The sequence below is a fragment of the Streptomyces sp. NPDC033221 genome (assembly GCF_055577005.1).
On the sequence record NZ_JBVIQN010000002.1, the window covers coordinates 229299 to 455688 of the forward strand.

The window sequence follows — 226390 nt, forward strand, 5'->3', positions numbered from 1 at the left end:
ACGTCGTGTACGGCGGTGAGGCCGCCGAAGCGCATGGTGACGCCGGCGGCTTCGAGGACGGTGTCGGTGGTGCCGGTGGATGCCGTGGGTGTGGTCATGGTCGCGTCACGCCTTCGCCTGGGAGCCGCCGAGGGCCTGGTCCCCGTCGGCCAGGCGCGTATCGGGTACGTCGAGCTGGCCGGTCTCGTGGAATTCGAGCTGTTTCCTGCGGTCGGGGATCAGGCCCTCGGGGCGGAAGCGCATGAGCAGGACGAGGGCGAGGCCGAACAGGAACAGCTGGTAGTCCTGGAGGAAGTCCAGTTTGGCGGGGATGAGGTAGAGCAGTGCGGCGCCGACGAGGGGGCCGCTGAGGGTGCCCATGCCGCCGAGGATGACGGCGGCGAGGAGGAAGGCGGAGTTGGGCGGGGTGGGGCCGGCGAACTGGAACTGTTCGGGGGTGACGGTGGTGACGACGTGGGCGTGCACGGTGCCGGCGAGTCCGGCGAGGGCGGCGCCGAGGGCGAAGGCGAGCAGGCGCAGCCGGAAGCTGTTGACGCCCATGGCGACGGCGGCGGTCTCGTCCTCGCGGATGGCGATCCAGGCGCGGCCGATGCGGGAGGCGGCGGCGCGGCGGAAGACCAGGACGACGAAGGCGGTGACGAGGATCATCAGGAGGTAGTAGTTGCCGTAGGTGGCGATGGTGACGCCGAGGATGTCGTGGGACTCGCCGAAGTTGAAGCCGAGGATTTCCAGGTTGGGGATGTTGGGGATGCCCATGGCGCCGTTGGTGACGTCGGGGCCTGTGGTGCCGTTGAGGTTGAGCATGGCGATACGGAAGATCTCGCCGAAGCCGAGGGTGACGATGGCGAGGTAGTCGCCGCGCAGGCGCAGGGTGGGGGCGCCGATCAGGACGCCGAAGGCGAGGGAGGCGGCGGCGCCGGTCAGCAGGGCGGCCCAGAACGGGAAGTGCACGCCGAGGGCGGATTCGGGGCTGCCGGAGACCAGGGCGGCCGCGTAGGCGCCGACGCCGAGGAAGGCCACGTATCCGAGGTCGAGGAGTCCGGCGAGGCCGACGACGACGTTCAGGCCGAGGGCGACGGTGGCGAAGATGAGGATGTTGGCGCCGATGATCGTGTACTGGTCGGTGTCCTGGGTGAACGGGAAGGCCGCGGCGGCCACGAAGGCGGCGGCGAGCGAGACGCCGCGGTGCCGGGCGGTGATCGTGGTGAGGCGGCCGGTCAGTCCGGCGCGGTGCAGGGCGGGGACGCCGAGCGCGACGAAGATCAGGTAGCCGACGAAGGGCGGGCCGTCCTCCGCGTCGATGCCGTACGTGAAGACGTAGAGCGCGCCGCCGAAGGCCGCGGCGATGATCAGGATCTCGCCCCAGGAGGGCAGCGGGCGGGCGGGTTTGCGTGGCGGTACGGAGGCCAGGGCGCCGGTGAAGCGGTGCCAGGCGCCGGGTGCCGGGGCGTCCTCCCGGCCCGCCGGGACGGCGCGGTCGGCGGGCAGGCCGAGGGCGCCGAGGAGGGTGGCGAGGGCGGCGGCGCCCGCGATGAAGCCGCCGGCTTCGAGGTTGACCAGGCCGCCGAGGTGGACGGCGATGGCGCCGAGGGTGAACCAGGTGGCGGCGAGGGTGGCGATGGCCGCGAACAGGACGGGGGCGTTGCGGCCGGCCGGGGTGAGCCAGCCGAGGCCGCGGACGTCGAGGCCGGCGAGGGTGAACAGGAGGGTGAGGAGGCCGCCGGCGAGGGTGATCAGTTGCAGGCCGGCGGGGGAGCCGTAGTAGGTGAGGTCGCCGGGGAAGTCGCTGCTCCAGGTCCAGGAGAGGGCGGTGGAGGCGGCGGTGGCGAGGGCGGCGGCCGCGGTGGTGAGGCGGGCGCCGCGTTCGGGGAGGGGGAGGACGCCGGGGTGGTGGTGTGCGGCGGTCGTCTTCCCGTTGCCGCCGTTGGCGGGTGTGGTGGTCATCGCTATCACGCCCGATCCGCGACGCGTTCGCCGAGCAGGCCCTGTGGCCTCAGCAGGAGTACGAGGATGAGGAGGACGAAGGCCCAGACGTCCTTCCAGGCTCCGCCGCCGAACTGCTGCATTCCGGGTATCTCCTCGACGTAGCCGGTGGCGAGCGCTTCGGCGACGCCGAGGACGAGGCCGCCGAGCATGGCGCCGTAGATGTTGCCGATGCCGCCGAGTACGGCCGCGGTGAAGGCTTTGAGGCCGAGGATGAAGCCCATGCGGAACTGCACCTCGCCGGTGCGCAGCCCGTAGGCGACGGCGGCGACGCCCGCGAAGACCGCGCCGATGGCGAAGGCCAGCACGATGATCCGGTCGGTGTTGATGCCCATGAGTTTGGCGGTGTCCGGGTCCTGGGCGGTGGCCTGCATGGCGCGGCCGCTGCGGGTGCGGGAGACGAAGAAGCCGAGGGCGATCATGCACACCGGGGCGGCGGCGATGACGAAGATGTCGCCGCGCTGGACGGTGGCGCCGAGGATCTCGAAGGAGTCGCCCTTGAACTGGGGGAAGACGCGGGCCTTGTTGCCTTCGGGGTACCACATCCAGACCGCCTGCTGGAGGGCGATGGACAGGCCGATGGCGGTGATCAGGGGGGCGAGGCGGGGTGCGCCGCGCAGCGGCCGGTAGGCGAAACGTTCCGCTGCCACGCCGACGAGGCCGGAGACGACGACGGCTCCGAGGAGCATCAGGGGCAGCGCGAGGAGGAGGGACGTGCCGGACGGCATGGCGAGGTAGACGGTGAGCGCGCCGAAGCCGCCGACCATGAAGATCTCGCCGTGCGCGAAGTTGATGAGCTGGACGATGCCGTAGACCATCGTGTAGCCGATCGCGATGAGTCCGTACATCGCGCCGAGGATGAGTCCGTTGGCCAGCTGTTGCGGCAGTTCGTTCACCGCAGGGCCTCCGTGGGGTGGGAAGACGGTACGGGCGGTGGCGGCAGCCCGTGTGCCGCAGGCGTCGCCGGGAGCGTTCGTGGCGTCCTGGCGCGGCCCGGGGGGCACTGGCCGGTGGGGTGGTGCGGCGGGGTCCGGCGGGCCCGGGACCGTGGTCGGTGCGGGCCCGCCGGCCTCGGCGGTACGGGTCGGCCCGGCCGGGTCAGCTCTTGCCGGCCTTGTCGAACTTCTTGAACTCCGCGCTGAAGCGGGCGGCCCACTTGCCCTGGTCGACCTGGTAGGCGGTGATCATGGTGTTGGTGGTGTCGCCGTACTTGTCGAAGGAGACATGGCCGGTGACGCCGTCGAAGGAGACCTGGTTCATGGCATCGACGACCTTCTTGCGCGCGTCGTCGGGCAGCTTGCCGCCGTTGTCCCCGACGACCTTCTTGACGGCCTGGATCAGGGCCCAGGTGGCGTCGTAGGCGGAGCCGCCGTAAGCCTCGTAGCGGTCCTTGTAACCGGCGGCCTGGTAGTCCTCGATGAACTTCTTGGCGGAGGCGAGCTCCTCGACGGGCTTGCCCACGGAGGAGGCGTAGTCACCCTGCGCCTTTTTGTTGAGCTTGATGTAGTCGGCGCTGTACATGCCGTCGCCGCCCATCAGGGGGACGGTGACGCCGCCGTCCTTGAGCTGCTGGCTCAGCGGCCCGGACGCGGGGTACTCGCCGCCGTAGAAGACGACGTCGGGCTTGGCCGCTTTGACCTTGGCGACGATGGCCTTGAAGTCGCGGTCCTCCGGGTTGACGTGCTCGGAGCCGACGACCTTGCCGCCCAGCTTGGTGAACTGGTTCTTGAAGGAGGCGGCGAGGCCCGCGCCGTAGGTCTTCTGGTCGTCGATGATGTAGGCGCTCTTGAACTTGGCCTTCTCCCAGGCGAACTGGCCGTCGAAGGCGCCCTGCACCTCGTCGGTGGTGGCGGTGCGGAAGTAGGTGGAGAACTGCCGTACGCGCTTGTTCTGCTTCCAGTCCTTGCCCTGGGTGAGGTCGGGGGTGGTGTTGGCCGGGGAGATCAGGGCCACGCCGCTCTGCTGGGCGACCTGCTGCATGGACTGGGCGACGCTGGAGTTCAGCGGGCCGACGATGCCCAGGACGTCCTTGTCGCCGGCGAGTTTGGTGGCGTTCTGCTGGCCGACGTTGGCCTGCGCCTTGTCGTCGAGTGGTTCGAGCTTGAACTCGATGCCCTTGACCTCGCCGGCCTTGTTGGCGTTGTCGACGGCGAGCTGGGCGGAGTTGCGGATGCCCAGGCCCAGGGCGGAGAGTTCGCCGGTGGTCGGGGCGTCGAGTCCGATGGTCACGGATGTCTTCGACCCTTCGCCGCCTTTCTTGTCGTCGCCGCGGGAACCGCATGCGGAGAGTGTGAGGGCGCCTGCGGTGACCGCGGTGGTGAGTATGAGCAAGGAATGGTGACGCACGATCAGTCCTTTCCCTGGCGCGGTCGGTGCGCGTCGCACGACCGTTTCGCGCGCCGGGCTGTACGGGCGGTACAGGGTCCGTGCTCGCAACGCGCGCCCGGCGGCGCGGTGACTGGCGGTGACTCTAGAGCGGTGCCCGGCGACCTGACAGCGGCGCTGACCAGGATGTGACGCTCTTGTTATGACCGTCGATGAGCGTTTTGCCCTCATGCTCCTTACATTCGGCGCGGACGCCGGGCGGAGCGTGAACTGGCACTTCCCATGGGGGATTTGGGGTCGATCTTGGCCTGCGCGTCCGCATATCGGATGTGACGTGCGGGACAGGGGAGAGGCCGGTGCACCAGAGGGAGTCCGGCGGCGCCGGTGCCCTCCGTGCAGGCTACGGAGCGTTACGGAACTCGGGGGCGTACGGCGTCGAACGGGCGACGGGGGCCGCGCGCCCGGGAGCGTACGACGGCGGCCCCGCTCCCTGATCGGGGAACGGGGCCGCCGGCACGCCGTGAGTGCCGCGCGCGGGGCGCGGCGACGGGCTCAGCCGCGGTGGTACACCGACGCGTCCACCTCGCGCAGCATGCAGGTCAGCCGGGCGCTGCAGACCCGCTTGCCGCCCTCGTCGGTGATCGCGACCTCGTACGTGGCGGACGAGCGGCCGCGGTGCACCGGGGTGGCGACGCCGGTGACCAGACCGGAGCGGGCGCCGCGGTGGTGGGTGCAGTTCAGGTCGACGCCGACCGCCAGCTTGGTGGGGCCGCCGTGCAGCATCGCGCCGACCGAGCCGAGGGTCTCGGCGAGTACGGCGGAGGCGCCGCCGTGCAGCAGCCCGTACGGCTGGGTGTTGCCCTCGACGGGCATGGTGCCGACGATCCGCTCCGGCGCGGCCTCCAGGACCTGCACGCTCATCCGCGTACCGAGGTGCCCGGCGGAGAACAGCGCGGCGAGGTCCAGGCCGAGCCCGGCCCACTGGTCGATGATCTCCTGCGGAAACGTGGTCGCGCGCTGCTCGCCCATGTCCTGCGGCTCCGTTCGTGTGCCGGTGGCGTCGGTGCGGCGCACCGGGGCGGTGCCGGTCCGACGCCGGTCGTTGAGTCGTGCACGTTCTTATCAGGCCAGGGAGCGGCGGCCCGGCCCGGGGCGGCGCCTCCGGGCCGGACGGACGGCGTGAGCTGCGCGGTTACGTCTGCGGCGGCACCGGCTCCAGGCGGATGACCAGCGACTTCGAGGCGGGGGTGTTGCTGGTGTCGGCGGTGTGGTCGAGCGGCACCAGGACGTTGGTCTCCGGGTAGTACGCCGCCGCGCAGCCGCGCGCCGTCGGGTAGTGGACGACGCGGAAGCCGGGCGCGCGCCGCTCCGTGCCGTCGGTCCACTCGCTGACGAGGTCGGTGTACGAGCCGTCGGTCAGGTCCAGGGCGCAGGCGTCCTCGGGATTGACCAGGACGACGCGGCGGCCGTTCTTGATGCCGCGGTAACGGTCGTCGAGGCCGTAGATCGTGGTGTTGTACTGGTCGTGCGAGCGCAGCGTCTGGAGGAGCAGCCGGCCTTCGGGCAGGTACGGGTACTCCACGGGCGCGGCCGTGAAGTTGGCCTTGCCGGTGGCGGTGGGGAAGCTGCGCTTGTCGCGCGGGGCGTGCGGCAGGGCGAAGCCGCCGGGGCGGGCCACCTTTGCGTTGAAGTCCTCGAAGCCGGGGACGACGCGGGCGATCCGGTCACGGACCGTGCCGTAGTTCTTCTCGAAGTCCTCCCAGGGCGTAGGGCTGTCCGGGCCGAGGACGCGGCGCGCGAGGCGGGCGACGATGGCGGGCTCGGAGAGCAGGTGGGGACTGGCGGGCGCCAGGCGGCCGCGCGAGGCGTGCACCATGCCCATGGAGTCCTCGACGGTCACGAACTGCTCGCCGCCCGCCTGTATGTCGCGTTCGGTGCGGCCCAGGGTGGGCAGGATCAGGGCGCGAGCGCCGGTGACCACGTGGGAGCGGTTGAGCTTGGTGGAGACGTGCACGGTCAGCCGGGCGCGGCGGACGGCGGCCTCGGTGACGTCCGTGTCGGGGGTGGCGGAGACGAAGTTGCCGCCCATGGCGAAGAAGACCTTGGCGTCGCCGTCGCGCAGGGCGCGGATGGCCCGTACGACGTCGAAGCCGTGCTCGCGGGGCGGCGCGAAGCCGAACTCCTTCTCCAGGGCGTCCAGGAAGGCGGGGGCGGGGCGCTCGAAGATGCCCATGGTGCGGTCGCCCTGCACGTTGCTGTGGCCGCGCACCGGGCACACGCCCGCTCCGGGGCGGCCGATGTTGCCGCGCAGGAGGAGGAAGTTGACGACTTCCTGGATGGTGGGGACGGAGTGCTTGTGCTGGGTCAGGCCCATGGCCCAGCAGACGATGGTGCGGCGGGAGGCCAGGACCATCTCCAGGGCGCGCTCGATCTCCTCGCGGGTCAGGCCCGTGGCGGCCAGCGTCGCGTCCCAGTCGGTGTCCGCGCGGGCCGCCGCGGCGAACTCCTCGAAGCCGTGGGTGTGCTCCTCGATGAACTCGGTGTCGACGGCGCCCTCGGTTTCCAGGACGAGCCGGTTCAGCGTACGGAAGAGGGCCTGGTCGCCGCCGATGCGCACCTGGAGGAAGAGGTCGGTCAGGGTCGTGCCGCGCCCGGCGAGGCCGCGCGGGTTCTGCGGGTTCTTGAAGCGCTCCAGGCCCGCCTCGGGCAGCGGGTTGATCGAGATGATCTTCGCGCCGCCGGCCTTGGCCTGCTCCAGGGCGGAGAGCATCCGGGGGTGGTTGGTGCCCGGGTTCTGCCCGGCGACGATGATCAGATCGGCTTTGTACAGGTCCTCCAGCAGGACGCTGCCCTTGCCGATGCCGATGGTCTCCGTCAGCGCGGAGCCGGACGACTCGTGGCACATGTTGGAGCAGTCCGGGAGGTTGTTCGTGCCGAACTCGCGCGCGAAGAGCTGGTAGAGGAAGGCGGCCTCGTTGCTCGTACGGCCGGAGGTGTAGAACACCGCCTCGTCCGGGGAGCCGAGCGCGGCCAGCTCCTCGCCGATGATGTCGAAGGCCCGCTCCCAGGTCACCGGCTCGTACTGGTCGGCGCCCTCGGGCAGATACATGGGCTCGGTCAGCCGGCCCTGCTGGCCGAGCCAGTAGCCGCTGCGGTCCGCGAGGTCGGAGACCGGGTGGGCGGCGAAGAACTCGGGGGTGACGCGGCGCAGCGTGGCCTCCTCGGCCACGGCCTTGGCGCCGTTCTCGCAGAACTCGGCCGCATGGCGGTGCTCGGGCTCGGGCCAGGCGCAGCCGGGGCAGTCGAAGCCGTCCTTCTGGTTGACCCGCAGCAGCGTCAGGGCCGTGCGGCGCACACCCATCTGCTGCTGGGACACGCGCAGCGCGTGCCCGATGGCCGGCAGACCGACGGCGTAGTGCTCGGGCGCCGTGACCTCGGGCGAGTCCTGGATCGGATCCGAAGCGGGCGGCTTGCCTGCCATGGCGCTCTCCCTTGAGCCGGGCCCAGCCCGCCCGTCCGGAGCGTGCCGGGGCGGCTGCTGAGCGTGTTCTGTGCAGTTGGGGTGGTGGCGACGCGGTCCCCGCGCGCGGCGGCGGCCGGATGTCCGTACACCTCAGATCCTGTCACGGACGACTGACAGCGGCGCCGTCGCGGTCGTCGCGGCGGGGATTGTCAGTGGGGCGTGGCAGGATCGGGGATGTGGCAGCAAAGGCAGCGAAGAAGAGCGAAGCGACCGGCACCGAAGCGGTGGAGGGCGGCCGTCCCCGGCTGCTCCTGATGGACGGGCATTCCATGGCGTACCGGGCGTTCTTCGCCCTGCCCGTGGAGAACTTCACCACCGCCACCGGACAACCGACCAATGCGATCTACGGCTTCGCGTCGATGCTCGCGAACACCCTGCGTGACGAAGCCCCCACGCACTTCGCGGTGGCCTTCGACGTCTCGCGCAAGACCTGGCGCTCCGAGGAGTTCCCCGAGTACAAGGCGAACCGCTCCAAGACCCCCGACGAGTTCAAGGGCCAGGTCGAGCTGATCGGCGAGATGCTGGACGCGATGCACGTCAAGCGCTTCGCCGTGGAGGGCTTCGAGGCCGACGACGTCATCGCCACGCTCGCCACCCAGGCCACCGCCCAGGGCTTCGAGGTCTCCATCGTCACCGGTGACCGCGACTCCTTCCAGCTGGTCACCGACGACGTCACGGTGCTCTACCCGACCAAGGGCGTCTCCGAGCTGACCCGCTTCACCCCGGAGAAGGTCCAGGAGAAGTACGGCCTGACCCCGGCCCAGTACCCGGACTTCGCTGCGCTGCGCGGCGACCCGTCCGACAACCTGCCCGGCATCCCCGGCGTCGGCGAGAAGACCGCCGCGAAGTGGATCAACCAGTTCGGTTCGTTCGCGGAGCTGGTGGAGCGCGCCGAGGAGGTCAAGGGCAAGGCCGGGCAGAATTTCCGCGACCACCTGGAGGCGGTCAAGCTCAACCGCGTCCTGACCGAGATGGTGCGCGACGTGGAGCTGCCCTGCGGTCCCGCCGAGCTGGTCCGGGGCGCGTACGACCGCTCGGCGCTGACCGTTTTCCTGGAAGGCCTGGAGATCCGCAACCAGGGCCTGCGGGAGCGCCTGCTCGCCGCCGACCCGGGCGCGGCGGAGGCCGAGGACGCCGGGCCGCCGCCCGCCGAGGTGGAGATCGACGGCACGGTCGCCGGCGCCGGCGAGCTGGCCCCCTGGCTGGCCGAGCACGGCGGGAAACTGCTCGGCGTCTCCACGGTCGACACCTGGACCGTGGGCAGCGGCAGCGTCGCCGAGGTCGCGCTGGCCACCGCCGAGGGCCCGGCCGTCTGGTTCGACCCCACCGAGCTGGACGAGGCCGACGAGCGGGCCTTCGCCGCCTGGAGCGCCGACCCGGCGAGCCACAAGGTCATGCACAACGTCAAGGGCCTCATGCGGGTCTTCGGCGAGCACGGCTGGAGCATCGACGGCGTCACCATGGACACCGCCCTCGCCGCCTACCTGGTCAAGCCCGGCCGCCGCTCCTTCGCGCTGGACGCCCTGTCGGTCGAGTACCTGGGCCGCGACCTGGCCCCGGCCGCCGAGAGCGACGGTCAGCTCGCCTTCGGCGCCGACGACCGCGCTCAGGCGGACGCCCTGATGAACCAGGCCCGCACGGTCCTGGACCTCGGCGCCGCCATGACCACCAGGCTCGACGAGGTGGGCGCGGCCGGGCTGCTGCGCGATCTGGAGCTGCCCACCAGCGTGCTGCTGGCCCGGATGGAGCGGGCCGGTATCGCCGCGGACCGGGGCTGGCTGGAGCGCATCGAGCAGCAGTTCGCCGCCGCCGTCCAGCAGGCCGTGCAGGAAGCGCACGCCGCGGCGGGCCACGAGTTCAACCTCGGCTCGCCCAAGCAGCTCCAGGAAGTCCTCTTCGGCGAGCTGGGCCTGCCCAAGACCAAGAAGACCAAGACCGGTTACACCACCGACGCCGACGCCCTGGCCTGGCTCGCCGCGCAGACCGAGAACGAACTCCCGGTGATCATGCTGCGCCACCGGGAGCAGTCCAAGCTGCGCACCACGGTCGAGGGCCTGATCAAGACGATCGCGGCGGACGGCCGTATCCACACCACCTTCAACCAGACCGTCGCCGCCACCGGCCGCCTCTCCTCCACCGAACCGAACCTGCAGAACATCCCGGTCCGCACGGACGAGGGCCGCGCGATCCGCCGAGGCTTCGTGGTCGGCGAGGGGTACGACACCCTGCTGACCGCGGACTACAGCCAGATCGAGCTGCGTGTGATGGCCCACCTCTCCGAGGACGAGGGCCTGCTCGAGGCGTTCACCTCCGGCGAGGACCTGCACACCACCGTCGCCTCCCAGGTCTTCTCGGTCGCCAAGACCGAGGTCGACCCCGAAATGCGCCGCAAGATCAAGGCGATGTCCTACGGCCTGGCGTACGGCCTGTCGGCGTTCGGCCTCTCCCAGCAGCTCGGCATCCAGCCCGACGAGGCACGCCGCCTGATGGACAACTTCTTCGAGCGGTTCGGCGGGGTGCGCGACTACCTCCAGGACGTCGTCGACAAGGCCCGCGCCACCGGCTACACCGAGACGATCATGGGCCGTCGCCGCTACCTCCCCGACCTGAACAGCGACAACCGCCAGCGCCGCGAGATGGCCGAGCGGATGGCGCTGAACGCCCCCATCCAGGGCACCGCCGCCGACATCGTCAAGGTGGCGATGCTGCGGGTCGACGAGGCCCTGCGGGCGGCCGGCCTCACCTCCCGGATGCTGCTCCAGGTGCACGACGAAATCGTGGTCGAGGTGGCGCCCGGCGAGCGCAAGCAGGTCGAGGAACTGGTCCGGCGCGAGATGGCGGGCGCCGTGGAGCTGCGCGCCCCGCTGGACGTGTCGGTCGGCTCCGGCGGGGACTGGGAGTCGGCGGCGCACTGAGCTGGGGGGTAACGGCTGGGGCGTAGGGCCCGGTTGTACGGCTGGGGTGTACGGCTGGGCCGTGGGGCCGGGTTGTACGGCTGGGCGGTACGGCCGTGTCCGTGTTGTACGGCAGGGCTGCGCCGCGTACGCGTGTGTACGCGGCGCAGCGGTCCCGGTCTGTGCGTGCGGCCGTCCCGGCCCACGGTCACGCGCCGGTGTGGTCGTACGCGGCTGACCGGTCGGCCCGGGGCGCGCTGCGGCGGTGCAGCAGCCGTACCGCCACCGCGTACAGCGGCAGCCCGACGGCCAGACCGGCACCCGCACCGAAGAGCACCGTCGGTACGTAGTCGAACCAGGTCACTGCCCGGTCCCCGAACTCGGCCCGGGCCCGCACCGTACGGTGCACGGCGCCGGCGGTCAGCAGCAGCACGAGCAGCGCCACGCCGAGCAGCCGCCGCCCTCCGGTCAGCACCGGCAGCCCCGCCGGAGCCGGTGCCTCCGGTGCCCGCCGCAGCGCCGTCCACAGGAACCAGGCCATCGCCCCCAGGGCCAGCGCCGACGTTCCGTACTGCACGTACGTACAGAGCGGAAAGCCCCCGACGACCTCGTTGAGGACGGGGAACAGCCGCGTGCCCCAGCGGCCGGAATGCGTGAACGCGTCCCAGACGATGTGGGTCAGCGCGCCCAGCACCGCCGAGACGTAGAACCATGCGGCGAGCGCCGCGAGCGTCCCGCCGCCCGCCGGCCGGGGACGGCCGCGTACCACCGCGTACACCCTGCCGCGCCAGCCCACCGGCAGCAGCGCCACCAGCGGTTCGCGCAGCAGCAGCCAGCCGCCGACGAGCAAGGCGGTGATCAGTACGTCCACCGTGAGCACGCCCGGCACCCCGTGCGTGACGTCGCCGAAGAGCATGGCGCCGGGCAGCACGGAGTCCGCGTAGTAGGTGACGTCCGGCGCGAACGATCCGGCGACGAGAGCCGAGGCGACCAGCGGTCCGCGCGCCGTCCCGGACCGGCGCAGGGCCGGGAGAACCGCGGCAGCGTGGCTGAGTGTGAACGGCATGAGTGACTCCCTGATCGTTTAGGATCAGTATGTCTGGCGTTGAGAGCAGTAGCTGCCCGCCAGAAGTTGTCGTAGTGTCACGTGAGTTGGGAGCGCCGTGGAGCGCTGCACGGCGCCGTGCGCGCGGTGGATCAACGCGGAGGGGACGGGCACAGATGGCAGCCACATTCGGGCGGCGGCTCCGTAAGGGAGCGGCCTCGACAGCGGTGGCGGCGCTCGCGCTGGCCGCCCTGACCGCGTCCCAGGCGCCGGGCGCGGCCGAGAGCAGGACCGGCAACAGCGCCGGGGACCCCGCACAGGCGGGCGACACCCCCATCGACGGCGGTTCGCCCTACTACACCGACCTGCCGCCCCTCAACAGCCCGGTCAAGCCCGGTGCCTCGCCCGGCACCGGCGGCGCGCCCGCCCCCGGCCCGGTCGAGGCGGGCATCCCCGCCACCGTCCTGGACGCGTACAAGAAGGCCGAGGCCCGCGTCGCCCAGACCGACCCCGGCTGCCGGCTCCCCTGGCAACTGCTCGCCGCCATCGGCAAGGTGGAATCCGGCCACGCCCGCGGCGGAGCCGTGGACGCCGAAGGCACCACCGTGCAGCGGATCACCGGCCCGCAGCTCAACGGCAACGGCTTCGCGAAGGTCACCGACACCGACCGCGGCGTCTTCGACGGTGACACCACGCACGACCGCGCGGTGGGCCCGATGCAGTTCATCCCCTCGACCTGGTCCACGGGCGGCCCCAACGGCGCCGGCTGGGGCGCCGACGGCAACGGCGACGGCAAGAAGGACCCCAACAACATCTACGACGCCGCCCTCGGCGCCGGCCGCTACCTCTGCGCCAACAACCGCGACCTGTCCGTACAGCGTGACCTGGACAAGGCCGTCCTCGGCTACAACCCGTCGCAGACGTACCTGAACACGGTCCTGTCCTGGCTCGCCTTCTACCGCAAGGGAACCCACGAGGTCCCCGACGGCAAGGGCCTGCTGCCGGTGCACCGCGGTGGCGCGGGCAGCGGCAGGGACGTCGCCGCGGGCGCCGGACCCACGCCGGGCCGTACGACGGTACCCGGCCCCCGGCCCGGTACCGGCAAGGGCGACGGCGGCCAGACGACCAAGCCCGGTGGCTCCGGCAGTAACAAGCCGGGCAGCAACAAGCCGGGCGGCGGCAGCAAGCCGCCGGCCACGCCGAAGCCGACGACGCCGCCCACCGGCACCCCCAAGCCCACCGACCCGCCCACCACGCCCCCCACCAAGCCGCCGACGAAGCCCGCGCCGGTCACCGCCCTGGAGCGGGTCGGCACGCAGGACCTCACGGCCACCGCGGGCGAGGACTTCGCCGAGCCGGTACGCGTACGGGCGAAGAACGCCGACGGCAAACCGGTCGCGGGCGTACCCGTCGACTTCCGCGTCGTCGGCGAGACCGGCGCCCGTTTCACGGGCAAGGCCGACCACGCCACCGTCCTGACCGGCGCCGACGGCATCGCCACCGCGCCGAAGCTCAGCGCGGGCGACCGGGCCGGCAGCTTCACCGTCCGGGCGACCGCGGTGGGCCGCCAGGCCCCCGCGACCGACATCGACGCCACCGTCAAGGCCAAGCCCGTCCCCACTCCCAAGGCCGACGCGCTGGCCCGCACCTCCGACAAGGAGCTGACGGCGAAGGCCGGCACCTCCTTCGCCGAGGGCGCCGTCGAGGTCAAGGCCACCTACCAGGGCAAGATCGCGGCGGGCGTCGCGGTGACCGCGACCATGGTCACCGACGACCCGAAGCAGCCCGTGGAGAACGACAAGGGGCCGTACTTCGCCGCGGCGGGCGAGGGCAAGGGTGCGGACAAGGAGCAGGGCAAGGGCGCGGCGGCCACAGGTTCGGACCAGGGCGAAGCCAAGAGCAAGGACAAGCCCGTCCGCAGCCTCACCCTCAAGACCGGCGCCGACGGCCTGCTCACCCTGCCGGAGATCCGCACCGACGGGCAGGCCGGCACTTTCCTGCTGCGCCTGACCACCGCCGACGGCGCGGTCCTGACCGTGAAGCTGACCGTCACGGCGTAACAGCCTCGCGTACTCCGAAGTCACTGCCACTGCCACCGCCGTCCCGCTCCCACCGAGCCGGACGGCGGTGGCAGTCGCGGTCCCGGGACGCGGCCGAGGTGCAACGTGTTCTCATCTACGCCGCCCGTTGCTACCGTGCCTCAGCTCTGACGCCTGACGCCTGACGCCCTGACAGCTCACCTGACAGCTCAAGGGAGGCCGACCATGCGCGCACTGACAGCCGCCGCGATCGGACTGGCCGCGGCCTTCGCCCTCGTCCTCGCCATCACCGCGGCCGGCGCGCCCAGCGGCGAAACCTCACCCGAACCGCTGCGCACCACGGTCCCCGCACACCCCTGAGAGGGAGGGCACCGCCGCCATGCGACGCAAAACCAGCCTGGTCCTGCTCGCCTTCGCCGTCTTCTTCGCCGCGCTGTCCCCGCTGCTGCGCTGGTACGCCTTCCCGCGGCTCGCCAAGATCCCGCCGAACCAGTACCAGGACATGGTGCTGGAGGCGAAGCCCGCCACCCTCCTCGACTACGGCACGATGAAGGCCCGCCAGGTCCCCAAGGTCTCCATCGTGCAGACGCTCAAGGGCAACGTCGAGGAGTCCGAACGCATCGAACGGACCGCCGGCCGCGACGTCGTGGTCTGGGACGCGCTCTCCTACGTCGCGGGGCCCGACGGCAAGATGGTCTCCCGGATCCCCGAGCGCTACATCTTCGACGCCCACACCCAGGAACCCGTGCACGCCACCGGCGAATCGGTCGACGGCGACCCCGTACGGCGCACTGGCATCGAGTACAAGTGGCCCTTCCTCACGGAACCGCGCGACTACGACTACTTCGACGCGCAGACCCGCACCTCCGCACCCATCCACTACAAGGGCACCCGCACCTTCCGCGGCCTGGACGTCTTCTATTTCGAGCAGACCATCCCCTGGACCAAGGTCCCGCTCCCGAAGAAGATGCCGGTCCAGGGCATCACCCCGCGGGCCGTCGAGAAGGCCGGTACCAGCCGCTGGTACAGCACCAAACGGATGTTCTGGGTGGATCCGGTCACCGGCGCGCCCGTCAACGGGGAGGAGATCCACCGCGAGGAACTGCGCGGCGGCAGCCTCGTCCCCGGCGGTGGCAAGGTCACCGCCTTCTCCGGACACGTCAAGATGCGGCCGGACTACGTGGCCGCCACGGTCGACCTCGTGACCTCCCAGCGCCGCCTCATCCTGCTCCTCACCAGCCACCTGCCCTGGGGCTTCCTCGGCCTCGGCGCCGCGCTCCTCACCCTGAGCCTCGTCCTGGAGGCCCGCAGCCGCCGCCCGGACCGGGGGCGCCCGGAGCCGGACCGCACCGAGCCCGTCAGTTCCGTTTGAGACGCGCTGCCGTGTGCCGGGTCGGCTGGGCGCCGGACGGGTCCTCGGGCCACGGATGCTTCGGATACCGGCCGCGCAACTCCGCCCGTACGGACCGGTAACCGTCCTTCCAGAAGGACGCCAGATCGGCCGTGACGGCAGCCGGCCGCCCGGCGGGGGACAACAGATGTACGAGTACGGGTACGCGGCCGCCCGCCACCCGGGGAGACTCCTGCCAGCCGAACAGCTCCTGGAGCTTGACGGCCAGCACAGGCTGCTCACCGCCGTAGTCCACCCGGACCCGCGACCCGCTCGGTACCTCGATGCGCTCCGGCGCCAGCTCGTCGAACCGGACCGCCGCGCCGCTCGCCCACGGCAGCAGCCGGGCCAGCGCCTGGCCCGCGTCGATCCGCTCCAGATCGGCACGCCGCCGCGCCCGGCTCAGCTCCACACCCAGCCATGTGTCGAGCCGCGTCAGGAGTGCCTCGTCCGAGACGTCGGGCCAGTCGTCGCCCACCACCCGGTGCAGGAAGGCCAGCCGCTGCCGCAGCGACCGCGCGCCGTCGGACCACCGCAGCAGACCGAGGCCGTCCCCGCGCAGTCCGTCCGCCAGAGCCTCCCGTACGAGGGCGGCATCGGGGGAGCGCAGCGGGCGGGCCACCAGTTCGACGGCGCCGAGCCGTTCGACGGAACGGGCCACTACGTCGCCGTCGGCCCAGCGGACCTCCTCACCCGCCGAGTACAGCGCCCCGGCCGCCGCGCGCGCGGTGCCCTCGTCGATCACGGCCGCCAGCCGCACCCGTGCGGACGCCGCCGCCACGGGCCGGTCCGCCACCGCCACCGCCAGCCACGGCGCGCTGCGCAGCCGCGAACCGTCCCCCAGCTCGGCGCCCGTCCCGGACGCCATCAGGAACGCACCCGCACCACGGGCCCGCGCCACCCGCTCGGGGAACGCCAGGGCGGCCACCAGGCCGGCGGCCGCGTCGTCGCCGGTAGCCGCGTCGGCACCGGCACGGCCGGGGGGCGAGTCGCCGTCGGTGCGGTCGGTGGAAGGGGCCGGGGCGGCGGTTCCCGGTTCCTTAGCCCCCCGCGAGCCCGTCACCGCCGAGGCGAGGCGGCGGGCCTCCTGGCGCCAGCGGGCGCCGTACGCGTCCTGCCCCCGCCGCGCCGTACGCCACGCGGCAGCCAGGTCGTCCCCGTACTCCCGCGGCGGTTCCTCGCTAAGCAGCGCGACCACCTCGGCGGCACGGCGCTCACCGACCTGCCGCGCGCCATCCAGCAGAGCGCGCGCCAGGCGCGGGTGCAGACCGAGCCGGGACATCCGTACGCCGCGATCCGTGACCCGGCCGTCCGCACCCACCGCGCCGATCGCCGTCAGCACCTCGCGCGCCGCGGCCAGCGCCCCGGCGGGCGGTGCGTCCAGCAGGGCCAGGCCGGTCGCATCGGGGTCGCCCCAGCAGGCGGTCTGCAGAGCGAACGCGGTGAGGTCCGCGACCTTGATCTCCGGCGCCGGGAAGCGCGGCAGCCGCACGTCCTCGCCCTCGGACCAGCAGCGGTAGACCGCTCCCGGCGCCTCACGGCCGGCCCGCCCCGCGCGCTGCCGCGCCGACGCCTGGGAGGCCCGTACGGTCGTCAGCGCACTCAGCCCGCGTGCATGATCGGTACGGGGTTCCCGCGCCAGCCCGCAGTCCACCACCACCCGTACGCCCGGAACCGTCAGGCTCGACTCGGCCACCGAGGTCGCCAGCACCACCCGGCGCCGGCCCGTACCCCCGGCCAGCACCGCGTCCTGGACGGCGGCCGGCGCCCGTCCGTGCACCTGCAACACCTCGGTACCGCCGGCGGCAAGATCACCCAACTGGCCCGCCACCCGCGCGATCTCCCCGACGCCGGGCAGGAAGCAGAGCACGTCCCCCGGCCGCTCGCGCAACGCGCGCCGCACCGTCGCCGCGACGTGCCCGAGCAGCGCCGGATCGACCCGCATGCCGTGCGCGGGCCGCACCGGCCGCTCCGGCGGCGCCCAGACGACCTCCACGGGATGGGACACGCCCGCGGCCTCCACCACCGGGGCCGCGCCGTCCCCGCTGCTCGCGGTGTCGTCGCCACCGCCCAGCAGCCGGGCCCAGCCCGCCGCGTCCGTCGTCGCCGAGGCCGCGATCAGCCGCAGTTCCGGGCGGAGCGTCGCCCGTACGTCGAGAAGGAAGGCGGCGGCGGTGTCGGCGTCCAGATGCCGCTCGTGGCACTCGTCGAGCATCACGGTGCCGACACCCGACAGCTCAGGGTCCCGCTGCAACCGTTGCAACAGCACACCGGTGGTCACGACCTCGACGACCGTACGAGGCCCGGCCCGGCGCTCGCCCCGCACCGTGAAACCCACCCGGTCGCCCACCTGCTCACCCAGCAGCCAGGCCATCCGCCGGGCGGCCGCCCGGGCCGCGATCCGGCGCGGCTCGGCGACGATCACCCGGCGGGGGCGGCCACCCACGGGCTTCTCCGACCCGATCAGACCAGCCAGCGCCAGCGGAACCATGGTCGTCTTGCCGGTGCCCGGGGGCGCGCACAGCACCGTCGCGCCGTGCCGGTCCAGCGCGTCCTCCAGCGCGGGCAGGGCGGTCCGTACGGGCAGCTGGGCGAGGGCGTCGTGGCGGATCACGCCATCAGTCTCCCGGAAGTCTCCCGGGCCACTCCGTATGGGGCCGGGGGCCGGGAGGGGCTGGGGGCGGGGCTGTACGGAGTCAAGCGGGGCTGTACGGGGGCTCTCAGCCGGTTGCCCGGGCCGGATCCCTGGTTGCCCAGGCCGATCCCTGGGCCGGTTCGCTCAGCCGGCTTCCTCGATCGGCCCGCTCAGCCGTCCCCCCAGGGCGGCGCCCTCAGTCCGCGACGCAGACGAAGATCGCCGTACCGGGGATGAGGTTCCCGCGCAGCGGCGACCAGCCGCCCCACTCCTGGGTGTTCCATTCCGGCCACTCCGGCTCGACCAGATCCACCAGCCGGAAGCCCGCGGCGGCCACGTCCCGCACCCGGTCGCCCAGTGTGCGGTGGTGCTCCACGTACTCCGCGCGGCCCGTCTCGTCCTGCTCGACGTACGGCGTGCGGTCGAAGTAGGACGCGCCGACGCTCAGGCCCTCCGGGCCCGGCTCGTCGGGGAAGGCCCAGCGAATGGGGTGCGTCACCGAGAACACCCAGCGTCCGCCCGGACGCAGCACCCGCCATACCTCCCGCATCACGCGCACCGGGTCGGCGACGAAGGGGATCGCCCCGTACGCGGAGCAGGCGAGGTCGAAGGAGGCGTCGCGGAAGGGCAGCGCCCCGGCGTCCGCCTCCACCAGGTCGAGCTGCGCCGACACGCCCGGGCCCGGGCCGGCGGGCTCCGCCCCCGTACCGATCCGCAGGGCGTGCTGGAGTTGCCGGTGCGAGAGGTCGAGCGCCACCGGGTGCGCGCCCTGCGCCGCCAGCCAGCGCGAACACTGGGCCGCGCCGGCGCCGATCTCCAGGACCCGCCGCCCCTTCAGCTCGGCCGCGGGCCCCAGAAGTCCGGCTTCCGCCTCGTCCAGCCCCTCGGGTCCCCAGACGAAACGATCGTCCCCCAGGAACGCTCCGTGGTCGTTCTGGTACTCGTCCGCGTTCCGGTCCCACCAGCCACGGCTGGCCCGGCTGCTCTCCGTGTCCGAGGCGGCACGTCGTGTCGCCTCCGGCTCGTACTCTTGGATCATCGCGCCCGTCGTCGTACTCTTCGCTGAGCTTGTGGCCGCCGGTGGCCCGAGAGGCCCTGTTGGCCTCGCGGAACATGGCGTGTGCCGGTTATGGGGCGTTCCGCCCCGGGTGTGCGCCTTCGCGCATTGACCGTGTCCGGCTGCCCCCGTATGCTACAAGTTGCGCTGCGGGCCTGCGCACCTCAGACGGAGCAGGTCGCGCTCGCATCTGTATGTATGTCCCCTCGGTTTTCGGGACGCTGCCGGTGCTTCGGTTGGTTTTTCGGAGTTCCGTGCCAGTCGTCCCTGACGCTGTCCGGTCTTATGCAGAAGCGATACAGGCTCCCGGCGTAGCAGTACCTACGACTTCAATGTCCGTACCGGAGCCCTTTCCCACATGACGAGCAGCACCGAGACCACCGCCACCACCCCGCAGGTTGCGGTCAACGACATCGGTAACGAGGAAGCCTTCCTCGCCGCGATCGACGAGACGATCAAGTACTTCAACGACGGCGACATCGTCGACGGCGTCATCGTGAAGGTCGACCGGGACGAGGTCCTGCTCGACATCGGTTACAAGACCGAAGGCGTTATCCCGAGCCGCGAGCTCTCGATCAAGCACGACGTCGACCCCAACGAGGTCGTCGCCGTCGGTGACGAGATCGAAGCCCTTGTTCTCCAGAAGGAGGACAAGGAAGGCCGCCTGATCCTCTCGAAGAAGCGCGCCCAGTACGAGCGTGCCTGGGGCACCATCGAGAAGATCAAGGAAGAGGACGGGATCGTCACCGGTACCGTCATCGAGGTCGTCAAGGGTGGTCTCATCCTCGACATCGGCCTCCGTGGCTTCCTGCCGGCCTCCCTGGTCGAGATGCGCCGCGTGCGCGACCTGCAGCCCTACGTGGGCAAGGAGCTCGAAGCCAAGATCATCGAGCTGGACAAGAACCGCAACAACGTGGTCCTGTCCCGCCGTGCCTGGCTGGAGCAGACCCAGAGCGAGGTCCGCCAGACCTTCCTCACCACCCTCCAGAAGGGTCAGGTGCGCTCCGGCGTCGTCTCCTCCATCGTCAACTTCGGTGCCTTCGTGGACCTGGGTGGCGTGGACGGCCTGGTGCACGTCTCCGAGCTGTCCTGGAAGCACATCGACCACCCGTCCGAGGTTGTCGAGGTCGGCCAGGAGGTCACGGTCGAGGTCCTGGACGTCGACATGGACCGCGAGCGCGTGTCCCTGTCGCTCAAGGCGACCCAGGAAGACCCGTGGCAGCAGTTCGCCCGGACCCACCAGATCGGTCAGGTCGTCCCGGGTAAGGTCACCAAGCTCGTTCCGTTCGGTGCGTTCGTGCGCGTCGACGAGGGGATCGAGGGCCTGGTCCACATCTCCGAGCTGGCCGAGCGCCACGTGGAGATCCCGGAGCAGGTCGTCCAGGTCAACGACGAGATCTTCGTCAAGGTCATCGACATCGACCTGGAGCGTCGCCGGATCTCGCTGTCGCTGAAGCAGGCCAACGAGTCCTTCGGCGCCGACCCGACGGCCGTCGAGTTCGACCCGACCCTGTACGGCATGGCCGCGTCCTACGACGACCAGGGCAACTACATCTACCCCGAGGGCTTCGACCCGGAGACCAACGACTGGCTCGAGGGCTACGAGACCCAGCGCGAGGCCTGGGAGACCCAGTACGCCGAGGCGCAGCAGCGCTTCGAGCAGCACCAGGCCCAGGTCATCAAGTCCCGCGAGGCCGACGAGCAGGCTGCGGCCGAGGGCGCGGCGGCTCCGGCCGCGGCCGGCTCGGGCAACGCCGGCGGCGGCAACGTCTCGGGGGGCTCGTACTCCTCCGAGTCGAGCGACAACTCCGGCGCCCTGGCGTCGGACGAGGCCCTGGCCGCGCTGCGCGAGAAGCTGGCCGGCGGCCAGAGCTGAACGCGTCTCAGCCGGTAGCCGGTAGCCGATAGGCGCCGACGGCAGGACAAGGAAGGCCCGCTCCCCTTGTGGGGGCGGGCCTTCGTCGTGTTCGTCCGAGGGATGGGGGTCGGGGCCGGGGGTGCCAGGGCTGGCGGGGCCGGTGGAGCTGCGGCTGGGGGCGGGAGCCGGGGGCGCTATCCGACCGGGACGCCCGGGGTGGCGATGCCGCGCCCGCCGATGACCTTGTTGTCGCCGGAGATCGTCACCGGGCACTTGGCCGCGTCGAAGTTGGTGATGTGGAAGCCGTAGCGATGCGAGCCCGTCGCTCCGCCCAGATCGGACCGGTTGTTGCGGAACACCGTGCCGCAGCCCCAGCCCGGCTGCTGGCTGTGTGTCTCGTAACCGTTGTCACGGGTGTGCTTGCCGGTGTTGTTCTCCACCAGAACCCTGTTGCCCTTGATATCGGCCCACGAGTCGTCGAAATGGGCACCGGTCAGCCCGCTGCCGTCGAACGTGTTGCCGATGATCTTCGCGCCGGTGGTGCCCTCCTTGATGTCGATGTTCTCGCCGCCGACACCGGGCCCGATGGTGTTGTGCAGGATCTGTACGTTGTCGCTCTTGTCCCCGATGCCGCCCGCACTCCCCACGTACACCCCCTCGCCCATGCCGCTGCCGTCCCGCCCGGTGTCGTGGATCCGCGAATCCTTGATCACGCCGTCCTTGCTGGACTTGCGGAAGTGCACCCCCTCCATGTCCAGGCCGTGCACGGTGACGGAATCGAGCACCACGCCGTCCGCCGCGTCCGCCACGATGCCCTTCTGGCCGCCGGTGACGGTGACGCCCCGGACCGTCCAGTACGAGGCGCCGTTCAGGTGGAGCCCGTAGCCACCGCTCGCACGCAGGACCGCCTTGGCCGAGCCGGTGAGCGTGATCCGCGCGGAGGCGCCGGCCGCGCTGGTGGCCTTGAAATTGCCCTTGTACGTGCCGTCCGCGAGCCGGATGGTGTCGCCGGGCCTGGCCGCCGCCAGCGCGCTCTTGAGCTGAGCGGCGGTGGAGACGTCGATGCTGCGGGCGACGGCTGGAGCCGGGCCCCGGGCGCCCGAGGTGCTCCCGTGCGCCGTCGCGGAGGCCGGAAGCAGAACGCCGGCCCCCAAAAGCGCGGCGGCGGAAAGCGGCAGAAGAGAACGCGTACGCATCAACATGCCTTCCTGTATGTGAACGAGGGACGTCGACATGAACAGGGAACGGTGGTGAAGCTAGCACCTATCGAGGTGCGGTCAACTGTGGGGGAGGGGTGAGGGGTTGGGAATGCGGCGCGGATCCCGCGCGGACTCCGTGTGGACACGGGCGCGGACATGGCACGGACACCGCATAGAACCAACGCGATCTCTCGATGGCGACGGATGAAGCTCGGCGGTGGTGCCTGGTTGCCTGGTCGATGTTCACTAACATGAACGCAGGGTGTGTTCGTGCTCCTCCCACGCGAACCGATGCCGATGCCGGCCGACGCCACGGTCGCGTATGCCTACCGCTACACCACCCACCGCCTCATTGCCCGCCGCCTCGTCGCCCCCCTCGATGGATGGATCGTGCTCCCGGAAACCGGTGATCTTGGGTGGCGGGAATGCCGCGGCCAGGTACGACGTTCTGGGGGACGGACATCGAGGAGGAGCGGACACTGTGTTGGATCCCCAGGGTTTGTACGAATGGGAGCCGAGCGGGCTCGCGGCGGTAGAGGCGATCACCGCACGGGACTCCGCGGGGTTGGTGCTGCTGTACCACTTCGACGGCTACATCGACGCCGGTGAGACCGGCGACCAGATCGTGGAACGGCTGCTGGGCGGCCTCACCCACCGGGTCGTCGCCCGTTTCGACCACGACCGGCTCGTCGACTACCGCGCCCGCAGGCCGCTGCTCACCTTCGAGCGCCACCGCTGGACCGCGTACGAGACCCCGAGCATCGAACTGCGGCTCGTCGAGGATGCCACCGGCGCGCCGTTCCTGCTGCTGTCCGGCCCGGAGCCGGACGTGGAATGGGAGCGCTTCGCCGCCGCGGTACGGCAGATGGTGGAGCGGCTCGGCGTCCGGCTGGCCGTGAACTTCCACGGCATCCCGATGGGCGTCCCCCACACCCGCCCCGTGGGCATCACACCGCACGGCAACCGCACCGACCTCATGCCGGGCCACAGCAGCTTCTTCGACGAGGCGCAGGTACCGGGCAGCGCCGAGTCGCTGATCGAGTTCCGGCTCGCGGAGGCCGGACACGACGTACTGGGCGTGGCCGCCCACGTACCGCACTACGTGGCCCGGTCCCCGTACCCGGACGCGGCCCTGACGGCGCTGGAAGCGGTGACGGCCGCCACCGGGCTGGTGCTGCCGACCGCGGCGCACTCGCTCCGTACGGAGGCGCTGCGCACCCAGGAGGAGATCGAGCGGCAGATCTCCGAGGGCGACGAAGAACTGGTCGCGCTGGTGAGCGGCCTTGAGCACCAGTACGACGCCGTGGCCGGCGCGGAGAGCCGGGGCAACCTGGTCGCCGAACCGATGGAACTGCCGTCCGCCGACGAGATCGGCCGGGAACTGGAACGCTTCCTGGCGGAGCGCGAAGGCGAGGGCGGCGGAGCCTGAGACCCGCCCGCCGCCGGGCGGCCATGGCCGGGGCGGACCGGGCCGTATAGCGTGGGCCCCATGGTGAAGGTGGGGCTTACGGGCGGTATCGGCGCAGGCAAGAGCGAGGTGTCGCGGCTGCTCGCGTCGTACGGCGCGGTGATCGTGGACGCCGACAAGATCGCACGCGAGGTCGTCGAGCCGGGCACGCCCGGACTCGCCGCCGTGACCGAGGAGTTCGGCGACGACGTACTGTCCGCCGACGGTACCCTCGACCGGCCCAAACTGGGCGCGATCGTCTTCAGCGACCCGGAAAGACTCCAGGCGTTGAATGCGATCGTGCACCCGCTGGTGGGCGCGCGATCGGCCGAACTGGAAGCGTCGGCCGGCCCGGACGCGGTGGTCGTACACGACGTACCGCTCCTCACCGAAAACGGCCTCGCGCCCCTGTACGACCTGGTCGTCGTGGTCGACGCCACGCCCCACACCCAGCTCGACCGGCTGGTACGACTGCGGGGCATGGCCGAGAACGAGGCGAAAGCCCGCATGGAGGCCCAGGCCGCGCGCGAAATGCGCCTCGCGATCGCCGACCTCGTCATCGACAACGACGGCCCGCTGGAGGCGCTGGAGCCCCAGGTACGCAAGGTATGGCAACGTTTGCGCGGACAACCGAACTGACCCTGTCCTTACCTCCTGCGCCGTGGCTCACAAGGACTGGGCAGGTGCCGGGGCGGGAGTTGGGGACCGGGCCCGGAGTCCCCGAACCCGAACCGGAGCGCGTGGGCCATGGTCGGGTGTGTGCGAAGCGATCTCATGCGCCAGGAGAACGCCTCGTACGGACGCGGGGCAGGCATTGACGTCCCGGCTATTCTCGCCGCCATGACTCAACCTGATCTTGACCGGGCCTCTTCCCCCGCCCCCGCCCCCTCCTCCGCCCTGAACGGTTCTGCTGCCGGCACCTGCACCTGCGCCTGCACCGGCTCAAGCTCAACCGCCAGTCCAACTGCGAGCCCGATCACCGGCTCAGCCGCCAGCCCGGCCGTCGGCTCAACCTTCGGGGCGTCCGGCGGGTCTTTCGCCGTCAACGTTCCCGGCGTTCCCGACGCGGAACTGGAACCCGAGCCGCTGGACCCCGCACAGATCGTCTCCGGTGCGCCGGTGGTGACCGGCAAGGTGCTGTGGGAGGCACCGGACGGCAAGCAGATACGGGGAATCTGGCAGATCACCCCGGGCGTGGTCACGGACACCGAGGCGAACGAACTGTTCGTGGTCGTCAGCGGCCGGGCAACGATCGAGGTCGAGAACGGGCAGGTCCTTGAAGTGGGCCCGGGCGATGCCTGCATCCTGCGCGAGGGCGACCGTACGCGCTGGACCGTGCACGAGACACTGCGCAAGGCCTACCACATCACCTTGTGAACGCTGTCCGTGAGCGGACTCCGACCGGGTCCCGTTCCACTCGCGCACGCCCCGAACAGGGCCCACCCGGCGATCGAAGGCACCGGGCGAACACGTGACGCCAGGGTTGCGGACCGGCCCAGGCGGGGAATGCGACGGACAACGCGCTTGTTGAGCCGCACGTAACGCCCGCGGAGCGGGTGACGCATGAGCTTGCCCCATACCGAGGCGGCGAGCCGGTGCGACTGATGGCCCGTACTACGGGAGAGGAGACGGCGGTGGCCGAACGCAGCCCCGAGACGAACGTCATCAACTTCCGGGCCGCCGAGCAATTGCTGGCGGCCCGCGATCCGCGCGGCGCCGTGCAACTCCTGGACCCGGTCATCGCCGCCCACCCGGAGAACACCGCGGCCCGCCTGCTGCGCGCCCGTGCCTTCTTCCTCGCCGCGCAACTCCGTCCCGCCGAACTGGAATTCCAGATCGTCCTGGAACGCGAACCGGACAACGCCTTCGCCCACTTCGCCCTGGCCCGCACCCTGCAGCGCGCCAACCGTTCGGACGAAGCCCTGCGTCACTTCCGTCTCGCCGCTGCCCTCGACCCCCGTCCCGACTTCATCGAAGCCGCCCGCTTCGAACCCTCAACGGGCCCCGAAGAGACATAGCCCGTCCGCTCGCTCGGATCGCTCCTCCCGTCCGGGGCCGCAATGCCCGTCCCCTAACGGCCGTCGTCTCTCCGCCCGCCGTCACCCCCGTCCCACCCGTCGTCGCTCCGCCCGCGGTCCGTCCTTTCCCCACCGCTGTCACTCTGCCCGCGGTCACCCCCTTTCCCGACGTCGTCCTCGGCTCCGCCGTAACCCGGCCGGTCTCGGCTCCGGCTGCCCGCGCCGTCGCCGCTTGGTCTTCGAGTGTCTGTTCCGTGGACGGGTTCGTACGGTGGCACGTCCTTTCCCGGCTGGTAGTGCGGGCCCTGGTGGATGTGCCGTATCACCATCGCCAGATCCGTCGCGGCGAGTGCCGCCACCACGGCGCACGCTGCCGCCCACCCCGGTCTGCCGGCCAGCACGAAGGCCACCGTGCCTGCCGCGGCCCAGAGCAGCCCCCACAACGCCAGTCCTCGGCGCATCCTCAGTGGACTGCGCGCCTGAAGGGGCTCATTACCGGTACGCATCACCACTCACCACACTCATCACATTCACCACGCGTCACTCCCTGCGGGCTGCTCGCACGTCCCTGCGTTGTGTCCCTTCCAGTCGTGGCTCTCTTTTAAGGGTCCTCCCGATCCGTGGCCCCCGTCATGTGGTCTGTGACCGTCGCTGCCGTGCTCACGGCGAGCCCCGCGGCAGGCCCGGGCGAGGGTCGCCGGCCGGGTGGCTGTTGATCCAGGACAGGCCGCCGATGTCGAGCCGGGACCGGGCCCGCGTGACCGCCACATAGGCCAAGCGTGCTTCCGCGAGGTCGACGGGCCCGGGGACCGGCTCGCCGTCCGTGTCCCGTTCGTCGAGGTCATCGGGGGCGGAGAAGTCGTCCGCGATGCGGACCGCCGGCCACTCCCGTCCCTTGGCCCGGTGCGCCGTCGAGACCGTGACCTCGGCTGCTTCCTCCTCCGAGAGGCGGTCCAGCGCTTGCAGCAGGGCCTCCGTGCCGTGCTCGTCGACGAGTTCGACCAGGGGGAGAAGATCCCGCCCGGACGGGTCGTACTCCGCGTACTCCCGCAGCTCCTCCCAGGACTCGAAGAGCATCAGCTCGGGGTGGGACGGGCGGCGGCCCGATCTGAGGTCGTGCGCGGACTGTGCCAGCGTGGCCAGCGTCCCGCCGCCGCCCGCCAGCGCCACCCGACGGCCCTGTTCGAGCTGCCGTATCACCTCCACCATCGCTCCGACATTGGTCCGGCACAGAACCGCGTCCGGTCTCGGGACCTTGGCCAGTTCCGTGGCCAGCCACGGTGCGCCGTCGAGCCGGATCGGGGCGCCGACAATGGCCAGCCAGCGGTTGGCCTCCGCGGCCAGCGCAGGGCCGAAGCGGAACGAACGGGAGAGGGCCAGCTGTCTGCCGTCGAAGTCGCTCATCACATCGCGGGCTCCGCGCCATCCGTAGATGGCTTGGGCCGAGTCCCCGACCATGACCAGCTGGGCATGCCCGCGCTGGGAGATGAAGACCTTCTCGACCACGGGGTTGGTGTCCTGGGCCTCGTCCAGGAGGAGGAAGTCCGCCGGGATCTTCGGCTCGCCCAGTGCCCACATCTTCAGGTAGTGATCGTGCTCGAAGCGCACGGTGCCCTGGTCGGGGTGCTGCAGATCCGCCCAGGCCTTGCGGGCGAAAGGCAGGACGATCTCCGCCAGTTGCTCGTGCAGGACATCCGCCTCGGCTCCGCGCAGCCGTGGCACATGCGCATCCGTGAGTTCCGGGTCGGCGGACTGGCAGAAGCGGGTCACGGTGCGTAAGGCGGAGTACGACAGTGCCTTGTTGCCGATCCGGCGGGCACCGATGCGTACGTTCATACCGGTGTCGATGCCCAGGGCGGCGCCGATGCGCCAGCCCGCCTGCCGAGGGGCGTTCAGCCGGGCCTGGTGGTGTTTGCCGACGGATGCATACGCGAGCGCGTGTGCGGTGTTGCACGTGACGTGGCCGGGGAAGCGTCGGGAGGCGTCCCGCGCGATCGCCTTGTTGAAAGCGATGTAGCGGCCTTGTCCGCACGGCGGGCGCCCGCGCGGGGGCGGGCAGTGGGCGAGCATCGCGAGCGTCGTGGTCTTGCCCGTGCCCGCTCCGGCCTGGATCACCAGATGGTCGCCCGAGCGGAAGGCGTCCGCGGCGGCGGTCTGCTCGGCTGTCGGACGTTCCATGCCGGGCGTCGGGCGGTTCGCGTCGACTGCCGGAGGGGGCGTGTGCGCTGTCGGGTTGGTGTGCATGGTTGCTCCTCACTTCGCGGCTTTTGGTCACTGTCTGTGACGACTGATGTGACGGTAGCCGATCGTGAGCCAGCCGTGGGATTTCTCTCGCGGCCTGTGGATAACTTCGGCCTGGCGCTCGTCGGCGAGGGCGTTGTCAGTGCCGTCTGCTTCCATCGATCTCACGCGGTTCGAGCGGTTGCGACGCCCGGCCGCGGTGCAGTCGGCGTGGCTCCGGTTTCGGTCCGTCACCGCCACCGGCCGGGAAGCGGAAGGGAGGGATGAGCGTGGGCGACCGTAAACTCGCAGGTCGGGGAGCGGGACAGACGGAAGGCGGACGGCGAACGGCGGGAGCCGAGGCTGGGACGGCTTCCGGGACGGGCGCAGGGACGGGGATAAAGGCGGGGTCGGCACAGGCGCGAAGGGCGCCAGGGAAAGGCGGCGGTATGGCGGAGAGTACGGACGGTTCCGCGTTCGCCCGCTGCGCTGCGGTCTTCCTGCCTGCCGAGCCGCCCCGGGCAGGCCGGTTCGCTTTCTGGCGCCCGGACGGTGGTCCCCTTCCAAGCGCTTCCGCGGCCGTCGACGCGGCGGAACCGGTCGAGCTGACGGTCGCGCGCCGGCATGGCAACGGCGCCCGCAGGCGTACGGTCCCCGCGGTGCAGCTCCCCCTCGCCGAAGCGGTGCCGCTGCTGGCCCGGGCCCGGCACGACCTGTCCGTCCACCCCGCAGCGGCCTGCTGGGGCGCGGCCGTCCTCCACGCCCTGAACCTGGCCGCCCGCGGCCGGCTGCTGCCCGGACTGACCGCCCAGGACCTCGACGCGTGGCGCGCCGGACCGCTGGAGGCCGAGGACGCCGCGCACCTGCGGGCGGTTGCCGCGGCCATGCCGTCCGAGGCGTACGCCGTTCCGCTGCCCGACAGCGGTCCCTTGCAGCTCCCCGACCCGGCGCTGCTGGTCAGGGCCCTTCTCGACGCCGTGGCGGACGCGCTGCCGCGTACGCCCGCGGCGGCGCACATGACCGGTGCCCCCTTCGCGGCGACGGCGCCGCAGTACCTGCCCGGAGCACGGGACTGGGCCGCCGAAGTGGCAGCCGGGGTGGACGCCGGGGTGCGGCTGTCCCTGCGGCTCGACCTGGCCGCCCACGGGCTCTTCGACATGCGGGAGGAGGAGCCCGGAGGGGAGGAGGAGCCCGGAGCGGAGGAGGAGCCCGGAGGGGAGGAGGACGATGCCGCCTCCGGCATGGTCGTACCAGGACCAGGACCAGGACCAGGACCAGGACCAGGTGCAGGTCCAGGCCCCGCCGCGACGGAAGAACGCAGTGCGGCGGCCGCCGTTCTTCAGGTGCACAGCCTCACCGACCCCACCCTTGTCACCGACGCCGTGCAGCTGTGGGAAGGCGAAGGGCCGGACCACTTCGGCCCGCGCGCCCGCGTCGACACCCTGCTCGCCCTGCGCAGGGCCGCCCGAGTGTGGCCTCCGCTGTCGCGCTTCCTGGAGCGGCCGGTTCCCGACGTCCTCCCGCTGGCCGAAGAGGAGCTGTACGAGCTGCTGGGCGACGCCGCGCCCCGCCTGGCCGCCGCCGGGATCGCGGTGCACTGGCCGAAGGAGCTGGCCCGCGGGCTGACCGCGTCCGCCGTTCTCCGCCCGGCCCCCGGCTCCGCCGCTGACGGGTTCGGCTTCTTCGACACTGAGAAGCTGCTGGAGTTCCGCTGGCAGGTGGCCCTGGACGGCCTGCCGCTCTCCGAGGCGGAGATGGACGTCCTCGCGGAGGCCCACCGGCCCGTGGTGCGGCTGCGCGACCAGTGGGTGCTGGTCGATCCGGCGCTCGTCCGCAAGGCCCGTAAGCGAGAACTGGGCTACCTCGACCCGGTCGACGCCCTCGCCGCGACACTGAACGGCACCGCCGAGGTGGACGGCGAAGAGGTCGAGGTGGTGCCCCTGGGGGCCCTCGCCGCCCTGCGCTCCCGCCTGACCCGCGAGGCACCGGTCCCACCGCAGCCCGCCGGGCTGAACGCGACCCTGCGCGACTACCAGCTCCGTGGCCTGGCCTGGCTGGACCGGGTGACGTCCCTCGGGCTCGGTGGCTGCCTCGCCGACGACATGGGCCTCGGCAAGACCATCACGGTCATCGCCCTCCACCTCCACCAGCGGCCCATCGCCCCCGTCCTCGTGGTCTGCCCGGCCTCCCTCCTCGGCAACTGGCAGCGCGAGATCGAACGCTTCGCCCCCGGCGTCCCCGTGCGCCGCTTCCACGGCACCGGCCGCAGCTTGGAGGACGTGGACGGCGGCTTCGTCCTGACCACGTACGGCACGATGCGGTCGAGCGCTGCCGCACTGGCCGCCCGCTCCTGGGCCTGGGTCGTCGCGGACGAGGCGCAGCACGTGAAGAACCCGCGGTCCTCCACGGGCAAGGCACTGCGCGGCATCAAGGCACCGGCCCGCATCGCCCTCACCGGCACCCCCGTCGAGAACAACCTGTCCGAGTTGTGGACCCTCCTCGACTGGACCACCCCCGGCCTCCTCGGCTCCCTGAAGACCTTCCGCGCCCTGTACGCACGTGAGGTCGAAGGAGGCGAGGACCCGGAGGCCGCCGAGCGCCTCGCACGGCTGGTCCGTCCGTTCATCCTGCGCCGCAAGAAGTCCGACCCCGGCATCGCCCCCGAACTGCCGCCCAAGACCGAGACGGACCACCCGGTGGCGCTCGGCCGCGAGCAGGCCGCGCTGTACGAGGCGGTCGTCCGCGAGACCCTGGCCCGTATCGAAGCGGCCGAGGGCATCGCCCGCCGCGGCCTCGTGATGAAGCTGCTCACCGCCCTCAAACAGATCTGCAACCACCCCGCGCAGTATCTGAAGGAGGCCGCGCCAGGCCTGGCGGCCCGTTCGGGGAAGCTGGAGCTGCTGGACGAACTGCTCGACACGATCCTCGCGGAGGGCGGCGCGACACTGATCTTCACGCAGTACGTGGAGATGGCGCGGCTGCTGGAGCGGCACCTGACCGCGCGCGGCATCGGCAACGCCCTCCTGCACGGCGGCACGCCCGTGAAACTCCGCGAGGAGATGGTCGACCGTTTCCAGTCGGGCCGCACGCCGGTCTTCCTGCTCTCCCTGAAGGCAGCCGGCACCGGACTCAACCTCACCCGGGCCGCCCATGTGATCCACTACGACCGGTGGTGGAACCCGGCAGTCGAGGAACAGGCCACCGACCGGGCGTACCGCATCGGCCAGACCCAGCCCGTCCAGGTCCACCGGCTCATCGCCGAGGGCACGGTCGAGGACAACATCGCGGAACTGCTCACCGCCAAACGGGCCCTCGCGGACGCGGTCCTCTCCGGCGGCGAAACGGCTCTCACCGAACTGACCGATGCCCAGCTCGCCGACCTCGTCTCCCTGAGGAGGGCCGCATGAGCCGCCGCCCACGCCCCGGCCCTTTCCCCGGAGACGGCGCCGACCGCTTCCCGGCGCCCGGTACGGCCGCGTCGCCGTCGGCCGCCCGTCCCGGTCGTGGCGCCGGGCAGGAACGCCCGGGGACCATGGACCGCTCCGACCGTTCGCGTACATTCCCTCCGCTGCCACAGCGTTCCGGCGCCCGGGGGCTGTTCGCCGAGTCCTGGTGGGGGAGCGCCTGGCTCGACGCCTTGGAGACCACGGCCCTGGACAGCGGTCGTCTCGCCCGCGGCCGTACGTACGCGCGCGACGGCAATGTCGACACGATAAACATCACCCCCGGGCGCATCGCCGCCTCCGTACGGGGCAGCAGGCCGCGCCCGTACAACGTGGTCATCCGCCTCCAGCAGCTCGCCGCCGACGAGTGGACCGTCCTCCTGGACTCGGTCGCCGCCGAACCGGCCCAGCTCACCGCCCTCCTCGCCAAGAAACTGCCGAAGGCCGTCGCCGAAGCGGGCGTACGACTGCTGCCCGGCCCGGGCGACCTCGTACCGCGCTGCTCCTGCCCCGACCACGGCACCCCCTGCAAGCACGCCGCCGCCGTCTGCTTCCAGGTGGCGCGGCTGCTGGACGCCGACCCGTTCGTGCTGCTCCTCCTGCGTGGCCGCGGCGAACGCGAACTCCTCGACGAACTGGCACGCCGCAACGCGACCCTCACCGCCCGCGAAACCCGCAACGCGCAGCTCTCCCCGCCGGGCACGGTCGCCGGGCCGCTGTCCGACGTCCGCAGCGGCCCCCGCGCTGACGCCCGGGCGGCGGCTGCCGCGGCCAGGGCGGCGAGGGCCGCCGCTGGACCGGCGCCGGGAGGCTGGGGAGATTCGGGGAAGTCGGGGGAGTCAGGGGGTTCGGGGAAACCCGAGGTCTCGGAGGTCGAGGGCAAGGCGAGTGGCTCGGCAGAGGGCAAGGCGAGCGGTCCGGAGGAGGCTGACCCGAGCGGAGATACGGGAGCGCAGTACGCGCAGTATGCGCAGTACGTGCCGGATCTCGCGCCGTCGGGCCCGGTCGCGCAGCCTCGCCCGCCGCGCGGGGTGCTCGCCCGTGCCGCCCTGGCCGACCGGCTCCTGCCGCCCCTCCCGCCCCCCATGCCCCTGCCGCCGCATCCCGGGCACGGCCATGCCCTCCCGGACGCCGACGGTCTCCCGCTGGACGCGGGCGCCCTCGAATTCCTCGCCACCGACGCAACAGCCCGGGCACACGCCTACCTGAGCGCGATACAGGCCACCGCCCCGCAACCGTCGGCCTACGGCCCCCGGGCCTCGCAACCGTCGGACGGCGGCCTTCGCCCCCCGCAACCGCCGTCCGACGGCTCCCGGCCCCCGCTGGCATCCCCGGCCCGGCCGGACCTCGCTCAGGCCACCGCTCTGTCCCCGTTCCCCGCCCTCACGCCCTGGCAGGACGGCATCCGGCTGGCCGCCACAGCCCACCCCACCGCCGGCCTGACCGCCACCACCCGCGCCCTCTACCGCGATTTCGCCGCCGCCACCGGCCGCACCGTCACGGACGTGGCGCGTGCCGTCGCCGCCTGGCGTCAGGGCGGCCTGGAAGGACTCACCCTGCTCGACACCCCCTGGAACCCACCGGCCGGCGACTTCGACCGTGCCCGCAGCGTCCTGATCGCCGCCGGCCTCCCCGCCCTCAGACCCCGCTCCAACCACCTCACCGACCCCGCCCGCGGCATCCAGCTCCGCTTCGGCCACGACAACCGCTGGTACCCGTACGAATCCGACCCCGGCACCGAGGACTGGTGGCCCACCGGCCGCGCCGACGCCGACCCCGTGGGGGCCCTCGGCGCGCTGCTCGGCCAATGACTAATCTCGGGGCCGTGGAAGGTCTCGACACACTCACCCGCTCCCTCGCACAGCGCACCCCCGAAGAGCTGGCCGCCCTGCTCGGCCGCCACGCGGAACCACTGTCCCGCAGGCCCGCGCCCACCAGACTCCGCGAGCTGGCCGGTGCCCTGTGGTCGTACGAAACCCTCCACCACACCGTCCTCCACCTCGACCACCCCCGCCTCCACCTGCTCGCCGCCACCGCCCGCATCAGCCAGGACCTGGCCCGCGGCGCCGCGCCCGCGCCCGCGGCCCCCGCCGCCGGAGCCGACTACCAGTCGCTGATGGCGCACCGGCTGTCGTTCCCGGACCTCGCCACCGAACCCGTTCCGGCGGACGACGCGTACCGGGCCCTCGGCGCCACCGCCCCCGGCCCCGCCCGCGACGCCGTCACCGCCGCCCTGAACTCGCTCTACGCGGACGGACTCGCCGCCCCCACCGAGGACGGCGCCATCGTGGTCCCGCCCCGCACGCTGCAACTATTGGCCGCCCACGACCTGGGGGACTTCACGCCCGTCGCCCCGCGTCATGCCGATCCGTGTCATCCCGCCCAGGAGGGCGACGCGCCGGATGCCGCCGTGGCCGCTCTCCGGAACGAGTCCCAGGCCGCCGCGTCCACCCTCGCCACCACCCTGGACCGGCTGCTCGCCGCACTCGCCGCCCAGCCCGCGGCCCTCCGCAAGACCGGTGGCCTGGCCTTGCGCGAGATCAAACGACTGGCCAAGGCGGCGGGGACGACCGAGGCCCGCACCCGCCTCCTGCTCGATCTCGTTCTCGCCGCCGACCTCATCGCACTGACCCGGACCCCTGCCGGCATCACGGCAGTGCCCACCGGGGCGTACGACACGTGGCTGGCCATGTCCCCCGGGGAGCGGCTGGCCCCGGTCCTCACCGCCTGGACCAGCCTCTGGGCCATCCCCACGTACACCCCCTTCGGGGAAACCCCCACCGCCTTGGTACGCGGCGAAGACCGGCACGCCCCGGCCCTGCGCCACGCCCTTCTCAAAGCGCTGGCCACCGCCCCGGCCGGGGTGCCGTCTTCCCGGATCGCGGCGGGCGCATCCGTCTCGTACCCGTCCCCCGGAGAGCCGGGCCGCCGCGCCCACCTGCCCGCTCTCCTCGACGCCGCGGCCTGGCACCGTCCGCTGGCCGTCGCCAACGAGCCGCTGGCCGAGGACCGTGCCGCCCACATCCTCGACGAGGCAGCCTTCCTCGCCTTCACCGCACACGGCGCCCTGACACCCTTGGGCCACGCCCTGCTCGCCGCGTCCCCGGCCGGCCCCGAGACTCTCGGCGCCGCCCTCCGCGATCTTCTCCCGCCGCCCGTCCAGCAGGCCCACTTCCAGGCCGACCTGACGGCCGTCGTTCCGGGACCGCCGTCCGCAGCGCTCGCCGGCCTGCTGTCCTCGGCCGCCGACCGCGAATCCGAAGGCCACGCCGTGACCTGGCGATTCACCCCGGATTCCGTGCGCCGGGCCCTCGACGCGGGCCACACGGCCGCGGACCTGCTCGCCGCCCTCGCCGACGTGTCGGCGGCGGGCCCGCTGCCGCAGCCCCTGACCTACCTCGTCCAGGACGCCGCCCGTGCCCACGGCCGGATGCGTGTACTGTCCACCGCCTGCTGCATTCGCTCCGACGACGAGGCACTGATCCGCGAACTCGCCGTGCACCGCGCCCTCCAGCCCCTCGGCCTGCGCGCCATCGCCCCCACCGTCCTCGCCAGCGCCCAACCGGCCGCCGCGACGCTCGAAGCGCTCCGCGGCGCCGGTTACGCCCCCGCACTCGAATCCGAGACCGGCACCGCCTCCGTCGAACGCCTCCCCAGCCACCGCACCCGCGTCAGCCCGTCCGGCCCCGCCACCACGCCCTTCGCCCTCGCCCAGCGGCTCCTCTCCGGGGCGACGGGCTGAGGAGCGGGAGCGCGGACCCGTAACGGCAGAATGAAGACGTGCGGCTCGAAGCGATCACCTGGGACCGGCTGACCGACGCGCTCGCCGAGCGCATCGGCGCGACGGCGGCTGCGGACGGCGGCCCGTGGCTGCGCGTCGCCGTCGACGGAGCGCCGGCCGCCCGCCCGGCAGACGTCACCGGGCGGCTCGCCGAAGCGCTGCGACTGCGCGGCAGGCCCGTACACGTCGTCGCGGCCGACGGCTTTCTGCGCCCCGCCTCCCTCCGCCTGGAGTACGGGAAGGAGGACCCCGATGCGTACCACGACGAGTGGTTCGACCGGCAGGCGCTCTGGCGGGAGGTGTTCACGCCGCTCGATCCGGGCGGTACGGGCCGGGTACTGCCGGATCTCTGGGATCCCCGGACGGACCGCGCCACGCGCAGCCCGTACGCCCAACTGCCGCCCGGTGGCGTACTGCTGCTGCACGGCCCGCTGCTGTTCGGGCACTGGTTTCCCTTCGATCTGTCGGTCCACCTGAAACTGTCGCCCGCCGCGCTGGCCCGCCGCACCCCGCAGGACGAGCAGTGGACGCTGCCCGCTTTCGCTCGGTACGAGGACGAGGTACGGCCCGAGGAAACCGCCGATGTCGTCGTCAAGGCGGACGATCCCAACCGCCCGGCCTGGAGTGGACACCGCTGACCCCACGTCCGTCCGAAAAGCGTACGACCCGCCACTGACAACCCGTCACGTGCGGGGCGGGCGCCCGTTAGCGTGAGGCGATGACCATGGCGTGCGGGAAGCCGGGAGGACGCTGCGCATGGAGGACATCGGCTGGGACACGGACGCGGCGCACTGGCTGAAACCCACCGCCGGAAGCGGTACGCGAGGCAGCGGCACCGGACGGCGGACCGCTGGTCGTCACGGCCGCCGAAGGCAGCGACTTCTGGCGGCACACCAGTTACGGCTTCGTCCGGGACACCGGACACGCGCTGCTGACGGCCTTCCCCGCGGGCTCGGCCGTCGAGGTGTCCTTCATCGCCGCCTTCGACGAACTGTACGACCAGGCCGGGGCGATGGTGCGGGTGGACGCCCGCACCTGGATCAAGGCCGGGGTGGAGCGCAGCGGCGGAGCGCCGCAGCTGGGCGCGGTGGTCACCCGCGAGTGGTCGGACTGGTCGCTGGCACCCGTACCGGCCTGGGCGGGCCGCTAGGTCACCGTACGCGTGAGCCGCAGCGGCGACGCGCTGACCGTACGGGCGCGGCGTGAGCAGGAACCGTGGCGCATGGTGCGGCTGGCGCCGCTCGCCCCGGAAGCGACGGCGTTCGCTGGGCCCTTCTGCTGCTCGCCGCAGCGGGCGGGCCTGAAGGTACGGTTCACCCGCTTCGCGACGGGCCCGGCCGACACATCGCTCCACTGATCCGGGGAGGGGCAGGGGAGGGCAGGGAGGGCCCGGGTGGGGCCGCCCCGTAGCGTGCCGCTGCCGCGTCAGGCGTCGGCCAGTGCCAGCAGCTTGGTCACCGTGTTCCAGTTGCGGGCCGTGGCCGTCACGCCGAGCCGGGCGCGTGAGACGGCTTCGGCGAGTCTGGAGCGGCCCATTCCGTTCGGGCACCACAGATACAGTTCACGGCCGATCAGCCGGAGCCGGTCCGGGGCGTACGCGTCGCAATCCAGCGCCGCCAGCGGGCCGACATCGCCGGGAACAGCGGACAGAAACGTCACATGCAGCGTCTTCGGCTCCGCCTCCGCCTGCGGGAAGGGGTTGGCCGCGACGGCGGCGGCCAGCTCGTCGCGCGTACGGACCATGACGGGGACGGGAAAGCCCAGGTCGTCGGCGATCCGGGCCTCGATGCGGCGCGCGGTCTCCTCGGGCGGCGTGCCCGGGTCGGCGAACACGATGTTGCCGGTCTGCAGGAGGACCGTCACGTCCGTGTGGCCCAGCGACGCGAACAGCTCACGCTGCCGCGCCATGGGGAACTTCCTGTTGCCTCCGACGTTGATGCCGCGGAGCAGGGCGATCTGGCGGGACATGACCGATCGGGCCTTTCGTACGGGGAGGAGCGAGGCGGGGAAGCAGGGGCTACTGCCCGGCCGCCCCGAGGAGAGCCGTCGGGCACGAGCGTCGAACGTCAGAACAGCGGCTGCGGCAGGACACCCTCCAGAGCCAGCAACTGCCGCTTGGTCTCCAGACCACCGCCGAATCCGCCGATGCCGCCGTCGCTGGCCACCACCCGGTGACACGGCACGACGACCGGCAGGGGATTGGAGCCCATGGCCGCGCCCACCGCGCGGGCGGCGCCCGGCTCACCGACCCGGTCGGCCAGGTCCTGATAGCCGACCACCGTGCCGTACGCGACGTGGGCGGCCAGCGCGCGCAGTACCCGCTCGTTGAAGCCCGAGGCCCCCGAGGACAGGGACCAGTCCAGGGGGACGGTGAAGGTGTCCAGACCGGCCTCGAAGTACCTGGTCAGTTCGTCGGCTGCGGTGGCCAGGTGGGGTATCTCCGGGAGTGGTTCCCGGCCGAACGCCTGCTGGAGGCGGGCCACCGTCCGGCGGGTGGTCCGCTCGTCGGCGTGAAAACCGACCAGCGCCAGCCCTTCGAGGGTCGCCGCGAGCAGCAGCGGGCCGATGGGCGTGTCCAGCACGCGCCAGGCCCAGTCGCGCGGCTCCCGCCGCCCGGACGATTCTTCTCGCGCGGGCCGCTCTTCCGAGCCGGGCAGCTCCTCCGGGCTCGGCCGCGCTCCCGGGCCGGGCCGTGCCTCCGGACCGGACCGCTCCGGCCGACCCGCCTGCCCCGACCGGACGGCCCGGCCGGGCCGCTGATCACGCTCTGCGTTCATCACGGCATCAGCCTATGGCCCGCCACTGACAACGCCCCCGGAACCGTGTCCCGAGGGCGCCGCCGAGGTGCCGTCCGCTGCCTCCGCTCTAGCGGCGGGTGTTCTCCAAGGCATCGCGGACGACGTCCGGCTTGTTGCTGATGATGCCGTTCACGCCCTGCCCGGCGGCCTTGACCGCATTGGCGGCGTCGTCGATGGTCCAGGTGAAGACCTCCAGCGGCCGGCCGTGCGGGCCCTTGACCTTGTGCACGGACGCGACGTACCCGGCGTCGATCGACTTGTACTGGGGGTTGATCTGGTCGGCGAAGGCCGCGTACTTGGGCAGCTCGGCGACGGCGGGCGTCCCCAGGAAGCCCGTCTTGACGTCGGAGCGCAGGCCGTGGACCTTCTTCACCGAGTCGGCGCTGAAGCTCTGCACGACCAGCCGGTGCTTGACGTGGTGGCGGTCCAGCCAGCCGTCCTCGCGGAGCTGCTTGAGGATCTGCCGCTCGATGCCGGGGTAGAGCTCGGGCGCCTTGATCTCCATCAGGAGCTTCTGGTCGTTGTCCTCGACCGCGTCCATGTAGTCCTCCAGCGTCGGGACGCGCTCGCCGGCGAACTTCGGGCCGAACCAGCTGCCGGCGTCCAGCTGCTCGATCTCCTTGAGCGTGAAGTCGGCGACGTTCCAGGGCGCACGGCCGGGGAAGACCTGCTCGACGTCGGTCGTCCGGGCGAGCGACGTGTCGTGCACGATGACCAGCTCGCCGTCCTTGGTGCGCTGGACGTCGTTCTCCACCCACGCGAACCCGAGGTCGGCCGCCGCGTCGACGGCGGCGAGGGTGTTCTCGGGCGCGTAGGCGGAGGCGCCCCGGTGGGCGACGGTCACCACTCCGCGGTGGCCGTTGCCGCCGGCGGCCTGGACACCGGCGGCGGGGAGCAGGGACGCGGCCAGGCCCGCGAGCACACCGGCGACAGTGGCGACAGGACGGATGCGCATACGAACTCCTAGTGACGACGTGAAGGCGGGCGCGTACCGGGGCCGGGAACGGAGCCGGGACCCCTGCGGGGGAACGAGGCGGATTCGGGGTGCGACGCGCAGAGGGTCGCAGTTGGGGTGTACCGGAAGACAGGCGTCTGATGGACAGAAATTGAACGAGAAGTGTGCTGTGACCCGCGTTTGAACGCCCCGGCCTCGTGATCTCCTCAAAATGCACGCAACATACGCACGTGCCGGACCGGGCCGAGGGTGCGGAGCCCCGGCCTCCACGCCCGCCCGCCGGGAAATCGGCCCGCCCGCCCCGGCTGGCCGGTTCCGGGCCTGCGCCCGCCGCGCCCCGGCTCCGTCCCGGCCCGCCGCCGGTCGCCGCGCCCTGCCGCCCCGCCGACGGAACCGCTGGGCGGAGCGTTTTCCGGCCGGTTGTCAGTGGGGAGTCGTACGGTTGGTTCCATGCGGCCCGTATCCAAGATCGAACGCACGGTGGCACCTTTCGAGGTCGTCAGCCCGTATCAGCCCAGCGGCGACCAGCCGGCGGCCATCGCCGAGCTGGAGCAGCGCGTCAGCGGTGGTGAGAAGGACGTCGTCCTGCTCGGCGCGACCGGTACCGGCAAGTCGGCGACCACCGCGTGGATGATCGAGAAGCTGCAGCGCCCCACCCTCGTCATGGCGCCCAACAAGACCCTCGCGGCGCAGCTCGCCAACGAATTCCGCGAACTGCTGCCCAACAACGCCGTCGAGTACTTCGTCTCGTACTACGACTATTACCAGCCCGAGGCGTACGTCCCGCAGTCGGACACCTACATCGAGAAGGACTCCTCGATCAACGAGGAGGTCGAGCGGCTGCGCCACTCCGCGACGAACTCCCTGCTCACCCGGCGTGACGTCATCGTGGTCGCCTCCGTCTCCTGCATCTACGGCCTGGGCACGCCCCAGGAGTACGTGGACCGCATGGTGCCGCTCAAGATCGGTGACGAGATCGACCGCGACCAGCTGCTGCGCCGCTTCGTCGACATCCAGTACACCCGCAACGACATGGCCTTCACCCGCGGCACGTTCCGCGTCCGCGGCGACACCATCGAGATCTTCCCGGTCTATGAGGAGCTGGCCGTCCGCATCGAGATGTTCGGCGACGAGATCGAGGCGCTGTCCACGCTCCACCCGCTGACCGGCGAGGTCATCAGCGAGGACGAGCATCTGTACGTCTTCCCCGCCAGCCACTACGTCGCGGGCCCCGAGCGCATGGAGAAGGCCATCGCCGGCATCGAGGCGGAGCTGGCCGAGAGCCTCGCCACGATGGAGAAGCAGGGCAAGCACCTGGAGGCCCAGCGGCTGCGGATGCGCACGACCTACGACATCGAGATGATGCGCCAGGTCGGCTCCTGCTCCGGCATCGAGAACTACTCGATGCACATGGACGACCGTGCCCCCGGCACCGCCCCGAACACCCTCCTGGACTACTTCCCGGACGACTTCCTCCTGGTCATCGACGAGTCGCACGTCACCGTGCCGCAGATCGGCGCGATGTACGAGGGCGACGCCTCCCGTAAGCGCACCCTGGTCGAGCACGGCTTCCGGCTGCCGTCCGCCCTCGACAACCGGCCGCTGAAGTGGGAGGAGTTCCTGGGGCGCGTCGGCCAGACCGTGTACCTGTCGGCGACGCCCGGCTCGTACGAGCTCTCCCGCTCCGACGGGTACGTGGAACAGATCATCCGCCCGACCGGCCTGGTCGACCCCGAGGTGATCGTCAAGTCCACCGAGGGCCAGATCGACGACCTGGTGCACGAGATCCGTACGCGTACGGAGAAGGACGAGCGGGTCCTGGTCACCACCCTCACCAAGAAGATGGCCGAGGACCTCACGGACTACTTCATCGAGCTGGGCATCCAGGTCCGCTACCTGCACAGCGACGTGGACACCCTGCGGCGCGTGGAGCTGCTGCGGGAGCTGCGGGCCGGCGAGTACGACGTCCTGGTCGGCATCAACCTGCTGCGGGAGGGCCTCGACCTGCCCGAGGTGTCGTTGGTGGCGATCCTGGACGCCGACAAGGAAGGCTTCCTCCGGTCGGGCACCTCCCTGATCCAGACCATCGGCCGCGCCGCCCGGAACGTCTCCGGCCAGGTCCACATGTACGCGGACAAGATCACCCCGGCGATGCGGAGGGCCATCGACGAGACCAACCGCCGCCGGGAGAAGCAGCTCGCGTACAACAAGGAGAAGGGCATCGACCCGCAGCCCCTCCGCAAGAAGATCGGCGACATCGTTGCGACGCTCGCGCGCGAGGAGATCGACACCCAGGAACTGCTGGGCACCGGCTACCGCAAGGGAGCCGAAGGCAAGGACGCCAAGGGCAAGGCACCGGTGCCCGCGCTGGGCGGCAAGGCGGCCAAGGGCAAGGGCGGCAAGGCCGCGAAGGACGGCGCGCCCACCGACCGGCCCGCCGCCGAACTGGCCGAACTCATCGAGGAAATGACCGACCGGATGCGGGCCGCCGCCGCCGAGCTGCAGTTCGAGGTGGCCGCCCGGCTGCGCGACGAGGTCGGCGAACTGAAGAAGGAACTGCGGCAGATGAAGGAGGCGGGGCTGCGCTGAGGGAGCAGGGCCGAGGCCCCGGCCGAGCCGTACGAAGGGGCCTCCGCGCCGGGGCTGTGTTGCAGGAAAGCCACAAAGCGCGGGGCGGGTGCGTGCCCGGGGCCGGCCGTGCATAGGGTCGGGTCAGGCCGTCGGGGAGGCGGCAACGGGGAGAACAGAGCGAGAGGGGACGGCACGTGTCGGTCAACTTGTCCAAGGGGCAGGGCATCAGCCTGGCGAAGACCGACGGGGGCGCGCTGACGGCGGTGCGGATGGGGCTGGGCTGGCGTTCGGCGCCCCGCCGCGGGCTGTTCGGATCACGCACCCGGGAGATCGACCTCGACGCCTCGGCGGTGCTGTTCGCCGACAAGCAGCCGATGGACGTCGTCTTCTTCCAGCACCTCGTCAGCGACGACGGGTCGGTACGGCACACCGGCGACAACGTGGTCGGCGGCGCGGGCCAGGGCGGCGACGACGAGGCGATCCTCGTCGACCTGTCGCGGGTGCCGGTGCACATCGACCAGATCGTCTTCACCGTGAACTCCTTCACCGGGCAGACCTTCGCCGAGGTGCAGGACGCCTTCTGCCGCCTGGTCGACGAGACCACCGGCCAGGAACTCGCCCGTTACACCCTCACCGGCGGCGGTGACTACACCGCGCAGATCATGAGCAAGGTGCACCGCTCCGGCAACGGCTGGCAGATGACCGCGATCGGCGAACCGTCCAACGGCCGTACGTTCAAGGACGTGGTCCCGGCGATACTGCCGTACCTGTAAACACGCACCGGCCCCGTCGGTGAGCACGGGGCGCACCACACTTCGGGGGAACGACGATGACGGCCGAGCTTGTCCGCGGGCAGAACCATCCACTGGACCGCACCCGTTTGGAGATCAGGATCGCGGCGGGCGGACCCGTCGTCGCGGGGGTGACGCTCGCCGACGAACAGGGCGGCCTCACGGGCGTCGAAGCGGTCGCCCACCCGGGCGCACCGCGCCGCACCGGCGTAGAGGTGCCCCGGCAGGCCGCCGCCGAGCACCGGATCGCGCTGGACCTGGACGCCCTGCCCGCCGCCGTACACCGGGCCGGGGTACTGCTCGCGCTGCCCGTCGGCATCGGCGGACCGGCGGTCTTCGGCGCGGCGGCGGCGCCGTTCGTCGCCGTCACGGGCCTCGACGGTACGGAGATCGCCACCTACACCCTCACCGACCTCGGCGCCGAAACCGCCGTCGTGGCGGTGGAGCTGTACCGCAGGCAGGGCGCCTGGAAGGTGCGCGCCATGGGGCAGGGCTACGCGGGCGGGCTCGCGGCACTGCTCCAGGACCAGGGGCTGCCGCAGGCCGCCGAACTGGCCTCGGAGATCCAGGAGGCGGTACGCGCGGGCCACGCACGCTCGGTACCGGCACCGGCCGAGGCGGCCGACCGCACCGTGGCGGCCGACCGTACCGCGGCAGCCGCCTCGGGCCGGGCCGCGGAGCCGGGTGCCGATCCGGCCGCCGATCCGGCCACCGGGCGCCCCGGAGCCGCGCCGGAGCCGCCTGCCACCGGCGGCCCCATCGACTACCGGCACCCGAAGCGCCGGTCCGCGGCCCCGCAGCCCCGCCAGGACGCCCCCACGCCCCCTGCTCCCGCACCCCCGCCCTCAGCCGCGCCCGGGACGGCGTCGTCCGGTACGGCGTCGCCCGGCGGGGCACAGCCCGGCCCGGTCGCCGGGGACGCGGCCGGCCGGACTCCCGAAGAGCGGCTCTACAACCAGGTCTGGGGGATGTTCGAGGACCTGGCGCGCACGGTCGCCGCCTACCGCAGCGCCATGGACTTCGCCCAGTCCCGCCTGGCGAAGGAACTGGACGCCGTCAACGCCGACCCCCGCAACCGCATCGGGGCGGCCGCGGACGCCGCGCGTGCCGCCGCGCACGACAAGCACGCCCGCCTGGCCGCCCAGGCCCGCGAGGTGCTCGACCGGGACCTCGTCCAGCTCACCGCCGAGGCCGAGGTCGTCGAGCCCGCCCTGCCCCCGGCCTTCGCCTCCTGGAGCAGCCCCGTCTGGCAGGGCTACCGGCCCCCGGAGGAGCACCCGACGGCGGTGCGTCTCGGCGACCTGCGCCTGCCGGAGTGCCCCGACCTGCGCATCCCCATGCTCGTACGGCTGCCGATGGACCGCGGCCTGTGGATCGACAGCGGGCAGCCGGAGAGGTTCGGCCGGGCAGGCGCCTCCGACAACGAGTTCGCGAGCGCCTTCGGCCTCGACGACCTCGACGGCCTGGACGGCGGCCCGGACGGCGGCGAGCCGCTCGACGCGGCCGAGGTGCGGCGCCGGGCGGTGGACACGGCCGTCACCCTCGCCGTCCGCCTGCTGGCCACCCACCCGGCCGGCGAACTCACCGTCCACGTCATCGACCCGGCCGGCCAGGCGGCGCCCGCGCTGGCACCGCTCCTGGAGACGGGCGCGCTCCGCGAGCCCCCGGCCACCGGCGCGCAGGGCGTGACCGCGGTGCTCGGCGAACTGACCCGGCGCGTGGACCTCGTACAGATGGCGGTCCGCAACCAGGCGGCGGAGTCCCTGCCACCGGACCTGGACACCGCCGAGCAACTGCTGATCGTCCACGACTTCCCGCACGGCTTCGACGACCGCGCAGTCAACCAGCTCCGCTATCTGGCGGACGAGGGCCCGTCGGTCGGCGTGCACCTGCTGATGGTCGCCGACCGGGCCGAGGCGCGGGAGTACGGCCCGGTCCTGGACCCGCTGTGGCGTTCCCTGCTGCGCATCACGCCGGTGCCGGACGCCCACCTCGCCGACCCTTGGGTCGGGCACGCCTGGACGTACGAGCCGTCGCGCGTGCCGGACGGCAGCCGGGTGCTGCGCAAGGTCCTGGGCGACGTGGCGGAAGCCCGCCGGTCACAGGGACAGACCCGGAGCCGCGAGCACTGAGCGCATGGGCCTGGGGCGGCGCCCAGCCGCCCCAGGAGGCAGTCCGGCCCGCCCCGGTATCCCTGCCCTGCCCACATCCCGGCCCTTCCCGAGCCCCCGCCCGGCCCGGCCGTACCGTCCGCGTGGCCTCCTTCCGGCCAGCGGGCCCTCCCTCTGGTCCGCGCGCCCCCGCCCCTCCGTACCCCCACCCTTCCGTCCTCCCACACAGCCCCACCTGACCAGGGCATTTACCTATCTCTTTACTATCCATTGCCTTTCCTTTACCCTCGTGGTGCGGAGGGGAGTATTCCTGCGCGACGTACCCGTCATCACGGATCACACCACTGACAAGATCCCGGGGCGTCGGCCCATCTCGGGGAGCGCGGCATCAGCACTCTCGGGTGGAAGAGACCTCCGGCAGCGACGACGCTGTGAGTGCCGTACGACTCTGCCGGAGGAGCAGTGGACGTTTCCCTGACCCTGTGGGTGCTGACCATCGTCGGTCTGTGCGCCCTGATCGCCGCCGATTTCTTCATCGGCGGCCGCAAACCACACGAGGTCTCCCTCAAGGAGGCCGGTATCTGGACCGCCGTCTGGATCACCCTCGCCGCCCTCTTCGGACTCGGCCTGCTGGTCTTCGGCGGCGGGCAACCGGCCGGCGAGTTCTTCGCGGGCTTCATCACCGAGAAGTCGCTGAGCGTCGACAATCTCTTCGTCTTCGTGCTGATCATGGCGAAGTTCGCGGTGCCGACGATCTACCAGCAGCGGGTGCTGATGGTCGGCGTGCTGATAGCGCTCGTGCTGCGCGCCGGATTCATCGGCGCGGGCGCCGCGATCATCGCCAACTTCTCGTGGGTCTTCTACATCTTCGGCGCGTTCCTCATCTGGACGGCCTGGAAGCTCATTCAGGAGGCCCGCTCGGGGGAGGAGGACGAGGAGTTCGAGGAGAACCGCTTCCTGAAGATGGTGGAGAAGCGGTTCCCGTCGACCGACAAGTACCACGGCACCAAGCTGTTCGTGGTCGAGAACGGCAAGCGGCTGATGACGCCGATGCTGATCGTCATGCTGGCGATCGGCACCACGGATGTGCTGTTCGCGCTGGACTCGATCCCCGCGATCTTCGGCCTGACCCAGGACCCGTACATCGTCTTCACCGCCAACGCCTTCGCCCTGATGGGCCTGCGGCAGCTGTACTTCCTCATCGGCGGTCTGCTGAGGAAGCTGGTGCACCTCTCGTACGGCCTGTCGATCATCCTCGGGTTCATCGGCGTGAAGCTGGTGCTGCACGCCCTGCACGAGTCGGGCGTGAGCGTCCCGGAGATCAGCATCCCGGTCTCGCTCGGCGTGATCTGCGCCGTCCTGGCCGTCACGACGATCACGAGCCTGCGCGCCTCGAAGAAGCAGGCCCGGGCGGAGGCGGCGGCCACCGGGGAGAAGCAGGACTCCAAGGACTCCAGGGACTCCGTGGACGTCTGACCGGCCATCCTCCCCCGACCGGCCGTCCTGCCGGACGGTCGCACCGACCGACGCGTTTACGGAAGGCCCCGCGGATTCACCGCGGGGCCTTCCGAGTCGTTCCCGCCCGGTCCGTCACCAGCCGCGTTCGCGCCACTCCGCGAGGTGCGGACGCTCCGCGCCGAGCGTGGTGTCCGAGCCGTGGCCCGGGTAGACCCAGGTCTCGTCGGGCAGCCGGTCGAAGAGCTTGGCCGAGACGTCGTCGATGAGGCTGGCGAACGCCTTCGGATCGTTCCATGTGTTGCCGACGCCGCCGGGGAAGAGGCAGTCGCCGGTGAAGACGTGCGGGTGTCCGTGCGGGTCGTCGTAGATGAGGGCGATGCTGCCCGGGGTGTGCCCCACCAGGTGGCGGGCGGTCAGCCGGACCTCGCCGACGGTGATGGTGTCACCGTCCTCGACGGGCACGTCGGTCGGTACGGGAATGCCCTCGGCGTCGTACCGGCCCGCGTACGTACGGGCGCCCGTCGCGTCCACGACCTCGCGCAGCGCGCCCCAGTGGTCACCGTGCTGATGGGTCGTCACCACGCCGGCGATGCCGCTGTCACCGATCAGGCCGAGGAGGGTGTGCGGCTCGGCCGCCGCGTCGATCAGCAACTGCTCGCCGGTCGCGCGGCAGCGCAGCAGATAGGCGTTGTTGTCCGTCGGGCCGACCGCGACCTTGGAGATCATCAGGTCCGCCAACTCGTGCACGTCGGCCGGTCCGCCGACCTTCACTGCTCCCGTGTAGCTCATGGGCCCAGCGTAGGGGGTGTCCGACGGGCCGGGCGTGGCCCCGGCCATGACCCGTCGGACACCTCTCAGAGCGGGGGGAGGGCCGGGAGGGGGCCGCCCCGGGTGTCGAGTCCGGTGCCCTTGGCCCGGCCGGTGAGCCAGCCGACCAGTTCGGTGGGGGAACCGGACACCACCACGTACGGGACGTCCCCGGTGTCCTCCGTGACCGCGCCCGTGTGCCGCGTACGGCCGGTCCGCCACCGCCGCCCGTCGGGGACGCGCAGTTCCACGGCCGGTACGTCGACGTGTCCCGCGAACTTCTTCCCCGTCAGGAAGGCCAGTTCGGCGTCGACGAAAGCCGTCGGCAACTGCTCGATGCCGTAACCGACCCCGAGGTCGATACGGTGCAGCTCGACCTCGGCCAGCCGGCGGAACGGCAGCCGGTCGGCGCGTTCGAGGACGCCGTTGCGCATCTCCAGCTCGAACCGGCGGCGGGCGGGCGGCAGCGCCGCCGCTGCCGCGTCGAAGCGCTCGGCGCTGGACCGCAGGTCGTCCAGGTGCACGGCGAGCGGCCGGTCGGCGCCTTCGTTGATGTCGGCGTCCCGGGCCTCGGCGCTCGCGTACATCGGGGTGCGGACGCCGGTACGGGCCCAGGTCAGCAGGTTGACCAGGGCGTCGGCGTTGCGTGCCACGTGGGCGAGCAGGTGGCCGCGGGTCCAGTCGGGCAGCAGGGACGGTTCGCCGATCGCCTCGTCGTCCAACTTGCCCACGTCGACGAGCAGTCGGTCGGTTGCCTCCCGGACGGAGGCGGTGTCCTGCGCGAAAGCCGGCGCGGAGTCGGGCACGTTGTCGGTCATGGTCCGAAGCTAGCGCCGCGGTGGCGTCTGCGGGAGTCGGCCGGCACAGATGAGGGCGTACGCGGGTGGTGGCGACGGCGCGAGGCGTTCGGCTGGAGGCGGCCCCGGCCGGTTCGTGTGCGTACGCAGGGAGGAACCGCGTGGCTGCAGTAACCGCAAAATTGCTGTGGCTGCAATTTTGGGCCAACGAGACAAAACATGGCAAAGCGGCCGGGGTGAGGCCGCGAGCCCCCGGACCCCCGCACCCCACGCCGCCTCGGCTCCGACCCCAACCTCAACCCCAACCCCACAAATCGAACACCACCCTCCCTCCCCGTGACTTCGGACACCTTTGCCTCCCCGCCGATCAGCGCCCCCGCGGCCCCGGTACGCGCGGGAACCAGAGCCATGGGGGAGGCGTGAGTGAAGGGGGGAACGGACTGTCGATGATCGCGAGGAAGAGACGCGGGCGGCCGTGCGTTGACATCAGCGACCACACGTTCGGGTGAAGCGGTGCGACGGAACCCGTAATTCGAATGCGCGTGCTATAAGCTCGTGAGTGGCATCAATAAGACATCGCCGCGGCGGCCCCCATACCCTGGGGCGGGGGCGCCCGCTCAGCTTCCGTGCCCAACCGGCTCGGCGCCCGGACGACCGGGCCGCCCCGCCGCCGTCGAACGGGCCGCCTGCTGAGCCGCGGCCTCCCGCCCCTCTCCAGAAAGGTGCCGACCGGCGTGGCCGACCGTCTCATCGTCCGTGGCGCTCGCGAGCACAACCTGCGTAACGTCTCGCTCGACCTCCCCCGGGACTCCCTCATCGTCTTCACGGGGCTCTCCGGGTCGGGCAAGTCCTCGCTCGCCTTCGACACGATCTTCGCCGAGGGGCAGCGCCGCTATGTCGAGTCGCTCTCCTCCTATGCCCGGCAGTTCCTCGGGCAGATGGACAAGCCCGATGTGGATTTCATCGAGGGCCTGTCCCCCGCGGTCTCGATCGACCAGAAGTCGACCTCGCGCAACCCGCGCTCCACGGTCGGCACGATCACCGAGGTCTACGACTACCTCCGCCTGCTGTTCGCCCGCATCGGCAAGCCGCACTGCCCCGAGTGCGGGGACCCGATCGCCCGGCAGTCGCCGCAGGCCATCGTCGACAAGGTCCTGGAGCTGCCCGAGGGCAGCCGCTTCCAGGTGCTGGCCCCGCTGGCGCGCGAGCGCAAGGGCGAGTTCGTCGACCTCTTCTCCGACCTGCAGACCAAGGGCTACAGCCGGGCCCGCGTCGACGGGGAGACGATCCAGCTCTCCGACCCGCCGAAGCTCAAGAAGCAGGAGAAGCACACGATCGAGGTGGTCGTCGACCGCCTGACCGTCAAGGACAGCGCCAAGCGGCGGCTGACCGACTCCGTGGAGACCGCGCTCGGCCTCTCGGGCGGCATGGTCATCCTCGACTTCGTCGACCTGGACGAGGACGACCCGCAGCGCGAGCGGATGTATTCGGAGCACCTGTACTGCCCGCGCGACGACCTGTCGTTCGAGGAGCTGGAGCCCCGCTCGTTCTCCTTCAACTCGCCCTTCGGCGCCTGCCCCGACTGCACCGGCATCGGTACGCGCATGGAGGTCGACCCCGAGCTGATCATCCCGGACGAGGAGAAGTCCCTCGACGAGGGCGCCGTCCACCCCTGGTCGCACGGCCACACCAAGGAGTACTTCGGCCGGCTGGTCGGCGCGCTCGCCGACGCCCTCGGATTCCGTACGGACATCCCGTGGGCCGGGCTGCCGCAGCGCGCCAAGAAGGCGGTCCTCAACGGCCACCGCACCCAGATCGACGTGCGCTACCGCAACCGCTACGGCCGCGAGCGCTCGTACACCACCGCGTTCGAGGGCGCCGTGCCGTTCGTCAAGCGGCGCCACCAGGAGGCGGAGAGCGACAGCAGCCGCGAGCGCTTCGAGGGCTACATGCGCGAGGTGCCCTGTCCGACCTGTGAGGGCACCCGGCTGAAGCCGATCGTCCTCGCCGTCACGGTCAAGGGCCGTTCGATCGCCGAGGTCTCGGCCATGTCGATCAGCGACTGCGCCGACTTCCTGCGCGAGATGAAGCTGGACGCCCGCGAGAAGAAGATCGCCGAGCGGGTCCTCAAGGAGGTCAACGAGCGGCTGAAGTTCCTGGTCGACGTCGGTCTGGACTACCTCTCGCTGAACCGCGCCGCGGGCACCCTCTCCGGCGGCGAGGCCCAGCGCATCCGGCTCGCCACCCAGATCGGCTCCGGCCTGGTGGGCGTGCTGTACGTGCTCGACGAGCCGTCCATCGGCCTGCACCAGCGCGACAACCACCGCCTCATCGAGACGCTGGTGCGCCTGCGCGACATGGGCAACACCCTCATCGTCGTCGAGCACGACGAGGACACCATCAAGGTCGCCGACTGGGTCGTGGACATCGGCCCGGGCGCCGGCGAGCACGGCGGCAAGGTCGTGCACAGCGGCACGATGAAGGAACTCCTGGCGAACAAGGAGTCGGTCACCGGGCAGTACCTCTCCGGCAAGAAGGCCATCGTGACGCCCGAGGTGCGGCGGCCCGCCGACCCCAAGCGGCAGCTGACGGTGCACGGCGCGAAGGAGAACAACCTCCGCGACATCACCGTCTCCTTCCCGCTCGGCGTGCTCACCGCGGTCACCGGCGTCTCCGGCTCCGGCAAGTCCACGCTCGTCAACGACATCCTCTACACCCACCTGGCGCGCGAGCTGAACGGCGCCAAGTCGGTGCCGGGCCGCCATGTGCGGGTCGCGGGCGACGACCTGGTGGACAAGGTCGTCCACGTCGACCAGTCGCCGATCGGCCGTACGCCGCGCTCCAACCCCGCGACCTACACCGGTGTCTTCGACAACATCCGCAAGCTGTTCGCGGAGACGATGGAGGCCAAGGTCCGCGGCTATCTGCCGGGGCGCTTCTCCTTCAACGTCAAGGGCGGCCGCTGCGAGAACTGCGCGGGCGACGGCACGATCAAGATCGAGATGAACTTCCTGCCGGACGTGTACGTGCCGTGCGAGGTCTGCCACGGCGCGCGCTACAACCGGGAGACCCTGGAGGTCCACTACAAGGGCAAGTCCATCGCCGAGGTGCTGGACATGCCGATCGAGGAGGCGCTGAGCTTCTTCGAGGCCGTCCCGACCATCGCCCGGCACCTGAAGACGCTCGACGAAGTCGGTCTCGGCTACGTCCGGCTCGGGCAGTCCGCGCCGACCCTGTCCGGCGGTGAGGCGCAGCGCGTCAAGCTCGCCTCCGAGCTGCAGAAGCGTTCCACGGGCCGTACGGTCTACGTCCTCGACGAGCCGACCACCGGTCTGCACTTCGACGACATCAGCAAGCTGATCAAGGTGCTGTCCGGTCTGGTCGACAAGGGCAACTCGGTCATCGTCATCGAGCACAACCTCGACGTGATCAAGACCGCGGACTGGATCGTGGACATGGGCCCCGAGGGCGGCAACGGCGGCGGCCTGGTCGTCGCCGAGGGCACGCCGGAGGAGGTCGCCGCGGTCCCCGCCAGCCACACCGGCAAGTTCCTGCGCGACATCCTGGGCGACCGGGTCAGCGACGCGGAGCGGCCCGCGGTGCGCAAGGCGGCGAAGAAGACCGTCGCCGCGACGAAGGCCCCGGCCAAGAAGACCGTCTCGGCGAAGACGGCCGCCAAGGCGTCCGCGACGAAGGCGACGGCCAAGAAGACGGCCGGGGCGGCCGCCACGAAGGCGGCTGCCAAGAAGACGGCTGTCAAGAAGGCGACGCGGGCCCGCAAGGCCTGACGTTCACGCCGGGTGCGCCGAACGGGCCGCCGTCCACTCCTGCGAGTGGGCGGCGGCCCGTCCGCGTAGGGTCAGGCCCCCGCCAGCTCCGCCGCGTACGGCGGCTGGGCGCCCGGCCGGGAGCAGGTCACCGCGGCCGCGCGGGCCGCGAAGCCGAGGATGTCGCGCCAGGCGGCGGGGGACAGGGCGGCGACCGCGTCGGGCGCCAGGGCGCCGTGCGCGTCCAGGCGGTGCAGCAGCGCCGCGTTGACCGTGTCGCCCGCGCCGATGGTGTCGGCGACCTCGACCCGCTCGCCGGGCACCGCGATCTCCTCGCCGTCCGGCGTCCGTACGGACAGTCCGTCACCACCGCGCGTGAGCACGACCGCCGCCGGACCGGCCGTCAGCCAGTCCTTGACGGCGGCCGCGACGCTTTGGGGACCGGCCAGCCACTCCGCGTCCTCCTCCGAGAGCTTCAGCAGCGCGATGTGCGGCAGCCAGGAGCGGAAGCGGGCACGGTAGGCGTCCGGGTCGGCGATCAGCCCGGCGCGGATGTTGGGGTCCAGCGCCGTGAAGATCCCCTGCTGTGCCGAGCGCCGCAGCAGGGCCTCGTACGCGCTCGCGCCCGGCTCCAGGACCATCGAGCAGGTGCCGAACGACACCGCCCGTGCCGCGGCGGGCAGTTCGGCCGGGAGGGTGAAGAGCCGGTCGGCGGTGCCGTCGGCGTAGAAGCCGTAACCGGCCGAGCCGTCCGGGCTGATGTCCGCGACGGCCAGGGTGGTGGGCTCGGTGCCGCGCTGGACGAGCGAGGTGTCCACGCCGTCCGCCCGCAGCCCGCGCAGCAGTTCCTCGCCGAACGTGTCGGTGGAGATCCGCGAGCAGAACGCGGCGGGCGAGCCGAGCCGCCCGAGGGCGAGCGCGGTGTTGTACGGGCCGCCGCCCCGGCGCGGCAGCAGCGCGGGCAACGGTCCGTCCCCGGACGGCGATTGCGAGCTGGGCACGAGGTCGATCAGGGCCTCGCCGGCGACGACGATCACGGCAGTCCTGGCCTTTCTGGGGGAGGGGAGGGGCGGGCGGATCAGCGTCCGGTGCCGGTGCAGCCGCAGGAGTCGCGGTGCACGTACGTACAGGGCAGCCGGAGGGTGCGCGGCGGGCGGTCCGGCTCCTCCAGCCGCTCCAGCAGCAGCCGGACCGCGGTGGCCCCGATCTCCTTGCTGGGCTGGGAGATCGCGGTCAGGCGCGGGGCGAAGAGGTCGGCCCAGGAGAAGTCGTCGAAGCAGGCCAGCGCGATGTCGCGGGGGACGTCGAGGCCCAGGCCGCGCAGCGCGCGCAGGGTGCCGATCGTCATGGCGTTGTTGGCGGTGATGATCGCGGTGGGCGGTTCGGGGGCGGCGAGCAGGTGCCGGGTGGCGTCCTGGGCGCCCTCCGCCTCGGAGTTGCCGCCGGCCAGCAGCTCGGGCGCGAAGGGCAGGCCGCGGGCGCGCAGGCCGTCGCGGTAGCCCTGGACGCGCTCGGTGGTGGTGCTCAGTCCGGGCAGTCCGGCCACCAGCCCGATGCGGGTGTGCCCGAGGTCGGCGAGGTGCTCGACGAGCTGCTGTACGGGGGCGCTGTTCTCGGTGCAGACCTGGTCGTACGCGTCACCGACGAGCCGGTCGAGGAAGACGGCCGGGACCTGGCGCCGGGTCAGGTAGCCGGCCATGCCCGCGGGCTCGGCGGACGGCGCGACGATCATGCCGTCCACCCGGCGTTCGTGCAGCAGCCGGACGACCTTCTGTTCGTGCGCGGGGTCGTCGTGCGGATCGGCGAGCAGCAGGCTGTACCCGGCCTCCAGGGCGCCGGCCTCGACGCCCTGGAGGATCTCGGTGAAGTACGGGTTGCTGATCGCGGAGACCGCGAGGCCTATGGAGCGGGTGCGCGAGGTGACCAGGGAGCGGGCCAGTGTGTTGTGGGTGTAGCCCAGGTCGTCGATGGCCTTCAGGACGGCGGCGCGGGTATCGGGGCGTACCGGGCGGGTCTCGTTGAGCACGTGCGAGACGGTGGCCACGGAAACCCCGGCCTGGCGTGCCACATCGACCATCGTCGTCATCCGGTCCGTCTCCCCGAGTCCGTTGCCCTGTCGCGCCGGCAAGGAGGTCCGGCTGCCGGTACGTAGTCCATCACAGCCTAGACGTAAACGCTTGCGCAAACGTTTACCCCCGGGTTACGTTCACGCCGCCCCACTGCAACACCGCACGAAGACGTGAGGAGGCGCCGATGCGCGCTGTCGTGGTCACCGAGCCGGGCCGTACCGCCCTGACCGACGTACCCGATCCCCGGCCGGCACCCGCGGAGGTCGTCGTACGCGTGTCCTCCTGCGGGCTGTGCGGGACCGACATGCACATCCTCGGCGGCGAGCTGCCCGCCGTGCCCTACCCGCTGGTCCCCGGGCACGAGCTGACCGGCGAGGTGGTGGCCGTCGGCGAGGGCGTCACCAGTCCCGCCGTCGGCGACCGCGTCGCGGTCAACCCGAACATGCCGTGCGGCGCCTGCCACTACTGTCGCATCGGCCGCGCCAACCTCTGCGAGGACTACCAGGCGATCGGCGTCACCCAGGCGGGTGGTTTCGCCGAACTGGTCGCCGTCCCCGCGCGCTGCTGCCACCTCGTCCCGGAGTCCTTCTCCGAGGCCGCCGCGGGCCTGATCGAGCCGCTGTCCTGCGCGGTGCACGGCCTGAACCGGCTGCCCCGCCGTCCCGGCGAGCACTACCTCATCTACGGCGCGGGCACGATGGGCCTGATGATGGCCGCGCTGGTCCGCACCGCCGGCGCCGCCTCGGTGTCCGTCGTGGACCTCAACGAGGACCGGCTGGCCTTCGCCGAGAGCTTCGGCCCGGACGCCGCCGTGACCAGCGCCGACCGGCTCGGCCGCAAGCCCGGCTTCGAGGTGGTCATCGACGCGACCGGCGCGGTCCCGGCCATCGAGGACGGCCTCGGCCGCGTCCGCAAGGGCGGTACGTTCCTCCAGTTCGGCGTCACCGACCCGGCCCGCTCCGCGAAATTCTCGCCGTACCTGGTCTACCACCACGAGATCGACATCATCGGCTCGATGGCCGTCCACAACAGCTTCCAGCCCGCCATCGACGTACTGGCAGCCGGACTCGACCTCGATCCACTGGTCAGCGACGTGTACGGGCTGGAGGACTTCGACGAGGCGGTGGCCCGCTTCCGGGCCGGCACCGGCCGCAAGATCCACATCGCGCCGCAGCCGGGCTCCCGTACGGCGGCCCCGCAGCCCGCGCGAAAGGGGTGACCGGCCGTGCCCGCACGCATCAAGAACGCCCTGATCTGGGTTTTCGGCGCCCTCGGCGGCATCCTGTGGGGCTATGACACCGGCGTCATCTCCGGCGCCATGCTCTTCATCAAGAACGACATCGCGCTGACGCCGCTGCTGGAGGGCATGGTCGTCTCCGGCCTGCTGGTCGGCGCGATGCTCGGCGCGGGCCTGTCCGGACGGCTCTCCGACTCCTGGGGCCGGCGCCGCCTGATCCTCGCCGCCTCCGCCGTCTTCATCCTCGGCACCCTCGGCGCCGCCCTGGCCACCAGCCCCTGGACGCTGATCGCCTTCCGCTTCGTGATCGGCACCGGCGTGGGCATCGCCTCCGTCGTCGTGCCGCTCTACCTGACGGAACTGGCGCCCAAGCACCTGCGCGGCGGGCTGACCTCCCTGATGCAGCTGCTGGTCACGGTCGGCATCTTCCTCGCGTACGTCACCGACTACCTGCTCGCCGGCGCCGAGGCGTGGCGCTGGATGATCGGCCTGGGCGTGGTGCCCGCCGCGATCCTGGCGCTCGGCATCATCACCCAGCCCGAGAGCCCCCGCTGGCTGGTCGGCAAGGGCCGGAACGACGAGGCGCGGCACGTACTGACACGGCTGCGCGGTACGGGTGGCGCGGCCGACGCCGAACTGGCCGAGATCGAGGAGACCGAACGCGTCGAACGGGCCGAGAGCCGCCCGCTGACCCTCAAGGACCTCGCGGCGTCGCGGCTGCGGCCGGTCCTCCTCATCGGGATGCTGCTGGTCTTCTTCCAGAACTTCGTCGGCATCAACACGATCATCTACTACGCGCCGACGCTCCTCACCGACATCGGCTTCGGCTCCGACGGCGCGATCCTCGCCAACGTCGGCATAGGGCTGCTCAACATGCTGATGACGCTGCCCGCCATGCGGATGATCGACCGCAAGGGGCGCAAGCCGCTGCTCCTGTACGGCGCGCTCGGCATGTGCACGGCCATGCTCGTGCTGGCCGTCACCAACCTGTCCGGCCTCGGGTACGGCGCGGCGCTGTCCGTCCTCACCTTGTTCGGCATCGCCCTGTACATCGCCTCCTTCGCCGTCTCCTGGGGGCCGGTGCAGTGGGTGATGCTGCCGGAGCTGTTCCCGATGCGGATCCGGGCCGCCGCGGTGAGCCTGTGCGTCATGTTCAACTGGCTGTTCAACATGGTCGTCTCGCTGGTCTTCCCGACCCTGCTGCGCGCCTGGGGCGCCGGCGTGAACTTCCTGTTCTTCGCCGTGACGACGTTCGCCGCCTTCCTCTTCGTACGGAAGCTGCTGCCGGAGACCAAGGGCCGCAGCCTGGAGGAGATCGAACGAGACCTGCTCAAGGGCCGGTCGGGGCACCTGGAGGACCGGGGCGAGGGCCGGTCGGGTCAGCCCGAAGCGGACGGACCGGTACCGGTATCGTCGGGAGCCGACGCCGCACGATGACGCCGCGCCCCTGAACGCAAGACCCGGGAGAACGACATGAGCCAGCCCCCCGCCCGCCGGACCGTGCTGCGAGGGGCCGCGCTCGCCGGCGCGGCGGGCTTCGGCGTCGCCGCCTGCTCCGGCGGCGGCTCGGGCGAGGCGTCCGCGACGCCCACCGAGCCCGTCGCCCTGGGCGCCGCCACCGAGGTACCGGTCGGCGGCGCCAAGCTGTACCGGGAGAGCCGTCTGCTCGTCTCGCAGCCCGAGAAGGGCCAGTACAAGTGCTTCAGCGCCAAGTGCACCCACGCGGGGTGCGTACTGGACAAGATCGAGCGCAACCAGGGCAACTGCCCCTGCCACGGCAGCCGGTTCGACGTGACGACCGGCAAGGTCATCCAGGGGCCGGCCTCCAAGCCGCTGCCGGAGGTCCCCGTCAAGGCCGAGGGCGGCAAGCTGATCGCCGGCTGACGGGCGGCCGCGGGGCCCGTCACCCGGCGCGGTTGGCCGGAAACGGACTGCCCGGAGGCGGGGGCCTGACAGGGGGCCGGGTGACGATCTACGATCGCACGACGCGTTGCACCGATGGCGCGCGAGGGGGTGTCGTCGTGCTGGTTTCCTCGGGTCACCGCCCGGCGGCGGCAGCATGACCGGGCGCCGTTACCGGGTCCTCTGCCCTCCTGTACCCACACGTCATGGAGTATCGCCCGCGATGCACTGGAGGCGACTGCGCCGCCGCTGCCGGCGCGTGATCGACGGGATACCGCTGCCCGAGCCGTTCTCCGCCCAGGAACTGTGCGCCCGGCTCGCCACGGACCGGGACCGTCCGCTGCGGCTGATGACCCTGCCCACGCCGACCGGGCTGGGCATGCCGACGGGCATGTGGCTGGCGACCGAGGAAGGCGACTACGTCTTCTACGACGCGCAGACCAGCCCGCTCCACCAGGAGCACATCATCCTCCACGAGATCGGCCACCTGGTCTGCGACCACCGCATGGCCGTCGAGGACCCGGCGCTCTTCCGGCACATCGACATCGCGGACCCGGCCTCCATCCGGCGGGCGCTCGGCCGCACCCGCTACTCCGACCGGCAGGAGCAGGAGGCGGAGATGATCGCCAGCCTGATCCTGGAGGGCGCCGGGCGGGTGCCCGCGCCGACGCTGCTGTCCGGCACGCTCGGCGGCCTGGCGTCCGGCATGGGCCTGCGGTCCGGTACGGGCCCGCGGGACGCGCGTCACCCGGGAGCGTCGTGCTCACCTCGCTAGCGGACCTGGCCTGGCTGGAGAACGCCGGCATCGTCGCCCTGTGGGCCGTGGTGATCGCCCGGGCCCCGCGGGGTCTGACGGACCGGGCCCAGCGGCCCCTGTGGCTCGCCATCGTGATGATCGCGCTGGCCATGTCGATGCACCTGGAACCGGTCACCGCCGTCCTGGCCCGCCTCGTGCCGGGCGCCCACTGGGTCGACCTGAGCACGCACCTGTTCAGCATCGTCGACGCCGCCGCCGTGCTGTGGTTCATCTTCCAGGCGGCGGGACGGCAGCGCCGTACCGTCCTGGTGTTCGGCGCCGCCCTCGCCGTCATGCTCGCGCTCGTCGCGCTCGACCTGACCGGGCCGCCGCACGCCCGGAACCAGATCACCCCCTCGCCGGACATCCCGAGCGTCCCGGACGCCTACTGGTACGTCTTCTTCGCCTTCCACCTGACGGCCGACACCACCTGCGGCTTCGTCTGCTGGGCCCAGGGCCGTACCGGCGCGCCCCGGCTGCTGCGGTACGGGCTGCGGCTGTTCGGCACCGGCATCCTGCTGGCGTCCCTCCTGTGGGTGCTCAAACTGGCCTACCTGCAGACCCGTTCGCCGGTCTTCGGCCCGCTGTTCTCGCCGGTCACCGGCCTTGAGGCGCTGTTCATCGCGGCCGGCGTGGCGCTGCCCGTACTGGCCGGAGCCCAGCAGCTCTGGCGGGACCGCGCTTCCTACCGGGGGCTGGCCGTCCTGTGGCGGGAGCTGACGGCGGTCACCCCCGACGTGGTGCTGGGGCCGGGCAACCGGCTGCGCAACGCCGTACTGCCGCTCCAGCTGCGCCTGTACCGGCGGGTCATCGAGATCCGGGACGCGATGATCGTGCTGCGGGACTACGTCACCCCGGCCACGCTCGACGGGGTCCGCCGGCACGTGGGGGAGCAGGCCGTCCCCGAGCACCTGGCCGACGCGCACGTCACCGCCTGCTGGCTGGCCGCCGCCCTGCACGCCCGGCGCACCGGGGCGGCACCGCACGCGCAGACGGCCAACCTCGCGGGGCCCGGCGCGGGCGATCTCGGCGAGGAGGTCCGCCACTTGCTGCGGATCGCGGATGCCTACCGCTCTCCCGTGGTACGCGACTACCGGGCGGCACACGTCGGCACCGGGTGACGGGCGCCGCGCCGCGGTCCGCCGCCGGCGGGCCACCGCATCCGTACGGGAGCCACCGCATCCGTACGGGACCGACCGCATCCGGACGAGGAGAGGAAGACCGTGCTCATTGCCTTCGCCCTGACGCCCATGGGCGTGGAGGAGAACGGCGCGGCATACGTCGCCGACGCCATCAAGATCATCCGGGAGTCCGGGCTGCCGAACCGCTCGGACTCCATGTACACGATGATCGAAGGGGACTGGGACGAGGTCATGGACGTCGTCAAGCGCGCGACCGAGGCCGTCGCCGACCGCGTGCCGCGCGTCCAGGTCAGCATCAAGGCCGATGTGTGGCCGGGCATGGACCGGCCGCTCGACGGGAAGATCTCGATGCTGGAGCGGCGCGTCGCCGACAACGCGGCGGCCGCGGGAGCCCTGGACGGCAGCTCGGCGGCCGCGGACGCCGACGCGTCGGGCGTCCCGGCCACCGGGGCGGGGCCCACCCCGTAGCGGGCCCCGCCGTCCGGATCACCCCCAGTCCCACCCGATTCCCACGATCCCGGGCCGTACGCCCTGTTCCACCAGGTGTACGGCCCGGTGCTGCCCGCTCAGTATCAGCTCCTGCTGGCCCGAGCGCGGCGCGCCGGCCTTGGTCCGGGTGAAACGGCGGCAGCGCACCGGCAGCGCGGCCTCGTCGAAGCACACCTGGAGGACGTACTGGCCGCCGGCGAAGCGGAAGCCGCGTACGTACTCCGCGCTCTGGCCGCCGCTGCCGTCCACGAAGGTGTGGCCGAAGACATGGGTGTCGCCGGTGCGCAGCCGGACGTCGAAGAGCAGCTCGGCGACCACCATCGCGGTGGCCGCGTTCCGGCGCACCCGCCCCAGGCGGCAGTTCTCGCCGGCCCGGACGGCCACCTTTGACGGGTCGCAGCCCGCGTCGCCCTGGTGGATGGCGATGTAGCGGTCCACGCCGTCGCGGTGGGCGCGTACCACCTGGAGGGAGCGGCGCTCGCGCAGTTCCCGGCCGGCTCCGATGTGCACCCATTCGTGGTGGCCGACCGTGTGCAGCCCGCCGTCCGCGGGTGCCTCCAGCTCGGCGAAGAGCGCATGCAGGGCGTCGGAGGGGTCGAAGAGGGAGCGGTAGGAGCGGGCGGCGGGGCGTTCCGCCGTCTCGGCGCGCGGGCCGCCTTCGGGGACCAGCAGCCGGTGCAGGGAGTGCGCGGGCAGTTCGAGGACCTCCTCCAGGGCCCGTACGGCGCGCAGCGACTCGGGGCGCTGCGGGCGCCGTGCCCCCTGCTGCCAGTAACTCAGACTCGTCACGCCGACCTTGATGCCGCGCTGCGCCAGCTTGTGCTGGACGCGGTGCAGGGCGAGGCCGCGGGCGGCCAGGGCGGCCCGTAGAGCCAGGTGGAACGGACCGGTCCGCAAAATCTGTGTCAACTCGCCCAAATGCGGGGAATCCGCGGCGCTCACCGGGTGCGCCCGGGGCGTCTGGTGCGGAGTTTGTTCGTGTGCTTCCTGGTGTTCATGAGGTGTACGTGGTGCCTGCTGTGCCGTGTGCTGTCTCATCGCCCAACCCTCCGGCGCGCGCGGTGAACGTTCACAACCGGATGTCACACCGTGCGCTGCCCCTGCCTGTCCGCTGCAGTACGCCGGGCACGGGCCGTTCACACCCGGCGCCGGTCGTCCACACCCCCATGTCACCCCGCATTGAAGCGTGTTGACCTGCTCCGGACAACACCCGATGCTCCTGACCAGCATCCGGATGCGCTCCTCCGTCCCCACCCCCCTCACTCGGGAGAGGAACGCCATGCTCCGTGCAGCACGCACACGCGGCTCGCGCCGCAGATGGCTGTCGGCCGCGGCACTGTCGGCCGCCGCACTGACCGCCGTACCCGCCACACCCGCCACCGCCGCGTCCGCCCCCACCGGCACGGCAGTCCAGGCGGCCCCCGCCGCGCCCGCCCCACAGGGCGCACTCGCCGCGAACCGGCTCGACATCTCCATGCAGGCCCAGGAGAAGACCAACTGGTGCTGGGCCGCCTCCGGCAACACCATCGCCACCTTCTACGGAGGAAGGTACAGCCAGAACCAGTTCTGCAACGCGGCCTTCCACCGCTCGCAGGGCAGCACCTGCCCCAACAACCAGGCCACACTCGGCAACGTGCAGAACGCCTTCGACTGGATGGGCGTCAACCCGGGCTCCTACGTCACGGGTCACCTGCGCTACGGCACCGTCCAGAGCGAGATCAACGCGGGCCGCCCCGTGGAGACCCGCATCCAGTGGTCCTCGGGCGGCGGACACATGCACGTGATCTACGGTTTCGACACCGCGGAGAACTGGGTGTACTGGGGAGACCCATGGGGGTCCAACAGCCGCTACAACTGGGGCGACTACAACTACTACGTCAACGGCGACTCCTTCTCCTGGACCCACTCCCTCTACCGGATCGGAGCCTGAGGCCATGACCGAGCACAGAGCTCCGGCCGTATCCGCCACCGCCGCGCGGCGCGGCACTCCGGCACGGCGCGCCGCCATACGGGCCGCCGCCACCGGCGCGCTCACCGCCGCCCTCCTCGGCCTCGCGCCGCAGAGCGCGCTGGCCGCCACCCCCGCGCCGCCGCCCGCGCCCGCCGCATCGACCGTCGGCGCCGCCCGCGCGGCGGCCACCGCGCCGGACACCCTCGCGACGCTCTCCCGCTTCTTCGCCCGGGACGGCGCGGGCGCCCGGGACGGTGTGACCGCCCGCGGCGGCGCGGTCGCCGGAACGACGGCGCAGCCCAGGATCGAGGGGCGGACCGTACCCGTGTACGTCCTCTCGGCCGACTTCGTCCGCGGCAAGGCCGGGGCCCCCGTATCCCAGCTGGAATTCCTGGCCAGCACGGCAGTCTCCCCGGACGGGCGTAAAGCGTCCGTGTGGACTGCCGAGGCCGGCGGCGCCTGGAAGGTCGTCAACATCGCGACCGGCGACGACGAGGCCCGCTACAGCGCGGCGGGCCAGGGCGGCACGGTCTTCCAGGAACCGCAGATCAACGCCTGGTACGAGCAGCGCGGCGACCGCATCCGGCCGCTGGACGCGGAGGCGCGCAAGGCGATCGGCGCGGGCGGCACCACCGTCGCCGCGTACCAGCGGCGGGTGGCGAAGGCGTACGGCGACAAGCTGCCCGGATCGGCGTACGACCGGCGCGGCGCCGCGGGCGGGTACGGCCCGCAGGTGTCCGGCACGGGCGACGGCGCCGCCCCGACGGGCACGCCCGGACAGCCCGTCGCGGCGGGCGCCACGGCGGGCGACAGCAGCGGCCCGCTGACCGCCGCCTCGGCCGTCGCCGGCACCGCCGCCCTGCTCGCCCTCGGCCTCTCCGGCACTGCGGCCCTGCGCAGACGGCACAACCGCTGAGTCCCGCCCCGGGGGCCCGACCCGGCCCCCGGGCCCGCACCGGCCCGGACGGACCCCACCCGCCCGGGCCGGTGCCCCGCGTCCCCGCGCCGTACGCCCGGCGTGCACGCCCGCCACCGCCCACGGTCCGCCCGCTGTCACCGCCCCCAAGTAGGGTGGGCGGCATGGCAGACCCCAGCAGTTACCGACCCAAGCCGGGACAGATCCCCGACTCGCCCGGGGTCTACAGATTCCGTGACGAGTACCGCCGCGTCATCTACGTCGGCAAGGCCAAAAGCCTGCGCCAGCGCCTGTCCAGCTACTTCCAGGACCTGGCCAACCTCCACCCGCGCACCCGCACGATGGTCACCACCGCGGCCTCCGTCGAGTGGACGGTCGTCAACACCGAGGTCGAGGCGCTCCAACTCGAATACACCTGGATCAAGGAGTACGACCCGCGGTTCAACGTCAAGTACCGCGACGACAAGAGCTATCCGTATCTGGCCGTCACCCTCAACGAGGAATACCCGAGGGTCCGCGTCATGCGCGGCGCCAAAAAGAAGGGCGTGCGCTACTTCGGCCCGTACGGCCAGGCCTGGGCCATCCGCGAGACCGTCGACCTGATGCTGCGCGTCTTCCCCGTACGGACCTGCTCCGCCGGGGTCTTCAAGCGCTCCGCCCAGATCGGCCGCCCCTGCCTGCTCGGCTACATCGGCAAGTGCTCGGCGCCCTGCGTCGGCCGCGTCTCCCCCGAGGAGCACCGCGAACTGGCCGAGGAGTTCTGCGACTTCATGGCCGGCCGCACCGGCGCGTACATCCGCCGCCTGGAGAAGTCCATGCAGGAGGCCGCCGAGGAGATGGAGTACGAGCGGGCCGCCCGGCTGCGCGACGACATAGACGCGCTCCGGCGGGCGATGGAGAAGAGCGCCGTGGTGCTCGCCGACGCCACCGACGCCGACCTGATCGCCCTCGCCGAGGACGAGCTGGAAGCGGCCGTCCAGATCTTCCACGTCCGCGGCGGCCGGGTGCGCGGCCAGCGCGGCTGGGTCACCGACAAGGTCGAGAACGTGGACACCGCCGCCCTCGTCGAGCACGCCCTCCAGCAGCTGTACGGCGAGGAGAGCGGCGACGCCGTACCCAAGGAAGTGCTGGTCCCGGCCCTGCCGGACCCGGTCGAACCGGTCCAGCAGTGGCTCACGGAGCGCCGCGGCTCCAGCGTCTCGCTGCGCATCCCGCAGCGCGGCGACAAGAAGGACCTGATGGCCACGGTCCAGCGCAACGCCCAGCAGGCCCTGGTGCTGCACAAGACCAAGCGCGCCTCCGACCTGACCACCCGCTCCCGCGCTCTGGAGGAGATCGCCCAGGCCCTCGGCCTGGACTCGGTGCCGCTGCGCATCGAGTGCTTCGACATCTCCCACCTCCAGGGCGACGACGTGGTGGCCTCGATGGTCGTCTTCGAGGACGGCCTGGCCCGCAAGAGCGAGTACCGCCGCTTCCAGATCAAGACCTTCGAGGGCCAGGACGACGTCCGGGCCATGCACGAGGTCATCGGACGCCGCTTCCGCCGCTACCTCCAGGAGAAGCAGCAGACGGGGGAGTGGGACGAGGAGGCGCCCGCCGCGGAGGACGCCCCGGGCGCCGACGGGTCCGCCCTCGCGCCCGCCGCAGTGTCCACCGACGAGGACGCGCCCCTGGCCACCGGCCCCACCGACGAGGAAGGCCGCCCCAAGCGCTTCGCGTACCCGCCCCAGCTGGTGGTCGTCGACGGCGGCCAGCCGCAGGTCGCCGCCGCCCAGCGGGCCCTGACCGAACTGGGCATCGACGACGTCGCCGTCTGCGGCCTGGCCAAGCGCCTCGAAGAGGTCTGGGTCCCCGACGAGGACGACCCCGTCGTCCTGCCCCGCAGCAGCGAGGGCCTCTACCTCCTCCAGCGCGTCCGTGACGAAGCCCACCGCTTCGCCATCGCCTACCAGCGCAACAAGCGCGGCAAGCGCCTCAAGGCCGGACCGCTGGACAGCGTCCCCGGCCTCGGCGAGAGTCGCCGCCAGGCCCTGCTGAAGCACTTCGGCTCGGTCAAGCGGCTGCGCGCCGCACGGATCGAGGACATCTGCGAGGTGCCCGGCATCGGCCGCAAGACGGCCGAGACGATCGCGGCGGCGCTGGCCGGAGCGGCCCCGCCCGCCCCGGCAGTGAACACCGCCACAGGAGAGATCATTGAGGATGACGTGACCCCGCCGGCCGCGTTGTCATCAGAACGGGGGCAGGAACGATGAGCAGCAGTACCGAGCAGCACAAGCACGACACGCGGGAAGCGCAGGACACCCGGCCTCCCCGCAAGACCGAAAGAGACGGTGCACAGGTGAGTACGGGCACGATGCGCGATGCCGACACGGGCGAGAGCGCCGCCATCCCCGAGTTGGTGATCATCTCCGGGATGTCCGGGGCCGGCCGCAGCACAGCCGCCAAGTGCCTGGAGGACCTCGGCTGGTTCGTCGTCGACAACATCCCGCCCGAGCTGATCCCGCCCATGGTCGAACTGGGCGCCCGCTCGCAGGGCAACGTGGCCCGGATCGCCGTCGTCGTCGACGTCCGCGGCCGGCGCTTCTTCGACAACCTCAAGCAGTCCCTGGCCACCCTCGACGCCCAGAACGTCAAGCGCCGCATCGTCTTCCTGGAATCCTCCGACGAAGCCCTGGTGCGCCGCTTCGAATCCGTACGCCGCCCGCACCCCCTCCAGGGTGACGGCCGCATCGTCGACGGCATCGCCGCCGAACGCGACCTGCTGCGCGAGCTGCGCGGCGACGCCGACCTGGTCATCGACACCTCCAGCCTGAACGTCCACGAACTGCGCGCCAAGATGGACGCCCAGTTCGCCGGCGAAGAGGTGCCCGAGCTGCGGGCCACGGTCATGTCCTTCGGCTTCAAGTACGGCCTGCCCGTCGACGCCGACATGGTCATCGACTGCCGCTTCATCCCCAACCCGCACTGGGTCCCGGAGCTGCGCCCCTACACCGGCCTGAACGACGAGGTCTCCGGCTACGTCTTCGGCCAGCCCGGCGCCAAGGAGTTCCTGGACGGCTACGCGGAGCTGCTGCGCATCGTCGCCGAGGGCTACCGCCGCGAGGGCAAGCGGTACGTCACCATCGCGGTCGGCTGTACGGGCGGCAAGCACCGCAGCGTCGCCATGTCCGAGAAGCTGGCCCACCGCCTGGTCTCCGAAGGCGTCGAGACCGTCGTCGTCCACCGGGACATGGGGCGCGAATGACCGCCCGTCCCCTGCGGCTGCGCCGGGTCCGCAAGCTGGTCCCGGGCAGCCGCTCCGGCAAGGGCGCCACGCCCAAGGTCGTGGCGCTCGGCGGCGGCATGGGCCTGTCCGCCTCGCTGGCCGCGCTGCGCCGCATCACCGGCGACCTGACCGCCGTGGTCACCGTCGCCGACGACGGCGGCTCCAGCGGGCGGCTGCGCGACGAGCTGGGCGTACTGCCGCCCGGCGACCTGCGCAAGGCACTGGCCGCGCTGTGCGGGGACGACGACTGGGGCCAGACCTGGTCCCGGGTGATCCAGCACCGCTTCACCAGCGAAGGCGAACTGCACGACCACGCCGTCGGCAACCTCCTCATCGTCGCCCTGTGGGAACAGCTCGGCGACCACGTGAAGGCCCTCGACCTGGTCGGCAAGCTGCTCGGCGCACACGGCCGGGTGCTGCCCATGTCCGCCGTACCGCTGGAGCTCCAGGCCCTGGTCAAGGGCCACGACGAGACCCGCCCGGACGACATCACCACGGTCCGCGGCCAGGCCACGGTCGCGCTCACCCCCGGCGAGGTGCAGTCCGTGCACGTCGTCCCGGAGGACCCGCCCGCGGTGCCCGAGGCCGTCGCCGCGGTCCGCGACGCGGACTGGGTGGTGCTCGGCCCCGGCTCCTGGTTCTCCTCCGTCATCCCGCACCTGCTCGTGCCCGAGCTGCGCGAGGCACTGGAGGAGACCAAGGCCCGCAAGGTCCTCGCACTGAACCTGGCACCCCAGCCGGGCGAAACCGATGGCTTTTCCCCGCAGCGTCATTTGGAGGTTTTGGCCCGACACGCCCCTAAACTCGCCTTCGACGTGGTGCTGGCCGACCGGGCCGCCGTGCCCGACATCGAGAGCCTGACCGTCGCTGCCAAGCAGCTCGTCGGCAGCGAGGTCGAGCTGGCGGCGGTCGCCGCGCCCGGCAGCCCCTGCGGCACGGCGGAGACCCACAAGGGTGCCGCCCGGCACGACCCGGAGCTGCTGGCCGCCGCGTACGACCGTATTTTTCGGATGCATGGAAGGATCGGCCCATGGCGATGACGGCAGCGGTGAAGGATGAAATCTCCCGGCTCCCCGTCACCCGGACCTGCTGCCGGAAGTCGGAGGTCTCGTCGATCCTGCGGTTCGCGGGCGGTCTGCACCTGGTCAGCGGGCGCATCGTGATCGAGGCGGAGCTGGACACGGGCATCGCCGCCCGGCGGCTGCGCAAGGACATCCTGGAGATCTTCGGCCACTCCTCCGACCTGGTGGTGATGGCCCCCGGCGGACTCCGGCGCGGCAGCCGCTACGTCGTACGGGTCGTCGCCGGCGGCGACCAGCTCGCCCGCCAGACCGGCCTGGTCGACGGCCGCGGCCGGCCCATCCGCGGCCTGCCCCCGCAGGTGGTCTCGGGGGCCACCTGCGACGCCGAGGCGGCCTGGCGCGGAGCGTTCCTCGCCCACGGCTCGCTCACCGAACCCGGCCGCTCCTCCTCCCTGGAGGTCACCTGCCCCGGCCCCGAGGCGGCCCTCGCACTGGTCGGCGCCGCCCGCCGGCTCGGCATCGGCGCCAAGGCCCGCGAGGTGCGCGGGGTGGACCGCGTGGTCGTCCGTGACGGTGATGCGATTGGCGCGCTGTTGACGCGCCTCGGTGCGCATGAGTCCGTACTCGCCTGGGAAGAGCGGCGGATGCGCCGCGAGGTCCGCGCCACGGCCAACCGCCTCGCCAACTTCGACGACGCCAACCTCCGCCGCTCGGCGCGCGCCGCGGTCGCCGCGGGCGCCCGGGTCCAGCGCGCCCTGGAGATCCTCGGCGAGGAGGTCCCCGAGCACCTGGCCGCGGCGGGCCGCCTCCGCATGGACCACAAGCAGGCCTCCCTGGAGGAACTGGGCGCCCTCGCCGACCCGCCCCTGACCAAGGACGCCGTCGCCGGCCGCATCCGCCGCCTCCTGGCGATGGCCGACAAGCGCGCCCAGGACCTGGGCATCCCCGGCACGGAGTCCAACCTGTCGGAGGAGATGGCGGACGGGATGGTCGGCTGAGATGGCGCGTTCCGCGCCGGAAGCCGGGTAGGGGTTTCGCCGCCCGGTGGCGGGCTGGGCGCCGTGGCCGAGTGGTTGTCCGTGCCGGGTGGCGCTCTCCTCGGTCCGCTCACGTGAGCGGTCCTCCAGACTCCGTCCTACGGCCCGCCCCCTTCTGCCGTACGGCGACCGACGGCCGGTGGGGGCAGACGCCCCCCACCCACGCACGTGTCAGGCTGACGCGTACGGGAGGGTGCGGGACCGGAGGACGAAGTCTGTAGGGCCCGGGCCCGCCTCACCGCGGTACCGAGAGGTTTCGACGGCCGGTGCCGGGCCGACCGCCGTGGCCGACTTGCTGCCCGTGCCGGTGCCGCCGGCCCGCACTCGGGCACGGGAGCGGTCCTCCAGACTTCGTCCTACGGCCCGCTCCCTCCTGCCGTATGGCGACTGACGGCCGGTGGGGGCAGGCGTCCCCTACCCACGTACGTGCCAGCCTGACGCGTACGGGAGGGTGCGGGACCGGAGGACGAAGTCTGTAGGGCCCGGACCCGCGCCACCCGTCCGTACGGACCGGTACGGCGGTCGACCGCGGAGGGGGCAGGTGCCTTTCGGGGCCGACCCCGCCCGGCGGTCACTTCCCGGGAACGGCGCTCGCGTCGGCGGTTCGCCGCGGAGCGGTGAACCGGTGAGCTTCTCGGCCACACCGGTCACACCGGCCATTCGCCACACCCTGTATTGACATGATCATGCAGCGTGACCAGTCTGTCGAACGCGCATTCACGAGAGGGACGTCGGCAAGGGGGGCTCATGAGACGCAGGGCGAGATCCTTACTCGCGGCGGCATCGTTGCTGCTGGGAGGGCTGGTGGCGGCGCCGGCCGCGCAGGCGCGGCCAGGGGACGGCGGGGGTGGGGACCGGGACGCCGTCGCGACCTGGACCGCCGAAGTCACCCAGGCGCAAGTGCCGCTGCTGCTCAAGGCGGGGGTGGATGGTCACGAGCTGAGCGCGCAGGTGCCGAAGACCGGTAAGGCGGAGGTCGAGGTGTACCTCTCCGCCGGGCAGGCCGCAGGACTGCGCCGGCAGGGCGTGGAGCTGACGCGCAGGACCGTTCCCGCGGAGACGCAGCGCAAGCTGCAGGCACAGGGTGACCGGGTCTTCCGCCCCTACATGGGCCCCAACGGCCTGATGAAGGAGATGATCGACACCGCGCGCTTCAACCGTAAGCTCGCGAAAGTCGTCAGCATCGGCAAGACCGTCAAGGGCCGCGACATCATGGCCCTGAAGCTCACCAAGAACGCCGACACGACCGCGGACGGCGCCAAGCCCGCGGTGCTGTACATGTCCAACCAGCACGCGCGGGAGTGGATCACTCCCGAGATGACCCGCCGGCTGATGCAGTACTACCTGGCCGGGTATGGCAAGGACCCGCGGCTGACCAGGATTCTCGACACCACCGAGCTGTGGTTCGTGCTCTCCGCCAACCCGGACGGTTACGACTACACCTTCGAGGGTCCGCAGAGCCGGCTGTGGCGCAAGAACCTGCGGGACAACAACGGCGACGGCAAGATCACGCCTGGCGACGGCGTCGACCTCAACCGGAATTTCTCCTACAAGTGGGGCTACGACAACGAGGGTTCGTCGCCGAACCCGGCGGGCGAGACCTACCGTGGCCCGGCCGCCGCCTCCGAGCCCGAGACCAAGGCGCTGGACGCCTTCGAGAAGCGCATCGGGTTCCGGTACGCCATCAACTACCACTCCGCCGCCGAGTTGATCCTCTACGGCGTCGGCTGGCAGGTGGCCACCCCGACCCCCGACGACGTCCTCTACCGGGCCCTGGCCGGTACGCCGGAGAAGCCCGCGATCCCCGGTTACCGTCCGCAGGTCTCCTCCGAGCTGTACATCACCAACGGCGAGGCCGACGGCCACGCGTCCAACGTCAACGGCATCCCCATGTTCACCCCGGAGATGTCGACCTGTCAGACGGCGTCCAACGCCGATCCGAACGACGAGTGGAACGCCGCCGACTGCCAGTCCGTCTTCAACTTTCCCGACTCGGAGAAGCTGATCCAGGCGGAGTTCGCGAAGAACATCCCCTTCGCGCTCTCCGTCGCGGAGAGCGCTCGGCGCCCTGACCAGCCGGTTTCGTCCGTGGGCCTGAAGGCGCCCGACTTCACCCCGCACGCGTTCACCACCTCCTACGCCCGCGGCGAGGACCAGGAAGTCGCGGTCACCGCGCGCAAGTCCGTACGCGACAAGGAGCTCAACTACCGCGTCAACGGCGGCCGCCGGCACACCGAGGAGCTGGAGGCGTGGGAGGGGGGCGAGACCTACGGGGGTGAGGACAACCTCCACTTCGACCAGTACCGGGCGTCCGTCGAGGGGGCCGATCCGGGGGACGAGGTCGAGGTCTGGTTCTCCGGCCGTACGCGGGACGGCAAGGCCACCACGAGTGAACCTTTCACCTACACCGTCGCCGAGCGGCCGCGCGCCGACACCCTCGTGCTCGCCGAGGAGGGCGGCACCGCTCCGGCGCAGCACACCGCCGCCTACACCAAGGCGCTCGCCGCCAACGGCCACCGCGCCGCGGTCTGGGACGTGTCCCGGCAGGGCGCCCCGGACGCGCTCGGCGTCCTGAGCCACTTCGGGAACGTCGTCTGGTACACCGGCGCAGGCCGGCCGGGCGGTGCCACCCTGCTGGCCGTACGCGACTACGTCAACGAAGGCGGCAAGCTGATCACCGCGGGGGAGCAGGCGGGCGGCAGTGCCGTGGTCGGCCGGGCCGTGACCGACGACTTCAGCCAGTACTACCTGGGCGCCGGCAGCCGCGTACCGGTCAAGAACCCGCCCGCCTTCAAGGGCGCCGGCAAGCTGGCCGGGACCGAGGTGAAGCTGGGGGACGCGCCGGGCAACCCACTGGACTCCGCGGGTGCCCACTCGGTGATCTCCGATGAGCTGCCGCCGGCCACGTTCCCGCAGTTCGCCAGCGCCGCGGCCGGTGACTACCCGGGCGTACGGACGCCGTTCCAGCCGTATGAGGGCGACTGGTTCGCCGCCGCACAGCACCGCGACAGCTCGTACATGCGGCTTTCCCGGACCGTGGACCTGACCGGCGTGACCGCGGCCGACCGGCCGACGCTGCGGTTCATGCTCAGCCACGACACCGAGGCCGGGTACGACAACGCCGTCGTCGAGGCGCACACCGCCGGCCAGGACGACTGGACGACGCTGCCCGACGCGAACGGCGGCACCGGCACCGGCGTACCCGCGGAGTGCGGAGCCGGTTACTACCTGGCCACCCACCCCTTCCTCCAGCACTACCTGACCCGTACCGGCACCGAGTGCCGCAACACCGGCACCACCGGCGCGTGGCACCGCTTCACCGGCGCCTCGGACGGCTGGCGACCGGTCGCCGTCGACCTGTCCGCCTACGCGGGGCGGCGCGTCGAGCTGGCGCTCTCCTACATCACCGACCCCGGCACCGGCGGCCGCGGCGTCTTCGCCGACAACACCAGGCTCACCTCCGGCACCGGCGGCGAGCCGCTGGAGGGCTTCGAGACCTCCCTCGGGCCGTGGACCGTCCCCGGGCCGCCCGCCGGCAGCCCGCCCGCCTCGGGCGACTGGGTCAGGTCCAAGGAGCTGTTCCGGGCCGCCGGTGCGGTGACCACCCGGAACACCGTTCTGCTGGGCTTCGGCCTGGAGCACGTACAGACCGCCACGGAACGGGCGCAACTGACCGGTGCGGCGCTCAAGGCGCTCGACGGCTGACCGCGCCCGTACTCTCTCGGCGAACAGGGCGGCCCGCGGCCCCAGAGTGGGCCCGGGCCGCCCCTGTCAATGTCACGTACGTCTCGTATTGGGGGTAGGGTCGGAGGCGGTCGGGGACATCCCATACAGCTCGCCGGTACTGCACCGGCGCACCAACGAGGAGATCGGTTCGTGACGATCCGCGTAGGCATCAACGGATTCGGCCGCATTGGTCGCAACTACTTCCGCGCGCTCCTGGAGCAGGGTGCGGACATCGAGATCGTCGGTGTCAACGACCTGACCGACAACGCCACCCTGGTTCACCTGCTGAAGTACGACACCATCCTGGGTCGCCTGAAGCACGACGTCAGCCACACCGACGACACCATCACGGTCGGCAAGCAGACCTTCAAGACGATGGCCGAGCGCGACCCCGCCAACCTGCCCTGGGGCGAGCTGGGCGCCGACATCGTCATCGAGTCGACCGGCATCTTCACCAAGAAGGCCGACGCCGAGAAGCACATCCAGGCCGGCGCCAAGAAGGTCCTGATCTCCGCGCCCGCCAAGGGCGAGGACATCACGATCGTGATGGGCGTCAACCAGGACAAGTACGACGCGGCCAACCACCACGTCATCTCCAACGCCTCCTGCACCACCAACTGCGTGGCGCCGATGGCCAAGGTTCTCGACGAGAACTTCGGCATCGTCAAGGGCCTGATGACGACCGTCCACGCGTACACCAACGACCAGCGCATCCTGGACTTCCCGCACTCGGACCTGCGCCGCGCCCGCGCCGCCGCGGAGAACATCATCCCGACCACGACCGGTGCCGCCAAGGCCACCGCGCTGGTCCTCCCGCAGCTGGAGGGCAAGCTGGACGGCATCGCCATGCGCGTCCCGGTCCCCACCGGCTCCGTGACCGACCTGGTCATCGAGCTGGAGCGCGAGGTCACCAAGGACGAGATCAACGCCGCCTTCCAGAAGGCGGCCGAGGGCCAGCTCAAGGGCATCCTGGAGTACACCGAGGACCCGATCGTCTCCTCGGACATCGTCAACTGGCCGGCCTCCTGCACCTTCGACTCCTCCCTGACGATGGCGCAGGGCAAGAGCGTCAAGGTCATCGGCTGGTACGACAACGAGTGGGGCTACTCCAACCGCCTGGTGGACCTGACCACCTTCGTCGGCGGCCAGCTCTGACACCTGCCTGACCAAGGCCAGGGCACGTAGAAGTGCGGAAGGGGCTCGTAGGGCGCACCGAAGCGCCGTACGGGCCCCCTCCCATGACCGACCTACGCAACGGAGTCACTTCGTATGAAGACGATCGACGATCTCGCCCAGGAAGGGCTGTCCGGCAAGCGGGTCTTCGTCCGCGCGGACCTCAATGTGCCGCTGGACGGCACCAGCATCACCGATGACGGCCGCATCCGCGCAGTCCAGCCGACGATCGCCAAGCTGGCCCAGCTCGGCGCCAAGGTGATCGTCGCCTCCCACCTGGGCCGTCCCAAGGGCGCCCCGGACCCGGCCTTCTCGCTGCGCCCCGCCGCCGAGCGCCTCGGTGAGCTGATCGGCCGCGACGTCGCGTTCGCCACCGACACGGTCGGCGAGTCCGCCCGCTCCGTCGTCGCCGGGCTCGGGGAGGGCGAGGTCGCCGTCCTGGAGAACCTGCGCTTCAACCCGGGCGAGACCAGCAAGGACGACGCCGAGCGCGGCGCCTTCGCGGACCAGCTCGCGGCCCTCGCGGACGTGTACGTCGGCGACGGTTTCGGCGCCGTGCACCGCAAGCACGCCTCGGTCTACGACCTGCCGGCCCGCCTGCCGCACGCCGCGGGCGACCTGATCGCCGCCGAGGTCACCGTCCTGAAGAAGCTCACCGAGGACGTCAAGCGCCCGTACGTGGTCGTGCTCGGCGGCGCCAAGGTCTCCGACAAGCTCGCCGTCATCGACGAGCTGCTCGGCAAGGCCGACCGGCTGCTGATCGGCGGCGGCATGGCGTACACCTTCCTCAAGGCCAAGGGCTACGAGGTCGGCATCTCCCTCCTCCAGGAGGACCAGATCCCGACCGTCACCGAATACATGGAGCGCGCCGAGAAGAACGGCGTCGAGCTGGTCCTGCCGGTCGACATCCTGGCCTCGGCCGACTTCCCCGACCTGAAGACGAAGGCCCCGGCCGACTTCGTCACGGTCGACGCCGACGGCATCCCCTCCGACAAGGAGGGCCTGGACATCGGCCCGAAGACCCGCGAGCTGTTCGCCTCGAAGATCGCCGACGCCGAGACCGTCTTCTGGAACGGCCCCGTCGGCGTCGCCGAGCACCCGGACTACGCCAGCGGCACCACCGCCATCGCGCGGGCCCTGCTGAACTGCGACGGTTTCACCGTCGTCGGGGGCGGCGACTCGGCCGCCGCCGTGCGCTCGCTCGGCTTCGACGAGAATGCTTTCGGCCACATCTCGACCGGTGGCGGCGCCAGCCTCGAATACCTCGAAGGCAAGACGCTCCCCGGCCTCGCCGCTCTGGAGGACTGAAGAACCGTGACTGACCGTACCCCGCTGATGGCGGGCAACTGGAAGATGAACCTCAACCACCTCGAGGCCATCGCGCACGTCCAGAAGCTCGCCTTCGCGCTCGCCGACAAGGACTACGAGGCCACCGAGGTCGCGGTCCTGCCGCCCTTCACCGACCTGCGCTCGGTGCAGACGCTGGTCGACGGCGACAAGCTCAAGATCAAGTACGGCGCCCAGGACCTCTCGGCGCACGACTCCGGCGCGTACACCGGTGAGATCTCCGGCGCCATGCTCGCCAAGCTCAAGTGCAGCTACGTGGCCATCGGCCACAGCGAGCGCCGCCAGTACCACGGCGAGAACGAAGAGATCTGCAACGCCAAGGTCAAGGCCGCCTTCCAGCACGGCATCACCCCGATCCTGTGCGTCGGCGAGGGCCTGGACGTCCGCAAGGCCGGCAACCAGGTCGAGCACACCCTCGCCCAGGTCGACGGCGGCCTCAAGGACATCCCGGCCGAGCAGGCCGAGACCATCGTCATCGCCTACGAGCCCGTCTGGGCCATCGGCACCGGCGAGGTCGCCACGCCTGAGGACGCGCAGGAGGTCTGCGGCGCGATCCGCCGCCGCCTCGCCGAGCTGTACACCCAGGAGCTGGCCGACAAGGTCCGCATCCAGTACGGCGGCTCGGTCAAGTCCGGCAACGTCGCCGCGATCATGGCGCAGCCGGACGTGGACGGCGCCCTGATCGGCGGCGCGGCGCTTGACGTGGACGAATTCGTCAAGATCGTCCGCTTCCGCGACCAGTAGCGGCTATGACGACGGGCCCGGCCCGTCGTACCCTGTCGGGGCCGGGCCCGGTGCCGTGTGCGCCGCCCGGCCCCGTACCATTCGATCTTCTTCGGTACGTCCCGTCCGCCAGTCCTAGAGAGTTGGTCCAGTCGTGGTCATCGGGTTCTCGGTAGCCCTCATCGTCTTCAGCCTGCTGCTGATGATGCTGGTGCTCATGCACAAGGGGAAGGGCGGCGGCCTGTCCGACATGTTCGGCGGCGGTATGCAGTCCTCGGTCGGCGGCTCCTCCGTCGCGGAGCGGAACCTGGACCGCATCACCATCGTGATCGCTTTGCTCTGGTTCGCCTGCATCGTCGTACTCGGCGTCCTGATGAAGCTGGACAGCTGACATACCGTCGAGGACGCGGCTTATCATGAAGGCGGCGTCCTCGGTGGGGGTGTAACTCCTGTCACTGGACGCGCGTTGGGCCTTACGTAGACTGGGGCGCTCGCAGCGCGACTGCTGTTCGATGCTTCGCAGCACCATTACGCAGGGAGTTACAACCGTGGCAAGTGGCAACGCGATCCGAGGAAGTCGGGTCGGGGCGGGGCCGATGGGGGAGGCGGAGCGGGGCGAGTCCGCACCGCGCATCCGCATCTCCTTCTGGTGCTCGAACGGGCACGAGACTCAGCCCAGCTTCGCCGGCGACGCGCAGATTCCTGACACCTGGGACTGCCCGCGCTGCGGCTTCCCGGCAGGCAAGGACCGGGACAACCCGCCGGACCCGCCGCGCACCGAACCGTACAAGACGCACCTCGCGTACGTCCGGGAGCGCAGGAGCGACGCCGACGGCGAGGCGATCCTCGCCGAGGCCCTCGCCAAGCTCCGCGGTGAGATCTGACGGACCAGCACACCTCGACGACCGGCCCGGCCGGAGGCAACCGCCCTCCAGGCCGGGCCGTCCGCGTATCCGGCCTGCGGCCGGGAAACGGCGGGAGGGACGGGCGCGTACCGGTGCGGGAGTGCCAAAACCGTTTCCCGGGGCACCGACAGCGGGGGGACACCTCATCCCGCTCCCTGATCAATTAGGTTGGGAGACGGCGGGGCCGGTACGAGAAAAAGAAGGCTGATGTCCGAGATGAACGCAGAAGGCCGCAACAGGCTCGACCAGACGCCTGAGTGGAGCGCGCTGAACAAGCACCGGGAGCAGCTGGGGGAGGTGCATCTGCGCGAGCTGTTCGACCAGGACCCGGACCGCGCCGGACGCTACACCCTCCAGGTCGGTGACCTGCACCTGGACTACTCCAAGCACCTGGTCACCGACGAGACGCTGCGCCTGCTGCGCGAGCTGGCCGCGGCCCGGGGCGTCGCCGACCTGCGGGACGCGATGTTCCGCGGCGAAAAGATCAACGTCACCGAGAACCGGGCCGTGCTGCACACCGCGCTGCGCGCCCCCGAGTCCGCCTCCGTCAAGGTCGACGGCGAGAACGTCGCCCCCGCCGTGCACTCCGTACTGCGCAAGATGCAGATCTTCACCGACCGGGTGCGCTCGGGCGAGTGGAAGGGCCACACCGGCAAGCGCATCAAGACGGTCGTCAACATCGGCATCGGCGGCTCCGACCTGGGCCCGGCCATGGCGTACGAGGCGCTGCGCGCCTACACCCACCGCGACATGCAGTTCCGCTTCGTCTCCAACGTGGACGGCGCGGACCTGCACGAGGCCGTCCGCGACCTCGACCCCGCGGAAACCCTCTTCATCGTCGCCTCGAAGACCTTCACCACCATCGAGACGATCACCAACGCCACCTCCGCCCGCAACTGGCTGCTGACCGGCCTGCGGGCCGGCGAGGACGCGGTGGCCAAGCACTTCGTCGCGCTGTCGACCAACGCCGAGAAGGTCGCGGACTTCGGCATCGACACCGACAACATGTTCGAGTTCTGGGACTGGGTCGGCGGCCGCTACTCCTACGACTCCGCGATCGGCCTCTCGCTCATGATCGCGATCGGCCCGGAGCGGTTCCGCGAGATGCTGGCCGGCTTCCACCTCGTCGACGAGCACTTCCGCTGCGCGCCCGCCGAGGAGAACGTCCCGCTCCTGCTCGGCCTGCTGGGCGTCTGGTACGGCAACTTCTGGGACGCCCAGTCGCACGCGGTCCTGCCGTACAGCCACTACCTCTCCAAGTTCACCGCGTACCTCCAGCAGCTCGACATGGAGTCCAACGGCAAGTCCGTGGACCGCGAGGGCAACCCGGTGCGCTGGCAGACCGGCCCCGTCGTGTGGGGCACGCCCGGCACCAACGGTCAGCACGCGTACTACCAGCTCCTCCACCAGGGCACGAAGCTCATCCCCGCCGACCTCATCGGCTTCGCCAAGCCGGTCGAGGACCTCCTGCCGGGCCTGGTGGGCCAGCACGACCTCCTGATGGCCAACCTCTTCGCCCAGGGCCAGGCACTGGCCTTCGGCAAGACCCCCGACGAGGTACGCGCCGAGGGCGTACCCGAGGAACTGGTCACCCACAAGACCTTCCAGGGCAACCGCCCCACCACCACGATCCTCGCCGAGGAACTGACCCCGTCCGTCCTGGGCCAGCTCATCGCACTGTACGAACACAAGGTGTTCGTCCAGGGCGCGATCTGGAACATCGACTCCTTCGACCAGTGGGGCGTCGAACTCGGCAAGGTCCTGGCGAAGCGGGTCGAGCCCGCGCTGACCGAGGGCGCGGACGTCGAGGGCCTGGACGCCTCGACGAAGTCCCTGGTCGCCACGTACCGCGCGATGCGGGGCCGCTGATGGCGGCGGAGGAGGAGGTTCTGGCGGAGTTCCTGGACCTCCTCACCCCCGAGAACCGCGACTGGCTCCAGAGCCGCCCGCAGGCCCGGCAGCGCGAAGTGGCGGCCCGTCACCTCGCCGTCGTCCAGGGCGACAAGGAGCACGGCCTGGGCACGTACGACACCCACGACACGGAGGTGGAGGGCGTCGCGGTCGGCGACCTCCAGGACCCCGGCCACCTCGCCAACGCGATGGTCCGCCAGGAGCGTGAGCGGAGGCCGTGACCGGCTGAGCACGACGGCGGGTGGCGCGGGCCCGGGCCCTGCAGACTTCGTCCTCCGGTCCCGCACCCCACCCCGTACGCGTCAGCCTGACACGTACGGGGTGGGGGGCGCCTGCCCCCGCCGGCCGTCGATCGCCGTACGGCGGGAGGGGGCGGGCCGTAGGACGGAGTCTGGAAGACCGGTCCCGTGCCAGGGCCGAGGAGAGTGCCACCCGGCACGGACCATCAGTCGGCCACGGCGCCCGGCCCCCACCCGCCGTCGAAACCCAGGCGGTACGACAACGGCCCCGTTCCCACCCGGGAACGGGGCCGTTCGCCAATACGGCGGTGTCAGGCCGACGCGGGCGGATACAACCCCCGCGGCAACTGCGACGCGGCCGCCTCGTCCAGGAGCCACAGCGTGCGGCTGCGGCCGTACGCGCCTGCTGCCGGGGCCTGGATCTCCCCGGCGCCGGAGAGCGCCATCGCCGTGGCCTTCGCCTTGTCCTCGCCCGCCGCGAGCAGCCAGACCTCACGTGCCGCGCGGATCGCGGGGAGGGTCAGGGAGATGCGGGTGGGCGGGGGCTTGGGGGCGCCGTGTACGGCGACGACCGGGCGTTCCGTCTCCCGGACGGCGGGCAGCTCGGGGAAGAGCGACGCGACGTGGGTGTCCGGGCCGACGCCCAGCAGGAGGACGTCGAAGGACGGGACGGGGCCGTGGTCCTCGGGGCCCGCCGCGGCGCCCAGTTCTACCGCGTACGCTTCCGCCGCGGCGTCCGCGTCATTGCCGTACGGGCCGTTGGACGGGGCCATCGCGTGCACCCGGGCCGGGTCCACCGGAACGCTGTCCAGCAGGGCCTCGCGGGCCTGCGTGTAGTTGCGTTCCGGGTCGCCGTCCGGCAGGAACCGTTCGTCGCCCCACCACAGGTCGAGGCGGGACCAGTCCACCGCGTCCCGGGCGGGCGCCTCGGCGAGGGCCGCGAGCAGCCCGTTGCCGTTGCGGCCGCCCGTCAGGACGACGGAGGCGGAGCCGCGGGCGGCCTGGGCGTCCACGATCTTCGTGATCAGCCGGGCCGCCGCGGCCTTGGCCATCAGTTCCTTGTCGCGGTGGACGACGACCTGCGGCGCGCTCACTCGGAGGCCGCCTTGGAGGCCGCCTTCTTGGAGGCGGACTTCTTGGCGGGGGCCTTGGCCTTGGGTTCGGAGGAATCGGACTTGGCCTCCGCCGTTTCCGTCGCTCCCGCCGCGTCAGCGGCCGGCTCGTCGGAGGACGCCGCCGCCTTCGCGGCCAGCGGCGTCTGTGCCCGCTGCGGCTCGCCGAGCCGGTCGACGCCGTACTTCAGCGCGGAGGCGTACGTGTCGTCCGGGTCGAGTCGCCGCAGCTCCTCCGCCAGGAGTTCCGCGGTCTCGCGCCGCTTGAGCGCGACGTTGCGGTCGGGCTGGCCCTGCATGGAGAGCGTGGCCAGTGAGCCGTCCGCGCGGTCGAGCGCGACGGGGCCGCAGTCGGTTTCCATCCGGACGGCGGTCAGGCCGGGGCCGGCCGAGAGCAGCCGTCGGACGGGGACGCCGAGGCGGTCCGCGAGCCACATGCCGAGGAGTTCGACGCTGGGGTTGAACTCTTCGCCCTCGACCTCGACCTCGGCGACCTTGCAGGGCAGCTGGTCGAGCGCCGCGGCCAGCATCGAGCGCCAGGGCGTGATGCGGGTCCAGGACAGGTCCGTGTCGCCGGGCGAGTACGCGTCGGCGCGTTCGGCCAGTTCCCGGATGGGGTTCTCGGCGGTGTACATGTCGGTGACGCGCCGCTGGGCGAGCGCGCCGAGCGGGTCGCGCGCGGCGTCCACCGGGGCGTTGACCGGCCACCACACGACGACCGGCGCGTCCGGCAGGAGCAGCGGCAGGACGACGGACTGGGCGTGGTTGATGGCCTCGCCGTAGAGCCGCAGTACGACCGTCTCGCCGGTGCCGGCGTCCGCGCCGACGCGGACCTCGGCGTCCAGGCGGGCCTTGGCGCGGTCGCGGGGCGACCGGCTGACGCGCTTGATGACGACGAGGGTGCGCGAGGGGTGCTCGCGGGACGCTTCGTTGGCGGCCTTCAGGGCGTCGTAGGCGTTCTCCTCGTCGGTGACGATGACGAGGGTGAGCACCATGCCGATGGCGGGGGTGCCGATGGTACGACGGCCCTGGACCAGCGCCTTGTTGACCTTGCTGGCCGTGGTTTCCGTCAGGTCGATCTTCATGGCCGACGCCAGCTCCGTCCGTCTCGTGCGAGCATTTCGTCCGCCTCGTCCGGTCCCCAGGTCCCGGCCGCGTACTGCGCGGGCTTGCCGTGCTCGTCCCAGTACTGCTCGATCGGGTCGAGAATCCGCCAGGACTGTTCGACCTCCTCGACGCGCGGGAAGAGGTTGGCGTCGCCGAGCAGTACGTCCAGGATCAGACGCTCGTACGCCTCCGGGCTGGACTCGGTGAAGGACTCGCCGTACGCGAAGTCCATCGAGACGTCCCGTACCTCCATGGAGGTGCCGGGCACCTTCGAGCCGAATCGCATGGTCACGCCTTCGTCCGGCTGGACGCGGATGACCAGGGCGTTCTGCCCCAGCTCTTCGGTGGCGGTGTGGTCGAAGGGGGAGTGCGGCGCGCGCTGGAAGACGACCGCGATCTCCGTGACGCGGCGGCCGAGGCGCTTGCCGGTGCGCAGGTAGAAGGGGACGCCCGCCCAGCGGCGGTTGTCTACCTCCAGTTTGACCGCGGCGTAGGTGTCGGTCCGGGACTGGGGGTCGATGCCGTCTTCCTCCAGGTAGCCGACGACCTTCTCGCCGCCCTGCCAGCCGGCCGCGTACTGGGCGCGCACGGTCTCCTTGCCCAGGTTGGCGGGGAGCCGTACGGCACCCAGGACCTTGGTCTTCTCGGCGACCAGCGCGTCCGCGTCGAAGGAGGCGGGCTCCTCCATGGCGGTCAGCGCGAGCAGCTGGAGGAGGTGGTTCTGGATGACGTCACGGGCGGCGCCGATGCCGTCGTAGTAGCCGGCCCGGCCGCCGATGCCGATGTCCTCGGCCATGGTGATCTGGATGTGGTCGACGTAGGACCGGTTCCACAGCGGCTCGAAGAGGGTGTTGGCGAAGCGGAGCGCCAGGATGTTCTGGACGGTCTCCTTGCCGAGGTAGTGGTCGATGCGGAAGACCGACTCGGGCGGGAAGACCTCGTGGACGATCCGGTTCAGTTCCTTGGCGCTGGCCAGGTCGTGGCCGAAGGGCTTCTCGATGACGGCGCGCCGCCAGCAGTCGCCCTGCTGGTCGGCCAGGCCGTGCTTCTTGAGCTGCTGGACGACGGTGGGGAAGAACTTGGGGGGCACGGACAGGTAGAAGGCGAAGTTGCCGCCGGTGCCCTGGGCCTTGTCGAGTTCCTCGATGGTGTCCTTGAGGGTTTCGAAGGCCTCGTCGTCGTCGAAGTTGCCCTGGACGAACCGGCAGCCCTGGACGAGCTGCTGCCAGACTTCCTCGCGGAACGGCGTACGGGAGTGCTGTTTGACGGCTTCGTACACCTCCTGCGCGAAGTCCTGGTGCTCCCACTCGCGGCGGGCGAAGCCGATGAGGGAGAAGCCCGGCGGCAGCAGCCCGCGGTTGGCCAGGTCGTAGACGGCAGGCATCAGCTTTTTACGGGACAAATCGCCCGTGACACCGAAGATGACCAGGCCCGACGGCCCCGCGATACGCGGGAGCCGTCGGTCTGCAGCGTCACGCAGCGGATTGCTGCTGGACAAGGTGGGTCAGCCCTCCGAAGGAGCGAGGCGCTTGAGCTCCGCCTCAGTGGACTTGAGCAGGTCGGTCCAGGACGCCTCGAACTTCTCGACGCCCTCGTCCTCCAGCACCTGCACGACGTCGTCGTACGAGATGCCGATCTTCGCCAGCGCGTCGAGGTCGGCCTGGGCCTGCTCGTAGGTGCCGCGCACCTTGTCACCGGAGATCTCGCCGTGGTCGGCGGTGGCCTCCAGGGTGGCCTCGGGCATGGTGTTGACCGTGTTCGGCGCGACCAGTTCCTCGACGTACATGGTGTCCTTGAGCGCCGGGTCCTTGACGCCGGTCGAGGCCCACAGCGGACGCTGCTTGTTGGCATGCGCCTTGTCCAGCGCGTTCCAGCGGTCAGAGGAGAAGACCTCCTCGTACGCCTGGTAGGCGAGACGCGCGTTGGCGACGGCGGCCTTGCCCTTGAGGGCCTTGGCCTCGTCGGTGCCGATGGCGTCCAGGCGCTTGTCGGTCTCGGTGTCCACGCGGGACACGAAGAAGGACGCCACCGAGTGGATCTTGGACAGGTCCAGGCCGGCGGCCTTGGCCTTCTCCAGGCCCGCCAGGTAGGCGTCCATGACCGCGCGGTAGCGCTCCAGCGAGAAGATCAGCGTGACGTTGACGCTGATGCCCCGGGCGATCGTCTCGGTGATCGCCGGCAGACCCGCCTTGGTGGCCGGGATCTTGATGAGCGCGTTGGGGCGGTCCACCAGCCAGGCCAGCTGCTTGGCCTCGGCGACGGTGGCGCGGGTGTTGTGGGCCAGGCGCGGGTCGACCTCGATGGAGACCCGGCCGTCCTGGCCGTCGGTGGCGTCGAAGACCGGGCGCAGGATGTCGGCCGCGTCCCGGACGTCCGCCGTGGTGATCATCCGGATGGCTTCCTCGACGGTCACGTCGCGGGCCGCGAGGTCGGTGAGCTGGGTGTCGTACCCGTCGCCCTGCGAGATGGCCTTCTGGAAGATCGACGGGTTGGTGGTGACACCGACGACGTGCTGCTGGTCGATCAGCTCGGCCAGGTTGCCGGACGTGATCCGCTTGCGGGACAGGTCGTCCAGCCAGATCGCGACGCCTTCGTCGGAGAGGCGCTTGAGTGCGTCTGTCATGGGGTTTGCATCTCCTACTAGATGGTTACGGGCGTCAGCGCGTGGCCGCTGCGAGGGATTCCCGGGCCGCCGTGGCGACCGCGTCGGCGGTGAAGCCGAACTCGTGGAAGAGGACCTTGGCGTCCGCCGAGGCACCGAAGTGCTCCAGCGAGACGATGCGGCCCTGCGTGCCCACGTAGCGGTGCCAGGTCAGACCGATGCCGGCCTCGACCGCGACCCGGGCCTTGACCGTCGGCAGCAGCACGCTGTCGCGGTACCCCTGGTCCTGCTCCTCGAACCACTCGACGGACGGCATCGAGACGACGCGCGTCGGGATGCCCTCGGCCTGGAGCGCCTCGCGCGCCTCGACGGCGAGCTGCACCTCGGAGCCGGTGCCGATCAGGATGACCTGGGGCTCGCCGCCCTCGGCCTCGAACAGCACGTAGCCGCCCTTGGCCGCGGCCGGGTTCGCCTCGTACGTCGGTACGCCCTGGCGGGTGAGCGCCAGACCGTGCGGCGCCGGCTTGCTCTGGTGGCGGCGCAGGATCTCGGCCCAGGCGGTGGCGGTCTCGTTGGCGTCGGCCGGGCGCACGATGTTCAGGCCCGGGATGGCGCGCAGCGCGGACAGGTGCTCGACCGGCTGGTGGGTCGGGCCGTCCTCGCCGAGGCCGATGGAGTCGTGCGTCCACACGTACGTCACCGGCAGCTGCATGAGGGCGGCGAGCCGGACGGCGGGGCGCATGTAGTCGGAGAACACCAGGAAGGTGCCGCCGTAGATGCGGGTGTTGCCGTGCAGCGCGATGCCGTTCATGGTCGAGCCCATGGCGTGCTCGCGGATGCCGTAGTGGACCGTGCGGCCGTACGGGCTGGCCTCGGGCAGCGGGTTGCCCTCGGGGAGGAACGACGAGTTCTTGTCGATCGTGGTGTTGTTCGAGCCGGCGAGGTCGGCGGAGCCGCCCCACAGCTCGGGCACGACCGCGCCCAGCGCCTGGAGGATCTTGCCGGAGGCGGCGCGGGTGGCGACGCCCTTGCCGGTCTCGAAGGCGGGCAGCGCCTTCTCCCAGCCGTCCGGCAGCTCGCCGGCCTGGATGCGGTCGAACTGGGCGGCGCGCTCCGGGTTGGCCGAGCGCCAGGCGGCGATGGCCTTGTCCCACGCGGCGTGCGCCTCGCTGCCGCGCTTCCAGGCGGCGCGGGTGTGCTCGATGACCTCGTCGGAGACCTCGAAGGACTTCTCCGGGTCGAAGCCCAGGACCTTCTTGGTGGCCGCGACCTCTTCGTCGCCCAGCGCGGAGCCGTGGGAGGCCTCGGTGTTCTGGGCGTTCGGGGCGGGCCAGGCGATGATCGAGCGGGCCGCGATGAAGGAGGGACGCTCGGTCTCTTCCTGGGCAGCCTTCAGGGCCTCGGCCAGGCCCACCGGGTCGAGGTCGCCGCTGGGCAGCTGCTCGACGCGCTGGACGTGCCAGCCGTAGGACTCGTAGCGCTTGAGGGTGTCCTCGGAGATCGCGGTCTCGGTGTCGCCCTCGATGGAGATGTGGTTGTCGTCCCACAGCAGTACGAGGTTGCCGAGCTTCTGGTGGCCCGCGAGGGAGGAGGCCTCGGCCGAGACGCCTTCCTGGAGGCAGCCGTCACCGGCGATGACCCAGACGGTGTGGTCGAACGGCGAGGTGCCGGGCGCCGCCTCGGGGTCGAACAGGCCGCGCTCGTAGCGGGCGGCCATGGCCATGCCCACGGCGTTGGCGACACCCTGGCCGAGCGGGCCGGTGGTGGTCTCCACGCCGACCGTGTGGCCGTACTCCGGGTGACCGGGGGTCTTGGAGCCCCAGGTGCGGAAGGACTTCAGGTCGTCCAGCTCCAGGCCGTAGCCGGCCAGGTAGAGCTGGATGTAAAGGGTCAGGCTGGAGTGGCCCGCGGACAGCACGAACCGGTCGCGGCCGGTCCACTTCGCGTCCGCCGGGTCGTGCCGCATCAGCTTCTGGAAGAGAACGTAGGCGGCCGGCGCGAGGCTCATGGCGGTACCCGGATGGCCGTTACCGACCTTCTGAACGGAATCCATGGCCAGGACGCGGACGGTATCGACGGCCCGCTGGTCCAGATCGGTCCACTCGAAATCTGTGGTGGTCGGCTTGGTGCTCACCCTGAGTCAGGGCTCCTCTCCACATGTCGAATGCCGGGGACGGTATGTCCGCCGGGCGTTGTCGAGCCTACCCCTGCATCTACGGCCATCTTTTCGACGAAGCGTCGACGGCTCGTCATGATGAAACTCGACGCCTTGGGCAACCAAATCCGGACTCCGGACATTCCCGCCCCGGACGAGACGGTCACCACTCCAGACTGCCGGGCGGGGCCCGCCTCCGCCTCTCGAACGGCGTGAACGGCGGGTGAAGCGCACCCGCAGACGCGCGGGGAGAAGGGGGTGCCGGTGGGCGGGCGGCCGGCCCGGACCGGTGCGCGGCGCGCGCGGGAACCGATGGGCGGTACGGCCCGGGCGGCCCCGGTACCCCTCAACACGACCCCACCCCCGCGAAGGCCGTCGTATGGCCAACGTCTAAAGTGGCGTGGTACGCGCAAGCCTTAACCGGGTCTTCACAACCGGGGACGCTTGCTGGCCTTATCTTCGCGGCGCAAGCCGCTGATGTTACTTCCAGGGGTGTGCGTGACGGCCGTCGAATCCCGTCCTGCCGGGGTCCTAGCCCAGGGCCCGCAGGGTTCAGGTCACCGTCCGTTCGGGGCCCGTGTCAAGGCTTTCGTGGCGCTGACCAAGCCGCGCGTGATCGAGCTGCTGCTCATGACGACGGTTCCGGTGATGTTCCTGGCGGCCGGCGGCGTGCCCGACCTCTGGCTGGTGCTGGCCACCTGCGTCGGCGGTTATCTCTCCGCCGGCGGCGCGGCCGCGTACAACATGTACATCGACCGCGACATCGACGCCCTGATGGACCGCACCTCGCAGCGGCCCCTGGTCACCGGCATGGTCTCGCCCCGCGAGTGCCTGGTCTTCGCGACCGCGCTGGCCGTCGGCTCCACCGCGTGGTTCTGGTTCCTGGTCAACCCGCTCTCGGCGATGCTCTCGCTCGGCGCGCTGCTCTTCTATGTCGTCGTGTACACGATGATCCTCAAGCGGCGTACGGCGCAGAACATCGTCTGGGGCGGCATCGCGGGCTGCATGCCGGTCTTCATCGGCTGGTCCGCGGTCACCAACACCGTCTCCTGGGCCTCCGCCGTCCTCTTCCTCGTCATCTTCTTCTGGACGCCGCCGCACTACTGGCCGCTGTCGATGAAGGCCAAGGACGATTACGAGCGGGTCGGCGTGCCGATGCTGCCGGTCATCGCGGGCAACAAGGTCGTGGCGCGGCAGATCGTGGCGTACAGCTGGGTGATGGTCCTGGTGTCGCTGCTGCTCCAGCCGCTGGGTTACACGGGCTGGTTCTACACGGTGGTGGCGGTGCTCTGCGGCGCCTTCTGGCTGAAGGAGGCGCACGCTCTCCAGACCCGCGCCAAGGCCGGGGTCACGGGCCCCAAGCTCAAGGAGATGCGGCTGTTCCACTGGTCGATCACCTATGTGTCGCTGCTGTTCGTGGCCATCGCCGTGGACCCGTTCCTGCGGTAGGGAGCGTTCCCCGGAGGTTTCCCGAGGGCCCGTCACGATGCGTTCGTGGCGGGCCCTCGGCGTGTGTCCGGGGTGCCTTCCGGTCCGCCGGACGGCTCTTCCCCCGCTGATTACCGGCGGGTAGCATCCTGTCCATGGCAGACACCAAGCAGGCGGACGCGCCCGACGAGCAGCTCGACGACCAGGCGGCGGCAGGCCGGCCGGGCAAGCGGGACGAGCGGCGGACCGCGTCCCTGGCGAAGTCCGTACGCGCCTTCGCCGACGCCCACGGCGGCAGCGCCGACGCCCAGCTCGCCCACATCGGCCGCGGCCGCGTCCGGATCGCGCTGATCGGCGCCGACGGCCAGTGGGGCAACCTGGTCGCCGACTCCCAGGACATCGCACGGGCCGCGGCCGAGCGCGGCGGCGCCGAGCTGCACGAGGAGTTCGACGGCGACCTGGCGGCCAAGGTCCGCACCGGGCCGTACGAGTGGTCACGGATGGCGGGCATCCAGGTGGGCGGCCCGGCCAACGCCTGACAGCCGGGCGGCACCCGAGCCCGTGCCGCCGGGTCCTGACGGCCGGTTCCGCTCCCGCGGACCGCGTCGAACAGCGCCCCGGCCCGGCCGAACCCGCTACCTGACGCCCGCGTCGTCCGTTGAGCCCACCAGGGGCGGCGTCCGTGCCGCGCCGGGTGGGCTTTCGGCGCCGCGGGCGTCTTCGGCTTCGGCGAGGAGGGGCGGATGGACCAACTGCCACCGCTCGTGGACCAGCACAGTCACGGCGCGCTCCACGGAGACCTCGGACTCGGCGCCTTCGAGGCGCATCTGGCCGCCGCCTCCGGCGGACACGGTCCGGCACCCGCCGGTACGACCTTCTTCGACAGCTGGACCGGCCTCGGCGTACGCCGCTGGTGCCCGCCGCTGCTGGGCCTGGAGGCGCACTGCCCGCCCGCCCGCTATCTGGCCCGCAGGCGGGAGCTGGGCGCCTTCCGTGCGAGCCGCCTGCTGCTGCGCGGCGCCGGCATCGGCACGTTCCTGCTGGAGACCGGCGCGCCCAGCGACCTGACCTCGGCCGGTGAGCTGGCCGCCGCCGCGGGGGCCCGAGCCCACGAGGTCATACGGCTCGAACCGCTCGCCGGGCAGATCGCCGACACCTCCGGCAGCGTCGACTCCTTCATCGGCTACACGGCCGAAGCGATCTACGCGGCCGCCCAGAACGCCACCGCCTTCGCTTCCGGCGCGGCCTTCTGCGAGGGCCGCGCCCCGGAGGCGGGCGAGGTGCGGCGCGCGGCCGACCGGTGGCTGCGGGGCCGCAGGCCGGGGGACCGGCCGGCCGAGCCGTCGCTGCTGCGGCATCTGCTGTGGAGCGCGGTCGCCACCGGCGTACCCGTACAGCTGCACTGTCCCGATCCGCTGCCGCTGGCGGGCTTCCTGCGGGCCACCACCGGTATCGGTACGGACCTGGTGCTGCTGCCCCGGCCGCCGCACCACCGGCGGGCGGCGCAGCTGGCCGCGGTCCATCCGCACGTCTACGCGGACGCCGGACCGAACCCCGAGGAAACGCTTGCGCAGGCGCCGTTCGGCAAGCTGCTGTTCTCCACGGGGGCGCGGGCACTGCCCGAGCTGTACGTGACGGGCGCGCGCTTCTTCGTACGGGCCGTGGAGCGGGTCGTGCGGGAGTGGGCGGCGGAGGGCATGTGCGCGCCGGCGGACGCGGGGCGGATCACCGCCATGGTCGCGTCCGGGACGGCGCGCCGCGTCTACCGGCTGGAGGCGGAGGTACCGGCGGCGGTCTGAGACCCGGCGGCCGCGGCGGTTCCGGCGGCGGGGGCGGGCACCTCGGCGCCGGGCGCGGTGGGCTCACCCTCGCCGGCCGGTACGGGTCCCCGGTCGCGCAGCGCCAGGTAGATGCGCAGTACGCAGATCCACACCAGCGTCGAGACCAGCATGTGCAGGCCGACGACGATCTCCGGCAGGCCCGCGAAGTACTGGACGTAGCCGATGACGCCCTGGAGCACGATGCAGCCGAACAGCTCCAGCATCATGCGGCGCGGCGCGGCCGGTGCCTTGACGGCGCGCAGCGTGAACCACAGGGCCACGGACAGGCCGACGACGATGTAGACGAAGTCGACGTGCAGCTGGGTGATCTCGTGCCAGTCCACCGGGATGCGGTGGACCTTCTTGGCGTCGCCCGCGTGCGGTCCGGCGCCGGTGACGACCGTACCGATGACGGTGAGCGCGCCGGTCGCCAGGACCAGCAGTCCGGCGAGCTGGCGCACCGGCCGGGCGACCAGGTCGCGCGGCGCCTCGTCGCCCTCGGCGGCCCGCCGCCAGGCCAGCACGGAGACCGTGAGCAGGGCGGTGGTGAGGAGGAAGTGCGCGGCGACCAGGTACGGGTTCAGGCCGGTCAGGACGACGATGCCGCCCCAGACGGCGTTGCCCATGACGATCCAGAACATCGCCCAGCCGAGCCGGGTGAGCGAGCGCCGCCGCGGCGCGCGGGCCCGGGCGGCGATGATGAACACGCCGATGAAGGCGCACAGCACGTACGTCAGCAGGCGGTTGCCGAACTCGATGAGGCCGTTGATGCCCATCGCGGAGGTCGGCGTCAGGCTGTCCGGGGTGCACTTGGGCCAGGTCGAGCAGCCCAGCCCGGACTGGGTGAGCCGGACGGCGCCGCCGGTCACGACGATGACGACGGACATCACGACGGTGGCCAGCGCGGCCCGCCGTACGAAGGCGGCGGTCGGCTGCCAGCGGCGCGCGATCAGCTCGAAGGGGTTCCACGTGTTCGGCACGCAGCCATCGTAGGCGGCGGCTTGTGCAAAGTTTCACGAGGGGGTGGGCAACGCGCGGGCCTCTCGCGTACCCGCAGGTCACGCCCGTTCCCAGCGGTCTACTCCCAGCGGAACAGCTTGGCCGCCGCGCCCAGCCCGAGCACCGCCCACACCGCGAGGACGCCGAGGTCGCCCCAGGGCATGCCCGCGCTGTGCTGGAGGACGTCCCGCAGGCCGTCCGAGAGTGCGGAGACCGGCAGCAGCCCGAGCACCGACTGCGCCGCGTCCGGGAACTTGTCCAGCGGCACGACCACGCCGCCGCCCACCAGCAGCAGCAGGAAGACGAGGTTGGCCGCCGCGAGGGTCGCCTCTGCCTTGAGGGTGCCCGCCATCAGCAGACCGAGGCCCGAGAACGCCGCCGTACCGAGGATGAGCAGCAGCACCACCGACAGCGGGTTGCCGTGCGGGGACCAGCCCAGCACGAACGCGATCACCGTCAGCAGCACGATCTGGAGGATCTCGGTGACCAGCACCGAGCAGGTCTTGGCCGTCATCAGCGCCCAGCGCGGCAGCGGGGAGGCGGCCAGCCGCTTGAGGACCCCGTAGCGGCGCTCGAAGCCGGTGGCGATGGCCTGCCCGGTGAAGGCGGTGGACATCACGGCCAGCGCCAGGATGCCCGGCGCCAGGAAGTCGACCGCCTTGCCCTCGCCCGTGTCGACGATGTCGACGGCCGAGAACAGCACCAGCAGCAGCGTCGGGATGACGACCGTCAGCAGCAGCTGCTCACCGTTGCGCAGCAGCATCTTCGTTTCGAGGAGGGCCTGCGCGCGGATCATCCGGGGCAGCGGTGCCGCGCCGGGCCGGGGGGCGAAGGTGCCGGTGGCGCCGGCCGCGCCGCCCCGGTCCGTCGTGCCGGTGGCGGTCATGAACGCAGCTCCTTGCCGGTCAGTTCGAGGAAGACGTCCTCCAGGGTGTGCCGCTCGACCGCTATGGCGTCCGGCAGCACACCGTGCTGCGCGCACCAGGACGCGACGGTCGCCAGCATCTGCGGGTCGACCGTGCCGGTCACCCGGTACGTGCCGGGCGTCAGCTCGGCCGCCGCGCTCTCCGCGGGCAGCGCCTTGAGCAGCGCCCCCAGGTCGAGGCCGGGCCGGCCGGTGAAGCGCAGGGTGTTCTCCGCGCCGCCCTTGCACAGCTCGTCCGGGCTGCCCTGGGCGATCACCCGGCCGCCGTCGATGATCGCGACATCGTCGGCGAGCTGCTCGGCCTCGTCCATGAAGTGGGTGGTCAGTACGGTGCTGACGCCGTCGGCGCGCAGTTCCCGTACGAGGTCCCAGGTGGCGTGCCGGGCCTGCGGGTCCAGGCCGGCCGTCGGCTCGTCCAGGAAGACCAGTTCGGGGCGGCCCACGACGGCCATGGCCAGCGCGAGGCGCTGCTGCTGCCCGCCGGACAGCCGCCGGTAGCCCGTCCGCCCGCAGCTGCCCAGGCCCAGCCGGTCGATGAGCAGGTCCACGTCGACGGGGTGGGCGTGCAGGCCGGCGGTGTGCCGCAGCATCTCCTCCGCCCGGGCGCCCGCGTAGACGCCGCCGGACTGGAGCATCACGCCGATACGGGGGCGCAGCTTGGCGGCGTCGGCGACCGGGTCCAGGCCCAGGATGCGGACGGTGCCCGCGTCGGGGCGGCGGTAGCCCTCGCAGATCTCGACGGTGGTGGTCTTCCCGGCGCCGTTCGGCCCGAGGACGGCGGTCACCGAACCCGCCTCGACCCGGAGGTCGAGGCCGTCCACCGCGGTCTTGGACCCGTACCGCTTGACCAGGCCGGTGATGTCGACGGCAGGCGGACGGCCGGGGGCCCGGGGGGTGTCCCCGGAGGAGGCGCTGCGCATGACCGGCAGTCTACGAAGCGCGGGGGTGTGCACAGGCGCGGGGGCGAAAAGGCGGGGGCTCCCTCGGGTGGGGGAGTGGGGCGTCCCTGTGCGGGGCGTAGATCATCCGCATCCCGGGGCGGGGGCGCGAGCGGGTCGGCCGACGGCGGTCTGGTCTCACGAAAGCCGAGGTCAGGTGGGGTGTCAGTGCGCCCGTGCGGTACCCGGCCGGGCAGGGCGATTAGGTGACCCTAAGTGATCGAGGCCACCAGTCCGTGATCCCGTCGAGGGTTGTCTCGGCCTGAGGAATTACGCAACAATGGCGTTGTGAAATACGCGAGCGAGGACCAGGAAGGCACCGCGGCCCACCCGGCCGGCGGGCCGGACCGCCCCACGCCCGCCAGGGCGCCCCGGTCCGTCACCGGTGCCGCCCCGAACCACGACGAACAGCAGGGCACGCGCAACCGCGTCGCGCGTTCCATCCTCGACCACGGTCCGTCCACCGCGGCCGAGCTGGCCCTGAGGCTGGAGCTGACCCAGGCGGCCGTCCGCCGCCACCTCGACACCCTCGTCGCGGAGAACGTGGTCGAGCCCCGCGAGAAGCGCGTCTACGGCGCGCGCACCCGCGGCCGCCCGGCCAAGGTCTTCGCGCTCACCGACTGCGGCCGGGACGCCTTCGACCAGTCCTACGACCAGCTCGCGGCCGACGCGCTGCGCTGGATCGCAGAGAGCGCGGGCGGCGGCGAGCTGGGTGACGCCGCCATCGCGGCGTTCGCCCGCGCCCGCTTCGCCGCGCTGGCCGAGGGCTACCGCCGGGCCGTCGAGGCCGCGTCCCCCGAAGGACGTACACAGGCGCTTGCCGAGGCGTTGACCGCGGACGGGTACGCTGCTACGGCACGCAGCGCGCCCAGTCATCAGCTAGGTGAGCAGCTCTGCCAGCATCACTGCCCGGTCGCCCACGTCGCCGAGCAGTTCCCGCAGCTCTGCGAGGCGGAGACCGAGGTCTTCTCCCGCCTGCTGGGGACCCACGTGCAACGTCTTGCCACCATCGCCCACGGCGACGGTGTCTGCACGACCTTCGTCCCGAAGGGCCGAGAGGCCGTCGGCAAGACCGCCCACAGCACCACCAAGACCACCAACGCTTCTGCAAGCACGGCCGGGAGGAACCCCGCATGACTCTCCCCACGGAGACTGCTCACCCCGAGCTCGATGGCCTGGGCACGTACGAATACGGCTGGGCCGACTCCGACGTGGCCGGCGCTTCCGCCAAGCGCGGCCTGTCCGAGGAAGTCGTCCGCGACATCTCGGGCAAGAAGAACGAGCCCGAGTGGATGCTCAAGCTCCGCCTCAAGGGCCTGAAGCTCTTCGGCAAGAAGCCCATGCCGAACTGGGGCTCGGACCTGTCGGGCATCGACTTCGACAACATCAAGTACTTCGTGCGCTCCACGGAGCAGCAGGCCGCCTCCTGGGAGGACCTGCCCGAGGACATCAAGAACACGTACGACAAGCTCGGCATCCCGGAGGCGGAGAAGCAGCGCCTGGTCGCCGGTGTCGCGGCCCAGTACGAGTCCGAGGTCGTCTACCACCAGATCCGCGAGGACCTGGAGGCGCAGGGCGTGATCTTCCTGGACACCGACACGGCGCTCAAGGAGCACCCGGAGCTGTTCCAGGAGTACTTCGGCACGGTCATCCCGGTCGGCGACAACAAGTTCGCCTCGCTGAACAGCGCGGTGTGGTCCGGCGGCTCGTTCATCTACGTGCCCAAGGGCGTCCACGTGGACATCCCGCTGCAGGCCTACTTCCGGATCAACACCGAGAACATGGGCCAGTTCGAGCGGACGCTGATCATCGTCGACGAGGACGCCTACGTCCACTACGTCGAGGGCTGCACCGCCCCGATCTACAAGTCCGACTCGCTGCACTCCGCGGTCGTCGAGATCATCGTGAAGAAGGGCGGCCGCTGCCGCTACACGACGATCCAGAACTGGTCGAACAACGTCTACAACCTGGTCACCAAGCGCGCCGTCGCCTACGAGGGCGCGACCATGGAGTGGGTCGACGGCAACATCGGCTCCAAGGTGACGATGAAGTACCCGGCCGTCTACCTGATGGGCGAGCACGCCAAGGGCGAGACCCTGTCCATCGCCTTCGCGGGCGAGGGCCAGCACCAGGACGCGGGCGCCAAGATGGTCCACATGGCTCCCCGTACGTCCTCCAACATCGTCTCCAAGTCGGTGGCGCGGGCCGGTGGCCGTACGTCCTACCGCGGTCTGATCGAGATCGGTGAGGGCGCCGAGGGCTCCAAGTCCAACGTGCTCTGCGACGCCCTGCTCGTCGACACGATCTCCCGCTCGGACACCTACCCGTACGTGGACGTCCGCGAGGACGACGTCACGATGGGCCACGAGGCGACCGTCTCCAAGGTCAGTGACGACCAGCTCTTCTACCTGATGGCGCGCGGCCTGTCCGAGGACGAGGCGATGGCGATGATCGTGCGCGGCTTCGTCGAGCCGATCGCCCGCGAGCTGCCGATGGAGTACGCGCTGGAGCTGAACCGGCTGATCGAGCTGCAGATGGAAGGCGCGGTCGGCTGACACCCGCCGCACGCAGCGACTGATTTCTCACGAGGAAGAGAGCACGACGACAGCCATGGCTGAGGCTCAGACAATCCCGGCGGGGTCCACGACCACCGGTTCGATCGCGGTGGCCGCCGAGTCCACCGTCGCCACCCGGATGAGCGCCCCGCCGTCCTACGACGTGGCGGACTTCCCGGTACCGCACGGCCGCGAGGAGGAGTGGCGCTTCACGCCCCTCGCGCGCCTGAAGGGCCTGCACGACGGCACCGCCGTCGCGTCCGGCGGCGACCTGAAGATCGACATCACGGCGCCCGAGGGCGTCACCCACGAACTGGTCGAGCGCGGCGACCCGCGGGTCGGCAAGGCCGGCAAGCCCGTCGACCGGATCGCCGCCCAGGCGTACAGCTCCTTCGAGAAGGCGTCCGTCATCACGGTGCCCAAGGAGACGGTGCTCACCGAGCCGATTCGCATCGCCGTGCACGGCGAGGGCGGTACGGCCTACGGCCACCAGGTCATCGAGCTGGGCGCGTTCGCCGAGGCCGTCGTCGTGATCGACCACACCGGCGACGCGACGCTCGCCGCCAACGTCGACTACCTGATCGGTGACGGCGCCAAGCTGACCGTCGTCTCCGTGCAGGACTGGGACGACACCGCCGTCCACGTCGGCCAGCACAACGCGCTGGTCGGCCGGGACGCCGGCTTCAAGTCCGTGGTCGTCACCTTCGGCGGCGACCTGGTCCGGCTGCACCCGCGCGTCACGTACGGGGCGCCGGGCGGTGAGGCCGAGTTCTACGGCCTGTACTTCACCGACAACGGCCAGCACCAGGAGCACCGCCTCTTCGTCGACCACGAGGCGCAGAACTGCCGCTCCAACGTCGTCTACAAGGGCGCCCTCCAGGGCCAGGACGCGCACGCCGTCTGGATCGGCGACGTGCTCATCCGGGCCGCCGCCACCGGCACGGACACCTACGAGCTCAACCGCAACCTGGTGCTGACCGACGGCGCGCGGGTCGACTCGGTGCCCAACCTGGAGATCGAGACCGGCGAGATCGTCGGCGCCGGCCACGCCTCGGCGACCGGCCGCTTCGACGACGAGCAGCTGTTCTATCTGATGGCCCGCGGCATCCCGGCCGACGAGGCCCGCCGCCTGGTCGTCCGCGGCTTCTTCACCGAACTCGTCCAGCAGATCGGCCTGCCGGACGTCGAGGAGCGCCTGATCGCCAAGATCGAGGCCGAGCTGGAAGCGTCCGTGGCATGAGTCCGGCCTATGTACGTGCCTGCGGGCTGGGAGAGCTGGAGGCGGACAGCCCCAAGCGCGTCGAGATCGACGGCGTGCCGGTCTCCCTCGTCCGTACCGAAGGGGAGGTGTTCGCGATCAACGACATCTGCTCGCACGCGAACGTTTCCCTGTCCGAGGGCGAGGTGGACGACTGCGCGATCGAGTGCTGGCTGCACGGCTCCAGCTTCGACCTGCGCACCGGCAAGCCGTCCGGGCTGCCCGCCACACAGCCCGTCCCCGTATACCCCGTAAAGATCGAAGGAGAGGGCCCGGACGCTTCCGTGCTCGTCTCCGTCACCCAGGAGTCCTGAGTCCCCATGGCAACGCTTGAGATCCACGACCTGCACGTCTCCGTCGAGGCCGAAGGCGGCCCGCGCGAGATCCTGAAGGGCGTCGACCTGACCGTGAAGCAGGGCGAGACGCACGCCATCATGGGCCCCAACGGCTCCGGCAAGTCCACCCTCGCCTACTCGCTGGCGGGTCACCCCAAGTACACGATCACCGGCGGCACCGTCACCCTCGACGGCGAGGACGTCCTGGAGATGTCCGTCGACGAGCGCGCCCGCGCCGGCGTCTTCCTCGCCATGCAGTACCCGGTCGAGGTCCCCGGCGTCTCGGTCTCCAACTTCCTGCGTACCTCGGCCACCGCCATCCGCGGCGAGGCTCCCAAGCTGCGTACGTGGGTCAAGGAGGTCAAGGAGGCCATGGAGCGGCTGTCCATGGACCCGGCCTTCGCCGAGCGCAACGTCAACGAGGGCTTCTCCGGCGGTGAGAAGAAGCGCCACGAGATCCTCCAGCTGGAGCTGCTCAAGCCGAAGATCGCGATCCTCGACGAGACCGACTCCGGCCTGGACGTCGACGCGCTGCGCGTCGTCTCCGAGGGCGTCAACCGCGTCCGCGAGTCCGGTGATGTGGGCACCCTGCTGATCACCCACTACACCCGGATTCTCCGGTACATCAAGCCCGACCACGTGCATGTCTTCGCCAACGGCCGGATCGCCGAGTCCGGCGGCCCGGAGCTGGCGGACAAGCTGGAGGCCGAGGGCTACGAGGAGTACGTGAAGGGTGGCGCAACCGCGTGACAAAGCTGCCGGGCCTCCTCGACACAGAGGCGATCCGCAAGGACTTCCCCATCCTGGACCGACAGATCCACGACGGGAAGAAGGTCGTGTATCTGGACAACGCGGCGACCTCCCAGAAGCCCCGCCAGGTGCTTGACGCGCTGAACGGGTACTACGAGCGCCACAACGCCAACGTCCACCGCGGCGTGCACGTGCTCGCCGAGGAGGCCACGGCGCTGTACGAGGGCGCGCGCGACAAGGTCGCCGCGTTCATCAACGCGCCGAGCCGCGACGAGGTGATCTTCACCAAGAACGCCTCCGAGTCGCTCAACCTCGTGGCGAACATGCTCGGCTGGGCCGACGAGCCGTACCGGGTCGACCAGGACACCGAGATCGTCATCACGGAGATGGAGCACCACTCCAACATCGTCCCGTGGCAGCTGCTCTCGCAGCGCACCGGCGCGAAGCTGAAGTGGTTCGGGCTGACCGACGACGGCCGGCTCGACCTGGACACGATCGACGAGGTCATCACCGACCGTACGAAGATTGTCTCCTTCACGCTGGTCTCCAACCTGCTGGGCACCGTCAACCCGGTCGAGGCGATCATCCGCCGCGCCCAGGAGGTCGGCGCGCTGGTCTGCATCGACGCCTCGCAGGCCGCCCCGCACATGGTGCTGGACGTCCAGGCCCTGCAGGCCGACTTCGTGGCCTTCACCGGCCACAAGATGTGCGGCCCGACCGGCATCGGCGTCCTGTGGGGCCGCCAGGAGCTGCTGGAGGACCTTCCGCCGTTCCTCGGCGGCGGCGAGATGATCGAGACGGTGTCCATGCACTCCTCGACCTACGCCCCCGCGCCCCACAAGTTCGAGGCGGGCACGCCCCCGATCGCGCAGGCCGTCGGCCTCGGCGCGGCCGTGGACTACCTCACCTCGATCGGCATGGAGAACATCGCCGCGCACGAGCACGCGATCACCGAGTACGCCGTCAAGCGGCTGCTGGAGGTCCCGGACCTGCGCATCATCGGCCCCTCCACGGCCGAGGACCGCGGCGCGACGATCTCCTTCACGCTCGGCGACATCCACCCGCACGACGTGGGCCAGGTCCTCGACGAGCAGGGCATCGCGGTCCGGGTCGGCCACCACTGCGCGCGGCCGGTCTGCCTGCGGTACGGAATTCCCGCGACCACGCGAGCGTCTTTCTACCTGTACTCCACTCCGGCCGAGGTCGACGCCCTCGTCGAGGGGCTGGAGCACGTCCGCAACTTCTTCGGATGAGGACGAGGACTGACTGAGCCGTGAAGCTGGATTCCATGTACCAGGACGTCATCCTGGACCACTACAAGCACCCCCACGGGCGCGGTCTTCGGGACGGCGACGCCGAGGTGCACCACGTCAACCCGACCTGTGGTGACGAGATCACCCTGCGCGTACGGCTCAACGGTGCGACCGTGGAAGACGTGTCGTACGAGGGCCAGGGCTGCTCCATCAGCCAGGCCAGCGCGTCCGTGCTCAACGACCTGCTGGTCGGCAAGGAGCTGGGCGAGGCGCAGAAGATCCAGGAGACCTTCCTGGAGCTGATGCAGTCCCGCGGCCAGCTGGAGCCGGACGACGCGATGGAGGAGGTGCTGGAGGACGCCGTCGCGTTCGCCGGCGTCTCGAAGTACCCGGCACGCGTGAAGTGCGCGCTGCTGAGCTGGATGGCCTGGAAAGACGCCACGGCCAAGGCTTTGTCCGAGGAGGCGAAGACCGCATGACCGACGCAGTATCCACGAAGCCGGCCTCGGAGGAAGAGGTCCGCGAGGCCCTCTACGACGTCGTCGACCCCGAGCTGGGCATCGACGTCGTCAACCTGGGCCTGATCTACGGCATCCACGTCGACGACGCCAACATCGCCACCATCGACATGACGCTCACCTCGGCGGCCTGCCCGCTGACCGACGTCATCGAGGACCAGGCGAAGTCCGCCACGGACGGCATCGTCAACGAGCTGAAGATCAACTGGGTCTGGATGCCGCCGTGGGGCCCGGACAAGATCACGGATGATGGGCGCGAGCAGCTGCGGGCGCTCGGGTTCAACGTCTGATCTTCTCTGATCCCCCAGGGATCATTTTGCGGCTGTGCCCGCCGGGATTTCTCCGGCGGGCACAGCCGTTTTCGTCTCTACTTGCCCGCCGCGCGGAACACCTCGGTCATCTGCATGGCGGTGGTGAGGTTGATGCGGCCGGTGTCGATGAGATGCGTAGGCGTGCCGAGTCCGGCAACCGGGTGCGGGTCCAGCCGGAGGCTGGGGAACTGCACGCCGACGGACCGCGCGGCCTCGCCGAGGTCGCACATGATTTCGCGGGCGGTTTCGGCGGGGGACATGTTTTCGAAGCGGGGGGTCATGCGATGTACCTCCGTGTGGGGGGCGGTTGTTTCCGCTTACAGAGTGGAGTCGCGCGAGTACGCTCGCCAGTAGGTAAAGAGTGACAAAGGGCAGGTCACGCGAAGGAGTTGCCCGTATGACCGGTAAGCGCATTCCTAAATCCCGTACGGCTTACGGGGATGAACTGAGAGAGCGGCGCGAGGCAGCCGGTCTTACGCAGGAACAGCTGAGCGAACTTGCCGTGATGTCGCGCACCCACATTGCCCATATCGAAGCAGGCAGGCGGAAACCGGCTCCGGATGATGCCCGGCGTCTCGATCGAGTGCTGAACACCGGGGGCGTGTTCGCGCGGTTCCAGCCAACGCTGGACACCCGGTCTCTGGCGGAGCACTTCGAGTTGGTGGCAGAGTTCGAGCAACAGGCCACGGTGATCCGTGAGTACGGGGCCACATTGGTGCCGGGCCTGTTGCAGACGGAGGAGTACGCACGGGCGGTGTTCCGGGCGTACTACCCGCCGAAGAGCGTCGAAGGATGTGACGGCTTCCTCGTCACGCGCCTGGAACGGGCGGGCATTCTGTCCGAACCGGTGTCCCCTGTTCTGTGGGTACTTCTCGACGAGGCAGTGGTGCGGCGGCCAGTTGGCGGGCCCGGAGTCATGGCCGCACAGTTGCGGCACATCGTCGAATTGGCGGAGCGAGAGCGCATTCGCCTTCATGTCCTTCCGTTCTCGGCCGGTGCTCACTCGCTGTTGGAGAGCGGCGTGACGCTCATGTGGTTCGACGATGCGCCTCCCATCGCCTATGTGGAAGGCCTGCACTCCGGCACGCTGCACGACGATCCGACGGTAGTTCTGGACAGCCAGGCGGCCTACTATCGGGCCTTGGGCGATGCGCGGTCGCACGAGGAGTCGTTGAGCCTGCTCAGGGCAGTTGCGGAGGACTACGAACGTGAACGCCAACAGTGACGGCTTGCCGAAGGTCGCGGCATGGCGTAAGTCCAGTTACAGCGGCGGTGGTGGGGGCAACTGCCTCGAAGTGGCAGACGGGTTGACCGGGCTGGTCCCGCTCCGCGATTCCAAGAACCCTCACGGCCCCGCCCTCCTCATCCCCGCCACCGCGTTCACCGCATTCGTCGACGCCGTCGTGAGTGGAGAGTTCGGCACCTGATCGCGCCACCACGATCCTCCTGACACGTCCATGCCCGCCAGGCACACTGACGGGCATGGCCGTTTGCCTGTATCAACTCGCCGTCGATGCCCACGACCTCAAGGGCCTCGCCGCTTTCTGGGCCCGTGTCCTGGACTGGCACATCCTGTACGAGGACCCGGAGGAGGTGATCATCGCGGCTGACGAGAATGCGCTGCCGGGCATCACCTTCCTCGCCGTACCCGAGGCGAAGGCGGGGAAGAACCGGCTGCACATCGACCTCGCGCCGGACGACCAGGCGGCCGAGGTCGAGCGGATCATCGGGCTCGGGGCCCGGCGGGCGGACGTGGGGCAGGGGGAGGACGTGACCTGGGAGGTGCTGACCGACCCCAACACCTCTGACTACCAGTTCTACGGTACCGCCCCACCAGCCCCCGGAACAGCGCAAAGCCCCGCTCGGCACGTGGCCGAACGGGGCTGTTGGTTGTTTGCGGCCTCTACGCGGGCCGTACGCGCCTCTCCGGAGCGGAGTCGTGAACAAGGTGCCTCGCGTGGTCGGGGCACGCGTAAATGGTCACTGGCGGACCACTCACGCGCTCAACACTCGACACGGGGACGGGCGTACTCGTTTTCTCGCAGCAGAAGCAGCATGTCTCGAGGCTCATGCCGACACCGCCTCGGCGAGGGGCGCACCCGGATAGCTGTAAGGGTAGTCGTAGCCCGCACTGGCGAACGCTGCTGCCCGGCGGCGTTCTACCTGCCACTCGGTCTCGGTCTGCGGGGGCCGGAATCCGGCGACGTACGGGCGGATGAGTTGCACGTCCTCGCCGCGTAGTGGGGTATGCCGCTCGGTGACGTGCGCGGGGGTCGGTGTGGTCCACGGGGTTCCCCACGGTCCGGTGTCGGCGGGGGCGGGCTGGTCGGCAAGGTATGCCGCGGTGTGGCGTCCGGGCTTGGGCCGGCGGGCGGACGGGATGAATAAGGCGAGCACCCAAGCGAGGGCGCGGGCGATAAGGTCGCGCATAAGTCGGTCAGCTCCTATATAGCTGTCTCGGCGAGCCCCGGCGGACCGGTCCTACGCGGTCTGTCGGGGCGCTTTCGTTGGATGACCTTAGCCTTTGACGTCAACACACGTAAAGGCACGTAAAGACACGTCCAGTCACGTGGCCGAAAGTGTGGTCTTGTAAGGCTGCCGCTAGCTTCAAGCTATGGACTACGGCCCCGATGACGAGATCGAGCGTGACGCGCCTGAGCCGCCGTTTCAGCAGCTCGCAGGCATCCTCCGAGCGCGCATTGAGCGTGGGGACTGGAAGCCGCGCCGCCCGATCGCATCGGAGGCGCGGCTGTGTGAGGAGTTCGGTCTGTCCCGGCCGACCGTCCGCCGGGCGATCGCCGTCCTGGTGGAGAAGAACGTTCTTTTCGTGGTGCCGCAGCGGGGCACCTACGTACAGGTGAAGGACGACAGCCCCCAGACCGACAGCAGCAACTAGAAAGCCCCGCCCGAGCGCCATCGGGGGCCGGCGCACGGGCGGGGCGGTCGTCGGTGCCGCACTCACCGCTGTTGCCGGCCCGTCCGGAGCCCGGCGGGCTGGCGTCTATCCGGCACGGGTCACGCGGGCGTGGTCGGCGAATATGCGGCGGAACAGGGCGTGCCCCGTGCGTCCGGTGTGCCGCAATGCCCAGTCTTGGGCGTCGTCAGGATGAGTCCGCGGACCGGAGTCCTGGCCGCACCCGCTCGACATGCAGAACGTGCGCGCCTCCATCGGGAGGTCCGGCACAGCGCGGATGGTGTGCGCTACGAAGCGCATGACGGTACGGATCATCCGAACGCCCCACCGAGCAGTGTCGGCAGCCTCGGGGCGTTGCTTTCGCTCATCCAAATCACGTCAGCCCCGCGCTTTCGGATGTGGGTGCCGCCGGATTTCGACGTTCACGTCTGAGACCTTCGACATGTTTCCCGTGCCGCGTGCTGCGTCGCGCTCCCTGGCCAGGGCACCGCACACGTCGCACCCGGGTTCCGGGTCCGGGTCACGTCCCAGTCTCAGGGGCAGCTCAACGGGCGGGCCGTAGTACTTTGTTGGATTGGTCATGGGTGGACCCCTTGCGTTGTCCTGAGATGGACAACGCTAGGAACATCGGCTCCCCAGCGCACAGCCGATTGCACGTAATTGCACGCGGATCACACGAGCGAGTCACGGGCCCTGGTAATCAACGCGCGAGCCTTCGCGCCATAGACGGCCATGTCCGCCAGTGCGGTGAATGCGTCCGCATACATGGCTACTTCGCTGGGCTGCGTGATCGTTAGGTAGCCGGAGACGAGTTCGACGTTGACTTGGGCCGTGTCGAAGATCCAGAAGCCTTCCACCGGTGATCGGGCTCGTCCTAGGCGAGTCGGAACCACACCGACACTGACGTTGGGCAGCGCGGCGACAAACAGCAGATGATCAAGCTGTTCCGTCTGCGTGTCAGCGTCACCGAGCCCATTACTCAAGACCGATTCCTCAACCAGGAACGCAAATCGCCGTTGCCCCTCGTACACAACACGCTGCCGTTCCATCCGAGCGGCAACCGCGTCCGCCACGTCGTCGATCTGCACGCGCCTGCGCTGGACGGCGCGCAACACGTCTTCCGTGTACCCGTGCGTCTGGATCAGGCCCGGCACCAAGCTCGGTGAGTAGGCGCGGAACCAGCGGGTGCGCTCGTACAGCGGCAAGCGGACTTCCTGGGCACGCCGTAGCCCTGCCCGTTCCATCCGACGCCACGAGACCCACATGCTCTCGACAGCCCGCAGTGAGGCAATCAGGTCTTCTGTCTCCTCCTGAGCGCCGCAAGCGCGGCACCAGGCCCGGATATCGCCCACCGAGGGTGCGGTCTTTGCGGTAGAGATGCGGGACACCTTGGACGGGTGCCAACCGCAGGCCGCGGCGAGACTCTTGCCATCCAGCCCGGCGTCCGTGCACAACTCGCGCAGGCGGTTGGCAAGGGCTTGCCGGGCTTGCTGAACACTCGACGATCCTGATACGGACATGGTGCGTCAGGCCGGCTTGTACTCCTCGTGGGGGATCGCTCGTTCCCACACCGCCTCAAAGGCCGTACTGACCAGATCCACAACAGCGGGTTCCGTGCGCCACTCTCGATCAACTACCTCGCCGGCCCCGGAAAAGTACGTGAACAGCACCGACGACCCATCGAACATCCACAGGTCGGTCCCGGGAAGCGGGATGTCAGCCGCTCTGCGCCTGGGGAGCCAGCAGACCAGTTCCCCCGCTGCCACGTTGGGGAACGTCACGTCGTACTCGTACTTGATGTAGTCCGTCACGGGTTCCGACACGATGCGTGCCCGACGCATCTCGACTCCGCGCCCGGTCGTCTCGACCACAACGTCGAGAAACGGACGCCACCAGGACGACCGGTCCGCGGGGACGAGACGCTTGCCGTTCTGCCACGCGATGAACTCGGGGTCGCTGGGCTGGTAGGTGTCGCGCATCTCCAGGTGCACAGCGGAGTGCCGGGCCTTCGCCAGTCCCTCAAGTACAGGGTTCGTCATCGTCCTACTCGTTGTTGTGAGGGGGCAGGTACTGCCGCATGACCTGTGGGAGGCGGATGATCATTTCGTGCTCCGGCACGTCGGTGGAGTGATCGGGAATCGAGCCGATCTCCTGGCATGCCTTCACCTCTGCCTCCGTTGCCTTGTACGACTGGATCAGCAGATCGCCCGACTCTTCATCCAGCCAGATGGTCGGCGAGTCGGTGTCCGGCGTGTTCGGGATGATCCCCAGGAAACGCAAGCGCATGGTCTCTCCCTGAGTCGATCCAATTGCACTTGATTGCACGACGATCGCCCTTCCTGCGGAACCCGTCAAGAGGGCCAGCGGATACACAGCACAAAGCCCCCGCACCCGCCACCCCAGTACCAGTAGGGGAAGCGTGCGCGGGGGCTCGTTCTGTGATCAGCCGTTCAGTACGCCGGTGAGGCGTGCGGCAGCCTTGCCGCCGAACACGGCAAGCCCGCAGTAGAAATCGATGCGAGTGCGGTAGACAGGCTTGTCGTGCGACTCGCCAAGATCGGTGACCTGCACGCCGCCGTTAGTCAGGCCGGAGACTCCGGCATCCGCTTCGGTCGTCCCGAAGCGGACAGCGTAGATGTCGCCGGTCTGCTTTCCGCCCGTTCCAGTGGTCAGCGGCAGCACGTCCGTGCCGTCCAGCCTCTGCCCAGCATCCAGGAGCGGGATGCCCTTCCACATGGGGGTGCGCTTACCAGCGATCACCTCGGTGAAGAGTTCGCCACCACCGAGCCGGCGGAATCCCGACTCGATCTTGGCCCGGATCGCTGCGTTCATGTAGAGCGCGCCGTTGGCGCTGGTGATGCCGCGCACCTGTGCGATCAGTGCATCCAAGGTGTCAAAGAAGTCATGCCCGTTGACAACCGGCCCGGCGCCCTTGGCGTCGAGTACCTGGCTTCCTGTGAGCCGCTTCCGCAGTCCGTCGAATCCCTTGGGGTTCACCTCGACATCTCCGTTGAAGAACTGGTCGGCGAAGTGGATGGACGCGGCCTTGACCTTCATCGTGGTTTGTATGGCCCGCTGGTCATTTAGATTTCCCCGGGTCTGGGCGATGAACTTGTCCACATCCGCGTCGCCGCCGAGGATGGCCAGTGTCTCGATCCGCTGGTTGAGCGCTCCGGTGCTTTCCGGGTACGCCTCGTTCACCGCACGGAAGGCCACGCCAGGCAGGGCGGATTCTTCGTTGTACCTGTAGGCATTGCCCACTACCTGTATGAGCGGAAGTCGGTCCAATATAGGTGATTCCTGTGCGAACGTTTCGACAACGCCACGCTGCAAATCGTCCTGAGAGAGCTTGGCGGATTCGGTCAGAGTGAGTGCCATGGGGTTCTCCGTTAGAGATAGTCGGGGCGGGCGTCAAGGTTGACGACCGCTTTTTCTGCGGCGTGCGCGGCCCACAGAAACGGCCTAATCGGCCATGCGGAAAAATCGCCTCCCTGCCGATCAGCGTGGGGAGGGGAGGGGGTACCCCCCTGGTAAAAGGATCAAATTCGCTGCGAATTCGAGCGTTTTTCGGCAGCCCAACCGCCCGGTTGGCGCTTCGCGGTCTCGCGGTTGTGACACTGCGTGCACAGCGGACGCAGACGCGACCACGCGTCCGGATCGGCGACCCCTTGAGCTACCAACTGCCGCCGTGACAGCGGGAAATGGTCCGCGACTGTCGCCGTACGGCTGCACAGCACGCACCACGGATGGTGGTACAGGTACCGGCGTCGGATGCGCTGCCACCGAGTCCCGTAGCCCCGCTCCGCCGACGAGCCACGCAGTGCATTTGCCTCACGCTCGTGAGCCTCACAGCGGCCACCACTGGTCAGCTCGGGGCACCCGGGTATCGGGCAGGGGGTACGGGGCTTTCGGGGCAGGGGGCGTCTCCTCCCAGTGGGGCCTATCTTCGGCATATGCATGAGAGTCCTACGGCAGTCGCCTTGCGCATCCTCACCGTTGCGGACGGCGAACATCGTCGTGACGCGGTGGCCTCGGCCACGAGTCATTTAAGCGCCTGCACTTGGGCCCGTTGGGCGCGAGCCGAGTTGGTCAACTTGATGGTCCCGGCGGATCTCGATGCCGTGAACTGGGACCATCTACGGACTGAGGTACGTGCCGCTGCGAATAGCTGACTGAGCTTACGGACCACGGGGGAAACTACGTAGATAGGCGGATAAACGTGGATGAGTTGACCGGCTTTGGAGGTGCTGCCGTGGGTTGTCCCATCTGCGCAGACACAAGCGAAGACGTGCCGTTCGAAAGTGACAACGAAGCCGTTACACACCTTGCCCGACACACTGTCGACGAACTGGCGTTTGGCCTCCTTCGGGAGACGGCATATGTCCATCGCTTCTTGGCTGCGCTTGATCAGCCGGGAGGAATCCGTACCGAGCGGCACGCAGATGAACTTATGGCCGAAGTGGAAGACACCGCGGCCCGTTCTCCCGCACGGCCTAAGCCAAGCTGAATCACGTCACGACGCCTAGGAGAATTCTGCACGGGTCTTCAGCCCATGGCAGCCGACGCACAGCACCTGAACGTTGCCGTCCGTGTCGGTCCCTCCCATCGCGAGGGGCCGCACGTGGTCTATCTCCACCATGTCCGCGGGGAAGTCGTTCAGGCACCAGTCACACCAGCCCGACCCGCGCTCGTCCACCCGCCGGCGGAGACGAGCAGCAGCGTCGTACCGGGCCGCTCGGCGCCTACCGCGGGCACGGCGGGACCGAACACCGGTACGCCCCTCGTACGCCCCGTAGTGGCTCTTGCAGCGGCCCCTGTGGGTCGCGGGCTCGGTGCAGTCAATGCAGCGCATGAGCGCCCCCTGTCAGTGTCATGGCATACGTTGCTCGGATGACTTCAACCGACAACCCGTCCGAGCCCGCACCGGGCTACCGCCGTTTCGCTGGTCGTTGCCCCGTGTGCGGGCTCGGCCTCCAATGGGAGGCGTACAGCCGCACTGCCCTGGTGGACAGTGAAGGATCAAGACTGTGCGTCCCGGAACAGGGACCGCATGTGCTGAAGTAGTGCCCGCCCCCGGACTCGAACCGGGAACACCGCGGGTCTAGACCGCGTGCCTCTTGCCAGTTGGGCTAGGCGGGCTGGTGCCGTCCTCGCCGGCTCGGGCCGGTCCGGGCGTAGTGGGGGCCGTACGGGCTTACAACCCCGTTCGGCGCACTCGCGGACGAGTGGGTTACTGATGGGCGGTACGGCCCCCGCAGCGTCGCCACACGACCCCAGCAGACCGCCCCGAGTAACGCGGGGCGCGTGGTGCACGAGCGACGCCGTTTTCCGAGAGCGGGCACTCAGACCGCCTGCGTCCCCCGTTGGGTGGGTGCGCGGTATCCCGCTCTCGCTTGCCCCAGTAGTAGGGACCGAAGGTTTCCCGCGCCCTGCCCGCATTGTGCGGTAGGCGGCCGGTCCCGCGGTCTCTCCCTGGTGCCCCAGTAGTAGGGACCGAAGGTTTCCCGTGCTCTGCCCAATGGTGGGTGCCGTCCGTGGCGGCCCACTCTCGCTGTGCTGTGCAGAGCGGGAAGTTCCTGGCTCTATGACGTCATGACGGTTTGGATGACGTCCGGGGTATCTCTCCTATTTTTTATGTGCACTACGAAAACACCTCTAAATCGTCATACCGTCATGCTCTGCTCGCTGACTGCCCCGCTGATGGCAAGAAGAAGCCCCGGCGGTCCCGAGGGACTACCGGGGCGAGTCAGGCCGTACGTAGTTCAATGAGCCTGCCGGGGCGCTGAGAGGGTCAGCGGCTGACCCAGTTGGGGACGGGCGGACGCTCGCCGGTCACGTAGACGTACGTCACCACGTCCAGCAGTCGTTGGGCCGTGTGTGCGTCGCCGCTGTACAGCACGGTTTGCGCCCGCCGGCCGAGTGCCTGAGTTGTTTCTTTCTTCTTGGTGATCTCTCCGGTTTCGTAGAGGCGGGAGATCAACCCGCCGTCCTGGTGGCGTTCCAAGATCGTGCGCACTTCAGCATCGTCCAGGATCTCCATGTGGGCAGCGTACGGAGCCTGCTTCACAGTACGGGCCCGTTTCGGCCGCTCGCTGCGGGACCGCCCCGACGGGTGCGGAGGCTCGTCGGGGCTGTCCGTGGGTTACGCGGCTTGCACCAGCTCGGGGGCGGGCTCGGTGAGCCGTACGGCGCTGCCCGGTGCGGGGGGCTGGTCGTCGCGTGCTTCGGCTGCCACGTCCGCAGCGGCCACGGTCACGCCTTCCGCGGCGGGGTCCAGTTCCCCGGACATGGTGAAGTCCACGCGCCGTATGTCGAGCTTGCGCCACCCACCGCGCGTACCGCGCCGTACGTCCAGGCGAACCCCAGCTTCGTTGAGCATGGCTCGTCGGCCCGCGGTGTCCTTCTCGGCCCACTCGTCGGCGAACGTGCGGCCGGTCGGCGTGACGATGCGCTGTGGCTCGCGCTTCTCGCGGGTCTCCAGGTCAGCAATGCGCGCGTCCAATGCATCCGCCCGTTCCTGCCACGCTCGCGCGGCGTGCTTGGACTTCTGCCGTCCCTTCTGTTCCTGGTGCTCGTTGAACTCTTGCAGCGTGGCGCGCAACTCGGGTTCGGGGTCGTAGCCGGGAATCTCGACTACGTGTGTCGTCTGAATAGGACCGACCCGCCGTAGGAACTCGGTGGTCACATATTCGTCCACCCAATCGCCCCTGATATTCGCGGACTTCTCGCACTTGAACCCACGTGAATACGGGTTGCATTTGTACGTGGGGTGCTGGTTCTTGCTGCCCTGCTTGTTCAGGTACATGCGACCCCCGCATGAGTCACAGTGGATGACCCGCAACAGTAGTGCGTCCGTGTCCTTGCGGTCTCTGTTGTCGATGCTGCGTTCGTCCAATACCGCCCCGATGCAGTCGAACTCCTCACGCGTCATGATCGGCTCTGTAGTCGCCATGATCGGGTTACCTTCGGCATCTCGGACGGGCTTGCCCCGGTGCATCTTCCAACCGAGCAACGTTTCGTTGCGGAGCATCCGCGTAATGACCGCGGGGTTCCAGTTGAACGCGTCCTTACTGAGCCCCTTGGCTCCGCCAGTCTTGCCGCCGGTCTTCCGACCCTGTTTCACGGCCCAGTGATCGCGCGGGCTCGGGATGCTGTCCAGGTTAAGGCCCACGGCGATAGCCGAAACGGTCTTGCCTTCCAGCAGCTCACGGACTATTCGCTCAATGACCTTGACGGCATCCGGGTCCGGTACGAGCGTCCAGCCGACCCCGCCGAACTCTGCGGGCATAGGGGCGGGCATGTAGCCGTACGGCGGCCGACCTCCGCCGCGCCATCGAAGCGGCATCTTGCGGATAGCAGCCATGGCGCCGGTAACGCGGTCTTTGATGCTCTGAGCTTCTACCTGCGCAGCAAAGGCGAGCATCACCATTTGAAATTCCGCCATGGGGTCCATGGGGTTGCGGAAGTCAAATGCGAGCTTTCCGCCGCCGATGCCCTCGGCGAACACCAACACCTTCCGGTGCTCGCGCGCCCACTTGGCAAGATCGTGCATGTCCGCCATGGACCTAATGGCGCGGTCGAACCTCCACCAGACCAACGCATCGAAGTCCCCGGGGCGCGCGAGCCACCCGCCGAGGGCGGGACGGTCAAAGGGGCTGATCTTGGAAGCGGATACGTCAAGGTCCACCGCTTCGCGGAGCTGGTCGCCCTCGCCGAAGCTGATGTTGTGCGCGGCTGCCGCCTGGTCATCGGCTTCGCGCTGCCGCTCGGGGCTGGTGGTCTCGTCGGTCAGTACGGACAGCCGGACACACCGCACCCCCCGAAGGGTCTCGGTGTACACCGTGCCGGCGAGGGGGTTCCTGGGTGCGCTGTTCATCTCCCCCGTAGGGACCGGGGGGTTCCCGCTGCCGCTGTGCTCCCTGACCAGGGTGGACGCCACCATGCCCGCACTCCAGAATTACTAGTTCCGTGTGTTGGGCGATCCGGAGGGCAATGAATTCTGCGTGCTGAGGCCGAAGAAGTCGTTGCTGGACTGAGGCGCGGATGATCATCGCGAGCGGCGTTGCGTACGATCGTACGCAACGTTGTGTACGCTCGTACGTATGGTGTATCTGACGCTTGCCGGGGCGATTGCCTCCGAGATCCTCGCGACGACCGCGATGAAGTACAGCGACGGCTTCAGCAAGCTGTGGCCCTCGCTGGGGACCGTGCTGGGGTACGTCGTCGCGTTCACGCTGCTCGCGCAGACGCTGAAGTCGATGGATGTCGGTACCGCGTACGCGATCTGGGCCGGGGCGGGGACCGCCATCGTCGCGGCGATCGGGATGGTGTTCCTGGGGGAGGCGGCGACTGCCGCGCGGATCATCGGGGTCGTACTCGTGATCGCGGGGGTCGTCGTACTGAATCTGGGCGGGGCGCACTGATGCCGCGCCGTTACGACCCGGACCGGCCGCAGCGGATCATCGACGCGGCGATCCGCGTGGTGGGCGAGCGGGGCATCGCCGGGCTCAGCCATCGCGCGGTGGCGGCCGAGGCGGACGTGCCGCTCGGGTCCACGACGTATCACTTCGCCTCGCTGGACGATCTGCTGGTGGCGGCGTTGCGGCAGTCCAACGCGGTGTGGCTGGCCGGGATCGAGGAGTGGGAGCGGGGGGTGGACCCCTCGGTTCCGCTCGCGGACGAGCTGACGAGGCTGGTCGCAGAGCTGCTGGGCGACGACCGGGCGCAGGTGGAGCTGGAGTACGAGCTGTATCTCGCGGCGCTGCGGCACGAGGTGGTGCGCCCGCTCGCGGCCGAGTGCATCGACGACATGGTCGGACTGCTGCGGCGGCGGACCGGCGACGAGGCCACCGCGCGGGCGCTGGCGGGGCTGATCGACGGGCTGGTGCTGCAGTACTTGCTGACGGGGCGGGAGTTCGACCGGGTGGAGGTGCGGGACGCGGTGGCGCGGGTGATCGGCTGACCGGGTGATCGCCTGCGGGGCGGCCCGCCAGGGGCCGTGGCCGGACCCCACGCCCACCTTGCGGGCCGGTTAGCCTCCGCACGCCCCCTCCGGTTAGGTTTTCGACATGACCGATGCTGCTACCCCTTCCGCTTCCTCCCGTACGACTGGCGCCGTCGCCGCCGGGCTCGCGACCGTCACCACCGACGGCACCGTCCTCGACACCTGGTTCCCCGCGCCGGAGCTGGTGGCCGACCCCGGCCCCGCCGGCACCGAGCGGCTGACCGACGAGCGCGCCGTCGAACTGCTCGGCGAGGCCGCGCCGAAGGCGGTCGGGCCCGACCCGCGCCGTGGCGTCGAGGTCGTGGCCGTCCGTACGGTCATCTCCTCGCTGGACGACAAGCCGCTGGACGCGCACGACGTGTACCTGCGCCTGCACCTGCTCAGCCACCGGCTGGTCAAGCCGCACGGCCAGAGCCTGGAGGGCATGTTCGGGCTGCTGGCCAACGTCGCCTGGACCTCGATCGGCCCGGTGCCCGTCGACCAGGTGGAGACCGCGCGCCTGAACGCCCGCGCCGAGGGCCTGCACATGGCGGTCACCAGCGTCGACAAGTTCCCGCGGATGACGGACTACGTCACCCCGGCGGGCGTACGGATCGCCGACGCGGACCGCGTACGGCTCGGCGCGCACCTCGCCGCCGGCACCACCGTCATGCACGAGGGCTTCGTCAACTTCAACGCGGGCACCCTCGGCACCTCGATGGTCGAGGGCCGCATCTCCGCGGGCGTCGTCATCGGCGACGGCTCGGACATCGGCGGCGGCGCGTCCACCATGGGCACGCTGTCCGGCGGCGGCAAGCAGATCATCTCGATCGGCGAGCGCTGCCTGCTCGGCGCGGAGTCCGGCATCGGTATCGCGCTGGGCGACGAGTGCGTGGTCGAGGCCGGCCTGTACGTGACCGCGGGCACCCGCGTCACGATGCCCGACGGCCAGATCGTCAAGGCCGCCGAACTCTCCGGCGCCGACAACATCCTCTTCCGCCGCAACTCCACCACCGGCACCGTCGAGGCCCGCCCCAACAAGGCCAACTGGGGCGGCCTGAACGACGTACTGCACAGTCACAACTGAGCCGCGGCGCCGCATCCGGCACCAGCGGCGCACCCGGTACGCACAGCGGCCCGGCGGGAACCTCCCCGCCGGGCCGCTGCCGTGCGCGGCGGGCGCTGTGGCCGGTATCGGACGGTGCCGACCCGGGCGTTCCTGGGCCACCATGGCGGGACGATGTCCAACGACCGGCCGTACCGTACCGGGAGGCGTCATGAGGCTGGGTAAAGCGCTCGCTGTCGGTGTCGCGGAGGACCTGGAGTACCCGGAGGGGGCGGGCGTGCCGGAGACGGTCGCGGAGCCGGTGCTCGCCGACGGGCGGGACGCGCCGGCCGACGGTGTGCCGGAGCAGGACCCGGTGCCCGCCGGACGATGAGGCTGCGGCGGCTGCCCGAGGAGCGGCCCACGACGCCGCCCGCGGGATTCAAGCTCGCGCATCCGGTGATCTCGCACGACGGGACGCGGGCCGGGTTCGCGGGGGTGTCGCTCGGTGGCGCGCTCCCGTACGGGTTCGTGGACGAGGCGCGCTGTGTGTACGGGCGGCGTCACCGCTGTCCGGCCCTGCGCTGCGACTGTGGTTTCTACTGTCTGCACACGTTCGACCAGGCGCTGGCCCTGGCGTGTGCGAGTGAGTACCGGAGAGCGGTGCTGCTGGAGGTCACTGTGCTCGGGGCGTACATCCGCTTCGAGCGTGGGATGCGGTACGCGCGGCAGCGGGTGCGGGTGGCGCGGGTCGGTGCGTGTGCGTGTGGCCGGACGCCGTCGGGGTTCGCGGATGCCGGGTGGGGGCGTACGGGCTGGCGGGTGCTGACGGCCGTCTGCGCGGAGTGCGCGGACCGGCGTGCGCGTACGGCGTGCGCGCCGTGGACGGCGGTGAGCTTCACGGAGTTCGTGCGGTGTGGGGGCGGGCCGCTGCGGATTGTCGCGGGCGGGGAACCGGGAGGCGAGGAGGACATCGCGGAGCCGGCTGCGTCCGGGGCCCGTACCGTGCCCGAGCTGGCCGCCGAGGCCTCGCTGATTCAGGCCCGGCTCGACTGGCTGCAGCGGCAGCTGGCCCGGTTCACGAGTGGGGGGTCCACCGGTGGGGGCAAGGTTTCGTGACCGTATCCGTACCGTACGGAGACGGGGGCGGGCCGGGCGCCGATTAGGCTGACGCCCATGCGCGATCTTGTGGCGGGAACGGGGTACCTCGGGAAGGGGCAGCGCTGGGTTGCCCAGCACGGCCGGTGGTGGGGGTTCGGGATGATTCCCGCGCTCATCGCCCTGGTGCTGTACGCGGGGGCGCTGGTCGCGCTGGCCTTCTTCGCGGGGGACCTCGCGGCCTGGGCCACGCCCTTCGCCGACGGCTGGGGTTCGCCCTGGCAGGGGGTGCTGCGCGGGGTGTTCGTCGCGCTGCTCTTCGCGGGCGGGCTGCTGCTGTCCGTGCTGACCTTCACCGCCGTCACGCTGCTGATCGGCGACCCGTTCTACGAGTCGCTGTCGGAGAAGGTGGAGGAGAGCGAGGGCCACTGCCCGCCGGGGACCGGGCTGTCGCTGTGGCGGGAGTTGTGGATTTCGCTCAGGGACAGTGTGCATGTGCTGGTGCGTGCTGCCGGGTTCGGGCTGCTTTTCTTTGTGTTGGGGTTTGTGCCGGTTGTCGGGCAGACCGTGGTGCCCGCGATCGGGTTTTGTGTGTCGGGGTTCTTCCTGACGGTGGAGCTGACCTCGGTGGCGATGCAGCGGCGTGGCATTCCGGTGCGGGAGCGGCTGCGGATGCTGCGCGGCCGTAAGGGGCTCGCCGTCGGGTTCGGTACGCCGCTGGTGCTGCTGTTCCTCGTGCCGTTCGTGGCGGTGTTCCTGATGCCGGGCGCGGTGGCGGGGGCGACGCTGCTCGTTCGTGATTTGGTGGGGGAGAACGAAGAGGAAGAGGCGGAAGAGGTTGAGGGGGTTACTGCTGTGCCGTCTTCAGGGCCGCAAGCAGCTCGCTGGTGACCTCCGGGCCCGCCGCCAGCAGGGGTGCGCGGACCGGGCCTGCGGACAGTCCGAGAGTGTTGAGTAGTGCCTTGGCGGTGACTGTACCGGGGTGCTCGGTGTCCATCATCGCCGTGATGAGCGGGACCAGGCGGAGGTAGCCGCGCGTGGCCTCGGCCGGGTCGCCCGCGTCGTATGCGTCGAGGACGGCCTGTACCTGCCGGGGCGCGGCGTTGGCCACCGTGCTGACGCAGCCGACGGCGCCGATGGCTCGCAGGGGGAGGGTTTGCTCGTCGCAGCCCGCGTAGTACGCGAGGCCGGTCGTGGCCAGTGTCTTCGCGGTCTTCACGAGGTCGTACGCGCAGTCCTTGACGCCGCGTATGCGGGGGTGTTCTGCGAGCCGCGACAGGGTGTCGGCGGTGAGCGCGGTGCCGGTGCCGGTGCGTCCGGGGATGTCGTAGAGCATGACGGGTAGGGCGGTGGCGTCGGCGACCGTACGGAGATGGTGGGCTACGGCCTCCTGGCCGGGGCGTGAGTAGGCGGGGGCGGCGACGAGCAGGCCGTGGGCGCCGGCGCGTTCGGCGGTACGGGCCAGTTCGATGGTGTGCCGGGTGTCGCTGGTGCCGACTCCGGCGGTGATCCGCGCCCGGTTGCCGACCGCCTCGACGACGGCCCGCAGCAGGGCTTCCTTCTCGGTGTCGGTGGTGGTCGGGGATTCGCCGGTGGTGCCGCTGAGGACGAGTCCGTCGCAGCCCTCGTCGACGAGGTGGACGGCGAGGCGCTGTGCGCCGTCGAGGTCGAGGCCGCCGTCGGCGCGGAACGGCGTGATCATGGCGGCGGCGATGCGGCCGAAGGGCGGTGGGGTGGCAGCGCTCGGAGCGTCGAGAGGGCTCATGGAGCGGAGTCTGGCCCCACCGCGATCTTCAGGTCTACTTAGTTGTAGTGGGTGGAAAGTTAAGGGGTGCTACGGCTTCAGGCGCAGTACCTGCGGGTCGTGGTCGCTCGACTGGTCGGCGTACTCGGCGTTGATGTGCACGATGTCGTAGTCCACGCGGCGCAGGTGGCGGCTGGTGAGCATGTGGTCCAGCACCTGCGAGTTGCCTTGGTAGACGTAGCCGTAGCGTTCGCCGCGCGGCAGGCGGTCGACGAGGTCGGTGAGGACGCCGCCGGCGGTCAGGGCCTTGAGGGCGGGGGAGAACTGGTAGTCGTTGAGGTCGCCGGCCACCACCACGTCGGCCTTCGGGTCCACGGAGAGGACGTTCTTCACGAAGGCGTTCACGGCTTGTGCCTGCTGGACGCGCTGGGTCTCCGACGTACGGGCCGGCGGCTGGAAGCGGCCGTCGAGGCCCTGGTCGCCGCCCTTGGAGTTGAAGTGGTTGGCGACGACGAAGACCGGGCGGCCGCGGAAGCAGAACTGGCCGGCGAGCGGCTTGCGGCTGTTGGCCCAGGCGGTGTTGCCGGGGTCGATACGGCCCGGCGAGGCGGTCAGGCGCGGCTTGCCCGGGGAGCCGGTGACCTTGACGGGGGTGGTGGCGTCGCCGCCGGCGATGTCCGTGAAGGTGACCCGGGCCGGGTTGTAGAGGAACGCGGTGCGGATGTTGCCGCCGGGCTGGCCGCCGTCCTGGTTGTTCGCCGGGTCGATCTGCCGCCAGGCGTAGGAGGGGCCGCCGGCCGCCTTGACGGCTTCGGTGAGCTGCTTGAGGGTGGCGTCGGCGGAAACGGTTCCGTCGTCGGTGGGGCCGTTGTCGTCCTGTACCTCCTCCAGTGCCACGATGTCCGGTGACGCGAGGTTCTTCACCAGCGCCTCGGCCAGCCGCGCGAACTTGGCGGGCGGCGTCTTCGGGGAAAGGTTCTCGACGTTGTACGTGGCCACGGCCAGCTCGTCGGCGCGCTGCTTGCGCGTGGTCTCGCGGGCCGGGCCGCGGTCGGTGAGCGTGCCCAGTTCGGTGGCGGCGATCCCGTACCCGCCGAAGTTGTCATAGTCCAGCGGGCCCGCGGTGATGCCGGTCAGGAGGTCGCCGGTGTCGGCGACGGGGAAGGGGCGCTGGGTGAAGGGGATCAGCGAGGTGATCTTCACGCGGCCGGCATTGGGGTCCTGGTACGAGCCGTAGAGCGCGCCGCCGCGCACGGTGCGGTTGTGGCGGGGCTCGGCGGTCGCCCACAGCTCGTTGTGCGTGTTCGTCGGGCCGACGACGGACGCGTCGGTGAGGGAGACCCGCATGCCCTCCAGCGACTCGTAGCGGTCCAGGGCGTACGCGTTCGGGCGCAGCGGCAGGGTCTCGATGCTCTTGCCGCCCGCGGAGGGGGCGTAACGGTCCGGTACGGTCGAGGGGTTGAGCTTGTAGGCGGCGGGGAGCGGGTTGCCGGAGGACGCGACGGTCCAGGCGGCGTCGGTGATCTCGGTGACGGACTGCAGGCCCGCCCGTTCGCCGCCCGGGTAGTACTCGCTGACCGTGCCGGAGACCCGTACGGAATCGCCGACGGCGACCTTCGGCGTCTGCTTGCCGGTGAAGACGAAGACGGCCTCGCTGGTGGCCGGGTCGCGGTCCGGCCGCGGGTCCTGCACCCAGAAGCCGCGGGCCGAGCCGAAGGCCCGTACCGCCGTGACCGTGCCGGGTACGTCGGCGACCTGCTTGCCGGCGAACGGCGAGACGCGGGTCGTGCCCTGGATGTCGTGGATACGGGTGACCGCGGCGGAGGCGGTCTGCGGCACGGCGAGCAGCCCGCCGGTCAGCGCGGCGGCGACCACCGCGGTCAGCGTGGCGGACCGGCGCAGGGCGCGGCGGCGGGGCGTACGGGGCGTACGGATCGGTTCGTGCGGCGGTATGTGCGCGGACACGGAGAGCCTCCGGAAGGCGTGCGAGGGGTGGGAACAGCGTGCGAGAAGGCGTGAACGCAGCGGAGCGGAAACGGTCCGGCAGCCTCTACGCGCGTCAATCTCTTGTGTGGCCACGGCAGTTGTCAAGGCTTGCCGGGTGTACGGGCACGGAAACCAAGGTGAACCGCCCGAGATGCACGGAATTCCGTCTACGCTGGGGCTTCGCACGAGCCGTAGTCCGCACGAGGAGCTGAGCCCGAGATGTCCGCAGACCGCCCCACCCTGCCGCCGGTGCGGCTGCACTCCGACGCGGAGCTGGCGCGGGACGCGCTGAGCGCACCGCTCTTCGCCCGGGCCGCGCAGCTGGCCCGCTGGGCGGAGCCCGGCGTCCCCGTCGGAGTCGGTGGCGAGCTGCTCCAGGAGCAGCTGGCCGGTGCCGTCGACCACCTTGACCTGGCCGGGGACGAGGACGCCGCCGGATACGCCGCCGAGGCCTGGCAGCTCGCGGTCGACACCGGTCTGGTGGAGATCGAGGAGGCCGCCGAAGAGGGCGAGGAGCAGGCCGACGACGCGGTGGCCGGTACCGCCGCCCCCGGCGAGGAACTGTCCCTGCTGACCTCCGGCAGCCCGCAGGACATCCTCGACATCTGGCTCGGCGGCATGGAGACCGTACTGGCCGACGCCGTGGCGCCGGACCTCTCCGACATCGCCGACCAGATCGCCGAGGGCGGCGACCTGGACCTGGACTCGATCGACTGGAACCCGGAGGAGGAGGCCGAGCTGCTGGACGGCATCCTCGGCAACCTCTACCTGCTCACCGCCCTGAACGAGGACCCCGAGCAGTCCGTGCCGCTGCCCGCCCTCGCCGCCTCCATGATCGTCCCGGACGACATGGACGAGCCGACCGACGACATCCTCGAAGAGGTCTCCGAGGCGATGATGCGGCTCGACGACCAGTTCCGGGTGCTGGAGCCGATCGGCCTGGTCGCCTACCGGCCGGTGGACGAGGCGCTCATCGAGGAGCTGGACGAGGACGGCGCGACCGTACGGTCCGCCGAGCCGCTGGAGGACGAGGACGTCTCCCGCTACGGCATGGTCCGCCTCACCCCGCTGGGCATCTACGCCGTACGCGCCCGGATGCTGGACGCCGGTGTCGAGGCACCGGCCGTCGGCGACCTCACCGACAAGGGCGCCGACGTCCTCCTGGACGCGCTGCCCGGCTACCCGGAGCCCCTGGCGCAGGCCGAGTCCGAGCAGTGGCTCGCCGCCCGTACGCCCGCCGACGCCGCCCGCGATCTGCTCTCCGCCGCCCGCGGCGACGACGAGTACGGGCCGCTGCGCCGGCTGGCCTGCCAGCAGACGCTGTCGCTGGCCGGACCGGAGGCCGAGCCCGCGCTGCGCGAGGTGCTCGACGACGGGCAGCTGGGCGGTCTGGCCCGGGTGTGGCTCGCCGAGCACGGCGCCACCGGCATCCCCGAGCCGACCCAGGACATGATCTTCTGGCTGACCGTGGACACCATCGCGGCGCAGCTCGGCGCGGCCGAGGCCGACGAGGAGAGCGCGGCCGAGCTGCGCGGCCTCGTCGAGGGCGTGGTCGGCCAGCACAACGGCTTCTTCGACGCCGCCTGGCGGGTGGACCACCCGGCGACCGCCGACGTACTGGAGGTCATGGGCCGCCTCCATCCGGACAAGAAGGCCGCCAAGGAGGCCCGCAAGGCCGCGTTCAAAGCGCGGTCCCGGCAGGGCGGCTGAGCGCCCGCGCCTTCTCCCGGCAGCATGCGACCGGCGGGCGGCCGGAGCACCTCGGTGCTCCCGCCGCCCGCCGGCGTTTGCGCGGCGGTGCGCCGTCAGCACACGATCTGCGTCGTGTGGTTGAACGAGGTGGACTGGCCGTTGAACCCGTAGGTGCCGCGGTAGGACAGCGGGACCTGGAACTGGCCGATGATGGTGACCGTCGCGGCGCAGCTGCCGCCGGTGCCCGGACGCTTGGCGTCGATCCGCAGCGAGGTGCCGATCGAGCCGCCGGTGATGTCCCACGGGGCGCCGCAGATGCCGGAGGTGATCCGGCCGCCCGTGATGACGTTGGTGTTCGGGTTGTAGTTGATCTCCATGTCGAAGGTGAGCGCCTGGTTGTGCAGCGCCATCTTCTGGGTGACCTGGAGGGACTCGGGGGAGACGTCGCGCTGTACGGCGAACGCCTCGTCCCGGGTCTTGACCTCGGAGCCCTGGGCGTTGACGAACTGGTGCTCGTGGCCCGGCCCCTTCTTCTTCGCTGCGCTTGTCATGGCTCTCCCTCGGTCAGGCTCGGTGGGTCAGGCCAGTTGCTCGGCGATCTCGACGCGCAGCAGCGTGCGGACGGTCTCGATGTGGTTGACGATGGTGACCGTCGACGAGCCCGCGAAGAGCAGACCGACCGCGACGTTGTCCAGCGAGGTGACCAGCGAACCGGAGTCGCCGCCCGCCGAGATGTTCGTGGTCATGATCTGGTCCTTGAAGCGCGCCGTGCCGGCCGTGCCGTAGTTCACGTCGACCGTGGCGTCGGTCGAGACGATCCGCCCGAAGCTGATGTTGGTGGTCCGGCCGGTCTTCTTGACCAGGTCGCCCACCGCCACCGCCGACTTGCGGCGCCATGCGCGCGGCGCGCCGCTGAAGTACTGCTGACGCGTGGCGTCCTCGAACTCGATCTTCGCGAGTGCCGCGTCCACCACGTTGTTGTGCTGCGTCAGCGGGATCTGCGGGGCGAACTGGATCGAGATGAAACGGTCCAGCGTGCCGATCCGGTCCGCGGGGTCCGTACCGCCGTCGAACTTGCCCGGCTGCAGTACGGAGCTGCCCAGCGGCGCCCGGTTGGAGTCCGCCAGCACGTGGTTGTTGCTCAGGATGTAGAACTTGCCCGGTACGCCGAGGCCGGGCGCCGGCGGGTTGGTCTGGGCGCCGGGCAGGAAGTCGTACACCACGCTGCCCAGCGTGCCCGCGGTGACCTGCACGTTGCCGACCGAGAAGCCGGCCGGGCAGGGACGCATCCGGCGCTTGAGGAGCTGCGGTTCCAGGGCGCTGCCGAGCTGGCTCAGCTCTTCGAGCAGCGGCTGGGCGAGGGCGCTCATCCGGCTGCCGCCGTTGCTCCCGAGGTCCTGCTCCTGCTGCCCCATCGACCGGCCCTGACCGCCCGGTACGCGCTGCTGGGGCTGTGCGGAGATGTGGCCGACGGCCAGGACGTCGGTCGGGGTGCCGTCGTCCATCTCCCGGGGAATCACGTCCCGTTCGGGCAGCATCGACTCCGGGACCTTCTGCGTGACGAAGACCAGGACGGCTTCCTCGCCGGTGGGCTCGCCGTTGACCCACTTCACGCCGTGCCCGAAGCCGACGACGTTCGCGGTCGGGTTCTGCGGGTGCATGAAGTCGGAAAGTGCCTGTTGGCGGGAGGTGTCGCTGACCTGACCGCCGGTGGGTCCGCGCATCATCTCGGGCTGGTTCACACCAGACCACCTCTTCCCCGGTGGGCGTCCCGCGCGGCTCTCAGCCGTGAGCCCGGACGGTGACGAGCGGGAGTGCTCCTGCGTACGGGCGCGTACGGCTGCGGGCGGGACCGCGTTCGCTTCACGAGCCCGGGCCGCCCATGGCGGCGGGCTCTCAGGGGAGGACGGGAACCCGGCACGGACCGCTCCCCGGGCAGCTCCGTGCAGCCGCGGGTGCTCCGCTCTCCCTACGGGTGATGCAGGTAGGGACTGTCTATTGCCGGGCCGGTCGGCGGTCAAGGAGGTACGCGATAAATCTTGCGCTTGCTGTGCAGATGCCGCTGATGACCTTGTTTGCCATGGTTTTTCGGGGCGATGAGAAGCGCTTCCCGACATCGCGGGGTCGTGCGGGGTTCAACCGGTGTTCGCCGCGGCGCGCGAGGGTGTGCGGCGCAGGGACAGGGCACATCGAGAACCGGCCGTCCAGGAGATGACATGCCGCTCACCCGCAGAGACTTCGCCAAGCGCTCCGCCGCCGCCGGCGCCGGTGTCGGTGTCGCGCTGACCGGCAGCGTGGGCGTCCTGGCCACCGCGCCCGGCGCCATCGGCCGGCAGGTCCCGGAGCAGAGGCTTCCGGAAGCGGACGCGCCCGCCCCGGCCGACGGCGCACGCGGGCGCATACCCGGCTACGGGCCGCTGATCGCCGACCCGGCCGGCATCCTCGCCCTGCCCGCCGGATTCACGTACGAGATCATCACCCGCACCGGCGTCACCACACTGGAGAGCGGCGAGTCCACCCCCTCCCACCACGACGGCACCGCCACCTTCGAGGGCCCGCGCGGCGCCACCCTGCTCGTCAACAACCACGAGCTGAAGGGGCCGCGTTCGAAGTGGCCGCACCCGGTGCCGCTCGCCGAGGGCCTGGTCTACGACCCGGCGGCGGCCGGCGGCTGCACCGTCGTCGAGGTCTCCCGGGACGGCTCGCACGTCGCCGAACGGGTCGGCATCGCGGGCACCTCCACCAACTGCGCGGGCGGCCGCACCCCCTGGGGAACCTGGCTGACCTGCGAGGAGACCGAGGACAAGGCCGGCCAGAACGGCATGACCAAGGACCACGGCTACGTCTTCGAAGTCGACCCCCACGATCCCCGCGCCGCCCGCGACCCGCGCCCCGTCAAGGCCCTGGGCCGCTACGCCCACGAAGCCGTTGTCGTCGACCCCAAGCGCGGCCACCTCTACCTCACCGAGGACGCCGACCGCCCCAACGGCCTCCTCTACCGCTGGACCCCGCCACACGGCTTCAAGCACGGCCGCGGCCGGCTGCGCACACTCGCCGACGACGCGGGCGTCCTGGCCGCGACCCGCTGCTACGACTCCGGCGGCCGGTTCGTCGACGACCTGTCCCGCGCGACGGAGACCGGCACGGTCTACGGCGTCGACTGGATCGAGGTCCCCGACCGCGACGCCCGCCGCACCCCCGTACGCCAACAGTTCGCCGACAAGATGATCACCCGCGCCCGCAAGCTGGAAGGCATGTGGTGGGCCGACGGCGGCGCGTACGTCGTCTCCTCGTACGCCCGCGAGGAGAGCCCGGTCCGCCACGACGGCCAGGTCTGGTTCTACGACCCGCGCCGCCGCACCCTGACCCTGAAGGTGCTGCTCGGCGTCAACCCGGCCCCGGACGAGGACGGCGCGTTCGACGGCCCCGACAACATCACCGTCTCCCCGTACGGCGGCCTGATCATCGCCGAGGACGGCGAGGGCGTCCAGCACCTCTTCGGTGCCACGGACGACGGCCGTACGTACCCCATCGCCCGCAACGACCTCGACATCGGCACCCCCGGTGCCCCCGCGTACAGCGAATTCACCGGCCCGGTCTTCTCGCCGGACGGCCGCACACTCTTCGCCAACATCCAGGAGCCAGGGATCATGCTGGCGATCCGGGGGCCTTGGCGGCGGCAGGGATGACGCCCGGGCGGGGCCGCGCCCGGCCCCGCAGCGGGGAATCACGGCCGGTCCCGAACCTGTTGCACCAGGTGTGAGCACGCGGAGCAGTACGACGAGCCAGACACCCGGCGAGCCGGCCGGGACGGGGAACCACCCGACCGGCCGCGAGGCTCCCCGCCTCCGTACGCCCTTCTCCCTCCTCGACCGCTCCCGCACCCGCCAGGGCCACCCGGAAGCCGAGGCGCTCCGCGACACGGTCGGCCTCGCCCGGCACGCCGAAGCGCTCGGCTACCACCGCTTCTGGGTCTCCGAGCACCACAGCGTGCCCGGCGTCGCGGGCTCCGCACCGACCGTCCTGGCCGCCGCGGTCGCCTCCGCGACCTCCCGCATCCGGGTCGGTACGGGCGGCGTCATGCTGCCCAACCACCGCCCGCTGGTCATCGCCGAACAGTTCGGCGTCCTCGAATCCCTCTTCCCCGGCCGCATCGACATGGGCCTCGGCCGGTCCGTCGGCTTCACCGACGGCATCCGCCGCGCCCTGGGCACGGACAAGGACGCCGCCGAGTCCTTCGCCTCCCAACTCGCCGAGCTCACCGCCTACTTCACCGACGGCCCGCGCCTCCATCCCCAGGTGCACGCCCGCCCGGCAGAGGGCCTGCACGTCCCCGCGTTCGTCCTGGCCACGGGTGCGGGCGCGGACATCGCCGCCCGCGCGGGCCTGGCCCTGGTCATCGGCGATCTGCGCGGCCGCGACGCGATGCGGGCCGCCATCGACCGTTACCGCGCCGCCTTCGAGCCGTCCCCCCTCTGGCCCCGCCCGTACGTCATCGTCTCCGGCACGGTCGCCGTGGCCGAAACCCGCGACCAGGCACGCGACCTCCTCCTCCCCGAAGCCTGGTCGATGGCCTACTCCCGCACCCACGGCGTCTTCCCGCCCCTGGAACCGGCCGAGTCGGTCGCCGCCCGCGAACCGGCCATGCCCGCAAAGCAACGCGACCTGTACGAGTCCGCCCTCGCCGGCCACATCCACGGCACGGAGGCGCAGGTGGCCGCCGAACTCGACATCCTCCTCACCGAAACCGCCGCCGACGAATTCCTGGTGACGACCAGCACGTACGACCGGGCGGGGCTGCTGGAGTCGTACGAGCGGCTGGCGCGGGTGGTGGGGCTGTCCGGTCCGGTCCAGCCGGACCGAGGAGCGAGATAGCCCCGCTGTCAGTGCCTGCGGCTATGGTCGGTAACGCGCGGTCGGCTTCCGGGGGTTCCAGCTCCGCAGTGAATGGTTGCATCCCCGGCCTGTCCGGGGGCGGCCCGGAGATTCGTCCGGGACCCAACCGACGGTCGGGCTTCGTCGATGGCCAGGGGACACACCTGCCAGCGCCGGCCGCGCACCCCGGAATCGGCCATGACCGACTGGCGCTTCACCACCCCTCCCGACCTGTCGGGCACCACCGTGAACTGACGGAAGAGGCCGGACGAACCACACCCTACGACCGGTCCTTGACCGCCTCACCCACCGCGCCCAACGCCAGCCCCCACGGATACCCGTCCAACTGCTCCCCACCGGTACCGGGCGCGTGCGGCTCCCAGGCCCCCGGCCCGTACAGCACCCGCCACACCGTGGCGATGACGCACACGTCCCCCCGTCGGCAACGGCGGCCTCGACCAGCCGGACGAGCCGGGAGGCGGGGCCGGCGGCGCAGGTGATGGCGTAAAGCACACGTTGCTTGCTCATCCCGGTACCTCCGCTCAGGCTGGGGCAACGGGGCCACGGGACCGGTCAGCCCGCGCGAGGCTTCGTCAGCCCGCAGGGCACCGTCACCGTACTGCCGCCTGTGCATGGGCTCGGCAGGCCGAACTGCCCCTAGGCTGCGGGAGTGATCGAAGCGGTGGTGTTCGACGTGGGGAGACTCTGGTCAGTGACGACCGGTACTGGCACGACTGGGCGGACTGGCTGGGCGTCCCCCGGCACCCCCTCTCCGCCTTGGTGGGGGCGGTGGTCGCCCAGGGCCGTGACAATGCTGACGCTGTCCACCTGCTGCGGCCCGGGACGGACATCGCCGCGGAGTATCGTGCACGCGAAGCAGCCGGACGGGGTGAACACCTCGATGAGACGGATCTGTACCCGGATGTACGGCCCGCATTGGCAGCACTGCGCGAAGCCGGGGCGAGGGTTTTGATCGCGGGCAACCAGACGTCCCGTGCCGACGCGCTGCTCCGCGACCTGAATCTGCCTGCTGATGCCATTGCGACGTCAGGAGAGTGGGGAGTCGCCAAGCCTCGGCCTGAATTCTTCGACAAGGTCATCGATCTCGCCGGTGTTGCCCCGGAGCACATCCTGTACGTCGGTGATCACCCCGCCAACGACATCGTCACCGCACTCGGGGCCGGATTGCGGACGGCACATGTGCGCCGTGGCCCCTACGGATTCTTGTGGGGATCAAGCCCGGAAGCGGACCTGGCCGACTGGCGGGGGCGGCGGGCCGGGAAGCGCGCCGCCCCTTCAGGTCAGAGCGCCGCGCCCCCCGGCTTGACCATCCCCCGGACCGTGCGGGAGTCGACGAATTCGCCCAGGGCGGTCATCTCCCATTCGCCGGAGAACTGGCGGATGAGTTTCGCCATCATCACGCCCGTGCGCGGCTCGGACTGGGTGAGGTCGAAGCGGACCAGTTCTTCGCCGGTCTGGGCGTCGAGCAGGCGGCAGTACGCCTTGGCCACGTCGGAGAACTTCTGGCCGGAGAAGGAGTTCACTGTGAAGACCAGGCCGGTGACCTGCGGGGGAATGCCGCCGAGGTGGACGGTGATGGCCTCGTCGTCGCCCGCGCCCTCGCCGGTGAGGTTGTCGCCGGAGTGCTGGATGGCGCCGTTGAGGATCTGGAGTTTGCCGAAGAAGCAGTTGTCGACCTTCTTGCGGTCCGGACCGTAGGCGATCACGGACGCGTCCAGGTCGATGTCCTTGCCGCGATAGGCGGGCTCCCAGCCGAGGCCCATGCGGACCGAGGACAGGAGCGGCCGGCCGCCCTTGACCAGGGAGACGGTCTGGTTCTTCTGGAGGCTGACGCGGCCCTTGTCGAGGTTGATCTTTCCGGTGCCGGGCGCGGGCGCGGGGGCCGGGGCGGCTGCCGGGGGCGGCGGGGCCATGGGGGCGGGGGCGCCGGTGGGCGGGCCCCACTGGGCGGCGGGCTGCTGGGCGGCCGGCTGGGCCGGAGGGGCGGGGGGTGCCGGGGGCGCCTGCGGGGCCGGGGTGGCGGGTGCGGCGGGCTCTTCGACGCTGACGCCGAAGTCCGTGGCGATGCCGGCCAGGCCGTTGGCGTAGCCCTGGCCGACCGCGCGGACCTTCCAGGCGCCGTTGCGTTGGTAGATCTCGACGACCACGAGGGCGGTCTCCGCGCCGAGCCGGGGCGGGGTGAAGGAGGCGATGACGCTGCCGTCGTCGGCGTTGCGGACCGTGCCGGTCGGTTCGGTGCCGGCGAAGGTGGCGCCGGGCGCGTCCAGGCTGGCGGTCACGACGATCTTCTCGATGCCGGCGGGCACCGCGGTGGTGTCCACCGTGATCGTGTCGCCCGCGCCGCCCGCGCCGGACGTGTGGGTCACGCCCGGGCCGGCCGGCTGGTTGTAGAACACGAAGTCGTCATCGGAACGCACCTTGCCGTCGGCGGTGAGCAGCAGGCCCGACACATCGAGCCGCACGGGCGCGGTGACGTCCACCGCCACCCGCGAGGCGGTGAGCGGAAGGTTCGAGCCAGGAGTCATAGCGGTCATGCCGGGGATAACGAGTGGCCTTCCTTTGCGGTTCCATTACCGAGGGCCGGACGGGGCACCGGTTCCGGCGGGGTCAGCGGCGGTCGCGGCTGTTGCCGAACAGCAGGCGGTAGGCGATCAGCAGGACCAGGGAGCCGGCGATGGCGGCTATCCACATCGACGGGTCGTAGAAGTCCTTCGGGATCGGCTTGTCCAGGATCTTCGTGGAGAGCCAGCCGCCGATGAAGGAGCCGATGATGCCGATCAGGGTGGTGCCGACGAGTCCGCCCGGGTCCCGTCCGGGCAGCAGGACCTTGGCGATGACGCCCGCGATCAGTCCCAGTACGAGCCAGCTGACGATGCCCATGGTGCGTTCCTCGTTCCTGCGCAGTTGCGCAAATGATTGATACGTACACAAGGACGCGGGAGGGCGGGCGGGGGTTGCCCCGGCCGGGCCGACGTGGCCGAGGCCACGGTCGCTCAGTACGGCCAGATGGGCGGATTCACACAGAAGGCGCCGCCCAGGTGGGTGTGTTCGGGGTTGGCGGGGTCGAGCTCGCCGTGCGCGGCGATGAGTTCGGCGGCGTACCGCTCGGAGTCGTCCTGCGGCTCGTAGCCGAGCGAGCGGGCCGTGCTCAGGTCCCACCACAGCCGGGTGTTGGCGGAGGAACCGTAGACCACGGTGTGTCCGATGCCTTCGGCGGTGAGCGCGGCGTGCAGCAGGCGCGCGCAGTCGGGCGGGCTCAGCCAGATGGAGAGCATCCGGACGGTGGTGGGGCGCGGGAAGCAGGAGCCGATGCGGACGGAGACCGTCTCGATGCCGTGCAGGTCCCAGTAGAGGGAGGCGAGGTCCTCGCCGAAGCCCTTGGAGAGGCCGTAGTACGTGTCGGGGCGGCGCGGGGTGTCCACCGGGATCGCGCCGGAGCCGTCGGCGGGGCGCGGGGTGAAGCCGACGGCGTGGTTGGAGGAGGCGAGGACGACGCGGCGGACGCCTGCCTCGCGCGCCGCTTCGTAGAGGTTGTAGGTGCCTTCGATGTTGGCGCGCAGGATCTTCTCGAAGGGGGCTTCGAGGGAGATTCCGGCGAGGTGGATGATCGCGTCCACGCCGCGTACCGCTTCGCGGAGGGCTTCCTTGTCGGCCAGGTCGGCGGTGATGGCGTCCGGTGCGTCGTCGATGGGCCGCTGGTCGAGGAGGCGGAGCCGGTAGCCGTACGGGGGCAGCAGCTCGCGCATCAGGGTGCCGAGGCCGCCGGCGGCGCCGGTGAGCAGGGCGGTGCGGGGGGCGGGCATGGGGGCCATGGGACTCCTCCGGCCGGGCGCCGGGCTCCGGCGCGTACGGCGTCATCGGCGGATCGTGTTCAGATGGGTGGACGATCGGGGTCACGGTAGGAAGCTGTGCCGGACGGGGTCAAGGTGGCTGACGGATCGCTCAAATCCGGTTGTGCCGGGGAAACTTCGGGTTCCGGACGGGTGGGCGGGGTCCTTGACCGGCCCGGGAGTGCTGCCCTAGCGTGAGCGCGTTCAGGGATGTGTACAACAGTCAGCGACGTGCACACGCGGGGACGTCATGGAGAGGTGCGCGCGTCCCGTACGAGCATGTCAGGGAGAGCCCGTGACCTCAGCCCCGCCGCTCGCCGAACGCCTCGACGGACTGCTGTTCTTCCCCGTGACGGCGTACGGCCCCGACGGCGCCCCGGACCTGGCCGGCTTCCGCGCCCACGTACGCGCGGGCGTCGACGCGGGCGCGGCGGCCGTCTTCGCCTGCTGCGGTACGGGCGAGTTCCACGCGCTGACCCCGGAGGAGTTCCGCGACTGTGTGGCCGCCGCCGTCCAGGAGGCGGCCGGGCGGGTTCCGGTGCTGGCCGGCGCCGGGTACGGCACGGCGCTCGCCACCCGTTACGCCCGGCTCGCCGAGGAGGCGGGCGCCGACGGGCTGCTGGCCATGCCGCCGTACCTCGTCGTCGCCGGCCAGGCGGGCCTGCTGCGGCACTACACGGACCTCGCCGCCGCCACCGCGCTGCCCGTCATCGTCTACCAGCGCGACAACGCCGTCTTCACCCCGGACACCGTCGTCGCCCTCGCGCGCACCCCCGGCATCATCGGCCTCAAGGACGGCCTCGGCGACCTGGACCTGCTGCAACGGACCATCAGTGCCGTGCGGACCGAGGCGGCGGGGCAGGAGTTCCTGTACTTCAACGGGCTGCCGACCGCCGAGCTGACCAGCCTCGCCTACCGCGGGCTCGGCGTCCGCCGGTACTCGTCGGCCGTCTTCGCCTTCGCGCCGGAGATCGCCACCGCCTTCCACCGCGCCCTCACCATCGGCGACGACGAGCTGGTCGCCCGGCTGCTGGACGGCTTCTACCGGCCGCTGGTCGAGCTGCGCAACCAGGGGCGCGGCTACGCGGTCTCGCTGGTCAAGGCGGGGGTACGGCTGCGCGGGGCGGATGTCGGACCGGTCCGGCCGCCGCTCAGCGAACCGGCCCCCGAGCACGTCGAGGCGCTGGCCGAGCTGATCGCCCAGGGCCTGGCGCTGGTCAACGCCCCGGCGGGCGGCCGGTGATGCGCGCCGCCGCGTTCCTGTACCCGTGGGACGTGGCCGGTGATCCGGACGCCGCCCGCCGCGTCGCGGACCTCGGCGTCCGGCAGGTCACGCTGGCCGCGGCCTACCACTCCACCCGGGCGCTGACCCCGCGTCACCCCCGTCACCGCGTCGTCACCGCCCGGCACGCGGCCGTCCTGTACCCGCAGGACCCCGAACGCTGGGCGGGCCGTGCCCTGCGCCCGTACCCGCAGAACTGGGTGGCGAGCCCGGACCCTTTCGGTGAGGCGGCGCGGGCGCTGGCGGACGCGGGCCTGGAGGTGCACAGCTGGGTCGTGCTGGCCCACAACACGCGCCTCGGCACCGAGCATCCCGCCATCGCCGTACGCAACGCCTACGGCGACCGCTATCCGTGGGCGCCCTGCATCGCCCGCCCCGAGGTCCGCGCCTACCTCCGCGACCTGGCCGCGGAGGCTGCGGCCCGGCCCGGCGCGCGCGGCACCGAGCTGGAGTCCTGCGGCTGGTACGGGCTGGCGCATCCGCACGCGCACGACAAGACCGGCGGCGTGCCGCTCTCCGGCGCCGCCCGGTATCTGATGTCACTGTGCTTCTGCGAGATCTGCGAGGCGGGTTACACGGGACTGGGCGTGCGGGCGGAGGAGGTGCGGGACGCGGTCGTACGGGCGCTGGAGCCCGTGTGGACGGGTGCCGACGGCGGGCGGAAGGAGGAGGCGGGCGAGGGCCGGGCGGGGGAGTGGCGCGGTGTGGAGAACATGCTGGGCGGCGAGCTGTCGGGGCTCGTACGGAGCTGGCGCGACGATGCCGCGCGCACGCTCCAGCGGGAGGTGGTCGCGGCCGTACGAGCCGCCGCGCGCGACGGATTCCGTGTCCTGCTGCACGCCGATCCGGCCGCGCACCGCTGCGGCGCGAACGCGGGCGTCGACCCGGAGGACGTCCTCGCGTACGCGGACGGGGTGGTGGTGCCGTGCACGGGTGACGACACGGACCGTACGGACGCGCTGACGCCGTTCGCGGAGGCGCGGATGGCGGCCGCGGCGCGCCCGGACGCGCCGCCCGCCCCCGTCGTCGCCGCCAACCTCACCGTCGTCACCGCCATGGGCGGCAGCCCCGGCACCCTTGCCGCCGACGCCGCGCATGCCGCCGCCCTCGGCGCCGGCGAGCTGCGGCTCTACCACGCGGGCCTGGCGGGCGACGGCGACCTGGCAACCGTCCGGCGTGGCCTGGCGGCCGTACGGTAAGAGCGGCCCGTACGCCGTACAGCCAGGGCCGCGCGCCGGTGACGTCAGCGTGCCCGCCGCCGCCCGCACCCCTGTGCGCACCGCGGGCACGACCACGAGCAGACCCTGGAAGGAACGTCATGACACAGCGCATCCTCGACCTCGACCGGGAGGAACTGGCATCCCTGCGGGGACGGGAGCTGACCGAGGCGGTCGCGGCCGCCGAGGGCCGCACGATGGTCGCCGAGGTCTTCGCCGAGCGTGCGGCACTCTCCCCGCACCCGGACGGCACCGGAGTGCACAACATCGAGCTGGTCTCCGCCTTCGGCGCGGACATCGTGATCCTCAACCTCATCGAGCGGGCCTGGGACGGGGAGCACCTGCGGCTGCCCGGTCTGGGCACGTTCACCAGTTTCGCCGACCTCGCCTCGTACGTGGGCCGCCCGATCGGCGTCAACCTCGAAGCCGGGGACGTACCGGAGATCCGCCGGGCCGGACCGGAACAGGCCCGCCGCCTGGTCGACATGGGCGCCGCCCTGCTGTGTCTGACCGCCAACCCCGGCACCGGCGGCAGCTTCGACGGCCTGGCCCGTGTCACCGACGAACTGCGCCGCGGCCTCGGCGACGACGTGGCGCTGTGGTCCGGCAAGATGCACCACGCGGGGCACCCCGAGCGGATCACCGCCGGGCGGCTGACCTCGCTGGTGGACGCGGGCGCCGACGGCGTCGTCCTGCCGCTGCCCGGCACCATGCCCGGCCTCACCAAGGAGCGGGCCGCCGAGGCGGTCGCCGCCGTCCAGGACGCGGGCGCGGTGGTGATGGGCGCGATCGGTACGAGCCAGGAGGGCGCGCACGCCGACATCGCGCCCCAACTGGCCCTGACGGCCAAGGAGATCGGGGTGGACGCGCACCACTTCGGGGACGCGTTCCTGCCGGGCATGTGCGACCCGGAGCTGCTCTACGCCTACTCCGTGGCGGTCCGCGGCCGGCGGCACACCTGGAACCGGATGGCGCTCAACGGGCGCGGCAACCGCATCCCGGGCTGAGGCGCGCGGCCCGAGGGGCGCGCGGGCCTGCCGCGGGTACGTCAGCCGTCGCCGCGGCGCGGGGCCGGTTCCCGCTTCGTACCGGTCAGGTGGGCGAAGACCACCACATTGCCCAGGTACTCCTGCCGGGACTTGTTGAAGCCGCCGCCGCAGGTGATCAGCCGCAGTTCGGGGCGGGAGGCCGGTTCGTAGACCTTCTTGTCCGGGAAGTCGGCGCCGTCGTACACCTCGACGGCGTCGATGGAGAAGACCGCGGTCCGGCCGTCCGCACGGACGATCTCCACCTGGTGGTTCTTCTTCAGCGAGCCGAGGTTGTAGAAGACCGCGGGCCCGGCGCGGTTGTCGACGTGTCCGGCGATCAGTGAAGTACCGGTGGTGCCGGGCGTGTTGCCCTCCTCGTACCAGCCGGCGAGGTTCTTGTCCTCCTGCGGCGGGGTCGCCAGGCTGCCGTTCTCGTCGAGGCCGAGGCGCATCAGCGGCGCGTCCACGCCGACCGACGGGATGTGCACCCGCAGGGGCCGGGAGGCCGGCATCGGCGGGGGCGGCGGGGCGGGGGCCGCGGACGGCCGGCCGCTGTGCGGGCCGGCGTCGAACCCCTGGTCGGCGGAGGGCTGCGGCGGCGGCGCCTGGGCCTGGGCGCCGTGGCCCATCAGCCAGATGCCGGTACCCATCGCGCCCGCGGTGAGCAGGGCTATGAGGCCTTGGTCGCCGTGGCGGCGGGGCGTGTGTCCCATGGCTGTCCGTCCTCCGGGTGTTCTGCGGGCCGCCGGACCGCGGTCCGCGGGCTACGGGTCACGGGTGATGGCGGGACCGGGGGCGGCCCCGGCCTCCCGGGTACGGCAGGCGTGTCCGGGAGGCGGGGACGCGGTCCGGCGGACCGGGCGGTGCCGGTACCGGCCGGCGATTCCGGGGGTACCGGATCAGGCCGAGCCGTCCGCCCGGCGGCGGCGCACCATCCATACGCCACCGGCGGCAGCCGCCAGCAGGACGCCCGCACCCGCGATGATCTCCGTGGTGTCGGAGTTCTCACTGGTGGCACCCAGGCCGGTCTTCGTCTTGCCGTGCGGGGTGGTGCCCGAGGAGACCCGCACCGTGGCGGAGATCTCCGTGCCGTTGGAGCACTTGCCGCCGATGCCGTAGCTGCCCGGCTTGGTACTGGCCGGCACCCGCAGCGAGCCCTGCACGTTTTCGGTGTGCGTCTGGCCTTTCGAGGACAGCGTGACCTTGCCTGCGCCCAGGGTGCTGGCATCGACGGTGGCCGAGCCGTCCTTGCCGCAGGCACTGCTGTTGAGGTTGACCGACTTGCCGGCCTGGACCGGGTTGGGCGTCACCTCAAGGTTGCCGGTGGCGGCGAACGCCGCGGAGGTGGACAGGCCGAGGGCGGCGACGGACAGTGCGGCACCGGTGAGAACGCGAGTGGAACGCATGTGACGAACCTCCACGAAGCGCGGACCGCGGCACACCTCTGCACCGCGAGGGAAGTTGGGGGAGTTCCGCGCCTCCTGCATCCGAGGTAAACGGCCGGGCGAGCCGGGAGCCTGTTGACGTGTTGTCAGAACTCCCGTGCATCGTCGGCGTGTCGCGCATGATCGGTTACGTTTGGGCAGGTCAGGGGTGAAGTGGTGGTGACGTTCGGTGATGTTGCGGATTGGGATGAACGGGTGACGGATATTTCCCGCGGAATGTGGTAGTGGCGCTGCGTAATCGGGTGTGACGGAGGGTGTTCGGCGGGATGCCGGCGGGGTCTCCGGCGGGATGTGCCGGCGGGGTGTCCGAGGGTGCCCCGGGTCCGGTCCGTGCGGCCCCGCCGCGCCTCATCCCGGCCGGACGAAACCGCTCTCGTACGCCGCGATCACCGCCTGGGTCCGGTCCCGTACGCCCAGCTTGGCCAGCACCCCCGCGACATGCGTCTTGACCGTCGCCGGGCCGACCGCCAGCCGGTCCGCGATCTCCGCGTTCGTCAGGCCCTTGGTCATCAGGTGCAGTACGTCCGCCTCACGGTCGGACAGGCGCGCCCGCAGGGCCCGCGCCGTGTCGCGCGCGGCCCGCGCCCCCGCGTACCGGGCGGCCAGCTCCCGTACCGCCGCCGGGAACAGCAGCGAATCGCTGCGCGCCACCATCCGCACCGCCTGCACCAGGTCCTCCACACCGGCCCGCTTCAGCAGGAAGCCGCTGGCACCGGCGCGCAGCGCGTCGTACACGTACGCGTCGTTCTCGAAGGTCGTCACCACGATGACGCGCGGCGGCTCCGCCATGCCCGCCAGCACCTGTTCGGTCGCGCGGATACCGTCGATCTCCGGCATCCGTACGTCCATCAGCACGATGTCCGGCCGCAGTTCGCGGATCAGCGGAATCGCCTCCGCGCCGGTGGCCGCCTCGCCGACGACCTCCATGTCCGGCTCGGCGCCGAGGATCGCGCGCAGCGCCGTACGCACCATCCGCTCGTCGTCCGCGAGGACGATGCGCAGCGGGGGAGTGGTGGCAGCAGGGGAGTCGGCAGCGTCGGCGGTGCCGGTGGTACTCGTGCGGGCGCTCGGGCGGCCCTCGTCCGGGGCGCTCATCGGGCCGTCCCCAACGGGAGCCGTACGGTCAGCAGCCACACGCCGTCCCGGCCAGCGGCCCGTGCCTCGCCGCCCAGCAGGCGGGCGCGTTCGGCGATGCCGTGCAGGCCGCGGCCGCCGCCGGAGCGGGGCGCACGCCCGGCCGTACCCTGTGGTGGGTCCGCCTTCGGGCTCTTCACCGCATCCCCCATCGTGTTCCTCATCGGGTTCTCCACCGTGATCCTCAACTCGTCCGGGTCCAGGGCGATCCGCAGCCGCACCGGTACGGCACCGGCGTGCCGCAACGCGTTGCTGAGACCTTCCTGCACCATCCGGTACGCCTCCCGCGAGACCAGCGGCGACAGCCCCTCGCATCCGTCGTCGACGTCCGCCTCGATCCGCAGCCCGGCGGCGCGGGTGCGGTCCAGCAGGCCGCCCAGGGCATCCAGCGTCGGCGCGGGCGCCGGTGCGGTGGTCCGGCTGTCCCCGTCCTCCCGCAGCAGGCCCAGTACGGTGTCGAGTTCGGCGACCGCGTCACGGGTGGTCTCCTCGATGGCGGTGAGCGCCTGCCGCGCGAACTCGGGGTCGGAGTCCAGCACCCGGCGGGCCGCGCCGGCCTGGAGGGTGACCGCGCTGAGCGCGTGCCCCACGGAGTCGTGCAGTTCGCGGGCAAGCCGGTTGCGGGAGGCGAGGTCGGCGGCCCGGCGTTCGGCGGCGGCCAGCCGGTCGGCGGGCGTACGGCCCAGCAGTACGGGCGCCAGGCGGGCCAGCAGCGCCCCGGCCGCCCAGGAGGTGCCCGCCACCAGGGCGAGCAGCCCGAGGCCGGTGAGCGGACCGAGCACGCCGCCCGCCAGTGTGGGCCAGCCCAGTTCCTCGTGCCGCAGCGGGTCCGTGACCGGCAGGAGGACCAGCATCACGGCGGCGGGCGGCGCCGACAGCGTCATGCCGCTGACGATGCCGCCGGCGGCCAGGTGCGCCACGAACCACAGGGCCGTACGCCGTCGGGCCGCCCACGAGTCGGCGGGCTCCTCGGCCAGTTCGGCCGCCACGTCCGGGGGCAGGCCGCACAGCGACCGTGTCGCGGCCGACTCCAGGGTGCGCAGCAGCGGGAAGAGCAGCGCGCTGAGGGCGGCGACCGGCAGGGCCGCACCGAACGCGGCGAACTGCCACGGGAAGTCGAAGAACGGGTTCACGCCGTCGACGACCAGCGGCGCGAGGATCATCATCAGCAGGAAGTACGGCATCAGCAAGGCGCCGCCGAGGATGAGATGCACCCAGCGGCGGAAGGTCACCCGCATCGCGCGGCCTCCGGGGCGGCCGGCGTGGTGGCGTGCCGCTCGGCGAAGAAATGGGCGCCGGTGACGGCGACGAGCATCCCGACGATCATCTGCACAGCGTAAGTCAGGCTCATCAGCGGTGTGGACGTACGGGCGTCGGCCGCCGTCGCCGTGAGCGTGGTGAGCATCATCCAGCCGCCCCAGCAGGCCAGCGCCGCCGAACCCGTCCAGGCCGCGGCCAGCGGCAGCAGCAGGGGCGTCCGGCCGCCGCGCCGGAAGCCGACCGACATTACGCCCACGGCGGTGAGCAGCGCGAACAGCACGTACGCCGCGTCGTTGAGACGGGCGTCGAGATCCTGGGCGGCCAGCCGCGCGGCGCTCAGCCCGACGCCCTGACCGGACGCCCACAGGCCGTGTACGGCGGCGGGGAGTACGGCCGCCACGGCGGCGGCGACCGCGGCCGGCCGCCGCGCGGGCAGCGTCGGAGTGACCGGCAGCGCACCGGTCCGGCCGCGCCACAGGCGGCCCCAGCGGTCCCGCGCGTACAGCACGAACAGGGTGCCCAGCGCCAGGCCCTGCACGATGAACCCGCCGTAGACCAGGCCCCACACCCACGGCGCCAGCAGCCCGTCCGGCCCGTCCGCCGCCGTACCCGTACCCGTACTGTCCCCGGCATCCCCGCGTACCAGCGCGCACAGCATCTGTACGGGGAAGACCACGGTGATCGGGGCAAGCAGGCCGGTGGCGCACCACATGGTCAGCGCCGGCAGCCAGGACGGCACCCGGCGCCCCCAGGGCCGGGTCAGCAGGAACGCCAGCACGATCACGGCCGCGTCCATCAGGACGGTCAGGGCGTTCAGCGTCATCAGGGAGTTGCCGTCCCGGCGCAGGGCGCTGCCCAGGGGGATGCCGACGCGGCTGCCCGAGAGCCAGGCGAGTTTGAGCGAGAGGTACGGGACGCAGGCCACGAGTGTGACCGTCCGCAGCGCGGCGCGTGTGCGGTCCCTGCGGGCCGGCGGTGTCCCCGCTGGTGAGGAGTTCATGCCAGCAGGCTCCCGGGTCCGGACGCCCCGGGGCCTCACCCGCGGCGACGATCCCCTTCCGCCGCACGGCGGAGGGACGGCGGGCGGCGGGAGGAGCCATCCCGGCCCCGTCAGAGCCGCTCCGGCCCTTCGGAACCGCTCCGGCCCCTCAGACCGCCCCGGCCCCTCAGACCCGCCCCGACCCCTCAGAGCCGCCGCGTCGCCAAGGTCAGCCGGTCCCGGGCGTCGAACAGCGCGTCCTTGATCAACTGCTCGTGCCCCGGAGTCAGCCGGGCCACCGGCACCGAGCAGCTGACCGCGTCCCGCGCCGGGGTGCGGTACGGGATCGCCACACCGAAGCACCGCAGGCCCAGCGTGTTCTCCTCGCGGTCCACGGCATACCCCTGCTCGCGCACCAGGCGCAGTTCGCCGATGAGCCGCTCGCGGTCGGTGATGGTGTGCTCGGTGAGGGCGTCCAGCTTCTCAGGGAGGAGTGCCCGTACCTGGTCGTCGGTGTACGTGGCGAGCAGCGCCTTGCCCAGGGACGTGGAGTGGGCGGGCAGCCGGCGGCCGACGCGGGTGAACGGGCGCAGATAGTGCTGGGACTGGCGGGTGGCGAGATAGACGACGTTGGTGCCGTCCAGCCGGGCCAGGTGAATGGTTTCGGTGGTGTCGTCGGAGAGCCGGTCCAGGGTGGGGCGGGCGGCGGCCACCACCTCGTCCCCGTCGATGTACGAGGTGCCGACCAGCAGCGCGCGGACGCCGATGCCGTACCGGGTGCCGGTGGCGTCGGTCTCCACCCAGCCCAGGTCGACGAGGGTGCGCAGCAGCATGTAGAGGCTGGACTTCGGGTAACCGACGGCCTCCTGGACGGAGGCGAGGCTGTGCATACCGGGGCGGCCCGCGAAGTACTCCAGCAACTCCACCGTACGCACAGCGGACTTGACCTGTGCTCCGGCGGCCTCGGCAGCGGACATCGGCCTTGACCCCTCAGTTCGGACAGCCATAGAGTCCCCGCGGACGTCACATTCACCACCTGGGACGGCGTTCAGCATACCGAACAGCGTCCTGGGCGCGGCAAGAGTTCGCTGGGAGGAATGCGCGGTGGCAGCAGCACCAGTCTGGAGTGCCGACCCCCGTACCGGGAAGCGGCGGGAGCAGGTTGCGGTGGAGGCCACGGCGGCCGAGGTCGACGCCGCCGTACGGGCCGCACACGACGCCCGCGGCGCGCTCGCCGACCGCGGCACACGGGCCGCCCTGCTGCGCCGCGCCGCCGGCCTGCTGGACGGCGCCGGTGAACGGATCGTCGAGGCCGCCGACGCGGAGACCGCGCTCGGCCCCGGCCGGCTCACCGGCGAACTGGCCCGCACCACCTACCAGTTGCGCGCCTTCGCCGACATCGTCGAAGAGGGCGCCTTCCTCGACGTACTGATCGACCACGCCGACCCCGCGCTCACCCCGCCCCGCCCCGACCTGCGCCGCTACAAGATCCCGCTCGGCGTCGTCGCCGTCTACGCGGCCAGCAACTTCCCGCTCGCCTTCTCCGTACCCGGCGGCGACACCGCCAGCGCCCTCGCCGCCGGCTGCCCGGTTGTCGTCAAGGGCCACCCCGACCACCCGGCCACCTCCGAACTGTGCGCCGCCCTGCTGCGCCGCGCCGCCACCGAAACCGGCCTGCCCGCGGACGTCATCGGCCTGGTGCACGGCTTCGAGGCCGGCATCGAACTGGTCCGGCACCCGCTCGTCGCCGCCGCCGGCTTCACCGGCTCGGTACGCGGCGGACGCGCCTTGTACGACGCGGCCGCCGCCCGCCCGCACCCGATCCCCTTCCACGGCGAACTCGGCAGCCTCAACCCGGTCGTGGTCACCGAAGCCGCCGCCGAGGAACGCGCCGAACAGATCGGCACCGGCCTGGCCGGCTCGATGACCCTCGGCACCGGCCAGTTCTGCGTCAAACCCGGACTCGTCCTCGCGCCGCACGGCCCGTCCGGCGACCGCCTGGAACGCTCCCTCACGGAGGCCGTCAGCAACACCGAGGCCGGGGTCCTCCTGGACCACCGGATGCGCGACGCCTTCATCGACGGCGTACGGGAACGGGCCGCACTCCCGGACGTCGAGGCCCCCGTGACACCCGGCGCGGGCGGCGAACACACCGTCAGCGCGGGCTTCCTCACCGTCCCGGCGGCCCGGCTCGCCGCGGACGGCGGCACCCACGACCTGCTCCTGGAAGAGTGCTTCGGACCGGTCACCGTCCTCGCGCGCTACACCGACGAGGCCGAGATCGGCGCCGTACTGGCCCGGCTGCCCGGCAACCTCACCGCGACGCTCCAGCTGGGGGCGGCGGAGTGCGCGGGGGAGGACGGGCGGCCGGGTGCCGACGGCGACTCGGACTGCGACTCGGACGGCGACGGTACGGGACGCGGCGCGCGGCTGCTGGCCGCGCTCACCCCGCTGGCCGGCCGGGTACTCGTCAACGGCTGGCCGACCGGCGTCGCCGTGGCCCCCGCCCAGCACCACGGCGGCCCCTACCCGGCCACCACCTCCACCGCCACCTCCGTCGGCGGCACGGCGATCGAACGCTGGCTGCGGCCGGTCGCCTACCAGGACACCCCACCCGCCCTGCTCCCGCCGGAACTGCGCGAGGACAACCCGCTGAAGCTGCCCCGCCGCGTCAACGGCCGGGCCGAAAGGTGACCCACGCCCCCATGCCTCACGGCCCCATGCCTGACGCCGCCATGCCCCACACACCGCAGGCCCCCGGCCCCGCCGTCCGCCACGCGACGACCGCCGACCTCGACGCCATAGCCGACCTGCAGTCCCGCGCCCGCGCGACGTACTACCGCGGCCGCATCCCCGACGCGCTGCTCGACGCCCCGGCCGAGCGCGAACGGTGGCGTGCGGGCTGGCAGCGCGCGCTGGAGCGCCCGGACGCCACCGTGCTGTGCGCGGAACGGGACGGCACGATCGTCGGCGTCGCCTCCTACCGCCACGAAGACGGCGCGCCCGCGGACACCGTCAAGCTCTTCCAGTTCCACGTCGACCCCGACCACTGGCGCGTCGGCATCGGCACCGTGCTGCACCGCACCTGCGTGGCCGACTGGCGAGCGGCCGGCACCACCACCGCCCACCTGGAGGTGTACTGGCACAACCAGCGCGCCCGCGCTTTCTACACCCGGCACGGCTGGCAGCCCGACGAGTCCCGACGCCCCGCCCCCGACGCCACCCACCTCGACCTCGTACTGCCGCTCAGCCCTGCCGACGCCCGATGAGCTGGAGCCGCTCGGCGGTGTGCCCGTCCAGCGTCTCGACCGTGTCCGTGCGCTCGGCCTCCACCACGAAGCCGTGCGCCCGGAGCAGCCCGCGCAGCCGGTCCGGCTCGTGGTGCCGGAACACGCCGCCGTCGGGCGTCTCGAACACCCCGTACGTCCCATACCGGTCCACGTACTCCGCGTACCGCGCCAGGTTCCGCCGGTCGCTCTGCAACGGCAGGTCACTGACGTACAGCACCCCGCCCGGCCGTACCAGCCGCCCCAGCTCCGCGACGATCTCCCGCTGGGCCCCGGAGCCGGGCACACAGGTCAGTACGGCGAACAGCAGCGCGGCCCCGAAACTCCCGTCCTCGAACGGCAGCGGCAGCGCGGGACAGCGCGTGAGCCGCAGCCCCGGATGCTCCCGGCCGCCCCGCTCCACCAGCGCCCGGGACACATCCACCCCACGCACGTCCGCGTACCCCGCCGCCACCAGCTCGGCGGTCAGCCGCCCGTATCCGCAGCCGTAGTCCAGCACCGGCACGTCCCGCGGCAGATACGCGTCCAGCAGCTCCGGGTCCAACGGGTGGGTGAACGTCTTGGCCGCCCCGGCGCCTTCCCAGAACCCCGGCACTTCCTGCCGCATCTCCATGAGCGGACGGTATCCCGGAAGCGGCGGGCGTCCGCTCATTTCGTGCGCTTCAGCGGTTTCGAAAAGGTGTTGACGGGTTCTTCCATGTGCTTCATGTACTTCGTGTGTCCGGTCTCGTCCGCGTGCGCACGAATCCAGTGGTTCAGCTGTGCAGGGGAGTCCCATGCGCTGGAGCGGATACCGCACGCCTTGCCACCGGTTTCGGTGACGCATTCGGCGACGTGCTCCCGGTGCCGGTGATCTGAATTTCCATGCGCGTCGGCGCGGGAGTGGGGGTTGTCATGGACTTGCCTTCGCCGGTGCGCACATGGAGCACGCCTGCGTGTCCGTGCGAACGCATGATGCGGGAGAAGTGCTTGCGGCCGGGGCTGGTCATCTGTGGTCACCGTTTCTGGAAGTGCGGCGGACCGCGGGGGCTACGTGTTGCGGTTGTCTGCTCACAGAGTGCCGCGTCAGGCGTACGGTCGATAGGACTGAAGGCTTTCCAAGCCACCTGGAAAACCAGGGAGTTGTACACATGAGCGAAAATCTCCCCGCGCCACGCCCCGAACCACGCAACGGCCTTGAGTGGTTCGTGCCGTACCTGCTGATGGAGGAGAAGGCGGCGCAAATTCTCGACTTCTCGCCATTCCTGGTCATGGGGGTTCTGCAGACCTTCGCCTACGCCGAAGCGCTGTACCGTGCCGCAAACCCGCGCTACTCGGACGACGTGATCAAAGAGAAGGTCACATGGCGACTCCAGCGAAGGGACGTCTTGGAGCGTCCAGACCCGCCACTGCTGTGGGTTGTGCTGGATGAGTCGTGTTTGCGCCGGGAGGTTGGGGGCCGCTCCGTCATGCGTGGCCAGATGGAGCACCTGTTGCAGGTGTCGGAGACGCCCAACGCCACCGTTCAAGTACTGCCGTTCGACTCTGGCGCACCTCCGGCGGCAGAGCCGTTTACGCTGCTGACGTTCGATGACGGCTCGGCGCCGGTGCTCTACTCGGAAGCGCAGGGGCTGGGGCGGGTCATCGATTCGGCGTCCGTGGTGGCCACAGGTACGAGCAGGTACGAACGGCTACGCGCGGACGCTCTGTCCCCAGAGAAGTCACTCCGCGCACTGCGTGAAGCGATCAAGGGGTACGCGCGATGAAGATAGGGAAGCCCATCCGTTGGGTGAAGAGCACATACAGCAGCGGGGACGGCGGCCAGTGCCTCGAATGGGCGCCGTCGCGCGCCGCAACCACCGGGGAGTACCTGATCCGGGACAGCAAGTTCCCGGACGGCCCCCACTTGACGCTCACCGGTGACGCCTTCGTCGGGCTCGTCCGGTTCGCCCGGCGGGCTGCCGTCTGATCTTGGGCGGCACGCCCGCAAGCCCCGCCCTCCCCGCAACGGGGCGGCGGGGCATCTCCATGCCCCGCGCGGCCTGCGCGCCGTATGCCCCTCCACCCCGGGAATAGTCACCGGCCCCGGAAGGTTGTCCGCCACTGTCCCCTTTCGTGCTGAACATCTGAGGAAATACCTGCCATGCGCGTCGAGATCTGGGCGGATATCGCCTGCCCCTGGTGCTACATCGGTAAGGCCCGCTTCGAGAAGGGCCTGGCCGGGTTCGCGCATCGGGGTGCGGTGGAGGTCGTCCACCGGTCGTTCGAGCTGGATCCGGAGGGGGCGCCGGCGGGGGATGTGCCGGTGCTGGAGATGCTCTCGCGGAAGTACGGGGTGTCGCGGGAGCAGGCCGAGGCCATGGAGGCGCGGGTGGCCGAGGCGGCGGCGGGGGAGGGGCTCGGGTATCGGTCGGACCGGATGCACGGGAACACCTTTGACCTGCACCGGCTGCTGCACCTGGCCAAGGAGCGGGGTGTGCAGGACGCGCTGCTCGGCGCGCTGTACCGGGCCAATTTCGCGGAGGCGCGGCCGCTGGGGGACGCGGACGTGCTGACCGGGGTCGCGGTGGCCGCGGGACTGGGCGAGGAGGACGTGCGCCGGGTGCTGGCGGACCGGGACGCCTACGCGGAGGCGGTGCGGGCCGATGAGCGGGAGGCGGCGGAGCTGGGGGCGCGGAGCGTGCCGTTCTTCGTCATCGACCGGCGGTACGGCATTTCCGGCGGGCAGCCCGCCGAGGTGTTCCGGCAAGCGCTGGAGCAGGCGTGGGAGGAAGGGGAGGAAGGGGGGACGTCCGCGTCGGTGGGCGGGGGTGGTCAGGCGGACGCGCCGGGGTGTGAGGGGGACGTGTGCCGACCAGGTACGGGGACCGGTACGGGGAAGTGATTGCGGCGGGGCCGGACGGAGCGGCAAGGCGCTGAGCTGCGCGGATAAGGTGCGCTTGGCGCCGCTCCAAAGATATTTGCCATGGACGGCGGGCGGCCCGGCGGTCACAGTGGTGCCATGCAGCGCATCGAGCCACTCGGCGGGGGCGAATTCGCGCCCTCGACGACGTACCTGAACTCCGCATCCAGCGGCCTGATCCCCGCCCGTTCCGCCGCCGCTCTGCGGGCGGCCGTCGAGGAGTCCGTTTCCTACGGGAGCATGGGCCGGGACTATTTCGGTCCGGCGGACGCCTCCCGGGCCGCCTTCGCCCGGCTGGTGCACGTGGCGCCGGAGCGGGTCGCGATCGGCGGCGCGGTCGCGGTGCACGCCGCGCTGATCGCCGGGTCGCTCCCGAACGGGGCCGAAGTATTGGTGTCTGAGGGCGAGTTCAGTTCACTGGTCAACCCGTTCGCCGCCCGGTACGGGATCAAGCTGCGCACCGCGCCGCTCACCCGGCTGGCCGACGCGGTGCGGCCCGGTACGGCGCTCGTCGCGTTCAGTGCCGTCCAGGCCCTGGACGGGCGGATCGCCGACATGGAGACGATACGGGCCGCCGCCGGGGCCCACGGCGCGCGCACTCTCGTGGACGCCACGCAGGCCGCCGGCTGGCTGCCGCTGCGGGCCGGTGACTTCGATTACGTGGTGTGCGGGGCGTTCAAGTGGCTGCTGTGCCCGCGCGGCGCGTCCTTCCTGGTATGCGGTGATGACGGGCTGGACGCGCTGCACGCCGGGTGGGTGGCGGGCGCGGACCCGATGGAGTCCAACTACGGGCCGCTCCGGAACCTCGCGGTCGGGGCGCGCCGTTACGACGAGCCGCACGCCAACTTCTCGTACATCGGCGCCGCGCAGTCCCTCGCCCTGCTGAACGAGATCGGTGTCGAGACCGTGTACGCGCACAATGCGGCGCTCGCCGACCGGTACCGCGCGGGGATCACGGCGCTCGGCCATACCCCGCTGCCCGCGCCCGGCTCGGCGATCGTGTCCGTGCCGGGGCTCGCGGACGCGGCGGACCGGCTGGAGGCGGCGGGCGTACGGGCCGCCGTGCGCGCGGGCAACCTCCGTGCCGCCTTCCATCTCTACAACTCGTCGGATGACGTGGACCGGTTGCTGGAGGTGGTGGGGAGAAGGTAGGAGGGGCCCGCCTCAGATTTCTTCGCGGACCATCCGCCGCAGGCGGTCCAGCACCGCGCCGTCGCTGACCCGCAGCCCGTCGTGCTCCCACTCATTGGTCACCCAGGGCCGCAGCCCGCGGATCTCCCGCGCGGTCTCCAGGGAGTGGGCGGCGTCGACGTACATGTCGTCGGCGTAGACGGCGGCCGCGGCCGGGACCTCGTTGGCCGCGAGGCGGTCGGGGTCGTACAGATCGGGCCAGTCGGCGCGTGCGGCCAGGAGCTGTGCCGTCTCCTTGAGGGGGCGCAGCGACGGGTCGGTGTCGAAGTGCCAGGGGTAGACCATCTCGCCGGTGAAGTGGACCGGCCGCCCGCCGTCCAGCGCCGTGTCCACGTCGAACTCGGGGAATTCGGCGCGGACCTGGTGGGCCGCCCAGCCGGTGCTCTTCGTTTCGGTCGACCGCTGGGCGTAGATCGCTTCGTGGAGGACGGCGTACAGCGGGGTGGCGGTGTAGGAGAGGTGGCCCTGCACGGCCTGCAGGAAGGATTCCGCCAGTTCGGGACCCGCGGGGCCGGTCACCCACGCGTCCTCGATCAGGTAGTGCAGGACGTACGAGCCGGTGCCGGTGCCCAGCATCTGGCCCAGCGCCTGGAACGCCTCCGCCGTCAGCTGCCCGCCGCCGGGCAGCCGGGCCGGGTGCTCGCGCAGATGCGCGGCGATGCGGCGGACGCGCTCGATGTCCTGCGGGTAGCGCGCGTAGTGCGCGGCGTTCTTGCGGGCCACCCTCGGGTACGCGGCCCGGTAGACGTCCTCCGCCGTGGCCCGCAGCCCCGGCAGGCCGCCCGTGATCATGACCTCGCGCAGGCCCTCGGGCGCGTACGAGAGGTAGGTCGTGGCGCAGAAGCCGCCGAAGCTCTGCCCCAGGACGCTCCACCGCTCGTCAGGCCCGGCCAGCTCACGGCGGAACAGCTCGGCGTCCCGCACGATCGCGTCGGCGCGGAAATGCGCCAGGTACGCGACCTGTTCGCGCGGCCCGCCGCGCAGCGCGAGAGTCTGCCGGTTGGCCGGTGCGGAACGGCCGGTGCCCCGCTGGTCCAGCAGCAGCACCCGGTAGTGGTCCAGCGCGCGCACCAGCCAGGAGTCCCGGCCCAGCGGGCGCGGCGACGCGCAGCCGGGGCCGCCCTGGAGGTAGACCAGCCAGGGCAGCGCCTCGTGTTCCCGGCCGGGCGCCACGGCCTCGCGCCCGTACACCGTCAGCCGTTCGCCGTCCGGTGCGGCGTGGTCCAGCGGCACGTCCAGGAAGTGATCGGTCAGTACGACACCGGGCAGCCGGTCGGCACTCATGTACGCTCCTTCGTCTTCTTCGGCCCCGCGTCCCTCGGACGCCCTGGGGATCGTCCGGCACCCGTGGGGCGCCGCGCAATTCGGCCGGACGGACGGCTACCGCGAAGGAGGGCGAAAGGCTAGGAATGTCACCACACACTCACGAGGTGGTGCCGGTGGACGGGACAACCAGGTACCCGCCGCGCGACCGGGAGCTGCACCGGCGGCTGGTGTACGGGGACGAATCCGCGCTGGGCGAGGCGTACGACGCCTACGGAGCGCTGGTCAGGACGGTGGCCCGGAGGGTCACCGGCAGTGCGGCGGTCGCCGACGAGGTGACGCAGCGCGTCTTCATCGAACTGTGGACGTGCCCGTACGGCTTCGAACCGGGCCACGGATCGCTGCGCGCGTGGCTGAGCATCCGCGGCCACCTCGGCGCGGTGGCCCGGGCGCGGGAGGCGGAGGCCGAGCGTGCGGCGTGCGGTACGGAGCCGGAGGCGGCGGCGCACGATTCCCTCGAAGAGGCACGGGCGGCGCTGCACACCGCGGTCACCGAACTGCCCCTGCCGGAGCGGGAGGCACTGCACCTGGCGTGCTTCGCCGGACGTACCTACCGGCAGGTCGCGGTGGAACTGGGCATCGCGGAGGCGGCAGCCACCGCACGGCTGCGCAATGCCCTGTGCGCGCTGGCCGACCGGCTCGCCGGACCGCCGCCCGCGAACCCCGGCAGCCCGGCCGACGAAGCGCGGGACGAGTGCTGAATGCCGGGCGGCGCCCGCGGGCAGCAAGGGAAGCGACAGGATGGGCGCGCGGGCCGGCCGGGCGGCGGACAGGCGGACAGGGAAGAGGGGCGTGCGATGGGCGCGGGAGGCAGGAACGGCCGGGGCGGGGCGGACGGTTCGGGAGGTACGGATAATCCCGGTGGTGCCGGTGGTCCGGATGGTCCTAGTGGTTCCGGTGGTCCGAGTGGAAGTGGAGGGCCGGGAGGGAGTGGAGGGCCCGGTGGGAGTGGAGGGCCGGAGGATCCCGGGAATCCCACCGGTCCGGACGGTCTCGGTGAGCCCGGCGGGGCGGACGGCCCTTCCGCCGTGCACGAGGAGGTCAGCGCGCTGCTCGCGGCGTGGGCCCTCGGCGCCGACATGCCGGGCGACGATGCACGGGTACGCGACCACCTGCGCGACTGTGCCCCCTGCGCGGCCGAGGCCCGTCGGCTGCGGGAGACCGTACGGCTGCTGGACGAACCGGCACCCGGCGGGACGGGCCGCGGAGCCGGGCGCAAGGCGAACGCGGGGATGGCACGCGGGCGGCTGATGGCCGCGGCCCGCGCCGCGCGGCCCGGCCAGATTCCGCTGGCCGCGCACGCCGCCCCGTACGCCGGGGCGGTGGCCTGCCTGGACGCGCTGCTGCGGGAGCTGGACCGTGCCCCGGCGCGCTGGGGAACCCCCGTCGTGCACGACTGGGACGTCCAGGGCACCGTCGCGCACTTGGTCGCGGCCGACGAAGTGCTGGCCGAACGGCTGGGCCTGGCGCCGGTGACGGAGGCGGGCACGGGCCTGGGGCCGGCGCCCGGGGCGCGGCCGGAAGAGGGCTTCGGGCCGGCGGCCGGTACGGAGCCGGGCGCGCTGTCGGCGGGCCGGGCGGCCGGCGCGGGCGCTCCCTGGGAGCTGCGCTGGGCGGCCCGTACGAACGAGGTGGTGGCCTACGAGCACACCCGGCCGCCCGCCGAGACCCGGGAGGCGTGGCGCACCCAGGCGCACGGGCTGCTCGCGCTGCCCGAGGCGGGCGACGAGCAACTGGCCGCCATGGCCACGACCCTGATGGGCCTGCGGCTGCCGGTCGCCGACCACTACGCCATCCGCGCGTTCGAGACGTGGGTGCACACCCGGGACATCGGGCGGGCGCTGGGCCACACCGTGCCGCCGCCGCTGCCGGTGCATCTGCAGCGGTTCCTGGGGCTGGCGGTACGCATTCTGGACCTGGCGCTGGGCCCGGACGCGCGGCCGGTGCTGCTGTCGGTGGAGGGCGAGGCGGGCGGCGACTGGGTGCTCGGCTCGGACGCCGAGCCGATCGCCGCCGAACTGGTCCTGGAGGCCACCGATTTCCTGCTGCTCATCGGCGGCCGACAGGACCTGGACGAGATCGCGCGCGGCCAGGCAGGCGACGCGGCCGCCTCGCAGCGGCTGCTGGAGACGGCCACGTCGCTGGCCTGGCTCTGAGGGAGGGCCGGTGTCCGCACCCCGGCCGGACGACCGGGGTGCGGACACCGGCTTGACGCCGTGCCGTGGTGCCCCGTCGGCACCGTACGGCGCGGGTGCTACTTCACGGGGGTGAAGTCACGTGCGCCGATGTACTCCGGGCGCGGGACCGGCGCCGCGAAGGGCTCCACCGCGGTGTTCTCCACGCTGTTGAACACGATGAAGACGTTGCTGCGCGGGTACGGCGTGATGTTGTCGCCGGAACCGTGCATGCAGTTGCAGTCGAACCAGGTGGCCGAACCGGCCTTGCCGGTGAACAGCTTGATGCCGTGCGCGTCGGCCAGCTTGGTCAGCGCCTCGTCCGAAGGCGTGCCCGCGTCCTGCATCTGCAGCGACTTCTTGTAGTTGTCCCGCGGGGTCTCGCCGGAGCACCCGAGGAAGTGCCGGTGCGAACCCGGCATGATCATCAGGCCGCCGTTGGTGTCGTGGTTCTCCGTCAGCGCGATCGAGACCGACACGGTCCGCATGTTCGGCAGGCCGTCCTCGGCGTGCCAGGTCTCGAAGTCGGAGTGCCAGTAGAACCCGGAGGCACCGAAGCCCGGCTTGACGTTGATCCTGGACTGGTGGACGTACACGTCCGAGCCGAGGATCTGACGGGCGCGTCCCACCACGCGCGGGTCGGAGACCAGCTTGGCGAACACCTCGCTGATCTTGTGCACCTCGAAGACGGACCGGATCTCCTGGGATTTCGGCTCGACGATGGAGCGGTCGTCCGCCCGCATCGCCGGGTCGTTGACCAGCCGGTCCAGTTCGGCGCGGTACACCGCGACCTCTTCCGCCGTCAGCAGCTCCCCGATGGCGAAGAAACCGTCGCGTTCGAAGTCGCTCAGCTCGGCCGGCTGGAAGGGCCCCTCCGTGCCGGGCTGCGACCACACCACCGGGTCCTGTCGCGGGGTCATCACCTCGGTGGTCCCCCGGGTCGGGTACAGGTCGGCGGTGCGCTCGGGTGCGGTGGTCATGGTGTTGCCTTCCTCTCCTCTCGTACGTGCTTTCCTTCTCGCGCCTTCCTCAGCTGCCGGACGGGGCAGGGGGTGCGCCGAGCGTCAGCCGTTCTGGGCCGACGGCTCGGGCTCGGGCTCGGTGAGCAGCGGGTACACGCCGTTCTCGTCGTGGTCCTCGCGGCCCGTCACCGGCGGGTTGAAGACACACACGCAGCGGAAGTCCTCCTTGATGCGCATGGTGTGCTTCTCGTGCCCGTCGAGCAGGTACATCGTGCCCGGGGTGATGGTGTGCTTCTCACCGGTCTCGTCGTTGGTGAGCTCGGCCTCGCCCTCCACGCACAGCACGGCCTCGATGTGGTTGGCGTACCACATCGACGTCTCGGTGCCCGCGTACAGCGTGGTCTCGTGCAGCGAGAAGCCGACGCGCTCCTTGGCGAGCACGATGCGCTTGCTCTCCCACGTGCCCGACTTGGCCTTGACGTGGCGGTCGGTGCCTTCGATGTCCTTGAAGGATCGGACGATCACGGTGTTCTCGTACCTTTCTGTGGTGCGGACAAGGAGTGGTGCGGTTGCGGGGTGCGCTCAGGCGCAGTCGCGGACCGCGCGGGCGAGGATGCGAAGCCCCTCGTCCAGCTCCTCGGGGGTGGTCGTCAGCGCCGGCAGCAGCTTGACGACCTCACTCTCCGGGCCGGAGGTCTCGATGAGCAGACCCAGCTCGAAGGCGCGCTTGGCGATCTTGTTGGCGAGCGGCTTGTCGGAGCACTCCAGGCCCCAGACCATGCCGCGGCCGCGGTACTCGGCGATGGAGGCGGGGTGCTCCTCGACGATGGCGCGCAGGTGCGACTCGATGATCTCGCCGCGGGCCAGCGTCTGCTTCTCCATCTGCCCGTCGGCCCAGTACGTGTCCAGGGCCGCGGCGGCGGTGACGAAGGCCGGGTTGTTGCCGCGGAAGGTGCCGTTGTGCTCGCCCGGCTCCCAGATGTCCAGCTCCGGCTTGAACAGGGTGAGCGCGAGCGGCAGGCCGTAGCCGCTGATGGACTTCGAGACGGTGACGATGTCCGGCACGATGCCCGCCTCCTCGAAGGAGAAGAACGCGCCGGTGCGGCCGCAGCCCATCTGGATGTCGTCGACGATCAGCAGCATGTCGCGGCGCTTGCACAGGTCGGACAGCGCGCGCAGCCACTCGGCGCGGGCCACGTTGATGCCGCCCTCGCCCTGGACCGTCTCGACGATCACGGCGGCCGGGGTGTTCAGGCCGGAGCCGCTGTCCTCCAGCAGGCGCTCGAACCAGAGGAAGTCCGGGTAGGTGCCGTCGAGGTAGTGGTCGAACGGCATCGGGGTGCCGTGCACGAGCGGGATGCCGGCACCGGCGCGCTTGAAGGCGTTGCCGGTGACCGCGAGGGCGCCCAGCGACATGCCGTGGAAGGCGTTGGTGAACGAGACGATCGACTCGCGGCCCTTGACCTTACGGGCCAGCTTGAGCGCGGCCTCCACGGCGTTGGCGCCCGTCGGGCCCGGGAACATGACCTTGTACGGCAGGTCGCGGGGGCGCAGGATGGTGTTCTGGAACGTCTCCAGGAACGCGCGCTTGGCCGTGGTGGACATGTCCAGGCCGTGGGTGACGCCGTCGCGCTCGATGTAGTCGATCAGGGCGCGTTTGAGTACGGGGTTGTTGTGCCCGTAGTTCAGCGACCCGGCGCCGGCGAAGAAGTCGAGGTAGGTGTGCCCGTCCTCGTCGTACATGTGGCTGCCCTGGGCCCGGTCGAAGATGGTGGGCCAACCGCGGCAGTAGCTGCGTACCTCGGACTCCACGGTCTCGAAGACGCTCAGGTCGGGCTGGGTGATGGTCACAACATGCTCCTGGGAGATGAGTGGCGTGAGCGGGGAGAAGTCTGCGGGGGCTGCGAAGGGGTCGGTCAGGGGCGGTGCCCGGCAGGGGGACCGAGCGGGCCGATGCGGTGGAGCACCTCGGCGTCGTGCCCCTGCTCCGGGAAGTGCCCGGCGTCGAGGAGCACCTCGCGCGTCAGGGGCGCCCCGTGGCGCTCGGCGAACGAGGCGAAGAGACGGTTGGACGCCGCGTTGTCCTCGGTGATCGTGGTCTCGATGCGACACACGCCCTGCTCCGCGGCGGCCCGGGCGACCAGGCCGTCCAGGAGGGCGGCGGCCAGCCCGCGGCCACGGTGCGTCTCGTCGACGGCGACCTGCCAGACGAAGAGCGTGTCCGGGGACTCGGGGCGGAGGTAGCCGGTGATGAAGGCGGCCGGCTCGCCCTCGCCGTCGCGGGCGACGGCGGAGGTGGCGGCGAAGTCGCGACACCACAGCAGGTAGCTGTAGGAGGAGTTCAGGTCCAGTGCCTTGGAGTCGCGGGCGATGCGCCAGATCGCGGCTCCGTCCTCCACTCGCGGTGTGTCGAGCTTGAAACCCTCCGGCATTTCTCTGATGTCGCTTCGGGCACCTGCATGGTCTGCTTGTGCGGCGGTCATGCGAATTCAATTTACCCAGGGAAAAAGGAAAATGCATCGCGAGGAGGGGTTACGTGGAGCGGGGCTCCTGTGTTAACGCGCGGGGGCGCACGAGCGCGCGAATCGACTGCGCGATGTACGGGTTTGCCCGGAAAATAGGGGGCGAAGCGGACGGGTTGTGGGGTCGGTCACAGCTCCGTAACGTCCTGGTGACCGGATGGAATTACCTGCTCGGGCGCTAGCGAAATCTTGGCGTTTGAGCTGCGAAAAAGCGGGCAGAAGAATACGGGAAGCTGCGCACTGAAGAATTGGGAATTCGCCGGTAAAAGGTGTACCGCAAGAAAAGCCCGGGTGTCCACGGTGTTCCCGTGAAGGAAATCACCGTCCGAGACGCCGGGGACGCCGCCGAACACGGCCGCGGCCCCCGGCCCGGCGCCCTCGGGCCCCGTGCCGCCCGGCACACCACGCGTCATACAGTGCCGCCATGAGTGAGAGCGTGGTGCTGCACATCAAGGGGAGGGTCCTGGCCGGGCCGGACGACGTGCGCGACGAACTCTGGGTCGTCGACGGCCGGGTCACCTACGAACGCCCGACGGGCGCGCGGGAGGTGACGACCATTCAGGGCTGGACGCTGCCCGGCCTGGTCGACGCCCACTGCCACGTCGGGCTCGACGCCCACGGGCCGGTCGACGAGACGACCAGCGAGAAACAGGCGCTGACCGAACGGGAGGCGGGCACCCTGCTGCTCAGGGACGCCGGGTCACCGTCCGACACCCGCTGGATCGACGACCGTGAAGACCTGCCGCGGATCATCAGGGCGGGCCGCCACATCGCCCGTACCCGCCGCTACATCCGCAACTACGCCCACGAGGTCGAACCCGAGGACCTGGTCGCGTACGTCGCGCGGGAAGCCCGGCGCGGCGACGGCTGGGTCAAGCTGGTCGGCGACTGGATCGACCGCGAAACCGGCGACCTGTCGGCCTGCTGGCCGCGCGGCGCCGTCGAGGCGGCCATCGCCGAGGCACACCGCCTCGGGGCCCGGGTGACAGCCCACTGCTTCGCCGAGGAAACCCTCGCCCCGCTGGTCGAAGCGGGCATCGACTGCATCGAACACGCCACCGGCCTCACCGAGGACACCATCCCGCTGTTCGCCGAGCGCGGCGTCGCGATCGTCCCCACCCTCGTCAACATCGCGACCTTCCCGAACCTGGCGGCCGGTGGTGAGAAGAAGTTCCCCGCCTGGGCGAGCCACATGAGGAGCCTGCACGAGCGCCGCTACGACACCGTACGCGCGGCGTACGACGCCGGCGTGCCCATCTTCGCCGGCACCGACGCGGGCGGCTCCCTCGCGCACGGCCTGATCGCGCAGGAAGTCGCCGAACTGACCAAGGCGGGAATCCCCCCGGTCGACGCGCTCGCCGCCACGACGTGGGGCGCGCGGCAGTGGCTGGGGCGGCCGGGACTGGAGGAGGGCGCCCCGGCGGACCTCGTCGTCTACGAGGGGGATCCGCGCACCGACGTACGGGTGCTGGCGGCGCCGCGGCGGGTGGTGTTGCGGGGGCGGGTGGTGGGATGACCCGCTTGCGGGCCGGTTTTCCGGTCTGCGGTGGGGCGGGCCCGGGCCCTGCAGACTTCGTCCTCCGGTCCCGCACCCTCCCGTACGCGTCAGGCTGGCACGTGCGTGGGTGGAGGGACGTCTGCCCCCACCGGCGGTCGGTCGCTGTACGGCGGAAGGGGGCGGGCCGTAGGACGGAGTCTGGAGGACCGGTCCCGTGCTCAGGTGCGGGGCGGCGGTACCCGGCACGGGCAGCCAGTCGGCCACGGCGGTCGGCCCGGCACCGGCCGTCGAAACTTCTCGATATGGCCGTGGGGCGACCGGTCACCGTTCGCGTCGTGTGCCGCGTGCCATCCACGCGGCCACCAGCGCGCCCGAGATGTTGTGCCATACGGAGAAGACGGCCGCCGGGAGCGCCGCCGCCGGGCTGAAGTGGGCGGTGGCCAGGGAGGCCGCCAGGCCGGAGTTCTGCATGCCGACCTCGAAGGCCATGGCCCGGCCGGCCGGCTTGCCCAGGCGGGCCAGTCGGCCTGCCGCGTAGCCGAGGGCCAGGCCCAGGCCGTTGTGCAGGACGACCGCGAGGACGACCAGCGCCGCCGCGTCCTTGATGCGGGAGGCGCTGCCGGACACCACGACCAGCACGATCGCCGCGATCGTCACGGCGGACAGCCACGGCAGCGCGCGCAGCGCCCGGTCGGCCCAGCGGCCCGCGACGAGGCGGACCAGCAGTCCGCCGAGTACCGGCAGCAGCACCGTTTTGAGGATGTCGGTCACCATGTCCCCGGCGTTCACGTCGAGGAACTGCCCGGCGAGGAGGAGGGTCAGCGGTGGGGTGATCAGGGGGGCGAGGACGGTGGAGACGGTGGCGACCGAGACGGACAGGGCGACGTCGCCGCGGGCGAGGTAGGTCACGACGTTGGAGGCGGTGCCGCTGGGTGCGCAGCCGACGAGGATGACGCCGGCCGCGAGCTGCGGCGGCAGGTGCAGGGCGGTGGCGATCAGCCAGCCCAGGCCGGGCATGATCACGTAGTGGGCGACCAGGCCCAGGCCCACCGCCCAGGGCCGTTTGGCGACCGCCGCGAAGTCCGGCGGCGTCAGCGTCAGTCCCATCGAGAACATCACCACGCCGAGCAGCCACGGCACCGCGGGTGCCCAGCCGGTGAACGGTGCGGGCCACAGCAGCCCGACCGCGCCGGCCGCGATCACCAGGAGGGGGAAGACGGTGACGGCCCGCCGCGCCGCCCGGTCGGAGGCGGGCAGGTCACCGGTGGGGGCGGGGCGCTGGCTGAGCTGTTCGGTCGGCACGGCGGCACCTTAGCGCCGGGCTGCGTGTACGGGACAACGGGTTTCGGATGGTGGACGCCGGCGGGGGCCGCCGCGGTCAGTCGGTCAAGGCTTTCTCCAGCGCCTCCGCGAAGCGGTCCGTCGTCGCCCGGTCCCGTACCGCCAGCCGCAGCCACTCCGGGCCCAGCCCCGGAAACGTGTCGCCGCGCCGTACGGCGAAGCCGAGTGTCCGCAGCCGGGTGCGGACGGCTGCCGCGTCGGGCAGCCGGATCAGGACGAAGGGACCCTCGGCCGGTGCCATGGCGTGTACCCGCCGGCCGTCGGGCCCTCGGACGGCTGCCAGTCGGGCCAGCAGGTGGTCCCGGTCCGCGGCGATCTGCCGGGCCGCTTCCGCCGCCTCCGCCAGCGCCGCGGGCTCGCAGCACGCTTCGGCCGCGGCGAGGGCCGGCGCCGAGACCGGCCACAGCGGCTGGGCCCGTTCCAGGTCCGTGATGTTTTCCGGGGCGGCCAGTACGTAGCCGATGCGGAGGCCCGCCAGGCCCCACGTCTTGGTGAGGCTGCGTAGTACGACGAGTCCGGGTAGGTCCGTACGGGATGCCAGCGACGCGTGTTCGCCGGGGACCGCGTCCATGAACGCCTCGTCCACGACCAGGGTGCGGCCGGGGCGTGCCAGCCGGGCGATCTCCTCGGCGGGGTGCAGGACGGAGGTGGGGTTGGTGGGGTTGCCGATGATGACGAGGTCGGCTTCGTCGGGGACGGCGTCCGTGGTCAGGCGGAAGCCGTTCCGTTCGGTGAGCAGGGTGCGTTCCACCTGGTGCCCGGCGTCGCGCAGGGCTGCTTCCGGCTCGGTGAACTGCGGGTGCACGACGAGCGGCCGACGAGCCCGTACGGCCCGGGCGATCAGTACGAACGCTTCCGCCGCGCCCGCCGTCAGCAGCACCCGCTCCGGCGGGAGTCCGTGCCGTGCCGCCGCCGCCCGGCGCGCCGGACCACCGTCGGGGTACGCGGCGAGCCCGTCCAGCGAGGCGGCTATGCGTGCCTTGAGCCAGGCGGGCGGCGTACCGGCGCGTACGTTGACGGCGAGATCGGTGAGCCCGGCGTCCGCGCCGCGTACTTCGGCGTCCCCGTGGTGGCGCAGGTCCGGTTCGTGCGGGTGGGGGCCGGGTATGCCGCTGGGGGCGGCGGACGGCGGGGTGGTCACGACGTCTCCTTGGTGCGGGGGTGGTGTGGTGTGCGGCCGTGTGCCACGGCGCAGGTGGCCCGGGCCTCCGGTGCGGACTTGCGTTTGCCGATGAGGAGCCGGGCCGCGTCATCGGCGGGGCCGTTGTGCGGGCCGGGCACGTTGTCCGTGGCGAGGCCGGCCGCCCCGGCCAGCGCGGCGGCCTCCGCGACGCTCGGCGTGCCGGTGGCGGCCAGTGGTGCCGCGGACGGATGCGGTACGGGTACGGCGGCCAGCACCGCGGCCGGGTACGCGAGCAGTGGCACGCCGAGCCGGTCGGCCGTGGCGGCCAGTCCCGGTTCCGTCGCTTTGGTGTCCACGGTCGCGAGCGCGGTGACCGCTTCCGGTGCCAGGCCCGCGGCCGCGACGGTGTCGAGGACCAGCGCCAGTACCTCGGCGGCCGGGACGCCCCGGCGGGCGCCGACGCCGACGACGACCGGTGCGTTCACCGTGCCCGTCCCGCGTGCCGGACGGCCGTGCGCTGGACATGCGGGATGCGCGGCCGGTCAGTAAGCAGGAGTGAGGGGTGCCGGAACCCCGGGGAAGGGGTGAGACCGTGCCGGTGGTCATCGCGCTGGGCGCGTTCCTGATGACCCTGGTCGGCGGCTGGGTCGCCCACCGGGTCACCGACCGCCGGCATCTGGTCCTGGGGCTGGCCGGCGGCCTGATGCTGGGCGTGGTCGGCCTGGATCTGCTGCCGGAGGCGCTGGAGGCGGCGGGTGCGGAGGTGTTCGGTGTTCCGGGCGCGTTGCTCTGCTTCGTGCTGGGTTTCCTGACCGCGCACGCGGTGGAGCGGCTGCTGGCGGTCCGCAAGGCGGCCCACGGCATGGACCCGGAGGAACGGGTGCCGCAGGTCGGCCTGACGGCCGCCGCCGCGATGGTGGTGCACAGTTTCATGGACGGCTTCGCGATCGGCCTGGCCTACCAGGTGGGCCGGGAGATGGCGGTGGCCGTGGCGCTCGCCGTCATCGCCCATGACTTCGCGGACGGCTTCAACACGTACACGATCACCAGCCTGTACGGGAACGCCCGCAACCGGGCGCTGACCATGCTCGGCGCGGACGCGCTGGCCCCGCTGGCCGGTGCCGCCTCGACGCTGCTGTTCACCCTTCCGGAGGAATGGCTCGGGATTTACCTGGGCTTCTTCGGCGGCGTCCTGCTGTACCTGGCGACCTCGGACATTCTCCCGGAGGCCCATCACGACCATCCCGCGCTGTCCACCCTGCTGTGCACGGTGGCGGGTGTGGGGTTCATCTGGCTGGTGGTCGGCCTCGCGGGGTGAACCGGTGTGCCGTGGGTGTACGGCGCCGGGACGGGCGGTCACGGCGCGCCGGCTCCCACGCCGACGGAGACCGGCCCGTTGCGGCCGTCCAGCACGGCCGACAGCCCCGGTTCGTCTCCCGCCTGGACGGTGAGCGTGGCGCCCAGGGCGGCCAGTTCGGCGCGGATCGTCGACGGGTCGGGGTGGGTGCCGGAGAGCGAGCGCAGCGGTACGACCGGCAGCTCCTGCGCGGTCGCCGGGTGCGGCGTGTCACCCCAGTCCAGCAGGAACGGCACCAGCCCGCCGCCGGTACGCGGCGGCGTCAGCGTCCAGGAAAGGGCCCCGCCGTCCGGTGTGCGGCGGGACATCGCCACCGGCTCGCCCGGGTCGTACCCCAGGGCGCGGGCCCGTGCGACGTGCCCGGCGATGCCGTGCACCCGGACCGCCCAGTGGGCCAGCCGGGGGCCGCGCAGCGCGTCGATGCCGAACCAGCGCGGCGCCTCGGGCGCCGGCTGTGCGGGGTCCGGGCCGATGATCTCCAGATAGGCGCCGTCGCCGAGGCCCAGCAGGGCGTTGCGGGTGCCGCGGCCCGGGTGGCCGCCGCCCGGCACCGGCCGGACGCCGGTCAGCGCGGCGACCTCGGCAGCGGTGCCTTCCAGGTCGGGTGTGGCGAGCACCAGGTGGTCCAGTACGACGTCAGCCACAGTGGGCCTCCAGCGGCGGGCGGACAGCGGCGTTGGCGGCCAGCCGGCGGGCCAGCGACGGTTCCGCCGCCCAGTGGACGTGCAGATACGAGGCGTGCACCCCGTCCTGTACGTGGCCCTCCACCCGGCGCGCGGGATGGGTCATGCCCCAGGCGGGGGACGCGCCCGCGCCCGGTTCCAGCACCGTACGGTGGAACTCGTGGCCGCGCACCCGGGTACCCGCCACGGCAAGGGCGTTGTCGGCCAGCGCCACCGCCTCCCGGTAGCCCAGCGTGAGCCGCTCCGACATCCGCGCGTCGGCGGGCAGCACCCCGCACATCGGCTTGTCGTCCAGGGACCGGGACAGGTACAGCAGCCCCGCGCACTCGGCGACGACCGGCGCGCCGGAGGCCGCCAGCGCGACCACGGCCCGGCGCAGCGGCTCGTTGGCCGACAGCTCGGCCGCGTACATCTCGGGGAAGCCGCCGCCGATCACCAGCGCCTGCGTCCCGGACGGCAGCCGCTCGTCGCGCAGCGGGTCGAAGACGGCGACCTCGGCCCCGGCGGCTGTCAGGAGTTCGGCGTGTTCGGCGTACGAGAACGTGAACGCGGCGCCGCCCGCGACGGCGACCACGGGCTTGCCGGGGACGGTGGAAGCACCGCCGGCCCCCTGGGCGATGGCGTGTGCCGGGTCCCAGGCCGTGCCGGGCAGCTCCGGCGCGCTGTGCGCGAGCGCCAGCAGCGCCTTGAGGTCGCAGCCCTCCCGTACCTGGGCGGCCTGGGCCCGTACGGACTCCACCGCGTCGGCCTGCCGTTCGGCGACCGGGATCAGGCCCAGGTGCCGCGACGGGGTCTGCACCTGCGGCGCCCGGCGGAGCGCACCGAGGACCGGGACGCCCACCTCGTCCAGGGCCGCGCGCAGCAGTTCCTCGTGCCGGTCCGAGCCGACCTTGTTCAGGATCACCCCGGCCAGCCGCACCCCGGGGTCCCAGGACGCGAAGCCGTGTACCAGCGCCGCCACCGAACGGGATTGCGCCGAGGCGTCCACGACCAGCACCACCGGGGCCCGCAGCAGCTTGGCTACCTGTGCGGTGGAGGCCAGTTCGCCGAGGCCGGAGGCGCCGTCGTAGAGCCCCATCACGCCTTCGACGACCGCCAGGTCGGCACCGGCCGAGCCGTGCAGGAACAGCGGCTCGACCTGGTCGGGCCCGCACAGGTACGCGTCCAGGTTGCGGCCCGGCCGGCCCGTCGCCAGGGCGTGGTAGCCCGGGTCGATGTAGTCCGGCCCGACCTTGTGCGCGGAGACCGTGAGCCCGGCCTCGGTGAAGGCCGCCATCAGGCCGGTGGCGACGGTCGTCTTGCCGCTGCCCGAGGCGGGCGCGGCGATGACGAGCCGGGGGATGGTGCTCACGGTCCGGTTGCTCCTGGTCCTGCTGCTCTTGTTGCCGTCGTGCCCGGTGGCGGTGTCACCACTCGATGCCCCGCTGGCCCTTCTGGCCCGCGTCCATCGGGTGCTTGACCTTGGTCATCTCGGTGACCAGGTCCGCGAAGTCGCACAGTTCCTGCGGCGCGTTGCGGCCGGTGATGACGACGTGCTGGTTGCCCGGCCGGTCGCGCAGGACGGAGACGACCTCGGCGGGGTCCACCCATCCCCAGTGCATCGGGTAGGCGAACTCGTCGAGCACGTACAGCTTGTACGTCTCGGCGGCCAGGTCCCGCTTGACCTGTTCCCAGCCCTCGCGGGCCGCCTCCTCGTTGCTGAACTGGGAGTCCCGCTGGACCCATGACCAGCCCTCTCCCATCTTGTGCCAGGCGACCGTGCCGCCTTCGCCGGTCTCGCCGAGTACCCGCAGCGCCCGCTCCTCACCCACCTTCCACTTCGCCGACTTCACGAACTGGAACACCCCGACCGGCCAGCCCTGGTTCCAGGCCCGCAGCGCCAGCCCGAAGGCGGCGGTGGACTTGCCCTTGCCGGGGCCGGTGTGGACGAGGACCAGCGGGCGGTTGCGGCGCTGGCGTGTGGTGAGTCCGTCGTCGGGGACGACGGACGGCTGTCCCTGTGGCATTACGCGGCCTTCCGGGTGGTGTGGTGGTTGCCCTGTCCGCGGACGTCGCGGACGAGCGCGGAGACGCTGTCCGCGCGCAGTTCGTCGAGGGTGACGGCGGTGCCCTGGAGGTCCCGGGCCAGCTCGCCCGCCAGGCCCAGCCGTACCGGCCCCGCCTCGCAGTCCACGACCACCGAGGCGACGCCCTCGGCGCCGAGCAGCCGGGCCGCGCGCGAGGTGCGCACCAGCGGCTCGGGGCCGCCGGTGGACCGCCCGTCGGTGACGACCACCAGCAGCGGCCGGCGCGAGGCGTCCCGCAGCCGTTCCACCCGCAGCACCTCATGGGCCTTGAGCAGGCCCGCGGACAGCGGTGTCCGGCCGCCGGTGGGCAGTGACTCCAGCCGCGCCGCGCCCGCCTCCACCGACGAGGTGGGCGGCAGCGCCAGTTCGGCGTCCGAGCCGCGGAAGGTGATCATGCCGATCTTGTCGCGCCGCTGGTAGGCGTCGAGGAGCAGCGACAGCACCGCACCCTTGACCGCGCCCATCCGCTTGCGCGCCGCCATCGAACCGGACGCGTCCACGACGAACAGCACGAGATTGCCCTCGCGGCCCTCGCGCACCGCCTCGCGGAGGTCGTCCCGGCGGACGACGAGCCCGGGGCCGCTGCGCCCGCGCGCCACCTGGTGCGGCGCGGCGGCCTGCACGGTCGCGGCCAGGTGCAGCTTGGTCAGGGTGCCCTGCGGGCGCCGGGCGCCGGTGGTGCGGCCGTGTGCCGTACGGGCGCGGGAGCGGCGGCCGTCCGCGCCTTCGCCGAGCCCCGGCACGTCCAGCCGCCGGGTACGGAACGGTTCACCGGCTCCGACGGCGGCCTTTTCGCCACCCTCACCGGGGGCGCCCTCTTCGGAGCCCTCGGCCTGCGCCTTCGGGTCGGCGGGGGCCGGGTCGGCCTCCGGCGCCTGCGACTGTTCCGGCAACTGCGGCTGGTCGGGTGTCTGCGGCTGGTCGTGCGGGGCCTGGGCGTCCTCGCCCTGCGGTCCGCCGCCGTCGCCGTCCTGCGGCGGCGGCCCGCCGCCCGGCCCGTCGGGGCCGTCGTCCGGGCCGCCGTCCGGGTCCGGGTCGGGTTCCGGGCCGTCGTCCGCGCCGAACTCCTCCAGCACCTGGTCGAGTTTGTCCTCGTCCAGGCCGGGGGCGTCGAACGGGTTGCGGCGACGCCGGTGGGGGAGCGCCAGCAGCGCGGCCTGCCGTACGTCCTCCTCGCGGACCTCCGTACGGCCCGCCCAGGCGGCCAGCGCGCAGGCGGTACGCGCCATCACGATGTCGGCACGCATGCCGTCCACCTCGAAGGCGGCACACACGGCGGCGATCTGACGCAGTACCGCGTCCCCGAGGACCACGTCCGGCAGCAGCGCCCGCGCGGCGGCGATGCGCTCCCGCAGCTCGCCCTCCTCGACGGCCCAGCGCGCCCCGAAACCCGCCGGGTCGGCGTCGTACGCCAGGCGCCGCCGGACGACCTCCACCCGCTGGTCGGGCTCGCGGGACGCGGCGACCTCCACGGTCAGTCCGAAGCGGTCCAGCAACTGCGGCCGCAGTTCGCCCTCTTCGGGGTTCATGGTGCCGACGAGCAGGAAGCGCGCGGAGTGCCGTACGGAGACGCCCTCGCGTTCCACGTACGAGGCGCCCATGGCGGCCGCGTCGAGCAGCAGGTCCACGAGGTGGTCGTGGAGGAGGTTGACCTCGTCGACGTACAGGATGCCGCGGTGGGCGTCGGCCAGCAGGCCCGGCTCGAACGCCTTCACACCCTCCGACAGGGCCCGTTCGATGTCCAGCGCGCCGACGAGGCGGTCCTCGGAGGCGCCGACGGGGAGTTCGACCATGCGGGCCGGGCGCTCCTCGGCGCCGGCCGCCTCGTGCGGGCCGTCCGGGCAGGCCGGGTCGGGCGCGGCGGGGTCGCAGGAGAAGCGGCAGCCGGTGACGACGGGGACGTCCGGCATCAGCGCCGTCAGGCCCCGCACGATCGTCGACTTCGCGGTGCCCTTCTCGCCGCGGACGAGCACCCCGCCGATGGCCGGCGAGATGGCGTTGAGCAGCAGGCTCAGCCGCATGTCGGACATGCCGACGACCGCGGTGAACGGGTAAGGGACCGATGCCATTAAGGAGTACCCCCTTCGAGGGACGTGCGGTGTGCGGGCGCGGGGGAGACCGCGCCGGGTGTGGCCGGGTCGCGGGGCGGTGGCGGTATGGACGGTGCCCCCGGCGGCACGAATGGCAGCCCCGCGGGCACCCCGTCCTCGATGAGCCGCAGCAGCGCCTCCGTGTCCGCGTGCTCCTCGATCAGGTCGCCCAGCCGGTCCAGCTGCTCCTCGCGCAGCGCGCCGAAGCCGGTGTCCGGCGCCGGGACGAACGCGCGGCCCGCGTCGGCGGCCACCCGCCGCAGGAACGCCCGCCGGAAACCGTCGCTCTCCAGGGAGCCGTGCCAGTGGGTGCCCCAGACCGCGCCGGACCGGCAGCCTTCCAGGAAGGGCTCCCCGCCGGTGACCTCGGCGACGCCGTGGTGGATCTCGTAGCCCTCGACCGGCTCGCCCAGCGCCTCGCCGGCCGGCCGGGCCAGGGTCTTTTCCGCCGCGAACCGTACGCGTACGGGCAGCAGGCCCAGCCCGTCCACGGTCCCGGCCTTGGACTCGACCTCGTCCTCGATCTGTTCGCCCAGCATCTGGAAGCCGCCGCAGATGCCGAGCACCGGGCGCCCTTCTGCGGCCCGCCGCCGGACCGCGTCCGCGATGCCGCGCTCGCGCAGCCACTGGAGCGCGCGGACGGTGCCGCGGGTGCCGGGCAGGACGACGAGGTCGGCGTCGGCCAGTTCCTCGGGGCGGTCCACGAAGCGCACCACGACGCCCGGTTCGGCGGCCAGCGCGTCCACGTCCGTGAAGTTCGACATCAGCGGTACGGCGGCCACCGCGACCCGCAGCACGTCGGCGCCGTGCGGCGGCGCGACGACACTCTCGCGGACCGCGCCGCGCAGCGACACCCGCAGCCCGTCCTCCTCGTCGATGCCCAGGCCGTGCGTGAACGGCAGCACCCCGAGCGTGGGCCGCCCGGTCAGCTCCTTCAGCATCTCCAGGCCCGGCTCCAGCAGCGTCACATCGCCCCGGAACTTGTTGACGAGATAGCCCGCGACCAGCGCCTGGTCCTCCGGGGACAGCAGCGCCGTGGTGCCGAAGAAGGAGGCGAACACCCCGCCCCGGTCGATGTCGCCGACCACCAGGGCCGGTATCCGCGCGGCCCGCGCGATGCCCATGTTCACGATGTCGGTACGCCGCAGGTTGATCTCCGCGGGGCTGCCCGCGCCCTCGCAGATCACCGCGTCGTGCGTCCGCCGCAGCTCTTGGAGGCAGTCCGTGACCGTACCGAGCAACTGCTCCTGGCGGCCCGCGTGGTAGCCGCGCGCGCTCAGCTCGCCCACCGGCTTGCCCATCAGCACGACCTGGCTGCTGCGGTCACTGCCCGGCTTCAGCAGCACCGGATTCATCAGCGCGCTCGGCTCGACGCGCGCCGCCGCGGCCTGCATGGCCTGCGCCCGTCCGATCTCCGCGCCCTCGCGCGTCACGAACGAGTTCAGCGACATGTTCTGAGCCTTGAAGGGCGCTACCTTGACGCCCTTACGGGCCAGCCAGCGGCAGATGCCCGCCGTCACCACACTCTTGCCCGCGTCGGACGTGGTGCCCGCCACCAGCAGCCCGCCGCCCAGCGGTGCTCGACCCGGTCCGTTCACGTGGCACTCCTCGCCGTCCGCACGTTGCTGCTCACTTGACCCTCCCGGCCGTACGGGCCCGCCGTACCGCCCCGGCCCCACCGGAACGGCGTACCGCCCCGACGGCCAGCCGGCCCGCGACCGTGGCCGCCAGGGCCAGCGCGCCCACCCGGCGCGACAGTGTCACGGCCCGCTCGATGTCCGGCACCGCGACGGGCCGCCCGGCGGCGCCGTTGAGCACCGGCCGGTGTTCGACCCGCCCGCCGTACGCCAGCGTGCCGCCCAGCCGTACACCCAGCGCCCCGGCGAACGCGGCCTCCACCGGACCCGCGTTCGGGCTCGGGTGCGACGGGCCGTCCTGCCGCCAGGCGCGCAGCGCGCCCCGCCGGTCCGGCCCGGCCAGCACCGCCAGCGTGGCGGTCAGCCGCGAGCCGGGGAAGCCGGCCACGTCGTCGAGCCGGGCCGAAGCCCACCCGAAACGGCGATAGCGCGGCGACTTGTGCCCCACCATCGCGTCCAGCGTGTTGACGGCACGGAAGGCCAGCAGCCCCGGCACCCCGGCGACCGCGCCCCACACGAGGGCGCCGACCACCGCGTCCGAGGTGTTCTCGGCGACGGACTCGACCACCGCGCGCGCCATCTGCTGCCCGTCCAGGGCCTGCGGATCGCGGCCGCACAGGTGCGGCAGCCGCTCGCGCGCCACGTCGAGGTCGCCCGCAGCGAGCGCGCCGCCGACGGCCCGCGCCTCGCGGCCCAGCGAGGTGCCGCCCAGGACGGCCCAGGTGGCGGCGGCGGTCAGCGCGACGGAGGCGGGGAAGGCGGCGGGGGAGCGGCGCACGGCGCGGTCCAGCAGCGCGGCGCCGGCGGCGGTACCGCCCGCGAGCAGCGCGGTGTGCAGGGCGCCGCGCCCGCGGTGGTCGCGCCACAGGCGGCGTTCCACGGCGGCCGCGGCCCGCCCGAAGGCGGCCACGGGGTGACCGCGCCGGGGATCGCCCACGGCCAGGTCGCCGAGGAAGCCGAGGGCCGCGCCGCACGCGTAGCCGGCGTGTTCGGCACGCATCGGATCAGACCGCCGTCGTGCCTCGGAGGGGCAGTACGCGGGAAGGTCCGGAAGATCTCGAACTGCGGCCGGGCATGGCGGTGGGTCCTCACTCAGGGTCCGCGCCCTGGTTCGACGGATACGGCGACGAGAGTCTCCTGGCTCCCCGGATCGGCGCTTCCCCCGGCCTTCCAGTCCGTACGGAATCGTGCGTCGCGGGACGCGGACCGTGGCCCTTGGTGGAGGGGCGCTCCCCGGTGACAGTGGCGGGACCGCGCCGGATTCTCACCGGACTTCCTCATCTGTCGCCGAATGGCTCCGGCAGTCCACCACGCTCCGCGAAGCCCGTCAACTCGCGCTTGACCTGCGGCGCGGGCCCGCGCCGGCGCCTGTGTCCAAGGACACAGGAGCGCGGTGCCCGGGACGCGGCGAAGGGCGCCCGGCGGCCGTGGCGGGGATGCCACGGCCACCGGACGCCCCGGGTGCCGTCCCGACGGGTCAGGCGGCGACGATCAGATAGATGCCGTACGCCACGGCCGCCGCGCACAGCGCGAAGCAGACGTACGCCCCGGTCCGCGCCACAGTGCCGCCGGTGGTCGGCGCGCCCTCCGTCTGCGGTTTGCGGGACGTGCCGACGATGCCGAGGGTGAACAGGCCCACGATCCCGACCGTCACGAACAGCGTGACGCCGAAGACCTGGCCGAGAGCCGCCCAGTCGATGCTCATGGTGTTCTCGTTCCTTCGTGGGAGCCGTACGGCCGGATCAGCCGGCGGCCGAGCCGGCCTTGGCGCGGCGCTGGGCGTGCGGCTCGTGCGGGTGGGCGGCCACCGGATCGGCGATCACCGGGGTGCCGCCGACCGGGTCGGCGAGCGGCGCTTCGGCCATCACCGGCGCGGGGACCGTGACGACGGCCGTCGCGGGTACGGACACGACCGGGCCCGCGGGCGGCGGCGAGACCGCCTGCAGGGCCGCGGTGACGACCCCCGCGGGCTCCGCGGCCGGACCCTCGTTGACGTTGGTGTGGTCCACCGGCTTGCGGCGGGACGCCACCCAGATCGCGCCGCAGACGGCGAGCGCCAGGACGGCGACGGTCGCGATGCCCCAGTCGCCCTGGTCGGCCAGGAGCGCGGCGCCCGCCGCGACCAGACCGGCGGCCGGCAGTGTCAGGCCCCAGGCGGCGGCCATCCGGCCCGCCGTGGACCAGCGCACCACGCCGCCCTTGCGGCCCAGACCGGAGCCCATGACCGCGCCGGAGCAGACCTGGGTGGTGGAGAGTGCGAAGCCGAGGTGGGAGGAGGCCAGGATGGTGGCCGCCGCGCCGGTCTGGGCGGCGAAGCCCTGCGGCGGCTGGATGTCGGTGATGCCCTTGCCCATCGTGCGGATGATCCGCCAGCCGCCCAGGTACGTGCCGAGCGCGATGGCCACACCGGCCGAGGCGATGACCCACAGCGGCGGGTCCGCGTGCGGGGCGACGACGCCGCCGGTGATCAGCGCGAGGGTGATCACGCCCATCGTCTTCTGGGCGTCGTTGGTGCCGTGGGCCAGGGAGACCAGCGCGGCCGAGGCGATCTGCCCGGCGCGGTAGCCCTTGGCGGTGTCCTCCTCGGCGCGGTTGCGGGCCAGCCGGTAGGTCAGCCGGGTCGCGGCCATCGAGGCCAGACCGGCCACGATCGGGGCGGCGACGGCCGGGATGAGGACCTTCATGACCACGGCGCCGCCGTGCACGCCGCTCGCGCCGACGGACACCAGGGTCGCGCCGATCAGGCCGCCGAAGAGGGCGTGCGAGGAGCTGGAGGGGAGCCCGGCCAGCCAGGTGACCAGGTTCCAGACGATGGCGCCGACCAGTCCGGCGAAGATCACTTCTGGTCTGATGCCGGCGGTCTCGTCGATGATCCCGCCGGAGATGGTCTTGGCGACCTCCACCGACAGGAACGCGCCGACCAGGTTGAGGACCGCCGACATCGCCACCGCGATCTTGGGCTTGAGCGCCCCGGTGGAAATGGTGGTGGCCATGGCGTTGGCCGTGTCGTGGAAGCCGTTCGTAAAGTCGAACACCAAGGCCGTGACGATCACGATCCCGATGAGAAGCGTGATGTGTTCCATTCACCCAGGCAATCAGTTCGGTGGGCAGTAACGCTCGGGACCGTACGGACGACGGGTGAACGGAAGGTGAACTGGGGCGGACGCCGCAGTGACGCCCCCGCAGGGGTGCCGAGGAGGCGCCCGTGCCGTCACTCGGTTCCCGGCCGTACCAGCACGGAAGCACCGAGTGTCCCATCCGTACCAGCGCCCGGATTCCGCTGCCGGGCCCCGGCTCTCACCCCCGGGCGAAGCGCCTGAGCTGTGCGGCGGTGCCGTTCCATTTGTTCTGGTCACCGGGCAGCGCGCCGGACCCGGCGTACTGCCAGATGCTCGGGTACGCCCAGCCGGCCGGCAGCGTGCCCGGGGTGCTGTGCCAGTGGGCCAGCCACAGCGGGTGGGTGGCGGCGAACGCCCGGCTGCCGCCGGTGCACAGGTTCCACCACCGGGCCGTCGTGTAGATCACCGGCCGCCGCCCGGTCCGGCGCAGCACCTCGTCGCTGAACCCGCGGATCCACCACACCAGCGCGGTGCCGCTCATCCCGTAACAGGCGTGCTCCCGGTCGTACGGGTTGTGCTCGATGTCGAGCGCCGGGGGCAGCGTCCGGCCGTCCGCCTTCCAGTGGCCGCCGTGCCGCAGGAAGTGCCGGGCCTGCGCGCGGCCGGAGGACGCGTTCGGCATGCCGAAGTGGTACGCGCCGCGCAGCAGGCCGGCGTTGCGTGCGCCGCGGTACTGCCGCGGGAAGTACGGGTTGCGGTACCAGGTCGACTCGGTGGCCTTGACGTACACGAACCGGCCGCCCTTCGCCCGTACGGCGCGCCAGTCGACGTTCTTCTGGTGCGAGGAGATGTCGTGCCCGGCCGGTTTGCCCGCGGCCTCGGCGGCGGGGGCCGCGGGCACGGCGGTGTACAGAGCGCCGGTGAGCGCGCCCAGCGCGAGGGCTCCGGCGGCCAGGCGGCGCCGGTGGCCGCGCGGGCGGCCGGGCGGATGTGGCGAGTGCGAAGGGTGCTGTGGGTGAGGAGAGTGCGGTGGGTGGGAAGAGTGCGGTGGGAGCGGTGGGTCGGGCAGGTGATCGCGGTCATGGGCCATGGCTCCCCCAGGGGTCCCCGGTCGGATGGCTACGTGCATGACAGATCCCCGGAAGAGTACCGAGTGATCCGCGCAAGACGGTCGATGCCCGGTCAATCCATACCCGTATGCCCACAGTCCGACATGGCGGATACCGGAGGCCGGGGATCCGCCCCACGGCTCCCCACCCGGCCCGTACGGTGTCGGCAGCCACGCGCGCACCACCCCCTGCACACCCCGGCGGACCCCGCCCGCACCGCACACCGGAGGCACACGCATGACGGACCCGGAAGTCATCGGCCGCGCCTGGGACGAACTGGTCGCCACCGCCCGCCGCACGGTCACCGACGGACTCGTCGTCGGCACCTCCGGCAACGTCTCCGTCCGCGTCGGCGACCTCGTCCTGGTCACCCCCACCGGCGTCCGCTACGACCGGCTCGGGCCCGGCGACCTCACCGCCGTGGACCTCGAAGGCCGCCGGGCCCACGGCACCCTCCGGCCCACCAGCGAACTCCCCCTGCACCTGGCCGTCTACCGCGCCACCGGCGCCACCGCGGTCGTCCACACCCACGCCGCGCACGCCACCGCCGTCTCCACCCTCGTCACCGAACTCCCGCCGGTGCACTACATGACCGCGGCCCTCGGCGGCCCCGTCCGCGTCGCGCCGTACGCCCTCTACGGCACCGAGGAGTTGGCCGGGAACATGCTCGCCGCCCTGCGCGACCGCACCGGCTGCCTCCTGCGGAACCACGGCACCATCGTGTACGGCGACACCCTTGACGAGGCCTACGACCGCACCGCCCAGCTGGAGTGGATGTGCCGCGTCTGGCTCGCCGCCAGCTCACTGCCCGGCCGCGAACCCGCCCTGCTCACGCCGGAACAGCTCGACGCGGCCGGGGAGCGGCTGCGCGGGTACGGGCAGGGGCGCTGAGGTGTGGGGTTCGGGGGCGGCTGCCGGGCCTCGTTCGGCCGCTCGCGCCCACTTCGCGCCCGTCCCGCGCCCGCCCCGCCGATCGCAGCCCCGTCCCGCCGTGCCCGCCGTCACCCGGGCGCGCCCGCCCACTGGCCGCGCACGCGCCGCCCGCCCACACTGGGGAGGATGCGTCTGGGTACCGCGGCAGCAGCCGCCACCACGGTGATCGGTACCGGCGCGGCCGCGGTGGCGGCCGGCCGGTACGCCAGCGACATGGTCCTCAAACCCGCGCCCGACCGGCCGCTGCCGGGCGACCCCCGGCTCACGGTGCACGCCACCGGCCCCGGGCGGATCACCCTCACCCGCAGCCTCGCCTCGCTGCGGCCCGGCACCTATGGCCTCACCGGCGCGGGCACCCACGCCATCGTCGGCCCTCTCCTGGACGACGTACCGCACCCGGCCGACACGGTCGTCCGCCGCCTGGAGCGGGTCACCCACGGCACCCTCCAGCCGGGCGCCCGGATGCGCCTGACCCCGCAGGTGCACATCGGCAACCCGCGCGACGCGCTGGACATCGACTGCGCCGACGTCGACATCCCCGGGGAACTGGGCGCCCTGCCCGCCTGGTTCGTGCCGGGCGACCGGGAAACCTGGGTCATCACCGTGCACGGCCTGGGCACCACCCGGGAGCACCCCATGGTGGTCATGCCGTTCCTCAGCGACCAGCGGCTGCCCGTCCTGGACCTCGCCTACCGCAACGACGTCGGCGCCCCGCACACCGCCGACGGCATCAGCCACCTCGGCGACTCCGAATGGCGCGATCTGGACGCCGCGATCCGCTACGCCGTCCAGTACGGCGCCGAGCGCGTCGTCCTGCACGGCTGGTCCACCGGCGCCTCCATGGCCCTGCACGCCGCCGCCAACTCCGCGCTGCGCGACCGCGTCGCCGGCCTCGTCCTCGACTCACCGGTCCTGGACTGGCAGACCACCGTGCGCGCCCTGGCCGCCGCCCGCCGTGTCCCCCGGCCCCTGCTCCCGCTGGCCGTACGCGCCGCCGAGGGCAGCACCGGACTGCACGCGGACCGGCTGGCCGAAGCCTGGACCCCGGACCTGCTCACCGTGCCGACCCTGCTGATCCACGGGCCGCACGACACACTCGCCCCCTGGGCGGCCTCCCGCGAACTGGCGGCCCGCCGCCCCGACCTGATCACGCTTCACCCGGTGCCGCACGCCCCGCACGCCGCCATGTGGAACGCGGATCCGGCCATGTACGAGGAGACTTTGCGCCGCTTCCTGACGCCGCTCATGTGAGTGGCTGGGGGCGGGGGGGGCTGGAGGAGGCCTCGGGGGCATTCGGGGCTGCCGCTTTCCGGGGGCTGCGAGGACGTTTGAGTGGTGGGGCGGCCGTGTCCCGTGCGGTCTGTTTCGCCGCGTGTGGCCGGTTCCGCCGCGCGCGGTCCATCCGCTGCGTGTGGTCTGTCCTCTGACCTCTGTGTGTGGTCTGCCTGCCGTACGTGGTGTGTGCTGTGCATGGTCTGTTCTGCTCGCCCTGCGTGGCCTGTCCGCCTGCGTGGTCTGCGCACCTCTGTGATCTGCCCGCCTCTGTCGATCTGCGGCGACCTGCTTGGGTCGTTACGGCCTGCCCGGGGGGCGGCGGACTGTCCGTCGGGCCCCGGGCCTCCGGGGCAGGCGGTGGCGGCCCGTCCGTATGACGTGCCTGTACGGCCTGCCTGTACGGCCTGCCTGTACGGCCTGATCCAAGGGCCGCGGACCCGCACTCCGCACGCCCCGCTACGCCCCCGCGCCGACCCCGCGGTGCCCCAGCGGCGCCCCTTCCCGTACGGTTTGCGGCCACCCCTCGTACAACCCCCGGTGACCCGCCCTTACGCCCCGTGCCGACCGCCCCGTGCGCCTCTCGTGCGACGGGCCGCCGGAACGTACCGACCGTTCCGATTGGGCTTTCGGGCCGTCAGCGGGAAGACTGCACCCTGTGACGTCCCGTACTCCGCGCGACTCCCGGCTCCGACTTGTCCCCCGTCAACCGATCGCCGCCGCCCGCCGAGCGGTGAGCACCCGGGCCGCCCGCCCGGCGCCCCGGCCGCCCCAGGGCACCCCGCCGCCCGCGGAACTGGCGCGGCAGGCCCGCGCCGGCCTGGCCGGCGCCGTACGGCTCGCCCGCTGGGCCGACGGCGAGCACGGCGCGGGCGCCGGGCTGCGGGCCGGCACGGACGGTGCCCTCCCGGCCGACGTCGCCGAACAGGCGGCGCACGACCTGCGGCTGACCCCCGACCAGGTCCGTACGGACTGGGACCTGGCCCGGCTGGCCGGACTCGTCGAACTGCACGGCGGCCTGGCCCGCCCCGGCTGGCGGCTGCGCGCCTGGGAGCGCGACGACACCGCCGCGCTGCGCGGCTGGGTCGCACTCTTCGACGCCTGGTCGCTGGCGCGCCCCGCGCCGCCCGGCGCCGGGCCGACCGCCGTCGCCGAGGTCGTCGAGGCCGTGCCGCAGCTGCTGTCCCTGCTGCACCTGTCGGCCGGACCGGTCCGGCTCGCGGTCCTGCTGGACATGCTGGAACAGCGCGTCGCCGAACTGCGCACCGAGCGCTGCGAGGTGCCGTACGGACCGGACCGCGGCCCGCACGCGGGCCCCGAGATGGAACCGGACACGGAATCAGACACAGCCACGGACGCGGAACCAGGCGCAGCCAAGGACCCGGCCACGAGCCCTGACCCGGGCCCGAACGCGAGCCCCGGCCCGGACCCGGCCAAGGGCCCCGGTCCGGACTCGGCCGCCTCGGGACCGGCCCGGCCCGGAGCGGCGGGTGACACCGCGGGGGTGTCACTCGCGGTACTCCTGGACTGGGCGCTGGACGGCCTCGCCGCCGTCGGCGCGCTCGTCGTGCGCGACGGTGCGAAGACCGGCGTGCCCGCTGAACGCGAAGCCCTTCTCACCCCCCTCGGCAACTGGTCGGTCTGGGTCAAGCTGGAACAGATCTGTGTCGCCGCGCAGAGCCCGGCGGGCAATATCGAGCAGTCCGCCGAGGCGATGCTGCGCGGCTGCGCCCGGCTGACCCCGGGCCCGGCGCGCGCCGAATACCGTGCCTGGCTCGCCGCCCGGTCCGCGGGCAGCGCCGTCGAGGAACTCCTCGGCGTCGCCCGCGGCGAGGACGCGCTGCTGCGCGGCCTCGCCTTCGAGGCGCTGCGCGCCGTCGGGGCGCCGGCCGAGCCGGCCGTGCGCGCCGCCGCCGACGAGGCGGCCCTGCGGCCGTACGCCCTGCTCTGGCTGGTCGAGCACGAGGGCGGCGACCCGGAGACCGCGCCGGACGTGCTGACCCGCGAGGAGTCCACCTGGCTCTGGGTCGACACCGCCGCGGCCGTCGCCGACCACGGCGAGAGCCAGCTGCTGGTCCGCCACCTCGACTCGGCGGTCCAGGGCTCGGTCCCGCGCCTGCTGGAGGAGGTACGGGCCGTCGGGCATCCGCGCACCGTGCAGGTCCTGGTCGCGCTGGCCGCCGCCCACCCCGACCCGGCCCTCGCCAAGGCCGTGCGCCGCGCCGCCTTCCAGGTCCACACCGGCGGCGCGTGACGCTCCGGGGCGGGCGCGCCCGGGAAACCCGGCCGTGGTGCCCGGCGCCCGCCCCCTCTCAGCCCTGCGGCAGCGCCGGCGCGTACGTGCCGAACGTCCAGAGATTGCCCTCCAGGTCGCGGGCCGTGTACTCACGGGAGCCGTAGTCCTGGTCCGTGAGCGGCAGCACTATCTCCACCCCGGCCTGCTCGGCCCGCCGGTGGTGCGCGTCCGGGTCCGCGACGGTCGCGTACACGCCGATCGGGCCGCCGCCTCCCAGCGCCTGCTCGTACGCCCCGCCGGCGCCCTTCGAGCCCAGCATCACCACACCGTTGCCGTAGGACAGCTCGGCGTGCAGCACGGTGCCGTCCTCGCTTTCGTACAGCGCGCTCTGCGTGAAGCCGAAGGCTTCCGTCAGCTGCTTGATGGCCGCCTTCGCGTCGCGGTAATGCAACGACGGACAGAACGTCGGACAGAACGTCGCCGCCCCTGCTGCCACATCGGTCATGACGCTCACCTTCCCTGCCTGTGATCAGCTCCTGATCAGCTCCTCCGGGCCCCTTTTGAGACCCACATCACAGTCTGGCACCAGGGTCTGACAACGCCCCCGAGCGCTCGCCGAACACCCTCCTGACCAGTACTGATACGCGTTCGCCCGCCGCTTCACCGAAACGTGTCGCAGCGCCCCGCGTCCCCCGTGCGGAACCCGGTCGAGAACCACTGCTGCCGCTGCGCCGAGGACCCGTGCGTCCAGCTCTCCGGAGTGACCCGGCCCTGGAACCTCTCCTGGATCCGGTCGTCACCGACCGCTGCCGCCGCGTCGAGGCCGTCCCGTACGTCCGCCTCGGTGAGACTGGTGATCAAGGGCCGCCCGGTGGACTCCTCGGGCGTACCGGCGGCGTGCCGGGCCCACACCCCCGCGTAGCAGTCGGCCTGCAGCTCCACCTTCACGGCGCCGCTGTCCGCGCCCGGCCGCCCGCCCTGGGACCGGCGCAGCGTGCCCGACAGGTTCTGCACGTGGTGCCCGTACTCGTGCGCCACGACGTAGGCCTGCGCGAACGGCCCGCCGCCGGCGCCGAACTTCGTCCGCAGCTCGCGGAAGAAGTCGAGGTCCAGGTAGACCTTGCGGTCGCCGGGGCAGTAGAACGGCCCGACGGCCGAGGTCGCGCTCCCGCACGCGGTCTGCGTACGGGCCGTGAAGAAGACCGTCGGCGCCCGTCCGTACGAGGCGCCGCGCCGCCGGAACTCCTGCTGCCAGAAGGACTGGGCGCTGTTGACGACCGCCACGATCCGGCAGTCCTCCCTGCTGTTGGCGTCCTGCCCGGTACGGCACCGCTCCTGGACCCGTTCCGCCGAGGAGGCGGTGGGCTCCGGGGGAGGGGCCGATTCCGTCAGCCCCAGCTCGTCCGGTCCGATGCCGAAGAACAGGCCGGCCACGAGCGCGATCAGCCCCGCCAGCCCGCCGCCGATCGTGGCCCGCCCGCCGGGCACCCGGCTGCCGCGCTGGTCCTGGACCTGCGAGGTGTCCAGCCCGGAGTCGTCGTCGAACTGCATGGCCGTACCGTCCTCCGCGCTCACCCGTGCGGCGCGCGCCGCCTCGCCCCATCCAGCCGCGCCCGCCGCCCCGCCGCGACCCCGGGCGGCCGAACGGGCGAGGCCGCGGAGGCGGGCCACCGTCACCCGGCCGGCGCCCCCGAAGCGCGGCACGGCACGTCACGAGGGAGCCGTACTGCACGTCGCCAAGGGCCCGTACCGCCGCATCCGGCCCGGGCGGCGGCCCGGGAAAACTGGTTGCACGTCACCGCTAGACTGGTCCGTATGGCAATTCTCCTCGTGCATTAGACGGCGCAGGCGCGCCGCTCTCGCCGCCCGTCAGCACAGGCTTGTGCCGTGTACGGGGCGCGCCGCGCGGCTGTGATCATCCCCGTCCCTTCCGCTGTCCTCACCTGCCCTGGAGTCTTCCCGTGATCACCGCCTCCGGCCTTGAGCTGCGCGCCGGCGCCCGCGTCCTCATCGAATCCGCTTCCTTCCGTATCGCCAAGGGCGACCGGATCGGCCTGGTCGGCCGCAACGGCGCGGGCAAGACGACCCTCACCAAGGTCCTGGCGGGCGAGGGCATCCCCGCCGCCGGCACGGTCACCCGCTCCGGCGACGTCGGTTACCTGCCGCAGGACCCGCGCACCGGTGACCTCGACGTCCTCGCCCGCGACCGCATCCTGTCCGCCCGCGGCCTGGACTCCGTCCTGCGCAAGATGCGCGAGAACGAGGACCGGATGTCCAACGGCAAGGGCGCCACCCGCGAAAAGGCGATGAAGAAGTACGAGCGCCTGGAGACGGAGTTCCTGACCAAGGGCGGCTACGCGGCCGAGGCGGAGGCCGCGACCATCGCCGCCAGCCTGGGCCTGCCCGACCGGATTCTCGGCCAGCCCCTGCACACCCTCTCCGGCGGTCAGCGGCGCCGCGTCGAGCTGGCCCGGATCCTCTTCTCGGACTCCGACACGCTGCTCCTTGACGAGCCGACCAACCACCTCGACGCCGACTCGATCGTCTGGCTGCGCGACTACCTGAAGACGTACCGCGGCGGCTTCATCGTGATCTCCCACGATGTCGAGCTGGTCGAGACCGTGGTGAACAAGGTGTTCTACCTGGACGCCAACCGGTCCGAGATCGACATCTACAACATGGGCTGGAAGCTCTACCAGCAGCAGCGTGAGGCCGACGAGAAGCGCCGCAAGCGCGAGCGCGCCAACGCGGAGAAGAAGGCCGCGCAGCTGCACTCGCAGGCCGACAAGATGCGGGCCAAGGCCACCAAGACCGTCGCCGCGCAGAACATGGCCAAGCGGGCCGACAAGCTGCTCGCCGGGCTGGACGCCAAGCGCGCCTCCGACAAGGTCGCCAAGCTGCGCTTCCCGGACCCCGCGCCCTGCGGCAAGACCCCGCTCACCGCCGAGGGCCTGTCCAAGTCGTACGGCTCGCTGGAGATCTTCACCGACGTCGACCTGGCCATCGACAAGGGCTCCCGGGTCGTCATCCTGGGCCTGAACGGCGCGGGCAAGACCACGCTGCTGCGGCTGCTGGCCGGCGTCGAGACGCCGGACACCGGCGAGGTGCGCCCCGGGCACGGTCTGAAGCTGGGCTACTACGCGCAGGAGCACGAGACGCTGGACCCGGACCGCACGGTCCTGGAGAACATGCGTTCCGCCGCGCCGGACATGGACCTGGTCGACATCCGCAAAACGCTCGGCTCGTTCCTCTTCTCCGGTGACGACGTCGACAAGCCCGCGGGCGTGCTCTCCGGCGGTGAGAAGACCCGGCTGGCGCTGGCCACCCTGGTCGTCTCCTCCGCCAACGTGCTGCTCCTGGACGAGCCGACCAACAACCTCGACCCGGCCAGCCGTGAGGAGATCCTCGGCGCGCTGCACACCTTCACCGGCGCCGTGGTGCTGGTCTCCCACGACGAGGGCGCGGTGGACGCCCTCCAGCCGGAGCGCATCATCCTGCTGCCCGACGGCGTCGAGGACCTGTGGGGCCAGGACTACGCGGACCTCGTCGCGCTGGCCTGAGCACGGGCGTCTGGGCACGCGGGCCCGAGTACGTGGGTCCGAGCCCGCGGGTACGAGCCCGCGCGGCCGGATCCGGGCCCGCGGCCGACCTGTGTGCGCGGCCGGGCCTGTACGCGCGGCCCGTTCCGTCCTTTTCCGTGCCCGTTCGGTGCCCGATCGGTGTCCGTTCCGTGCCCGCCGGCTCCTCGGAAGGGGCTCGGAACCGGGAAGGATCAAGGACGTATGGATCATTCGGCCGACGGGTGATCCATCATCTGAGTGAGAGCGGCTCGTACATCGGCGAGCCTCCCTGTGACGGCCGGGCCCCATGGGCCCGGCCGTCATCATTTCGTACCAGCCCCCTCTGACCTGCTTGTTCACCAAGAATTCCATGGTCGGAGCGGTGAAATCCCGAGCGGAACCCCTAATTCCAAGAGTCAATACGGCGCCTTCGACGCCAAACGATGTCCCACGGACCTTGCTGAATGGGTGGCCAGGAAGGCGGGAAGGGGTGATCATGAGAGTCCAGAGCGCACTTCCCACGAGGAGGCACGGGTGGCCGAGACTCTGAAGAAGGGCAGCCGGGTGACCGGCGCCGCGCGCGAGAAGCTCGCGGCAGACCTGAAGAAGAAGTACGACTCCGGAGCGAGCATCCGGGCGCTGGCCGAAGAGACCGGCCGCTCCTACGGGTTCGTGCACCGGATGCTCAGCGAATCCGGTGTGACCCTGCGTGGTCGTGGCGGAGCCACCAGGGGCAAGAAGGCCGCCTCGGCCTGACCGAGGCGTTCCGCTCCGGGAGCTACGGTGCCACCCGGTCGGTCGAGCAGGCGACCGGGTGGTTACTGTTCAGTCACTTAAGCACGCAAGTGCGGTCGGCTGACTCGGAGGCGCCCCATGACTCTGCTCGACAAGGACGGTGTGCGGCTCACCGTGGACGACGTGATCGCCACGGTGACCCTCGCCGGACCGGCCAAACGCAACGCGCAGTCGCCCGCCATGTGGCGGGCGCTGGCCGAGGCCGGATCACTGGTGCCGGGAGATGTCCGGATCGTGGTGCTGCGCGGCGAGGGCAAGTCCTTCTCCGCCGGCCTGGACCGGCAGGCGTTCACGCCCGAAGGCTTCGACGGCGAACCGTCGTTCCTCGACATGGCACGGGGCCCGGACAGCGAACTGGACGCCACGATCGCCGAGTACCAGGAAGCGTTCACCTGGTGGCGGCGCCACGACGTGGTGTCCGTCGCCGCTGTGCAGGGCCATGCGATCGGCGCGGGCTTCCAGCTCGCGCTCGCCTGTGACCTGCGGGTGTGCGCCGCCGACGCGCAATTCGCCATGCGCGAGACCAGCCTCGGGCTGGTGCCGGACCTGACCGGCACCCACCCCCTGGTCGCCCTGGTCGGCTACGCCCGTGCGCTGGAGATCTGCGCCACGGGCCGCTTCGTGCACGCCGACGAGGCCGAGCGCATCGGCCTGGCCAACCTCGTCGTGCCCGCCGCCGACCTGGACGGTGCCGTCGCCGACCTGGCGGGGGCCCTCGTCGCCGCGCCGCGGGACGCCGTCATCGAGACCAAGGCCCTGCTGATGGGCGCCGCTTCCCGTACGTACGAGGAGCAGCGGGCCGCCGAACGCGCCGCACAGGCACGCCGGCTGCGCGACCTGGCGGGCCTGGGCGAGTAGAGCCGGTCACCGCTCAGGAGGCGGTGGGCGCTTCGAGGGCGGCGACGAGCACCGCGACGGTCGGCCGCTTTCCGCCTGCCGCCCCCACGCCCGCCGCTTCCTGGACCGCCGCCGCTTCGACCGCTCCACGTACCGCCCGCGCCACGTCCAGCGTGCGCCGGTCCGGCGCGACGGCCAGCTGCACCAGTACGTGCCCGTCCTCCTGACGCACCGGCCGGGACAGCGCCCCCAACGCCGGTACGAGCCGGACGACTCCGGGGACGCGCAGTACGGCCGTCTCCAGGGGCCCGGCAGCGTCGGCGGTGGCTCCGTCCGCCCCCGGCGAGCTGCCGGGGAGGGCGCCCGCGCCGCCGCTGTCCTCCCCTTCCCCCTCTTCTTCTCGCTCGTCGAGCAGATCGGTGATCCGCAGATCGACGGCGGACACCTCCAGCCCCAGCCGCTCCGCCGCACACGCCAGCAGCGCTTCCCGCAGGATGCCGGCGGAAGCCGGAACCGGACGTCCGGCCGTGGCCGCGAAATCCGCCTCGATCAGCACCGGCCCCGGCGGCAGCGCGCTCGGCGGCGCCGGGACCGCCGGCTCCGGCGCGGCAGCCGGGTCCGCCACAGACAGCCGGAGCGTACCGACGCGGAGCCCCGGCAGCGCGTCGCCGGCCGCCCGCAGCACACCGGCGGCCGCCCGTTCGGCGATCCACGCTCCGTCCGCCGGGCCGCCGAGCGGCAGCAGCCGGCCCAGCCCGAGCTGCCGCCGTACCGCCGTCACCAACTGGTCACCTGCCACCGGCCGTCACCTCTTTCCCGAAAAGTGCTTCCACCATGCCGTACCCCCGCCCGGGCGGCAGGGCCACGGACCCGATTGGCGGCATCCGGTCCACCCGGCTGCCGCATCCCTGGAGCACCCGCGGGGAAGCGGACTTACTGTAAGAAACGGAGCGGCTTCGAGCTCCGACCCTCCGGAAAGGGACGATCGGCGATGACCGAGAGCGCACAAGGTAACCGGCCCGAGCCGCGGACCGGAGACTCGCAGGGCAAGACGCTGGGGACCAAGCGGGGCGGCGGTGACCCCGCGACCCGCGGGCGCACCACCATCGCGGACGGCGTCGTGGAGAAGATCGCCGGGATGGCCGCCCGGGACGTGATGGGCGTACACGCCATGGGCAGCGGCTTCGCCCGCACGCTCGGCGCGGTACGCGACCGGGTGCCCGGCGGCAGCAAGTCGGTGACCCGAGGCGTCAAGGCCGAGGTCGGCGAGGTGCAGACCGCGCTGGACCTGGAGATCGTCGTCGAGTACGGCGTCTCGATCGCGGACCTCGCCAGGGCCGTACGGGAGAACGTCATCTCCGCCGTGGAGCGGATGACGGGCCTGGAGGTCGTCGAGGTCAACATCGCGGTGAGCGACGTCAAACTGCCCGACGACGAGGAGGACGAGGACGACGAGGAGCCGCGCCTCCAGTAGGGCGGGCCGGTTCCGAAGACGACAGCGCCGGGGCTTCGCTCCGCAGGGCCCGGCCGGGGTGGTAGCGAAGGGAAGCGCGTAGATGAGCATGGCCGTGATCGGTCTGTTGGCCGGAATGGCGCTGGGCTTCGCCGGATACTTCGGCGGTTTCGGGGCCTTCGTGCTGGTGGCGGCGCTGGGCGCCATCGGATTCATCGTGGGAAAGTTCGTGGACGGCGACCTGGAGGCCGGTGAGTTCTTCCGGACCCGTACGGGCGACCGCGACGACCGGCGGAGGTGACGCCCGGTGGCGACCGTGTCCCACGCGGCCGCGGCACCCGGCGCCGCCGATCCGGCCGTACCGGCCGGTGAACGAGGCGCCACCCGGATCGCGGACCGGGTCGTGGCCAAGATCGCCGCGCAGGCCGCGCGCGAGGCCCTGCGCGACGCCTCCGCCGCACACACCGACGCCCACGCGTCGGTGACCGTACGCCGGCGCGACGGGCGGCGGGACTTCGGCGAGGCCCGGGTACGGGTGGCCGTCGAACTGGGCTACCCCTCCGACATCGGCGCCCAGTGCGGTGCCGTACGTCGGCAGGTGACGCGGCGCGTCCGCGACCTGGCCGGCATGTCGGTGCCCGAGGTCGCCGTCCAGGTCGAACGGCTGCATTCGCCCCAGATGGAGCGGACGGGCCGCGGGAGGGTGCGATGAACGACGACGATCCCGATCTGCGGCGGACCCGGCGGCTGCCCACCCTCGACAAGTCGGCGGGCGCCACCGCGGACCCGCCCGGCCCCGGCGCACCGGGCGGCCCGGGTACACCGGACGGACCCGGCGCCCAGGGCGGCCCGGGGAGCGCACCGCCCGGCCCCGAGCACACCGGCCCCGAAGGCACCGGCCCCGCGGACACCGAGCGGGACCCCTGCGAGGAGACCGGCGACGGCGGACGCGCCCGGCGCTTCTGGGCGGCGCGGCGCGTACCGGCCGCCCTGGTCGCGCTCGTCGTGCTCGGCGCCACCGGACTGCTGCTGTACGACGTGGCCGCGGTACGCGCCGACCGCCCGGCGATGGCCTGGCGCAAGCGCCTCGCCGACGAGCTGGCGTCCCGCCACCTGGACGACGTGTGGGTCCTCGTGGGCGCCGCCGTGGCCGTGGCCCTCGGCCTCTGGCTGCTGGTGCTCGCGCTGACGCCCGGCCTGCGCGACGTGCTGCCGATGCGGCGCACCACACCGGACGTACGCGGCGGCCTGGACCGCGCGGCGGCCGCGCTGGTGCTGCGTGACCGGGCCATGGAGGTGCCGGGCGTGCAGTCCGTACGCGTCGCCGTCGGCCGCCGCAGGGCCAAGGCGCGCGCGGTCTCGCACTTCCGCGAACTGGACGAGGTACGGAGCGACCTGGACACGGCGCTCGGCGACGGACTGCGGCAGCTGGGCCTCGCCCGGCGGCTCGCGCTGTCCGTACGGGTGCGCCGGTCGGCGAAGAGGTGAGCACGGCGATGCGCAAGGCTCTGCGAACGGTCAACCGGGTACTGCTGGGCCTGACCGGCCTGGTCCTGATCTGCGTCGGCGGCACGGTCCTCCTCGGCGGCCTCGACCTGCCCCGCAAGTGGGGCTTCGACCTGCCGACCGGCGGACGCTGGTCCCGGCCGGACGACGTCCTGCTGCGCGACACGGACCGCACACGCTGGACGGACCAGGGCTGGTGGTGGCCGGTGGTCATCGCGGCCCTGGCCGTGCTCGTCCTGCTGGCCCTGTGGTGGCTGCTGTCCCAGTTCCGGCGGCACCGGCTACGGGAGATCCTCGTGGACAGCGGCGACGGCGAGGGCGCCCAGCTGCGCGGCCGCGCGCTGGAGAACGCCCTGACGGCCGAATCCGAGTCGCTGGACGGCGTGGACCGTGCCCGGGCACAGCTGACCGGCCGCCGCACGGAACCACGCGTGCGGGCCGGACTGGCGCTCGCCCCGCACGCGGAACCCTGCGCCGTGCTCGCCCGACTCTCGTCCGAGGCGATCGCTCACGCCCGTACTTCGGCAGGCCTGGAACGACTGCCTGCCGAGGTACAGCTGCGGGCAGTCAAGCACCGGGCTGAGCGGGTGAGTTAGCGGGGGGCGTACGGGGCGGCGGACCAGGGCGGGAACCGGTACACCTGATTCGCGCATTTGATCAACGGCTGGCCTTGGCGGCACTACCCGCCGCCGGGTCCGGACAGGGCGCCCGTGGAGACGGTCGTACAGGTCGCGATGGCGCCGGATTCACGTTGTTGAAAGGACGGCAGGAGCATCGTGGACAGCGGCAACTGGCACAACGCGAAGCTTGGCGAGCTACGTACGCCGCCTTCCTCGCTTCCTACCACGAGCTCGGTCGAAAGCTTTCAGCCGCCAGCAAGCTTCGGCCATCAGCCACCGCAGGCGGCCCACCGCAGCCCGCGATGGTAGAAGCGGCAGCGGCGGCGAAAGAACTCAAGGAAGCTGTAGCGGCAGTATCACTTGAGGGGCCTCGGATCGTGGCGTCCGCCGCCTTCGAATTACAGAACGCTGTAGGGGACACGGTAACCGAACTGTCAGGGCTCTTCGTCGATCATGTCGGCAGCGAGCGTCCCCTCTTCGAACTGCGAGACCCCGGCATTGAGCGGCACCGGTCATTAGCCCACCTGACCTTCGTCACGGCAGCCAACGTGACCCTCAGCGGACATACCCGAGTTTGCTTTAGCCGTTGCAGCGAGGACGACCAGGCCCTTCCTGTCGGCGGTGTTGACCTCTCTGGCCCGGCAAGCGGTAGCGAGTGGAGCGCCCGTGACGAGCAGTAGCTGTTCTTCTTCAACCACGGGTCAGGTGTCGCTCCGCTTACGCTGCCACATGATTGCGGCCCGCACGCGCTGATGCTACGGGCGAGGGCCGACGATCGCTCGCGCCTTCCCAAGGGCCAGATGCCACGGGTACTCCGCTGGCCGCCCCTTTCCAGGCTCGTTGGGCACGAAGCCCCCTTCGCCGTACAGCACGTGCACACCCATGTCCCGCAGCGTCTCCACCGACCGGTCGAACTGCGGGTGGAAGGCATAGGCCGAGTTCACGCACGGCATCACCACCATCGGGATGCCCTTGCCGGCTCCTTCCGCGGCGATGCCCACGACGAAGTTGTGCGTGAGGCCGAGCGCCCACGAGTTGACGCTGTTGAACGTGGCCGGCGCGAACAGGATCACGTCCGCCTTCGGCCACACGTCCACCTCGCCCGGTGCCTTGTACTCGGACCGCACCACGTGATCGGTCAGCCCCTCAAGAAGTGGCAGCTCGGCGCCGAGCCACCGGGCCGCCGTCGGCGTCAACCCCACGCAGACGTCGAAGCCTTCATTCTGGGCACGGCGCACCACGTCGGGAAACTGGTGGACCGGCGGGGCAGCGGAGCCGAACAGGTACAACACAGGGCGCCTCATGGCCACATCCCACCACATGCGACCGTCCCCGCACCGGGTGGCCACGGGGACGGAGCACTGACCCGGGCGTGACTGCGCGGGTACCGTTCCAAGTGTCTGCGAGGGGCGGAGACCCGTATGCCTATTCCGGACGACGACCACACCGGTGCACGCATCAAGGAGCAGCGCAGGTTCGCGCGTCTGTCTCAACGCGAGCTGGCAGCTCTCATCCCGTACAGCTACAGCCTCCTCAACCAGGTCGAGTGCGGCGCCCGCGCGGCGACGCTGGACTTCACGGCTGCCGTCGCCAAGGCGTTTGTGCCCGGCCTCATCCACGAACTGACCACCGCGGTGTGGCGTTCCCCTGGTGCAGAGCTGTGGCAGGCTCTCGCCTCGACCTACCGCACCGCTCACGACATCACCGTGAAGCTGGGCTACTTCGACCTCAGCGCCGTTGCCCTGGATCGGATGGCCTGGGCGGCCGAGCGGGCCTCTGATCCCTGTCTGGCCGCGATCCGCCAGTACATGCGTGCCCTGGTGTACTTCCGTGAGGGCGAGTACACCATCGGGCGCCGCCTCATCAGCTCTGGTCAGGGGCTGCTGCTCCAGGCGCCCGCCGACGCGCGGGAGACGATGGCCGTCACCGGGCAACTGCACCTCGGGGCGACCGTCATCGCAGCTCGCGCCAGGGACAGCGCGGGGGTCAAGAACCATCTGGCGCAGGCCACCGCGTGCGCGAACCGGACCGGGGATGCCGCCTTGATCCATTGGCTCTCGTTCGGCCCGGCCAATATCGACCTGCATCGGATGTCCGCAGCCGTTGAGATGGGGCATTATGACGATGCGGTGAGCCAGGCCAAGAAGGTCCGGCTCCCCTCTGGTCTGGCCACCTCCAGACGCGCCCACTTCTTCATCGACCGGGCCCGGTCCGAGATGGAAGTCGGCCGTACAGAAGCGGCGCTCAAGAGCTTGGTCAGCGCGCGGCGGGCAGCCCCGGAGCAGACGCGCTACCACCCGGGTGCTCGCGAAACGATCAGGGGATTGGTCCATGCGGCCCGTCGAACTCCTGACACCCTGAACCACATGGCCGTCTGGATAGGAATGTGAGCGGTCGACGCTCACACGCCGGCTCGCTGGCGCTCACAGAACGGTGAGCATTGTGGGCGCCCCAACGCGTCACTCTGGTCCCGTACCTGATCAACGACCCTATGGGACAGGGCTGAGGCCATGACAATCACTCCGCTGGTCTTCATCTACGACCGCAACGCCACACGGTCCAGCGCCTACCTCGACATGCGCATCGAAGGCTGCCGCAATTACGCCGCAAGCAGGAAATGGACGGTGGCCGACCATTGGGTCGACCGCGGAGACGATGCACTCGCCGACACCCGCCCGCAGCTATCCGCCCTGCTGGAGACCTTGCGCAGGGAAGCGGGCATCCGGCCGGTGATCTGCCTGTTGCACTCGTGGGGGCGCTTGGCAGCCGATCCCGTTCACCGCATCACCTTCCAGCAGCGAGTCGCGCGGGCCGGCGGCTACTGCGCGACCACGTTCGACGAGTCCGACGAGCTTGGCCATGGGGCGCTGGCCCTCTGAAGCGAAGCGTGACCGCACGTCGATGACCGCGTACGTCATCGGCATGGCCGGGGTGGTGGTCACGCTCGCCGTCGGCAGCGACTTCGGGTGCTGACCACTCCTCGCGCCCGCGCCGTTCGCACCATCACGATGGCGCGGGAAGGCGGCCTGGTCGCCCCACCCTCCTCAGAACCCCCGCCGAGCCCCACCGTCCACCGGCACCATCACCCCGGTGACGTACGACGCCGCCGGCGACAGCAGGAACGCGGCCGTTCGGCCGAATTCCGACGGTTCGCCGTAGCGGCGCAGGGGGATGGAGGCGCTGTTGCGGGCGCGGGACTCCTCCGGGGCGCCGGACAGCGCGTCGAGCTGGGTCATCCGGTCGGTGGCGATGCGGCCCGGCAGGATGCCGAAGACGCGGATGCCGCGTGGGCCCAGTTCGTCGGCGAGGGCCTTGGCGTAGCCGGCGAGGCCGGGGCGGAGGCCGTTGGAGATGGCCAGGCCGTTGATGGGTTCGTGGACCGAGCCGGAGAGGACGAAGCCGATCGCGCCGCCGTCGCCGAGGGCGGCGGACGCTGTGCGGGCGAGCCGTACCGCGCCGAGGAAGACCGATTCGAAGGCCGCCTGCCACTGCTCGTCGGTGTTGCCGGTGGGCGCTCCCGGGGGCGGGCCGCCGACGCTGACGAGGATGCCGTCGAGGCGGCCGAAGCGTTCGCGGGCCGTGTCGACCAGGCGTGCGGCGGCGTCCGGGTCGGCGTTGTCGGCGGCGATGCCGTGCGCGCGGTCGCCGAGCGAGGCCGCGGCGGCCTGTGCGCTGTCCGCGTCGCGCCCGCTGAGGACGACGTTCGCGCCGTCGGCGATCAGTTCCCGCGCGGTGGCGAAGCCCAGGCCGCGGGTGGCGCCGGTGACGATGTAGGTCCGGTCGGTGAGTCCTAGATCCATGGGGGTCAGTCTGCCCCGTCGCACCCGAACATGGTGAAGGCGGTGCTGATGAGTCCGATGTGGCTGAATGCCTGGGGGAAGTTGCCCAGCTGGCGGCCGGCGACCGGGTCGTACTCCTCGGCCAGCAGCCCCAGGTCGTTGGGCAGCCGGAGCAGCCGGTCGAACAGCTCGCGGGCCTCCTTCGGCCGTCCGGTCAGGTGCAGGGCTTCGGCCAGCCAGAACGAGCAGACCAGGAAGGCGCCCTCGTCGCCCGGCAGCCCGTCGACGGTGGTGGCGTCGGTGCTGTAACGCTTTATCAGGCCACCGTGCGACAGCTCCGCGCGGACCGCGTCGACCGTGCCGACGACCCTCGGGTCGTCCGCGGGCAGGAAGCCGAGGCGCGGGACCAGCAGCGTCGCCGCGTCCAGCAGGTCCGAGCCGTAGGACTGGGTGAAGGTGTTGCGCTCGGCGTCGTACCCCTTCTCGCACACCTCGCGGTGCACCTCGTCGCGCATCGCGCGCCAGCGCCCGACGTCGCCCTCCAGTTCGGGGCGGGCCTCGACCGCCTTGATGGCGCGGTCGGCGGCCACCCACGCCAGGATCTTGGAGTGGACGAAGTGCCGGCGGGGCCCGCGGACCTCCCACAGCCCCTCGTCCGGATCGCGCCAGTGGGACTCCAGGAAGTCCAGCAGGGAGCGCTGGATGTTCCAGGCGTGCGGCTTGGACGGCAGGCCCGCGACGCGTGCGATGTGGAAGGAGTCCAGCACGCCGCCGTACACGTCGAGCTGCCGCTGTTCGACGGCGGCGTTGCCGATGCGTACGGGCGTGGAGCCGGCGTAGCCGCCGAGCCAGGGCAGCTCGGCCTCCGGCAGCCGCCGCTCGCCGCCCAGGCCGTACATGATCTGGAGGTCGGCCGGGTTGCCGGCCACCGCGCGCAGCAGCCAGTCCCGCCAGGCCGAGGCTTCTTCGGTGTATCCGGCGGTGACCAGGGAGTTGAGGGTCAGGGTGGCGTCGCGCAGCCAGCAGAAGCGGTAGTCCCAGTTGCGTACGCCGCCCAGCTCCTCGGGCAGCGAGGTGGTGGGCGCGGCGACGATGCCGCCGGTGGGCGCGAAGGTCAGCGCTTTGAGCGTGATCAGGGAACGCAGCACTTCGGCGCGGTACGGACCGTCGTAGCGGCAGTGTGCCGACCACGCCTGCCAGTCCTCCAGGGTGTGCTTCAGTGCCTCGTACGGGTCGATCTGGGCCGGGCGCGGCTCGTGGGAGGGGTGCCAGGTGAGGATGAACGCCACCCGCTCGCCCGCCGCGACGCCGAAGTCCGAGCGGGTGCTGAGCCCCTCCCCGTACGTCTTGACCTCGGGTTCGATGCGCAGCCACACCGAGTCGGGTCCGGCCACCGCGACACGGCAGCCGTCGACGTGCCGCACCCAGGGCACGACCAGGCCGTAGTCGAAGCGCAGCCGCAGCACCCCTTGCATGGGAACGTCGCCCTCCAGGCCCTCCACGATGCGGACGAGGTCGGGCGCGCGGTCGCGCTGCGGCATGAAGTCGGTGACCTTCACCGAGCCGGTGGCGGTGTGCCAGACGGTGTCCAGGACGAGGGAGCCGCCGCGGTAGGAGCGTTCGGGCCGGGCGTCGGGGTCCGTGGGGGCGAGCAGCCAGTGGCCGTTCTCCTGGTCGCCGAGCAGCGCGGCGAAGCAGGCGGCGGAGTCGAAGTGGGGCAGGCACAGCCAGTCGACGGAGCCGTTCCGGCCGACCAGGGCGGCGGTCTGCAGGTCACCGATGAGCGCGTAGTCCTCGATGGGTGCGTGCACGCGGCGCCCCTTCCGTCAGCGGCCGGCAGCTACTCGGTGCTGGCGACTGTACGGTGCGACGGCGCGGCGGGCGCGGATTCCGTGGTGCCGGTGCTGCCTTCACCGTCTCCGACGGGGCCGTTGTCTCCACCGGAGCCGGTCTCTTGACCGGAGTCGCCGTCTCCGTCGGGGCCGCCGTCGCCACCGGAACCGCCGTCCCCGCCGGAACCGCCGTCCCCGCCGGAACCGCCGTCACCCGCGGCTTCCGCCTCGTTCGCGGCGGCGGCGAGCCGGTCCTTGCGCTCCCGGCGGACCAGGACGATCCAGCCGACGGGCACCGCCGCGGCGAACAGCCACCACTGGATCGCGTAGGCCATGTGCGGGCCGATGCTGTCGTGGTCCGGGTCGGGTACCGGTTCGGGCTTGCCGTCGGCCGGTTTCGGGGCGGTCTGCTCGATGTAGCCGCCGAGCACCGGCCGGTGCAGCGCCTCGGCCTGCTGCTCGCTGTTGATCAGCATGACCTGGCGCTCGGGCAGGCCGCGCTTGTCCTTGATGCCGCTGCCCTCGGTGGTCTCGTCCGCCATCATCCGGCCGGTGACGGTGACCTTGCCGGTGGGCGCGGCGGGGACGTCGGGGAAGCGGGTGAGGTCGTTGCCCGCGGCGATCCAGCCGCGGTTGACCAGGACGGTGGTGCCCTTGCGCGGGCCCTGGTCCAGGACCAGCGGGGTCAGTACGTAGTAGCCGATGGTCTGCTCGTCGGCGGCGGTCCGCTGGCGGACCACCACCTCGTGCTTCGTGTCGTACGTGCCGGTGGCGGTGACCCGGCGCCACATGTCGTCGCGGGGGAGCGGCCGGCCGGGCGCGGTCAGGTCGGTGACCGGGACCGGGGTGGCGGCGAGGCTGTCCGCGATGAGCTGGTTCTGCGCGACCCGGTGTTCATGGCGGTGGTACTGCCAGAAGCCCAGCTTGATCATCACTGGGATCAGGACGAGGCCCACGAGGGTGAGGATCACCCACTGCCGGGACAACAGGAAGCGGTACACCCCATGACGGTACAGCCGAGGCATCGGGCACCCCGGCGTGGGGGTCCGGCACCGGCCCTCAGACCCGGTCGACGATGCCCGCCTGCCCTTCCGCGCGGGCGCAGTGGGCGCCGCAGAACCAGCGTCCGGCGGCCTCCACGCCCTGGCCGATGATCTGACACCGGCAGTGCTCGCAGATCGGCGCCATGCGGTGGATGGCGCACGAGAAGCAGTCGAAGACGTGCACCGCACCCTGTGCGTGCACTTCGAACGTCATGCCGTATTCGTTTCCGCAGACCTCACAACGTGCCATGCGCCACAGGGTGCGCGTGCGGCGGGCGGCGGGGCGAGCCTGCGGGAGGCGTGTTGTGGTGCTTCACCCGGACGCAGGCGCCGGGGCCACGTCCTGGAGGAGTTGCATGAAGGCCGCCTCGTCGATCACCGGTGTGCCGAAGGTGGCGGCCTTGGCGGTCTTGGACGTCCGCGCATCGGGGTCGTTGGTGACCAGCAGGCTGGTCAGCCGGGAGACGCTGGTGGCCACGTGCAGACCGGCCTCGATCGCGCGGTCCTCCAGCAGCTCGCGGTCGACGGAGGTGTCACCGGAGAACGCCACCCGCATCCCCTGCACCAGCCGGGCGCCCGGTTCGTACCGTCCCGGGTTCGGGTACGGGCAGGCGGGCCGCTTGCGCGACGGGCGCCAGTTGGTGGGCCGGTAGGTGGCCGCGGCCGTCCGCTGCCGGGGCGCCGCCGGGCCGTCCGCCCACTCGGTGAGCGGCTGGCAGGCCAGCAGCGGCAGGCGCAGGTTGGCCTGGGCGGCCAGCCGCAGACTGGGGCGGAACGCCTCGGCCAGCACCCGGGCGTCGTCGAGCGCGTGGTGGGCGTGCTGCTGGGTGACGCCGTAGTGCGCGGCGAGGGACTCCAGCTTGTGGTTGGGCAGCGGCAGCCGCAGCTCCTTGGAGAGCGCGATGGTGCACAGCCGCTGCCGTACGGGTGCCTCGGCCTCGGCGCGGGCGTACTCGCGGGCGATCATCGACCAGTCGAACATCGCGTTGTGGGCGACCAGGACGCGCCCTTCCAGCCGCTCGGACAGCTCGGGGACGATCTCCGGGAAGAGCGGCGCCGCGGCGAGCATGTCGCTCGTCAGACCGTGGATCCACACCGGGCCCGGGTCCCGCTCCGGGTTGACCAGGGTGTACCAGTGGTCCTCGACCTCGCCGTGGGTGTCGAGGCGGTACACGGCGGCGGAGACTATCCGGTCGTCGCGGGCCAGGCCGGTGGTCTCCACGTCGACGACCGCGTACCCCTTCGGATACGCGGCCGGCCAGGAGGCGGCCGCCTCCGGAGGGGACGGCTGCTGCCCGATCGCCGGGGTGATCGGGCGGGCTGCTGCCATACGGTCTTCGAGCATGGTCACTGAGGATACGGGCCCCCACTGACAGCGCCACCGCCCTCCCCGTACCGACTGCCGCTCCGGCACCGTCCGCGGCCGTACGGGCAGCGGCGGACGTGCGCGAACGGTGCGCGGCCCGCCGCCCGTTGGTCCCCGAACGGGGGAACCGGTACCACGGTGGCGCCCGGCCCTCTCCCGTGTCGCGCTGCCGGCCGAGCCCTTCTCGCGGTGTTACGTCGCAAAGGTCCGGTTCGAGTGGCGGCGGCGGTGGGCGGCGGTGTGCGGACCCGTATGCGTACCGGTCCGAGTGTGTACGGGCCCGCATCCGCCCGTCGCTGACACTCCTTCTTACATACTTCTCGGTAACAACCCCTAGCGAGGGCCCCGTCGGCGCCTTTATGGTGCCGACATGCCGCACCTGCCCGATGTCGTGCTGTGGTCCGTGCCCGCTTTCGTCATACTCGCCGTGGTGGAGATGGTGAGCTACCGCCTCCATCCCGACGAGGACGCCGCCGGGTACGAGGCCAAGGACGCGGCGACGAGTGTCGGTATGGGACTGGGCAGCCTGGTCTTCGACGCGCTGTGGAAGATCCCGATCGTCGCCGTCTACTCGGCCGTCTACACGCTGACGCCGCTGCGCGTGCCCATCCTGTGGTGGACGCTGCCGCTGATGCTGCTCGCGCAGGACTTTTTCTACTACTGGTCACACCGCGGCCACCACGTCATCCGCGTCCTGTGGGCGTGCCACGTGGTGCACCACTCCAGCGAGAAGTTCAACCTCACCACCGCGCTGCGCCAGCCCTGGACGACCTGGACGGTCTGGCCGTTCTATGTGCCCATGATCGCGCTCGGGGTGCACCCGGCCGCGGTCGCGTTCTGCTCGGGGGCCAACCTCGTCTACCAGTTCTGGGTGCACACCGAGCGCGTCGGCAAGCTGGCCAGGCCCTTCGAGTACGTGCTGAACACGCCCTCCCACCACCGGGTGCACCACGCCTCACAGGGCGGCTACCTGGACCGCAACTTCGGCGGCATCCTCATCATTTGGGACCGCATGTTCGGCTCGTTCGTCCCGGAGACGGAGCGGCCGGTGTACGGCCTCACCAAGAACATCCACACCTTCAACCCGCTACGGGTCGCCACCCACGAGTACGCGGCCATCGCGCGCGACGTGCGGGCGGCGGGCAGCTGGAGCGAGCGGGCGGGGCGGGTGTTCCGGGGGCCCGGGTGGCAGCCGGCGGGGCTCGTGGGCGGCAAGGCGCCGGGGAAGGCCGGGGTGTCAGAAGCTGCCGGGGTGTCCGAGTCCGCCGAGGACTCCGAAGCGCTCGAAGCGCCTAGGGCCGCAAAGGCGACTGAAGCCTCGAAAGCCGCCAAAGTGTCTAAACAATCCAAAGCGGCTAAAGCGGCCAAGTCCGCCCGGCAGGCCAAGCCCGCCAAGTCGGCCAAGCCCGCCAAGTCGGCCAAGCAGGCCAAGCCCGCCAAGTCCGCCGACGCCTCAAAGGAGCCCGTCGCGTGACGTCCACCGCGCGCACCGCGCGGGTCCTGCTCGGTGCCTTCGCCGTGCTGACCGCCGTCCACCTCGGCGCGCTGCTCGCCGGTGCCACCCCCGTCGTCCACCTGACCAAACCCGCGCTGATGCCCGTACTGGCCGCGTACGTGCTCGCCGCGGGTGCGCCCCGGCTGCTCGCCGTCGCGCTGCTCTTCGGCTGCGGCGGTGACACCCTCCTGCAGACCGGTGACGACGGGCTGTTCCTCGTCGGCATGGGCTCCTTCGCCGCCGGACACGTCTGCTACCTGGCGCTCCTCACCCGGCGCGGAGCCTTCCCCGGCGGGCTCCGGCTCTCCGGGCCGCTCGCCGCCGGTTACGCGGCCGTCTGGCTCGGCTTCGTCGCGCTGCTCTGGCCCGGCCTGGCGGCGGACCTGCGGCTGCCGGTCGCCGCGTACAGCCTGCTGCTCACCGCGACGGCCTTCAGTGCCCTGCGGCTCGGGCCGCGGGCCGCGCTCGGCGGGCTGCTCTTCCTGCTCTCCGACTCGCTGCTCGCCACCGGTCTGGCCCATTGGCAGCAGCCGCCCGCCGCCCAGTTCTGGGTCATGCTGACCTATACGGCGGCCCAGTACGCGCTGGCCGACGGCGTACGGCGGACGTACGCGGCAGGCGAACGGACCGGGGTAGCCGGTACCACGCGGGCGTACGGTGAGGTGCGTAGTACAACCGTCTGATCTGCAAGGAACGTACGTATGCGCGCCACCACCATCCACGCACCCCGCGACATCCGCGTCGAAGAGGTACCGGACGCCGCGGTCCGGGAACCGGGGGACGCGGTGGTGCGGGTGCTGCGGGCCTGCATCTGCGGCAGCGACCTGTGGGCCTACCGCGGCGAGACCCACCGCGAGTGCGGACAGCGGATCGGCCACGAATTCCTCGGCACGGTCGAGGAGACCGGCCCGGCCGTGTCCGGCTTCCGCCCCGGCGACCTCGTCGTCGCCCCCTTCACCTGGTCCGACGGCGGCTGCGAGTTCTGCGCCGAGGGCCTGACGACCTCCTGCGAACACGGCGGCTTCTGGGGCGGCACCCCCGGCTCGGACGGCGGCCAGGCCGAGGCGGTCCGCGTCCCGTACGCCGACGGCACCCTGGTCAAGCTGCCCGCCGCCGCGGCCGGTGACGACCGGCTGCTCACCGCACTGCTCTCGCTCTCCGACGTGCTCGGCACCGGCCACCACGCGGCGGTCGGCGCGGGCGTGCGGCCCGGCGCGACGGTCGCGGTCGTCGGTGACGGCGCGGTCGGCCTGTGCGGGGTACTCGCCGCCAGGCGGCTGGGCGCCGAGCGGATCATCGCACTCGGCCGGCACACCGCCCGTACCGACCTCGCCCGCACCTTCGGTGCCACCGACGTGGTCGCCGAGCGCGGCGACGCGGCCGTGGCGGCGGTGCGCGAGCTGACCGGCGGCCGGGGTGCGCATGCCGTCATCGAGGCGGTCGGCACCGAGCAGTCCATGGCCACCGCCGTCGGCATCACCCGCCCCGGCGGAGCCATCGGCTGGGTCGGCGTCCCGCACGGCAGCGGCACCGGCCTGGACATGGGCACGCTGTTCCAGAACAACATCACGGTACGCGGCGGCGTCGCCCCCGTCCGTACGTACATCCCCGAGCTGCTGCCCGACGTCCTGGACGGCACCGTCGACCCGTCGCCGGTCTTCGACCTGGCCGTGGACCTCGACGGCGTGCCCGACGGGTACCGTGCCATGGACGAACGCACCGCCCTGAAGGTGCTGATCAAGCCCTGACCAGGGAAAACGGCCGCGGGCTTGAGTCTCCCTCCGGGGGAGACCCGACAGTGGACGGCATGAACGAGGGCGGCGGCGGCCTGCTGACGATCGGCGCGCTGGCCCGGCTCACCGGAGTCACGGTGAAGACGGTCCGGCGCTGGTCCGACGAGGGCCTGCTGCCGCCCGCCGCCCGCACCCCCGCGGGCTACCGCCTGTACGGCCCGGACGCCCCCGCCCGGCTGGAGATCGTGCGCACCCTGCGCGAACTCGGCATCGGGACCGCGGAGATCCGCGCCGTACTGCGCAGCGAACGCACCGTCGCCGACGCCGCCCGGCACTGGGCGGACGCGCTGGACGCGCAGATCCGCGCCCTGCGGCTGCGGCGCGCCGTGCTGCGGGCGGTGGCCGCGCGGGGGACCGCAGCCGAGGAGCTACCGGACGTGCACCGACTGGCCCGCCTGACCGCCGCCGAACGGCGCCGCATCATCGAGGAGTTCGTCGCCGACGCTCTCGACGGCGTGGACGCCCCCGCCTACCGCGCCGGCCTGCTGGCTGCCGCCCCCGACCTGCCCGAGGACCCGGCACCCGGACAGCTCGGCGCCTGGCTCGACCTGGCCGAACACGTCCAGCGCCCCGAGGTGCGGGCCGCGCTGCGACGGCTGGCCGAGTACAGCGCCCGCACCACCCCCGCCGTACCGTCCGCGACGGCCGCCGAGGACGCGGCGCGCGTCGCCCACCTGATGCGCGAGCGCGGCGAGGCGGCCCTCGCGGCCGGTGTCGCCGCCGGCTCCCCGGCGGCGGAGCCCGTCGTGGCCGAGCTGATCGCCGCCTGGCTGCCGACCCAGGCGGACACGGCCGAACCGCCCGAGCGGGACGACGCCCGCGCGCGCCGCGGGCTGCTGGAGCAGCTGGAAGCCGCCGCCGAGCCGCACATCGAGCGGTACTGGCAGCTGATGTGCGCCGCCACCGGCCGCCCGCAGCCCCCGCGTTGGGGCGCGGCGGGCGCCTGGACCGCCGCCGCGCTGCGCGCCCACCCCGAGCCCGGCCCGGGGCTCGTCCTGCCGCCCGCGCCGGACGCCCAGCGCGCGCTGTACGTGTACGAGCGGGTGGCCGCGCACGTGGCCGCGCTGGTCGACGCCGTACCGGGGGAGGCGCTGGAGCGGCCCACACCGTGCGCCGACTGGACCGTACGGCAGCTGATCGACCACATGACGTGGGAAAACCTCATGATCACCTCGATCGCCCGGGACGCGCCGCGCACCGATCCGGACGCCGGCCACCTGGGCGACGACCACGCCGCCGCCTTCCGGGCATCGGTGGACGGACTGCTCGCCGCCTTCACCGGCAGCGGGATGCCGGAGCGCACCTACGGCCCGTACGAGGCGCCCGGCGCGCTGTTCGCACAGCAGGCCGCGGTCGAACTCCTCGCGCACGGCTGGGACCTGGCCCGCGCACTCGGCGCGCCGAGCGACCTGGCGCCCGAGGTCGCCGACGAGGTGCTGGCAGCGGCCCGCGGCATCTACGGGGCGGCGCCGCGTACGGAGGGCGGGTCGTTCGTCCCGGAACGGCCCGCGCCGGAAGGAGCGGGCGGCGCGGACCGGCTCGCCGCCTACCTGGGCCGCTGAAACGGCACGGGGGCCGGGCGGTCACCCCGCCCGGCCCCTGCCGCGGACCGTCACCGGTCCGTCGGTCGCGTCAGTCCTGGACCGCGTCCAGCGCGTCCACGATGCCGTAACCGTAGTGGCCGTTGACGTGCTGGGTACCGGTGCACGTCTTGTCGGCGGTCGGGCAGCCCGGGTTGTCAGCCTGCATCTTCAGGAGCCACTGGATCTCCTGCGGGCTGGACTTCGGGTGGGTGCTCTTCAGCAGGGCCACGACACCGGCGACGTGCGGGCTGGCCATCGAGGTGCCCTGGAGGTAGCCGTAGTCACCACCGGGCATGGTGGACAGGATGCCGCCGTTCTTGGCGGGCAGCTCCGGGACCTGGCGGGAGTCGCCGCCCGGCGCCGCCACGTCGATCACACCGTTGCCGTAGTTCGAGAAGTACGACTTCAGGTTCTTCACGCCCGTCGAGGCGACCGTGACGGTGCCCGGCAGCTGGGTCGGCACGTCCCAGCACTTCTTCGGGTCGATGGTGCGCGAGACCGGCGTGGAGTCGTTCGGGCTGGAGGTGTCGGTCAGCTGCGCCGCCGCCAGGTCCATGCTGGAGTTGCCGGCCGCGGCGACGTTCACCACGCCCTTGCCCTCGGCGTACTTGGCGGCCCGGCCGACGGCGTCCACGATGGCGCCCTGGTCCAGGTCGTCCTTGCAGTTGAACATCCACGGGTCGACGTAGTAGCTGTTGTTCGTCACCTTGGCGCCGTGGTCGGCCGCGAAGACGAAGGCGCACACCACGCTCTCGGCGTAGAACAGGCTCGTCGTGGGCTCGCTGACCTTGATGGCGGAGAGCTTCACGCCCGGCGCCACACCGGCCACGCCGACACCGTTGCGCGCGGCGGCGATGGTGCCCGCGACGTGCGTGCCGTGGTAGTCCTCGGCCGGGTCGTACGGGCGCCAGGCGCCCGGCGAGGTGTCGGCCACGCCGCCGACGCAGTTCGCGGACTGCTTGGGGGCGAAGTTGGCCTTCAGGTCCGGGTGGGTGTCGTCCACACCCGTGTCGATGACCGCGACGGTGACCTTCTTGCTGCCCTCGTCGACCTTCGCGGCCTTGTCGGCCTTGATGGCGGGGATGTCCCACTGGAGGGGCTCCAGCGGCTCCTTGTCGTCGCCCGCGGCGTTGGCCACGCGGGCCGACTTGGCCGCCTTGTCGGCGGTGAGCCGCTCGACCTTCTGGGGCTTGCCGACGTCCGTGGTGGCGGACGCCTTCAGCGGTGTCGTACGGGTGGCGCCGGCGGACTGCACGCCCGGCGCCTTGCGTATGGTGGCCGCGAAGAGCGGGTTCGCCGAGTGGACGACGATCACGCCTATCTTCTCGTGGGCGACGACCACCTTGCCGCCGGCCGCCTTGATCGCCTTCGTGACCTTGCCGACCGAGGCGTGGCCCGGCGTGGCGTTCACGACGTACGAGAGCTGCGGTCCGTCAGCGGTGACGGCGGCCGCCGGGGCCGCGTCCTGGGACGCGGCGGTGGCCGCGGCCGGCAGGAAGCCGAGGGATGCCGTCAGAGCCAGACCGAGCGGCACGGCAAGCGCCCGCACCCGTCTGGATCGGGGATGCGCCATGGGTACTCCACATCATCCGTGAAACCGCCCGTGCGCGGATTGCGCACGGGCAGGTGCATACCGCCGTCCGGGGGAATGGCCCCCACGCGCGGCAAGTCCCCGTGAAGTTATCCGTGTCGACCACGGAACATCAATGGATCAGGGAGAAAACCTGCCACAAGCCGCGGATTGACGTCCCGTCAGGAACAGATGTCACGAACGGGTCACGGGCCCGTGCCGGACCCGGACCCGGCCTCAGGCCTGGCGCCGCAGTGCCGCCAGGCTCAGCGGGGGCAGCGCCGGCCGGTGGCCGTACCAGCGCCCCGGCGCCGCCCGTACGGGCCGCCGCGGGGCCGGGGCCGCCGCGACGGGGGCGGGCAGCCACACGGCTCCGTACGGCCGGCGGCCCGGCCCCGAGGGCTCGGTGTGCGGTGTGGACATCACGCTCTGCCCAACGAACGGGCCCGGCCGCGGTGGCGGCCGGCACCCGTGCTTCCTGCGGAATTCAACCAACCAACCTCTGTCGCTTCGAATGCCGCCCCTCTACGATGCGTGATCCGGATCACTTACGCACCCTTTATCGCCGGGCTCCGTCGTCCGCCCCTACGCCACCAGGAGATGCTGTGAGCACCGCACCACCGCCCACCGACCCGGGGCCGCACCGGCCACCGGACTTCACCGCGGTCCAGGCGAGCCCGGAGTTCGGCGAACTGCGCCGCACCCACCGAGCGTTCGCCTTCCCGCTCACCGTCGCCTTCATCCTCTGGTACCTGCTGTACGTGCTGCTCTCCAGTTACGCGGGCGGCTTCATGGGCACCAAGGTGTTCGGCAACGTCAACGTGGCCTTCGTGCTCGGCATCGCACAGTTCGTGACCACCTTCCTCATCGCCTGGTGGTACGCCCGCCACGCCGCCGCCAAGCTGGACCCCAAGGCCGAAGCGATCAAGTCCCGCGTGGAGAGTGACGCATGAGCCCGGCCGAACGATTCACCACCGGCACGGGACGGCTCGCCGACGGCGCCGTCCACCTCGCCGCGGGCGGCGCCGGTGAGCACCGGACACTGATCATCACGCTGTTCGCGGTCTTCGTCGCCGCGACCCTGGGCATCACCGTCTGGGCCGGCCGGCAGACCAAGGGCGCCGAGGACTTCTACGCGGGCGGCCGCCAGTTCAGCGGCTTCCAGAACGGCCTGGCGATCTCCGGCGACTACATGTCCGCCGCGTCCTTCCTGGGCATCGCCGGCGCCATCGCCCTCTTCGGCTACGACGGCTTCCTGTACTCCATCGGCTTCCTCGTCGCCTGGCTCGTGGCACTGCTGCTGGTGGCCGAACCGCTGCGCAACTCCGGCCGGTTCACGATGGGCGACGTGCTCGCGTACCGGATGCGCCAGCGCCCGGTACGCACCGCCGCCGGCGTCTCCACCATCATCGTCTCGATCTTCTACCTGCTCGCCCAGATGGCGGGCGCCGGCGCCCTGGTCACGCTGCTGCTCGGCATCACCAGCGAGGCCGGCAAGATCCTCGTCGTCGTCCTGGTCGGCATCGTGATGATCCTCTACGTGTCCATCGGCGGCATGAAGGGGACCACCTGGGTCCAGATGGTCAAGGCCGTCCTGCTGATCGCGGGCACCCTGCTCATCACGTTCCTGGTGATGCTCAAATTCAACTTCAACATCTCCACGCTGCTGGGCCGGGCGGCCGAGGAGAGCGGCAAGGGCGCCGCCTTCCTGGAGCCGGGCCTGAAGTACGGCGTGACCGCCACCTCGAAGATCGACTTCATCTCGCTGGGCATCGCGCTGGTCCTGGGCACGGCCGGCCTGCCGCACATCCTCATCCGCTTCTACACCGTGCCCACGGCCAAGGCCGCCCGGAAGTCCGTGAACTGGGCGATCGGCATCATCGGCGTCTTCTACCTGATGACCATCGCGCTGGGCTTCGGCGCCGCCGCCCTGATCAAGCCCGAGACGATCATCGCGTCCAACAAGGCGGGCAACACGGCCGCCCCGCTGCTCGCCCAGGAGATCGGCGGCGGCGCCGACTCCACCGGCGGCGCGATCCTGCTCGCGGTGATCTCCGCGGTGGCCTTCGCGACCATCCTCGCGGTCGTCGCCGGGCTCACCCTCGCCTCGTCCTCGTCCTTCGCGCACGACCTGTACGTCAACGTCATCCGCAAGGGACAGGCGACCGAGAAGGAAGAGGTGGCGGCGGCACGCTGGGCCACCGTCGGCATCGGCGCCGTCGCCATCGTCCTGGGCGTCTTCGCCCGCGGCCTGAACGTCGCCGGCCTGGTGGCCCTCGCCTTCGCCGTAGCGGCCTCCGCCAACCTGCCGACGATCCTCTACAGCCTGTTCTGGAAACGGTTCACCACCCAGGGCGCACTGTGGTCCATCTACGGCGGCCTGGCCTCCTCCGTCCTGCTCGTGCTCTTCTCACCGGTCGTCTCCGGCAAGCCGACCTCGATGTTCCCCGGCGTGGACTTCCACTTCTTCCCGCTGGAGAACCCGGGCCTGATCTCCATCCCGCTGGGCTTCCTGCTGGGCTGGCTGGGCTCGCTGCTGTCCAAGGAGGAGCCGGACGTGAAGAAGTACGCCGAACTGGAGGTGCGCTCGCTGACCGGCACCGGAGCGCACTGAATCGGGGAAGCGCCGATCCGGTGCGCCCCCGCCGTCCGCGCCGCTCCGGCCTTCCGCACCACCGGCGGGCGGGGTGGCGTCGTAGAGATCTACGACGCCACCCCGCCCGCCTCGTGATTTCCCACCCGTGCCCGCTGTCAGACCCATCGCGTAGGCTCGAAAGTGAACTGATCGGACTCGGGGCAGGGGACAGCAGTGCTCATCGACACTTACGGTCGCGTGGCCACCGACCTGCGCGTCTCGCTGACCGACCGGTGCAACCTGCGGTGCACGTACTGCATGCCGGAGGAGGGCCTGCAGTGGCTCGCCAAACCGGATCTGCTCACCGACGACGAGATCGTCCGCCTCATCCGAATCGCCGTCACCGACCTGGGCATCGAAGAGGTCCGCTTCACGGGCGGCGAGCCGCTGCTGCGCCCCGGCCTGGTCGGCATCGTCGAGCGGGTGGCCGCCCTGGAGCGCCGCCCGCAGATGTCGCTGACCACCAACGGCATCGGCCTGGAGCGTACGGCCGCCGCCCTGCGCGACGCCGGCCTGGACCGCGTCAACGTCTCCCTCGACACGCTGCGCCCGGACGTCTTCCGCACCATGACCCGCCGCAAGCGCCACGAGGACGTCCTGCGCGGCCTGGAAGCGGCCCGCGCCGCGGGCCTCACCCCGGTCAAGGTCAACAGCGTCCTGATGCCCGGCCTCAACGACGACGAGGCCCCCGACCTGCTGGCCTGGGCGATCGCCAACGCGTACGAACTGCGGTTCATCGAGCAGATGCCGCTCGACGCCCAGCACGGCTGGAAGCGCGACGGCATGATCACTGCTGGTGACATCCTCACCTCGCTGCGCACTCGCTTCACGCTGACCCCCGAGGGCCAGGAGGAGCGCGGCTCGGCGCCCGCGGAGCGCTGGGTCGTGGACGGCGGCCCGCACCGGGTCGGCGTCATCGCCTCCGTCACCCGCCCGTTCTGCCGCGCCTGTGACCGTACGCGGCTGACCGCCGACGGCCAGGTCCGTACGTGCCTGTTCGCCACCGAGGAGACGGACCTGCGCGCCGCGTTGCGCTCGGCGGACGTCCCGGACGCGGAGATCGCCCGCATATGGAAGCAGGCGATGTGGGGCAAGAAGGCCGGGTCGGGCCTGGACGACCCGTCGTTCCTCCAGCCCGAGCGTCCGATGTCGGCGATCGGCGGCTAGCGGGGGGGCGGTGGACCGGGCCGGCCGGGTCCCCGGGCCGGACCGATTCCGTACGCCGGAGTCCGGCGCGCCCTAGAAGCGGCATGCGTTGGACGCGGCATGACCCGGACGCGGCGACGCGGCGCGCCTTGGTAGCGGCCAGTCCTGGACGCGGCGCACTCCCTACGGACCAGACCCGGTCGATGGCGCCCCGCCAGAGGCCGGACCAATGGCGGCAGCGGCGCTCGCTCGGCGGTCAGTCGTCGGCCGGGCGGTCGGTGGCGGCCTTCTTCCACTCCTCCAGCGTGACGACGTCCTTCAGAAAGCCGCGCAACTCAAGGAAGTTGGACAGGTGTTCGCGGTGCTCGTCGCACGCGAGCCAGGTCTTGCGGCGCTCCGGCGTGTGCAGCTTCGGGTTGTTCCAGGCCAGCACCCACACCGCGTCGGTGCGGCAGCCCTTGGCCGAGCAGACCGGGGTTTCGGCCGCGCTGTCCGGTGCTCCGCCAGCCGGGCCGGGACGGCCGGGAAAGCCCGGCAGGCCGGGAAAAAGCGGTGGTGGGGCGGCGTCGCCGGAGGTGCCGGGCTGCGGGGCGTCAGGGGAGTTCACGGCCTCAACCCTACGTCGCCCCGGTGCGGACATGGCGACGCCGGGCAGCCACGGGGGGAGCCGCCCGGCGTCGGTCCGTCGCTCCGACGGGGGATGCGGAGCGCGTACGCAGTATGTCACGCGGGAGTGGGCCCGGTGCACCGGAACCGCATGATTGATCTGAGCTTTTCTTGAGCTTTGCGGACCGCGGCCGGCTCAACTCCGCTCGGTCCGCGGCCCGTCCGCTTCCGGCCCGGCCGCTTCCGGGACCGGTTCCGCCGGGCCGGCGGTGCCCCCGGGGCCCAGCATCGGCCGTGTGGGCGCCGGTATGAAAGTGGACGGCAGTGAACGTACGTTCTCCCGTCCGGCGTTGGCGATGACGACCGCCACGTACGGCAGGACGATGCCCAGTGCCAGGGTGGCGATGGCCACGTGACGCTCGATGTTCCAGAGCACGGCGGTGAGCACGACGGCCACCGTCCGCACCGACATCGAGATCACATAGCGCCGCTGCCGGCCCCGCACATCCTCGGTCAGCCCCTGCCGCGCTCCCGTGATCCGGATGGGCTGGGCGCCGGTCTGCTTCCGCATCACGTTCCACCACCTGCTTGTCGTGCCGGATTCTCCCCGGTTCCGCACCGATCCCACGTTACGCCGCGCCTGCGCAGCCTTCGAGACCGGGGCGCGATACGCCGGGGCCGGGTCCGTACCGCCGTTCCGCGTACGGCCCGCTCCGGCGTGCGGCGTAGCCCGTCCGGGGCGAAACTGGCTGGGCACGATCACGTGCGCGCGCCGCATTAGGAGGCGACATGACTTGGTTGTGGGCAATCATCGTGGGCCTGGTCCTGGGCCTGATCGCGAAGGCGATCCTTCCCGGCAAGCAGCAGATCCCCCTGTGGCTGACCGTGGTCTTCGGCATGCTGGGCAGCGTCCTGGGCAACTGGCTGGCCACCGGCATCGGGGTGAACGACACCAAGGGCGTCGACTGGACGCGGCATCTGCTGCAGCTGGTCGGCGCGGTCGTGGTCGTCGCCATCGGCGACCGGCTCTGGACGGCCATCCGGGGCCACGGCAGAGAAACGACCTGACCGGCCCCGGAAACGCGGAACGGCCGGTGCGCACAGGATGCGCACCGGCCGTAGCCGTAGCCGTAAGGGGCCCGCCCCCGTCTGCTGCCTGCCTAGCGCCCTTCGAGCTGTGCCAGCTTGCGCCCGGCCTTCAGGTACGCCGTACCCGGCACACCGGCCAGCTTCTCGGCCAGCACCTCACCCAGCGGCCGGATCGCCTCGGCCTCGGCGAGCACCAGCGTCTGCTGGCCCTCCTCGGCCTCCACGACCAGGCGGAGCGCGTTCTGCTTGGCCAGCCGCCGGGCCGCCGAGGCGCTCGGCGTGAACTCCAGGACCTTGGTCAGGACCGTGGCCACGGTTTCCGCGCCGTGCTCGGCGACGTCCACCACCGGCAGCGTGCCGACGTCGGCGAAGGACCTCTTGGAGAACTGCGCCACGAACCCGGCGCGCGCGGTCATCGCCGCCTCCAGGCCGTACAGCGCCGTCACGACCTCGCCCGCCAGGATCTTCTTCAGATCCATCGGGTGCAGGGTCTTGTCCGCGACCCGCCCGAGCGCGACGGCGATCTCCTCGTCCGTCCACTCCGTCCACGCCTTCAGGTACGGCTCCATCAGCCGGTCCGGCACCGACATGATCTTGCCGAAGACGTCGTCGGCGGGGGCGCTCAGCCCGACGTAGTTGCCCTTGGACTTGGACATCTTCGCGCCGGTGCCGTCGGTGCCCTCGATCAGCGGCATGGTCACGACCAGCTGCGGCCGCTGCCCGCGCAGCTCCATGAGCTTGCGGCCCATCTGGAGGTTGAGCAGCTGGTCGGCGCCGCCCAGCTCCACGTCGCACTCCAGCGCCACCGAGTCCAGGCCCTGCGCGATGGGGTACAGCAGCTCCGTCATCGTCAGACCGGAGCCCGCGGCGAGGCGGTTCCTGAAGTCCTCGCGCTGGAGCAACTGCGAGACCGGCACCTGGGAGAGCAGGCCCAGCAGCTCCGGGAAGGTGTACGGAGCCAGCCACTCGCTGTTCTGCCGGAAGCTGACCTTCTCGAAGTCGAAGAACGGCCGGACCTGGTCGCGGTAGCTGGCCAGGTTGGCGGCGATGTCCTCGTCGGTCAGCGGCGGGCGCTCGGCGGTACGGCCGGACGGGTCGCCGATCTTGGCGGTGAAGTCACCGATGATCAGCGTCACGTCGTGCCCGAGCCGCTGGAACCGGCTCAGGATGATCAGCGGTACGGCGTGCCCGAGGTGGACGTCGGTGGCCGTCGGGTCGATGCCCAGCTTGATGTGCAGGCCCTTGCCCGCGGCGCGGCGCTCCTCGATCCGCGCGGCGAGCTGGTCCGTGCCCGGCAGCACCTCGACGGTACGGGAGGCGATCAGCTCGGCCTGCTCCTTGGCGGGCAGGTCCGTCAGGTCGAGATAGCGCCGCTCGCCCGTCTCCTTGAGCAGCTCCGCGACGGTGGCGTCGGCGGAGAGGTCTGCGGAGAGCAGCGAGCTGGCGCGGGCGACGGATTCGCCGAGGCGTGTCATGGCGTTCCTGATCGGTCGGTGTTCCCGTACGGGAGGACGAGGGAAGAGTCTATTAGAGCCGGTGGCGGGCCTCCGGCGGACGCCCGCCGGAAACCCGGCGGCGGCTCACACGCCCGGACTGACCGAACTCATGTTGAAGTCCGGCACCCGCAGCGCCGGCATCGCCGCACGGGTGAAGTAGTCGCTCCACTCCCGGGGCAGCGTGCGCTCCGTACGGCCCGCTTCCACCGCCCGTCCCAGCAGATCCACCGGCGACTCGTTGAAGCGGAAGTTGTTCACCTCACCGGCCACCTCGCCGTTCTCGACCAGATAGACACCGTCCCGGGTCAGCCCGGTGAGCAGCAGCGTCGACGGGTCCACCTCGCGGATGTACCACAGGCAGGTCAGCAGCAGCCCCCGCTCGGTGCCCGCCACCATCTCCTCCAGCGACCGGGTACCGCCGCCCTCCAGGAGCAGGTTGTCCACGCCCGGCGCCACCGGCAGCCCGGTCAGCCCGGCACTGTGCCGGGTGGTCACCAGCCGCCGCAGCTCACCGTCGCGCACCCAGTCGGTCGGCTCCAGGGGGAGCCCGTTGTCGAAGACGGAGGCGTCGTCGCCGGAGGAGTGGGCCAGCACGAATGGCGCGCACTCCAGTCCCGGGGCGTCCGGGTCGCTGCGCAGCGTCAGCGGCAGCTCCGCGACCTTCGCCCCGATGCGGGTGTCACCGCCGGGCCGCGAGAAGACCGTACGGCCCTCCACGGCGTCCCGGGCCGTCGCGGACCACTGCTGGTACACGAGCAGGTCGGCGACGGCGGTCGGCGGCAGCAGCGTCTCGTACCGCCCGGCGGGCAGCTCGATCCGCCGCGCGGCCCAGCCGAGCCGGGTGGCCAGCTCCGCGTCCATGGCCAGGGGGTCCGCGTCCCGGAAGTCCCGGGTGGAGCGCCCCGCCCAGGCGGACCGGGTGCGGTCCGGCGACTTGGCGTTCAGCTCCAGCGTCCCGGTGGGCTGGTCGTGCCGCAGCCGCACCCCCGTGGACGAGCCGAGATACGACGACACGACCTCGTGGAACGCAAACCCGTACAGCTCACGGCCACCGTCCCCGGCCCGCTTGAACGACTCGCCCAGCGCCGGCGCGAAGGCGTCGAAGACCGCGGACGACGTCTCGGCCGGGGCGTCGGTGAAGTGCGGCGACGGCGCGCCCCCGGACACCAGCGGCGCGGCATCCTCGGCGGGCCCGGCCGCCCGCGCGGCCGCCTCCGCCTCCCGAACCAGCGGCTCCAGGTCGGCGGCGGTCACCGCGGACCGCGACACCACACCCGAAGCAGTGCCCTGCGCACCATCAACGGTGGCAACAACGGTCACCGACCGCCCCCGGGTGACCCCGTTGGTGGTCAGCGCATTGCCCGCCCACCGCAGATTGGCACTGGACCGCTCCTCGGCGATGACCACACAGCCATCGGCCCGGGACAGCTCCAGGACCCGCTCGACAATCTCGTGCGGCGCGTTCCCACGCGGCGTACGACTCCTCATCGGCCCGCCTCCCGTGCCGTGTTCAAAATACTGACGCCGGTGAACAGAGCCGACGGACAACCATGCGAAACCGCGGCAATCTGTCCCGGCTGCGCCTTCCCGCAGTTGAAGGCACCACCCAGCACATAGGCACCGGGCCCGCCGACCGCGGCCATCGAGCCCCAGAAGTCGGTGGTGGTGGCTTGGTAGGCGACGTCGCGGAGCTGTCCGGCGAGTTGCCCGTGTTCGATGCGGTAGAAGCGCTGGCCGGTGAACTGGAAGTTGTACCTCTGCATATCGATCGACCAAGACCGGTCCCCGACCACATAAATGCCGTGCTCCACCCCGGAGATCAGATCCCGTGTGGACGGCCCCCGTGGTGCGGGTTGCAGGGAGACGTTCGCCATGCGCTGGACGGGGACGTGGGCGGGGGAGTCGGCGTATGCGCAGCCGTTGGAGCGGTCGGTGCCGGTGAGTTTGGCGATGCGGCGGTCGAGTTGGTAGCCGACCAGGGTGCCGTTTTTGATCAGGTCCCAGGACTGGGCGGCGACGCCCTCGTCGTCGTAGCCGATGGTGGCCAGGCCGTGTTCGGCGGTGCGGTCGCCGGTCACGTTCATCACTTCGGAGCCGTACGCCAGCTTTCCGAGCTGGTCGAAGGTGGCGAAGGAGGTGCCCGCGTAGGCTGCTTCGTAGCCCAGGGCGCGGTCCAGTTCGGTGGCGTGGCCGATGGACTCGTGGATGGTTAGCCACAGGTTGGACGGGTCCACGACCAGGTCGTAGCGGCCGGGTTCGACGCCTGGGGCGCGCAGTTTCTCGGCGAGGTGGGAGGGGATGCGGTCCAGTTCGGCGTGCCAGTCGTAGTGGCCGCCGGTCAGGTATTCCCAGCCGCGGCCCACCGGCGGTGCCAGGGTGCGCATCGAGTCGAACTCGCCGGTCGCCGGGTCCACCGCGACGGCCGTCAGCTCCGGGTGCAGCCGGATCCGCTGCTGGGTGGTGCCGGTGCCGGCGGTGTCCGCGTAGAACTTGTTCTCCTGGACGGTCACCAGGGAGGCGTCCGTGTGTGCCACGCCCGGCGCGGCCAGCAGCCGGGCGCTCCACTCGGCCAGCAGGCCGGTCTTGTCCGCGTCCGGTACGTCGAACGGGTTGATCTCGTACGAGGAGATCCATGTGCGGTCCGGATACGCGGGCTCGTCCGCCAGCTCGACCCGTTCGGTGGCGCCCGCCGCCTCGATGACCTTGGCCGACAGCTTCGCCATCGCCACCGCCTGCCCGGCCACCCGCGCCGCGGCGTCCATCGTCAGGTCCACGCCGGACGCGAAACCCCAGGCGCCGTTGTGCACCACGCGTACCGCGTAGCCCAGGTCCGTGGTGTCGGACGCTTCCGACGGCCTGGCGTCCCGCAACCGCCAGGACGCGCTGCGCACCCGTTCCAGGCGGAAGTCCGCGTGGTCGGCGCCGAGCGCGCGGGCCCGCGCCAGCGCGGCGTCGGCCAGTGCGTGCAGTGGCAGCGCGAGGAAGGTCTCGTCGATCGAACGAGGTGTGACAGGCAAGGCGTCCTCCCGTGGTCGGCGCCATGAATCATGCCCTGCCCGAGCCGCGCGGCCCACCCCGCGGGAACCGTACGGCGGCGCCTTCTGTAGGGACCCGACAGTGACCGGCGTGCGCGCCTGTCCGGGCTCGATTCTCCGTACGAGGCCGGTGACCGATAGTTTCGTAGCGAACGCAGGTCGGACAGGACACGGAAAGGGTGATCTCTTGAGCCGCTCGGTTCTGGTCACCGGAGGCAACCGCGGCATTGGCCTCGCCATCGCCCGGGCCTTCGCCGAGGCAGGCGACAAGGTCGCCATCACCTACCGCTCGGGGGAGCCTCCCGAGGGATTTTTGGCCGTGAAGTGCGACATCACGGACGCCGAGCAGGTCGAGCAGGCCTACAAGGAGATCGAGGAGAAGCACGGCGCGGTCGAGGTGCTGGTGGCCAACGCCGGCGTCACCCGCGACCAGCTGCTCATGCGGATGTCCGAGGAGGACTTCACCTCGGTTCTCGACACCAACCTCACCGGCACCTTCCGGGTGGTCAAGCGCGCCAACCGCGGCATGCTGCGGGCGCGCAAGGGCCGCGTCGTGCTGATCTCGTCCGTGGTGGGCCTGCTGGGCTCCGCGGGCCAGGCGAACTACGCCGCCTCCAAGGCCGGCCTGGTGGGCTTCGCCCGCTCCCTCGCGCGTGAGCTGGGCAGCCGTAACATCACCGTCAACGTCGTCGCGCCCGGGTTCGTCGACACCGACATGACCCGCGCGCTCACCGACGAGCAGCGGGAGGGCATCGTGAAGCAGGTGCCGCTGGCGCGCTACGCGCAGCCCGAGGAGATCGCCGCCTCGGTCCGCTTCCTGGCCTCCGACGAGGCCGCGTACATCACCGGAGCCGTCATTCCCGTCGACGGCGGATTGGGCATGGGTCACTGATCAGCATGAGTGGAATCCTCGCAGGCAAGCGCATTCTGGTCACGGGGGTCCTCACGGACGCCTCGATCGCCTTCCACGTCGCCAAGCTGGCGCAGGAGGAGGGTGCCGAGGTCGTGCTGACCGGGTTCGGCCGGCTCTCCCTCGTCGAGCGCATCGCCAAGCGGCTGCCGAAGCCCGCGCCGGTCATCGAGCTGGACGTGCAGAACAAGGAGCACCTGGACGGCCTGGCCGCCAAGGTCACCGAGCACTTCGGCGACGACCAGCTCGACGGTGTCGTGCACTCCATCGGCTTCGCCCCGCAGGACGCGCTGGGCGGCAACTTCCTGAACACCGAGTGGGAGTCGGTCGCGACGGCCGTCGAGGTCTCCGCGTACTCCCTCAAGGCCCTGACCATGGCGCTGCTCCCGCTGCTGGAGAAGCGCGGCGGCTCGGTCGTCGGCATGGACTTCGACGCGCAGATGGCCTGGCCGAAGTACGACTGGATGGGCGTCTCCAAGGCGGCGCTGGAGGCCACCTCCCGCTACCTCGCGCGTGACCTGGGCCCGAAGAACATCCGCTGCAACCTGATCTCGGCGGGTCCGATCAAGTCGATGGCCGCCCGCTCCATCCCCGGCTTCGAGGAGCTGACGGACGTGTGGTCCACCCGCGCGCCGATCGGCTGGGACCTCACCGACCCGGAGCCGGCCGGCCGCGGCGTCGTCGCGCTGCTCTCGGACTGGTTCCCGAAGACCACCGGTGAGATCGTGCATGTTGACGGTGGCGTGCACATGATGGGTGCCTGACACACCCCGTAAACGCTCGTAACGCTGCCCGTCCCGGTTCGCCGGGGCGGGCAGCGTGCGTGGTGAGAGCGCGCCGATGGTCAGCCGGAGCGCCGGCCGCCGATCCGGCAGCCGAAGGGGTGCGCGCTCGCCTCGGTCGCGGCACTCTCGTCGTCGCCCGCGCGGATCGCCGCCACCAGCCGCGCGTGGTCCACATGCGCCTCGGGACGAAGGACATCGCCCACGTCCGCGCGCAGGAATTCCCGCAGTACGCCCCCGAGGTCGGCGTACAGCTCGGCCAGCACCTCGTTGTGGGAGGCCGCGACGACCGCCGTGTGCAGTGTCGCGTCGGCCTCCACGAACGTGGTCGCGGCGCCGGACTCCCATGCCCGTTCGCGCCGCTCCAGCGCGGTGTCGAGCTGCCGCAGGTCGTGGTCGGTGCGGCGCCGGGCCGCCAGCCGGGCCGCCGCCGCTTCCAGCGCGCTGCGCAGTTCGGCCACGTGTTCGGGGTCGGCGTCCGCGAAGCGGCGGTTCATCACCCCGGCCAGCTCGCTGGTCGCCGCCACGTACGTGCCCGAGCCCTGCCGGATGTCCAGCAGACCGTTGTGCGCCAGGGCCCGTACGGCCTCGCGGACGGTGTTGCGGGCCACCCCGAGCTGTTCGACCAGTTCGGGCTCGGTCGGGATGCGGGAGCCCACCGGCCATTCGCCGGAGGTGATCTGGGCCCGCAGCTGAGTGATCACCTGGTCCGCCAGCGCGGAGCGCCGGGGCGAGGTCAGTGGCATGTCAGCGCTCCTGTGGGGGAGAGGGCCGAAGGCCCGTCGGTAGGCACCGCGAGAGGATAGCGAGACCGCCGGGCAGGGGAACCGGCTGGTGACCTGGACAAGGATTCATCCCATGATTCTATGATGAGCCCATGCCAGACGACTCCCTCGCGACACTCGGCTCCGGCGCCGGGACCACCGGCGTGCCGCCGGAGCAGCACACGGCCGTACCGGGCACGCCGACTGCACCGGGCACGCCGGCCGCACCTGCCGTACCGACCGCCCCGGCCACGGCTCCGGAACCGGCCGCCGGCCGGGCGCTGCCGTTCCTGATGGTCGCCGGTCTGGTGCTGGCCGCCCTCAACCTCCGCCCGGCCATCACCAGTCTCGGCCCGCTCATGGAGGAGGTACGGTCCGGACTGGGCATGAGCGCGACCGTCGCCGGGCTGCTCACCTCCGTACCGGCCCTGTGCTTCGCGGTCTTCGGCACCGCCGCCCCGCGGCTGGCCCGGCGTTTCGGCCCGGGCGCGGTCGTCTGCGCCGGGATGGCGGCGATCGCCGTGGGCGTCGTCGTACGGCCCTACACGGGCGGTACCGCCGGCTTCCTCGCCGCCACCGCGCTGGCCCTCGCGGGCATCGCGGTCAGCAACGTCCTGCTGCCGGTGGTCATCAAGACCTGGTTCCCGGACCGCGTCGGCCCGCTGACCGGCCTGTACTCGATGGCACTCGCCCTGGGTACCTCGCTCGCCGCGGCGCTGACCGTTCCCCTCACGTCCGCGCTCGGCGGCAGCTGGCAGTCCGGTCTCGTGGTGTGGGCGGTGCTCGCCGTGCTCGCCGTCCTGCCCTGGCTGACGGTCGTCCGCGGCCGCAGGACGGAAGGCGGCGGGACGCGTGCCCGCCGGCCCGCCGCGCCCGCCGCCACACTGCGGGTCAGCACGTCGCCGACCGCCTGGGCGCTGGCCGTCTTCTTCGGCCTCCAGGCCACCGCCGCGTACATCACCATGGGCTGGATGCCGCAGATCTTCCGCGACGCCGGGGTCTCCGCGGGTACCGCGGGCGTCCTGCTCGCCGTCACGATGGCGATGGGCGTCCCGCTCTCCTTCGTCCTGCCCCGGGTGGCCGCCCGGATGCGCAACCAGGGGCCGCTGGCCGTCGGGCTCGGCGTGTGCGGGCTGGCCGGTTACACCGGGCTGTGGCTGGCCCCGGCCTCCGGCGCCTGGGCCTGGGCGCTGCTGCTGGGCATCTCCAACTGCTCCTTCCCGCTGGCCCTGACGATGATCGGGATGCGTTCGCGCAGCGCCGAGGGCGTCGTACGGCTGTCCGCCTTCGCGCAGAGCGTCGGCTATCTGATCTCCATCCCCGGGCCGCTCCTGGTGGCCACGCTCTACCAGCACAGCGGCGGCTGGGGGCTGCCCATCGCCCTGATGGCCGCGCTGATGGTGCCCCAGATGGCCGTCGGGATGCTGGCGGGACGGGACCGCCGGATGGAGGACGAAGTCCGGGTGCGACACTGAAGCCATGCCAGTGCTCGAACCGAATCCGCCGGGCGGACAGAAGAAACTGCTCATGGTCCTGGGCGCGATGCTCGCCGTGACCGTCGTCATCGCCGTCATCGCGAGCCTCGCCTCACCCTGACGCACCGCGCCCGCCCGTCCGCCGGGGCGCGGAGGTGGGGGCAGCCCCACCATCCCCTAGGGGGTCAGGGTCAGGGGCAAGTGGGTGGCGTACCGGATGGGAACGGCCCCCGCGGGACCGTAGGTTCGAAGCACACCGTGCCGCTGCGGTGGGCGCGGCCGCACCACGCGGCCGCGCCAGTCCCCGCCAACGCCCCCGGAGGCCACCGATGTCCGCCGTCTCCAGCAGGCCGTCCGCAACCCGACGCCCGGGCGCGCGCACGGGCCTGCCATGGTGGGCCCTGACCCTCGCCGTCGTCTCCTTCGTCGCACTGCTCGTCGTCATGACGGCGCCGTCCTCGGCGCACGCGGTGAGCGCGTCCCAGGGCCTGGCGCCCGTACTGGAATTCCTCGCCCGCCTCTTCGGCATCGGAAGCTGAGAGCCCGTGCCGGGCCCGGTGGCGGCGGTGTACCGCAGGAGCGTTCACCCTGCGGGGGGAGCGCCTCAACACCTCGCGCCCCGTGCTGCGTTTCGTGCGAAGCTGGACACATGAGCGCCGAAACACCTCGCCGGATTGTCCTTCTTCGCCATGCCAAGGCCGACTGGTCGCAGGAGAGCGACCACGAGCGCCCCCTCGCGGAGCGAGGCCGCAAGGATGCCCCGGTCGCCGGTCACTGGCTGGCCGGAGCCGGAATCACCCCCGACCTGACCCTGTGCTCGACCGCCGCCCGTACGCGCGAGACCTGGAAGCTCGTCGTGGGCGAGCTGCCGCAGCGCCCCAGGACCGTCTACGAGGAGCGGCTGTACGAAGCCTCCCTCGGCGAACTGATCGCGCTGCTGAACGAGACCTCCGACGAGGTGAGCGACCTGATGCTGGTCGGCCACAACCCCGGGATGCACGCCCTCGCCGACGCGCTGGCGGGCGAGGCGGAGGGCGATCTGCTGCCGCGGATGAACCGCAGCGGCTTCCCGACCTCCTCGGTCGCCGTACTGACCTTCACCGGCTCCTGGAAGACGGTCGAGCACGGCGTCGCCCGCCTGGCCGCCTTCTGGACGCCGCACGCCTGACGCGGTGAGCCGGCCGCCGGTCCGGTGACCCGGCCGCGCCGTACGGACGAGGGCTCCGGCGCCAGGTGCGCCGGAGCCCTCGTTTCGTACACGGGTCCGCGGTCGTCGTTCTTCGGGGCCGCAGGTGCTGCACGGGTCCGCGGCCGTCGTACGGCCCTCAGTCGTCGTGCGTGTCCGCCGCCTCGACCTCTTCACGGGTGATGCCGAGCAGATACAGCACGGTGTCCAGGAACGGCACATTCACCGCCGTGTGCGCGGCCTGGCGCACCAGCGGCTTGGCGTTGAAGGCGACGCCCAGGCCCGCCGCGTTCAGCATGTCCAGGTCGTTGGCGCCGTCACCGATCGCGACGGTCTGCGCGAGCGGTACGCCGGCCTCGTGGGCGAAGCGCCGCAGCAGCCGGGCCTTGCCCGCCCGGTCGACGATCTCGCCGGTCACCTTGCCGGTGAGCTTGCCGTCCACTATCTCCAGGGTGTTGGCGGAGGCGAAGTCCAGCCCCAGTTCCTCCTGGAGCGCGTCGGTGACCTGGGTGAATCCGCCCGAGACGACGCCGACTTGGTAACCGAGGTGCTTGAGGGTGCGGACGAGCGTCCGTGCGCCGGGCGTCAGCCGTACCTCCTTGCGCACCAGCTCCACCACCCCCGCGTCCAGCCCCTCCAGGAGCGCGACGCGGGCGTGCAGCGACTCCTCGAAGTCCAGCTCGCCGCGCATCGCCGCCGCGGTGACCTCGGCGACCTCCTGCTCGCAGCCCGCGTGCGCCGCGAACAGCTCGATGACCTCGTCCTGGATGAGGGTGGAGTCGACGTCCATGACGACCAGCCGCTGCGCCCGGCGCTGCAGCCCCGAGGCGACCACCGCGACATCCACGCCGAGCGCGGCCGCCTCGGTGGCCAGCGCGGTGCGCAGCGGCTCGGTCGGGGTGCCGGAGACGGCGAACTCCACGGCGGTGACGGGGTACTTGGCGAGCCGGAAGATACGGTCGATGTTGCCGCCGGTGCCGGTGATCGCGGCGGCGATGGCGGCGGTGGACTCCGCGGTGAGCGGGTGGCCGAGCACGGTGACGTGCGAGCGGCCGGTGCCGCGCGGCCGGTTGTCGCCGGTGCCGGAGATGATCTCGGCCTGGAGGTTCAGCGACTCGGCCCAGCTGTGCACGGTGGCGCGCAGGTCACCCTCGGTGGCGCCGGACGAGCCGCCGGCCGGGACGGGCGAGGTGACCAGGACGCACAGCACGATGCGGCCCCGGGTGACCACCTGCTCGATGTCGACGACGTCGACGGAGTAGGCGGCGAGGGTGTCGAAGAGCCCGGCGGTGATGCCGGGCCGGTCCTTGCCGAAGATCTTGACGAGAAGGGTCGGTACGTCGTCGCCCGGTACGGCGGTGGCAGGCGGGATCTGCGATGCACTCATGGTGCTCTTACGGTAACCGGCCCGCGCCGGCTCCCGTACAGGTGTCCGTGGTACGGACGCTCCGCTGCTCAGCGCCCTTCTCCCGGGCGCCCAGGAGGCGGTGGCTCGCCGGGCGGTTCCTCCCGCCGCTGCCGCGGCCTGCCGCGCGGCTTCGGCGGCACCGAGCGGGGCGGGGGAGGGGGCGGCCGGTACCCGCCGTCCACCGTGGGATGGGAGTCGGGCGGCGGCGGTGCCGCTGGTGGCCTGCTCCCGGGACGGCTCGCCGTCGGCGCCGCGTGCCCGGCGGTCGGCGGACGCCAGTCCTGGGTGGGCGGGGGCCGTTCCGGGGGAGGTGGCCAGGTCTGCGTCTCCGGAGGCCGCCCCGGGGGTGGCGGCGGCCAGTTCTGTGCACGCGGAAGCTGCCCGGGGGACGGGCCGCCGCCCCGGGGCCTGGGCGTCTCCTCGTCCGATGGCGGGCGCAGGTAGGGGTTCGTTTCGGCGTGCGGCGGGCGGTATACGGGGGAGGGGGTGTACGGGCCGGACCTGTAAGCGGCGTCGGGATAGTCCTGGGACTGGGGCTGCGGTTGGGAAGGGCCGTAGCCCGGCGCACCAAGGCCGGAAGCTTCGGCGTACCCCCGTACGCCGCCCTCCGGCGGCTCCGCGCGACCGGGCAGCCGTACCGCCCGCCGCCCGGCGGCCCCGGTGGCGCTAGCCAGCAGCCCGCCCACCAGGCCCGCCACCGCGCCCCACACCGCCCCCAGCGCGAACGCCGCCGCCACGCTTCCGCGCAGCTCCAGGCCCGCCCCGAAGGCGTCGAACCCGAAGACGGACAGGCTCGCGTTCGCCGAGACGCCGGTCAGGTGCACCATCAGCGGCAGGGCCAGCGCGGTCAGCGCGCCCAGCCCCGCCGCGCACCGCAGCGCGAACGGCAGCGTCCGGGTGCCCTCCCGTGGCGTACGGGCCGCTGTGAGGACGCCCGCGAGCAGCATCAGCAGCGCGGCGGCGACCGGCAGCAGCCACACCCGTCCGTCCAGCTCGGCGAGCCGTCCGATGGTCAGCTGTGCCTCGTTGCGGCCGTCGAGCAGCCGGTCCAGGGGATCGGGCAGGAACCGGGTGAGCACGCCGGACGCGCTGCCGTGCCAGGGGACGAAGAGGCCCAGCGGAATCCCGAGCCATACGCCGTTCGGGGCGGCGAGCAGCGCCGCTCCCAGCACCCGCCGGGGGTGGTCGTCGCCGATGGCCGCGTACCCGGCTGCCGCCAGGCCCGCGGCCACCGCCAGCAGCGCCACCGTGACCAGCGCCGACGCTGCGGGCCGCACGTAGCGGTGGGCCGCCTCCAGCGCGCGCGGCAGCGGCGCCCGCCGGGCCGCCAGCACCGTGATGGCCAGGACACCCAGCACCCACACCCCGCCTCCTACGAGGGAGGCGCCGGTGTTCACCGCGAATCCGACGGACGCCTCGGCGCCGATGAGGTCGGCGATCTGCCCGGGCAGCCCGCCGCTGTCGCCGCCGTCGCCGATCCCGAGATCGCCCAGACTGTCCCGCAGTCGGTCCAGCAGCCCGCCGTCACCGCTGCCGCCTCCCGAGCCGCCGCCACCGCCCCCGCCGCCGACGAGCCCGCCCAGCCCGGCCAGCGTCTTGCCGTCGATCGTTACGGAGTCGTGTCCGGCCCAGGCCAGGAAGGCCAGCAGCGCCACGAACAGCGCGGCCAACGCCGCTGCCCTGGCGAGCAGTTCGCCCCAGCCGATGGTCGCGCCGGCCCGGCGCAGCGAGCGGGCGAACACCCACCCCAGCACCAGGGCGCCCACCAGACCCACGCCCAACGGAGCGATGTCAACGGCGGATTCGGCCGCCTGCCCCTCCAGCCCGAAGGCGCGCACATCGCCCGACGGCGTCACGGAGCCGCCCACGGCCAGCACCACGGCCGCCGCCGTCAGCGGCCCGAGCGACGCCGCCGAGTCGGCGCCGAGCAGGTGCAGCCCCAGCGCGGCCACCCCGGCCATCGCCAGGAACGCCCAGCTCACCGCGGCGACGGCGGACAGCACCACATCGCCCCAGCGGATTCCCGCGGTCCTCGCGGCGGTCATCGGCAGCCCCCCGATCCGAGACGGGTCGCCCCGAAAGCGCGTGATGCCATGATCCGTACGCATCCATGGGCATCCGTGGGCGCTTACCACTCTCCGTGGGCCTTTCGCCGCCGTCAACGCAAGCGGCCGATGACCTTGTCAGGCCGGTTTTTTGGCTCCGGGCACCGCGCCTGAAATAGTTCCTCACGATGTTCGCCATCCCTAGACTTCCCATACAGGGCGTCACTCGGGGGACTATGTAATGGGGCATGGAGTGCCTGAACTCGTACTCGAATTGAACGGACGGACCTGGACGCTCGACCCGTCCCGGTCCTACAGCCTGGGCAGAGATCCGCAGGGCGACATGGTGCTGGACGACGCCAGGGTCTCCTGGCGGCACGCCACCGTGCGCTGGGGCGGGCGCGGCTGGATCATCGAAGACCAGGGCAGTACCAACGGCACGTACGTCCAGGGGCAGCGGATCCACCAGATGGAGATCGGCCCCGGCTCCGCGGTGCATCTCGGCAACGCCACGGACGGCCCGCGGCTGAGCCTGTCCGGCAGCGCCGCGCCGGCCGGCGTGCACGGCGCGCAGACCGCGATGGCGCCGCCGCAGGCCCGGCCCGCGCCGCAGCAGCAGGGGGGCCCTGGCTGGGCGCCGCCGCAGGCCCAGCAGCCGCCGGTCCACCAGGCGCCCGCCCAGCAGGTACCGCATCAGGCCCCGGCCCACCAGGTGCCTCAGCAGCAGGGGTGGAACCAGCAGCCGCAGGCTCCGTACGCCGCGCAGCAGCCGCCCCACGGCGGGCCCGCCGTGGCGCAGCAGCCGCCCGTGGCCCAGCAGCCCCCCGCGGACCGGTCCCGCGCCACCGCCCCGCCGGTCTACGGCGACCGCAGCCCGACCACGTTCCACCGCCTGGACCTCGGCCGCGTCATGCGCATCGGCCGCGCGCTGGAGAACGAGCTGGTCGTCTCCGACCTCCAGGTCTCCCGGCACCACGCCGAGTTCCGGGCCACGCCCGACGGCCGCTTCGAGATCCATGACCTCGGCAGCCACAACGGCACGTACATCAACGGCCAGCCGGTCCCCAAGTCCGGGAAGGCGCCGGTCGGTCCGAACGACATCATCGGCGTCGGCCACTCCACGTTCCGGCTGGTCGGCGACCGGCTGGAGGAGTTCGTCGACACCGGCGAGGTGTCCTTCTCCGCTCGCCATCTGACCGTCACCGTCGACGGCGGCAAGCAGATCCTCAAGGACGTCTCCTTCGGCGTCCCGGAGAAGTCGCTGGTCGCGGTGATCGGCCCGTCCGGCTCCGGCAAGTCCACCCTGCTCAAGGCGCTGACCGGCTACCGGCCCGCCGACCAGGGCGACGTCCTGTACGACAACCGCAACCTCTACAAGCAGTTCGCCGAGCTGCGCCAGCGCATCGGCCTGGTCCCGCAGGACGACATCCTCCACAAGGAGCTGACCGTCCAGAAGGCCCTGAAGTACGCGGCCAAGCTGCGCTTCCCGGGCGACACGGCGGAGGCCGAGCGCAAGGCCCGTATCGACGAGGTGCTGCGCGAGCTGAAGCTGGACGTCCACAAGGACAAGAAGGTCACCTCCCTGTCCGGCGGCCAGCGCAAGCGCGTCTCGGTCGCCCTGGAGCTGCTGACCAAGCCGTCCCTGATATTCCTGGACGAACCGACCTCCGGCCTCGACCCGGGCATGGACCGCGACGTCATGCAGCTGCTGCGCGGCCTCGCCGACGACGGCCGTACGGTCCTGGTGGTCACCCACTCCGTCGCCGAGCTGGCACTGTGCGACAAGCTGCTGGTGATGGCGCCGGGCGGCGGTGTGGCCTACTTCGGTCCGCCGGAGGAGGCGCTGAACTTCTTCCAGTACGACTCCTGGGCGGATGTCTTCTCCGCCTTCGAGAACTACCGCGACTACGACTGGATGGGACGCTGGCGCGGCTCCCCGCACTACCAGATGTACGCCGCGGACATCGACGCCGTCGCCCCGCAGTCGGTGTCGGTCCAGGCGCCCCCGGTCCGGATGCAGAAGTCCCAGAGCTGGGGCTCGCAGCTGTGGACCCTGATGCGGCGCTATGTCTCCGTGCTCGCCTCCGACCGCGGTTTCCTCGGCCTGATGCTGATCCTGCCGGCGGTGCTCGGCGTGGTCTCCATCCTCATACCCAGCCAGCACGGTCTGGGGTACGGGCCCAAGGGCCCCAACCGGGACGCCAGCACGATCATGCTGATCCTCGCGGTCGGCATGTGCTTCTCGGGCGCCGCCAACTCGGTCCGTGAGCTGATCAAGGAGCGGGTCATCTACGAGCGGGAACGGGCCACCGGCCTGTCGCGCTCCGCGTATCTGATGTCCAAGGTGATCGTGCTCGGGGTGGTGACCGCCTTCCAGGGCGTGATCATCGCGGCGATCGGCTTCACCCCGCGCAAGATGCCCACCGAGGGCGTGCTCTTCAAGGACCTGCCCGCCGTCGAGATGGGCCTGGCCGTCATCGCGCTCGGCTTCACCTCGATGATGTTCGGCCTGATCATCTCGGCGCTGGTCAAGACCGCCGAGAAGACCATGCCGCTGCTGGTCATGTTCGCCATCGTGCAGGTGGTCTTCACCGGTGTGCTCTTCCAGCTGTTCGACACGGTCGGTGTCGCCCAGGTGGCCTGGCTGATGCCGTCGCGCTGGGCGGTGGCCGCCATGGGCGCGACCGCCGACATGAACACGCTGCTGCCGTGGGAGGCGGGCAACCCCGACCCGCTGTGGAAGCACGAGGCGAGCGTCTACGGCATGGACATGATCATCCTGCTCGCGCTCGGCGTGGCCCTCGCCTTCGTGGTGGCCCGGCTGCTCCGCCGCCACGAGCCCGAGGTCATGCGCAAGTAGCGCACGGCACGACGCCAACCGCCGAGGGGCGGCACCCGCGACCGGGTGCCGCCCCTCGGCGGTCTCGCGTCCTGGAGCGGACGGACGGCGGGCCGTGCGGCGCGCCGGTCCGGCTCAGTACGCCGAGTTGACGTTGTCCATCGAGCCGTAGGTCGCGGCGGCGTACTTGCACGCGGCGGTGATGTTGGCGACCGGGTCGAAGATGTCCCAGGACGTGCCGTCGACGTGGTACGCCTGGAAGGTCGGGTCGATGACCTGGAGCAGGCCCTTGGACGGGGTGCCCTGCTGCGCGTTGGAGTCGTAGCCGTTGACGGCCTGCGGGTTGCCGGTCGACTCCCGCATGATGTTGCGGTAGATGCCGTCGTAGGAACCGGGGATGCCCTGCTTCTGCATGATGTCCAGCGACTCCCGGATCCAGCCGTCCAGGTCGTTGCCGTAGGTCTTGGCCGGAGCCGGGGCGGCGGCGCGGTCGGAGGACCGGCTCGCGGTCTCCTGTCCCTTGCGCTCCTGGTCGGCCTTGGCCTTGGCGTCGGCCTCCTCCTTGGCCTTCGCCTCGTCCGCGGCCTTCTTCTTGGCCTCGGCGGCGTCCTTCTCGGCCTGCTGGGCGGAGGCGTCCGCCTGCTTGCCGATGGTGTCCTGCTGGGTCTTGGCGGCGTTGTCGACCGCGCCGAAGGCGACCGGCTTGACGTTCTGGACGGCCGCCTGGTCGTGACCCTGCTTGGCGTCGGCCGAGCCCGGAACGACGGCGAAGACCAGGGCGGCGGCACCGGCTGCGGCGACGCCGGCGGCCGAGAGCTTGTGCGTCCGGTTCAGGCGGGCGTAGCCGGGAATGGCGTGCTTGGGCATGGGGAGACTGACCTCTATCCAACGGGGGTGCGCCGCTGTGGCCGGGGGAGGCGATGAACGCCGAGTTCTGTCCACGGCGCCGAGCGACGAGAGTCATTGTTAGCGGCCGAAAATTCACTGAGCAAAGAGCCGATTTACGATCCCGCATAGTGGAACCCGGGGCGCGGATATCGCGTCACGGCCGGGTTCTCCCGGCGTCATCGCCGGGTCCACCCCAGGTATACCCCGCATCGTCCAAAAGTCGTACGCGTGCCACAAAGCCACTAATGCCGTTCGTAAGTGACGTGGGTCCTATGCGCGGCGTCACACCGAGCAAGAGGTTTAGTTGCTCGGTGTGATTGCACTCGCACAGTATGTCAGTGAATTAGATCTCCACCAGGACCTGGTCCAGGGTCTTTCGCACCAGATCCGGTACGCGACAGTCCTGTGCCGGATATCCGACCGGAATCACGGCAAACGCCTTCTCGTTGGCGGGCCGCCCCAGTACCTCCTGGAGGAAGCGCATCGGGCTCGGCGTGTGGACCAGCGCCGCCAGGCCCGACAGGTGCAGCGCGGACAACAGCATCCCGACCGCGATGCCCACCGACTCGTCCACGTAGTAGTGCTTGTGCTTGGCGCCGTCCGCGCCCAGCCAGTACCGCTGCTCGAAGACGACGATCAGGTGGGGCGCGTCGGTCAGATGCGGTTTGATCTCGTCCGTGCCCAGCGGCCGCAGCGCCGCCAGCCACTCCTCGCCGAGCCGCCCCGCGTAGGAGACACGTTCCTCCTCCTCCGCGGCCTCCCGGATGCGCCGCCGCACCCCGGGGTCCTTGACCAGCACAAACGTCCAGGGCTGCTGATGCGCGCCGGAGGGCGCGGTGGCCGCGCAGGCGATGGCGTCCTTCACCACCTGCTCCGGCACCGGATCGGCGGAGAACTGCCGGACGGTCCGCCTCCGGTCCATCCGCTCCCGCAGTTCGGCGGCGCGGGCCAGCGACTCGCCGGCCGGCATCCGCTCCGGGTGGTACGGCACCGACCGGTAGGGATCGCCGTGGGTCGGTGTCCAGTTCCTCGTTGGTGTCGACATGCTCCGAGTCTGGAGCTCAGGACGGCAGCACGAGATGGAGATCCCCGAACTCGTGCCACAGATAGCGCTGCCGTACGGCCTCCGCGTACGCCCGGCACAGCGCAACCCCGAAGGCCGCGCCGCCCGCCGCCGCCCGCCCCACCGCCTCCAGCATCAGCAGGTGCGACGCCTCCGGCTCGTGCAGCCCGGTCAGCAGCCCGTCCACCGCCCGCACCCCGCGCTCCGGGGTGACGACCAGATCGGTCCACCCGGAGGCCGCCCTGATGCGCCCGTCGTCGGCGGCGGCGCTCTCCAGCGCCCGCACGGCCGTCGTCCCCACCGCCACGACGTGCCCGCCGCCCGCCCGCGCCGCGTTGATCTGCCACGCCGTGGACGGCGGCACCGCGAAGCGCTCCGGGTACGGCGGCTCGTACGCCTCCGCCGACGCCACCCCCGTGTGCAGCGTCACCGGCGCGATCTGCACACCCCTGCTCACCAGCCGCGCCACCAGGGACGCGGTGAACGGCCGTGCCGCACTCGGCATCTCCGCACTGCCCCCGGCGTCGGGCGAGCCCACCGCGAACACCGTCTGGTACGCGGAGAGCGGCTGGTCCCGGTCCGTGTAGCCGTACCGGATCGGCCGCCCGTACCGGTGCAGCACCTCCAGGACCGGCGCCCCCGACACCCGCGCCCACCACAGCCGCACGCTCCCGGGGTCCACCGGCACCCGCAGCACCAGCCGCGCGCCGCCCGGCAGCCGCACCACCGTGCCCGCCGGGCCGCCCGCCCGCTGCCGGGTGCTGCCGCGGCCGTCCGGCGACCGCAGCTCCACCGCCCAGTCCCCCGCCGCCGCCTCCGGCCGCGGATACCGCCGGTCCGCCCGCGTCGAGAAGTGCACCACCACCGGTTCACCCCGGCCCCGCCCGTCCCCGATCCGGCCGTCCAGCGCCGCCGGGAGGGTGCGCGAGGTGTTCACCACCAGGACGTCCCCGGCTGACAGCAGCCGCGGCAGCTCCCGGAACGCGTGGTGCGCGGGCTGCGCCGTACCGCGGCTGACCAGAAGGCGCACCGCGTCGCGCTCCAGGCCGGGGGCGCGCTGCTCGGCCGGCTCCCGCGCCGACAGCTCCGGCGGCACCCGCAGCACCTCGGCGGTCACCGGGCACCGTCCAGCAGGCCCGGCGCCGCGTACCGCCCACTGGCCGCGCCGGCGTCCAGCAGCCGCAGCAGCGCCGGTACGACCGTCTCGGGCAGCGGGCGCCCGGAGCCGTCGTCGGCGGGCACGGCCGCCGCGTACAGATCCGTCCGCATGTCACCCGGGTCCACCCACCACACCCGCAGCCCCGGCTCCTCGACCGCCAGCACCGCCGAGAGCTGGTCGAGCGCCGCCTTCGCCGCCCCGTAGCCGCCCCAGGTCTCGTATGCCTCGGCCGCCGCGTCGGAGCTGATGCTGAGCACGGCCCCGCCGAAGCCGGGCGCTTTGCCGGTACTCGTCCCTATATAAGAAGAAGAGGCGTCGGCACCCCCTATATAGGGAGAAGAGGTGGACTCACGAGGAGACGAGACGGACCCCCCGAACAGCTTCGAGGCCCGCAGCAGCGGAAGCGCCTCCTGCACGAGCCCCAGCGGCGCCACCGCGTTCACCTCCAGCGCCGCCCGCAGCCCGTCGAGCGGGAGCTCCTCCAGCCGCACCAACGGCTCGGCGCCCAGCACGCTCGCGTTGTTCACCAGCAGATCCAGCCCGCCCAGCTCCCGCGCCGCAGCCACCAGCTCCACCCGGTGCGCGGCGTCCGTCACATCCCCGGGCAGCGCCACCACCCGCGCCCCCGCCCGCCGCAGCCCGCGCGCCGCCTCCTCCAGCGGCCCGGCCGACCTGGCGTCCACCACCAGATCCCAGCCACGCCCGGCCAGCGCGGCGCCCAGCGCACGCCCCAGCCCCTTCGATGCCCCCGTGATGACTGCGACCGGCATGGGCCCGTACCGCCTCTCCGCCTCGATGTGCGTCCTTGCCGCCCACGCTAGGAACCGGGCGGCCCGGGCCGCCTCGGGCAGCGGGCGGGACGGCCAGGGCACTTCGCCCTAGGCCGGTGGGCCCAGCCGAAGGCCGACGGTGGTCCGATACGGCTGTCACCGCCCGCCGGTACCGTGAAGGCATGACCAACGGACCGGGAGACGGACACGGACCGGGAGACGGGCCGAACGCCGGAATCCCCGCCGTGAGCAGCGCAATCCTCGCCATGAGCCGGCATCTGGAGGTGCGCGACGTCCTCAAGACGATCGTCGCCTCCGCCCGCGAACTGCTCGACGCCGAGTACGCCGCCCTCGGCGTGCCCGACGACCACGGCGGCTTCGCCCAGTTCGTGGTCGACGGCGTCAGCGAGGAGCAGTGGAAGGCCATCGGCCCGCTGCCGCGCCAGCACGGCATCCTCGCCGCGATGCTGCACAACGCCACCCCGGAGCGGCTCGCCGACGTCCGTACGGACCCCCGCTTCGGCGGCTGGCCCGCCGCCCACCCGGACATGTCCGACTTCATCGGCCTGCCGGTCGCCGACGGCGACGAAATCCTCGGCGCGCTCTTCCTCGCTAACAAGAAGTGCCCCAAGCCCGCCGGCGGCTGCGGTTTCACCTCCGAGGACGAACGGCTGCTCGGCATACTCGCCCAGCACGCCGCCATCGCCCTGACCAACGCCCGCCTCTACGAACGCAGCCGCGAACTGACCATCGCGGGCGAACGCGCCCGGCTGGCCCACGAACTGCACGACGCCGTCGCCCAGAAACTCTTCTCCCTCCGGCTCACCGCCCAGGCCGCCACCGCCCTGGTGGACCGCGACCCGGCGCGCGCCAAGGGCGAGTTGCAGCAGGTCGCCGCCCTCGCCGCGGAAGCCGCCGACGAACTGCGCGCCGCCGTCGTCGAATTGCGGCCCGCCGCCCTGGACGAGGACGGCCTCGTCGCCACCCTGCGCTCCCAGACCCAGGTCCTGGACCGCGCCCACCACGCACACGTCACCTTCGAGGCCCAAGGAGTACGGGCGCTGCCCGCCGCCCAGGAGGAAGCACTGCTGCGCGTCGCCCAGGAAGCCCTGCACAACGCCCTGCGGCACGCCGGCGCGGACCGTGTCGAGGTGACCCTCGTACGGCACGGCCAGGGCGCCCTGCTGCGGGTCGCCGACGACGGCTGCGGCTTCGACACCCGCGCGGTCCGCCGCGCGGGCCGCCACCTGGGCCTGGTGTCGATGCGCGACCGGGCGAGCGGCGTCGGAGGCCGGCTCATCGTGGAATCGGAGCCCGGCAAGGGCACTGCTGTGGAGATGGAGGTGCCCGGTGGGTGAAGACAAGAGGGGCAACGCGATGGGGGTCCCCGCGGGCGAAGCCCGGGGGAGTTTCGACCGAAGGGCGGTGGCGGGCGACGGGCGGACCATCAGGGTGCTGCTGGTCGACGACCATCAGGTCGTCCGGCGCGGGCTGCGCACGTTCCTGGAGGTCCAGGACGACATCGAGGTGGTGGGGGAGGCGTCCGACGGCGCCGAGGGCATCGCCGCCGCCGAGCAACTGCGCCCGGACGTCGTCCTGATGGACGTCAAGATGCCGGGCATGGACGGCATCGAAGCCCTGCGCAAGCTGCGCGAACTGGACAACCCGGCCCGGGTGCTGGTCGTCACCAGCTTCACCGAGCAGCGCACCGTCGTCCCGGCACTCCGCGCGGGCGCCGCGGGCTATGTCTACAAGGACGTGGACCCGGACGCGCTGGCCGGCGCCATCCGCTCCGTACACGCCGGACACGTCCTGCTCCAGCCCGAGGTGGCCGGCGCGCTGCTCTCCCAGGAGGAGGGCAACCACGGCCAGGGCCGCGGTACGTCACTGACCGACCGGGAGCGCGAGGTCCTCGCCCTGATAGCGGACGGCCGCTCCAACCGCGAGATCGCCCGCGCGCTGGTGCTGTCCGAAAAGACCGTCAAGACCCACGTGTCGAACATCCTGATGAAACTCGACCTGGCCGACCGCACCCAGGCCGCCCTCTGGGCGGTCCGGCACGGCATCGGCGCCTGACGGACCGGCTTCGGGGCCGGGCCGGGAGCCGGACCGGCCAGGGCACCTGCGGTGATCCGACTATCAGGGCGCGGGCCGGTTCGCCGTCATCCGATCCGAGATTCATACCGTCGGGTGGACGTCACCCGTGTGGCGCAACCCGTCAGGCGTCCGGCCGTTCTCCATGGCGTGCCGCGGAAGTCGACCGCGGCCGTCGTTAGGAGAGGTCAGAGAAGTGAAGAACATCAAGAGGGCCGTGGCCGTCACGATCGCCACGGGCGGACTCGCCGTCGCCGGTGCCGGTATCGCCTCCGCCCAGGGCATCGCGCAGGGCCACGTCGTGAACTCCCCCGGTGTCCTTTCGGGCAACCTGCTTCAGGTCCCGGTGCACGTCCCGGTCAACGTCACCGGCAACAGCATCTCGGTCGTCGGCGTCCTCAACCCGGCCTTCGGGAACCGCAGCCACAACTCCTGACCGCTTCCGCGCGACGGGCCGGCCCGGCCACCCACCCCCGACGGGCCGGCCTCGCCGAGCACCCGATGACCACCACCCCACGGCCCCGCGCCGACACGTGAGGAACCACTCCCATGAACACCGCCAAGAAGGCCGCTCTCGTTTTCGCCACCGCCGGACTGGCCGCCGGTGCCGCCGCCGGGACCGCCGCCGCGACCGGGCACGCGCACGCCAACGGCGCGGCCGTCAAGTCCCCCGGCGTCCTCTCGGGCAACCACGTACAGGTCCCCGTCGACGTGCCCGTGAACTTCTCCGGCAACACCGTCAACGTCGTGGGCATCCTCAACCCGGCCCACCACAACACCGCCGTGAACCACTGACCCACGGCACACGCCGGACCGCGCCGGCACCCGCGTCCCGCTGAAGGCCCCGCCCGACCGCACCCCGGCCGGACGGGGCCTTCCCCGTGGGGCCGACTCTCGTAGGTCCGGCCCCCGTAGGTTCGGTACGCCGGGGCCCTCGTACGGCAGGGCCCTTCGTGCCGCCGGGTCCTTCGTACGGCCGGGCCCGCCCCGCCTCAGTACGGAAGCGGACCGGCCCGGCCCGCCCACCGACCCCGCCGATCGGCGCCACTCACCCCCGTCGCCGCTCCGCCTCCTCCACATACGCGTTGTACGCCGCCACCTGCGCCCGCCGGGCCGTCCGCTCCACCGGGCGCAGCGCCTCGGCCCGGGCCGCCATCTCGGACGCGCTCACCGCCCCGCCGTGCTCCTGCCCTTCCCCGCCGGCGCTCCGCGCGATGCCGATGAGCGCGCCGACCCGCTGCGCCAGCTCCAGCACCCGCACCGCCCTCGGCGGATAGCCGGGCGCCAGCACCTGCCGGCCCGCCTCGGCCCGCGCGCGGTACGCCTCCAGCGCCGCCTGCGCGACCGGCCCCGAACCCGCCACGTCCAGCCGGGACAGCACCTCGGTGGCCTCCCGCAGCGCTTCCGCCAGCTCCCGCTCCGCCTCGCCGAGCGAGGGCACGTCCGCCGGGGGCGCGTCCCGCACGGGCAGGCAGTGCCAGACGACCTCGACATGCACGTCCTCGCGCGGCACCCCGGCGCCCTCGGGGCCCGACTCCCACACCTCGGGGACGAGTCCGAGCGCCGCCCCGGACGCCAGCACCGCCTCCTCGGCCTCCAGTGCCCGCGCGTTGAACTCCGGGGGACCGCTCAGCCCCAGCGGGTGGCCCGGCACCGGCAGCGCCACCCGCAGGCCCGTCGCCCCCAGCGTCCGCAGCCGCCCCAGCGCGAGCGTCAGCCCGACCGGACCCGGCTCCCCGGGCAGGTCCCGCACGCGGTGCACCGCGTCGTCGTCCGCGATCCGCTGCGCGGCTTCATCAGGTGAGACAAGCCCGGCCAAGAGGGCATTTCCCCACGCGGCCAGGCGTCCCGAACGAGGTTCATCGAGCATGTCCCCAGCCTAAGGACAGGCACTGACATTGAGTGGCGTAGGTTTGCAGGGGGGATGCGCCCACAGGCGCACGAGACGACCGATATGCAATGGGAGACAACGCGCTCATGAGCGATGTGCTGGAGCTGGTGGACGTATCCGTGGTCCGCGAAGGACGGGCTCTGGTGGACCAGGTCTCCTGGTCGGTCAAGGAGGGCGAGCGCTGGGTGATCCTCGGCCCCAACGGCGCCGGCAAGACCACCCTGCTCAACGTCGCCTCCAGCTACGTCTTCCCGAGCACCGGGACCGCGTCGATCCTCGGCGAGACCCTCGGCAAGGTCGACGTCTTCGACCTGCGCCCGCGCATCGGCGTGGCCGGCATTGCCCTCGCCGACAAGCTGCCGCGCAGCCAGACCGTCCTGCAGACCGTGCTCACCGCCGCGTACGGCATGACCGCCGGCTGGCGCGAGCAGTACGAGGACATCGACGAGCAGCGCGCCCGCGCCTTCCTCGACCGCCTGGGCATGAACGAGTACCTCGACCGGAAGTTCGGCACCCTCTCCGAGGGCGAGCGCAAGCGCACCCTCATCGCCCGCGCGATGATGACCGACCCCGAGCTGCTCCTCCTGGACGAGCCCGCGGCCGGCCTCGACCTCGGCGGCCGCGAGGATCTCGTACGCCGCCTCGGCCGGCTCGCCCGCGACCCGTACGCCCCCTCCATGATCATGGTCACCCACCACGTCGAGGAGATCCCCCCGGGCTTCACCCACGTCCTGATGATCCGCCAGGGCAAGGTGCTGTCCGCCGGACCGCTCGACCTGGAGCTGACCTCCGGCAACCTCTCGCACTGCTTCGGCCTGCCGCTGGTCGTCGAGCGCAACGGCGACCGCTGGACCGCCCAGGGCCTGCCGCTCTCCTGAAGAGCCCGCCACCGCCGCACTCTTCCTGACCGGACGGCCCCTGTCCCGGGCCGTCCGGCGGATCTACCATGAAGGCGTGGATCCATGGGTGTGGTGGCTCGTCGCCGCCGTAGGACTGGGCATTCCGCTCGTCGTGACCGCGATGCCCGAGTTCGGGATGCTCGCGGTCGGTGCCGTCGCCGGTGCCGTCACCGCGGGACTCGGCGGGGGCACGGTCATGCAGTTCGTCGTCTTCGCCGCCGTCTCGGTCGCGCTCATCGCGGTGGTACGCCCCATCGCCAACCGCCACCGCAGTCAACGCCCGCAGCTGGCCTCGGGAATCGACGCCCTCAAGGGCCGCTCCGCCACGGTCCTGGAGCGGGTCGACGCGGCCGGCGGCCGGATCAAACTGGGCGGCGAGGTCTGGTCCGCCCGCGCGCTGGACGCGGACCAGGTCTACGAACCGGGCCAGAAGGTGGACGTGGTGGAGATCGAAGGCGCCACCGCGGTCGTCATGTGAGCGTTCAAGCCAGTCGTCGTACGAGCGCACGGATGAGGCGAACCGCCAGCGCGCCGGCCCGTCGCTCTGGGAGACTCGATCAAGACAGGGCCGGCCCAGGCCGCCGCAGCCAGTAACCGAGGGGTACCGGGGAGCCGCAGTGGAACCGATCATCATCGTCCTGATCATCCTGGTGGTGCTCGTTTTCATCGCACTCATCAAAACGATCCAGGTCATCCCGCAGGCCAGCGCCGCCATCGTCGAGCGCTTCGGCCGCTACACCCGCACCCTGAACGCGGGCCTGAACATCGTCGTCCCGTTCATCGACTCCATCCGCAACCGCATCGACCTGCGCGAACAGGTCGTCCCCTTCCCCCCGCAGCCGGTGATCACCCAGGACAACCTGGTCGTGAACATCGACACCGTCATCTACTACCAGGTCACCGACGCGCGCGCCGCGACGTACGAGGTCGCCAGCTACATCCAGGCGATCGAGCAGCTCACCGTCACGACGCTGCGCAACATCATCGGCGGCATGGACCTGGAACGGACCCTGACCTCCCGCGAGGAGATCAACGCGGCACTGCGCGGCGTCCTGGACGAGGCCACCGGCAAGTGGGGCATCCGCGTCAACCGCGTCGAGCTGAAGGCGATCGAGCCGCCGACCTCCATCCAGGACTCGATGGAGAAGCAGATGCGCGCCGACCGGGACAAGCGCGCCGCGATCCTCCAGGCCGAAGGTGTCCGGCAGTCCCAGATCCTCACCGCCGAAGGCGAGAAGCAGTCCTCGATCCTGCGCGCCGAGGGTGAGGCCAAGGCCGCCGCGCTGCGCGCCGAGGGCGAGGCGCAGGCGATCCGGGTGGTCTTCGAGTCCATCCACGCCGGCGACCCGGACCAGAAGCTGCTGTCCTACCAGTACCTCCAGATGCTGCCGAAGATCGCCGAGGGCGACGCCAACAAGCTCTGGATCGTGCCCAGCGAGATCGGCGACGCCCTCAAGGGCCTCGGCGGCGCCATCAACAGCTTCAACCCCACGGGCGGCGGCGCCCCGTCCGGCGGCCACGGCATGACCAAGTCCGCCCCGCACCGCGAACAGCCGACCATCGACTGACACACGGTCCCACCCAGGGCCCGCCCCCGGCAGCACGGCAGCATGCCGAAAGTGCTGTTCCCGGGGGCGGGCCCTGGTGCATGATCGGGCCGGACCGTACCGATCATGCACCAGGGAGCCCGTATGACCGTCTGGGAAGCACTCGCCGTCTTCGGGGCGGGCGGCGCCGCCGGCGCGATCAACGTCGTCGTCGGCTCCGGGACCCTGATCACCTTCCCGGTCCTGCTGGCCATCGGTCTGCCACCGGTCACCGCCAACGTCTCCAACACCCTCGGCCTGGTGCCCGGTTCGCTCAGCGGCGCCTTCGGCTACCGGCGCGAACTGGCCGGCCAGGGACGCCGCATACGGCGCTTCGGCGCCGCCGCCCTGGCCGGCGGACTGATCGGCGCGGCCCTGCTCCTGGTACTGCCCTCCGACGCCTTCGATGCCATCGTGCCCGTCCTGATCGCCGTGGCCCTCGTCCTCGTCGTCGTCCAGCCCCGGCTCGCCGCCGCGCTGCGCGCCCGCCGCGAACGCAACGGCACCACCGTCCGTACGGACGGTGGTGCCCTGCTGCTGACCGGACTCTTCTTCGCGAGCATGTACGGCGGCTACTTCGGCGCCGCCCAGGGCGTCATCTACCTCTCCCTGATGGGCCTGCTGCTCAGCGAGAACCTGCAACGCCTCAACGCCATCAAGAACGTCCTGGCCTTGTTCGTCAACGGCGTCGCCGCGCTCTTCTTCCTCTTCGCCGCGCACATCGACTGGCTGGCCGTCGTCCTCATCGCGGCCGGCTCGGCCCTCGGCGGCCTGATCGGCGCCAAGATCGGCCGCCGCCTGCCGCCGGCCGTACTGCGCGGGGTGATCGTCGCGGTCGGCATCGCGGCGATCACCCAACTGCTGCTGAAGTGACCCGCGGAGCCATTACGCAGGCAGCCCCAGCCACTCCGGGAGCTCTTCCCGTACGGAACCGGCCAGCGCCGCCACCAGCACATCGGCGGGCGTCGGCTCGAACGGCCTGCTCAGCAGCCGCATTCCGGCCTGCTCCGGCGTCCGGTCCGCCTTGCGGTGATTGTCCTCGGCGCACGACGCGACCGTGTTCAGCCAGGTGTCCCCACCGCCGCGCGACCGCGGCACGACGTGGTCCACGGTCGTCGCCCGCCGCCCGCAGTACGCGCACCGGTGCTGGTCACGCACCAGCACACCCCGCCGCGACCACGCCGCCTGTCTTCGGAACGGCACCCGTACGTACCTGCTGAGCCGGATCACCCGCGGCACCGGCACCTCCACCGCCGCGGCCCGGATCCGCAGCCCCGGATGCGCCTGCTCGACCACGGCCTTGTCCTGCATGACCAGCACCACCGCGCGCCGCAGCGACACCGTCGCCAGCGGCTCGAAGCTCGCGTTGAGCACCAGTGTCTCGCGCATCCCGTCCACCTCCCGGTCCCCGTTCGCCGCTCGGCGAAGTGGCTCCACTGTGCAGCTCCAGTGATCCCCTGGACAACGCAATTTCCGCACGCCACAAGGGAGATGGGAGATGACGGGCAAGTGAAGGAACGGGTGCGGGCAAGGGGGCGGAAGGAAGCACGCCACGGCGCGGAACGGGCGGCACGCTCCGGGGCCCCACCCCCGTGCGTTCGCCGGGACCCCGGAGCGTATGGCAGCCGACGCGGCCGTCCGACACGAGAGCGGACTCCGGCAGGCGGCCGGCGACACACCTGCGCCCCGCCGCCTCCGCCGCTGCGGTGCCGGCTGCCCGACGGCCGTACCGCGAGCCGTTTGTCAGCCATGCACCACTGTGCGAGCGGAAGCGCCGGGGCGCAACGGATTTAAGGCCGGCGTCCGGTCCCCGGCCCGAATCGGCCGGGGTCCGGACACCGGCCCACTGCTCAGCTCCCGGCGGGCACCTCGTACTCGCCGATCAGCTGCGCCCGCCCGATCGCGTGGAACCGCAGATTGAAGCCGACCACGGCCGGCGTCGCGTCCGCGTCCGGGCCGAGCTTGTCCTGGTCCACCGCGTACACGGTGAAGACGTAACGGTGCGGCCCGTCACCGGGCGGCGGCGCCGCACCCGTGAAGTCCCGCGACCCCGCGTCGTTGCGTACGTGGACGGCCCCCTCCGGCAGCCCCTTCATGTCACCGCTGCCGGCACCCGCGGGCAGCTCGTTGACCGACGCGGGAATGTCGAACACCGACCAGTGCCAGAAGCCGCTGCCGGTCGGCGCGTCCGGGTCGAAGCAGGTGACCGCGTAGCTGCGGGTCCCCTCCGGCGCGCCCTCCCACCGCAGGTGCGGCGAGGTGTTGCCCGCCGCCTGCACCTGCGCCGACGGGAGCGTCCCGCCGTCGGTCACCTCGTCACTCACCACGGTGAACCCGGCCACCGGCGGATGGAAATCGTGCGGGAGCGGCCGGCGCTTGAGCTCGGACACCTGGGCACCTCCTGAATCGCGAATGGACACCTGTCCGGCCAGGTTAGAGCCTGTGTGCCGGGCGGCGGGCGTCCGGCCGGGGGCGGTGGGGGGACCGGCTTCTAGAGCCAGTTCCGCTTGCCGCCGACCTCGGCCAGCCACTGGTTGAGGTACGCGGCCCAGTCGGTCGCCTGATAGCCGTCCAGCGGCACGACGAACGAGCGGTACGTGTCGCTGCCCTCGCTGAACAGCCCCGGCTTCTTGTCCATCTCCAGCACCACGTCCATCTCCCGGTCGTCCGCCACGAAGGACAGCTCGACCTGGTTCAGCCCGCGGTACTGCTGCGGCGCGTGGAACTCGATCTCCTGGTAGAAGGGCAGCCGCTGCCGGGTGCCGCGGATGTGCCCCTGCTCCAGGTCGGCGCTCTTGAACCGGAACCCGAGCCGGCCGAACGCGTCCAGCAGGGCCTGCTGCGCCGGCAGCGGATGCACCTGGACCGGATCGAGGTCGCCGGAGTCCACCGCACGGGCGATCGCCAGCTCCGTCGTCACCCCCACGTGCATCCCGTGCAGCTGCTGCCCGAGGAACGTCGTCACCGGCGTCTCCCACGGGATCTCCAGCCCGAACGGCACCGTGTGCACCGCGCCGGCCTGCACCTCGAAGGCCCCGCCGAGCTGCAGCTTGGTGAACTCGACGTCCCGCTTGTACTCCTGCTCGCCGCCCTCGACCTCCACCCGCGCCTGGAGGCCCACCGACAGCTTCTCGATCTGCTGGGCGACCGAACCGCCCTGGATCCGCACCTCGCCCTGCACGACCCCGCCCGGAACGACGTTCTCCTCGAAGAGCACCGTCTCCACCGACGCGCCTCCGGCCCCCAAGCTGGCCAGCAGCTTCTTGAACCCCATGCTCGTTCCTCCC

Annotated in this window: 206 protein-coding genes, 1 tRNA gene, 4 pseudogenes and 1 riboswitch (1 of these 212 running past the window's edge); of the genes and pseudogenes, 114 read left to right on the top strand and 97 right to left on the bottom strand. The window is 71.7% G+C overall.

Annotated elements, in window-relative coordinates; genetic code table 11:
* The 6 genes from ACZ53K_RS03070 to ACZ53K_RS03095 form a co-directional block, all read right to left on the bottom strand.
* Positions 1-98, bottom strand: the beginning of a protein-coding gene (locus ACZ53K_RS03070) for an ABC transporter ATP-binding protein (RefSeq protein WP_468831339.1). The gene continues 853 nt to the left of window position 1, outside the view; the window shows 98 of its 951 coding nt (coding positions 1-98); it begins with the start codon at positions 96-98; its stop codon lies off the left edge, out of view.
* Between the two features lie 7 nt (positions 99-105).
* Complete coding sequence (locus tag ACZ53K_RS03075) at positions 106-1944, bottom strand: branched-chain amino acid ABC transporter permease (RefSeq protein WP_468831342.1); 1839 nt, start codon at positions 1942-1944, stop codon at positions 106-108.
* Between the two features lie 5 nt (positions 1945-1949).
* Positions 1950-2879, bottom strand: coding sequence for a branched-chain amino acid ABC transporter permease (locus ACZ53K_RS03080; RefSeq protein WP_468831345.1), 930 nt, complete (start codon positions 2877-2879; stop codon positions 1950-1952).
* 202 nt (positions 2880-3081) lie between these two features.
* Positions 3082-4314 carry a branched-chain amino acid ABC transporter substrate-binding protein gene (locus tag ACZ53K_RS03085; RefSeq protein ID WP_468831897.1) on the bottom strand — a complete coding sequence of 411 codons (1233 nt, stop codon included), beginning with the start codon at positions 4312-4314 and terminating at the stop codon, positions 3082-3084.
* A 546-nt stretch (positions 4315-4860) separates the two neighbouring features.
* On the bottom strand, positions 4861-5337 hold the full coding sequence (locus ACZ53K_RS03090; RefSeq protein ID WP_468831348.1) for a PaaI family thioesterase: 477 nt from the start codon (positions 5335-5337) through the stop codon (positions 4861-4863).
* A gap of 163 nt (positions 5338-5500) precedes the next feature.
* Entirely contained in the window at positions 5501-7789 is a 2289-nt protein-coding gene (locus tag ACZ53K_RS03095; RefSeq protein ID WP_468831351.1) for an FdhF/YdeP family oxidoreductase, read from the bottom strand.
* A 218-nt stretch (positions 7790-8007) separates the two neighbouring features.
* Between ACZ53K_RS03095 and polA the strand changes: the two genes are divergently transcribed.
* On the top strand, positions 8008-10746 hold the full coding sequence (gene polA / locus ACZ53K_RS03100) for a DNA polymerase I (RefSeq protein WP_468831354.1): 2739 nt from the start codon (positions 8008-8010) through the stop codon (positions 10744-10746).
* A 187-nt stretch (positions 10747-10933) separates the two neighbouring features.
* On the opposite strand, the gene ACZ53K_RS03105 is transcribed toward polA, so the two are convergent.
* Entirely contained in the window at positions 10934-11791 is an 858-nt protein-coding gene (locus ACZ53K_RS03105) for a DUF4184 family protein (RefSeq protein ID WP_468831357.1), read from the bottom strand.
* A gap of 155 nt (positions 11792-11946) precedes the next feature.
* Between ACZ53K_RS03105 and ACZ53K_RS03110 the strand changes: the two genes are divergently transcribed.
* From ACZ53K_RS03110 to pgfA, 3 genes are all read left to right on the top strand, one after another.
* Positions 11947-13830 carry a lytic transglycosylase domain-containing protein gene (locus ACZ53K_RS03110; RefSeq protein ID WP_468831360.1) on the top strand — a complete coding sequence of 628 codons (1884 nt, stop codon included), beginning with the start codon at positions 11947-11949 and terminating at the stop codon, positions 13828-13830.
* A gap of 204 nt (positions 13831-14034) precedes the next feature.
* Positions 14035-14169: an SPW_0924 family protein gene (locus tag ACZ53K_RS03115; protein ID WP_399630134.1), complete on the top strand. Its 135-nt coding sequence runs from the start codon at positions 14035-14037 to the stop codon at positions 14167-14169.
* A 19-nt stretch (positions 14170-14188) separates the two neighbouring features.
* A complete protein-coding gene (pgfA, locus tag ACZ53K_RS03120) occupies positions 14189-15181 on the top strand; it encodes a cell envelope lipid trafficking protein PgfA (protein ID WP_468831364.1) in 993 nt (330 codons plus the stop codon).
* Here pgfA and hrpB read toward each other — a convergent pair.
* The gene (gene hrpB / locus ACZ53K_RS03125; RefSeq protein ID WP_468831367.1) at positions 15168-17813 is read right to left on the bottom strand and encodes an ATP-dependent helicase HrpB; all 2646 of its coding nucleotides are present in this window, start codon (positions 17811-17813) and stop codon (positions 15168-15170) included. The genes pgfA and hrpB overlap by 14 nt on opposite strands.
* Before the next feature lie 217 nt (positions 17814-18030).
* On the bottom strand, positions 18031-18873 hold the full coding sequence (locus ACZ53K_RS03130) for a class I SAM-dependent methyltransferase (RefSeq protein WP_468831370.1): 843 nt from the start codon (positions 18871-18873) through the stop codon (positions 18031-18033).
* Positions 18874-19249: 376 nt separating this feature from the next.
* On the opposite strand from ACZ53K_RS03130, the gene rpsA reads away from it, so the two are divergent.
* Positions 19250-20767: a 30S ribosomal protein S1 gene (gene rpsA / locus ACZ53K_RS03135; protein ID WP_468831373.1), complete on the top strand. Its 1518-nt coding sequence runs from the start codon at positions 19250-19252 to the stop codon at positions 20765-20767.
* A 176-nt stretch (positions 20768-20943) separates the two neighbouring features.
* Here rpsA and ACZ53K_RS03140 read toward each other — a convergent pair whose 3' ends face one another.
* The gene (locus ACZ53K_RS03140) at positions 20944-21945 is read right to left on the bottom strand and encodes a right-handed parallel beta-helix repeat-containing protein (RefSeq protein ID WP_468831376.1); all 1002 of its coding nucleotides are present in this window, start codon (positions 21943-21945) and stop codon (positions 20944-20946) included.
* A gap of 484 nt (positions 21946-22429) precedes the next feature.
* On the opposite strand from ACZ53K_RS03140, the gene ACZ53K_RS03145 reads away from it, so the two are divergent.
* The 4 genes from ACZ53K_RS03145 (at position 22430) to ACZ53K_RS03160 (ending at position 25413) form a co-directional block, all read left to right on the top strand.
* Complete coding sequence (locus tag ACZ53K_RS03145; protein WP_468831379.1) at positions 22430-23377, top strand: proteasome assembly chaperone family protein; 948 nt, start codon at positions 22430-22432, stop codon at positions 23375-23377.
* Between the two features lie 60 nt (positions 23378-23437).
* Positions 23438-24034, top strand: a complete 597-nt coding sequence (coaE, locus tag ACZ53K_RS03150) for a dephospho-CoA kinase (protein ID WP_468831382.1) — start codon at positions 23438-23440, stop codon at positions 24032-24034.
* A 336-nt stretch (positions 24035-24370) separates the two neighbouring features.
* On the top strand, positions 24371-24772 hold the full coding sequence (locus tag ACZ53K_RS03155) for a cupin domain-containing protein (protein ID WP_468831899.1): 402 nt from the start codon (positions 24371-24373) through the stop codon (positions 24770-24772).
* 257 nt (positions 24773-25029) lie between these two features.
* Positions 25030-25413, top strand: a complete 384-nt coding sequence (locus tag ACZ53K_RS03160; protein ID WP_468831385.1) for a tetratricopeptide repeat protein — start codon at positions 25030-25032, stop codon at positions 25411-25413.
* 251 nt (positions 25414-25664) lie between these two features.
* Here ACZ53K_RS03160 and ACZ53K_RS03165 read toward each other — a convergent pair.
* Together ACZ53K_RS03165 and ACZ53K_RS03170 are read right to left on the bottom strand one after the other, a co-directional pair.
* Positions 25665-25919: pseudogene (locus tag ACZ53K_RS03165) on the bottom strand (DUF6343 family protein); the annotation flags it as partial.
* Positions 25920-26073: 154 nt separating this feature from the next.
* Positions 26074-27591 (bottom strand): UvrD-helicase domain-containing protein, encoded by a 1518-nt coding sequence (locus ACZ53K_RS03170; RefSeq protein WP_468831901.1) that lies wholly within the window; start codon positions 27589-27591, stop codon positions 26074-26076.
* Positions 27592-28082: 491 nt separating this feature from the next.
* On the opposite strand from ACZ53K_RS03170, the gene ACZ53K_RS03175 reads away from it, so the two are divergent.
* The 5 genes and pseudogenes from ACZ53K_RS03175 (at position 28083) to ACZ53K_RS03195 (ending at position 36214) form a co-directional block, all read left to right on the top strand.
* A complete protein-coding gene (locus ACZ53K_RS03175; protein ID WP_468831388.1) occupies positions 28083-31040 on the top strand; it encodes an SNF2-related protein in 2958 nt (985 codons plus the stop codon).
* Positions 31037-32887, top strand: a complete 1851-nt coding sequence (locus ACZ53K_RS03180) for an SWIM zinc finger family protein (protein ID WP_468831391.1) — start codon at positions 31037-31039, stop codon at positions 32885-32887. Before ACZ53K_RS03175 ends, ACZ53K_RS03180 begins: the two co-directional genes overlap by 4 nt.
* Entirely contained in the window at positions 32884-34818 is a 1935-nt protein-coding gene (locus tag ACZ53K_RS03185) for a helicase-associated domain-containing protein (protein ID WP_468831394.1), read from the top strand. The genes ACZ53K_RS03180 and ACZ53K_RS03185 overlap by 4 nt, the downstream gene beginning before the upstream one ends.
* 38 nt (positions 34819-34856) lie before the next feature.
* Positions 34857-35495, top strand: coding sequence for a nucleoside/nucleotide kinase family protein (locus tag ACZ53K_RS03190; RefSeq protein WP_468831397.1), 639 nt, complete (start codon positions 34857-34859; stop codon positions 35493-35495).
* A 212-nt stretch (positions 35496-35707) separates the two neighbouring features.
* Positions 35708-36214, top strand: a pseudogene (locus ACZ53K_RS03195) (DUF1349 domain-containing protein).
* Positions 36215-36282: 68 nt separating this feature from the next.
* Here ACZ53K_RS03195 and ACZ53K_RS03200 read toward each other — a convergent pair.
* The 3 genes from ACZ53K_RS03200 to ACZ53K_RS03210 form a co-directional block, all read right to left on the bottom strand.
* The gene (locus tag ACZ53K_RS03200) at positions 36283-36825 is read right to left on the bottom strand and encodes a DUF1697 domain-containing protein (RefSeq protein WP_468831400.1); all 543 of its coding nucleotides are present in this window, start codon (positions 36823-36825) and stop codon (positions 36283-36285) included.
* Between the two features lie 98 nt (positions 36826-36923).
* Positions 36924-37637, bottom strand: coding sequence for a methylated-DNA--[protein]-cysteine S-methyltransferase (locus ACZ53K_RS03205; protein ID WP_468831402.1), 714 nt, complete (start codon positions 37635-37637; stop codon positions 36924-36926).
* A gap of 85 nt (positions 37638-37722) precedes the next feature.
* Positions 37723-38610 carry a glycerophosphodiester phosphodiesterase family protein gene (locus ACZ53K_RS03210; protein ID WP_468831405.1) on the bottom strand — a complete coding sequence of 296 codons (888 nt, stop codon included), beginning with the start codon at positions 38608-38610 and terminating at the stop codon, positions 37723-37725.
* Positions 38611-39060: 450 nt separating this feature from the next.
* On the opposite strand from ACZ53K_RS03210, the gene uvrB reads away from it, so the two are divergent.
* The 4 genes from uvrB to ACZ53K_RS03230 all read left to right on the top strand — a co-directional run bounded on the left by uvrB (position 39061) and on the right by ACZ53K_RS03230 (position 45559).
* A complete protein-coding gene (gene uvrB, locus ACZ53K_RS03215) occupies positions 39061-41199 on the top strand; it encodes an excinuclease ABC subunit UvrB (protein WP_468831408.1) in 2139 nt (712 codons plus the stop codon).
* A gap of 176 nt (positions 41200-41375) precedes the next feature.
* Positions 41376-41954 carry a TerD family protein gene (locus ACZ53K_RS03220; RefSeq protein WP_468831411.1) on the top strand — a complete coding sequence of 193 codons (579 nt, stop codon included), beginning with the start codon at positions 41376-41378 and terminating at the stop codon, positions 41952-41954.
* Between the two features lie 56 nt (positions 41955-42010).
* The gene (locus ACZ53K_RS03225) at positions 42011-44104 is read left to right on the top strand and encodes a TerD family protein (RefSeq protein ID WP_468831414.1); all 2094 of its coding nucleotides are present in this window, start codon (positions 42011-42013) and stop codon (positions 44102-44104) included.
* Positions 44105-44545: 441 nt separating this feature from the next.
* Positions 44546-45559, top strand: coding sequence for a TerC family protein (locus ACZ53K_RS03230; RefSeq protein WP_468831417.1), 1014 nt, complete (start codon positions 44546-44548; stop codon positions 45557-45559).
* 114 nt (positions 45560-45673) lie between these two features.
* Here the strand turns inward: ACZ53K_RS03230 and ACZ53K_RS03235 are convergent, their stop codons facing one another.
* Complete coding sequence (locus ACZ53K_RS03235) at positions 45674-46330, bottom strand: MBL fold metallo-hydrolase (protein WP_468831420.1); 657 nt, start codon at positions 46328-46330, stop codon at positions 45674-45676.
* 65 nt (positions 46331-46395) lie between these two features.
* The gene (locus ACZ53K_RS03240; protein WP_468831423.1) at positions 46396-47166 is read right to left on the bottom strand and encodes a maleylpyruvate isomerase family mycothiol-dependent enzyme; all 771 of its coding nucleotides are present in this window, start codon (positions 47164-47166) and stop codon (positions 46396-46398) included.
* Between the two features lie 713 nt (positions 47167-47879).
* Here ACZ53K_RS03240 and uvrA point away from each other — a divergent pair.
* On the top strand, positions 47880-50933 hold the full coding sequence (gene uvrA, locus ACZ53K_RS03245; RefSeq protein WP_468831426.1) for an excinuclease ABC subunit UvrA: 3054 nt from the start codon (positions 47880-47882) through the stop codon (positions 50931-50933).
* 71 nt (positions 50934-51004) lie between these two features.
* Here uvrA and ACZ53K_RS03250 read toward each other — a convergent pair whose 3' ends face one another.
* The gene (locus ACZ53K_RS03250; protein WP_468831429.1) at positions 51005-51949 is read right to left on the bottom strand and encodes a carbohydrate kinase family protein; all 945 of its coding nucleotides are present in this window, start codon (positions 51947-51949) and stop codon (positions 51005-51007) included.
* Positions 51950-51990: 41 nt separating this feature from the next.
* A complete protein-coding gene (locus ACZ53K_RS03255) occupies positions 51991-52998 on the bottom strand; it encodes a LacI family DNA-binding transcriptional regulator (RefSeq protein WP_468831432.1) in 1008 nt (335 codons plus the stop codon).
* A gap of 167 nt (positions 52999-53165) precedes the next feature.
* Here ACZ53K_RS03255 and ACZ53K_RS03260 point away from each other — a divergent pair, with 167 nt between their 5' ends.
* The 6 genes from ACZ53K_RS03260 to ACZ53K_RS03285 all read left to right on the top strand — a co-directional run bounded on the left by ACZ53K_RS03260 (position 53166) and on the right by ACZ53K_RS03285 (position 58526).
* Entirely contained in the window at positions 53166-54200 is a 1035-nt protein-coding gene (locus ACZ53K_RS03260; RefSeq protein ID WP_468831435.1) for a zinc-dependent alcohol dehydrogenase family protein, read from the top strand.
* Positions 54201-54206: 6 nt separating this feature from the next.
* Positions 54207-55655 (top strand): sugar porter family MFS transporter, encoded by a 1449-nt coding sequence (locus tag ACZ53K_RS03265; protein ID WP_468831438.1) that lies wholly within the window; start codon positions 54207-54209, stop codon positions 55653-55655.
* A 36-nt stretch (positions 55656-55691) separates the two neighbouring features.
* Positions 55692-56102, top strand: a complete 411-nt coding sequence (locus ACZ53K_RS03270; protein ID WP_468831441.1) for a Rieske (2Fe-2S) protein — start codon at positions 55692-55694, stop codon at positions 56100-56102.
* A 241-nt stretch (positions 56103-56343) separates the two neighbouring features.
* Positions 56344-56895 carry a hypothetical protein gene (locus ACZ53K_RS03275; RefSeq protein WP_468831443.1) on the top strand — a complete coding sequence of 184 codons (552 nt, stop codon included), beginning with the start codon at positions 56344-56346 and terminating at the stop codon, positions 56893-56895.
* Positions 56880-58037, top strand: coding sequence for an MAB_1171c family putative transporter (locus tag ACZ53K_RS03280; protein ID WP_468831445.1), 1158 nt, complete (start codon positions 56880-56882; stop codon positions 58035-58037). The genes ACZ53K_RS03275 and ACZ53K_RS03280 overlap by 16 nt, the downstream gene beginning before the upstream one ends.
* Positions 58038-58139: 102 nt before the next feature.
* Positions 58140-58526, top strand: coding sequence for a thiamine-binding protein (locus ACZ53K_RS03285; protein WP_468831448.1), 387 nt, complete (start codon positions 58140-58142; stop codon positions 58524-58526).
* Positions 58527-58544: 18 nt separating this feature from the next.
* Here the strand turns inward: ACZ53K_RS03285 and ACZ53K_RS03290 are convergent, their stop codons facing one another.
* A complete protein-coding gene (locus tag ACZ53K_RS03290; RefSeq protein ID WP_468831451.1) occupies positions 58545-59465 on the bottom strand; it encodes a hypothetical protein in 921 nt (306 codons plus the stop codon).
* Between the two features lie 361 nt (positions 59466-59826).
* Here ACZ53K_RS03290 and ACZ53K_RS03295 point away from each other — a divergent pair, with 361 nt between their 5' ends.
* From ACZ53K_RS03295 to ACZ53K_RS03360, 14 genes are all read left to right on the top strand, one after another.
* The gene (locus ACZ53K_RS03295) at positions 59827-60477 is read left to right on the top strand and encodes a papain-like cysteine protease family protein (protein WP_468831454.1); all 651 of its coding nucleotides are present in this window, start codon (positions 59827-59829) and stop codon (positions 60475-60477) included.
* 4 nt (positions 60478-60481) lie between these two features.
* Positions 60482-61414: a hypothetical protein gene (locus ACZ53K_RS03300; protein WP_468831457.1), complete on the top strand. Its 933-nt coding sequence runs from the start codon at positions 60482-60484 to the stop codon at positions 61412-61414.
* 164 nt (positions 61415-61578) lie between these two features.
* On the top strand, positions 61579-63666 hold the full coding sequence (gene uvrC, locus ACZ53K_RS03305) for an excinuclease ABC subunit UvrC (protein ID WP_468831460.1): 2088 nt from the start codon (positions 61579-61581) through the stop codon (positions 63664-63666).
* Between the two features lie 101 nt (positions 63667-63767).
* Entirely contained in the window at positions 63768-64658 is an 891-nt protein-coding gene (gene rapZ, locus ACZ53K_RS03310) for an RNase adapter RapZ (RefSeq protein ID WP_468831903.1), read from the top strand.
* A complete protein-coding gene (locus tag ACZ53K_RS03315) occupies positions 64655-65719 on the top strand; it encodes a gluconeogenesis factor YvcK family protein (RefSeq protein ID WP_468831463.1) in 1065 nt (354 codons plus the stop codon). Before rapZ ends, ACZ53K_RS03315 begins: the two co-directional genes overlap by 4 nt.
* Complete coding sequence (whiA, locus tag ACZ53K_RS03320) at positions 65710-66699, top strand: DNA-binding protein WhiA (RefSeq protein WP_003987139.1); 990 nt, start codon at positions 65710-65712, stop codon at positions 66697-66699. Before ACZ53K_RS03315 ends, whiA begins: the two co-directional genes overlap by 10 nt.
* A 786-nt stretch (positions 66700-67485) precedes the next feature.
* On the top strand, positions 67486-70443 hold the full coding sequence (locus ACZ53K_RS03325; RefSeq protein WP_468831467.1) for a M14 family metallopeptidase: 2958 nt from the start codon (positions 67486-67488) through the stop codon (positions 70441-70443).
* Positions 70444-70614: 171 nt separating this feature from the next.
* Complete coding sequence (gap, locus tag ACZ53K_RS03330) at positions 70615-71619, top strand: type I glyceraldehyde-3-phosphate dehydrogenase (protein WP_030017967.1); 1005 nt, start codon at positions 70615-70617, stop codon at positions 71617-71619.
* A gap of 114 nt (positions 71620-71733) precedes the next feature.
* Positions 71734-72945, top strand: a complete 1212-nt coding sequence (locus tag ACZ53K_RS03335) for a phosphoglycerate kinase (RefSeq protein ID WP_468831471.1) — start codon at positions 71734-71736, stop codon at positions 72943-72945.
* A gap of 6 nt (positions 72946-72951) precedes the next feature.
* The gene (gene tpiA, locus ACZ53K_RS03340; RefSeq protein ID WP_468831474.1) at positions 72952-73728 is read left to right on the top strand and encodes a triose-phosphate isomerase; all 777 of its coding nucleotides are present in this window, start codon (positions 72952-72954) and stop codon (positions 73726-73728) included.
* 133 nt (positions 73729-73861) lie between these two features.
* Positions 73862-74098 (top strand): preprotein translocase subunit SecG, encoded by a 237-nt coding sequence (gene secG, locus ACZ53K_RS03345; protein ID WP_003986537.1) that lies wholly within the window; start codon positions 73862-73864, stop codon positions 74096-74098.
* A 157-nt stretch (positions 74099-74255) separates the two neighbouring features.
* Complete coding sequence (locus ACZ53K_RS03350; protein ID WP_003986538.1) at positions 74256-74591, top strand: RNA polymerase-binding protein RbpA; 336 nt, start codon at positions 74256-74258, stop codon at positions 74589-74591.
* Between the two features lie 237 nt (positions 74592-74828).
* The gene (pgi, locus tag ACZ53K_RS03355) at positions 74829-76481 is read left to right on the top strand and encodes a glucose-6-phosphate isomerase (protein ID WP_468831905.1); all 1653 of its coding nucleotides are present in this window, start codon (positions 74829-74831) and stop codon (positions 76479-76481) included.
* A complete protein-coding gene (locus tag ACZ53K_RS03360; protein WP_468831478.1) occupies positions 76481-76744 on the top strand; it encodes a hypothetical protein in 264 nt (87 codons plus the stop codon). The genes pgi and ACZ53K_RS03360 overlap by 1 nt, the downstream gene beginning before the upstream one ends.
* Positions 76745-77073: 329 nt before the next feature.
* On the opposite strand, the gene pgl is transcribed toward ACZ53K_RS03360, so the two are convergent.
* The 5 genes from pgl to tkt are packed head-to-tail and all read right to left on the bottom strand — an operon-like array spanning position 77074 to position 83717.
* Positions 77074-77856: a 6-phosphogluconolactonase gene (pgl, locus tag ACZ53K_RS03365; protein WP_468831481.1), complete on the bottom strand. Its 783-nt coding sequence runs from the start codon at positions 77854-77856 to the stop codon at positions 77074-77076.
* Complete coding sequence (opcA, locus tag ACZ53K_RS03370; protein ID WP_468831484.1) at positions 77853-78959, bottom strand: glucose-6-phosphate dehydrogenase assembly protein OpcA; 1107 nt, start codon at positions 78957-78959, stop codon at positions 77853-77855. Before opcA ends, pgl begins: the two co-directional genes overlap by 4 nt.
* Positions 78956-80479: a glucose-6-phosphate dehydrogenase gene (gene zwf / locus ACZ53K_RS03375; RefSeq protein WP_468831487.1), complete on the bottom strand. Its 1524-nt coding sequence runs from the start codon at positions 80477-80479 to the stop codon at positions 78956-78958. Before zwf ends, opcA begins: the two co-directional genes overlap by 4 nt.
* 6 nt (positions 80480-80485) lie before the next feature.
* The gene (gene tal, locus ACZ53K_RS03380; protein ID WP_468831490.1) at positions 80486-81604 is read right to left on the bottom strand and encodes a transaldolase; all 1119 of its coding nucleotides are present in this window, start codon (positions 81602-81604) and stop codon (positions 80486-80488) included.
* Between the two features lie 34 nt (positions 81605-81638).
* Positions 81639-83717, bottom strand: a complete 2079-nt coding sequence (tkt, locus tag ACZ53K_RS03385) for a transketolase (protein WP_468831493.1) — start codon at positions 83715-83717, stop codon at positions 81639-81641.
* Positions 83718-84236: 519 nt separating this feature from the next.
* Here tkt and ACZ53K_RS03390 point away from each other — a divergent pair.
* From ACZ53K_RS03390 to ACZ53K_RS03400, 3 genes are all read left to right on the top strand, one after another.
* Complete coding sequence (locus ACZ53K_RS03390) at positions 84237-85187, top strand: heme o synthase (protein WP_468831496.1); 951 nt, start codon at positions 84237-84239, stop codon at positions 85185-85187.
* A 134-nt stretch (positions 85188-85321) separates the two neighbouring features.
* Positions 85322-85705, top strand: coding sequence for a hypothetical protein (locus ACZ53K_RS03395; protein ID WP_468831499.1), 384 nt, complete (start codon positions 85322-85324; stop codon positions 85703-85705).
* 204 nt (positions 85706-85909) lie between these two features.
* Positions 85910-86965: an amidohydrolase gene (locus tag ACZ53K_RS03400; protein ID WP_468831502.1), complete on the top strand. Its 1056-nt coding sequence runs from the start codon at positions 85910-85912 to the stop codon at positions 86963-86965.
* On the opposite strand, the gene ACZ53K_RS03405 is transcribed toward ACZ53K_RS03400, so the two are convergent.
* The 3 genes from ACZ53K_RS03405 to ACZ53K_RS03415 all read right to left on the bottom strand — a co-directional run bounded on the left by ACZ53K_RS03405 (position 86929) and on the right by ACZ53K_RS03415 (position 89830).
* Positions 86929-87966 carry a COX15/CtaA family protein gene (locus ACZ53K_RS03405; RefSeq protein WP_468831505.1) on the bottom strand — a complete coding sequence of 346 codons (1038 nt, stop codon included), beginning with the start codon at positions 87964-87966 and terminating at the stop codon, positions 86929-86931. The genes ACZ53K_RS03400 and ACZ53K_RS03405 overlap by 37 nt on opposite strands.
* A gap of 98 nt (positions 87967-88064) precedes the next feature.
* Complete coding sequence (locus ACZ53K_RS03410; protein ID WP_468831508.1) at positions 88065-88871, bottom strand: ABC transporter permease; 807 nt, start codon at positions 88869-88871, stop codon at positions 88065-88067.
* A complete protein-coding gene (locus ACZ53K_RS03415) occupies positions 88868-89830 on the bottom strand; it encodes an ABC transporter ATP-binding protein (RefSeq protein WP_468831511.1) in 963 nt (320 codons plus the stop codon). The genes ACZ53K_RS03410 and ACZ53K_RS03415 overlap by 4 nt, the downstream gene beginning before the upstream one ends.
* A gap of 306 nt (positions 89831-90136) precedes the next feature.
* Between ACZ53K_RS03415 and ACZ53K_RS03420 the strand changes: the two genes are divergently transcribed.
* Genes ACZ53K_RS03420 through ACZ53K_RS03455 form a run of 8 tightly spaced genes read left to right on the top strand, consistent with a single transcriptional unit; the run spans position 90137 to position 96807 of the window.
* Entirely contained in the window at positions 90137-90985 is an 849-nt protein-coding gene (locus ACZ53K_RS03420; protein WP_468831514.1) for a helix-turn-helix transcriptional regulator, read from the top strand.
* Positions 90982-92403 carry a Fe-S cluster assembly protein SufB gene (sufB, locus tag ACZ53K_RS03425; RefSeq protein WP_468831517.1) on the top strand — a complete coding sequence of 474 codons (1422 nt, stop codon included), beginning with the start codon at positions 90982-90984 and terminating at the stop codon, positions 92401-92403. The genes ACZ53K_RS03420 and sufB overlap by 4 nt, the downstream gene beginning before the upstream one ends.
* A 55-nt stretch (positions 92404-92458) precedes the next feature.
* The gene (gene sufD, locus ACZ53K_RS03430; RefSeq protein WP_468831520.1) at positions 92459-93643 is read left to right on the top strand and encodes a Fe-S cluster assembly protein SufD; all 1185 of its coding nucleotides are present in this window, start codon (positions 92459-92461) and stop codon (positions 93641-93643) included.
* Positions 93640-93975, top strand: a complete 336-nt coding sequence (locus ACZ53K_RS03435; RefSeq protein WP_468831523.1) for a non-heme iron oxygenase ferredoxin subunit — start codon at positions 93640-93642, stop codon at positions 93973-93975. The genes sufD and ACZ53K_RS03435 overlap by 4 nt, the downstream gene beginning before the upstream one ends.
* 6 nt (positions 93976-93981) lie before the next feature.
* Positions 93982-94746 carry a Fe-S cluster assembly ATPase SufC gene (gene sufC, locus ACZ53K_RS03440; protein WP_361142469.1) on the top strand — a complete coding sequence of 255 codons (765 nt, stop codon included), beginning with the start codon at positions 93982-93984 and terminating at the stop codon, positions 94744-94746.
* Positions 94743-95999, top strand: a complete 1257-nt coding sequence (locus ACZ53K_RS03445; RefSeq protein WP_468831526.1) for a cysteine desulfurase — start codon at positions 94743-94745, stop codon at positions 95997-95999. The genes sufC and ACZ53K_RS03445 overlap by 4 nt, the downstream gene beginning before the upstream one ends.
* 20 nt (positions 96000-96019) lie before the next feature.
* Positions 96020-96478, top strand: coding sequence for a Fe-S cluster assembly sulfur transfer protein SufU (gene sufU / locus ACZ53K_RS03450; protein WP_003983960.1), 459 nt, complete (start codon positions 96020-96022; stop codon positions 96476-96478).
* Complete coding sequence (locus tag ACZ53K_RS03455; RefSeq protein WP_365838450.1) at positions 96475-96807, top strand: metal-sulfur cluster assembly factor; 333 nt, start codon at positions 96475-96477, stop codon at positions 96805-96807. The genes sufU and ACZ53K_RS03455 overlap by 4 nt, the downstream gene beginning before the upstream one ends.
* Before the next feature lie 77 nt (positions 96808-96884).
* Here the strand turns inward: ACZ53K_RS03455 and ACZ53K_RS03460 are convergent, their stop codons facing one another.
* Complete coding sequence (locus tag ACZ53K_RS03460) at positions 96885-97109, bottom strand: hypothetical protein (RefSeq protein ID WP_468831531.1); 225 nt, start codon at positions 97107-97109, stop codon at positions 96885-96887.
* Between the two features lie 116 nt (positions 97110-97225).
* Between ACZ53K_RS03460 and ACZ53K_RS03465 the strand changes: the two genes are divergently transcribed.
* From ACZ53K_RS03465 to ACZ53K_RS03480, 4 genes and pseudogenes are all read left to right on the top strand, one after another.
* Complete coding sequence (locus ACZ53K_RS03465; RefSeq protein ID WP_468831534.1) at positions 97226-98053, top strand: helix-turn-helix domain-containing protein; 828 nt, start codon at positions 97226-97228, stop codon at positions 98051-98053.
* Entirely contained in the window at positions 98037-98255 is a 219-nt protein-coding gene (locus ACZ53K_RS03470; RefSeq protein WP_468831537.1) for a DUF397 domain-containing protein, read from the top strand. The genes ACZ53K_RS03465 and ACZ53K_RS03470 overlap by 17 nt, the downstream gene beginning before the upstream one ends.
* 55 nt (positions 98256-98310) lie before the next feature.
* A pseudogene (locus tag ACZ53K_RS03475) lies at positions 98311-98640 on the top strand (VOC family protein); the annotation flags it as partial.
* Between the two features lie 802 nt (positions 98641-99442).
* On the top strand, positions 99443-99724 hold the full coding sequence (locus ACZ53K_RS03480) for a GntR family transcriptional regulator (RefSeq protein ID WP_468831540.1): 282 nt from the start codon (positions 99443-99445) through the stop codon (positions 99722-99724).
* Between the two features lie 105 nt (positions 99725-99829).
* Here ACZ53K_RS03480 and ACZ53K_RS03485 read toward each other — a convergent pair whose 3' ends face one another.
* The 9 genes from ACZ53K_RS03485 to ACZ53K_RS03525 all read right to left on the bottom strand — a co-directional run bounded on the left by ACZ53K_RS03485 (position 99830) and on the right by ACZ53K_RS03525 (position 107618).
* Positions 99830-100057 (bottom strand): DUF7848 domain-containing protein, encoded by a 228-nt coding sequence (locus ACZ53K_RS03485; RefSeq protein ID WP_468831543.1) that lies wholly within the window; start codon positions 100055-100057, stop codon positions 99830-99832.
* A gap of 356 nt (positions 100058-100413) precedes the next feature.
* Positions 100414-101262 (bottom strand): helix-turn-helix domain-containing protein, encoded by an 849-nt coding sequence (locus ACZ53K_RS03490; RefSeq protein ID WP_468831546.1) that lies wholly within the window; start codon positions 101260-101262, stop codon positions 100414-100416.
* A gap of 6 nt (positions 101263-101268) precedes the next feature.
* Entirely contained in the window at positions 101269-101781 is a 513-nt protein-coding gene (locus ACZ53K_RS03495) for a DUF6879 family protein (protein ID WP_468831549.1), read from the bottom strand.
* Between the two features lie 4 nt (positions 101782-101785).
* Positions 101786-102028 carry a hypothetical protein gene (locus ACZ53K_RS03500; RefSeq protein WP_468831551.1) on the bottom strand — a complete coding sequence of 81 codons (243 nt, stop codon included), beginning with the start codon at positions 102026-102028 and terminating at the stop codon, positions 101786-101788.
* 156 nt (positions 102029-102184) lie between these two features.
* Positions 102185-103120 carry a major capsid protein gene (locus ACZ53K_RS03505; RefSeq protein WP_468831554.1) on the bottom strand — a complete coding sequence of 312 codons (936 nt, stop codon included), beginning with the start codon at positions 103118-103120 and terminating at the stop codon, positions 102185-102187.
* Positions 103121-104264: 1144 nt separating this feature from the next.
* Positions 104265-104594: an HNH endonuclease gene (locus ACZ53K_RS03510; protein WP_468831557.1), complete on the bottom strand. Its 330-nt coding sequence runs from the start codon at positions 104592-104594 to the stop codon at positions 104265-104267.
* 212 nt (positions 104595-104806) lie between these two features.
* A tRNA-Leu gene (locus tag ACZ53K_RS03515) sits at positions 104807-104881 on the bottom strand.
* A gap of 652 nt (positions 104882-105533) precedes the next feature.
* A complete protein-coding gene (locus ACZ53K_RS03520; RefSeq protein ID WP_468831560.1) occupies positions 105534-105782 on the bottom strand; it encodes a hypothetical protein in 249 nt (82 codons plus the stop codon).
* A gap of 102 nt (positions 105783-105884) precedes the next feature.
* Complete coding sequence (locus ACZ53K_RS03525) at positions 105885-107618, bottom strand: recombinase family protein (RefSeq protein WP_468831563.1); 1734 nt, start codon at positions 107616-107618, stop codon at positions 105885-105887.
* A gap of 226 nt (positions 107619-107844) precedes the next feature.
* Between ACZ53K_RS03525 and ACZ53K_RS03530 the strand changes: the two genes are divergently transcribed.
* The 6 genes from ACZ53K_RS03530 to ACZ53K_RS03555 all read left to right on the top strand — a co-directional run bounded on the left by ACZ53K_RS03530 (position 107845) and on the right by ACZ53K_RS03555 (position 111759).
* Positions 107845-108165: a DMT family transporter gene (locus tag ACZ53K_RS03530; protein WP_468831566.1), complete on the top strand. Its 321-nt coding sequence runs from the start codon at positions 107845-107847 to the stop codon at positions 108163-108165.
* Complete coding sequence (locus ACZ53K_RS03535) at positions 108165-108704, top strand: TetR/AcrR family transcriptional regulator (protein WP_468831569.1); 540 nt, start codon at positions 108165-108167, stop codon at positions 108702-108704. Before ACZ53K_RS03530 ends, ACZ53K_RS03535 begins: the two co-directional genes overlap by 1 nt.
* A 106-nt stretch (positions 108705-108810) precedes the next feature.
* Entirely contained in the window at positions 108811-109812 is a 1002-nt protein-coding gene (dapD, locus tag ACZ53K_RS03540) for a 2,3,4,5-tetrahydropyridine-2,6-dicarboxylate N-succinyltransferase (protein ID WP_468831572.1), read from the top strand.
* Between the two features lie 190 nt (positions 109813-110002).
* Positions 110003-110164: a hypothetical protein gene (locus ACZ53K_RS03545; RefSeq protein WP_468831575.1), complete on the top strand. Its 162-nt coding sequence runs from the start codon at positions 110003-110005 to the stop codon at positions 110162-110164.
* On the top strand, positions 110161-110889 hold the full coding sequence (locus tag ACZ53K_RS03550) for a hypothetical protein (protein WP_468831578.1): 729 nt from the start codon (positions 110161-110163) through the stop codon (positions 110887-110889). The genes ACZ53K_RS03545 and ACZ53K_RS03550 overlap by 4 nt, the downstream gene beginning before the upstream one ends.
* Positions 110890-110946: 57 nt before the next feature.
* Positions 110947-111759 carry an EI24 domain-containing protein gene (locus ACZ53K_RS03555; RefSeq protein WP_468831581.1) on the top strand — a complete coding sequence of 271 codons (813 nt, stop codon included), beginning with the start codon at positions 110947-110949 and terminating at the stop codon, positions 111757-111759.
* On the opposite strand, the gene dapA is transcribed toward ACZ53K_RS03555, so the two are convergent.
* Positions 111716-112633: a 4-hydroxy-tetrahydrodipicolinate synthase gene (gene dapA, locus ACZ53K_RS03560; protein WP_468831584.1), complete on the bottom strand. Its 918-nt coding sequence runs from the start codon at positions 112631-112633 to the stop codon at positions 111716-111718. The two genes, ACZ53K_RS03555 and dapA, sit on opposite strands and share 44 nt — an antisense overlap.
* 69 nt (positions 112634-112702) lie before the next feature.
* Positions 112703-114547: an endonuclease/exonuclease/phosphatase family protein gene (locus tag ACZ53K_RS03565; RefSeq protein WP_468831907.1), complete on the bottom strand. Its 1845-nt coding sequence runs from the start codon at positions 114545-114547 to the stop codon at positions 112703-112705.
* A gap of 270 nt (positions 114548-114817) precedes the next feature.
* Here ACZ53K_RS03565 and ACZ53K_RS03570 point away from each other — a divergent pair, with 270 nt between their 5' ends.
* On the top strand, positions 114818-116308 hold the full coding sequence (locus ACZ53K_RS03570; RefSeq protein ID WP_468831587.1) for a hypothetical protein: 1491 nt from the start codon (positions 114818-114820) through the stop codon (positions 116306-116308).
* A gap of 95 nt (positions 116309-116403) precedes the next feature.
* On the opposite strand, the gene ACZ53K_RS03575 is transcribed toward ACZ53K_RS03570, so the two are convergent.
* The gene (locus ACZ53K_RS03575) at positions 116404-116841 is read right to left on the bottom strand and encodes a hypothetical protein (protein WP_468831590.1); all 438 of its coding nucleotides are present in this window, start codon (positions 116839-116841) and stop codon (positions 116404-116406) included.
* Between the two features lie 27 nt (positions 116842-116868).
* A complete protein-coding gene (locus ACZ53K_RS03580) occupies positions 116869-118032 on the bottom strand; it encodes a chymotrypsin family serine protease (protein ID WP_468831593.1) in 1164 nt (387 codons plus the stop codon).
* A 474-nt stretch (positions 118033-118506) separates the two neighbouring features.
* Here ACZ53K_RS03580 and ACZ53K_RS03585 point away from each other — a divergent pair, with 474 nt between their 5' ends.
* Positions 118507-119979, top strand: a complete 1473-nt coding sequence (locus ACZ53K_RS03585; RefSeq protein WP_468831596.1) for an alkaline phosphatase PhoX — start codon at positions 118507-118509, stop codon at positions 119977-119979.
* A 70-nt stretch (positions 119980-120049) separates the two neighbouring features.
* Entirely contained in the window at positions 120050-121165 is a 1116-nt protein-coding gene (locus tag ACZ53K_RS03590; protein ID WP_468831599.1) for an LLM class flavin-dependent oxidoreductase, read from the top strand.
* Between the two features lie 280 nt (positions 121166-121445).
* On the opposite strand, the gene ACZ53K_RS03595 is transcribed toward ACZ53K_RS03590, so the two are convergent.
* Entirely contained in the window at positions 121446-121595 is a 150-nt protein-coding gene (locus tag ACZ53K_RS03595; protein ID WP_468831603.1) for a hypothetical protein, read from the bottom strand.
* Between the two features lie 240 nt (positions 121596-121835).
* Here ACZ53K_RS03595 and ACZ53K_RS03600 point away from each other — a divergent pair.
* Positions 121836-122431: pseudogene (locus tag ACZ53K_RS03600) on the top strand (HAD family hydrolase); the annotation flags it as partial.
* A gap of 35 nt (positions 122432-122466) precedes the next feature.
* Here the strand turns inward: ACZ53K_RS03600 and ACZ53K_RS03605 are convergent.
* From ACZ53K_RS03605 to ACZ53K_RS03615, 3 genes are all read right to left on the bottom strand, one after another.
* Positions 122467-123711: a TerD family protein gene (locus ACZ53K_RS03605; RefSeq protein WP_468831909.1), complete on the bottom strand. Its 1245-nt coding sequence runs from the start codon at positions 123709-123711 to the stop codon at positions 122467-122469.
* An 82-nt stretch (positions 123712-123793) separates the two neighbouring features.
* Positions 123794-124066, bottom strand: coding sequence for a GlsB/YeaQ/YmgE family stress response membrane protein (locus tag ACZ53K_RS03610; RefSeq protein WP_365838510.1), 273 nt, complete (start codon positions 124064-124066; stop codon positions 123794-123796).
* A 113-nt stretch (positions 124067-124179) separates the two neighbouring features.
* The gene (locus ACZ53K_RS03615; protein ID WP_468831911.1) at positions 124180-124989 is read right to left on the bottom strand and encodes an NAD-dependent epimerase/dehydratase family protein; all 810 of its coding nucleotides are present in this window, start codon (positions 124987-124989) and stop codon (positions 124180-124182) included.
* Positions 124990-125266: 277 nt separating this feature from the next.
* Between ACZ53K_RS03615 and ACZ53K_RS03620 the strand changes: the two genes are divergently transcribed.
* The 3 genes from ACZ53K_RS03620 to ACZ53K_RS03630 all read left to right on the top strand — a co-directional run bounded on the left by ACZ53K_RS03620 (position 125267) and on the right by ACZ53K_RS03630 (position 128522).
* Entirely contained in the window at positions 125267-126259 is a 993-nt protein-coding gene (locus ACZ53K_RS03620; RefSeq protein WP_468831606.1) for a 5-dehydro-4-deoxyglucarate dehydratase, read from the top strand.
* Positions 126259-127497 carry a hypothetical protein gene (locus ACZ53K_RS03625; protein WP_468831609.1) on the top strand — a complete coding sequence of 413 codons (1239 nt, stop codon included), beginning with the start codon at positions 126259-126261 and terminating at the stop codon, positions 127495-127497. The genes ACZ53K_RS03620 and ACZ53K_RS03625 overlap by 1 nt, the downstream gene beginning before the upstream one ends.
* A 119-nt stretch (positions 127498-127616) precedes the next feature.
* Positions 127617-128522 carry a DUF7916 family protein gene (locus ACZ53K_RS03630; protein ID WP_468831612.1) on the top strand — a complete coding sequence of 302 codons (906 nt, stop codon included), beginning with the start codon at positions 127617-127619 and terminating at the stop codon, positions 128520-128522.
* 41 nt (positions 128523-128563) lie between these two features.
* Here the strand turns inward: ACZ53K_RS03630 and ACZ53K_RS03635 are convergent, their stop codons facing one another.
* The 6 genes from ACZ53K_RS03635 to ACZ53K_RS03660 form a co-directional block, all read right to left on the bottom strand.
* Positions 128564-129256: a class F sortase gene (locus ACZ53K_RS03635; RefSeq protein WP_468831615.1), complete on the bottom strand. Its 693-nt coding sequence runs from the start codon at positions 129254-129256 to the stop codon at positions 128564-128566.
* A 186-nt stretch (positions 129257-129442) separates the two neighbouring features.
* On the bottom strand, positions 129443-129949 hold the full coding sequence (locus tag ACZ53K_RS03640) for a hypothetical protein (protein ID WP_468831618.1): 507 nt from the start codon (positions 129947-129949) through the stop codon (positions 129443-129445).
* Positions 129950-130336: 387 nt separating this feature from the next.
* On the bottom strand, positions 130337-131083 hold the full coding sequence (locus ACZ53K_RS03645) for a response regulator transcription factor (protein ID WP_468831621.1): 747 nt from the start codon (positions 131081-131083) through the stop codon (positions 130337-130339).
* Positions 131080-132360: a sensor histidine kinase gene (locus tag ACZ53K_RS03650; protein WP_468831624.1), complete on the bottom strand. Its 1281-nt coding sequence runs from the start codon at positions 132358-132360 to the stop codon at positions 131080-131082. Before ACZ53K_RS03650 ends, ACZ53K_RS03645 begins: the two co-directional genes overlap by 4 nt.
* Positions 132351-133382, bottom strand: coding sequence for a hypothetical protein (locus ACZ53K_RS03655; protein ID WP_468831627.1), 1032 nt, complete (start codon positions 133380-133382; stop codon positions 132351-132353). The genes ACZ53K_RS03650 and ACZ53K_RS03655 overlap by 10 nt, the downstream gene beginning before the upstream one ends.
* Before the next feature lie 185 nt (positions 133383-133567).
* Complete coding sequence (locus ACZ53K_RS03660) at positions 133568-134338, bottom strand: IclR family transcriptional regulator (RefSeq protein WP_468831630.1); 771 nt, start codon at positions 134336-134338, stop codon at positions 133568-133570.
* Positions 134339-134465: 127 nt separating this feature from the next.
* Here ACZ53K_RS03660 and ACZ53K_RS03665 point away from each other — a divergent pair, with 127 nt between their 5' ends.
* Together ACZ53K_RS03665 and ACZ53K_RS03670 are read left to right on the top strand one after the other, a co-directional pair.
* Positions 134466-136055 carry an aldehyde dehydrogenase (NADP(+)) gene (locus tag ACZ53K_RS03665; RefSeq protein ID WP_468831633.1) on the top strand — a complete coding sequence of 530 codons (1590 nt, stop codon included), beginning with the start codon at positions 134466-134468 and terminating at the stop codon, positions 136053-136055.
* Between the two features lie 11 nt (positions 136056-136066).
* Entirely contained in the window at positions 136067-136630 is a 564-nt protein-coding gene (locus ACZ53K_RS03670; RefSeq protein ID WP_468831636.1) for a GNAT family N-acetyltransferase, read from the top strand.
* Here ACZ53K_RS03670 and ACZ53K_RS03675 read toward each other — a convergent pair.
* Positions 136608-137261 (bottom strand): class I SAM-dependent methyltransferase, encoded by a 654-nt coding sequence (locus tag ACZ53K_RS03675; protein ID WP_468831639.1) that lies wholly within the window; start codon positions 137259-137261, stop codon positions 136608-136610. The two genes, ACZ53K_RS03670 and ACZ53K_RS03675, sit on opposite strands and share 23 nt — an antisense overlap.
* Positions 137262-137778: 517 nt before the next feature.
* Between ACZ53K_RS03675 and ACZ53K_RS03680 the strand changes: the two genes are divergently transcribed.
* The 4 genes from ACZ53K_RS03680 (at position 137779) to ACZ53K_RS03695 (ending at position 140681) form a co-directional block, all read left to right on the top strand.
* Complete coding sequence (locus ACZ53K_RS03680; protein WP_468831642.1) at positions 137779-138393, top strand: DUF5753 domain-containing protein; 615 nt, start codon at positions 137779-137781, stop codon at positions 138391-138393.
* Positions 138390-138596, top strand: a complete 207-nt coding sequence (locus ACZ53K_RS03685) for a DUF397 domain-containing protein (protein WP_468831645.1) — start codon at positions 138390-138392, stop codon at positions 138594-138596. The genes ACZ53K_RS03680 and ACZ53K_RS03685 overlap by 4 nt, the downstream gene beginning before the upstream one ends.
* 174 nt (positions 138597-138770) lie before the next feature.
* Positions 138771-139511: a DsbA family oxidoreductase gene (locus ACZ53K_RS03690; RefSeq protein WP_468831648.1), complete on the top strand. Its 741-nt coding sequence runs from the start codon at positions 138771-138773 to the stop codon at positions 139509-139511.
* Positions 139512-139628: 117 nt separating this feature from the next.
* Positions 139629-140681: an aminotransferase class V-fold PLP-dependent enzyme gene (locus ACZ53K_RS03695; RefSeq protein WP_468831651.1), complete on the top strand. Its 1053-nt coding sequence runs from the start codon at positions 139629-139631 to the stop codon at positions 140679-140681.
* A 12-nt stretch (positions 140682-140693) separates the two neighbouring features.
* Here ACZ53K_RS03695 and ACZ53K_RS03700 read toward each other — a convergent pair whose 3' ends face one another.
* Positions 140694-142004: an alpha/beta fold hydrolase gene (locus ACZ53K_RS03700; RefSeq protein ID WP_468831654.1), complete on the bottom strand. Its 1311-nt coding sequence runs from the start codon at positions 142002-142004 to the stop codon at positions 140694-140696.
* 155 nt (positions 142005-142159) lie between these two features.
* On the opposite strand from ACZ53K_RS03700, the gene ACZ53K_RS03705 reads away from it, so the two are divergent.
* Together ACZ53K_RS03705 and ACZ53K_RS03710 are read left to right on the top strand one after the other, a co-directional pair.
* On the top strand, positions 142160-142744 hold the full coding sequence (locus ACZ53K_RS03705) for an RNA polymerase sigma factor (RefSeq protein WP_468831657.1): 585 nt from the start codon (positions 142160-142162) through the stop codon (positions 142742-142744).
* Between the two features lie 327 nt (positions 142745-143071).
* Positions 143072-144199, top strand: coding sequence for a maleylpyruvate isomerase mycothiol-dependent enzyme family protein (locus ACZ53K_RS03710; RefSeq protein ID WP_468831660.1), 1128 nt, complete (start codon positions 143072-143074; stop codon positions 144197-144199).
* A gap of 98 nt (positions 144200-144297) precedes the next feature.
* On the opposite strand, the gene thpD is transcribed toward ACZ53K_RS03710, so the two are convergent.
* The 4 genes from thpD to ectA form a co-directional block, all read right to left on the bottom strand.
* Entirely contained in the window at positions 144298-145197 is a 900-nt protein-coding gene (gene thpD / locus ACZ53K_RS03715) for an ectoine hydroxylase (RefSeq protein ID WP_468831663.1), read from the bottom strand.
* An 84-nt stretch (positions 145198-145281) separates the two neighbouring features.
* Positions 145282-145704, bottom strand: coding sequence for an ectoine synthase (locus ACZ53K_RS03720; protein WP_468831666.1), 423 nt, complete (start codon positions 145702-145704; stop codon positions 145282-145284).
* Positions 145705-145761: 57 nt separating this feature from the next.
* A complete protein-coding gene (gene ectB, locus ACZ53K_RS03725; RefSeq protein WP_468831669.1) occupies positions 145762-147030 on the bottom strand; it encodes a diaminobutyrate--2-oxoglutarate transaminase in 1269 nt (422 codons plus the stop codon).
* Positions 147031-147095: 65 nt separating this feature from the next.
* Positions 147096-147662, bottom strand: a complete 567-nt coding sequence (ectA, locus tag ACZ53K_RS03730; RefSeq protein ID WP_468831671.1) for a diaminobutyrate acetyltransferase — start codon at positions 147660-147662, stop codon at positions 147096-147098.
* A gap of 463 nt (positions 147663-148125) precedes the next feature.
* Here ectA and ACZ53K_RS03735 point away from each other — a divergent pair, with 463 nt between their 5' ends.
* A complete protein-coding gene (locus tag ACZ53K_RS03735; protein WP_468831674.1) occupies positions 148126-149217 on the top strand; it encodes an amidohydrolase family protein in 1092 nt (363 codons plus the stop codon).
* A gap of 303 nt (positions 149218-149520) precedes the next feature.
* Here ACZ53K_RS03735 and ACZ53K_RS03740 read toward each other — a convergent pair whose 3' ends face one another.
* The 3 genes from ACZ53K_RS03740 to ACZ53K_RS03750 form a co-directional block, all read right to left on the bottom strand.
* Entirely contained in the window at positions 149521-150501 is a 981-nt protein-coding gene (locus ACZ53K_RS03740; RefSeq protein WP_468831678.1) for a bile acid:sodium symporter family protein, read from the bottom strand.
* A gap of 76 nt (positions 150502-150577) precedes the next feature.
* A complete protein-coding gene (cobC, locus tag ACZ53K_RS03745; protein ID WP_468831681.1) occupies positions 150578-151681 on the bottom strand; it encodes an Rv2231c family pyridoxal phosphate-dependent protein CobC in 1104 nt (367 codons plus the stop codon).
* A complete protein-coding gene (locus tag ACZ53K_RS03750) occupies positions 151678-152148 on the bottom strand; it encodes a cobalamin biosynthesis protein (RefSeq protein ID WP_468831684.1) in 471 nt (156 codons plus the stop codon). The genes cobC and ACZ53K_RS03750 overlap by 4 nt, the downstream gene beginning before the upstream one ends.
* Positions 152149-152255: 107 nt before the next feature.
* Here ACZ53K_RS03750 and ACZ53K_RS03755 point away from each other — a divergent pair, with 107 nt between their 5' ends.
* The gene (locus ACZ53K_RS03755) at positions 152256-152981 is read left to right on the top strand and encodes a ZIP family metal transporter (RefSeq protein WP_468831687.1); all 726 of its coding nucleotides are present in this window, start codon (positions 152256-152258) and stop codon (positions 152979-152981) included.
* Positions 152982-153019: 38 nt separating this feature from the next.
* Here the strand turns inward: ACZ53K_RS03755 and ACZ53K_RS03760 are convergent, their stop codons facing one another.
* The 9 genes from ACZ53K_RS03760 to ACZ53K_RS03800 all read right to left on the bottom strand — a co-directional run bounded on the left by ACZ53K_RS03760 (position 153020) and on the right by ACZ53K_RS03800 (position 163489).
* The gene (locus ACZ53K_RS03760; protein ID WP_468831690.1) at positions 153020-153664 is read right to left on the bottom strand and encodes a VOC family protein; all 645 of its coding nucleotides are present in this window, start codon (positions 153662-153664) and stop codon (positions 153020-153022) included.
* On the bottom strand, positions 153657-155054 hold the full coding sequence (locus ACZ53K_RS03765) for a cobyrinate a,c-diamide synthase (protein WP_468831693.1): 1398 nt from the start codon (positions 155052-155054) through the stop codon (positions 153657-153659). Before ACZ53K_RS03765 ends, ACZ53K_RS03760 begins: the two co-directional genes overlap by 8 nt.
* Before the next feature lie 55 nt (positions 155055-155109).
* Positions 155110-155709 carry a cob(I)yrinic acid a,c-diamide adenosyltransferase gene (gene cobO / locus ACZ53K_RS03770; RefSeq protein WP_398168121.1) on the bottom strand — a complete coding sequence of 200 codons (600 nt, stop codon included), beginning with the start codon at positions 155707-155709 and terminating at the stop codon, positions 155110-155112.
* Entirely contained in the window at positions 155709-157838 is a 2130-nt protein-coding gene (locus tag ACZ53K_RS03775) for a putative cobaltochelatase (RefSeq protein WP_468831696.1), read from the bottom strand. Before ACZ53K_RS03775 ends, cobO begins: the two co-directional genes overlap by 1 nt.
* On the bottom strand, positions 157838-159433 hold the full coding sequence (locus ACZ53K_RS03780) for a cobyric acid synthase (protein WP_468831913.1): 1596 nt from the start codon (positions 159431-159433) through the stop codon (positions 157838-157840). Before ACZ53K_RS03780 ends, ACZ53K_RS03775 begins: the two co-directional genes overlap by 1 nt.
* A 55-nt stretch (positions 159434-159488) precedes the next feature.
* Positions 159489-160496, bottom strand: a complete 1008-nt coding sequence (locus tag ACZ53K_RS03785; protein WP_468831699.1) for a cobalamin biosynthesis protein — start codon at positions 160494-160496, stop codon at positions 159489-159491.
* A 131-nt stretch (positions 160497-160627) separates the two neighbouring features.
* Positions 160628-160774: riboswitch (cobalamin riboswitch) on the bottom strand.
* Between the two features lie 199 nt (positions 160775-160973).
* Entirely contained in the window at positions 160974-161201 is a 228-nt protein-coding gene (locus ACZ53K_RS03790) for a hypothetical protein (protein ID WP_468831702.1), read from the bottom strand.
* A 37-nt stretch (positions 161202-161238) separates the two neighbouring features.
* On the bottom strand, positions 161239-162579 hold the full coding sequence (locus ACZ53K_RS03795; RefSeq protein ID WP_468831705.1) for an inorganic phosphate transporter: 1341 nt from the start codon (positions 162577-162579) through the stop codon (positions 161239-161241).
* A gap of 214 nt (positions 162580-162793) precedes the next feature.
* Positions 162794-163489 carry a lysozyme gene (locus ACZ53K_RS03800; protein WP_468831915.1) on the bottom strand — a complete coding sequence of 232 codons (696 nt, stop codon included), beginning with the start codon at positions 163487-163489 and terminating at the stop codon, positions 162794-162796.
* 412 nt (positions 163490-163901) lie between these two features.
* Here ACZ53K_RS03800 and ACZ53K_RS03805 point away from each other — a divergent pair, with 412 nt between their 5' ends.
* The 3 genes from ACZ53K_RS03805 to ACZ53K_RS03815 all read left to right on the top strand — a co-directional run bounded on the left by ACZ53K_RS03805 (position 163902) and on the right by ACZ53K_RS03815 (position 168123).
* Positions 163902-164555: a class II aldolase/adducin family protein gene (locus ACZ53K_RS03805; protein WP_468831708.1), complete on the top strand. Its 654-nt coding sequence runs from the start codon at positions 163902-163904 to the stop codon at positions 164553-164555.
* A 168-nt stretch (positions 164556-164723) separates the two neighbouring features.
* A complete protein-coding gene (locus ACZ53K_RS03810) occupies positions 164724-165848 on the top strand; it encodes an alpha/beta hydrolase (RefSeq protein ID WP_468831711.1) in 1125 nt (374 codons plus the stop codon).
* Positions 165849-166527: 679 nt separating this feature from the next.
* Complete coding sequence (locus ACZ53K_RS03815) at positions 166528-168123, top strand: hypothetical protein (protein WP_468831714.1); 1596 nt, start codon at positions 166528-166530, stop codon at positions 168121-168123.
* Between the two features lie 58 nt (positions 168124-168181).
* On the opposite strand, the gene ACZ53K_RS03820 is transcribed toward ACZ53K_RS03815, so the two are convergent.
* Both ACZ53K_RS03820 and ypfJ read right to left on the bottom strand, forming a co-directional pair.
* On the bottom strand, positions 168182-168610 hold the full coding sequence (locus ACZ53K_RS03820) for a VOC family protein (protein ID WP_468831717.1): 429 nt from the start codon (positions 168608-168610) through the stop codon (positions 168182-168184).
* Positions 168611-168765: 155 nt separating this feature from the next.
* On the bottom strand, positions 168766-169656 hold the full coding sequence (ypfJ, locus tag ACZ53K_RS03825; RefSeq protein ID WP_468831720.1) for a KPN_02809 family neutral zinc metallopeptidase: 891 nt from the start codon (positions 169654-169656) through the stop codon (positions 168766-168768).
* A gap of 410 nt (positions 169657-170066) precedes the next feature.
* Here ypfJ and ACZ53K_RS03830 point away from each other — a divergent pair, with 410 nt between their 5' ends.
* The 3 genes from ACZ53K_RS03830 to ACZ53K_RS03840 all read left to right on the top strand — a co-directional run bounded on the left by ACZ53K_RS03830 (position 170067) and on the right by ACZ53K_RS03840 (position 173318).
* Positions 170067-171665: an ABC-F family ATP-binding cassette domain-containing protein gene (locus ACZ53K_RS03830; protein WP_468831723.1), complete on the top strand. Its 1599-nt coding sequence runs from the start codon at positions 170067-170069 to the stop codon at positions 171663-171665.
* A 534-nt stretch (positions 171666-172199) separates the two neighbouring features.
* The gene (locus ACZ53K_RS03835) at positions 172200-172421 is read left to right on the top strand and encodes a helix-turn-helix domain-containing protein (RefSeq protein WP_030021347.1); all 222 of its coding nucleotides are present in this window, start codon (positions 172200-172202) and stop codon (positions 172419-172421) included.
* A 117-nt stretch (positions 172422-172538) separates the two neighbouring features.
* Entirely contained in the window at positions 172539-173318 is a 780-nt protein-coding gene (locus tag ACZ53K_RS03840) for an enoyl-CoA hydratase/isomerase family protein (RefSeq protein ID WP_468831726.1), read from the top strand.
* 13 nt (positions 173319-173331) lie between these two features.
* Here ACZ53K_RS03840 and ACZ53K_RS03845 read toward each other — a convergent pair whose 3' ends face one another.
* Complete coding sequence (locus ACZ53K_RS03845; protein ID WP_468831729.1) at positions 173332-174096, bottom strand: hypothetical protein; 765 nt, start codon at positions 174094-174096, stop codon at positions 173332-173334.
* A 192-nt stretch (positions 174097-174288) separates the two neighbouring features.
* Between ACZ53K_RS03845 and ACZ53K_RS03850 the strand changes: the two genes are divergently transcribed.
* From ACZ53K_RS03850 to ACZ53K_RS03875, 6 genes are all read left to right on the top strand, one after another.
* Positions 174289-174771 carry an Asp23/Gls24 family envelope stress response protein gene (locus ACZ53K_RS03850; RefSeq protein ID WP_030021350.1) on the top strand — a complete coding sequence of 161 codons (483 nt, stop codon included), beginning with the start codon at positions 174289-174291 and terminating at the stop codon, positions 174769-174771.
* 82 nt (positions 174772-174853) lie between these two features.
* Positions 174854-175051, top strand: coding sequence for a hypothetical protein (locus ACZ53K_RS03855; RefSeq protein WP_406520677.1), 198 nt, complete (start codon positions 174854-174856; stop codon positions 175049-175051).
* 6 nt (positions 175052-175057) lie between these two features.
* Complete coding sequence (locus ACZ53K_RS03860; RefSeq protein WP_468831732.1) at positions 175058-175462, top strand: hypothetical protein; 405 nt, start codon at positions 175058-175060, stop codon at positions 175460-175462.
* The gene (locus tag ACZ53K_RS03865) at positions 175459-176238 is read left to right on the top strand and encodes a DUF6286 domain-containing protein (protein WP_468831734.1); all 780 of its coding nucleotides are present in this window, start codon (positions 175459-175461) and stop codon (positions 176236-176238) included. Before ACZ53K_RS03860 ends, ACZ53K_RS03865 begins: the two co-directional genes overlap by 4 nt.
* Positions 176239-176246: 8 nt before the next feature.
* Positions 176247-176852: an alkaline shock response membrane anchor protein AmaP gene (gene amaP, locus ACZ53K_RS03870; RefSeq protein ID WP_468831737.1), complete on the top strand. Its 606-nt coding sequence runs from the start codon at positions 176247-176249 to the stop codon at positions 176850-176852.
* Between the two features lie 401 nt (positions 176853-177253).
* On the top strand, positions 177254-177556 hold the full coding sequence (locus ACZ53K_RS03875) for a hypothetical protein (RefSeq protein WP_468831740.1): 303 nt from the start codon (positions 177254-177256) through the stop codon (positions 177554-177556).
* 75 nt (positions 177557-177631) lie between these two features.
* Here the strand turns inward: ACZ53K_RS03875 and ACZ53K_RS03880 are convergent, their stop codons facing one another.
* A complete protein-coding gene (locus ACZ53K_RS03880) occupies positions 177632-178180 on the bottom strand; it encodes a flavoprotein (RefSeq protein ID WP_468831743.1) in 549 nt (182 codons plus the stop codon).
* 117 nt (positions 178181-178297) lie between these two features.
* On the opposite strand from ACZ53K_RS03880, the gene ACZ53K_RS03885 reads away from it, so the two are divergent.
* A complete protein-coding gene (locus tag ACZ53K_RS03885; protein ID WP_468831746.1) occupies positions 178298-179266 on the top strand; it encodes a helix-turn-helix domain-containing protein in 969 nt (322 codons plus the stop codon).
* Positions 179267-179386: 120 nt separating this feature from the next.
* Complete coding sequence (locus ACZ53K_RS03890; RefSeq protein WP_468831748.1) at positions 179387-179755, top strand: recombinase family protein; 369 nt, start codon at positions 179387-179389, stop codon at positions 179753-179755.
* Positions 179756-179920: 165 nt separating this feature from the next.
* On the opposite strand, the gene ACZ53K_RS03895 is transcribed toward ACZ53K_RS03890, so the two are convergent.
* The 5 genes from ACZ53K_RS03895 to ACZ53K_RS03915 all read right to left on the bottom strand — a co-directional run bounded on the left by ACZ53K_RS03895 (position 179921) and on the right by ACZ53K_RS03915 (position 184875).
* The gene (locus ACZ53K_RS03895; protein ID WP_468831750.1) at positions 179921-180676 is read right to left on the bottom strand and encodes an SDR family oxidoreductase; all 756 of its coding nucleotides are present in this window, start codon (positions 180674-180676) and stop codon (positions 179921-179923) included.
* A gap of 5 nt (positions 180677-180681) precedes the next feature.
* Positions 180682-182466, bottom strand: coding sequence for a glycoside hydrolase family 15 protein (locus ACZ53K_RS03900; protein ID WP_468831753.1), 1785 nt, complete (start codon positions 182464-182466; stop codon positions 180682-180684).
* Between the two features lie 29 nt (positions 182467-182495).
* The gene (locus ACZ53K_RS03905) at positions 182496-183488 is read right to left on the bottom strand and encodes an SURF1 family cytochrome oxidase biogenesis protein (protein WP_468831756.1); all 993 of its coding nucleotides are present in this window, start codon (positions 183486-183488) and stop codon (positions 182496-182498) included.
* A gap of 58 nt (positions 183489-183546) precedes the next feature.
* Positions 183547-183780, bottom strand: coding sequence for a hypothetical protein (locus tag ACZ53K_RS03910; protein ID WP_063726112.1), 234 nt, complete (start codon positions 183778-183780; stop codon positions 183547-183549).
* 63 nt (positions 183781-183843) lie between these two features.
* Complete coding sequence (locus ACZ53K_RS03915; protein WP_468831759.1) at positions 183844-184875, bottom strand: DEDDh family exonuclease; 1032 nt, start codon at positions 184873-184875, stop codon at positions 183844-183846.
* Positions 184876-185266: 391 nt separating this feature from the next.
* Between ACZ53K_RS03915 and ACZ53K_RS03920 the strand changes: the two genes are divergently transcribed.
* From ACZ53K_RS03920 to ACZ53K_RS03935, 4 genes are read left to right on the top strand one after another with little or no spacing between them, the layout of a single operon-like run.
* Complete coding sequence (locus tag ACZ53K_RS03920) at positions 185267-186370, top strand: sterol desaturase family protein (RefSeq protein WP_468831762.1); 1104 nt, start codon at positions 185267-185269, stop codon at positions 186368-186370.
* On the top strand, positions 186367-187074 hold the full coding sequence (locus tag ACZ53K_RS03925) for a lysoplasmalogenase (protein ID WP_468831765.1): 708 nt from the start codon (positions 186367-186369) through the stop codon (positions 187072-187074). The genes ACZ53K_RS03920 and ACZ53K_RS03925 overlap by 4 nt, the downstream gene beginning before the upstream one ends.
* Positions 187075-187092: 18 nt before the next feature.
* On the top strand, positions 187093-188139 hold the full coding sequence (locus tag ACZ53K_RS03930; protein WP_468831768.1) for a zinc-dependent alcohol dehydrogenase family protein: 1047 nt from the start codon (positions 187093-187095) through the stop codon (positions 188137-188139).
* Between the two features lie 59 nt (positions 188140-188198).
* Entirely contained in the window at positions 188199-189746 is a 1548-nt protein-coding gene (locus ACZ53K_RS03935) for a TIGR03086 family metal-binding protein (RefSeq protein WP_468831771.1), read from the top strand.
* A 70-nt stretch (positions 189747-189816) separates the two neighbouring features.
* On the opposite strand, the gene ACZ53K_RS03940 is transcribed toward ACZ53K_RS03935, so the two are convergent.
* Positions 189817-191340, bottom strand: a complete 1524-nt coding sequence (locus ACZ53K_RS03940; protein ID WP_468831774.1) for a S8 family peptidase — start codon at positions 191338-191340, stop codon at positions 189817-189819.
* 234 nt (positions 191341-191574) lie between these two features.
* Positions 191575-191760 carry a hypothetical protein gene (locus tag ACZ53K_RS03945; RefSeq protein ID WP_468831777.1) on the bottom strand — a complete coding sequence of 62 codons (186 nt, stop codon included), beginning with the start codon at positions 191758-191760 and terminating at the stop codon, positions 191575-191577.
* Between the two features lie 182 nt (positions 191761-191942).
* Between ACZ53K_RS03945 and ACZ53K_RS03950 the strand changes: the two genes are divergently transcribed.
* From ACZ53K_RS03950 to moaA, 3 genes are all read left to right on the top strand, one after another.
* Positions 191943-192290 carry a DUF485 domain-containing protein gene (locus tag ACZ53K_RS03950; protein ID WP_468831780.1) on the top strand — a complete coding sequence of 116 codons (348 nt, stop codon included), beginning with the start codon at positions 191943-191945 and terminating at the stop codon, positions 192288-192290.
* The gene (locus ACZ53K_RS03955; protein WP_468831783.1) at positions 192287-193951 is read left to right on the top strand and encodes a solute symporter family protein; all 1665 of its coding nucleotides are present in this window, start codon (positions 192287-192289) and stop codon (positions 193949-193951) included. The genes ACZ53K_RS03950 and ACZ53K_RS03955 overlap by 4 nt, the downstream gene beginning before the upstream one ends.
* Positions 193952-194146: 195 nt before the next feature.
* Positions 194147-195139 carry a GTP 3',8-cyclase MoaA gene (moaA, locus tag ACZ53K_RS03960; RefSeq protein WP_468831785.1) on the top strand — a complete coding sequence of 331 codons (993 nt, stop codon included), beginning with the start codon at positions 194147-194149 and terminating at the stop codon, positions 195137-195139.
* A gap of 235 nt (positions 195140-195374) precedes the next feature.
* Here the strand turns inward: moaA and ACZ53K_RS03965 are convergent, their stop codons facing one another.
* Positions 195375-195656: a hypothetical protein gene (locus ACZ53K_RS03965; protein ID WP_468831917.1), complete on the bottom strand. Its 282-nt coding sequence runs from the start codon at positions 195654-195656 to the stop codon at positions 195375-195377.
* A gap of 264 nt (positions 195657-195920) precedes the next feature.
* Positions 195921-196295 carry a DUF3099 domain-containing protein gene (locus ACZ53K_RS03970; RefSeq protein ID WP_468831788.1) on the bottom strand — a complete coding sequence of 125 codons (375 nt, stop codon included), beginning with the start codon at positions 196293-196295 and terminating at the stop codon, positions 195921-195923.
* Between the two features lie 218 nt (positions 196296-196513).
* Between ACZ53K_RS03970 and ACZ53K_RS03975 the strand changes: the two genes are divergently transcribed.
* Positions 196514-196792 carry a GlsB/YeaQ/YmgE family stress response membrane protein gene (locus ACZ53K_RS03975; protein WP_031010408.1) on the top strand — a complete coding sequence of 93 codons (279 nt, stop codon included), beginning with the start codon at positions 196514-196516 and terminating at the stop codon, positions 196790-196792.
* A 92-nt stretch (positions 196793-196884) separates the two neighbouring features.
* Here ACZ53K_RS03975 and tyrS read toward each other — a convergent pair whose 3' ends face one another.
* The 3 genes from tyrS to ACZ53K_RS03990 all read right to left on the bottom strand — a co-directional run bounded on the left by tyrS (position 196885) and on the right by ACZ53K_RS03990 (position 201326).
* On the bottom strand, positions 196885-198288 hold the full coding sequence (gene tyrS / locus ACZ53K_RS03980; RefSeq protein ID WP_468831792.1) for a tyrosine--tRNA ligase: 1404 nt from the start codon (positions 198286-198288) through the stop codon (positions 196885-196887).
* Between the two features lie 105 nt (positions 198289-198393).
* Entirely contained in the window at positions 198394-199797 is a 1404-nt protein-coding gene (locus tag ACZ53K_RS03985) for a metallopeptidase TldD-related protein (protein WP_468831795.1), read from the bottom strand.
* Positions 199794-201326, bottom strand: a complete 1533-nt coding sequence (locus ACZ53K_RS03990; RefSeq protein WP_468831798.1) for a TldD/PmbA family protein — start codon at positions 201324-201326, stop codon at positions 199794-199796. The genes ACZ53K_RS03985 and ACZ53K_RS03990 overlap by 4 nt, the downstream gene beginning before the upstream one ends.
* Before the next feature lie 205 nt (positions 201327-201531).
* Between ACZ53K_RS03990 and fabG the strand changes: the two genes are divergently transcribed.
* Positions 201532-202236, top strand: coding sequence for a 3-oxoacyl-[acyl-carrier-protein] reductase (gene fabG, locus ACZ53K_RS03995; protein ID WP_468487914.1), 705 nt, complete (start codon positions 201532-201534; stop codon positions 202234-202236).
* A 5-nt stretch (positions 202237-202241) separates the two neighbouring features.
* Positions 202242-203018, top strand: coding sequence for an enoyl-ACP reductase FabI (gene fabI, locus ACZ53K_RS04000; protein WP_468831801.1), 777 nt, complete (start codon positions 202242-202244; stop codon positions 203016-203018).
* Positions 203019-203098: 80 nt separating this feature from the next.
* Here fabI and ACZ53K_RS04005 read toward each other — a convergent pair whose 3' ends face one another.
* Positions 203099-203782, bottom strand: coding sequence for a FadR/GntR family transcriptional regulator (locus ACZ53K_RS04005; protein ID WP_468831804.1), 684 nt, complete (start codon positions 203780-203782; stop codon positions 203099-203101).
* A 131-nt stretch (positions 203783-203913) separates the two neighbouring features.
* Between ACZ53K_RS04005 and ACZ53K_RS04010 the strand changes: the two genes are divergently transcribed.
* The 4 genes from ACZ53K_RS04010 to ACZ53K_RS04025 all read left to right on the top strand — a co-directional run bounded on the left by ACZ53K_RS04010 (position 203914) and on the right by ACZ53K_RS04025 (position 206443).
* Complete coding sequence (locus ACZ53K_RS04010) at positions 203914-205275, top strand: CynX/NimT family MFS transporter (protein WP_468831807.1); 1362 nt, start codon at positions 203914-203916, stop codon at positions 205273-205275.
* A gap of 4 nt (positions 205276-205279) precedes the next feature.
* The gene (locus tag ACZ53K_RS04015) at positions 205280-205396 is read left to right on the top strand and encodes an SGM_5486 family transporter-associated protein (RefSeq protein WP_468831810.1); all 117 of its coding nucleotides are present in this window, start codon (positions 205280-205282) and stop codon (positions 205394-205396) included.
* Positions 205397-205604: 208 nt separating this feature from the next.
* Entirely contained in the window at positions 205605-205814 is a 210-nt protein-coding gene (locus ACZ53K_RS04020) for a hypothetical protein (protein WP_468831813.1), read from the top strand.
* 110 nt (positions 205815-205924) lie between these two features.
* Positions 205925-206443: a SixA phosphatase family protein gene (locus tag ACZ53K_RS04025; RefSeq protein ID WP_468831816.1), complete on the top strand. Its 519-nt coding sequence runs from the start codon at positions 205925-205927 to the stop codon at positions 206441-206443.
* A gap of 157 nt (positions 206444-206600) precedes the next feature.
* On the opposite strand, the gene serB is transcribed toward ACZ53K_RS04025, so the two are convergent.
* Both serB and ACZ53K_RS04035 read right to left on the bottom strand, forming a co-directional pair.
* The gene (gene serB, locus ACZ53K_RS04030; RefSeq protein ID WP_468831819.1) at positions 206601-207848 is read right to left on the bottom strand and encodes a phosphoserine phosphatase SerB; all 1248 of its coding nucleotides are present in this window, start codon (positions 207846-207848) and stop codon (positions 206601-206603) included.
* Positions 207849-207916: 68 nt separating this feature from the next.
* Positions 207917-209914, bottom strand: a complete 1998-nt coding sequence (locus ACZ53K_RS04035) for a streptophobe family protein (protein ID WP_468831822.1) — start codon at positions 209912-209914, stop codon at positions 207917-207919.
* Between the two features lie 241 nt (positions 209915-210155).
* On the opposite strand from ACZ53K_RS04035, the gene ACZ53K_RS04040 reads away from it, so the two are divergent.
* Complete coding sequence (locus tag ACZ53K_RS04040) at positions 210156-212774, top strand: ABC transporter ATP-binding protein/permease (protein ID WP_468831825.1); 2619 nt, start codon at positions 210156-210158, stop codon at positions 212772-212774.
* A gap of 114 nt (positions 212775-212888) precedes the next feature.
* Here the strand turns inward: ACZ53K_RS04040 and ACZ53K_RS04045 are convergent, their stop codons facing one another.
* From ACZ53K_RS04045 to ACZ53K_RS04060, 4 genes are all read right to left on the bottom strand, one after another.
* Positions 212889-213620 carry a transglycosylase SLT domain-containing protein gene (locus tag ACZ53K_RS04045; protein WP_468831828.1) on the bottom strand — a complete coding sequence of 244 codons (732 nt, stop codon included), beginning with the start codon at positions 213618-213620 and terminating at the stop codon, positions 212889-212891.
* 364 nt (positions 213621-213984) lie between these two features.
* Positions 213985-214686, bottom strand: coding sequence for a nitroreductase family protein (locus ACZ53K_RS04050; protein ID WP_468831831.1), 702 nt, complete (start codon positions 214684-214686; stop codon positions 213985-213987).
* A gap of 16 nt (positions 214687-214702) precedes the next feature.
* Positions 214703-215821 carry an S-adenosylmethionine:tRNA ribosyltransferase-isomerase gene (locus tag ACZ53K_RS04055; protein WP_468831834.1) on the bottom strand — a complete coding sequence of 373 codons (1119 nt, stop codon included), beginning with the start codon at positions 215819-215821 and terminating at the stop codon, positions 214703-214705.
* A complete protein-coding gene (locus tag ACZ53K_RS04060) occupies positions 215818-216633 on the bottom strand; it encodes an SDR family NAD(P)-dependent oxidoreductase (protein ID WP_468831837.1) in 816 nt (271 codons plus the stop codon). Before ACZ53K_RS04060 ends, ACZ53K_RS04055 begins: the two co-directional genes overlap by 4 nt.
* A gap of 182 nt (positions 216634-216815) precedes the next feature.
* On the opposite strand from ACZ53K_RS04060, the gene ACZ53K_RS04065 reads away from it, so the two are divergent.
* From ACZ53K_RS04065 to ACZ53K_RS04080, 4 genes are all read left to right on the top strand, one after another.
* Entirely contained in the window at positions 216816-217991 is a 1176-nt protein-coding gene (locus ACZ53K_RS04065; RefSeq protein WP_468831840.1) for a GAF domain-containing sensor histidine kinase, read from the top strand.
* A 19-nt stretch (positions 217992-218010) separates the two neighbouring features.
* Positions 218011-218709 carry a response regulator gene (locus ACZ53K_RS04070; protein ID WP_468831919.1) on the top strand — a complete coding sequence of 233 codons (699 nt, stop codon included), beginning with the start codon at positions 218011-218013 and terminating at the stop codon, positions 218707-218709.
* A gap of 214 nt (positions 218710-218923) precedes the next feature.
* Positions 218924-219163 carry a chaplin gene (locus tag ACZ53K_RS04075; protein ID WP_468831843.1) on the top strand — a complete coding sequence of 80 codons (240 nt, stop codon included), beginning with the start codon at positions 218924-218926 and terminating at the stop codon, positions 219161-219163.
* Between the two features lie 113 nt (positions 219164-219276).
* Positions 219277-219522, top strand: a complete 246-nt coding sequence (locus ACZ53K_RS04080) for a chaplin (protein ID WP_468831846.1) — start codon at positions 219277-219279, stop codon at positions 219520-219522.
* 253 nt (positions 219523-219775) lie between these two features.
* Here ACZ53K_RS04080 and ACZ53K_RS04085 read toward each other — a convergent pair whose 3' ends face one another.
* Positions 219776-220597 (bottom strand): hypothetical protein, encoded by an 822-nt coding sequence (locus ACZ53K_RS04085; RefSeq protein ID WP_468831849.1) that lies wholly within the window; start codon positions 220595-220597, stop codon positions 219776-219778.
* Positions 220598-220704: 107 nt separating this feature from the next.
* Between ACZ53K_RS04085 and ACZ53K_RS04090 the strand changes: the two genes are divergently transcribed.
* The 4 genes from ACZ53K_RS04090 to ACZ53K_RS04105 all read left to right on the top strand — a co-directional run bounded on the left by ACZ53K_RS04090 (position 220705) and on the right by ACZ53K_RS04105 (position 223976).
* Positions 220705-221496 (top strand): ABC transporter ATP-binding protein, encoded by a 792-nt coding sequence (locus ACZ53K_RS04090; protein ID WP_468831852.1) that lies wholly within the window; start codon positions 220705-220707, stop codon positions 221494-221496.
* Positions 221497-221584: 88 nt separating this feature from the next.
* Positions 221585-221995 carry an NfeD family protein gene (locus ACZ53K_RS04095; RefSeq protein WP_468831921.1) on the top strand — a complete coding sequence of 137 codons (411 nt, stop codon included), beginning with the start codon at positions 221585-221587 and terminating at the stop codon, positions 221993-221995.
* Between the two features lie 139 nt (positions 221996-222134).
* Positions 222135-223085 carry an SPFH domain-containing protein gene (locus tag ACZ53K_RS04100; RefSeq protein ID WP_468831855.1) on the top strand — a complete coding sequence of 317 codons (951 nt, stop codon included), beginning with the start codon at positions 222135-222137 and terminating at the stop codon, positions 223083-223085.
* Positions 223086-223208: 123 nt separating this feature from the next.
* Positions 223209-223976, top strand: coding sequence for a sulfite exporter TauE/SafE family protein (locus tag ACZ53K_RS04105; protein ID WP_468831858.1), 768 nt, complete (start codon positions 223209-223211; stop codon positions 223974-223976).
* 12 nt (positions 223977-223988) lie between these two features.
* Here ACZ53K_RS04105 and ACZ53K_RS04110 read toward each other — a convergent pair whose 3' ends face one another.
* From ACZ53K_RS04110 to ACZ53K_RS04120, 3 genes are all read right to left on the bottom strand, one after another.
* The gene (locus ACZ53K_RS04110) at positions 223989-224492 is read right to left on the bottom strand and encodes an HNH endonuclease (RefSeq protein ID WP_468831861.1); all 504 of its coding nucleotides are present in this window, start codon (positions 224490-224492) and stop codon (positions 223989-223991) included.
* Positions 224493-224953: 461 nt separating this feature from the next.
* Complete coding sequence (locus ACZ53K_RS04115) at positions 224954-225493, bottom strand: YbhB/YbcL family Raf kinase inhibitor-like protein (protein WP_468831864.1); 540 nt, start codon at positions 225491-225493, stop codon at positions 224954-224956.
* 101 nt (positions 225494-225594) lie between these two features.
* Positions 225595-226377, bottom strand: a complete 783-nt coding sequence (locus ACZ53K_RS04120) for a sporulation protein (RefSeq protein WP_468831867.1) — start codon at positions 226375-226377, stop codon at positions 225595-225597.
* Positions 226378-226390 lie beyond the last annotated feature (13 nt).

What these genes read in the sequence shown, in the direction of transcription:
- ACZ53K_RS03395 (WP_468831499.1), top strand. Translation starts at nt 85,322, where the DNA reads ATGGCAGACACCAAGCAGGCGGACGCGCCCGACGAGCAGCTCGACGAC.
- ACZ53K_RS03985 (WP_468831795.1), bottom strand. Translation starts at nt 199,797, where the DNA reads ATGAGGAGTCGTACGCCGCGTGGGAACGCGCCGCACGAGATTGTCGAG.
- ACZ53K_RS04080 (WP_468831846.1), top strand. Translation starts at nt 219,277, where the DNA reads ATGAACACCGCCAAGAAGGCCGCTCTCGTTTTCGCCACCGCCGGACTG.
- ACZ53K_RS03225 (WP_468831414.1), top strand. Translation starts at nt 42,011, where the DNA reads ATGACGGCCGAGCTTGTCCGCGGGCAGAACCATCCACTGGACCGCACC.
- amaP (WP_468831737.1), top strand. Translation starts at nt 176,247, where the DNA reads ATGCGCAAGGCTCTGCGAACGGTCAACCGGGTACTGCTGGGCCTGACC.
- ACZ53K_RS03655 (WP_468831627.1), bottom strand. Translation starts at nt 133,382, where the DNA reads ATGAACTCCTCACCAGCGGGGACACCGCCGGCCCGCAGGGACCGCACA.
- ACZ53K_RS03075 (WP_468831342.1), bottom strand. Translation starts at nt 1,944, where the DNA reads ATGACCACCACACCCGCCAACGGCGGCAACGGGAAGACGACCGCCGCA.
- ACZ53K_RS03105 (WP_468831357.1), bottom strand. Translation starts at nt 11,791, where the DNA reads ATGCCGTTCACACTCAGCCACGCTGCCGCGGTTCTCCCGGCCCTGCGC.
- rapZ (WP_468831903.1), top strand. Translation starts at nt 63,768, where the DNA reads ATGCGCGATGCCGACACGGGCGAGAGCGCCGCCATCCCCGAGTTGGTG.
- ACZ53K_RS03640 (WP_468831618.1), bottom strand. Translation starts at nt 129,949, where the DNA reads ATGCGTTCCACTCGCGTTCTCACCGGTGCCGCACTGTCCGTCGCCGCC.
- ACZ53K_RS03535 (WP_468831569.1), top strand. Translation starts at nt 108,165, where the DNA reads ATGCCGCGCCGTTACGACCCGGACCGGCCGCAGCGGATCATCGACGCG.
- ACZ53K_RS04020 (WP_468831813.1), top strand. Translation starts at nt 205,605, where the DNA reads ATGTCCGCCGTCTCCAGCAGGCCGTCCGCAACCCGACGCCCGGGCGCG.
- ACZ53K_RS03645 (WP_468831621.1), bottom strand. Translation starts at nt 131,083, where the DNA reads ATGAGCGCCCCGGACGAGGGCCGCCCGAGCGCCCGCACGAGTACCACC.
- ACZ53K_RS03955 (WP_468831783.1), top strand. Translation starts at nt 192,287, where the DNA reads ATGAGCCCGGCCGAACGATTCACCACCGGCACGGGACGGCTCGCCGAC.
- ACZ53K_RS03910 (WP_063726112.1), bottom strand. Translation starts at nt 183,780, where the DNA reads ATGGCACGTTGTGAGGTCTGCGGAAACGAATACGGCATGACGTTCGAA.
- ACZ53K_RS03400 (WP_468831502.1), top strand. Translation starts at nt 85,910, where the DNA reads ATGGACCAACTGCCACCGCTCGTGGACCAGCACAGTCACGGCGCGCTC.
- ACZ53K_RS03790 (WP_468831702.1), bottom strand. Translation starts at nt 161,201, where the DNA reads ATGAGCATCGACTGGGCGGCTCTCGGCCAGGTCTTCGGCGTCACGCTG.
- ACZ53K_RS03095 (WP_468831351.1), bottom strand. Translation starts at nt 7,789, where the DNA reads ATGGCAGGCAAGCCGCCCGCTTCGGATCCGATCCAGGACTCGCCCGAG.
- ACZ53K_RS03550 (WP_468831578.1), top strand. Translation starts at nt 110,161, where the DNA reads ATGAGGCTGCGGCGGCTGCCCGAGGAGCGGCCCACGACGCCGCCCGCG.
- ACZ53K_RS03240 (WP_468831423.1), bottom strand. Translation starts at nt 47,166, where the DNA reads ATGACCGACAACGTGCCCGACTCCGCGCCGGCTTTCGCGCAGGACACC.
- tal (WP_468831490.1), bottom strand. Translation starts at nt 81,604, where the DNA reads ATGACAGACGCACTCAAGCGCCTCTCCGACGAAGGCGTCGCGATCTGG.
- ACZ53K_RS03180 (WP_468831391.1), top strand. Translation starts at nt 31,037, where the DNA reads ATGAGCCGCCGCCCACGCCCCGGCCCTTTCCCCGGAGACGGCGCCGAC.
- coaE (WP_468831382.1), top strand. Translation starts at nt 23,438, where the DNA reads ATGGTGAAGGTGGGGCTTACGGGCGGTATCGGCGCAGGCAAGAGCGAG.
- ACZ53K_RS04010 (WP_468831807.1), top strand. Translation starts at nt 203,914, where the DNA reads ATGCCAGACGACTCCCTCGCGACACTCGGCTCCGGCGCCGGGACCACC.
- tyrS (WP_468831792.1), bottom strand. Translation starts at nt 198,288, where the DNA reads ATGACACGCCTCGGCGAATCCGTCGCCCGCGCCAGCTCGCTGCTCTCC.
- ACZ53K_RS03700 (WP_468831654.1), bottom strand. Translation starts at nt 142,004, where the DNA reads ATGAGTGCCGACCGGCTGCCCGGTGTCGTACTGACCGATCACTTCCTG.
- whiA (WP_003987139.1), top strand. Translation starts at nt 65,710, where the DNA reads ATGGCGATGACGGCAGCGGTGAAGGATGAAATCTCCCGGCTCCCCGTC.
- ACZ53K_RS03690 (WP_468831648.1), top strand. Translation starts at nt 138,771, where the DNA reads ATGCGCGTCGAGATCTGGGCGGATATCGCCTGCCCCTGGTGCTACATC.
- ACZ53K_RS03840 (WP_468831726.1), top strand. Translation starts at nt 172,539, where the DNA reads ATGACTCTGCTCGACAAGGACGGTGTGCGGCTCACCGTGGACGACGTG.
- ACZ53K_RS03260 (WP_468831435.1), top strand. Translation starts at nt 53,166, where the DNA reads ATGCGCGCTGTCGTGGTCACCGAGCCGGGCCGTACCGCCCTGACCGAC.
- ACZ53K_RS03315 (WP_468831463.1), top strand. Translation starts at nt 64,655, where the DNA reads ATGACCGCCCGTCCCCTGCGGCTGCGCCGGGTCCGCAAGCTGGTCCCG.
- ectA (WP_468831671.1), bottom strand. Translation starts at nt 147,662, where the DNA reads ATGACCGCCGCACAAGCAGACCATGCAGGTGCCCGAAGCGACATCAGA.
- ACZ53K_RS03505 (WP_468831554.1), bottom strand. Translation starts at nt 103,120, where the DNA reads ATGGCACTCACTCTGACCGAATCCGCCAAGCTCTCTCAGGACGATTTG.
- rpsA (WP_468831373.1), top strand. Translation starts at nt 19,250, where the DNA reads ATGACGAGCAGCACCGAGACCACCGCCACCACCCCGCAGGTTGCGGTC.
- ACZ53K_RS03635 (WP_468831615.1), bottom strand. Translation starts at nt 129,256, where the DNA reads ATGGGACACACGCCCCGCCGCCACGGCGACCAAGGCCTCATAGCCCTG.
- ACZ53K_RS03970 (WP_468831788.1), bottom strand. Translation starts at nt 196,295, where the DNA reads ATGCGGAAGCAGACCGGCGCCCAGCCCATCCGGATCACGGGAGCGCGG.
- ACZ53K_RS03620 (WP_468831606.1), top strand. Translation starts at nt 125,267, where the DNA reads ATGGAGAGGTGCGCGCGTCCCGTACGAGCATGTCAGGGAGAGCCCGTG.
- ACZ53K_RS03915 (WP_468831759.1), bottom strand. Translation starts at nt 184,875, where the DNA reads ATGCTCGAAGACCGTATGGCAGCAGCCCGCCCGATCACCCCGGCGATC.
- ACZ53K_RS03680 (WP_468831642.1), top strand. Translation starts at nt 137,779, where the DNA reads ATGAGCGAAAATCTCCCCGCGCCACGCCCCGAACCACGCAACGGCCTT.
- ACZ53K_RS03895 (WP_468831750.1), bottom strand. Translation starts at nt 180,676, where the DNA reads ATGGATCTAGGACTCACCGACCGGACCTACATCGTCACCGGCGCCACC.
- dapA (WP_468831584.1), bottom strand. Translation starts at nt 112,633, where the DNA reads ATGAGCCCTCTCGACGCTCCGAGCGCTGCCACCCCACCGCCCTTCGGC.
- ACZ53K_RS03090 (WP_468831348.1), bottom strand. Translation starts at nt 5,337, where the DNA reads ATGGGCGAGCAGCGCGCGACCACGTTTCCGCAGGAGATCATCGACCAG.
- ACZ53K_RS03935 (WP_468831771.1), top strand. Translation starts at nt 188,199, where the DNA reads ATGAACGAGGGCGGCGGCGGCCTGCTGACGATCGGCGCGCTGGCCCGG.
- ACZ53K_RS03575 (WP_468831590.1), bottom strand. Translation starts at nt 116,841, where the DNA reads ATGACAAGCGCAGCGAAGAAGAAGGGGCCGGGCCACGAGCACCAGTTC.
- ACZ53K_RS03660 (WP_468831630.1), bottom strand. Translation starts at nt 134,338, where the DNA reads ATGTCCGCTGCCGAGGCCGCCGGAGCACAGGTCAAGTCCGCTGTGCGT.
- thpD (WP_468831663.1), bottom strand. Translation starts at nt 145,197, where the DNA reads ATGACCACCGCACCCGAGCGCACCGCCGACCTGTACCCGACCCGGGGG.
- ACZ53K_RS03670 (WP_468831636.1), top strand. Translation starts at nt 136,067, where the DNA reads ATGCCTCACGGCCCCATGCCTGACGCCGCCATGCCCCACACACCGCAG.
- ACZ53K_RS03850 (WP_030021350.1), top strand. Translation starts at nt 174,289, where the DNA reads ATGACCGAGAGCGCACAAGGTAACCGGCCCGAGCCGCGGACCGGAGAC.
- ACZ53K_RS03735 (WP_468831674.1), top strand. Translation starts at nt 148,126, where the DNA reads ATGAGTGAGAGCGTGGTGCTGCACATCAAGGGGAGGGTCCTGGCCGGG.
- ACZ53K_RS03235 (WP_468831420.1), bottom strand. Translation starts at nt 46,330, where the DNA reads ATGAGCTACACGGGAGCAGTGAAGGTCGGCGGACCGGCCGACGTGCAC.
- ACZ53K_RS03810 (WP_468831711.1), top strand. Translation starts at nt 164,724, where the DNA reads ATGCGTCTGGGTACCGCGGCAGCAGCCGCCACCACGGTGATCGGTACC.
- ACZ53K_RS03510 (WP_468831557.1), bottom strand. Translation starts at nt 104,594, where the DNA reads ATGCGCTGCATTGACTGCACCGAGCCCGCGACCCACAGGGGCCGCTGC.
- ACZ53K_RS03615 (WP_468831911.1), bottom strand. Translation starts at nt 124,989, where the DNA reads ATGCCCGCCCCCCGCACCGCCCTGCTCACCGGCGCCGCCGGCGGCCTC.
- ACZ53K_RS03175 (WP_468831388.1), top strand. Translation starts at nt 28,083, where the DNA reads ATGGCGGAGAGTACGGACGGTTCCGCGTTCGCCCGCTGCGCTGCGGTC.
- ACZ53K_RS03170 (WP_468831901.1), bottom strand. Translation starts at nt 27,591, where the DNA reads ATGGAACGTCCGACAGCCGAGCAGACCGCCGCCGCGGACGCCTTCCGC.
- pgfA (WP_468831364.1), top strand. Translation starts at nt 14,189, where the DNA reads ATGCGACGCAAAACCAGCCTGGTCCTGCTCGCCTTCGCCGTCTTCTTC.
- ACZ53K_RS03130 (WP_468831370.1), bottom strand. Translation starts at nt 18,873, where the DNA reads ATGATCCAAGAGTACGAGCCGGAGGCGACACGACGTGCCGCCTCGGAC.
- ACZ53K_RS04005 (WP_468831804.1), bottom strand. Translation starts at nt 203,782, where the DNA reads ATGCCACTGACCTCGCCCCGGCGCTCCGCGCTGGCGGACCAGGTGATC.
- ACZ53K_RS04025 (WP_468831816.1), top strand. Translation starts at nt 205,925, where the DNA reads ATGAGCGCCGAAACACCTCGCCGGATTGTCCTTCTTCGCCATGCCAAG.
- ACZ53K_RS03880 (WP_468831743.1), bottom strand. Translation starts at nt 178,180, where the DNA reads ATGAGGCGCCCTGTGTTGTACCTGTTCGGCTCCGCTGCCCCGCCGGTC.
- ACZ53K_RS03115 (WP_399630134.1), top strand. Translation starts at nt 14,035, where the DNA reads ATGCGCGCACTGACAGCCGCCGCGATCGGACTGGCCGCGGCCTTCGCC.
- ACZ53K_RS03820 (WP_468831717.1), bottom strand. Translation starts at nt 168,610, where the DNA reads ATGACCGATGTGGCAGCAGGGGCGGCGACGTTCTGTCCGACGTTCTGT.
- ACZ53K_RS03335 (WP_468831471.1), top strand. Translation starts at nt 71,734, where the DNA reads ATGAAGACGATCGACGATCTCGCCCAGGAAGGGCTGTCCGGCAAGCGG.
- ACZ53K_RS04040 (WP_468831825.1), top strand. Translation starts at nt 210,156, where the DNA reads ATGGGGCATGGAGTGCCTGAACTCGTACTCGAATTGAACGGACGGACC.
- ACZ53K_RS04120 (WP_468831867.1), bottom strand. Translation starts at nt 226,377, where the DNA reads ATGGGGTTCAAGAAGCTGCTGGCCAGCTTGGGGGCCGGAGGCGCGTCG.
- ACZ53K_RS03110 (WP_468831360.1), top strand. Translation starts at nt 11,947, where the DNA reads ATGGCAGCCACATTCGGGCGGCGGCTCCGTAAGGGAGCGGCCTCGACA.
- ACZ53K_RS03605 (WP_468831909.1), bottom strand. Translation starts at nt 123,711, where the DNA reads ATGACTCCTGGCTCGAACCTTCCGCTCACCGCCTCGCGGGTGGCGGTG.
- ACZ53K_RS03415 (WP_468831511.1), bottom strand. Translation starts at nt 89,830, where the DNA reads ATGCGCAGCGCCTCCTCCGGGGACACCCCCCGGGCCCCCGGCCGTCCG.
- ACZ53K_RS03325 (WP_468831467.1), top strand. Translation starts at nt 67,486, where the DNA reads ATGAGACGCAGGGCGAGATCCTTACTCGCGGCGGCATCGTTGCTGCTG.
- ACZ53K_RS03585 (WP_468831596.1), top strand. Translation starts at nt 118,507, where the DNA reads ATGCCGCTCACCCGCAGAGACTTCGCCAAGCGCTCCGCCGCCGCCGGC.
- ACZ53K_RS03455 (WP_365838450.1), top strand. Translation starts at nt 96,475, where the DNA reads ATGACCGACGCAGTATCCACGAAGCCGGCCTCGGAGGAAGAGGTCCGC.
- ypfJ (WP_468831720.1), bottom strand. Translation starts at nt 169,656, where the DNA reads ATGCAGTTCGACGACGACTCCGGGCTGGACACCTCGCAGGTCCAGGAC.
- ACZ53K_RS03930 (WP_468831768.1), top strand. Translation starts at nt 187,093, where the DNA reads ATGCGCGCCACCACCATCCACGCACCCCGCGACATCCGCGTCGAAGAG.
- ACZ53K_RS03435 (WP_468831523.1), top strand. Translation starts at nt 93,640, where the DNA reads ATGAGTCCGGCCTATGTACGTGCCTGCGGGCTGGGAGAGCTGGAGGCG.
- ACZ53K_RS04085 (WP_468831849.1), bottom strand. Translation starts at nt 220,597, where the DNA reads ATGCTCGATGAACCTCGTTCGGGACGCCTGGCCGCGTGGGGAAATGCC.
- ACZ53K_RS03210 (WP_468831405.1), bottom strand. Translation starts at nt 38,610, where the DNA reads ATGCGCATCCGTCCTGTCGCCACTGTCGCCGGTGTGCTCGCGGGCCTG.
- ACZ53K_RS04050 (WP_468831831.1), bottom strand. Translation starts at nt 214,686, where the DNA reads ATGTCGACACCAACGAGGAACTGGACACCGACCCACGGCGATCCCTAC.
- ACZ53K_RS03460 (WP_468831531.1), bottom strand. Translation starts at nt 97,109, where the DNA reads ATGACCCCCCGCTTCGAAAACATGTCCCCCGCCGAAACCGCCCGCGAA.
- ACZ53K_RS04070 (WP_468831919.1), top strand. Translation starts at nt 218,011, where the DNA reads ATGGGGGTCCCCGCGGGCGAAGCCCGGGGGAGTTTCGACCGAAGGGCG.
- sufB (WP_468831517.1), top strand. Translation starts at nt 90,982, where the DNA reads ATGACTCTCCCCACGGAGACTGCTCACCCCGAGCTCGATGGCCTGGGC.
- serB (WP_468831819.1), bottom strand. Translation starts at nt 207,848, where the DNA reads ATGAGTGCATCGCAGATCCCGCCTGCCACCGCCGTACCGGGCGACGAC.
- opcA (WP_468831484.1), bottom strand. Translation starts at nt 78,959, where the DNA reads ATGAAGATCGACCTGACGGAAACCACGGCCAGCAAGGTCAACAAGGCG.
- sufD (WP_468831520.1), top strand. Translation starts at nt 92,459, where the DNA reads ATGGCTGAGGCTCAGACAATCCCGGCGGGGTCCACGACCACCGGTTCG.
- ACZ53K_RS03530 (WP_468831566.1), top strand. Translation starts at nt 107,845, where the DNA reads ATGGTGTATCTGACGCTTGCCGGGGCGATTGCCTCCGAGATCCTCGCG.
- ACZ53K_RS03945 (WP_468831777.1), bottom strand. Translation starts at nt 191,760, where the DNA reads ATGTCCACACCGCACACCGAGCCCTCGGGGCCGGGCCGCCGGCCGTAC.
- ACZ53K_RS03140 (WP_468831376.1), bottom strand. Translation starts at nt 21,945, where the DNA reads ATGCGTACGCGTTCTCTTCTGCCGCTTTCCGCCGCCGCGCTTTTGGGG.
- ACZ53K_RS03685 (WP_468831645.1), top strand. Translation starts at nt 138,390, where the DNA reads ATGAAGATAGGGAAGCCCATCCGTTGGGTGAAGAGCACATACAGCAGC.
- ACZ53K_RS03500 (WP_468831551.1), bottom strand. Translation starts at nt 102,028, where the DNA reads ATGCGCTTGCGTTTCCTGGGGATCATCCCGAACACGCCGGACACCGAC.
- ACZ53K_RS03410 (WP_468831508.1), bottom strand. Translation starts at nt 88,871, where the DNA reads ATGACCGCCACCGGCACGACGGACCGGGGCGGCGCGGCCGGCGCCACC.
- uvrB (WP_468831408.1), top strand. Translation starts at nt 39,061, where the DNA reads ATGCGGCCCGTATCCAAGATCGAACGCACGGTGGCACCTTTCGAGGTC.
- ACZ53K_RS03490 (WP_468831546.1), bottom strand. Translation starts at nt 101,262, where the DNA reads ATGTCCGTATCAGGATCGTCGAGTGTTCAGCAAGCCCGGCAAGCCCTT.
- ACZ53K_RS03295 (WP_468831454.1), top strand. Translation starts at nt 59,827, where the DNA reads ATGCTCCGTGCAGCACGCACACGCGGCTCGCGCCGCAGATGGCTGTCG.
- ACZ53K_RS04060 (WP_468831837.1), bottom strand. Translation starts at nt 216,633, where the DNA reads ATGCCGGTCGCAGTCATCACGGGGGCATCGAAGGGGCTGGGGCGTGCG.
- pgi (WP_468831905.1), top strand. Translation starts at nt 74,829, where the DNA reads ATGAACGCAGAAGGCCGCAACAGGCTCGACCAGACGCCTGAGTGGAGC.
- ACZ53K_RS03255 (WP_468831432.1), bottom strand. Translation starts at nt 52,998, where the DNA reads ATGACGACGATGGTCGATGTGGCACGCCAGGCCGGGGTTTCCGTGGCC.
- ACZ53K_RS03270 (WP_468831441.1), top strand. Translation starts at nt 55,692, where the DNA reads ATGAGCCAGCCCCCCGCCCGCCGGACCGTGCTGCGAGGGGCCGCGCTC.
- ACZ53K_RS03300 (WP_468831457.1), top strand. Translation starts at nt 60,482, where the DNA reads ATGACCGAGCACAGAGCTCCGGCCGTATCCGCCACCGCCGCGCGGCGC.
- ACZ53K_RS03775 (WP_468831696.1), bottom strand. Translation starts at nt 157,838, where the DNA reads ATGGCATCGGTCCCTTACCCGTTCACCGCGGTCGTCGGCATGTCCGAC.
- ACZ53K_RS03520 (WP_468831560.1), bottom strand. Translation starts at nt 105,782, where the DNA reads ATGGAGATCCTGGACGATGCTGAAGTGCGCACGATCTTGGAACGCCAC.
- fabI (WP_468831801.1), top strand. Translation starts at nt 202,242, where the DNA reads ATGAGTGGAATCCTCGCAGGCAAGCGCATTCTGGTCACGGGGGTCCTC.
- ACZ53K_RS03570 (WP_468831587.1), top strand. Translation starts at nt 114,818, where the DNA reads ATGTCCGCAGACCGCCCCACCCTGCCGCCGGTGCGGCTGCACTCCGAC.
- ACZ53K_RS04015 (WP_468831810.1), top strand. Translation starts at nt 205,280, where the DNA reads ATGCCAGTGCTCGAACCGAATCCGCCGGGCGGACAGAAGAAACTGCTC.
- ACZ53K_RS03360 (WP_468831478.1), top strand. Translation starts at nt 76,481, where the DNA reads ATGGCGGCGGAGGAGGAGGTTCTGGCGGAGTTCCTGGACCTCCTCACC.
- ACZ53K_RS03200 (WP_468831400.1), bottom strand. Translation starts at nt 36,825, where the DNA reads ATGTCCCGCCAGATCGCCCTGCTCCGCGGCATCAACGTCGGAGGCAAC.
- ACZ53K_RS03795 (WP_468831705.1), bottom strand. Translation starts at nt 162,579, where the DNA reads ATGGAACACATCACGCTTCTCATCGGGATCGTGATCGTCACGGCCTTG.
- ACZ53K_RS03805 (WP_468831708.1), top strand. Translation starts at nt 163,902, where the DNA reads ATGACGGACCCGGAAGTCATCGGCCGCGCCTGGGACGAACTGGTCGCC.
- ACZ53K_RS03695 (WP_468831651.1), top strand. Translation starts at nt 139,629, where the DNA reads ATGCAGCGCATCGAGCCACTCGGCGGGGGCGAATTCGCGCCCTCGACG.
- ACZ53K_RS03480 (WP_468831540.1), top strand. Translation starts at nt 99,443, where the DNA reads ATGGACTACGGCCCCGATGACGAGATCGAGCGTGACGCGCCTGAGCCG.
- ACZ53K_RS03525 (WP_468831563.1), bottom strand. Translation starts at nt 107,618, where the DNA reads ATGAACAGCGCACCCAGGAACCCCCTCGCCGGCACGGTGTACACCGAG.
- ACZ53K_RS04110 (WP_468831861.1), bottom strand. Translation starts at nt 224,492, where the DNA reads ATGCGCGAGACACTGGTGCTCAACGCGAGCTTCGAGCCGCTGGCGACG.
- ACZ53K_RS03865 (WP_468831734.1), top strand. Translation starts at nt 175,459, where the DNA reads ATGAACGACGACGATCCCGATCTGCGGCGGACCCGGCGGCTGCCCACC.
- ACZ53K_RS03625 (WP_468831609.1), top strand. Translation starts at nt 126,259, where the DNA reads ATGCGCGCCGCCGCGTTCCTGTACCCGTGGGACGTGGCCGGTGATCCG.
- ACZ53K_RS04105 (WP_468831858.1), top strand. Translation starts at nt 223,209, where the DNA reads ATGACCGTCTGGGAAGCACTCGCCGTCTTCGGGGCGGGCGGCGCCGCC.
- ACZ53K_RS03555 (WP_468831581.1), top strand. Translation starts at nt 110,947, where the DNA reads ATGCGCGATCTTGTGGCGGGAACGGGGTACCTCGGGAAGGGGCAGCGC.
- ACZ53K_RS04045 (WP_468831828.1), bottom strand. Translation starts at nt 213,620, where the DNA reads ATGCCCAAGCACGCCATTCCCGGCTACGCCCGCCTGAACCGGACGCAC.
- ACZ53K_RS03495 (WP_468831549.1), bottom strand. Translation starts at nt 101,781, where the DNA reads ATGACGAACCCTGTACTTGAGGGACTGGCGAAGGCCCGGCACTCCGCT.
- ACZ53K_RS03650 (WP_468831624.1), bottom strand. Translation starts at nt 132,360, where the DNA reads ATGCGGGTGACCTTCCGCCGCTGGGTGCATCTCATCCTCGGCGGCGCC.
- ACZ53K_RS03785 (WP_468831699.1), bottom strand. Translation starts at nt 160,496, where the DNA reads ATGCGTGCCGAACACGCCGGCTACGCGTGCGGCGCGGCCCTCGGCTTC.
- ACZ53K_RS03185 (WP_468831394.1), top strand. Translation starts at nt 32,884, where the DNA reads ATGACTAATCTCGGGGCCGTGGAAGGTCTCGACACACTCACCCGCTCC.
- ACZ53K_RS03610 (WP_365838510.1), bottom strand. Translation starts at nt 124,066, where the DNA reads ATGGGCATCGTCAGCTGGCTCGTACTGGGACTGATCGCGGGCGTCATC.
- ACZ53K_RS03675 (WP_468831639.1), bottom strand. Translation starts at nt 137,261, where the DNA reads ATGGAGATGCGGCAGGAAGTGCCGGGGTTCTGGGAAGGCGCCGGGGCG.
- ACZ53K_RS03545 (WP_468831575.1), top strand. Translation starts at nt 110,003, where the DNA reads ATGAGGCTGGGTAAAGCGCTCGCTGTCGGTGTCGCGGAGGACCTGGAG.
- cobO (WP_398168121.1), bottom strand. Translation starts at nt 155,709, where the DNA reads ATGCCACAGGGACAGCCGTCCGTCGTCCCCGACGACGGACTCACCACA.
- ACZ53K_RS03275 (WP_468831443.1), top strand. Translation starts at nt 56,344, where the DNA reads ATGCACTGGAGGCGACTGCGCCGCCGCTGCCGGCGCGTGATCGACGGG.
- ACZ53K_RS03485 (WP_468831543.1), bottom strand. Translation starts at nt 100,057, where the DNA reads ATGATCCGTACCGTCATGCGCTTCGTAGCGCACACCATCCGCGCTGTG.
- ACZ53K_RS03920 (WP_468831762.1), top strand. Translation starts at nt 185,267, where the DNA reads ATGCCGCACCTGCCCGATGTCGTGCTGTGGTCCGTGCCCGCTTTCGTC.
- ACZ53K_RS03940 (WP_468831774.1), bottom strand. Translation starts at nt 191,340, where the DNA reads ATGGCGCATCCCCGATCCAGACGGGTGCGGGCGCTTGCCGTGCCGCTC.
- ACZ53K_RS03855 (WP_406520677.1), top strand. Translation starts at nt 174,854, where the DNA reads ATGAGCATGGCCGTGATCGGTCTGTTGGCCGGAATGGCGCTGGGCTTC.
- ACZ53K_RS04065 (WP_468831840.1), top strand. Translation starts at nt 216,816, where the DNA reads ATGACCAACGGACCGGGAGACGGACACGGACCGGGAGACGGGCCGAAC.
- dapD (WP_468831572.1), top strand. Translation starts at nt 108,811, where the DNA reads ATGACCGATGCTGCTACCCCTTCCGCTTCCTCCCGTACGACTGGCGCC.
- ACZ53K_RS03630 (WP_468831612.1), top strand. Translation starts at nt 127,617, where the DNA reads ATGACACAGCGCATCCTCGACCTCGACCGGGAGGAACTGGCATCCCTG.
- ACZ53K_RS03465 (WP_468831534.1), top strand. Translation starts at nt 97,226, where the DNA reads ATGACCGGTAAGCGCATTCCTAAATCCCGTACGGCTTACGGGGATGAA.
- ACZ53K_RS03885 (WP_468831746.1), top strand. Translation starts at nt 178,298, where the DNA reads ATGCCTATTCCGGACGACGACCACACCGGTGCACGCATCAAGGAGCAG.
- ACZ53K_RS03975 (WP_031010408.1), top strand. Translation starts at nt 196,514, where the DNA reads ATGACTTGGTTGTGGGCAATCATCGTGGGCCTGGTCCTGGGCCTGATC.
- uvrC (WP_468831460.1), top strand. Translation starts at nt 61,579, where the DNA reads ATGGCAGACCCCAGCAGTTACCGACCCAAGCCGGGACAGATCCCCGAC.
- sufC (WP_361142469.1), top strand. Translation starts at nt 93,982, where the DNA reads ATGGCAACGCTTGAGATCCACGACCTGCACGTCTCCGTCGAGGCCGAA.
- ACZ53K_RS04090 (WP_468831852.1), top strand. Translation starts at nt 220,705, where the DNA reads ATGAGCGATGTGCTGGAGCTGGTGGACGTATCCGTGGTCCGCGAAGGA.
- ACZ53K_RS03890 (WP_468831748.1), top strand. Translation starts at nt 179,387, where the DNA reads ATGACAATCACTCCGCTGGTCTTCATCTACGACCGCAACGCCACACGG.
- ACZ53K_RS04035 (WP_468831822.1), bottom strand. Translation starts at nt 209,914, where the DNA reads ATGACCGCCGCGAGGACCGCGGGAATCCGCTGGGGCGATGTGGTGCTG.